We start from the raw sequence: 195,797 nt of genomic DNA on the forward strand, positions 1-195,797 counted from the left end.
GTTCAAAGGATTCTGCATCAAGATGATTTTTTCAAACCCAACTGACATCAAGCTGCCGAAGCTCATTATCAATAAGATCACCATCGTGGGCATGATCGTTGGAATATTGATATACCAAACGCGTTGCAGACGAGAAGCGCCATCGATCGTTGCCGCTTCGTGCAGTTGCGTATCGACTCCAGATAGAGCTGCCAGATAAATCACAGACCCCCATCCCGTTCCTTGCCAAACTCCGGACAGGACATAAATCGTTTTAAACCAACGGGGATTAGTCATAAAGCTGATCCGCTCGAAACCCAAAAATTCTAATAGGTGATTGATGATCCCTGTTGAAGGAGATAAGAAAGCAATGACCATACCAACCATGACCACCACAGCAATAAAGTTTGGGGCATAGGTGACTGTTTGGGTAATCTTTTTAAACGGGCCGTCTTTGATCTCATTCAAAGCCAATGCCAGGATGATCGGCAGCGGAAAACCGACAACCAATGAATAGATACTGATTCCTAAAGTATTTTTGATGAGTTCCCAAAAATAATAGGAATCGAAGAAACGTTGAAAATGTTTAAATCCAACCCAAGGACTGCCCAAAATCCCTAATGAAGGCATATAATCCTTGAATGCAATAATGATTCCATACATCGGTCCATAAGAGAAAATCAAAATAATCAAAAATGCTGGCAACACAAACAAGTACAATTGCCGATTTTTCTTGATTTTCATTTTTATATCCTGTTTCTTTGTTTTAGGTACTGAAACGGTTTGTCTGATTGGCGCTGTTTCCATTCTTCCTCCTCCTTGCTTGGTGTTAGCCTTATCATGAATTGTATTCGCTTTCAAATCAATGTGTATTTTTTTCCCTATGTGTCGAAACGCGAATCCCAACTGCCCCAACGTTCGGCTGACTGATATCCGACCATAAGAGGTACGGTTCGGTAGCGTTTTTATAGACTGGTAACGCTTTTTTAGTGGCTAGATCAATTAGCTCGTCTTCTTCAGTTGCGCCAATCTCTGTTAAAGGAATCTGTTCGAAAGCGCCTGCAGCGATACTGCGAAATGCAAAATGAGCCTTGCCCTCTTTTTGATAGGTCAAATGCCATTCATTTGGCCAAGCTATTGGGTTCGCCCGCGTTTCATAGATGCCTTCACCATATAGCGCCAACCAATTGCCGATTTCTTCTAAGCGTTGGGTCTCTTCGAATGTAAATTCGCCATCAGGTGTTGGGCCGACACCTAAAATCAAATTTCCCCCTTTGCTGACTACCTCAATCAAGGTTTCCAGCAGTTCTTGGCTGCTCTTGAAGGTATCATTTGGCACATATCCCCAATCATTCCCAATCGGGATATTGCTTTCCCAAACTTTTTTAGGAATTTCTGCTAATGCAGGAATTTTGCGTTCTGGTGTCACATAGTTTTCATGACGGCCACCCATCATTCGATCAACGATGATCAATTCCGGCTGTTTCTCACGTGCAATCTCAGCTAAACGATCCATTTGTAGGTCTTCTTTTCCTTGCCCGCACCAACCGGCATCTAGCCAAAGAAAATCGACTTTTCCGTAATTGGAAGTAATCTCTACAATCTGACGATGCACAAATGACACATAGCGCGCCCAGATTTCTGGGTGAAGGTGGGTGTCATAGCTGGCATGACGGCCTTTGACGGTATCATCATCCAACCAGTAAAAAGGAGAATACCAGTCAGCTTTAGAATAGTAGGCTCCTGTTGCAATCCCTGCTTCTTGAAACGCCGTAAACACTTCTTGTAAAATGTCGCGTTTAAAGGGACTTAATTTCCCGCCGATTTTAAACTCTGACTCCATTGTGTTGAACATCGAAAACCCATCATGATGCTTTGTTGTGAATAAACAGTACTTAAATCCCGCCTTCTTACAGATCTTGGCCCATTTACGGGTATCCAGCTTCTTCGGCTCAAATTGATTAATCAACTGCCAATAATCCAAACGCAGTGCTTCGATAGTTTCTCGATAGGGCTGGTTTTCTCTAGCCCATTCATCTTTTTCAGATAATTGCCATGATTCAACGATCCCCGCTTCGGCATACAGCCCATAATGGAAGATCACTCCGAATTTCAAGTCTTGAAACCATTCCAGACGCTGCTTGAGCATTTCTGTTTCTGGGACCCACGCTGCTTGCTCTCTCTCCTTGGCTTCTTCAATATCACCGCGAATTTTTGTCATGCATTTGCACTCCTTTCTTTGTTCTAAATGTAAGCGAAAAAAAGTCCATCTAACAATATGTAACTTTTTTCACTGTGTTAAACCAAGCAAGAGCGTTTGTAAAATTTGTAATGAAGAAAGCTTCCTTCCATAAAAACGTTAGGAGAAATAAAGCGGATCAAATATATTTGCTGTGTTTTTCCTGTATGGGATGTGTGATTTTTTCATCCATGCCCATTATCCATGGATCAATGGTACGATAAGGACAACAATTAAAGCGGATACAAAATGGTAATCCGTAAGAAAGTGAGGATTTTATGAAACAATCCAATGGTCTTTATCATGTTTCCTATCAAGTCGGTGAATGGCTCCTCCATTGCCTAAAATTGCAGTTTCTTTGGTTTTATTGGGTATTTCGATATGGGATATTTTTAGGCATTTTCCCTGCCACCGCTACGATTATCCAAGCTTTTTTCAACAGTTTCCAAAAAAAGGAACGCCCAGCGGCTTTGAAGCCTTGGTTCAGAACTGTCGTGAAAAAAAATTTCCGTCGCGCCAATCAATTAGGAGCCATGCAAGCGGGTTTGCTGCTTTTCTTATGGCTAGAATTGCGCATCTCTAGTACCTTTATCCAAAATAGCTTGATTCACTTTTTTTTGCTGCTGTTGTTTATCAGTGCCCTTTTGATCAGCTTGTATCTGCTGCCAGTGTATTTGCGTTATGACTTGCCCCTTCTTCACTATTTTAAGCAAGCAGTAATACTGATGGTTATCAGTATTCCCCAAACGATTGCGATGATTTTGGGAATCTTAGTAACTACAATCATTTTGACTTTTTTACCGATTTTATTAGTCATCGGCTTTGTTCCTTTTTTCCTTTTTCCAAATAGTTGGTTCTCTTTTCAAGCGATCCAACGTTCAGAATCATTGCTGATAAAAGAAACTTAAGAAGGGACGTTCGTAATGAAAGACATTTTTATCCAAAGTAATGAAAATCTTGATGATTTTTTTAGTAACATACTACCGGAACTAGCGTTGCGAGAATCACCGCAAGGGCATCCATTACAGCTGATTCAACGGCCCGGTTCTCTGAAAATTTGCCACGGTCCGCTAGCAACAATCATTTACTATCAAGAAAAGGCCCATTTATTTCGGGCATTAACTTTATGGGTGCATGAAGACCGCCCAGTCTATGTCTTAGAAGAACAGCCGCATTTTGAAGCAATTGGACCAATGATCGATCTGTCCCGCAATGCAGTAATGACCGTTGAAAAACTGCAACGCTTTATTCTATTGACAAGCAAGATGGGGCTTAATCGTCTCACGCTTTATATGGAAGACACTTATGAAATTCCAGAGTATCCTTATTTTGGTCATTTACGAGGCCGTTATACACAAGGTGAGTTAAAGAAGCTTGATAGCTACGCGCAAGCTATAGGTGTAACTTTGATTCCGGCGATTCAAACATTGGCACACTTAACGAATCCCTTAAAATGGGGATTTGCTAAAAACATTCGGGACACGGAAGATATTTTACTGGTGGGAGAAGAAGAAACATATACCTTTTTGGAAGCAGCGATCTGTTCGATCCGTTCGTGTTTTTCGACGGATCAGCTACACATTGGCATGGATGAAGCACACCAATTGGGGAAAGGAAGATATTTGGTATTGCACGGTTTAAAAGACCGTTTCTCGATTATGGCCGAACATCTGCAGCGGGTAGCTGCGCTTTGTCAAAAAGTGGGTTTTAAGCCGATGATGTGGAGCGATATGTTTTTTAGGATCGGTGCACCTACTGGTGATTATTACGATCCAGACGTGTGTTTTCCCACAGAATTGTTTGCTGACCTTCCTGCTGTCAAAATGGTTTACTGGGATTATTACCACCATGATCATGCCTCTTATCAGCGAATGTTTGCGAAACATCGGGAATTAAAACAGCCGATCGCCTTTGCTGGAGGTATCTGGACTTGGAACGGTTTGGCGCCGAACTATGGCAAGAGTTTCGCCACCATGCGTCATGCCTTGCAAGCCGCCAAAGAAAACGATGTTCAGGAAGTTTATGCCACACTTTGGGGCGACGACGGAGCCGAAACACCGCTGATTGCTGCGCTATTAGGTTTGCAATATTTCAGTGAAGCGCAGTTTGGAAACGACCTTTCGTTAGAGAAATTAAATGAAAAATTCCAGCTCTTTCACGAGTCAGTTAGTAGCGATTTCTTGCTGCTTGATCGTTTTGATCAAACTGCAGGTGTACCAGAAAACAATCCTCACGGAGAAAACCCCAGCAAGCTACTGCTCTACCAAGACTTGCTGTATGGTTTGTATCAGGAAAACTTAACCGATCTTTCTTTAGCATCCCACTATCAAACATTGGCTCAAGAGTTGGCAGCTGTGAAATCAACACGGGACACACAAACGATGTTTGCCTTTTATCAGCAGCTGGCTGATGTTTTGGCACAAAAAGCTTGTATTACCGACCAAATCACCAGTGCCTATAAAAGCAAGGACTTCACGGAATTGCGCCAAGCAGTCGATGAGCTCAGTGTCTATAAATCCGCCTTGCAATCCCTTTATGAAGCCCATCGTAAAGTCTGGTTTGACTGGAATCGACCTTTCGGTTTTGAGAGTATCGATCTGCGCTACGGCGCCTTGCTGATGCGCTGCGACACGACACTCTGGCGGCTTACTGCCTTCTTGGACGGGGAGCTCGATACTTTGGAAGAATTGACTCAACCGTCCTTACCAATGGTAACCCCTTTCAGCGGCAGCACTTCTGTGGGTCGCAATTTATTTCATGGAATCTATAGTGCGGGGAAAATTTCTAATGTTTAAAAGAAGGAGTGAGAACTTATGAAAACATCCTTGCTGCGCCGAACCGTCATCGTGAGTCTGCTAGCTATTGTTAGCCTATTCTTTCTCTATTTTCTAACAACCGATTCTTCTGCTCCAGTTCATGCCCAACCTTCAGAAAAACTGGAGATGACAGGTAATATTACAAATCAAGCAGCGGCGGAGGCTTGTTTGGCAGTGCTGAAAGAAAATTTACAAGCAGCCTCTGACCAAGATGCGACAGCTTATGCCGCCACGCTCGTGGCAGCGGCGCGAGCAGAGACGAGCCAAGAATTGGCTGATTTTTTTGCAGAAGAACAGCTGCAGCACACGCTGCTTTCTTTTGAAGTCGTTAAACAAGAGACAGGATCCATGCTGGTCGCGGCGCAGCAGAAAACGATCAGCCCAAAAGATTCTTCCTACCGTGATCACATCACAGAGGCTTACCATACTTTCGTTAAGGAAGCAGATGGCTGGAAAATTCAAGAAACAGTCATGACGAATACAGAATTTCTTTAAGTGAGTGAAAAAGGAGTGATTTTTAATGAGAACGTATAAGAATTGGCCTGCCAACTACCCTGATCCAAACTGGTTCCTCCATGATCGGTTTGGCTTATTCATCCATTTCGGCCTATTCAGTATTGGCGCTCGACACGAATGGTTTATGACGACAGAAAAAATTGAACCCACCACCTATCGCGAGAACTATTTTTCTCAGTTTGATCCTGATCTTTTCAACGCGGAGGAATGGGCTCAAACCGCAAAGAAGGCCGGTTTTCAATACATGGTCTTCACGACGAAACATCATGAAGGCTTTGCCCTTTGGGACACCGCGCTCAGCGACTACAAAGTAACCAACACCCCATTCAAGCGAGACCTCTTAGCAGAACTGCTGCCGGCATTTCGCAAGGTAGGCATTAAGGTCGGACTGTATCATTCGCTGATCGATTGGTATCATCCAGATTTCACGCTCGACGGCCTGCATCCGCAACGAGAGACTATTCAAGCCCGTCAAGCCAATGACCAGCGGGACATGCGCCGTTATCAAGATTTTTTGGCTGGTCAAGTCACCGAACTATTGACCAATTATGGAACCATCGATTATATGTGGTTTGATTTTCCTTATAGCCATCGAGATTGGGGCTGGTCAAAAGGCAAGGGTGCCGCCGATTGGGATAGTAAGCGGATCGAAGAAATTTGCCGAAGTCTACAGCCGGAGATGTTACTGAATGACCGTTTGGATTTGGGCCGAGGGATTACCACCCCTGAGCAATTCCAACCAGACAAACCATTAGAAGCGAATGGATTGCCTTTAATATGGGAAGCGTGCCAAACGATGTACGAAACGTGGGGCTATGATCGTGATGCTCAGCACTGGAAATCCAGTGAAATGATGACCAAAATGCTGATTGACACAGTAGCAAAAGATGGGAACTTTCTCTTAAATATCGGCCCGAATGCTCGTGGAGAAATCAACTTACCAACTCGTGGCCATTTAGAAGCCATCGGTTCATGGATGCATTATCATCAGCAAGCGATTATCGGCTGTGGTGCCAGCACTTTTCAACCGCCTATTGACAGTCGTTACACCCAAAACGGGAATAAACTTTACTTGCACCTCTTCTCCTACCCCTACAAATCCTTGCATCTTCCGGGACTTGCAGGATGCGTGAAGCATATCCGTTTCTTACATGATGGCTCCGAGTTGTTTTATCGAGGATTTGATCCCGAGGAAGTTCTCACGTCAACGGAAGCCATCATCAACAAAGAGGACCTTGTTCTCAGCTTACCCGTCTGCCCCCCAGATGTGTTGGTACCAGTGGTCGAAATCACTTTAAAAGAAATATAAGCGCCTATTGCACTGTACTAAATGAATATTTTATTGATACAAAAACATTGTCCTTACTTTCTTTACAAAAAAATGACTAGAAACTGATCGTTTCTAGTCATTTTTTATGGCTATTTTTTCAAAAACTCCCTAAATTCGCTTATACGAAAGTAGCGAGCTAGCTTGTTGAACAGGTGATGAGAACATGCAAACAAGCTGCGGGATTAATCCTTTTTTAAAGGTACTTACCACGGGAGGGTCAAAGTTCCTTAGACAAATAAAGAACAAGATCGTCATTGTTACAACAAGGCACATTCATCGCACAATTCTGATTATTGAACCAAACACCAGATCCATCTGGAATATAGCCTTGTTTTACATACAGTCTCTGGGCCGATCCATAACCATTGTGTAAACCTACCCCTAATGTCACCACGGCAGCTATTTCTCGTGCCTTTTCTTCGGCTGCTTTTAAAAGCTGACTGCCTACCCCTTGTTTTTGATAAGATTCAAAAACATTAAAATCCACAATTTCTGGGTACAAGCCTTTAAATGGTCCGTGCTTTGCTAGAGGGACCAATGTCAAATACCCGGCAGTTTTGTTGTTTATTTTGGCAAGCAAAATGTATCTCTCCCCCGCTTCTTGCTCGTTTAAATACTCCATCAAGAGCTGCTGGCGAGAAGGCCACCCTTGCTTTAAAAACATTTGATCCATTTCAAGGATATCTTTTTTCTTCAACGGTTGAATGTCTATGATCACTTATTGCTCCATTTCTCCCCTCACTCGGAGTTACGTTCATTTTATCAAAATACTATTGGCTTTTGTTTCACTTGTCGCTAAACTTATTCATCATAAAGAAAACAACAGGGATTGTCAGCGATGTGCCCTTTCACCCAATTCCTCTAACAATCAGCTAAATGTCGCTTCCCACCCATCATAAAGCTTTCGAAATGTCTCTTTTGGTCGATTTGGCTCATTATAAACTTTTTGGCTAATGGCCGTTTGGAGCCAAAAAATCGCTTGGATCACTTCACGACTAGTCTGAGCCTCAGGTACATCCGCCCAGACGGATAAAGCGATCGCCTGTGTTTGGGCAAGCTGTTCCTGTGCAACTGGTTGTCCATTGGCAAACGTCGTCAACTGGAATTCATTGCTGATTTTTTCGTAAGTTGGGTAGGTATACCCTGCCGCTTCTCCTAAGACATAATAGAAAAAATTATCATTGTGATTGATCATGGTATAGCCCTTTTCAAAAAAGACATCCGCCGACGCCATATTCTGGTTCCAACGGGTCCAATAGGAGATTTGACAATTCTCCGTCAACGTTGTCTGCTCTTGGCGATTCAAGCGGTAAAAACCATCATTCCAGACCCGCACAACAAAGCCGAGACTTTCAACAAAGGCCGCCAGCTCATTGACATAATCAATAAAGACTTCGATTCCGCTGGCTTTTTCCCCATAACGCTCGCGGGCAGCTTCGATCATTTGTGGAAAGTTTTCTAACTGGTCAAAATCAATAAACTCATCGGCCCCGATGTGAAAATAGGTGCTGTCTTCAAACAGTTGCGCATATTCTCGATAAACTTCCTGAATAAAGGCTACCGCTTCTGAATCCAAAATGTTCAGTGCTCGATCATCACGAGTGCCAGCTGCTGTCGGCAATTGCCATTGAGGTTTTTGTGCTAGGACTTGACGCAAATGACCAGGAGAATCAAAATCAGGGATAATGGCAATTTCATGGTTTTGAGCATACGCAATCAATTCACGAATTTCTTGCTTGGTCAAACATTCTTCCGAAACAATTTCTGGAAATTGCTGGGATTCAATCCGAAAGCCTTCGTTTTCCGAAAAATGAAGTTGCAGATGCGTGAATTGGAAGCAAGCCATGCTGCGGACGATTGCTTTCAAATCAGCAAGCGAATAAAATTTGCGCCCGATATCGATCATCAGACAGCGTTCTTTAAGCGCTGCTATATAGCTTTTCTGTGCTAATTGACCCGTCGCCTGATCTCGGCCATATTTGGTTAACGCGTAAAAGGCATGTTCTGGCGAGGACACACTGATTGTTTGGTTTTCAAATCGAAAATCAGCATCCAGCTGCGGATCGATCACTATTTTCGGTAACGGATCTTTCGCCGACTGCCAACCTATTTCCTCAAAAAAGACGGCTGCTCGTTGCTGAACTTTTGTCAAATCAACTTGTTTGTTCATCTCATTTTCCCCCATACTTTCAATAATTTCTCATTTTTTGGTTCATTTCACGGTATTGCCCTGGTGTCACACCCACTATTTTTCGGAACTTTCTCGTATAATTGGAAACATCATAATACCCATTGTTGCGAATAATTTCTTTGATTGGCAAATCTGTTTCAATCAGTTCCTCTTTGATTTTTTTCAGTCTTAGTTCTTGAATATATTTGGAGAAGGTTTTGCCGCTTTCTTTTTTTACAAAACGGCTGACATAAGAGACAGAAACACCAACCTCCTCTGCCACCGATTCCAAGGAGAGCTGTGAGGAATGGTAATTTTCTTGGATAAAACTGAAGATTTTCTCATTCATTTCCGACTCGTCATCCAGCGGCTGTTTCTGCACCTTCGTGCAAATCTGCTGGGCAATCGTTAACAAGGCAGACTGCAATTGATTCAAGCTGTTGAAATCAGCACTTTCAGAAGCGGTATGCAGTACTTCTGCCCCCACCAATTCACCGCCGACTTGCGCGATCGTATTCAACAAGTAGTAGCCATACATTTTTTGGACACGAGGCGAAGTCTGTTTACTCTCGCCTTCTTCGATCAACCGCTGGATCGTTTCACTGGCAATCTCAATATTTCCTTGATTCAAGGCTTGGATCAATTTTAATTTTTGATTATCTGGGTAATTGATTGGCAAATGATTGGTCTCTTTGGAAAGCTCCGCATAGTAGCTGATTTGCTTGCCTTGACTCCCTTGATTTTCCAGTGCTGCCAACCCTTCGATATAGGATTCATTGATGGCGGTTAGTTGATCGACCGTCATACCGACACCCATTGTGGGTGTTAGGGAGATCGCATGGGTAATTTTTTCCGCAATGGCATCCACAATTTCTTGTTGTTCTTTGCCATCAACAAACCCTACGGTCAAGGCTAACATTTCTTTGGATAAAATTTCCGTCGCATATGCCGTATAATCCGCCTCTTTGATTTCCTCGATATAATCGATCAGAAATTTTTTATCTCCTTGCTTGGCTTTGGAATCCACAGTTTTCGTATCGATGGCGATCACAAAGTAATTTGACTTAGGAAAGCAGACATGAACCGCTTCTAAAAGCAAAGCCAGTTCTTGCTCGGACCGAAAACGTCCGCTCATTAATTTGCGCAGCACTTGCTCTCTGGCATGAGGTGTTTGCAGGCGGACTTCCTGATGTAGTTCTTGGTGCTCAACCAAAAATGCCGCCAAGGTATTATGGACATCATCCATCGAATGAAGGGTCATTTTGGGGTCCCGATGAAACTCCTGAACCAGATTTTCGATTTTGCGAATTGGGCGATAACTACGTAACCCAAGCATCACGACTGCAGTGATACCCGTAAATAATATGGCGATAAATACTAGGACGAACTGCTCTTGTACACGGTTGACCGATGCCAGCGCTTGATTCGGATTAGCAACGGCTACCACTGAAATATTCAATTCATTATTGGCAATCGCTTGAACAAAATACGTTGATTGTTCAAACCGCATTCGTCCTGTTTGAATGCCTTTTTTCATGCGTTCGGGATGATTTAAAAAGCGCGCTAACTCATCATTGGTGGTACTGGCTAATAACTGGTACTCATCATTGATAATATAGGTGTTACTGATCCCATCGTTATTGCTGAAATCAAGAATTCTCTTCAAATTGTTCTCTTTGATTTCATAGATCGCTGAGCCATAGACAGTCATCTCTTCACTTTGAATGGGAACGATATAAAAGAAACGGGAATATCGCTGCTCCTCACCGGCGCCTTCTAATGTCAACAATGTAGGCGCTGAGGAATCCAATTGTGCGGCTAACTGTTCCTGGCCCATTTCATTTTTCGGCAGTACTTTTTTCAAAAATGTGTCAAAAGAGAATGATCCTACGGTTGAATACAAGGTTGCTGGGGACTCTTTATAATATAAATAGACTTCTTCGACTAAGTCGTTGGTGATTTTGTACGTTTGCATGGCCTCTCTTGCTTCTTTGGTCAAGTAAGGATGCTGCAAATATTTCAATGAGACAACATGATCATTGGTCATTTTTTGCGTCAGATAATTCAATTGAATAAACGTATTTTCTAAAGAATATTTCAACTGAATCAATTGATTTCTAGCGGTCAGCATCACTTGTTCATTGATACTTTTGACAGATGTATCATACCAAATCCATGACACGGCTAAAAAAGGCACTAAAAACACGATTAAATAAGAGCTGATGGCACGAATGATTCCCCTAAATAGTTTTTGACGATTCAGTTCCGTGTACTTTCCCATTTGCATCACCTATTCTCTGTTATTTCGAAAGCTCAAAAACGCTTTCATTTATCGGTACTTATTTAGGAGAAAAGAATGTATGATACTCTAATAAAATACGCTTTATTTTAATAAAAAACAATGCTTTTTTACAAGTCAGCTATCAGGCTTGTATTTTCTTAACCAGTTATAACAAGCGCCCAATAAATTAGATTCATTGCCGAAACGACAGGCACAAATGTTTGGCACGATAACAGTACTAGGAATCTGCTCAGCAATCATAGCTAATCGTGCGTTTACATGTGGGATCAAGAAACGGCTCGCACTGATTCCACCGCCAATCAAGATGATTTCCGGATCAATCATATATTGCAGGCTATAGCAAGCCGCCGCCAGTTTATCGACAAAATCAGCTACTACTGGCAGACATCGCGGATCTTGTTCTTGAACCAGTGTATCAATACGCTGACCATTGATTGTTGGGTCTCCGATACGTTTTGCTGTTTTCTCTACTAATGTTCTGGTTGACCCTGCGATGCTCCAAAGTTCCCAATCCTTCCTTTCGGTCGGAAAAAGCAGATAACCAAACTCTCCTGCTAGTAAGTGTTTGCCGCGAATCAATTGATGATCGATCATCAAGCCACCGCCAACGGATGTACCTAGGACAATTGTCGCAAAGGACGCACAATTTTGAGCGTGACCCAACCATTTTTCTGCCAATAACGCACAGTTGCCATCATTTTCGGCAGCCACTGGACATTGGTATGTACTGCGCAAATGCTTAACCAGTCTTTTACCAAATCCTTCATATAAAGGTGATGTCATCCCGATTTCTTGGCTTCGGGGATCAACCAGTCCCGTTGAGCTAATAGCGATGCCATCAAATGCTGCTGCATAGAATGCATCGATCTGTCGACATATACGTTGCGTGACTGTGGAATATTCCTTGTTCATAGGAAATTGAGTCAATTGTCTGCGTTCCCCTTGACTATTCACTAACCCACATTTAATAGCAGTACCGCCAATATCAATTGCTAAAATCCACATTTTCTTGACCTCACAAGGTTTTCTTTTGTCTTGCATTCAGTATACGCAACCAATGTTTTCAGCGACCATATGTATTTCTTGCAACAATATGTCAAATCCGTCCAAGCCATAAAAAAGCCCGCAACGAAAGATATCTTGCATTTAGAAAGAATATACATTGTACATACAGAGATAGCTTCTCTGCTTATTTTTTTAGCACTTGAAAGACCTGGTTTAACGTTCAGCTTCACAAAAATGTTCATCATGCAAAGCTAAAAAATAGAACTATTAGATACAATGTCTGAGAATTTTATAAACAAAGGAATCAGCTACTCCCGTTTTTTCTATTAAGATAAGCTACAAACAAAAAAACCGTCACGCATAAGACATCCTCTCATGCGTGATCGGCATTCTACTTACTCATTGAATTTTAGGAATAGATCAAACAATTTTAAGAACTTAGTTGCAGACTCTTGGTGTCACAACAAAAAATCTATTCGCAGTAAACTAATTTTGTTCTGTTCTTACACTCTGGTCACTTATTGCTCATTTGATTCATAAAACCTCAATAAAGCGCTTGTGCTCGTTCAATACAATTCCTGCTCCAAATAATCCACCAACGGAACCAAGTATTTTTTATCCGTCCAATCGCAATCTTGTCCATTGGCTTCCATGAGTACCTTCGTCTGTGGGTCATAGGTGTGTGGCTCTTTTTTAGCGGCCGCTTTTCTTAACATTTTCACTAAGGTTCGATCGAAAAAGTTCATTTTGCTTTCCTGCCATTGTCCTCTTCCGTAAAAAAAGGGGATGTCCTTTAGCGGACCCGTGAGATTCTGTTCTCTGAGTTTTTTCACTACCACTTTTTCAGGAACAGAAGCTCCCGCACAAAAGATGAGTATCTCTTTGCCTTTTAGCTGATTGCTATTCTTTTTTAAAAAGGACAGTCCAGCAATACCCGAAGCATAGATTCCCCCACAGAAGATAATTGTGTCATAATCCATTACTTCAGCTATTTTGGCTTTTGGGGTTTCTAGGCAGGGAAAACCTGTTGCTTCTTGAAGCCAGTGGACATACTTTTTGACAGCGCCGTATTTCGATTGATAAACAATAATGCCATTTTTCATGAGGAATTCCTCCCTGCAGTTAGGACTGCGACCTACTTTTTGTGCCATCTATTGCCTGTTTCAAAAACATCTCGTAAGCTTCTTCCTGTTGTGCATAGATTTCACCTAGTGGAATACCTGGTGTCGTTACTGCGAAAATCGTGCCGATTCCGATCGTGTAAATGAGCATATGCAAGTGCAGCTGTTTGGCGGTTTCTATGCTGATGTTCAAATCGGCGGCAATCCTTTTTGCTACTTGAGGATTCGTCTCCAACTGATACAGCTCTTCTAATGACGAAACATTCGCTCTTTTTTGTAAGACAAAAATTCTCAAAATTTGGGGTTCTTCTTTCGCCAATTGCAAATACGCGTGTCCGGTACTGCGAAACAGATCCTGGGGGTCGCTATGGGCTTCTAGATACGCTTGTAAAAATTGCCGTGCTTTCTGCTCTACTTCTGTCCGCAGTCCTTCCATATTGGTGCAATAACTATAAATGGGCTGGACTGAACAGCCTAACCTTTCCGCAATATTTTTGACAATCACTTGCTCCATACCGCCTTTTCGAGCAATCTCAAAAGCGGCATCAACCACCATTTCCTTTGTTATTCGTTGTTTTGGCATCCAAGACCCTCCTTAAGCACAAGTCACATTATATAAACGATTTATATAACTCGATTATATTCTTTTGTTCCTGCGAAGTCAATCGGGTCCAAGACACTACTCCCTCACTCTTTCTATTGAATAAAGAGCTGTCGGTTTCTCCCAAATCATCGTTCATAGGTTGTAAATCTTGCATTACTTCCCAGTGATTGCTGGCTCTTTTATCCGCACAAAAAAGGTACAGCCCACAGAAAAAGGCTGTACCGTTGATAATACGTATGGACTCTTTTGCACTCGAAGCTGCTAAACTTCTGGGGTGTCCTCTGGTGGTGCTTCGAGGATTGGTTCTTCCTCTTCATACAAGGAGGAAACCCGCGTATACCATTCAAACACATGGGTAATGATCACCTTGGCAGCCGCATAGACAGGAATCCCTAAAATGACCCCAACAAGACCAAACAATTTTCCTGAAGTCAAGAGGACTAACAGGATCGTGACAGGATGGATCGATAACTCGTTTCCTAGAACTAATGGCGAAATCAAGCGTCCTTCAATGGTTTGCTCAATAACAAAAACGATCAAAACTTGGATCAGTAACACTGGTCCGCCGACGATTCCTAAAAAGACCGCAGGGATCATGGCCAAAAAGGAGCCTAAATAAGGGATCAAATTTAGAAATCCCGCTGCAATCCCCAGTGTGATGGCATAATCTAAGCCAATAATACTAAAGCCGATCATAAACATCACTGCGACCGCAAACGCCACTGTCAGCTGTCCCCGAATATAGGAGGATACCTGGTCATTCATTTCTTTTAAAACGATCAGTGACGGCTGGCGCATTTTGGTTGGTAAAAATTTGACAAAATAAGGGGCTAGTTTGCGGCCATCTTTCAGTAGGTAGAACAAAATAAACGGCATGGTAATGACCGCTAAAACGATCGTCGCAACGGCCCCGAAGAAACTACCTAGATTTTGAATCGTACTGCGGGAAAGATTTTGGACGATATCCGTCAGAGAAGAAATCAACTTCTCATTGGAAGCTTCGATCTGATCTTGGACTTGCGAGAAGATTGGATCAGACAAGATTTCATTCACCTTATTCTCAATAATCGTCAAATACCCCGGCAGATTATCCGCAAAACTCATGGATTGCTCTTGAATCTTAGGAATGATGACCACCACCCCCCAGACAATCAGACCAACCACCAAAACAAAAAGACCAAAAATACTGTAAATTCGTTTGATTCCTTTGCGCTCCAAATAGTCAACAGTGGGATTCATCAAGTAATACAAGATCCCAGCCAAAATGATTGGCAATCCGACGATGGCTAAAAATTGCCAGACAGGCTCAAACAAATATGAAACTTTCGTGAAGAGCAGCAAAATTAAGAGAATCAATAAAATGACCAGCAAGCTGGTCACTGCTTGATTGTTTAAAAACCATTTCCAAAACCAGGAATGCGGCTTTTTCTGCGTTTCTTTCATGACATTCTTTGCCTCCTAGTTGTACGCCACTTGCATGCCGACTTCGAGGTTCGGCAAAACAGTTGGCGTTAAATAAATCGCACTTGAAAGCGGTTCTTCAGCCGGCACTTCGTCAAAGACAAAGGTCACATGCTGGATCGTTTGCAGGATTTGGTTAGCCACCGTTCCTACATATTGGACTTGATAGGTCTGATCACCAAAAGTAATCTGATCCTCTTTCTTTACGACTAACGCTTGCGAATCAGGAATCGTTTGGATGACTGAATATTCTCGCAATGTATCGGTCGCTTCTTCCCCAAAGAAGATGATCATTCTTTCTTGCGAATCGATCGCTTGTGGACCAATTTCTTTGATCGTCCCTTTTTTCATATGACAAACTCCCCTTTCTATCTTCTCGTTTATTATAACATAAAGAGTTTTTCTACCCGCCCAAAACCGCATTCTATGGTAGAATTAAAGAGGAATGAAACTATTAGGAGGTTTTTTTATGTTGCAAACGATTTATTTAGGTACGTACACTCGTCGCGAAAGTAAGGGGATCTATTCGATCGCTTTAGATACGGAAAAAGGAACACTGACCGATTTGACCTTATGTGCGGAAGAAAAAAGTCCGACTTATCTTGCCCGCAGTAAAAAAGAAGCAGTTTACAGCGTCACAGAAGTAGCTGGCAACGGCGGCGCCGCTGCTTATACCCCAGACTTTACCTTGCTGAATACCGCAACGGAAGAAGGCGCACCCCTTTGCTATGTAGCAGTTGATGAAACCCGTCAGCTTTTATATGGTGCCAACTACCACAAAGGTGAAGTGAATGTTTATAAAATTCTAGAAGATGGCAGCATCGAAGCAACGGACAGCATCTACCATGATGAACCCGTCGGCTCTCATGAAAACCAAGACAAACCTCATGTCCATTATACTGACTTAACACCAGACCAACGTTTAGCAGTTTGTGACCTTGGAACGGACCGGGTCTATACTTATGATATTTCAGAAGATGGCAAACTGACAGAAGTAGCTGTCTATGTGGCAGAAGACGGAACTGGTCCTCGTCACTTAGTCTTCCATCCAAATAACCAATACGCTTACTTAGTGGGCGAATTAGACAGCTCATTGACTGTTTTACGCTACAATCAAGCAGATGGCAGTTTTGAGAAAATCCAAAAGGTGCCAACGATCCCTGCGGACTTTACGGATTTCAACAGTGGCGCTGCGGTACGGATCTCGAACGATGGACGTTTTGTTTACAGCTCAAATCGCGGCCATAATTCAATCGCTGTTTTTGAAGTAACCGATGAAGGCGCTGGCCTGGCTTTTGTTCAATCAATCTCAACAGAAGGCGACTTCCCTCGCGATTTCGATTTGGACCCGACAAACGATTATCTGGTTTGTGCCAACCAAAATTCTGATAACCTAACGTTATACAAACGCGATGAAGCCACTGGCAAATTGACTGTCTTAGAAAAAGACATCTACGCACCAGAATGTGTCTGCGTCTTATTCAAAAAATAAAGTTTTGGAGGATTCCCCCATGTTTGATAAAACACCAAAGGAACTCGTGCTCAAAGATTTTTCTAATATCTACAATAAATGTCAATCAACCTTTGAACTAGTGACGAGCCGCAAATACAATGAATCATTGGTCCTATTAACGACTGCGGAAACGTATGCGATCGCTGAAAAAGCCTATATTCGCTGCGATACTGCCAAAGAGCTGCAAACAGCGGAAGTCATTGCTTTCTTTGATGCTTTTGAGATCTATTATTTTGAATTAAAACAAGTCCTTTTTCATGATGACGATGATTTTGTTTCTTTAAAAAATCGTTTAGAAAAAATGAAAGACACTTACGAAGCATTGACAGCCTCATTTCATTTGTTATGATGAAATCAAATCAAAAGTGAAAAAGGTGACGTTATGAACCAAGAACAAGTGTTGGATCGTTTACGAGAAGAATTGGCCATGCCATTTTTCGAAGCAAAACTAGAAGACAAAGACTATTCCGAAGAAGACTATCAACAAGTCAAAGCGGATTTGGTAAAATACTTTGATGACTATGTACGTAATGTAGAAAATTAAGAAACAGCCTGCGATGATTCATTCATCGCAGGCTGTTTTGCTATTATAACGTCACTAGAAAGTTTTGATTCGTCGTAGCTTCGATCTGAGGATGCTGTTTCAAATAGTCAGCAATCAGTTCCGTCATATCGACTTGAATCTCACGAACGATTTTTTCGGCAGAAAACATGGCGTAGTTGCCACCGCCCACGGCACGGTATTGGTTGATGACGATCTCTAATTCTTGGTCCATCGCAATGGCTTTTTCTTCAAAGTCCAAACGGGTGATTCGTTGACCAACGGGTTGACTAAGATCGATCGTATACTCGATGCCTTCATACATATCGTAGTTATAATATTGCGGTTTTGGTTCAATAAAAGCAGGATTGAAAACGATCTGATCGTCAACAACGGCTAAATAATCCGCCGTTTGTTCTAAAGCAGCTTTTAATTCGGCACCTGTTATTTTGACTACAGCTAACGTATTTGGGTAAATATAATTGGTAATCACATCCCGCATCGTGATGGTTGCACCAAAGCCTTTGCCTTCATTGTTGAAAAGAGCAGTGCCAGAAATTTTGGCGCCACTGGCAGCCATCTGAACACGATTGATGAATTCAATATAAGGATGCTCTTTCAAGCGTGCCCCCATCGGATCGGTGATTCGCATATCCCCACTGACTTTGCCTAACGGCTGATCTAGCCATGTTTGTAACTCTTCTTCGATGGGTGCTAACAAAGCCAATGTCTCTTGATCTGGGACAGCATCCGCAACAGGGATCAACGCAGCCGTACTGTTTGTGACATGAACCCCTGTCTGATTTTTTTCAACCGTCAATTCGATGGCGCCGATAAAGCTTCCACGATAACCGGGCTGCACAACAGGGACACCATTGATTTTTGTGGCAATCTCACGATGTTGGTGTCCTGTGAAGAAGGCATCGATTCCTGAAACTTCCTGCAGTAATTGATAGCCCTCATTTTCGCCAGTCAATAATTCGGTCGGTTCCCCAGTTACTAAATCACGCTCGAAGCCGCCATGGTAGCTGATGACAACGATATCGGCTTGTTCTCGTAAGTAAGGTACATAGTTTTTCGCTGTCTCAACGATGCTGACAAACTGCATCCCGCGAATCGTCGCAGGTTGTTCCCAATGAGGAATATAGGGCGTCACCATTCCTAAAATCGCGATCTTTACCCCTTCTTTTTCAATGATGGTGTAAGCTTGCCCAAAGAATGGTTCCCCCGCTTCATTTAAAATATTCGCTGCCAGTACTGGTGTTTGGTAGCTGGCGATCGCTTCTTGCAAATAAGGCAGACCGTAGTTGAACTCATGATTGCCTAAGACATGAACATCAACGTCTAGGTGGTTGACGACAGCGGTCAATGCGGCAACGGAGTGCTGGCTTTTGGCGATGTAATAGCTTAAGGGCGAGCCTTGGATAAAGTCGCCATTTTCGATCGTTACGACCGGTCCGGTGGCTGCTTGACGTAGCTCTTTCATTTTGGTAGCAACTTTTGCCACGCCGAATCCTTGTTCCGTGTCATCGGCAAAATTGGTTGGATAGACATAGCCATGCATATCGCTCGTTTCTAAAAACGTGATTTTCATTCAAAAGACTCCTTTTCCCCTCAATAGACCAAAAGGGCATGCGCATAAGTCGAAAACCCTCGAAAGCCAGCATTTTCTGCTTCCTTGTGTCTTCAAACCTTATGGCACAAACCCTTTTGTCTTTCATTCTCAGGTGTTTCCCTGATTATACCCTATTTTGACGAAGAAATTCAGAATTATTGGTTCCAAGCATCTTCTAATTGTGGTTTTGCGTTTTCAATCAATTGATCGACATCTTGATCTGTATTAGACAAAATGTTTTCCATGATTGAACGCATTTCATTGTAAGCAGGATCAGCATTTTCAATCACTGGGATCGAGAACAATTCTTTGGTTGCATCTTCTAATTTGGCAGCCACTTTTGTTTCAGGATTGTTTTTGTATTCATCGCTTTCCAAAACAGATTCAACAACTGGCATGTAGCCGGTATCGATTGCCCATGTTTTTTGCGCTTCTGGCGAAGTTAGGTATTTCATGTATTCAAAAGCAGCGGTGCGTTGCTCTGGTGTTGCGCTGTTGAACATATACAAGTCAGTTCCTTGTTGCAAGTTGATTGGTTCTGGACGAGCTGCTACGTCATATTCAAATTTGCCTTCGGTATCTTTTTTAACAAAGCCTTCCCCTGCGATTGAGCCGACATACATTGCGATTTGCTCGTTGGCAAATGGACCAGACAAGTATTTGTCAGAACCAGCGATTCGGAAGTAGCCGTCTTTAACACCATCTAGGTAGTAGTTGATGACTTCTTTTGATTCATCGCTGTCTAATTGCAAGTCTTTGTCAAAATCAACGCCTTGATTTTTCATTGCGATGGCATAGTAGTTGTTTAATGAGTCAAAACCAGCACCTACGACTTCACCGTTTGATTTTTCATAGATTTCTTGAGAAGCTTCTTTTAATTCTTCCAGGTTTGTTGGTACGTCAATACCATACTCGTCTAACATGTCTGCATTGTAAAACAGCATTTCTGTAGATTTGTTGAAAGGAATCCCGTATTGCACGCCGTCGATTTGTGCACCATCTAAAAGGGCACTGCGGATCTCTTCTTGGTCACCCCAACCGATAGTATCATCGTTGATGTATTCGCCAAGGTCAACTAGCATGTCATCTTGGGCAGCATTCCATAACCAACCAGGATATGCTTGGGTGATAGTTGGCAGATCTTTTGGTGAAGGCAAGGTTGAATTCACCTTTGCTTGCAAATCAGGATAGCTTGATTGGTTCTGCAATTCGATCTTGATGTTTGGATTTTCGTCCATGAATTGCTCGGTCAATTTCGTCAATGATTCTTCTTGCGCACCATTCATTGCATGCCAAAAGGTGACAGTCGTATCTTCGCTTAGTTCTGTAACGATTTCATCACTTTCCGTAGAACCAGATGAATCGTTGTTGTTTCCACAAGCCCCTAATACCAATGTCGCGGCTGCTGCTGCTGCAAATGCAAGTTTCTTTGTTTTCATTTTTTCCTCTCCTCTATCACTCTAAAATAATTTTTTCACCGCGTTGCGGCAATATTCTTTCACCATACGGATTCACCAGATTTTCTGGTTTCAGCGTATGGATTGGAACCAATCGTTGGGGCTCGATCCATGCAATGATCTGATCTAAATCAGCTGGTTTCGCATGTCCCGAGTTTGGCAAACGGACAAATTCGATCTCCAGTGCTGCCAATTGATCCAAAAAGACTTGATAAGCTGGATCAAAATCGCCTAACGGCTGCGCATCACTGTGAATATACAAACCACCCGTCTGCAAGTTTTCAAAATGCGCGACTGCTTGCCAAAGGTACTGGCTCGTGTCGGCACATAATGCCTGATAAGAAATGGCGAAGGCTGGATCGAGAGTCGCTGGTACTTGATCATCGATCGTATAGAACGGTACATCTTTATTGAAAATTTCTTTCAACAAAGCAGCTTGCGTCGCCTCTAAAACAACCGTCCGCGGCGCGGCTTCAACAAGCGCCATAAAGCGCTCGACATTGGCTGGATAGCCATTGAAAGTAATTTGTCGTTGGGGATTTTCTTTGACCAAACGCACGAAGGTCTCGATCAATTCTGTTTCACTTTCCACTGTGATCGCTTTGGGGTCCGGTTCTCTTTCTGGAAAGCTGATGCTGACCCCTTCCATCATCAATAAATCCGTGTGTTTGGCTAACTGACAGAATTCTTTGGTACGCTCTGGATGATAGCCATGCAAACGCAAATCACCGGTATAAGCGATAAAATGATCTGGCGTGCGAATCAACAAAGCTGCCGCACCGTACGCATCATGATCGACTGGAATGATCTCGACTTCGATTTCCCCGACCCGAATCACATCATGGGGTTCTAAGCCGATCAATTCACGGACAAAGCTTTTTTCTTCATGAGGAACGGGCAGCAAGAAGTCCCCTTTTTGATTCAACACTTCGAGGATCGCTTTGGTTTCCTTCAAGGTGTACATAGGAATATTTGGGTCTAAAAAGTTGATCATCTTGGAATGATCCAGATGGGCGTGGGAAAGAAAAACTGCTGTTTCTTGGTATTCTTTCGTTTCGCTTCCTTGGTACGTGTAGTCTAAGCGTGGATCGTAGACATTTTTCAGTTCTGGTATCCAGCGATGCGCAACTAACGTTTGTAATTCTTCATCTGGTAAGGGTGTTTCTGGATGATACTCCGAACCGAAATCAAAAAAGATATGGGCATCTTTGTACGCAACTTCGATGACGGTTCCTCCAATCGTTAAAATTCCGCTATGGAAGGTGATCGTTGTTTTATCCTTTGATGCCATCTTTAGCCACTCCTTTGATAATTTCTTTTCTAAAGATCAAGTAAATGATCAGAATTGGAATGACGGTCAAGGTCGCTGCCGCCATTTGTAAATGAACGTCACTGCCGCTTTCTGTGGTAAAGGCAGCCAATCCATTATTTAAGAGACGGTATTTTTTCTCATTCGTCACTAACAACGGCCATAAGAAAGAATTCCAGCTAGAGATGAACGTCAGAATCCCGACTGTCACCAAGGCTGGTTTAGACATGGGGATCAAAATTCGGCGGATATAAGCTAGGTCGCTGGCACCGTCAATTTTGGCTGCCTTATAAAAGGTATTAGAAATACTTTGTAAATAACCGTTTAAATAATAGATGTAAAAAATACTGGTCAGAAACGGAATGATCAAGGCACTATACGTATTCAATAAGCCCATTCGAGCAATCGTATTGTAATTGGTAAAGATGATGGATTCATAAGGAACCATCAATAACGAGATCATCAATCCGATAACTAACCGTTTGTATTTGAATTCAAGACTAGTCAATGCAAAGGCAGCTAGAATCGCAGTGATCAGCGTCGCGATAGTCGTCACCGCAGAAACGAAGACCGTATTAAAGAAGTAGCGTAAAAACGGTGCTCGGGTAAAGACTTCCCCGTAGTTGCTCCACTGGAAAGACTCTGGCATGATCGTCGGTGGAATACTGGTTGCTTCACTGTAGGTCATTAGACCAGCTAAAATCATATAGACAAAGGGAAACAGCGTGATCACTGCTAAAATTGCTAAAAACAGCATCGAAACAATCGTGACAATTTTTTTCATTCGTTTATTCGCCCACTTTCTTCAAAAGTTTATTTTGGATAAAGGTGACGAGCAAAATAATGATGAACAAGATCACGGTTGCCGCCATTGCAATCCCCGGACGTCCGGCGATATGGAATTTGTCATAAATATAAAAGACTGCCGTCGTTGCACTGCGGGCGATCCCTGGCTGGCCGCCAAACAAGGCGTATACTTGGGTATAGACTTTAAAGGCACTGATCAGATTGACCGTCAACAAGAAAGCAAAAGTTGGGATCAATTGCGGAAAGGTGATTTTCCGAAAAATCTCGCCATCGGTAGCGCCAAACATTTTTGCGATTTTGTAGTGTTCTTTGTCGATGTTGCGCATTCCTGCCAACAAGATAATAATGTTGAAGGCGAGGCTCGTCCAAACGCCGAAGATGATCAAGGTCGTCATACTCATATTGACGTTATCTAGCCAATTGACTGGCGCAATGCCGACAAGACCTAGTAGATAATTAATGATCCCGTAAGAGCCGTTGAAAAAGTAACGAAACACGATCCCGATCGCAATCGTACTTGTGACATAAGGCATAAAGAAGATCGTTTCAAAAAAACTTTTGTATTTGACTTTTTCAAAAATGATCCAAGCAATCGCTAATGAGAGAACCAGCGAGATCGGCACGACCGCAAAAGCAAACAGCGCCGTATTTTGCAGTGCTCGAAAGAAGACTGGGTCCGTTAAAACCCTTTGATAGTTCTCAACCCCAGCATACTGTTGGTTAATCAAGGTTCCTTTTTGGAAACTCATGATGAAGGAACGAAACAGCGGATATACACTGAATAAGAAAATAATGACCAATGAAGGCAGTAAAAACAGCCATGCTTTCGGTTGGTTCTCAGGGTTATAATTTTTTTTGAACATTAGTAGACCCGCTCTCCTTTTTCATCAAAGATAAAGGCTTTTTTGTAATGAAAATCAAATGACACTTGCGCGCCTTCTTCAATGATTTCTTCAATACTAACGATCGATTTCATATGTTTGTCAGCCAGATCAAAGTTCAAGATTCGTTCTCGTCCGATCAGCTCCACACTCTTGACTTCCGTTTGGAACAAACCTGCTTGCAAGGTGGTCAGCACATCTTCTGGACGAATGCCTAACGTGTATTGGCCGTCTGTTAATGGTTTCTTGAAGCGAATGTCGGTAAAACGGGCAACTGGTACAGTAAAGGCAGGATGGATCATTTGTCCCTCTTTGACTTCTACTGGCAAGATGTTGATGATTGGATTACCAATAAATTTCGCTACGAAAAGATTGTTTGGTTCTAAGTAAAGGTTTTGCGGATCATCATTTTGTTGAATGATCCCCTCGTTCATCAAAATGATCTTATCACTGATAGAAAGAGCTTCTTCCTGGTCATGAGTCACGAAAATTGTGGTGATGCCCACTTCTTTGACTAACCGACGGATCTCTTCACGGATCTTCAAGCGCAAACGGGCATCTAAGTTACTTAATGGTTCATCCAGTAGTAAGACTTCTGGACTTTGCACCAAGGCACGCGTGATCGCTACCCGTTGCTGCTGTCCGCCAGAAAGGGTTCCTGGTTTTTTCTGACTTAACTCTTCAATATTGGTCAGTTTCATGAACTTTTCAGCAATTTTCTGTGCTTCGTTTTTCTTGATCTTTTTCTCTCCGACTGTCAGTGGAAACATGACATTTTCTAACACAGTCATATGGGGATAAAGGGCATAGTTCTGAAAAACAAACCCGATATTGCGGTCTTTCGGCTCCGTCTTAACAACGGAAGTACCATTAAAGCGGATATCACCATCGGTGGGACTTAACAACCCCGCGATCAAATTCAATATCGTCGATTTCCCGCAACCACTAGGTCCCAACAAACAAACCAAATCGCCTTTTTCTATTGTAAAATCTACTGCTTTCAAGGCTTCGAACTTATTATCAAAAACCTTCTTCAACCCGACTACTTCTATCAAAACTGCCCCTCCATTTTCTCTTTTTCCTCCGAATAGTTGACTGGCATTTCAAGTCACAAAAAAAACGAACTCTTGATGTTTCGGTCAAACGCTCAAAGAAATTCGATTTTAATCATAACAAACGAATGTTTTTATTCGATACTATTATTGTAAATGTTTTGTAAAAACCAATGGGAATTATGAAAGAATTTTTAATTAATTTACCAAACAATGAGAAAACAATGAGTGATTCAAAGGGAATTCTACCCGCTAATCCCGAACATTTCGTCATTTTTCGAAAATTTTCATGAAAAAATGAATGAATTTTATCAAATATACATACCTGTGTATAATAACACTATTTTTACACAGCTTTTTTATCAAAAGCACCCTTATTAAATACTTACTAAAATCGTCAGTATCTCTCCGATTAAAATAACAAAAAAGGACGGTTTTCCCAAAGAAAACAATCGTCCTTTTTCCCCTTCAGTTATTCGACTTCATCGATCGTCAACGTCAGCAATTTCGTTGAGACTTGCTCAAGAAAATAACGGTCGTGTTCAATGATCAGCATAGAAGGCTCCACCAAATGGATTACTTCCTCTAATTGCTTCTGATTGAAGACATCCAAATAATTCAGAGGTTCATCCCAGATAAACAATTCTGCTGGTGTTGCTAATGATTTGGCTAGTTCCACGCGTTTACGCTGCCCCATGCTCATTTGCTGGATCGGCGTTTGAAAAACAGCTCTTTCCAAGCCAAGTTTTTTCAAATTATTTAGCAGATCTTGATAATTCAAGCCATGTTCTTGGGCAAACTCTGTCAGCATCCCACAATTGTCCTCGTAGTTTTGTCGAACATAACTGATGGTGATCCCATGGGCTGTTTTGATCGTCCCTGTCTGCTGTCCTTCGAAAGTACCTAAAATACTCGCAATCAAACTGGACTTGCCAGATCCGTTGGCCCCTTGAATCCCCAAGCGCTCTTTTTGACGGATCGCAAACGTCAGCGGTTTAAACAAAGGCTTCTCATAGCCGAGCTGAAAATGCTCTGCTTCCAGCAACACGTCATGATGGCTAACAAGCGGGGTCATTTTCAGAGGATCGATCCACTCAATGTCTTTTAACAACGCAGACTTGTCTTGAATTTGATCTTCCATCCGTTTAACGATCGCTTTCGAGCGCTTCATGGTCCGTGCCGCTCGGGCACCGATCGCCCCCGTATCATAGATTGCCCCACTGCCTTTTTTGGTCGGCGACCCTAATTTGTCCCGTTCGCGTCCTCGGGACCACTCCGCTTTCTCGGCTGCCGTCTGCTTCAAACGACCGATTTCTTTTTTCAACTTGCTGTTTTGTTCTTGCTCATAGGCATCTTTTTGCTGCTTTTGCAGTTCATAAACTGAATAATTCCCTTTGTACAACACCAAGCGGCTTTTTTCGATCGCCAATACATGATCGACGACTTCATCGACAAACTGTCGATCATGGCTCACAACGATAAACCCGGTTTTTTGCTGCAAATAGCGGGCAACATGTTGGCGAGCGGTCACATCCAAATGGTTGGTTGGCTCATCGATCAAAGCAAAATTCTCTTCATCAACGAACAAACGCGCCAATAGAACTTTCGTTTGCTCGCCGCCAGATAAAGTGGCAAAGGGCCGCCAAAGAACTTCTGGATCAAGTTGCAGCAGGTTCAATTCTCGTTCCAAACGCCACTGCTCAAATTCACCGGATTCTTGTAAAACAAAAAGCGTCAGTTGCTGATCGTCAGCGACGGTTAAGGGAAAATAAACGAATTGCTGCTCATGGGTAATCGAGCCGCTATACGGCAATTCATTGAGCAGCAAACGCAGCAAGGTCGTTTTGCCGCGACCATTTCTGCCAATCAACCCTAATTTCCATTGAGTATCAAGGTTCAAGTTGGCATCCTCAAAAAGCAACCGTTCCTGGCTATCAAAGCCAAAAGTTAAATGATTAATACTGATATTAGACATAAATATACCTCGTCTCTATTCACGGAATAGAGTAGACTAAAGCTATTTTCAGAATCAGTTTTTAGAGGTACACAAAAAGATCCTCCATTGAAAAAGTCAACCAATCCTGAAAATCTGCAGACTATCCCCTTGGAGGAACAGTTTCATGCAGCTTTCAACAAATTGGTTAATTTTTCAATGGAGGATCCCTCATTTCGTTTAATAGTGCCCTAAGTATAGCATTGATCGACAAAAAAGCGCAAGCTTGCTATTCCTTGCTATTTCAACTTTATATTTTGTTCACAAACTATCCCCGCTTTTGATGGAAACACTTCATTAAAAAACAAAAAAAACCATCAGGTTGGTTAGTCCTGATGGCAAAAGGAGTAAAATGAAAAATAAAAAGGTTGTTGGTTGTGAATTCATTATACCTCCGATAAAAAAACTTTACATGTGAAAAACATAACAGTTAAATTAAATAACTCTTGTTTAACTTGAATGTTTATCATTTTTTTAACAATAAAGCGGTCATCCGTTGGATAGCAAAAGAAATTTCGTCCGTTGCTTCATCTTGCTTAGCTTCAGCTGCATCAAAGGCTTCTTGGTCGATTTTGTTATCCAGACTCAAAATCATCTCATCACAGCCGGCAACATATTTCATATACGCTCGCTCGAATTTTTTATGGATCCCCATCACATTCGCTGGTGGACGCAATTTGCTGATTTTTTCCAGCATCAAGCGGTATTTGTCCGTGCCTTCTTTAAAAATTCTGGTAATCTCAGCTAGCCGCTCAGGTGTTACCTCTGCTTCTTTCTTCTCGTCGATCGCTTTGCGGATCTCTTCATAATTGGGATTCATTTTCTCCCCGATTGCTTCTGTTTCTTTGACAAGATCGTTGATTGTTTGTACATAAAAACCTAAGTTTGGTCGCACAGTGGGTCCCCTACTTTCTTTGTTATTATCTTCTATTTTACCGTTTCTTGCTGCAAATGAAAAGGTCAAGAAACAGCCATAGGGTTTATCGAAAATAATCCAGCAAAAAAAGGCCTGCTGCCCATGGAGAAGGACAGCAGACCATTCGTTGTTTTTCTGTTTATTTTTGGCTTATTTGCGTCCCATTGCTCGTTGGATCGCTTTGACGATCTCAACGACTGGAATGATCGCAAAGGAGGCGCCTAAAACGATGCCCCATTGATACAAGTCAAGGTGTGCGACACGGAAGATATCGTTTAATCCTGGCACAATGAAGATCACTAGCATCAACGCAAAGGACAACAGGATCGCCCAGTTGAAGGCTTTGTTTCTAAATGCTCCTACTTTAAAGAGCGACTGATGGATCGATTTGACGTTGAAGGCATGGAACAATTGCATCAATCCTAACGTGGCAAAGGCCATCGTTAAGGCATCGGCATGGATCGCATCGTACGTATTGTGAACGGGCCATTGGATCGCTGACCAATAAACGAACAGCACGGTTGCCGCTTCTAAGATCCCTTGGTAGATGATACTACTCATCACACCACCGGAGAAGAAGTTGGAACTGCGTCCCCGCGGTGCATGCTTCATTAAATCTTTTTCAGCAGGCTCCATTCCTAAGGCAATTGCTGGGAAGGTATCCGTTACTAGGTTGATCCAAAGCAAGTGGATCGGCAATAGCGAGTCCCAACCCCACAAGGTTGCTAAGAACAAGGTCAAAACTTCCCCTAGGTTAGCGGCTAGCAAGTATTGAATCGCTTTTTGAATATTGGAGAAAACTTTACGTCCTTCTTCCACTGCTACGACGATCGTAGCAAAGTTGTCATCTGCTAGGACCATATCGGAAGCACCTTTAGAAACTTCGGTACCTGTGATCCCCATGCCAACACCAATATCGGCTTGCTTCAGTGATGGTGCATCGTTGACCCCGTCACCGGTCATGGCAACGACTTTGCCTTCTTGCTGCCAAGCTTTGACGATGCGGACTTTATGTTCCGGCGATACCCGCGCATAGACTGAATAGTGGGCTACCTTTTGGGCAAACTCTTCTTCGCTCATTTTATTGAGTTCAGCGCCGGTCAAGACAGCATCATCATCGCCCGGTTTGATGATCCCTAAACGTCCCGCAATGGCTTCAGCTGTATCCCGGTGGTCTCCGGTGATCATGATGGGACGAATCCCAGCTTCTTTGGCTAAACGTACCGCATCGGCTGCTTCTGCCCGTTCTGGGTCAATCATTCCGACTAAGCCAGCAAAGACCAAATCATTTTCGACGATTTCTGATTCTAAGTTTTCTGGCACTTGATCTACGTATTTGTAGGCCATTCCCAATACCCGCAGCGCTTGTTTTGCCATATCGGTATTGTTGAATAAGATTTTTTCTTTTTCTTCATTCGTCATTGGTAGCTCTTGGCCATCCAATAGTACTTTTGAGGTTCTGCCTAGTAAGACATCCGGTGCACCTTTGACAGCAACTAAATAGCGGCCGTCTTCTTGTTGGTGGATCGTACTCATAAGTTTTCGGTCAGAATCAAAGGGCAGATCCGCTATCCGTGGTTCTTGATTGACGAGATCCCGCACATGGAATCCTTGATCCATCCCGAATTGCACCAATGCGGTCTCGGTCGGATCACCGATCAAGTTGCCTTCTTCACCAAATTTTGTATCATTGGCAAAGTTCATGACTTTTAATGCCATGTTGTCTAACGGAATATCTTCTGAAGCAGCATGTTGTTTGTTATTGACATACAATTTTTCCACGGTCATTTGATTCAACGTCAAAGTACCAGTTTTATCAGAAGCGATAATATCCGTTGCCCCAAGGGTTTCAACCGCTGGTAATTTACGGATCACTGCATTTCGTTTCGCCATTACTTGCGTACCTAAGGCTAAGATGATCGTTACGATCGCTGGCAGCCCTTCTGGGATCGCCGCTACTGCTAATGAGATCGAAGTCAATAGCATGTCGACCCATGACGTATTGTTAAAGATCGTTCCAACAAAGAACATGATCACTGCAATGATAATGATGGCGATCGTCAGGAATTTTCCTAGTTCATTTAAGTTACGTTTCAATGGTGTTTCGGTTTCTTGGGCGCTAGCTAGCATGCCAGCGATTTTCCCAACTTCGGTTCCCATCCCTGTATTGACCACGACCCCTTTTCCGCGGCCATAGGTCACATTACTGTTTGAATAAGCCATATTGACGCGATCGCCGATCCCGACATCCGTCCCTTCGATGACAGTCAATTCTTTTTCGACTGGTACGGATTCACCGGTCAAAGCGGCTTCTTCAATTTTTAACGAACTTGCTTCTAAGAGGCGTAAATCTGCCGGTACGACATCGCCAGCTTCTAATAGGACAATATCCCCCGGAACCAATTCATCGCTCTTGATGGTGACGGTATGACCATTACGCAGGACATTGGCATTTGGTGTGGACATTTCTCTTAGTGCTTCGATGGCCTGCTCTGCCTTTGCCTCTTGAACAACACCCATGATCGCGTTGATAATGACAACTGCTAAAATAATAATTGAGTCCACGACTTCATGGGAAACGACTGCTGAGATAATCGCCGCCGCTAGCAAAACGATGATCATCAAATCCTTGAATTGCTCAAAGAATTTTTGTGCCATCGATTTCTTTTTGCCTTCTTCTAATTCGTTGGGACCATACTCAGATAAGCGTTTTTGCGCTTCATCGTTCGTTAATCCATTGGCATCTGTTTGCATTTCTTCCAGAACATGCTGCGCTTCTTGCGCATAAAACGCCTGCGATAGCTGCTCCTTTTTGTTTTCTTCTGACATGTTTCTCCTCCTTTTATACTTACTCTTCCTTTATTGTACATGATATGAAAAAAAATAGACTTATGTATGCACTGTCTAAGCATACATAAGTCTCACTGTTTAAGACAGCACCAGAAATTTCTTTCAGGATGGTGATACTGCCGCAGATAAAATCCGCCAATTACTCCCTCATGTTCATATCAATAACCTACATTATACAAAAACTTTTCGGGTCTGGCAATTTTATTTTCGCTGAAATTCAACAAAGAATTTCTCCTAAAAATCAAGCGATGACCGAGCCGTTTGGCATGCCTTTTGGCGCTTCCACGATTTGCAGGCGACCATCATTGTCTTCTGCAGAAAGGATCATTCCTTGGCTGACTTGCCCCCGCATTTTCCGTGGTTTCAAGTTGGCAACGATCACGACTTTTTTGCCGATCAAATCTTGTGGTTCTGGATAAAATTCAGCAATCCCCGATAAAATTTGACGATCTTGATCATCTCCCGCAGCTAAGCGGAATTGTAGCAGCTTGTCGGCCCCTTTGACTTTTTGACAATCAACGACTTCTGCCACTTTTAATTCGATCTTGTCGAAGTCTTCGTATTTGATCTCGGCTTTGTCTGATTGCAATGTGGTTTCTTCTGGATTCCATTTGACTGTTTCTTCTGGACTTTGTGTCCCTTCAGCCATTTTCTTTTGGATGTAGGCTACTTCTGTTTCAAGTTCCAACCGAGGGAAAATCGGTGTGCCTTTGGCAACGACTTTCGTGCCACTTGGAAATTCACCAAAGCGTAAATCTTTCAGATCCATGGCAACAGAAGCCAATCCTAATTGTTGGAAAATGTTGGCTGGTGTTTCTGTCATCACCGGTTGCAATAAGATCGCAACGATGCGTAAGCTTTCCGCCAAATGAACCATCACACTGTTTAATTCCGCGCGCTTTTCTTCTTCTTTGGCTAACACCCATGGTTGGGTTTCGTCAATGTATTTGTTGGCACGGGAAATCAATGTCCAAACTTCTGACAATGCCGTACTGAATTCCATTTTATCCATGGCTTCATGGTAACGACCAACCACATTGGCCGCAGTCGTTGACAGCTCGCTATCAAAAGGCGTTACTTTTGAGGCATAATCGGGCACTAAGCCATCACAATATTTATTGATCATGGCGATCGTCCGATTCAGCAGGTTGCCTAAGTCGTTGGCTAGATCGTAGTTCAAACGAGAAACGAAATCTTCTGGTGTAAACACACCATCGCTACCAAAAGGAACCGCCCGTAATAGATAGTAACGCAACGCATCTAAGCTGTAGCGCTCCACTAACATTTCTGGATAAACGACATTGCCTTTTGATTTCGACATCTTGCCGTCTTTCATCATCAACCAGCCATGACCAAAGATTTTTTTCGGTAAGGGCAAGTCTAAGGCCATCAGCATGATTGGCCAATAGATCGTATGGAAACGCACGATTTCTTTCCCAACCATATGCACGTCAGCTGGCCAGTATTTTTGGAACAAGGAATCGTCCTCTGAGCCATAGCCTAATGCCGTAATATAGTTAGATAACGCATCGATCCAAACATACACCACGTGTTCAGGACTAGCCGTGACAGGAATGCCCCATTTAAAGGTCGTTCTGGAAACAGCCAGGTCTTCTAAACCTGGTTTGATGAAGTTATTCAGCATTTCATTTTTGCGTGATTCTGGTTGAATGAACTCTGGATGTTCATCATAGTATTGAACCAAACGATCGGCGTATTTGCTCATGCGGAAGAAATAAGAAGATTCCTTCACCAATTCTACCTCATGACCGCTTGGCGCTTTGCCGCCGATGACTTTGCCCTCTTCATCTCGGTAAACTTCTGCTAATTGCGTTTCAGTAAAGTATTCTTCATCAGAAACAGAATACCAGCCTTCATATTCACCAAGATAGATATCTCCTTGATCAAGCAATTGCTGGAAGATTTTTTGAACGGCTGTTTTATGGTAGTCATCCGTTGTACGGATAAATTTGTCATAACTGATGTCTAGTGTGTTCCATAATTTCTTGACGTCAGCTGCCATTTTGTCGACGTATTCTTGCGGATCTACGCCAAGTTCTTCTGCTTTTTTCTCGATTTTTTGACCGTGCTCATCGACACCCGTTAAATAAAAGACATCAAAGCCCATCAATCGTTTGTATCGTGCTACCGCATCACAAGCGATCGTCGTGTAAGAATTCCCGATATGCAGCTTGCCGCTTGGATAATAAATTGGCGTCGTAATATAGAATGTTTCTTTTTCAGCCATGGACGCAAGTCCTCCTTTTCACTAGTAAAGTGTATACTTAGGTAGTATACAGTTCGCAACCCAAAAATGCTATAAATTTAATCAAAAAAGCGGACATAATAAGACCTTTCTTCATGCTCTAAAAGAAGCAAAGGAATCGTTTTCGTCCTTAAAACGCAGCAAATAAACCAGCAGATTTGAGTATTTCTTTTCTACTAATTATCATAGCGCAGATAGCCGTTCACTTCAATGTTCTAGGGGAAGAATCTGATCCTGACAACGAATCTCATAAGAAATAAAGGTGTTTTATCTCTCTTTGATTAACAGGTACTTCTTTTGCTATAATGAGGAAGACTTCTCTTATAGAAAGGAACGCTATGACTCGAAAAAACAAACAGCATTTTTTGCTTTTAACCGCGCTTTCTGTGGGGCACTTGCTCTTTTCAACCACAGGTTACCCCTTTTTGTTTGCTTACTTCAACAGCCATGATTACGCGGCGCTTTTTGCGACAGCGCTGGCAATCCTACGGGTAGCTTTTCTGCTATGGATCGCTCTTTGGGGCTATTTAGCACTCAAAGAACACCCTCGGTCTTCTTGGCTTTATCTCGCACTGTTTTTCATTAATTTGATCGTTCCTTATTTTTTCCGTTAAGGAAAACCATCGCGCTCAGTTACTTACTTTATCTAAGGCAGGAGAAACCAATGAAAGAATTTACCTCAAAATCAGCTGAAAAACACTACTATGAGAAAGAAGCTTCTGAAGCAGACTTTCTTACGTGGTATCAGACACAAGATCAGCCGAAATACGAGAAACCCTCCGTAACCGTCGATATGGTGTTGATGTGTTACAACAAAGAAGAAGAACAACTCAAAATTGCGCTGATCCAAAGAAAAGGCCATCCCTTCCGCAATTCTTGGGCATTGCCGGGGGGCTTCGTCAATCCGAATGAATCGACAGGCCAAAGTGTGATCCGTGAAACCCAAGAAGAGATCGGGGTCACCATCTCCAAACAAAACATCGAACAGCTGCACACCTTCAGCACCCCTGGTCGTGATCCGCGTGGGTGGGTAATCACCGTCAGCTATTTGGCATTTATTGGTGAAGAGCCCTTAAGTGCTGGGGACGATGCGAATCAGGTACGCTGGTTTTCTCTGGAAAGAAAAGCCAATCAAATCTATTTGACCAGCGGTGAGATCGAGATCATTCTTGACCTGGTGACTGGTGCCTCTGTTGGAAAAGATACGCTGGCTTTTGACCACAGCGCGATCATTCTCAAAGCCTTCAAACGGGTTGCCAACAAGATGGAACACGAGCCGCAAGTGCTTCTTGTGTTAGGCAAAGATTTTTCGATCACGGAAGCCCGCAAAGTATTCGCCAAGTTTTTAGGGATCGATTTTAAAATGATCGATCATTCCAACTTTAAAAAATCCATGCTTCAATATTTTACGGAGGTCGGCGAAAAGCCCGTTGGCATCGGGCGTCCCTCAAAGATCTATCGCTTAAATGACGCATTTTTAGGTGATAAAATGTAAAAAAATACAACCCCCTGCTAAACTGTAGTTTGGCAAGGGGTTGCTGGTTAATCATAATTAGTGAACGTGGTTCCTAGAAACAAAAATCATAAAGATTTTTTCTATACCCTAGGCGATCCCTGGCGTTCCTTCCAGTTCAAGCGGATCAGCTGCTCATTTCGCCTGAGAGCCGTTCCAGCTTCTGTTGGTCCTGCGTGTCCAACGTGACAAAACGCAGTTCTTTGCCGTACCACTGAGCCTTGTACTGGATTTTGCGAACAAACTGATGCCAGTCGCTGATGCTGTAATGACCGGCTTTTAGAACCGTTTCTTCAGCAATTTGTTCCAAATAGATCGTATCGTACTGTTTTACGAGATGATAACTGACTTGATCGATGAATTCCCGCTTTTGACAGCAGTGAAAACGATAGAGGCGAGCGACTTTTCCTTTTAGCTTCTGATAATTTCGTGCCTGAGTCAAAAGGATTTTTTTCCGTTTGACCGCCGTAGCTTTCACCTGAAGTTTGCGTTCTGCTCGTGTCAGCTTCTGTTTTGTTTGGATCGCATGCTCACAAGTGACCGGTACCGATTGGTTGGCTTTGATCAGCTGCTGCGGATCATAAACAACTGCGATAGACGCTTGCTGTTTCGGGAGTGGTGTGATCTCTTCCAAACAAAGAATCGAGATATAAAACTCTTCATTGTTTTTCGCTGAGATCGTTGCCGATTTGATTTTCCCTTTGATTTCCCGATGCTTTTTTACTGGAACCAGTGTTTTGAGCTTTGGCAGCTTGATTTGATCCTCTTCAAAGTAAATGGTGTGCTGCTGATTATTCGTAGTATACGATTGCCAAATACTTTTTTTGGTTTTCATTTTTGGAAAGCCAGCCCGCTTTTGGAAGTAATTTCGAAACGCTCGGTCCAGATTCCTTTGTGCATTCGCCAATGCCAAACTATCGGTCTCCTTCAAAAAAGGATACTCCTTTTTTAGTTTGGCTGGCGTCAACCCTTGCTTTGCTTCATTGTTGGCCAGCTCCTCCATCTTCGCCTCCAGCAGTTGATTGTACGTAAACCGAACACAGCCGAAGGTTTCGATGAAAAACTGTTTTTGCTGTCCATTAGGATAGATCCGAAATTTGTATGCTTTTAAAACACCCAGTTTCATCTCCTCCTAACACTCCCTATACCTTTGACGCTAGTTCCCCTTTTTTTGTGCTAACTTTTCTTGGTAGATCTTGGCTTCTTGTTTCGTGGCATAAACGAAATGTCCTGGTGCGATCTCTTCCATTGCTCGTTCTTGGTTATCGTTTGGTTCGCTGACGTATTTGATCCGTTTGCGTTGACGCTCATGGTCAGGATCTGGCAGCGGAATCGCTGATAAAAGACTTTCAGTATACGGATGGACCCCGTAATGATAGATTTCATCACTGGTTCCTACTTCTAGCAGTTTGCCGTTGTGCATCACGCCGATCCGATCGCTGATGTGTTTGACCATCGATAAATCATGGGCGATAAACAAGTACGTCAATTTATGTTCTTCTTGCAGATCTTGCAGCAAGTTGACAACTTGGGCTTGGATCGAAACATCCAATGCCGAGATCGGTTCATCACAAATGATGAATTTTGGATCGACGGCTAATGCTCGGGCGATTCCGATCCGCTGACGTTGTCCCCCTGAAAATTCATGAGGATAACGGGTCCCATGACTTGGGTTTAGTCCGACGGTTCGCAAGAGTTCATCCACCCGATCATTGCGTTCTTTTTCATTTTTAGCTAATCCGTTGATATCGATCCCTTCGGCAATAATGTCGCGAACTTTCATCCGTGGATTCAAGGAGGCATAAGGATCTTGGAAGACCATTTGAACTTCCCGGCGAAAATCAGCCAGCGGTTTCTTGCCTTTGATTTTCATAACATCTTGTCCATCAAAAAGAACTTCGCCTCCGGTAGGATTATTCAAACGAATCACCGTCCGTCCAGTGGTCGATTTTCCGCTTCCGGATTCACCTACTAGACCAAAGGTTTCTCCTTCATAGATTTGGAAGGAGATATCATCGACGGCTTTGACTTCGTCTTTGCGGCCAACGTTAAAATATTGTTTGAGATTCTTTACTTCAAGTAAAACTTTTTCCAACCGTTTCTCCTCCTTTAGACAGATGCCTGAGTATTTTTTTCTTGGAATTTTTTCCAGCGAATCAAGATCTCATCCGGCGGAGTTACCTTCGGTGCTTGCGGCGCTAACAGCCAAGTTGCTGCTTTGTGGGTCGGTGAAACATCAAAGAACGGCGGTTGCTGTTCTGCATCGATCTGCAAAGCAAATTCGTTTCGTGGATAAAAAGCGTCCCCGGTTGGCGGGTCCAACAGATCCGGCGGTGAACCAGGAATCGCGTACAAACGATCGCCTGTCCCTTCTAACGTTGGCATCGAACCCAACAAGCCCCAGGTGTATGGATGTTGCGGGTTGTAGAAGATTTCTTCTGCGGTGCCCACTTCGACGATTTTCCCACCATACATCACGGCTACTCGGTCAGCCACATTGGCAACGACACCCAAGTCATGGGTGATAAAGACGATGGACGAATTGATTTTCTTCTGAATATCTTTTAATAACTCTAAGATCTGTGCTTGGATCGTTACATCCAATGCAGTCGTCGGTTCATCTGCAATTAAGATCTGTGGGTAACAGATCAGCGCGATCGCAATAACGATCCGCTGCCGCTGACCACCCGAAAATTGATGCGGATAATTTTTCAAGCGTTTCTCAGCATTCGGGATGCCGACAAGGTTCAGTAATTCCAACGCTTGTCGCAAGCCCTCTTTTTTACTGATTTTGTTGTGCTTCATCAATGACTCTGCCACTTGCTTGCCAATCGGCATCGTTGGGTCTAGTGAAGTCATTGGATCTTGGAAAATCATGGCGATTTCCTTGCCACGGATTTTTTGCAGTTCTTTTTCGGATTTTTTCAAAATGTCCGTCCCATTGAAGAGGATCTGGCCATTATCGACATTGGCATTGCTGGCTAATAACCCCATGATACTGCGGGTTGTCACGGACTTGCCGCTCCCGGATTCGCCCACGATCGCCAAGGTTTCTCCTTTGTATAGATCGAAACTGACATCGCGGATCGCTTGGACTTTCCCAGCAAAGGTGTCAAAAGAAATTTCTAAGTTTTTCACTTCTAAGACTTTTTTCATAGCAATCACTCTTTCATTTTCGGATCAAAGGCATCACGCAAACCGTCTGCCAGCAAATTGAACCCAATCATAATCACAGACAAGGTCACAGCCGGTACCCACATTTGGTAAGGCAGGAACAAGAAGGTTTTGTAGCCATCGCTTAGTAGCATCCCTAAAGATGCTGAAGGTGGTTTTAATCCTAGCCCAATAAAGCTTAGGAAGGCCTCGAAGAAAATCGCCGAGGGAATACTGAACATCATTTGTACGATGATCACGCTGGAAATATTTGGTAATACGTGTTTCATCGCAATCTTGAGACGGCTTTCCCCCAGCGTTGTTGCGGCTAAAACGAATTCCTGATCTTTTAGTTTCATTGTTTGGGCCCGTACGATCCGCGCCATTGGAATCCAGTTAGTGATCGCCATTGCTGCCACGATCGAGAAGATCCCAGGTTCGAAAACTACCAGCATTAAGATCATTACCACTAAGTTGGGAATACCTGATAAGATTTCTAGGAAACGTTGCATCACATTATCGATTCGTCCACCTAAAAGACCAGAGATCAAACCATAGGTTACACCAAAGATGATATCTAGCATCGCTGCGATAAACGCAATCAATAAGGAGATACGTGTCCCTACAAATAGACGACTCAATAAGTCACGACCTAATCCATCCGTTCCTAAAAGGAAATATGTCCCGTCAGGTACATTGGCAGCTGCATACTTATCTACTAGCTCGCCTCCCACCATCGCATAGCCGTTTAAGCCATTGATGTTGATACCGGGAATTTTCGGCGGCAGATTTGTAAAGGTCACATTTTGCGCGGTCGGATCATGTGGCGAGACAAAAATGGTAATGATTGAGATCGTAATAATGATCAGCAACAAAACGATTGAGAAAACAGCGGCTTTGTTCTTTTTCAAACGACGCCACGAATCTTGGAAAAAGGTTAATGAGGGGGTTGCGATCGCTTCACGCTCTTCATTGGTATTTTTTTGTAACGGTTGAAATTTGGCTGCATCGATGGCAGCAACATCATTTGCTGTGTAAGGTTTCTCTGCCATTAGCCACGACTCCCTTCTGAAACTCGGATCCGCGGATCAACGATTCCATATAAAATATCAACAACAAGAATCACAAAGACCAACATTGCGGAATAAAGGATCGTTACCGCCATGATCGTCGGATAGTCATTGGTCATGATTGATTTTACGAACTGTTCACCGATACCCGGGATCGCAAAAATATTTTCTACGACAAGGGAACCAGTCATCAAACCGACAGCTAGCGGTCCTAACAACGTCAATAACGGAATCAAACTATTCCGCAAACCGTGCTTGAAGGCAATTTCCCAGCGGCTCAAACCTTTTGCTCGTGCCAACTCGACATAATCACTATGCAGCACTTCCACCATCTCGGTTCGAATAAACCTAGCGGAATCCGCTAACGGCGACATCGCTAAGGCGACGGTCGGTAAGATCGTGCTGGCAAAGGTCTCCCACTTGGCAATCGGCAAGATCCCTAGTTTGATGGCAAAAATATATTGCAGCAAAACGGCAAAGACAAAGTTAGGGATCGAACGCCCTAAGATCGCCACTAAGGTAGACGTTGTGTCGACCCAAGTATTTTGCTTCATTGCAGAGATCGTTCCTAAAATAATCCCAAAGAAGGTACCAAAGATGATCGCTTGTAGTCCTAGTTGCAGTGAAGGTCCGATTCTTCCTGATAATAAATTCGCTACTGGCTGGTTTTTAAATTGGAAAGAGATCCCAAAGTCACCTTTTAGTAGATTGGTCAAATAAAGCCAATATTGGGTAATGATCGGTTTGTCCAATCCTGCTTGCTCATTTAGCAAGGCAATTTGTTCTGGACTTAATTTTTCAGCATTCGTATATGGTGTTCCTGGCAAAAATTGCATCAAGAAAAAGGTGATCGTGGCAATCAGCCATAATGTTAAGACCATGTAGAACACTCGTTTCAATAAATATTTCAAAAAGCTGTTCACGCAGTTTCCCCCTTAAGTATTTTGACTTCTATTCAATAATTATGTAAATTAACATAGTACGAATCATTAAAAAGGAGTCAGATCATGAAAATAAAAAAAAGTAGTGGGCTCATACCCCTCCTATGCCTCGCAATTTCTGGCGGATGGTTAGCCATAAAAAATGAATTTTCCATAGCAGCTCTTTCAGATGCCCTTTTCTTGTGGGCGCTGTTCTTTTTGATCATTGGCGGTTTTTTATGGGTATTTGCTTCTGGTTTCTTTGACCATTTTCAATATTCCATGAAGAAAGCTTTTTCCAAAAATAAAACAGATTATCTGAAATTATCCCAAGTCGGCAAACAGAGTTACGCCTTTTGGTTATGGCCTGGTGTCTTCTTGTTATTCCTTTCATTGCTCTTTTTAATGATTGCTACTAGTTAATTTCACTCTTATATTTTTACTCATTGAAATGAGAAGCAAAAGGCTGAGACAAGAAATTGTCCCAGCCTTTTCTTCGGCATTTCAAGTCAACTACTCGTGATTATTCGATTGATGTCCACTTGTAGTCGTATTGTGCGCCCGCTGCGTGAGCAACAACACCTTTGACTTTTGTTGCACGTAAATGTGCTTCCGCTTTTTGATAAACTGGAATGACACCTTGTTCATTCATAATGATTTTTTCTGCATTGACTAAATCTTCCCAACGTTTGTCAGGGTCATTGGCATTGGTCGTACCTGCTGCTTTTACAGCTGCATCGTATTCTTCACTGCTCCATTGACCACGGTTGTATGAGTTACCTGTCGTAAACAAGTCAGTAAAGCTACTTGCATCGGCATAGTCAGCACCCCAACCGCCCATTACTGTATCAAAATCACCCGCATTTGAACGATCCAAACGAACAGAGAATGGAACTGGACTTAACGTGACTTTCACACCGTCCAATGTTTTTTCGATCGTGTCTTGCAAGTACTCAATGATTTTCTTGGTTGAGTCTGTATCAGAAGCTAAGATATCAAATTCTAATGAATCGATTCCTAATTCTTCTTTGGCTTTTTCCCAATATTCTTTTGCTTTCTCTTGATCGTAGCTAATGACGCTGCCAGCTGCTTCTGTGAAGTCTGTATGATCGCCAGGGCTGAAAGTCATGCCTTCTGGAACCAAACCACTTGAAGCAATTGAACCATCACCTAAGATCGATGTTACTAAGGCATCACGGTCGATCGCATAAGAGATTGCTTTACGCAAATTTTCGTTACGGAAAGGTGAATCTTCATCACGTTGATTCAATTCTAAGTAAGAAGTCGTTGCTTCTGGTTGAGAAACGAATGCTTCGTCGTTAGCCATCTGTTGCGCCAGTTCACCTGTTAGGATGACATCATCTGCTTGACCATCTTGGAAAAGATTCAAGGCAGTTGAGGATTCTTTCACGACGCTTACGTTGATCGTTTGTAATTTAACAGTGTCTTTGTCCCAATACTGATCGTTCTTTTCATAAGCCCATTCTGTATCCGTTCCTGGTCCATCAAAACCAGTCAGGACAAATGGTCCATTATAAACGGCATTGTCGCTTGTTGATGCATATTGATCGCCATTTTCTTCCACTACTTTTTGATTTTGTGGGAAGAATGATGGGAATGCTAATAAGTAATCAAAGTAAGGTGTTGCTTTTTCTAGGGTGATTTCTAATTCGTAATCCCCCACTGCTTTGATGCCTAGCTCTGATGGATCCGTATCGCCAGCTGTGATGGCATCCGCATTTTTGACTGGTGAAAATAGATACGCATATTCTGATGCAGTTTCAGGTTTGACCGTCCGTTGCCAGCCATAAACATAATCCGCTGCTGTAACAGGGTCACCATTTGACCATTTCGCATCTTCACGCAATTTGATCTTGTAAGTTAGTCCATCCTCGCTGACTTCAGCTGCTTCAGCTGCACCAGCAGGTTGTGGTGTGCTGTCAGCATCCAAACGATACAGTCCTTCATATACATTGTTCAATGCACTGAAGCTGATCGTATCGGTTGCTAATGAAAGATCCGCACTTGGCATTTCTTGTGAAACCACTACGTTAAATACTTGTTCTGCGTTGCTATCGCCGCTAGTTGCTGTGTCATTGCTTGAACTATTTGTTCCGCCTGTTGTACAGCCGGCTAACACCACGCCACACACAGCTACTAAACCATAGGCCCATTTATTTTTCATCCTGTCCTACCCCTTAATTGAATTAATTTTCAGAATAATCATTCGATTTCTGAAGTTAGATAAGATTTTAATTAATAATTATTAAAAAAGCAATCCCTTTTTCGATAAAAAACACCTTTGGAAGAAAGTTTTCTTGGTATTTACTTACCTTACTCTCATCAAACATTCGTTAAATGCTATTTTTCCTTTCTTTATTTATAAGAAATAAAGCGAAAAAAATAATAAAAAAACACGGTTAAATGTAACTTACATTCATTTTCTGTCTGCTTTTTTCATTTCAGTCATCAAAATGAGAAATGTCTGATAGAAAAGTAAACATGCAGAAAACAAGGATGATTTCTTATCAAATTCAGACAAAAAAGACCTGATCGCATGCTTACTGATCAGGTCTTTTCATTTTAAGAACTTTTGTTTTGTCCTCGAAAGGATGTCCTTCAATGATTAATGGATCGCGCCGCCAATCGCTTTTAAATCTTCTTTGTCGGAATAATCAACGATAGCTTCCACTGCTGCAGTTAATCCTTTGGCGATGTCTTCGATGCTCATTGCAGGCTGTCCTGCTTTATCGACGACTTGCTGAGGAATAAATGGCACGTGAATAAAACCGCCTTTCATTTCAGGGTATTTTGTATCGATCATGTATTGTACTTGATACATGATGTGGTTGCAGACGAAAGTTCCAGCAGTATTAGAAACGGCTGCAGGTATTCCTGCTTTTTTCATATTTTCTACCATTGCTTTGATTGGCAGTTGTGTGAAGTAGGCAGGCTTTCCTTCTGTTTGGATCGCTTCATCGACGGGTTGATTGCCTTCATTATCAGGAATCCGGGCATCATCCACATTGATTGCCACTCGTTCTGGTGAGATGGCAAACCGGCCGCCCGCTTGACCGATGTTTAAGACGACATCTGGGTGGACCTCTTCAATTTTCTCTTCGACGATCGCCGCTGATTTCCCAAATACAGTGGGGATCTCTGCTTTCACGATCTGTGCACCATGAATTGTATCTGGCAGTAATTTCACTGCTTCTAAGGCAGGATTGATTGCTTCTCCGCCAAATGGATCAAATCCGGTAATTAATAGTTTCATTTCCATCATCCTTCCATCTCTGTTTTACCACTAAAATGCCCAAAAGTACATTAAAGCGATGTGGATCACTAACAATAATAAAGCAATTGGGGCTTGTGCTTTAATGACACCATTAGGGTCTTTCATCTCTAACAAAGCCACTGGCAGTGCATTGAAATTGGCTGCCATCGGGGTCAGCAACGTGCCGCAAAAACCAGCGGTCATTGCTAAAGCGCCAGCAACAACTGGATCGCCGCCTTGCGCCATTACGAAAGGTACGCCAATACCGGCAGTTATAACGGTAAATGCTGCAAAGCCATTTCCCATGATCATAGTAAAGATCATCATTCCTAAACAGTAAGCCACGACACCGATAAAACGATTGCCTTCTGGCACGACGCCAGAGATTCCTTGAGAAATCACATCACCAACACCAGCAGCGTTAAAAATGACACCTAGTGCTGCTAATAACTGCGGCAAGATACCGGCAGTTCCGACTTGGCGAAGCATCCGGTCGGAATCGTCTAACACTGTTTTTGGTTTAGCGGAAGTTAGCACGACTGCCAACAAGAGTGCTAAGATCGACGCGATCCCGATCCCCACTTGGCCCCCTAATGGTGTATAAGAAATCACCACAGCGATCAATGCCAAGCTGATACATGGTACGAAGATCGTACTACCGATCCGTTTTGCTGACGCTTCGGCTTTTTCATCATCAACGTCGACGATTTTACCGATCTGTACTTGTTTGAAGAAGGTCAAACAGCCCATCAAAACGATCAAAATTCCGTCCACAAGATACGGCAAAAAATTTCCGAAAGCAAAGACGACCCCTAGCAGTAACCAAAAGGCAGAGGTGCCTAATCGTGTAGGATGGTCTGCTTCACGAAAAACCCGGACAGCCGTCATGATCGACAGCAGCCCAATCAAGATATAAAAGAATTCTAGTAATCCGTTAACGATTCCTTCCATCTATTTCTCCTCCTTCTTGCCATATTTTTTTGCTAATTTGCGATCAAAGAGCAAGTTCGATAACGTGGCAATAACTAAGACGATCAATGCGATCGGCAATGATGCTTGCGCGATCGAACTAGCTGCCACATCATATCCAAGTGATTGCAACGTTCCTACGATCAACAGCACACCAGAAGCAGCCACGAAGGTATTTTGGGCAAAGAAATTCCCGAAATTTTCATTAGCGGCAGCCCGAGCTTTGATTTTTTCCTGATCTTTTTCATCCAGTTCCCCAAATTTATTTTCCCCAGCAGCTTGCGCCATCGGGTTAACGATTGGGCGGATAAATTGCGTATGTCCTTGGATCCGAATAGAGAAAAAGCCAGCAAGTTCCCGAATAAATAAGTACAAACTCAAAAACTTCCCTGGTGTCAAGCCTTTGATTTTTTCAATCAATATGACGGCCTGCTGTTTCAAGCCAAAACGTTCCGACAAGCCGACCATTGGTAATGTCAACAAGAACAGTGTCACGAGTCGATTATTGACAAACGCTTCTCCTAACATTGTTAAAAAATCAACAACAGAAATTCCCGATACAAGCGCGGTGACAAAACCAGCAACGATTACGACAGCAATAGTATCTAGCTTCAGCAAAAAGCCGACTAAAATAACTAGAATACCAATTAATTTAATCCATTCCATCAAATCATCCTTTCACAGTAAGTTATTTTTAATGAATACCAGCTTTTAGTATAATCTATTTTTTTCTTGTAAAACAATATTTTTTGAATTTTCTTTACAGGAATACGCTTTCTTTAAGGCGTTTTTTAATTGCTTAGATAATAAAAAACCAAAAGAAGAACTGCGCTTGTGCAGTCCTTCTTTTGGTTTTTTTTGTTTAAGAAGCAGAAGCTTCTTTTTTCATTTGTTTGCTTCGCAGCTGTCCGCATGCTGCGTCGATATCTGTCCCATGTTCTTTACGAATCACACAGTTGATGCCGTTTTTCTTTAAAATGTCATAAAAAGCTAACACATCGGCTTTTTTACTTCGAGCATATTGGTCATGCTCACTCACTGGGTTATAAGGAATCAAGTTGACATAAGACAATTTCTTTTTATCCTTCAATAATGCTGCCAACTGACGGGCATGTTCCGGTCGGTCGTTGACATGATCCAGCATGATATACTCAAACGTGATGCGACGATTGGTTTTTTCTAAATAATAATCGACCGCTGCCATCAGTTTTTCAATCGGGAAGCTCCGATTGATCCGCATCATGGAGGTTCTGACTTCATTATTTGGGGCATGCAGCGAAATCGCTAGGTTCACTTGCAAGCCGTTCTCCGCAAACTCTTTGATTTTATGCGCCAAGCCGCTGGTTGACACGGTAATATGCCGCGCACCGATCGCTAAACCTTTTGGGTCGTTAATAATCTGCAAGAAATGCATCACATTGTCATAGTTATCAAAGGGTTCGCCGATCCCCATGACGACTACGTGAGAGACCCGTTCTCCCTCGTTGCGTTCATCAAAATAGTGTTGTACTAACATGATTTGAGCCACGATCTCGCCTGCTGTTAAATCCCGCTGTTTCTTTAATAACCCACTGGCACAAAAGGTACAGCCGATGTTGCAACCGACTTGGGTCGTCACACAAACCGACATGCCATACTCTTGACGCATCAAGACCGTTTCAATCATGTGATTGTCGGGCAATTGAAATAAATACTTGACGGTCCCATCACTGGCTTCTTGTACCACCATCTGCTTCAGGGGATTGATCACAAAGGCTGCCGTCAGTTTCTCAATCAAAGGTTTCGGTAAATTGGTCATTTCTTCAAAGCTGGTTACTCGTTTTTCATAGAGCCACTCCCACACTTGGTTGGCTCGAAATTTCTTTTCATTTTGTTCAGTTATCCACAAAGATAGATCTGATTTGGTAAGTCCATAAATCGATGGGTTCACTTTTTTCCCTCTTTTCAAACTAGTCGCTACATACTATAACTGAATTCTTTGTGAAAAGCAACCGTACCTTGGTTGTTTGTCAAAGCAAAACCGTTGCTCTACTGCGCTGGTTGATCATTTTTTCGATGCTCAATGTTCCCATCCATCACGCCATCTTGCTTGAAATAGCTCTCACAAACATTTTAGTCATAAAAAACAAGCAGTGAATGGACCAACTCCTGTGAAATAAATGGAGCAGCTCTTTCCTGCTTGTTTGCTTTTCCTTGAAGAGATACTCTCTCATGGGCACTGCTTTCTTCACATGATCACCCTTCAAAAGAAAGGACTCGGCCTTCTTTGGCGGTCAACATCCCCCGTTGCGGTGGCTGTAGCTGTAAATAAAGCTGGAGTGACATTTCTAATATCAGTTCTTTGTCTCCTTGTTGAAAAACGCCGTAATAATGGGTCTGTTCCCGTTTCTCTTCATATGTATGACTGACAAGGTAATACCCTTGTTCCATGGTTTCGTTGCGCTTTTTGGTTTCTGAAAGAAAACGGCGAATATGTTTATAAGTAAAGAGAATCAATAAAATGACAACTACTATTAATACTACATACCCCATTGCTTGTCTTACACCTCGATCGTTGATGTAGCAAAGGTCGGCTCCACACCAATACTGATCATCAAAGCAGCATCGACTTCACACATCACTTTATCGTCTAAATGACAAACTTTTTCTTTCAACCGACTTTTGTCGATCGTGCGGATCTGTTCCATCAAAATGACGGAGTCTTTGCCAATCCCTGTGCAAGAAGCGGAAATCCCAATGTGGGTTGGTAATTTCGGCTTCGCCATTTTTGCCGTGATCGCCGCAATGATCACGGTGGGACTGAAGTGATTGCCCAAGTCATTTTGAATGATCAAGACCGGTCGTATTCCGCCTTGCTCCGATCCAACGACTGGTGAAAGATCGGCAAAATAAATATCTCCCCTTTTTACCATAGGACCACCCTAACTTTTATATTCTCGCGGAACCCTTGCTGAGAGGGTGCACGCTACTTCATAGTGAATCGTTTCTAACTGGTCTGCAACATCCTGCATCGTAATTCGTTTCCCATGATTCTCACCAATCAACGTGACCGTTGTACCGACAGCAAAGGCTCGCGGCAAACGAATCATCAGTTGATCCATACACACCCGACCGACGATTTCACAAGGTTCGCCTTCTACTAAGAGTGAGAAGCCTTGCATTTTTCGTAACCAGCCATCCGCATAACCGATAGGCACAGTGCCGATCCATTCCTGACGGGGCGTGATATATGTCTCACCATAGCCAATCCCCGCTCCTTTTTCAAGTAATTTCACTTGGATCAGTTCAGAAACAAGTGAAAGGGCTGGTTTTAAGGAAAATGGTTCCTTCAATGCATGACCTGACGGATTCAATCCATACATCGCGATCCCAAAACGGACCATATTCCCAACGGCCTCTTTGTGCCACAAGGAGGTCGCGCTATTGCCTGTATGTATATATGTCGGCAAATAAGGCAAAACAGTTAAGACTTCTTTAAACCGCTGGTGCTGTGTTTCCCAATAAGTTGTATCAGCTTGATCGGCTGTGGAGAAATGGGTAAAGATTCCTTCCCAATCAAATGTGGGATGAGTTTCCAACCAAAGAACGGCTTGAAGCACTTCTTCTGGGGTCAAAAAACCGATTCTCCCCATGCCGGTATCCACTTTGACATGTACTTTAAGCGGTGTCTTTATAGGATTCTCTTCCAAATAAGTACCGGCTTCTACCAACCAGTCCATCGAAGCGACTGGAAAAGAAAAATCGTATTCTGCAAGTAAGGGAATATCTTGCACGTTCACAACCCCTAAAATCAGCAGCGGGTCAGTGATTCCTGCTTCTCGCAATTCGATTGCCTCATCGATCGTCGCAACGCAAAAACCGGCTGCACCGCCTTCTTTGGCTGCTTGAGCAGTTTGTACCGCTCCGTGCCCGTACCCATTGGCTTTTACCACCGCAAAAAGAAACGTCTCGCTTGGTAAGTGAGCAATCTCATTTTTGATGTTTTCGGTAATCGCGGTCGTATCAATAATCGCTTTCGTTGGTCTATGGTAAGCAACCACCATTTCCAGTTCCTTCTTTCTACTAATGCTTGATCAGACAAACAAATTAAGTTGGTTTTATGTAGTCGGCTGTTCGTCCATAAAGTATCGTAGTTTTTTCACCAAGTGACGACTTCCACTCAGGTTACTCACTATCCGATACTTCTAAGATAATTTGTGCAAAGGCAGTATCATTTGTATGGGTGATACTGACAAACGTTTTTTCTAAAGGGTGCGGTGCTTTGGTAACGATCGGTGCACCGAATTCATTGGTCAAGACTTCAATATCATGAAAAGAAACTTTGCCGATCCCCGTCCCCCAAGCTTTGGAGAACGCTTCTTTGCAGGCATAGCGCCCCCCGATGAACTCTACCTGACGTTTCAGGGGCAAACGGGCAAATAATTTTGCTTCCTTCTCTGTTAAAATACGCGTTATAAACTGAGGTTTTTTTTCAATTAATTCTTTCATTCGAGGCAGCTCGACTGCATCGATTCCGATTCCTTTAATCATTCTTCTCGCTACCTTTACTTAAGATAGGGGTTTCCAAATTGGAATTGGCCCTTGTTTAGCTAGTTACCATTCTACCAAAAAAATGGCGAATTACCATTCAAATCTGACGAGTTTATACGGAGATTAAGATTTTCAATTGCTCGTATTTGTTTTTTATATAAAAAAGACCTTGCAAGTTTCCTTACAAGGTCCACAAACTCAATTAGTCTTGGTTATTTCTGATAACGAAACCGCGTTTTTTGTCGTTGCTACGGCGATTGTTTTTACGGGCACCATCTTTTGAATAGTTACCACGGGCTTTATTGCCGTTGCCGCCGCCACGGTTCCCACCGTTTTCTTTGCGGTTACGATTGCCGCCATTGCTGTTATTGCTGCGACGTCCGTTTTTATTGAATGATTTTTTTCCTTGAGGTAATGGGCGTTCTGGTGTAATTTTGACTGGTTCTAAATCAGCTGGATCTTTCGCCATTGTTTTTAGAAGCAGTGCTGCTAAATCTTGTGCAGAATAACGTTCCAAAAGATCGTCGGCTGCTTGCAAGTATTTATCCAAACCATTTTCATCCAATTTTGTTTCAACAGATTCGATTGCGGCACCTAATTGACCTTTAAATGCTTCTTTTTCGGTTGGTGGGCGCATTGGTGTCATCCGTTTTTTCGTTAAGTTTTCAATGACATGCAAGTAGCTCATTTCGTTTGGTGTAACGAAAGTCACTGACATTCCGCCTTTTCCGGCACGACCTGTACGTCCGATCCGGTGAACATAGCTTTCAGGATCTTGAGGGATATCGTAGTTGTAAACGTGTGTAACACCAGAAATATCTAATCCGCGAGCTGCTACGTCTGTGGCAACTAAGATATCTAATTGACCACTCTTAAATGAACGTAAAACGCTCATCCGTTTTTGTTGAGAAAGGTCCCCATGAATGCCTTCAGCTTTGTAGCCACGAGCTTCTAAACCACGTGCCAATTCATCAACACGACGTTTCGTACGACCGAAAACGATCGTCAATTCTGGTGATTGCACATCCAACAAACGAGTCATGACATCGAATTTTTCATAATCTTTTGAGCGAACATAATATTGATCAATCAAATCAGCGGTCATTTCTTTGGCTTTGATTTGAACATGTTCAGGCTCTTTCATGAATTTCACGCCGATATTTTTGATTGCTGGCGGCATTGTTGCTGAAAATAGTAACGTTTGACGAACATCTGGCACTTGGCTGATGATTTTTTCAATATCTTCCAAGAAGCCCATGTTCAACATTTCGTCTGCTTCATCTAATACAAGCGTTTCAACCGTACCTAATTTTAAGGTGTGGCGGTTGATATGGTCTAACATACGTCCTGGCGTACCAACTACGATATGGGGACGATCTTTTAATTGACGGATTTGACGGCCGATATCGGCTCCACCGTAAACTGCTTGAACGCGAATTTTTTTGTCTTTACCAAGACGATACAATTCTTCTTGGGTTTGGATCGCTAATTCACGGGTTGGGGCAATCACTAATCCTTGTAGTTGATGGTTCGCTGGGTCGATTTTTTCTAACATTGGCAAACCAAATGCGGCGGTTTTACCAGTACCGGTCTGTGCTTGACCGATCACGTCTTTGCCTGCTAAGGCTAATGGAATCGTTGCTTCTTGAATGGGTGTTGCTTCTTCAAAGCCGGCACGCTCAACAGAAGTCAATAATTCGTTGGATAATTCTAGATCTTTAAATTTCAAATGGATCCTCCTAGGCTGGTCATCTTTTCGATGCCTGTTTTTCTATCATCGAAGCGTAGGTTAGTTCTTCAGAAACACAAGAGTAGTCCCATTTACTCTTATCTTTCTCTCGGTACCGAAAAACCGCTTCACGAAGGCATTATAAAAGGCTAAAACAAGTGTTGTTTGTCTCAGCCATCATTTTATCTCAAAACGTCAATGTTTTTTACAGTAATCATTCTGTGCTTCATCTTTCGGCGTTAGATAAGTATAACACGTTTTGAAAGTTTCAGCAAGATTTCAACTCCGCTTTACATTCCTTTTAGTGCATCAACGACTTCGCTCAAGCCCATGCCATTGCTCCCTTTGATTACCAAGCTGTCGGAAGGTTCTAAAGTTTCCTTTAAGGAGGCGATCAGTTGCGGTTTTTCATCTGTCGCAAAATAGCGCACCTTGTCAGCCAGTGGTGACTGAACTAGTCGTTTTTGCAATGCTTGCATTTCTTTGCCATAAAGAAAAACTAGTTGGAACGAGTCATCTAAATGTGCGGCCATCTGCTCGTGCATTTGTGCAGAATCTGGTCCTAATTCAAGCATATCTGCCAATACGGCGATCCGTCGTCCTTCTAACGGCAATTTGCGGAAACTATCCAATACAAGACCCATGGCAGTCGGATTGGCATTGTATATATCGCTCAAAATCGCTGCTCCGTTACCGGCAGTTACCCATTGGGTCCGATTTTTCGTTAATTGAAAATGCGCCAAGCCTTCCTTGATGGCTTCATCTGCTACACCAAAATGACGTCCTAACCCAATCGCGATCAAGGCATTTTTGACATTATAACCGCCTAATACCGGTAAGGTAAAAGTCGTACCTGCTACCGTAAAAATCGTTTGATCTTGCGATTCCTCTACGATGTCTCCTTGCAGATCTCCCTCTGTTAAGCCAAAAGTTTCAATGGGCTGCGTCAAGTTAGGAACAAAGGGGTCTAACAATGGTTCATCCGCCGGCATCATAAAGAAGCCGTCTTTTTTCAATCCTGCGGTGATCTCCATTTTGGCTTTGGCGATCCCTTCTCTGGACCCTAAGTTTTCAATGTGGGCTTCGCCAATCAAAGTGATCGCCGCTGCATCAGGTTCTGCTAAGCGCGAAAGGACTTCGATCTCTCCTGCATGGTCCATTCCCATTTCTAAAATCAACACTTGCGTATCTTCTGGTGCATGCAAGATAGTCAAAGGCACGCCTAGTTCATTGTTATGGTTACCTTGAGTTTTGTAGGTCTGGTATTTTTGTGCCATAACCGCGTCTACCATATCTTTTGTGGTTGTTTTCCCATTACTTCCGGTAATAGCGATGATTTTTGGCGCAAGTTTTTCTTTGTAGGCTCGTGCTAACTGTTGGAACGCTTTGACAGTATCCTTGACGGGGATCACAAGGATGCCTTGCGGTGGTTGTATGGTGGGATGACTCCACAATGTCGCGATCGCACCATTGTCTTTGGCTTGTTGGGCAAATTCATGTCCATCCCGAGTCCCCGCCAAGGGAACAAAAAGACTGTTTTCTTTGATTAGACGGCTGTCAAACTCCACAGAGGCAAGTGGTGTCTCATTTTCAATTGGCTGACCAAATACGGCAGCGGCTTCTTTTACAGTAAAATTCATCAGTTTCGCTCCTTTTTTACAAAAAAAGAAAGCACAAGATCGCTTCAAGTATTTTCCTTGAGTTGAGCTGGCTTTCTTCCTGCTATTTATTCTGCTTCGTTTTCGTTTTCTGCTTCCGTTTCGGTTGCTTCTACGTTGGTCAAGAACGAACGTCTTTGATTGAAACGATTCATCCCTAATTGGATCAATTCTTCAATCAAATCCCCATAAGGCAATCCGGTCTTTTCCCATAGCAATGGGTACATGCTGAATTCAGTGAATCCCGGCATCGTGTTTAGCTCATTTAAAAAGAGCTCGTTTTTATTGGTCAAAAAGAAATCACAACGGCTCAATCCACTGCCGCCTAACATCGTATAGGCTTTTTTCGCAAACTCTTGGGCTTTGGCTTGTGTTTCTTCGGGAATTTGCGCAGGAATCTGCATCTCGATTCGGTTGTCAATGTATTTGGAATTGTAATCATAAAACGCAACATCTTTTACGATTTCTCCCGGCATGGTGGTCCGCACGTCTTCGTTTCCAAGAACAGCGACTTCGATCTCACGGGCTTCGATTCCTTGTTCAACGATCGCTCGGGTATCATAGCGATACGCTTCTTGTAGCGCATTTTGCAGTTCTTCACGGTTCTCGGCTTTCGAGATACCGACACTTGAGCCCATGTTGGCAGGTTTGACAAACATCGGATAAAGCAGACTGCCTTCACATTGATCGAAAATCTTTTTCGGATTTTCTTTCCACGCATTTTTCAAGACTGGTACATAGGGAACTTGCGGAATTCCCGCAGCTTGCAAGATGTACTTGGTCATGATTTTGTCCATCCCGCAGGCACTAGTCAAGACACCGGCTCCGACATAAGGCATTCCGATGGTTTCTAAAAACCCTTGGATCGTGCCGTCTTCGCCGTTTGGTCCATGGAGCAATGGAAAGACGATCGCGTCTTCTTCATAGATGGCCCCAGGTGAAATTTCTTCCCCTTTGGTCTCTTCGTTGGTCAATGCCAAAGTATCTGGTGACGTTGGCGCCTCAGACAATAATGGGCCTTTTAACCAACGTCCTTCTTTAGTGATCATTACTAATTGAACTTGGTAGTAATTATAATATACAGCATTAACAACTGAAAAAGCGGATAACAGTGATACCTCATGCTCTGCACTGCGTCCCCCGTATAATAAAATGATTTTCAAAAGAATTTCCTCCTGTATTCATTGATTCTACCAAACTAAGTCTTCCACATTTTAGCACAAAATCGACCAACCGGCATTAAATCTTGCAGAAATTTCTTTAAGCTTACACAGTCGTTAGTTGAATGTTTTTCATTTTGTCAGTACTATGAATATATCACGGCACGTTTAAAGAGGTGGGACCTATGACAGAACAAACTGCTCCTTCTAGAAAAGGACGATTAAAACAAATCCTTCAAGTCTTTTTGAAATACAAAGTCGTTCAAAATATCAGCAAACAGCAGCATCCCGAAATGGTGCGTCAAGCGTTTGAAGAATTAGGACCAACATTTATCAAAATCGGGCAGATGCTTTCGGTCCGCAATGACCTGCTTTCCAGCACTTTCGTTGATGCCTTCAAGCAGTTACAAGACAATGTCAAAAGCGATCCATTTCCCAAGGTCAAAGCACTGCTGGAAGCAGAACTACAGCAGCCACTAACGGAAGTTTTTTCCGCTTTTGATGAAATCCCAGTCGCCTCAGCTTCCATCGGACAAGCCCACCGAGCAAACTTGATCAGCGGCAAAGAAGTGATCGTCAAAGTGCAGCATCCGGGAATCATTGCGGCGATTCAAGTGGATCTCGATCTTTTTGAAAAGGCTCTACCGTTGGTTCGTGCAATTCCAGAAGCCAATGTGGTGGATTTAAAAAGCGTGTTAAGCGAAGTCAGACGATCCCTTGCCAATGAAACAAATTTTTTACAAGAGATGAAAAATGCGCAGGAATTCTACCGTAACAATCACCAAAACCCGCAATTGGCATTGCCAAAAGTTTATCCCGAATGGTGCACCCAAAAAGTATTAGTCATGGATTACATGGCCGGTGAAAGTTTGAACTGCTTGCTGACCCGCAGCAATCAAGATATCGTTTATGACAATCAGTCCGTGAAAGCAGTGAAAAAACAAGTGGGAACGCTATTAGTCGAAAACTTTATGAAGCAAGTCTTTGAAGATGGCTTCTTTCACGCTGATCCGCATCCTGGCAATCTTTTTTTACATGTCTTCACAGATCAAACCAACCGACCAAAACCATTCCAAGTCAAACAGCGCGTCGGTGTCCTCGGCGGTGTTGATTATTCATTGAAGTGGCAAGAAGAAGCGATTATGCCGCCTTACCAAGTGATTTTCTTAGATTTTGGGATGATGGGACATTTGGATCAGTCATTACGCAGTCGCTTAGCTGATGCATTGATTGCTTTGTATACCCAAGACACCCAAGAAGTCGGCAAAGCTGTCTTGCGTTTGTGCAACAGCAGCGGCAGTTCCTTTGATGAAGTCGCCTTCTATCAGGATCTTCAAAAATTTGTTGAAAACTACTATAATATGCCGCTAAAGGATATCGACTTGCAAAAAGTGATGGGGGAAGTCATCACGATCTGCCATGATAACCAACTGCAGATGCATCGAGACATCACCTTGCTGATTAAGGCTTTTGGCACCTTGGAAGGTGTGATCAAAGCCTTAGACCCCGAATTATCAATGATGGAAGTCACTCAGCCTTTTGCACAAAAATATTTCTTACAGCAGCTGAGTATTGAAGACGAGGTGAAAAAAAGCGCCTTGGCAACCGCAAAAAGCTTGCGGGCACTTAGCCATCTTCCTGATCGGACCTTGGCTGTCTTAGACACTTTTGCCACTGGTAAACACCGGTTAAATTTAGAGATCCGCGAACAAAAACAGCTATTGGACCGCTTTGATCAGATGGTCAATCGACTGGTAATCGGTATTATTCTAGCTGCGGTCATCCTTGGCTCTTCCTTATTGGTGGTCGCCAGCCCGCAACAAGGAGCCTTCGTCCATCAGATGGGGATCTTCGGATATACCTTGGCATTTTTCGCGATCGTAGCTTTAGTCGGCAAATACTTTTATGATCGTTTTCGTAAGAAATAAATAAGCACCTTCAATTCCCGTGTTTCATGCAGAAGCTGGGTCTTGAGGGTGCTTATTTTGCAAGGGTCTGTCGCAATTCGTTTTCAAAGATTCGTTTGAAGGCTTCCCGATCCTCTTTCGTAAAGGGCTTCGGTCCTTTTGTGCGCTTGCCTGCTTTACGCATCTGCGCACCTAAATAGCGTTGACCTAATAAAAAATCGATTGTTTCTGGCAAATACTCTGTACCGTTATGGTGAAAAACTCGTGCTTTTTTGGGCAAGACTAACGAGGCTAAGCCATAATCTTGGGTGACGAGAAAATCGCCGGGTTCTATCTCCTTCACGATTTCATAATCCGCGCGATCCGAGCCTTTGTCGACATAGACAAAGTGGACATGGGCGGGATAGTCTTTGGTCGTATAATGATCGACACTGGTCACGATCACTACCGGCAGCTGATACTGCTGAGCCAGTTCAATCACTTCATTTTTCACCGGCGAACCGTCGCCGTCAATAAAAAGCCGCATCTGCTTGCTCCTCTCAAAAGTTCCTTCTTTTACAATTACTTCTATTGTAAGAGGAGCACCTAGAAGATGCAAGCAGACTTTGCGGTATTTTCATTTCAGTCTTGCTCAATGAGGGAATAAGAATGACGATCTTTGTCTCACTAACTAGCAGTTACCATATGCAAAGCTCACCTTTCAATTTTAGAAAATGCTCGTTCCTTCAACTCATAAACGACATCGCAAGCCTTTGCTACTTCTTGTTCATGGGTCACTAAGATGATACATTTTTTTTGCTCATGGGCAATTTCTTGAAATAGTTTGACGATTTCTTTAGATGTCGTTTCATCCAAGTTTCCAGTCGGTTCATCGGCTACGATCAGCTCATGTTCACAGCACAACGCGCGAACGATAGCGACCCGTTGCTGTTGCCCACCCGATAATTGGGTCACTTTTTTCAGTGCCAGCTCTTCCGTGATACCAACTTTGGCTAAGTTAGCTAAAGCATAGGCCTTTTTATCGGCTTGCTGCGACTTCGCGATCGCCATGGCTGTGATCACATTGTCCAGTGCCGACATATAAGGCAATAGATTATACGCTTGGAACACGATGGAAACATCTTTGCGGCGGTATTCTCGCAATCCGATTTTTGCTAACGTTTCTTCGTTGTAAAGGATCTTTCCTTCTTTCGGGGTATCTAGACCCGTGATCAGCGACAGGAAGGTTGTTTTCCCCGATCCGCTGGAACCTAAGATCGCATACATCTTGCCAGGTTCAAAGGTCAAATCAACGTCACGAAACAGCGCTTCTGCTTCGCTTTGATACCAATATCCTAATTGTTCTGTTCGTAATGTCATGTCGTTCCTCCTAAGAAACCAAGATTTTTTTCGGATTCAACCGCAAAATGCCCGCGGAAGAGAGTAAGATCGAGCCAAAACTGATCCCTAGACCGAGTAATGCCAATAGACCAATTTGTTGAGGGGAAACGGTGATTTCTAAGGACTCCACTTCTGCTGATTGGGTGAAGGATGGGAAAGAACCCCCACGATTTCCGCCCATTTGCGGCATCTCCCCGCCTCCAGGACCAGCGTTTTCAGTGGCTGCTTGATCAGTCGTTGTCTCTGTTTGTTGTGCCAATAATTGCTCTCCGACGGCATTACCGACAAGATTGCCGCTAGCGGCCGCGATCCCTAAAGCAAACACCATACAGACAAAAATCTCTGTGAAAAATTGTAGGATCACTTTGGCCCGTGACTCGCCTAAAGAGAGCAATACGCCAATCTCATAGCGACGTTCCCGAATCGACATCATCACGATCAACGTCAAAATAATGATACCGGCAGCAGCAACTAACACAATAATATTTTTTGCAAAGCTAGCGACATTATTCAATGGTGTCAGCATCGACTGATACATTTGATCGTTGGTTTGAATGCTGTAGGTTTCTGTATCGATCAACCCTTCCGCTTCTTCCACGAATGCTGTCATCTCAGACGGATCACTCAAGGTATAGGTTGCCGAGTCAATGGTGTCCTCATTGCCGCTCAACGTATTGGCAAGGGTATAAGAAGCAAAGATCGTGTTGGCTGGATTGAGAAAGTTGAACATTTGGCTCATGCTGTTGCCTACTTCACTCGTTTCATAGATTCCCTTGATCGTCACTTCGACTTCATTGTCCTCTGCATCAGTGATCGAAAACGTATCTCCGACTGCCAAATCATTTGCTTCAGCCAACGAGGATTCGATCAGTACTTGGTTCGTGCCTTCATCCTCAGAAGTAATGCCTTCTCCATCCGTGATCGTCGCTGTTCCTTCCGAAAAAGTCGTATACGCCGCACTAGTTGATACACCAGTGATTTGGAAATCACCCGTACTCATATTCCCACCAGGCATTCCTCCTGGCATACCGCCCATTTGCCCCGATTCGCTGCTGTCGGTTGCTTCTGACTCTGTCGATGAGTCACTGCTGGAGATCGGTTCGATCCCGCTGACGGCATCAGCAGAGGTGCTGACTTCAAAACTATATGAGGCAACCCCGTCTAAATCGGCGATCGCTTGGGCATCAGTAATCGCTACTGGTGTCGATTGAAAACTCCCTGGATCTGGTCGGGTGCTTTGGTCATCGCTGTCAGAAGAAGAGCTCCTTTGCTGAAAAGCCTGCTCGCGGTTTGCTTGCAACGTCACAGTTGCGCCAACACTTTTCTGGGCATTTTCAGTCGCTACTAGTGCCGCACTGCGAATCGTCAGACCCGCCAATACAAAAATCAAGATTGCAGAAAATACGGCGATCAGCAACAGGCTCCGGCCTTTTTTCGCCCATAAACTTTGGAGACCTCGTTTCAAAAAATTCATCTTTGTTCCTCCTGAATAGCTATTTATTGTCTTTCGACTATAAGGATCCTAGCTTAAATTGACCTTAAACCGTCTCCTGATTTTTTGAATCATAGAAACAGACCGCAACGACTGCCTGCGATCTGTTCGATTTATTGATAACCATTTGGTGATGATCGGTGAAACTTCAACTAACGACCAAAACCACCGCCCATCTGATTGGTTGTCGCTGTTGCACCTGATTGGGTCAAGTTAGCGATAGTATCCGTGACGGACAATGTTCCTAACTCTGTCCCATCACTGAGGGTTCCGCCAGCATAATAACCGGAGACTGCTTGTGCATCATTCGTCCCACCACTGACCAACGTATAGCTGCTATCGGTCAAATCTGGGCTGGAAAGAACCACGTGTTGGTAGCTTTTGCTTGGGGCATAGGACAAGATCGTCTGACCTTGACTGTCCTTTAAGGTCACTAGGGTCTCGGCTGATTGGGTTTGATCGAAACTGATTCCGATCGACTGTTGACTACCACCGCTAACGTTCATGGCCATATCGGTCGTGCCTGCCGCTAACAAGACGCCGCCGGTGAGTTCAAATGTGCCGTTATAGTCCAAAGCACCATTGCCACCGGTCGTTGGACCATTTACGATGACGACGCCATCACTCATGGTGACATTGCCATTACTATCCAGGCCGTCCCCTTCGGCATCAATGACCAACGTTCCACCAGTGATCGTGATCTGTTTACTGTCATCCGCGGTATCGCCGCCGCCAGGGCCGCCGCCAAAACTGTCTTGACCAAATTGTCCCGTTGTTTCATCCGTATCACTGCCACCACCGGCATTGATCCCATCATCGCTAGCCACGACGTGTGTCGTGCCACCTGCAATCGTGATTACACTTGCTTCTAATCCTTCATAGGATTCTTCGATAGAAATCGTTCCGTCGGAGATCGTCAATTCATTGTCGGCGTGGATCCCATCATCGCCACTGCTGGCAGTGATCGTGCCACCTGCAATGTTGATCGTATCATTGGCATGCAAGCTATCATCCGCACTATCGATCGTAAAGGTGCCGCTGCTGATGGTCATCACACCGCCAGCTTTCAATCCTTTGTAACTTTCATCCGTCACTAGCGACTGACTTTGGGCTCCGTCAGCCGTTTTGATCGTGATATCAGCTGATTGGATGCTTAAATTTGTTTCTGCTTGGATCCCGTCACGACCACTTTGGATCGTAAAGGTACCACCATCAATCGCAACGTAGCCTTTTTCCGCATCTTCCGTATTATTCGCTTGGATGCCATCTCCTTCAGTGGTGTTCAGTGTGTAGTTCCCCGCCAAGATCGACACGGAATCTTTTCCTTTGATGGCATTGTTCTTCGCTGTGATTTCAATCGTCCCCCCTGCTAAAACCAAATCATCTTTGCTGCGCAATCCGTTGCTGTAATTTCCTGTGATCACCAACGTCCCATCGCCGTTGATGGACAAATCTTCTTTACTATAAAAGGCAGCATCTGGTTCTGTCTCGCCTTCAGCCAAGGTGTAGCTGCTGCCATCCGTCAGAGTATTCGTCGTATCACTGGCTAAGGTCGTGATGACTTTTTCTGCTTGTTCGATGACGACGGCCGCCCCGTCTTCATTGGTGATCGTGACACCGGCAAAGATCAGATGGACTTTTTCTTCTTTGTTGACGTTGACAACCAGTTGGCCATTACTTAACGACCCGCTGACGACATAGGTGCCGGCTTGGGTGATCGTCACGGTTTGGTCTTCCACTGAAACGCCATCAACAGCCGTCGTGTCGCTGCCATTCAATTCAAGTTGCGTAGCAGTTGCCTCATCGTAGGAAGCATCAACATCTTCTTCTTCGTAACTACCGTAATAGTCCACAGAATCATCAAGGGTCGTTGAAACGTTGGTCACTGCGGCAGAACCGGAAACTGCTGCTGCGGAACTGGAACTGCTGCTCGTGCTAGTACTATCGGTTTGCCCGCAAGCGCCTAAGAGCAGCGATGAGAGCAAGAGTGGATAAATGAGTTTTTTCATAAAAGGTTCCTCCTTCTACAGCTCATCGCGGTTAGCGGTGAGCTTGCCTAAAACAACAGGTAAATTGCCATTACGAACCCGAACTTCATCAATGATTTGCTTTTCTTGCGCTTGGTCTTTTAACAGCAACTGATAGCGCAATTCATACAAGCTTCCCATCGTCGTCGTTCGAACCGATGTCAGTTTGGCAGAATGCGTATATTTTTCAAAGAGATCATCGAATAATTGTGGATAATCCAAATCTTCCGGAATCGTGACCTTCAGTTCCCGTTCACTCGTGGCTTGTCGATCGCCAAAGGGCATCGTATATAAAAGGGTCAAGAAAAGCGCCACGATAATGGAAAAAATGACAACATAGCCGACATACCCCATCCCAGTTGCCAGACCGATCCCCATCGACCAAAAGACGCTGGTAATCTCTCTAGAACCCCCGGGAACCGAGCGGAAACGAATCAAACTGAAGGCACCTAAGATCGCCACCCCTGTGCCAAGATTGCCGTTGACTAGCATGATCACCGATTGAACGAGAATCGGTAAGACTGCCAAGGTAATGACGAAGTTTTTCGTATAGACATTGCGGATCATATGGATCGCTGCCACTAATAATCCTAAAAGCAATGAGGCGGCGATACAGATCAATAAGCTACTCCATTCAAGGGTGCTCGTATCGCCAGAAAATAGACTAGATAACATGTAACCGTTCCTCCTTCTTGAATAAATGCCGTTGATAGGTTTGGGCATATTTTGAAAAGCTGCCTTTGCGCACACTGTATTTGTTCAGCAGTTCCACAAACCATATTGGATAAGAGCCGAGGGCTTTGACTTCCATCAACACTCCGACTTCCGGTGCTACTAGTGCACCGTAACTACCGGAACCTAACATGAGATCGCAGGTGCGAAAGCGAATGTTTTGATCGAACGTCACGCGAAATTCACTATCATCATCAACAAACAGCGACAGGCGATCATAGGCAATCAAGACTTTTGGTAGCAGGTCCGGGTTTTTCTTAAATAACCAGTGGATCTCCGCGGCGATTTGCGGGGCTTCCTCCATTGACGGCAAGACCCCCGTTTGCAACCAGCGGCAATAGTCAGCATAGGGCATCGGAACGCGGCGTTTGTAGACCACGCCACTGACTTTCTTCTTGATCTCTAAAAAAATCAACTGTTGCTCTGTCGGTACCCCATAGCTGCGGACCCGAAATTTTTCTTTGTATTTCGGTTTGTCCATCGAATGACGAATAAAGCGGTAATCCTGGGTATCATAATACAAGGACATAATCGTGTGTTGCCCATATTCATCGATCGCCATTTTTTGCTGCAACTCGCCAAGAAATGCTGGAAATTGCTCCTTAGTCAATAGATATTTCGTCTCTTTTCTTTGAAAGACTTTTTTTAATTTCATAAAATGTTCCTCCCTTGAAATCCATGCACTGAATTTACGGCAGCTATCTTAAATGCAGCTTAAGACAAAACAGTTTTTTTAAGCATTTTTTATGCTATTCGTGCTATTCTTATCCTTAAAGAGGTGGGAACATGATTAAATTATTAGTAATCGAAGATGACAAAACATTATCTGAAAATATGAAAGAGATCGTCAGCGAAATCGGTGAAGTCACGCAAGCATATGATGGCAGTGAAGGCTTGTACGAGGCGGAAACGGGGATCTATGACTTGATTATTCTTGACTTGATGATGCCTGAGATGAACGGCTATGAGGTGCTTTCAGCATTACGAAAAAAAGGACTCCAAACACCCGTCCTGATTTTAACAGCCAAAGACGGCTTAGAAGACAAAGTAACCGGCTTTCAAAAAGGGGCTGATGATTATTTGACCAAGCCTTTTTATCGGGAAGAATTATTGATGCGGATCAAAGCGTTGCTAAAACGCTCCTTAGGTTTGTTCAATGAAAATACACTGGAATATAACGGGTTGCTCTGTAACCTTGGCACCAACGAGGTCAGCTATCAAGGGGAGCTTTTACCGATTCAAGGGAAAGAATTTGAGCTACTGCTCTATTTTCTACAAAATAGAAACATTATTTTGACCAAGGAACAGATTTTTGATCGCATCTGGGGGTTCGATTCAGAAACGACCCTGACTGTCGTAGAAGTCTACATGAGCAATCTGCGAAAACACTTGCGCCAGACAGGAATCGACAAAGAGATCCGTACGTTGCGAAATGTCGGCTATATTATGCAAGGAGCCTAGTCTATGAATAAAGAACGCTCTAAGAGACAACGGCTGCACTCCTTTCTCCTAAATGTCAGTGCCTTTGCTTTGGTCTTCTTACTTTTAGGAACGATCGTGCTCCAATTATTCAACCAATCGGCTTATCGTCAAACCGATATTTCTTTGGAACAAGCAGTCAAAGATACCCGCTTGATCCAAGCTGAGATCAGCGCTTCACAATCCAATCTAGAGGTATTGCCACCAGATAGTGCAATGCCGAAGATCCCTGGTACCAATCGCTTCAACACCCAGTTGATCCTCTGGTCTGAGGACGGCGAGATTTTAAACAAACAGACTTTAGGCGGCCGTTTTTCACAATTGGCAAGTCTATCTTTAGATACGAGCCATTTAGACAGTATCACGTCTTTTTCAGTGGTGGATCAGTCCTTGTCAGAGGAAGAAGAGACACTTTTGTTTCGCTCAATCACCACCAAAGCCCCAACCAATGACGCCGGGGTCGGCTATATCCAAGTCTTAGCGAACACCAATCAAATCAAAAATGCCATGAACAATTTCCAAACCATCTTGATTTTATCGATGATTTTTTTCTGGATTCTCTCGATCGGGATCAGCTACTTGCTTTCCAGCTTGAACATGCGCCCAATTTTAGCCTCGTGGAAGAAACAACAAGAATTTGTCGAAAATGCTTCTCACGAGCTGCGCACACCATTGACGATCATTCAAAATAGTCTGGAGCGCCTGTTTACCAAGCCCAATCATACGATCATTGAAGAATCTGAAAGCATTGCACAAGCGTTAGCGGAAACCCGACGGCTAACTGGATTAACGGCTGATCTACTAACGATTGCCCGCAGTGATTCCAATCAACTGCAGTTAACGAAAGAAACCGTCGAATTAGTTCCGTTTATCGATGACTTAGTCAAACCTTTCAAAGAAATTGCCGAACTGGATCAAAAACATTTTATTGTCGAAAATTTTGCCAAAACGACCGCTTGCTTTGATCAAAAGAAAATTCATCAAGTCCTCGTGATTCTCCTAGATAATGCCTTAAAATATACCAGCAGTGGTGATAAAATTACGCTCTTATCGGAGATTTCTAACAAGCAATGGCTGATCGAGGTCAAAAACACGGGACCAACTATTTCCGATGAAGAGAAAGCTCGCATCTTTGACCGCTTCTACCGCGAGGATCGTTCTCGCTCCAAGGAGACCGGCGGCTATGGTTTAGGCTTAGCGATCGCCAAGCAAATCGTCGAAGAGCACAAAGGACAAATTCTGGTCAAAGATCTGCAGCCACGAGGGGTTATTTTTCAGATTCGCTTACCTAAAGAAGGATAAAGGAGAAAAAAATGCAGGTCATCACCCTTAAAGAACACCCTGAATACTTAGCAGAAGCGATCCGTTACTTCCAAAAACAGTGGGCTGGCCCCGATTCCCTCATGGTTTATGAAGACAGCCTGACCCATAGTTTTTCAACAAGCATTTTGCCGCAATGGCTACTGCTGGTCAACGATGAGATGGCATCCGACGGACCTTATCAAATCATCGGCTGCGGCGGCTTGATCCCCAACGACTTCATCAGTCGGATGGATTTGACGCCTTGGCTTTGCGCCTTGTATGTGGACCCTTTGTGGCGTGGCCAAGGCGGTGCCCGCCTTTTGATCGAAACAGCTAAACAGCGCGCTGCTGGAGCTGGTTTTGATTCTCTGTATCTATGTACGGATCTTTCTACTTTTTATGAGCAGTTTGCTTTCGAACCGATCGGCACTGGCTACCACCCTTGGGGAGAGTCTTCCACCATCTATCGCTGTTCTCTCACGTAAATAAACAAAAAAAAGCTGTGAACAAAATTGTTCACAGCTTTTTTCACTCACAGTACTATTGCTAGTAGAATACCCTATCTCCACAAAAGGAATATTCCGACACCCTACAAATCCGGTAGGTTGCTTACGCGGTGTGCCTCTGCTATCAATCTGGTCAGCTAATGCTAGACCTTCTCGACTCGTCGCATGAGGATTACTTTACCATAAAATTAGTCGGAATACTACTGTTTTTTTTATAAAATCAAAAACTGCGGATAAACATCTTTCAAGAAAGAGCACTTATCAGCAGTTTTACATGAACCAGTTGTTTCTTCTCAAAAGAAACGTTCAAATCGATGGATTCAAGAAACCTTAGGATAAAAAGGTTGCCACTTTGGTCGTAATCAAATCAATGGCTACGTGGTTTTCGCCGCCTTCTGGTACGATGACATCAGCATACCGTTTTGTCGGTTCGATAAATTGATGATACATCGGTTTTACGACCGTCAAGTATTGTTCGATCACAGAATCCAACGTCCGGCCACGTTCTTCCATATCACGTTTGATTCGGCGAATAATCCGAATATCATCGTCTGTATCAACATAAAGTTTAATATCCATTAAATTACGTAATCGCTCATCTTCTAAAATCAAGATCCCTTCCAAGATAATGACTTCTTTGGGTTCTTGAATGATCGTTGCTTCGCTGCGAGTATGAGCGACATAATCATAGACAGGTTTTTCGATCGTTTGATATGCAAGCAGCTGCTGCAAGTGATCGATCAACAAATCAGTATCAAATGCAAAAGGATGGTCATAGTTGGTGTTCAACCGTTCTTCAAAGCTCAGATCACTTTGGTCTTTATAGTAGGAGTCTTGTTCAAGCATCATAATAGAATGGTTGGGGAAATGATTAAAGATCGCCCGACTCACGCTTGTTTTTCCACTACCTGATCCACCTGTCACACCAATAATAATGGGCTTGCCATTCGTCATTCAATTAACCTCTTTCATCTTAAAAAATTCACACTGGTTCTATTATAGCGAAAATTCGGCAAATTACTACTGTTTCTGTAGAATCAGTGCTGCAATAAAGGAAGTAATTGCTGCAAACGTTCGATCTCAACGGTAGGCTGAATCTCACCACTGTTTTTTTTCTTTGGATTAAACCAAATCGTGTCGATCCCTGCCAATTGTCCGCCTAAGATATCTGAAGTCAGTGAATCGCCAATAATGACTGTTTCTTGTTTTTTAACGTTTGGTATGCGGGCAAACACGTAGTCAAAATATTCTTTCATTGGTTTTTGATAACCCGTGTCTTCTGAAACAAAAATATCACGGAAATAGGGCTTCAATTTGGCATCTTCCAAGCGACGGTACTGGGTTTCAGAAACCCCGTTCGTAACCACGTATAGGTCAAAATGCTGCGCCAACTCCGCTAAGATCTCATCACTGTTGTCTAACAGTTTATGTCCTTCATTTAGAAATTCTCGGTACGCCAATTCAACTGCTGGACTATCGACCTGAATGCCTTGCGTTTCAAAAAACAAGCCAAAACGCTCATTGATGACTTGGTCTCTCGTGATTTTCCCTTGCTCAAACTGCTGCCACAAATCATGATTGATCGTTTGATAGCTTTGTTTGCGCTCTGGAGTCATTTCCAAGCCATGAGCTTCAAACAGTGCTTTTAAGGCTTGATCTTCGGTATCTTGAAAGTCGAGGATCGTGTCATCGACATCAAATAATAATGTTTTATACTTCATTTTCTCCCTCTTTCTCAGCGGAAATGCGCCGCCAGTCCTTTTAATTCTTCTTGCGTCAGCGAGCGATAACTGCCCACTGCTAAATCATCTGGTAGAACCAGCGAACCCATCGCTGTTCGTTTCAGCTGAATGACTTTTTTCCCTCGGGCTAAAAACATCTTTTTCACTTGATGGAACTTGCCTTCAGCAATTTCTAACGAAACAAAGGAATGATCCGCTCGGGCATCGATGATCGTTAGGGCAGCTGGTTTGCAAGTGACACCACCATGAAAGGTGATCCCTGCAGCAAATGCCGCCACATCCTCAGGAGTCACCAAGTCATTGACCACCACTTCATATCGCTTGGTCACCTTTTTGGTGGGATGCAGCAAGTCATAGCCTAACTGACCATTCGTCGTAACTAATACCAACCCTTCCGTGTCCCGATCCAATCGACCGACGGCATAAAGTTCAGGATGTTGATCTTCGGGTGCAATCAAAGCGATCACTGTCTGGTGCTGTTGATCCAGATTGGCTGTAACGACACCCTTGGGTTTGTTGACGATATAATAGCGTTCCTGTGTTTCCAACTGCCGCCCCGCAACCATGATTTGATGCAAGCTGCTATCGACGTTGCGCTCGGGCCTTCGCTCAATCCTATGATCCACAAAGACTTTTCCTTGCTGAAACAACCGTTTCATCTCTTTCCGGGATGTATTCAATTGTTGCTCGATCACTTTATCTAAACGCATAAATTTTTCTCCATAGTGGCTATTATAGCTTAGGATCTAGCGAAAGGAAACTGCCAGGATTTCAAATGATTTGACTTTCTTTGTCTTTTTGCGTAAGGTTAAAGAGTAAAGTAAATATAGTTTCTCATACACAGCGTTATGACCTGGTGGAGAAAAGTTGAACCAAAACTTTCTGGGGCAGTTGTGTACACAACTGCCCTTTTGCGTGTTTTCACTCACGTACCACTTAATGTGCAGAGTTAACAAAATTTGCTTAAAAAATCTCGTTACTAACGAGAAAATTTTAGGAGGAATTGAGTTATGTCAGTATCATTAGAAGTTACGAAAAGAGAAGTTCGCCCACGTTCTTTACGGAACAAGTTGCGTCACGAAGGAAAAGTACCTGCAATTGTCAATGGGTACAAAGTAGAAAGCACACCGATTGCTGTCAATGCAGCAGAATTAGAAAAAATCTTGCGTGAAAATGGATTGAATACCGTAATCACGATCAGTTTAGAAGGCAAAAAAGTCAATACACTGATCAAAGAGTATCAATCAGATACCTTCACACGCAATTTAACCCACGTTGAATTCCTATCTGTCGATATGAATGAAGAAACCGAAGTAGAAGCAGAAGTAACCTTAATTGGCGAATCTGCTGGTGTCAAAGCTGGTGGTGTTCTAGCACAAAACTTGTATACAGTCGTTGTATCAGCAACACCAGACAAATTGCCTGAACGTGTTGAGATCGATGTAACGTCATTAGAGATCGGCGATTCATTAACAGTGGCTGATCTGCCTAAGAACGACGAGTACACGATCGTGACCGATCCAGAAGAACAAATCGTTGCGGTTACTGAACCACAAGAAATCTCTGAAGATGAAGAAGCCGGCGAAGCTGCTGAACCAGCAGTTATCGGTGAAGACGAAGAGTAATCATAGAACACCGTTCTTAAGACCACGTCTTCAATCAACAGACACTTCTAAGAAATGTAGGACTCTTGAAGGGATTTCCCTTCAAGAGTCCTTTTCATTCTTACGAAGAGCTGGTATGCTGCAACTGACTATTTCCCATTGAAAGACGTCTTTGGGAAAGCTTGGTCCAGCCAACCCAACAAATTTTTAAAAAAATAGTTAAAATGCGTCGCTGACCAAAAAGAAAAGCAGAAGTAGTTGCATTTTTGACGGTTCTTCATTATGATAAATAGACAAATTTGATGTTAGTGGCAAGCCTACTTGAAGGAGGGGTTTATTATGTTTGAAACATTTGATGATCACCGCAGTCGTTACGCTTCTGGCGGTATTGTTCAAACACTACCTAGCGAATTGATCGATAGTATCTGGTTGATCATCGATCTTGATTTAAGAGGGTTTATTCCGTTGACAAATCTGCTCACCTTTGAAGTCCAAAACAATCATGGTCGTGTCACCCTGCTTTTTTCTCAAGCACAAAGTCAAATCGAACTTGGTGTTGATCTACCTTACCGGTATTCCGACCTGTATCCCCAAAAAGTCTATGTGTATGATGATGGGCAGCGGCAAACGATTTTATTGCCTAGCGAGACTCGTTAACGCCCATTCGCCATTCTCTTTTTATAACGACACCTATATAAAAAACCACCCTTTTTATTTTAGAAGGTGGTTTTTTTTTGCATACCTCCTTTCATTTAATTCTGTCTAGCAGCAATTTCAAATAAATACTCGACAAAAACATCGTTTTTTATTACGTTTTATTGACTATTTTTTGCGAGTGAAAATAACGAATGAAGTTCCCTTATAATAAGGACAGTTGCAAAATTTAGCTGAAAGAGGTGCATGATGTTGAAAAATATCCTTGAAAAAGATATTATGCAAATGCTGCGACTCTCCACAACACTTTTAACCGAAAATCCCCTGCCTTTGAATAAAGCTGCTGCCGCCCAAAAAATCTCTGTCAAAACGATCCGTCGGCTGCTGTCAAGCCATTTAAACGAGGACCCATTCTTCCACTATGATGTACAACAAGGGCACATTCGTGCAGACCGTCATTTGCAGCAATCAGCCAGTTGCTCCCTCCCCCATATGGAAATGATTGCTGCATTATTCACTAAAAGTGTAAATTATCAGCTACTCTTGCTCTTGTTAAAAATGCCGACTATTTCCTTTGCAGACCTCTACAAACGCTATTATCTCAGCCCATCCAGTTTGCATCGGCGCTTTTCATCCTTTTCTAACTTTTTAGCACCTTATCAACTAGCTATCGATCGCCGCAGTTATCCTTTAATCACTGGAAACGAACGACAACTGCGCTATGTGCTTTTTCGCCTTACCCTCTTAGCAAACCCAGCGCTTATCTCCCCCAATCAAGCGTTTCAGGAGCTGACACAAATCCATCAGTTACGGAAAACTGCTTTTTATCCCAACACATCAATCACGTTTACTCAACAAGTTTTTCCCAAACACTTTGTTCCAAGTTTCTACTTAGTCGGTGAACGCAGCTATTTGTTTTTATGGAAACAGCTTCTAACACTGGAGCCTTTCTATGTACCTGCAGAAGAATCTGGCCTCTTATGCCAAATCATCACCCCAGTTTTGAGGCAGTATCCAATCGAGCAGCCGTTAGAGGTTCTTTTGCCGAAAATTTTCCAAGCCCATATGCTGGGGGCATTATTGGAGGGCAATTTATTTGTCTACCCGCCATTAAATCCTCGCTTATCTGAACGTTCACAACGCTTGGTCCGTGCTTTCTTGACACAGCTTCCCCACTACGAAAAACTTTTAAAGAAGCATCCCGAGTTGCCCTTACTCTATGAATGCATTTGGCAAGACGTCTCTTTCTTCCAACCCATCATTGCCTTTCCGCAACAAAAAGAGCGCCCACTTGAATAGCGGTACGCTCTTTTTAAAATCATTTTACTATCAGTGAATTATTTTGCGTCAGCATCAACGATTTTCACTGAACCTTGCCATTGTTCTTCAACAAAGTCTTTGATTTCGTCTGAATGAAGCACTTCAATCAATTTCTTGATTTTGTCGCTATCTTCGTCACCACTGCGGACAGCGATCACGTTGACATAAGGAGAATTATCCGCTTCTAATAAAACAGAATCATCCGCTGGGTTCAAATCGATCCCGAATGCGAAGTTCGCATTGATGGCAATTAGGTCTGCTTCGTCGTTTTGATAAGCAGTCGCCAAAAGAGATGGATCGACGTCATGTTTAAATTCTAAGTTTTTCGGATTTTCAGCAATATCATCAAAGGTTGCCGTTTCTGTATCAACGCCGTCTTTTAAGGTAATCAAGTCAGCATCTTGTAAAATCGTTAGGATACGACCCCAGTCAGATTCAGAAGTGGAAGTAAGAACCGTTGCACCATCTTCTAGTTCTGAAATATCAGAGATTCGTTTTGAGTAAAGACCCATTGGCTCGATATGGATCGCACCGGCATTAACAAAGTCATAGCCATTGTCTGCGATTTGTTTGTTCAAGTAAGGAATGTGTTGGAAGTAATTGGCATCGATATCGCCATTTTCCAATGCTTTGTTTGGCAACACATAATCATCGAAGGTCTTGATTTCAAGATCAATGCCTTCTTCTGCTAGTAAAGGTTTGGCTTGTTCTAAAATTTCCGCATGAGGCGTAACCGATGCACCGATCACTAATTTTGTTGATTCTCCCTCAGCCGCAGATGAATCAGAGCTTCCTGAATTTGAGCCCGTTCCACAAGCAGCTAAAGCGGCAGTTAACAATAAGGTTGTTGCAATACCAAAAATCTTTTTCATATCCATTTCCTCCCATATTTTCCACTTTTTGTTCTTCGTTTCATTTACCGTTTATCGGTGGCCTTCGCAAGGAAATCGCCGACCCCTTGGATAATGAAAACGATAATTAAAATAATCACTGTTGCAACAAGCGTAACAGTGTAATTTCCACGTTGAAATCCTTCTTGCCAAGCCAAAGCGCCTAGCCCACCGGCACCGATCGCGCCTGCCATGGCGGTATAACCAATCATTGAGATCGTTGTGACTGTCAGTCCTGAAATCAATGCCGGAACACTTTCTGGGATCACGATCTTATAAATGATCTCCCAGTAACTAGCGCCCATCGCTTCTGCTGCTTCAATCACACCAGGATTGACTTCACGAAAAGCAATTTCCACCATCCGAGCATAAAACGGTGCTGCCGATAATACTAATGCTGGGATCGCTGCTTTTGCCCCTAGGAACGAACCGACTAATAACGTTGTAAAGGGAATGATCAAAACCATCAAAATCATGAATGGCGTTGAGCGAAAGGCGTTACTGATGATGGAAACCACATTATAGAAAATGTTGGCTCCCGCCGTTTGTTTACGCCCTAGTGAATAAAGCGCCAATCCTAGAAGCAAACCGATCACAACCACTAAAACCATGGAGAAGAAAGTCATAAACAAGGTGTCTAGGGTTGCTTGCTGCATATTGGCCCAGTCGACCTTTTCAAAATTAAAATAGGTTTCTACAAATGACTTATCCACGTTCAATCACCTCCACGCCTACTTGCTGCTCTTTGAAAAAGGTGATCGCTTTTTCGATCTCATTTGCTTCACCTGTCAATAAGACCGTCAAGCCGCCAAAGGAGCCTTCATTGGTTTGTTGGATCTTTCCATAAACGACATTGACATCGATCTGGAAGCGGCGAATTGCTTGTGAAATGACTGGTTCATTGGCGTTGTCTTGCGTGAATGTCAAGGTCACTAAATGTCCTTGCGGATTTTCTCGTAAGAAGGCTTGCCGTAGTTCTTCGACATCTTCTTCTGGTTCCAAATCTTGCTGAACAAAACGTTTGGTCACTTCTTGCTGTGGGTTACGGAAAACCGATTGTACTGATCCTTCTTCCACGATCTGCCCATGCTCCATCACCGCGACCTTGTTGCAGATTTTGCGAATGACGTTCATTTCATGGGTAATCAGCACGATCGTCAAATGCAATTTTTTATTGATGGAAAGCAAGAGATCCAACACTTCTTCTGTTGTTTGTGGATCTAACGCACTCGTTGCTTCATCACACAGCAAAATTTCTGGTTCATTCGCTAATGCACGAGCAATCCCGACTCTTTGCTTTTGTCCGCCAGACAATTGTGCCGGATAGGCAGTTTCCCGTCCTTCCAACCCAACTAACTTGATCAGCTCTTGCGCCCGTTGCCGTCGTTTTGCTTTTTCAACGCCTGCCAACTCCAATGGCAATTCGATGTTCTCCGCCACCGTTCGAGACCATAATAGATTAAAGTGCTGAAAAATCATGCCGATTTTTTTACGGAAGTTTCTCAATTCTTTGTTTTTCAATGCCAAAATATTTTGACCGTTAATGACTACATCTCCTGCTGTCGGCAATTCTAAGCCGTTCAACAAACGAACTAATGTACTTTTCCCAGCACCAGAGTAGCCGACGATTCCATAGATATCGCCTTTTTCCACTTGCAGTGAAACATCATTGACGGCGTCGACAGCCGTTTGCTTTTTGCCGAATGACTTTTTTACATGCGACAATTCGATTAATGCCATGTTATTCCCATCTTTCCTCTTTGGTTGGTTAAACACAAAAAAAGCTCTCATCCTCTGTACATTATACTGTTACAAAGGACGAAAGCACAACTTCCGCGTTACCACCTTGATTTACTGTCGATTCGCATCAACAGCCTCGCTCAGTACTTGAATTGCTTCGCATACTGCTGCACTGTAACGGGTGCCTCCCGTGATAGGCTTGTTTCCACTCACCTATCATGCTCAAAGACCATCTTCCATCCTCTCTCCGTTGCCCATTTGCACCAAACAGGGCTCTCTGTGTACGTTAAGAACATGTACTCTTCTTTTCAAAGCATTCATTTATTGAGCAAATTATAGCAACGTCTTATCCGACTGTCAATTCTTTTTGAAAAAATAGTCGTTTTTACAGATTTGACTTACAAGGCTTCAAATTGACTTGGGTCAACCTCTTTGAAGCTGACAAGCCAAGCGTTCATTTCGTCTTCATCATTTAAGGTATCAATGGATTGATCGATTTTTTCATTTACGGAAGAAATCACGCCCGTCAATGGACTTGGAAATTCACTGACTGCTTTTTCCGCTTCCAGCTCAACAAGGGTCTCTCCTTGTTTTAAAGCAGTTCCTGCTTTTTGAATCGAAGCAAACGTGACCGCACCAAGTTCTTCTTGCGCTTCTTTTGTTAAACCGACACAATATTCTTTCCCGTTAAACAAAACCCACAAATTATCTTTTTTTCTTAAGCATTTCTTTTCCATGATTCTTGTAAGACTCCTTCATATTCATTTTCTTTAAATCCATTAATCAAAAAGCGGTCGCCGCTAACCAGCAGTGGGCGCTTGATCAACATACCATCGGTTGCCAGCACATCGGCTGCGTCTTGGGCAGTCATGGTCGGCACTTTTTCTTTTAATTGCAATTCACGGTATTTCATGCCGCTTGTGTTAAAGAAACGGGTTAACGGTGCTTCGCTTGATTGGATCCAAGCCAGCAATTGTTCCGGTTGAGGCGGTGTGGTCACCATATCGATCGCTTCAAAGGGAATCTCGTGCTCTTCTAACCAACGCTTCGCATTTCGGCATGTACTGCATTTTGGGTACCAATAAAATGTAATCATGTGAACTCCTTAAAGTGTTTTTGGTGCGGTCTCAGCTTGATAGCGCATCGATAAAATCAAACCGATCCCAATCATATTGCTTAATAGGGCAGATCCTCCTTGGCTAATAAACGGCAGTGGAATCCCCGTCAACGGTAAGAGACCGATGTTTGCGCCAATGTTTTCAAACACATGGAAGAGAATCATCATAATGATCCCAGTTGCCAAGTAAGCATAAAATTCATTGTTGGTATCGAAACATACGCGGATCATCCGGTAGATCAAAATAAAATACAATAAAATGACAAACGCGCTGCCAATAAACCCAAAATTCTCACCGATCACTGAAAAAATCATATCGGATTCTCGGACTGGTACATACACATCGCTGACATTAAATCCTTTCCCGAACATCCCGCCAGATGCGATCGCCATCAGAGCGTACGCCAATTGGAAGGATTGCCCTTGGGTATCATGAAAAGGATCTAGCCACGAATCGATACGGGCGAACTGATACTCTTTAAAGATCCCTGTATTGTACAGCAACTCACGACCAACATCGGTGGTCACTAAGAAAATCGTTCCGCCACCGAGAATCACGAATGCCGCAATCACTGGCACAACGATTCGCCAAGAGATCCCCGACATCAAGAAGACCCCACCGAAAATCGCCAGAAAGACCAGCATCGTACCAAAGTCGTTTTGCAAGGTAATCAGGATCAGTACTGGAATCGTGACGGCCAACATTTTCGCAATCAGCACCCCATCTGTTTTCAAATCCCGTTCCCGATGCTTGACATTGTGCTGCGTGACGACTAACGCCAACATCATAATATAGGCAATCTTCATCAACTCTGAAGGCTGGAGGGTAAAGGGACCAAAACGGAACCAGTTTTTTGACCCTGTCGAGGTAGCCATTGTCCGGTCATAAAATTTCAACAGCGCCAACATGACGGCTAATCCAGCTCCATAAATATAGGGAGTCAATTTCCAGAGCCATTTTGATTTGATCTGCATGATAATAATCACCGCAATAATACCTAACACATACCATAAAGCTTGAAACCCTAAGGTTCGCCACATATTCGGGTTATTTGGATCATGCGTCAACGCCACATACAAGGACGCCACTCCAATCAGACATAATAAAAATACGGGTAGAATCACACCGTAGTCAATTCGATTATCGTTCGTTTTTATTCGTGAATTTTCCATGTCCACACTCTCTTCTGTAGAATCTTTATCCATTATAGTGATATTTGAGGAGAAAAGAAAGGATTGTCCATGAGCATTCACAAAAAATTTAGAAACTTTAATGATTTTCGGGAAAAGAGGGTTAAAAATAATTCAAATTGATAAGAATTACAACGAGAGCGGACCTAACTTCTGATTCATATCTGATCAATCAGAGTATAATTACAGTATATCTATTAGACAGGAAGTTCAGAAGCATATTTTTCTATTAAAACTCGCTGAATACGTCTATATCTTATTAGTAATAAATCACTTCATTTCAACTATTCTTCTTTATTTTGATTATTCTTTGCTCAATGTAACCGAAGTAACCGAACAAAGCAACTTTAACTCAGTCAAAAATTGCCACCCTATTTTCATTTCAAAGAAATAGCAACCCGTGACTACTTCTCTTAAGCTGCTCAAAATATAAATTGATGCACGACGAGCCTAATTTACCACATTAATGTGGTAATGAAATGTTATTTACGCCACCACATAATTTCACTAGAATACAATTAAGGAAGCGCTTCCGGAGGTGAACCAATGATTTTAAATGATCGAGAACAACTACTGTTGCAACTACTATTAGAACAAACGGAGTTTCGCCCTGCCTCTTTTTTTCAAAAGCAGTTAAATGTATCCCAGAAAACGGTTTATAACAATTTAACGACTTTAGAAAAGAAACTAAAAGATTCGGGACTAGCTATCAAAAAAGTACCAAGAAAAGGAATCTTTTTATCTGGTTCTGAATCAGCAAAACAGAATGGTTATCGATTGTTAGCAAAAAAAGAGACTAAACTCGAACTATTTTCACCTAATTATCGTAAAATCTTTATTTTCGCTAACTATCTGTTTTCAGTAAAGCCAATGCACTATCAGGAATTCTCTGAATATTTTTATATTAGTAACCAGTCAATAAAGAAAGATGTTGATGAAATCGTTGCTTTCTGTCGATTCCATCAAGTATCTACAAAAATGACTACTAGCGGACTCAAGCTAACCTCAGTTGAATCTGCTGCTCAAAACGTATTCAAATCTTTTTTAGAGAAGTATACCGACGCCAAAGCCAGTGAAAATCTTTTGGTCAACAATCTCTTTGACTCTAAGGTACTCGATTTGACGAAGAGATTTGTCTCAGATATGACCCAGACAATCGGCCACCCCGTCAACAATTATTCTATCGACTCCTTGAAGCTTTCATTGCGTATTTTTCTTTCAAGACTCCTCATAGATAAACACATTGAAAAACAAGAGCATCTAGTATTTGACGAACTGAGACGAATGAAATTCTATATGATCGCGGTTGATTTTGCTGAAATGATCCAACAGCAACTACCTGTTCAATTTAGTGATACAGATATTCAATATGTATGTTCCTTGTTATTAGCACACGGCATCGAGCCTTTTGGTCAAATGGATGAGCCTCACGAATCTACTATCACAAATTGTACGAAACAAATCATTCAAAAAATGTCACATATGTTAAACGCAGATCTGACACAAGATAAATTATTGCTGCAAACATTGTTGGCTCATATCGTTCCCATGATCCATCGATCAAAGACAGGGATTTTATTGAAAAACCCACTGATAAAAAGTATCAAAAAACAATACTCAACAATGTATACATTGACCAAATATGCAATTGGAGATTTAGAGGAGCGATTTCAAATCTTATTAACAGAAGACGAAGTTTCTTTTCTGACGATCCATTTTCAGTTAGCCTTTGAAAAGATAAAAATTACTAACCATATACTAATTGTTTGCCAATCAGGTTTTGCTACATCGGAGTTGATTTTTAACCGTATCAAACAGACGATCGCTGCTGATACCGTATTGGAGATCATTCCTTTGAGTAAACTGGCCAGTACATCTCTTGAAGCTGTTGATCTGATCATATCAACTATTCCATTGGACATTACAGCACCGCCAGTTATTTATATTTCGCCGCTTCCTACTACCGAAGAAATAGGAAGAATCTCAGCAAAGATATCTAATCTTAATGAGAATGAGAAAAATTTTTACTCAAAAAAATACCAGAAAACGACTTTATTACAAAAATATTTAGATCCTACTTTCCTTTTTGTCAAAAAAAAGTTTCGAACAAAAAAAGATGTACTGGATTTTTTAGCAGATGATTATCTGAAAAAAAAGCTTGTTACAACAAAATTTAAGCATTCTCTATTTGAACGAGAGGAACTAGGAAGCACTGGCTTAAAGACGGGAGTAGCCATTCCACATGCTGATCCACATACAGTGAAAGAAACAAAACTTGCTTTTCTCACCCTCGATGCGCCAATTACTTGGGGAGACACAAAAATCCAACTAATTGTTTTGCTTGCGATTGCTGAAGAAAACATGATCGAGGCAAAAGAGTTGATCGCTTCGATTTACGGATTGTTTAACTCAGCCGAAGAAATTCAATGGATCGTTAATAGTCAAACGCAAGAAGAACTGTATCAAAGATTGTTAAGAGGAGGAAATTGATCATGTTTTTTTATCACCAAATCGTGTTACTTGAAAAAGATTCTAAAACAAAAGAGGAAGCTTTTCGACTATTAGCAGACGAACTCATCAAAACTCATTGTGTAAATGATCAGTTCTATCAAAATATCGTACAGCGAGAAGAAACCTTTCCTACAGGTTTAAAAATTAACGGCATTGGGGTAGCGATCCCACATACGGACAGCAAATTTGTTTTACGATCCCAAGTCGCTTTTATGTCACTTGCCTCTCCCCTTTCATTTATTGAAATGGGTTCGCAAGAAAAGAAAATCGATGTATCTCTGTTGTTCATGCTTGCATTGAAGGAACCACATGAGCAATTGGGTATGCTACAAAATCTTATCTCTATGTTTCAAACACCAGGGGTTTTGGAAGCCCTATCCTCAGTAACGACTAAAGAAGCGTATCTTTCGATTATTGAAAAAAATGGACTGCAATAAAAAGGAGGAACAATTATGTTAAATGCATTACAGTGGTTCGTTGATCTAGGTTCAATCGTTGTTTTGCCTATTTTAATTTTTATTTTTGGAATAATTTTGGGAACCAAGCCTGGCAAAGCCTTTACTTCAGCCTTAACTGTTGGTGTCGGGTTTGTTGGATTGAATTTGGTGATTGACCTTCTAAGCAGCAGCTTGGGTCCTGCCGCCCAGCATATGGTTGAACGTCTAGGATTAAATTTGACAACGATTGATGTCGGATGGCCTGCCGCAGCAGCAATTTCTTACGGGACGATTTTAGGAAGTCTTGCGATTCCGATTGGTGTGGTCCTAAATGTTCTACTCATCATTTTAGGGCTGACTAAAGTATTGAATGTAGATATTTGGAATATTTGGCACGCAGCCTTCATCTCTTCTCTGATTTATGCCCTCACTGGAGACTTTGCAATGGGGATCGCGGCCACCGTCATCTATTTGATGATGATTCTTTTAATGGGAGATATTTTAGGTCCGATCATTAATAAGTTCTACGGATTTCCTAATATCACTTTTCCTCATGGTACCGCCGCACCCGGATTCATCTTTGCACTACCGATGAATTGGCTCTTTGATCGTATTCCGGGACTAAAAGATTGGAAAGCAGATCCAGAAACCATTCAGAAAAAATTTGGTGTCTTTGGTGACTCTACTGTTATGGGCTTTTTGATTGGTCTCATCATGGGAATACTTGCCGGATATGACACAGCAGGTGTCGGCCAATTAGCCGTCCAAACAGGCGCTGTGATGGTTTTGATGCCTAAAATGGTTGCTTTACTGATGGAAGGTCTAACGCCTATTTCTGAATCTGCAAATGAATTCGTCAAAAAACGGTTTCCTGGAAGAGAGCTTTACATCGGTATGGATGCAGCATTATCGGTTGGTCATCCAGCTGTCCTTTCTTCCTCATTGCTTTTAGTTCCGATCACTATTTTGTTAGCCGTAGTTCTACCTGGCAATACGACCTTGCCTTTTGGGGATTTAGCAACCATTCCCTTTCTGATTTGCTTGATGGCTGCTGTTTTTGGAGGAAACATCATTCGAACGGTAATTGCTGGAACGATTTATATGGTAAGCATTCTCTATATTACTTCGTGGGCAGCACCGCTTGTCACTACTGCTGCTCGATCCGCAAACTTTGATCTACAAGGAAACTCTATGATCACTGCTATGGCTGAAGGAGGTTTATGGACCACATTCCTTTATGTCGGCTTAACCAAAATATTAAGCTGGGGCGGTTTAGCCATAATTGGTGTCTCTGTTTTGTTTGGATTGATTTATGTAAATAAAATTCGTCCCAAGAAACAACTATCAAAATAATAGGAGGAAATGATAATGAAAAAACTATTGATTATGTGCGGCACAGGTGTTGCAACTTCAACAATTGTAACAAATAAGGTAAAAGAATGGCTGAAAGAAAAAGGGATGACTGATCAAGTGAAACTGTATCAATCCAAAGTGGCAGATGAGATGAATAAAATTGATGACTATGACATCGTGGTGAGTACAACGGTTGTTCCAGACTCAATCAAAGATCGCGTAATTATGGGGCTGCCACTCTTAACAGGGATTGGTACAGAAGAAATGTACGCGGAAATCGAAAAGAAAATCAAAGAATAAGGAGAATGCCCTATGTTGGTCACAACAAAAGAACTATTCGCACATGCAGAAAAACACAATTATGCATTACCCGCAGCAAATTTTTTCGACTTAACTAGTGCAAAAACATACGCGGAGACTGCTGAACGTTTAAACAAGCCTTTGATATTGGCCTTCGCTCAGTCCCATATGAACATGTTGACTTTAGAAGAGGCTGCCATGATTGGAAAATTTTTGGCAAAGAAAAGCACTGTACCTATCGCTTTGCACTTAGATCATGGTACCGATGAAGAGGTCATCAAAAGAGCCATTCATTTAGGTTTTACTTCCGTAATGATCGATGCTTCTGAGGAGCCATTTGAAGAAAATGTCCGTCGGTCAAAGGAGATCGCCGATTACGCTCATAAAAATGGTGTCGTTGTTGAAGCCGAAATCGGGCACGTTGGGTCGGAAAATAGTCTGGAATCAGCCGTAAATAGTCAATCTATTTACACAGAACCTTCTGAGGCTGTTGCATTTGCCAAATTAACCGGGGTTGATTCGTTGGCAGTTTCTATTGGCACCTCTCACGGACATTATCAAGGGATACCCAAAATAAATTTTGACGTTTTAAAGGAAATACACCATGCTGTCAATGTTCCTCTTGTTCTGCATGGCGGATCCTCTTCTGGCGATGAAAACCTTGAAAAATGTGCCTTAGAAGGTATCCGGAAAATAAATATTTTTACTGACTTTGTCACTGCTGCTATGAATGAAATTCACAAAAATCAACCAAATGACTATTTCGATTTACTTCATTCAGCAAGCAATGGAATGTCCAAGACACTCGAGCACTATTTTACAGTCTTTCATACCAAACCTTATCGTGAAGGAGAAAGCTAATGAAAAAAAGAACTTTAAGAACGCCATTCTTTGTCATCAATCCCAAAGCCTATCTTTATGGAAAACAAGCATTGGCATTGGCAAAAGCTGCTAATGAGTTGTCATCTTTGTATGACATCGACATTCTATTTACTGTTCAGCATGCAGACGTTTCTTTAATTAAACAGGCAACAACACATTTATTCGTCACTGTCCAACATTTAGACGGAATCGAAATTGGTCGTGGAATGGGCTATGTTTTACCCGAAGCAGTGGCAGAAGCCGGAGCTGAAGCTACCTTTTTAAACCATGCTGAACACCCCATGACATTGCAAGAACTGACTAAAGCGATTCAGCGCTCAAATGAATTGGGTCTCTTAACAATTGTCTGTGCGAATTCATTGACTGAAGCGAGAGCCGCGGCTTCCCTGAAACCGGATGTGATGGTTTGCGAGCCAACCGAACTAATTGGGACAGGACAAACCAGTGATCTTCAATACATGACGGAAACAAATCGTGTTGTTCGGGAAATTGATCCAGAAATCCTGATTTTGCAGGCTGCTGGTATATCTAGTGCGGCCGATGTTGAAAAAGCTTTGTCGTCAGGTGCTGATGGTACCGGAGGGACAAGCGGCATTGTGCAAGCAGATGATCCCGTTCAAACCCTTACAGAAATGATCAAACAAGCGGTGAAGCATAAAAAGGAGGATTAACACTGTGAAATTTTTAAAAGAGCAACTGACGTTAACTTCTAACGGGAATCGAGTGTCTTACCACAACATCACAGAAGAAGTGAAAACGATGGTTGAAAAAAGCGGAATTTCAAATGGAATCTGTCTCGTACAGTCTCCCCATACGACCTGTTCTGTTATCTTTGAAGAATACATGCATGATACAGACTTTAACGGAGATGAATTTCTTCAAGTTGATTTAAACCGAATTCTCGATAAAATTATTCCTCGTGAACTATCAGAAAATACCGATTATCGTTATCCTGGACCAAAGCATTTAGAATTTTTGATGAGTCTGGACGATCCAAACTACCCAACAGATCCAGCAACGATTTTAAACGGCGATGCCCATATTCGCTCGAGTTTTTTCGGTGCAAGCGAAAGTTTTATTTTAAGTAACGGCAAGCTAGAGATCGGCTCTGTAGGCTATATCTATTTTGTTGATTTCGATCAAAATCGTGTGCGAAATAGGACATGCCATGTAATGCTAATGGGCGAATAAGAACAGTTATCGGGTAAATCAGGAAAAATTGAGATTACTTATCACCTGCAAAAGAAAAACCATGAATCCTCTAAAAGAAGATTCATGGTTTTTCATTTCTTATGCCAGCTGCAGGATTCGAACCTGTGACCTACGCGTTACGAGTGCGTTGCTCTACCAACTGAGCTAAGCTGGCGTTGTATGGCACAAAGAAAATTATATGCAAAAACGGTTGTTTTGTAAAGAGGTCTGCTGAAAAAAATCTACTTACTGAAATTTTCCGAAAATTGTGATATAATAGAAGTATCAAGGAGGTTTTTACATGGCAACATTTGGTAAATTCGAAACAACAATTGTCCCGTCACAAGAAGGTTCAACGTTTGAGGTCGCTACTCCTGTCATGTTCACGTTCCATGGGAAGAAACAAACTGGTACCATCACAAAGCAGTTGAAAAACTCTGCGGTGGTCGAGCTGAACGAAACCCCAGAAAACCAGAAATTAGTTTCGCAAAGTAATGGTGTATTGATCATCAATTACAAACAATTAACCAAACTATAACCCGTTTAATGCAAGGAGAAAATCAGTTGATTTTCTCCTTTTTTCATTGTCTGATTTTATGAAAAGCTAAAAAAAGCCATGGATAACCGATCGAACCGTTTTGGCAGTCGATCTTCTTCCATGGCATCATTGACGAGGCAAAACTTGAAGCAGTTGCCTTTGTCTTATTTGTATTGATTTATTTTGTACCGAATAGACGGTCACCGGCATCGCCCAAACCAGGAACGATATAGCCGTGTTCATTTAGGCGTTCATCAAGATTTGCAGTGTAGATATCAACATCTGGATGGGCATCTTGCAATGCTTTCACGCCTTCTGGTGCAGCAACTAAGCAGACGAATTTCATGTTTGAAGCGCCGCGTTTTTTCAGTGCGTCGATCGCCATGATCGCTGAACCGCCCGTAGCTAACATTGGGTCAACGATAAATAATTGACGTTCATCGATATCTTCAGGTAATTTTACGAAGTATTCGTGTGGTTCTAGCGTTTCTTCATCACGGTACATCCCGATATGACCAACTTTTGCGGCTGGGATCAATTCAAGGATACCATCAACCATGCCTAGACCTGCGCGCAGGATCGGAATGATCGCTACCTTTTTACCAGATAGTGTTTTTTGTGTTGATTCTTCAATTGGTGTTTCAATCACTAGATCTTCAAGCGGCATGTCGCGAGACACTTCATACGCCATCAACATTGCGATTTCATTAACAACTTCACGGAAAACCTTTGTTCCACAGTTCTTGTCGCGGATCATTGTTAATTTGTGTTGGATCAGCGGGTGATCGATTACTTGAAATTTACCCATTTAAAAAAATCTCCTTTGGTTTTTCTCTTATTTTAAAGCAAATCGGCTCTTGTTACAACCATCTGCCACAGGCAATACTGCTTTTCCTCAAAAAAAGGATTGTGTTAGAAGGAAGGAGACAAGACGGCATGTAACACGCCTCTGCGTTCATTCTAGCCCCTTTTTCACTTTTGGTGATCAAAGAGCTGGAGCGCAGGAAAAACGCGTGAGACATCTTGTCTGACCTTAACTTCTGTCACAGTCCCATTTTATTTGTTTTTGTAAAGTGGATAGTTGTCCGTCAATTCTTTGACTTGCGCCGCTACTTCTGCCAAGACGGCTTCATCATTTGGTTTTTCTAAAACTTTGACGATCAATTTCGCCACTTCGACACAATCTTCTTCTTTAAAGCCACGACTAGTGATCGCTGGTGTCCCCACGCGAATCCCACTCGTTTTGAAAGGACTTAATGATTCGAAAGGAATCGAGTTTTTATTGACGGTGATATTGACTTGATCCAGCAATGCTTCTGCTTCTTTGCCGTTCAAATCAAAGCCACGCACATCGATCAATAATAAGTGATTGTCTGTTGCACCAGAGACCAAGCGAGCTTGTGGTGCTTGGTTGAAGACTTTCGCCATTGCTTGCGCATTGCGGATGACTTGTTCAGAGTACTCTTTGAACGACGCATCTTGTGCTTCTTTAAAAGCAACAGCTTTCGCTGCAATCACGTGCTCTAATGGGCCGCCTTGAATACCAGGGAAAACGGCACTATTGATTTTTTTCGCTAAATCTTCATCATTTGTTAAAATCAAGCCGCCTCGAGGGCCGCGTAATGTTTTATGGGTCGTAGAAGTCGTGATGTCCGCATAAGGAACTGGGTTTGGATGAAGACCAGCCGCTACTAAACCAGCGATATGCGCCATATCCACCATCAATTTTGCGCCAACTTCATCGGCGATTTCACGGAACTTCGCAAAATCGATTGTACGTGAGTAAGCACTGGCACCGGCAACGATCAGTTTCGGTTGATGCTTGCGCGCCAAAATACGAACGACATTGTAGTCAATGACTTCTGTTGCAGGATCAACACCATAACTAACAAAATTATAGGTCTTGCCGCTGAAATTCACTGGTGAGCCATGGGTCAAATGACCGCCTGCGGAAAGATCCATCCCTAATACTGTATCGCCTGTTTCGATCAACGCTAAATAAGCTGCTGTGTTGGCTTGAGAACCAGAATGCGGTTGAACATTGGCATATGCCGCACCGAAAATACTTTTCGCCCGTTCAATTGCTAAGTTTTCTACCACATCAACAAATTCACAGCCGCCATAATAACGACGACCTGGATAACCTTCAGCGTATTTATTTGTCAAAATACTACCTTGCGCAGCCATTACACCTTCTGAAACGATATTTTCAGACGCAATCAATTCCAAATTGTTTTGTTGACGATTCGTTTCTTTTTCGATCGCTTGCCACAATTCAGGATCAAACGTTTGATAATCCATGCTTACAACACCCCTTTACCTTAATGGTAGCATTGTATCACATTTCTTCATAAGCTACCTATAATGAATTCTGGTTTTTTGCTAATTTTCTTGAAAGAAACTTTGATTTGCAGCTTTTTTCAACCGATTCATATAAGCAGCCCCTAAGCCGCTTTCTGGAAACGTGGGTGCAAATAAGACATCTAGCTCAGCAATCGATTCATCTAACGCTCGTAAACCTGCAAACAGCCCTTTTGTCGCGGCTTCCACACTGTCATCAAAAAATAAATAAATGGCCGCCGCTTCAAAGCGGACTTGCTCGGCGATCGTCGGTCCAGCTAAAACACCTACCTTAAGCTGCTGTTCTTTTGCCCAAGCCATGGCTGCCGACCAATCTTGGTCATTGACCATCATGACGTTGGTATTCGGTGCATAGTGCTTGTATTTCATGCCCGGCGCTTTGGGTGCTTCACTTTCTGTTACTAAATGCTGATCGACGAGGACTTTTGTTTGTAAAACTGCTTCAAGCTGTTCTTTAGAGATCGCACCAGGGCGTAAGATGATCGGCGGCGCCGTTGGGTCACTCAAATCTAAGACCGTTGATTCGACACCGATCTGTGTCACGCCATCATCCAAGATGCCAGCGATTTTGCCTGCCAGATCATGCTGAACATGCGCAGCTGATGTTGGGCTTGGTTTACCAGATGTATTCGCGCTAGGACCAACCAATGGCTGTTGGGCTTGTTTGATCAACGCTAACGTCTTGGTGTTGTTGGGCATCCGAAAAGCCGCTGTGGATAAGCCGCCAGTAACGATACTAGGTAAACTGTCTTTTTTGATCGAAAAGATCAAGGTTAAGGGCCCAGGCCAGAAAGTTTCCATCAATTTATCAGCGAAGGGATGCTTGTTATCCACAAACGGTTCCAACTGCTCTGGCTCGGCAATATGAACGATCAAAGGGTTGTCACTAGGTCGTCCTTTGACTTGATATACTTGCGCAACAGCATTGGGCAAAAGCGCGCTAGCCCCTAGTCCATAGACGGTTTCCGTCGGGAACGCCACTAATCCCCCCTCAGCTAAAATAGCTGCTGCTTCGTTTAACTGTGATTGATCAAAAATTTTTGTTTCCACAATTTATCCACATCCTTTTTTGAGAAGTTTCCACACTTATCAACATTTTCTTGTTTCTTTTCCACATTTTGTGGATAAGTCGTTTGTCAAGTGTGGATAACCCTGTTTATAACTCTGTTTATTTAGAAGTCGTTCATTTCATAAGGTTTTTGCACTTTTTCTGTAGCAAAAAAAATTTATTTATCCACATCTTGTGGATGACTGACAAACACCATCCGATCTTGACCCGCAAGATCTTTTACTACGGTAACTTCTTTGTTGGGAAAAGCGGCTGCAAAAAGCTGTTGAACAGCTTGTCCTTGCTGGAAGCCGATTTCCAGCGCCATTTGCCCACTTGGTGCCAAACACTTCGGTGCTTGCTGTGCTAATTGCTTATAGATCGCCAATCCTTGTTCTTGAGCAAAAAGCGCCATTTTAGGCTCTTTTTCCCGTACGCTGATATCCATCAGCGGCCACTCTTCAGCGCTGATATACGGCGGGTTGGAAACGATCAGATCCCATTGCTGATCTGCCACAGGCTCCAAGGTATCTCCTTGGAAAAAGCGGATCTCCGCACCTAAAGCTGTCGCATTTTCTTTAGCAACAGCTAACGCCTCTGCTGAAAGATCCACGGCACTTACCGACCACTGGGGACGTGCCAATTTTAAGGCAATGGCGATCGCTCCTGTACCCGTGCCAATGTCAACGACTCGTAGCGGCTGATCTGCTGGTAGTTTTGCCAGACAGTTTTCCACCAGCTCTTCGGTTTCTGGACGCGGGATCAAGGTTGCAGGGGTCACTTTTAAGCGATGACCATAAAATTCTTCATACCCCAATAAATATTGCGGGGGTTCATGCTGTAGCAACTGTTCAAGATCTGCTGCGATCTGTGCCTCATCTTCCCTTAGGATGGGTTGGTCCATCTGCAGCAGCCAATCGAGTTGCTGCCAGTTTTTTCGCTGTAAAAACAGGTATTGGATCGCATACCCGTCCAGTCCTTTCGTTTCTAAAAAAGAAGAAGCCCGTGAAAGGACTTCTCGATAGGTTTTAGCCATTTTGCATCTCATCTAATTTTGATGTTTGATCGTAAACGATCAGTGCATCAACAATTTCATCGAGTTTTCCAGCTAAAATTTGATCCAATTTTTGAATAGTCAACCCGATACGGTGATCTGTTACGCGGTTTTGCGGGAAGTTATAGGTCCGGATCCGTTCAGAACGATCGCCGGTACCCACTGCTGATTTACGGTTTGCATCGTATTCGCTTTGTGCTTCTTGCTGCATTTGGTCATAGACCCGTGCCCGCAAGACTTTCATCGCTTTCTCACGGTTTTTCAGCTGTGAACGCTCATCTTGCATCGCAACAGCGATCCCTGTTGGCAAGTGAGTCAAACGAACAGCAGAAGCTGTTTTGTTAACGTGCTGACCACCGGCACCAGAGGCATGGTAAATATCGGTACGAATATCTTTGTCTGCGATATCGATTTCGACTTCTTCTGCTTCAGGCATAACCACGACCGTTGCCGTAGACGTATGGATTCGGCCTTGTGATTCGGTAGACGGTACCCTTTGCACTCGGTGGGCGCCGCTCTCATATTTCAATTTTGAAAAGACGTTGTCGCCAGTGATCATCATGATGACTTCTTTGTAGCCGCCGATCCCAGTGACGTTGGCATCCATGACTTCGACTTTCCAGCCTTGGTTTTCCGCATATTTTTGATACATATTGAAAAGATCGCCAGCAAATAAGGCTGCTTCGTCGCCGCCTGCTGCACCACGGATCTCCATGATGATGTTTTTGTCATCATTCGGGTCTTTTGGCAACAACAAAATCTTGATGCGTTCTTCTAAAACGTCTTTTTCTTTTTTCAAGTCAGAGAGTTCTTCTTTGGCCATCTCAGCCATTTCTGCATCTAGGTTTTCCCCAAGCATTTCTTCAGTGTCCTTGATTCCTTCAACGACTTCTTTGTAACGGCGGTAGACTTCCACCGTTTCCCGTGTATTGGCTTCTTCTTTTGAAAGCTGCATGAAGCGTTTGGTGTCAGAGATCACGGCTGGATCACTTAGTAATTCGCCTAATTCTTCGTAACGGTCTTCGATTGCTTGTAACTGATCGTACATTGATTATTCTCCTTCTTTTTTCATTCCCGGGTGAAAGTAATGCTTGCGGCAAACTGGATAATACGCTTCATTGCCGCCGATTTGTACTTGATCGCCCTCGTAAACGGGTTTTCTGTCGATATAGTGCAAGTTCATGGTTGCTTTTTTATGACAGAACCAGCAGATGGTTTTCATCTCTTCGATTTTATCTGCGTAAAGCAGCAAGTATTTTGAGCCTTCAAATAATTCATTGCGGAAATCATTTTTCAAGCCAAAGGCCATTACAGGAATACCTAACTCATCCACGATTTTGGTGAAAGCCAGCACGTGATGCTTCTTTAGGAACTGTGCTTCGTCGATCAAAATACAATAAGGTTTATAACCGAGGTCTTTGATCAAATGAAATAGATCCGTTTCATCAAAAATCGGGATCGCGTCTCGCTCTAAGCCGATGCGACTCGAAACATTTCCCACGCCGCTTCTCGTGTCCAATCCACTTGTCATGATCACGACTGGTTTGTCTTGTTCTTCATAGTTGTGAGCAACTTTCAGTATCTCGATCGTTTTCCCACTATTCATTGCGCCATATTTAAAAAAAAGCTGTGCCATCTCGCCCATCCTTCCTCATACTCCTTTGGTATTATACTTGAAAAAGGAGAATTTTTACAGACTTAAATTCGACACACGCCGCCTTTTACGCAAGAGTTTTACGAAAAGTTAACGGATTTTTTGCTGCCGGTACTTCTTAATCATTTCTGGCTTTTCTGGCCACTTCTGCCAATACTTGACAAGCCAGTGGATATTCTGGATTTTCATTCCCATTGATATCCGTTGCAATGATCACAAAACCGAGCTGCTGGTAGAGCTTGATTGCTGCGTGGCTCCACGTTTGCGTATGAAGATACATCGGCTCGTTGGCTGCCTCTAAGACAGAAACGACTTGCGTGACCAAGCCGCGAGCGATCCCTTGACGTTGAGCTTGCGGCATTACTGCTACCCAATGGACTAGCGGAACCGGTGTACCGTCTTGCTTGGCTTTTTTCCAAGCGGTAGCCGTGCCGACCGGTGTACCTGTTTGATCAAGGGCAAAAAACATTCGCTGTCCTAGCTGTGCTTGCTCGGGCATAAATTCTTTTTCAAAATACGCCAATGCCTCTTCCTCATTGTCAAACTCTCCGACGGATGTTTCGATCCGTGCCCAGTGCCTTTCGTCTCCTGCTTGGTAGCTGCGTAGCGAATAGTTATCGGATTGAATGGGCTGGATCGGTGTGCTTTTGTGTGCTCGCTTCATCCAGATTTCTGCATATGGAATTGATTTATCTAACATTGTTTGTGCCTCTCTTTCCTTGGTTTCGTCCTTGTTCAACGGTTTCTTTGGGATTCAATCACGTAATTTCTTTACTAGAAAAATTTCTGTTAGCTGATTTTGCGTATGGGCGATTCTCCCGATTTCTTCATAGCCCACTCGCTGATAAAAATCTGGTGCTTGGAAATCAAAAGTCGCCGTCTGGCAATTTTCACAGCCAAATGCTTTCAACTGCTGTTCAAGATCCGTAAGAATCTGCTTGCCATACCCTTTTCCCCGCTCGGATGCTTTGACCCACAGGGTGTCAAGATAGCCGATATGATACATTGAGGCGTAGGCAATACCGCCAGCAATCACCACACCCTCTTTTTTGATTACACTGCTAAAGTTCTGATAGGTCTCTGTTTGTGTAAATGGTTTTTGATGCTTTGTGTATGCTGTTAATGCTGCTTCTAACGCAGCCAATTCTTGGTCTGTTCCTTGTTCAATGATTCGCGCCATATTCAATCACTCCTTCTTGTTTCTTGATAATCTGCGATGATCTGATCGACCGTTTCTGCTATCGTTAGGCCTTCTTTGATCAGTCTTTCCTCTGAAGATCCTTTTGGGAAAAGCAAGTCTCGCTCAAGCCACCATTTACGCATCGCCTCCTCGGAAAAATAGTCTCGCTGCATTCGGGTCTGATGTCTTTTGACCGTTTCCTCGAAAGAAAGATCAAAATAATAAACTAGCTTTTTTTGGGGAAAGAGTTTCATTAGAAAGTCGAGAAAGTCTTGGTATTTTTCACGAGAATAAATCCCCTCAACAAGTATCATCGGCACTTTCCCCTTCGCATATAGGACAGCTTCTTTCATCAAACCGCTGGCTAAATTATTAGAGGTATCTTTGACACAAAAAATTTCTCGCCGAAAAACATCTTGTGAAATCAGCACTGCCTCTTCCCCAAAAACGTGCTGAACAGCTTTGGCAATAGTGGTTTTTCCGCTGCCAGAATTCCCCCGTAGTAAAATTAACATGCTTTCCATGGGCGGTTCCTTTCTTCGTTAGTAAGTTATCTAAGCATATCTCTTGTTTTTCTCTACTAGAAGCATACCATAGAAGCAAAGGAGGAATACCTATGAAAGATACGGCAATTTTTGCTGGTGGTTGTTTTTGGTGCATGGTGAAGCCTTTTGATTCACAGCCAGGCATCCTCAAAGTGGTTTCGGGCTTTACTGGCGGCCATGTCCCTAACCCAACCTACCAACAAGTAACGACAGGTACCACCGGTCACACCGAAGCAGTTGAAATCACCTTTGATCCTGAAGTCATCTCTTATGAAGAATTAGTTGCCATCTATTGGCAGCAGACAGACCCCACGGATGCGTTTGGTCAGTTTGCCGACCGTGGTGATTCCTATCGTCCAGTGATTTTTTACAATAGTGAAGAACAAAAAGCGATTGCGGAAAAATCAAAGGCGCAGTTGCAAGCTAGCGGCCGCTTTGACCGTCCGATCGTAACGAAGATCGAACCAGCAGAACCTTTTTATCCTGCAGAAGATTATCATCAAGATTTTTACAAAAAAAATGCAGCCCATTACAATGCTTATAGCGAAGGCTCCGGTCGAGCCGGCTTTATTCGCCAAAACTGGGCTTAACATTTTGGGGAACGTTCCTTACAATTCATCACTAACAGCCGATCTGCCTCGTCAGCAGATCGGCTGTTTTCTGTTTTTTCCCAAAAAGGAAATTGACAGTCAGGGCATTTTCGCGCTACACTGATTAGAAAATTCTGACGATTATAAAGGAGTGTTTGTTTGATGTTAGCTAATGAAGTCCGTCCAGGTCCAAACCGTTATATTACGGGCGATGGGGTCTTAACTGATTTGCCGGAGTATTTACGAGAGTTCCAAGAGGTAGCAGTAATTACTGGGGAGCAGTCATTCGATGTGTTTTCGAACTATTACCCTCATTCATTTGACTACCCGATCTACCGCTACGATGGATCATCGAGTTATGAAAATGCGCAAACCTTAGCTGAAGCGATCCAGCAAGCAGATGCCGTGGTGGCAATCGGCGGCGGCAAGGTCGCTGATACAGCAAAAATCACCGCTCAAACCCTTGGCGCAGAGCTGATCGTGATCCCTACATTGGTTTCCAACTGTGCGCCCTTTACCCCGGTGATCGTCGCCTATTACCCCGATCATACGATTTGTAAAATCGACTATGCCAAAAAAGGTGCCTACATGACGATCGTCGACACCCGTTTTTTACTAGCCACACCTGTTGATTACTTTATCGCAGGGATCGCTGATACCTTAGCCAAATATTATGAAATGGAAGCCATCGTCCGCAACATGGCAGAAGACGACAAGACTGCCTTAGTACGGCTAGGTTTCCAAAGCGCTCTTTTGATCAAAAACTTGCTGATTGCCGATGCGATCCAAGCTGTCAAAGACCTAGAAGCTGGGCAGCTGACACCCGCCTTTGCCCGCATCACCGACGCGATCATTGCTTTGGCAGGCGAAGTTGGCGGTTTTGCAGTAGAGTTTGGCCGCACGTCCGGTGCGCATGCGCTGCATGACGGCTTGTCTTATTTGAATGAGACCCATAGTGTCTTGCACGGCAATAAAGTCGCCTACTGCATTTGGGTCCAGCTTGCCTATACCAATGATTTTGATGTGATTGAAGAATTACGGCCGTTTTACGAAGCTTTGCACTTGCCGATGAAGCTGAAGGATCTCCACGTGACACGCCTTGATCGTGATTACTTCGCCTCGGTTCTGACCTATGCTGTCAAGGAAGAAGAAACCTTTATTTTGATCGATCCTGCGATCACACCCGAAAAAGTCTATCAGGCGATCGAAGCAGTAGAGGCGCTGTAAACCGTACAAATTGCTAAACAACTTTATATCAATAAAAAACTGTTTCCCTAATGCATTTCGGAAACAGTTTTTTTATTTGATCAAACTGACACGCAGTAGCGATCCTGGCTGCGCATGTTCTTAGCGGGCAACAGCAACTGACGCATTGCCCATCACTGCACGGCTTCACCCAGCAACCCGTTTTCTAAGCAGTATTGATAAATACCTTCCTCGGCTACGTGACCAATCACTTCGTCAGCGATCGCTTTTAACTCATCCGAAGCATTGGCCATTGCTAGACCCCAACCAACTGCCTCCAGCATCTCAATGTCATTGTTGCCATCCCCAAAGGCAATGGCTTCGGATTTATCCAAGCCATAGTAAGCCAGCATTTTGGCAATGCCGCTTCCTTTCCCGCTGCTGGCTGGAATAATATCGACTGCCCGATCCCACCAGGCGGTGATTTTCGCCTCTGTAGTATTTGCCATCACTTTGGCGTAGTCTTCTTTCCCTGAACCTAACATCACTTGGAAAATGTCTTGCTGTTGGATCAACTCTTCAAAATCTTCTGCCACGATCACTTCTTGATGAGCAAAGGAAAAATACTCAACTAAATCAGCATCTTTGCCATTGGCAACGGTACGATCCTTCGTTGCGATTGCTACTGGACGCTTGAGCGCCGTCGCATTTTCTATGATTTGCTGAACATCTTTTTTAGGAATGGGGTTTTGGTGGATCCCCTCGGCTTGATTAAAACAATACGATCCGTTAAAGGTCAAAAACGCATCGAAGGTCACGCCTTCAAATTGCGGCAACGCGATGGGACTTCTGCCAGTCGCAATGCACAACAGGATCCCTTGCTTCTTCAAGGCTTTTAATGTGGCTAACATTCTTTTAGAGATTTGCTTTTTGCTCATGTCGATCAGTGTGCCATCAACATCAAAAAAAATAATTTTCACGTTCTTCATGATCTTCCCCATTTCCGTCTCGATTTTCAAAAAAATTGATGCGCTTTTCTCTCTATTGTTCCGTGCGGATCGTCGCTGTTATCTTTTATTTCTTTTATCTTCTCATAAATTGCCAGCGTTTTCTTCTGAAATCGTGAAAATTGATCGGAATACTTACCTATTTTTAAGAATCTTAAAGAACGCCTAGACCATCGGGAACAGCTGATCCAATGTGACTAATACTCCATCCTCATCATTTGAGGGACAGACGGCGGTGGCAACGGCTTTGACGTTTTCTGGCGCATTGTCCATCGCATAGCCTCTCTGGCAATAGGCTAACATTTCCAAATCATTGCCGCCATCGCCAAAAGCGACACATTGCTCAGGAGTGATCCCCCATCGCTCTACCAAGCGTGCCAATCCTGATGCTTTGTGGCAGTTAGGCACGATCAGATCCACGGAACCATGCCCACTGCCTGTTGGCACTAGCAAACCAGCTAGTTCTTTTTGAAATAGTTCCGAATAATAGGCCGTTTTTTCGACAGGAACGGTTGGGGCAAATTTCAGGATCGTGTCCTCTACTTGGGCAAAGTCATCGACCCATTGCAATTTGTGGTAATACTTATTTGTTAATTCAAAAAAAGCATCACTGACCGTTCCCCGTTCACAATAAGCACTATTGAGCCCACACATTACATTTTTAACTTCGGGGTATTTTTTACATAAATCTAAGGTTGCGAAAACCGTTTCTCGGGGAATGTCCGCTGCAAAAAGCACTGTTTCTTTGTCTTTGACAAGTGCTCCGTTTTCTGCAACAAAACTCAGCTCGTGATCATAGCCGGGAAATTGAGCCCGCAACTGGTAATACTGATTGCCGCTGGCAACGACAAACTGACAGCCGACTGCTTTCATGCGGGCCAACATGGCCTTGAAGCGGGGAACATCATACGTATAATCCGTGCGCATAAAGGTTCCATCCATATCGACAGCTACTAACTTGATATCATAAGGGTTGGCATTCATCTACTTCTCTCCATTCTGGCTTTCTTTATTAAAGAAAGCGTTTTTCTCACATTATTATTTTAACATGTATATACAACTTCCGCATCCTTTTTCTTGCTAAAAAATCGATTGAAGGGATAGTGCCTCTCAAAAAAGAGACTACTGCTTTACACCATTCAATCGTGCCTACCTTTTCAAAAATCCTTACAATGATTGAAGATCATTCAAAGGCAGACCATCGCTGCCAAACACAAGGATTGATTGGCGGCTCCTTTGCCCGAATGAAAAGAATCACTCCAGAAACGTTTCCTTGCGCAATTTCTGCCCCACATAAATTCTATCCTGCTTTCTTTCAAATCTACTTGGTTCTTTGGTATACTGGGGATAGTTTAATTAGTGAGGGGTTTTTGTTATGAACTTTACCCGCTTTGCTCGCTTGACGCAGCGCAGGAGCAAGACGTTTATTTCCCAGAATGTATCTTCAATCCAAGTGATTGTTTTTTATTATATCGTGATGACGGTGGTCTCTTTGGGGCTTTTTTCACTTCCCTTCTTTCGGGAACCGGGCTCTCATGTCGCGTTTATCGATCTGTTCTTTATGGCGGTCAGCACGGTCAGTGTCACAGGGTTGACTACCTTCCCGATCAATGACGTATTTAACGACCGCGGGGTCATTTTATTGGAAGTCCTCTTTCAAGTTGGTGGTTTAGGGATCATGATGATCTCGACCTTTTTTGCGATCGTTTCACGGCGCAAAATCAGTTTAAAGCAGCGCCAATTGATCATGACAGATATGAACCAGCCAAAGCTTAGCGGGATCGTTCGGATGATTCGAACGACGTTTACCATCATTTTAGTTTGTCAGTTGGTAGCAGGTACGATCTTCGCTGTTTATTTTCATCTTTACGGGTATTATGACAATTGGCGTGACGCGATCTTTTATGGGTTTTATCAAGCGATCTCTGCTGTGACCAACTCAGGGTTTGATGTGACGGGCAATTCCATCTTGCCGTTTTCCCATGATTATTTCTTCCTGACGTGTATCATGATTTTGATTTTTATCGGGGGGATCGGATTTCCAGTGATCATGGACTTTCGGGAATGGGTCCTTTTTAAAATGAAAAAACAACGCCGCCGCTTGCCGTTTCGCTTTTCTTTATTCACAAAAATTGCTGTTTTGGCTTTCGTGATCCTCTTTGTCGGCGGTACATTAGCGATCTTTTTCCTTGAGAAAGATTATTTATTCAAAGATTACAGCTTTAGTGGTATGTGGATGAACAGCATGTTTTATTCCATGACAACGCGGAATGCTGGCCTGCAGATCCATGACTTAGGCAACTTCCAAACCACGACGTTGATCGTTTTCTCCTTGCTGATGTTTATTGGTTGTAGTCCCAGCTCTGTTGGTGGGGGGATTCGGACGACGACCATTGCCATCATTGGGCTGTACCTCTATGCCTTCTTGAAAAGTGAGGACAATATCAATATCTTCGGTCGCCGGATCGATCAAGATGACGTCCGTAAATCAGTGGTGGTCTTCATGCTTTCGATGGGCATGTGCTTCTTTTGTGTCTTATTCTTGACCGCCATCGAGGATATCCCTTTGATCGCCATCATTGTTGAAGTTTCCTCGGCCTTTGGAACCACAGGGCTTTCTTTAGGAATCACGGGCGATTTATCAACCATCGGCAAACTCGTGATTGCTCTTTTGATGTTTATCGGCCGTGTCGGTATGCTGTACACCTTGATGTTATTCGTACCAAAAGAAACACGTGACTTAGGCTACGAGTACCCAACGGAAAAAATCATTATCGGTTAAAACAGCAAACCTGGCAGAAGGTTTGCTGTTTTGCTTTTCAAGCCTTTGATCATCGCAAGTAAAAGAGCCATTTATCAGAATGGTCTTTGTAGAAATTTAAAGAATCGCAAAAGCAATTTAACCTTTTTCTTGGTATATGGTATGATAAATTGAATTTGCACAACGAAAGCATTCGCTCTAATGGAGGGTTACATTATGGGAATACGAAGTCATCTGGCTGTTTCAGTCGGTAAGACCTCTCAATGGGTATTAAAGAACTTTTTCAAAGGTGGCTCAAGCCTGCCTGGTAAATTAGCATTAAAAGTTGATCCACATATATTAGATCATTTGGCGAAAGATTACCAAGTCGTCGTGATTACAGGCACCAACGGCAAAACATTGACGACTGCCTTGACTGTCAATATTTTGCGCCAAGAATTTGATGAAGTATTAACGAACCCCACCGGTGCCAATATGGTCCAAGGGATCGTTTCAACCTTTCTATCGGCACGCCCTAAAAAAGGCAAAAAATTTGCGGTTTTAGAAATCGATGAAGCCAGTCTCAGCAAAGTAACGAAGTACATCAAACCGGAATTGTTCGTTTTCACCAATATTTTCCGCGATCAAATGGACCGTTATGGCGAGATCTATACGACCTATAAAATGATCGTTGAAGGTGCCGCAAACTCACCGGAAGCAACGATCCTCTGCAATGGGGATTCGCCACTGTTCAATTCGGTGGCAACTGTCAATCCGCGGAAATACTATGGATTTGATCATTTGCCAGATGAAGAGCAGATGGCCCATTACAATACGGATGGCGTGTTGTGTCCTGAGTGTCATCACATTTTGCATTATAGAATGATCACCTATGCCAATCTTGGGAAATACTACTGCCCAAATTGCGGCTTCCATCGACCAGAATTGGATTATAAACTGACGGAAATGACTGCAATGGACAACACCTCTGCTGATTTTGTGATCGATGGCAATGACTATCGCATCGAAGTTGGTGGGATGTACAATGTCTACAATGCGCTGGCGGCAACTGCGGTTGCGGAATATTATGGCGTAGCACCTGCAAAAATCAAATCTGGTTTGGCCTATGACGAAAAAGTCTTTGGCCGCCAAGAAGCGATCCGCATCGGGGACAAAGAATGTACGTTAGTTTTAGTTAAAAACCCTGTTGGTTTGAACCAAGTCATCGATATGATCGGCCTGTCGCCCTATCCTTTCTCACTAGTCAGCTTGTTGAATGCCAACTACGCAGATGGGATCGACGTCAGCTGGATTTGGGATGGCGACCATGAAGCGTTTGCCGATATGGGGATTCCTCAAGTGATCGCTGGTGGTGATCGTCACAAAGATATGGCGTTGCGGTTAAAAGTTGCGGGGATCCCTGAAGAGAAAATCATTGAAACCCCTGAACTTGATGACGTCATCAAGCAAATTGCAGACTTACCAACAGAAAAAGTCTATATTTTAGCGACTTACACTGCAGTCCTGCAGCTACGCAAAAAGCTTGCGGAAAAAGGCTATATCAAAGGAGGAATGAGTCGTGACTAAGTATCAACTGAATGTTGCCCACTTGTATGGAAATCTTTTGAATACTTACGGCGACAACGGCAATCTCTTGATGTTGCGCTACGTGGCCGAAAAACTAGGCGTGACCTTCAACGCAGAAGTCGTCAGCATTCACGAGCCCTTCGATCCTGAAAAATATGATCTCGTCTTCTTCGGTGGCGGACAAGATTTTGAACAAGTGATCGTTTCACAAGATATCCAATCAAAAAAAGAAGCCCTGACCAGCTATATCGAAAATGATGGCGTGATGCTGGCAATTTGCGGCGGCTATCAATTGCTGGGTCATTACTACATCGGTGCCAACGGCGAGAAAATCAAGGGGATCGGTGCCTTGGATCATTACACCTTAAGCCAAGAAAACAACCGGTTCATCGGTGACATCGTGATCCACAATGAAGAATTCGATGAGACCTATTATGGCTTTGAAAACCATAATGGCCGTACTTTCTTAGGTAAAGGGGAAAAACCATTGGGGAAAGTCATCCAAGGACAAGGAAACAATGGCGAAGACCAAACCGAAGGTGTGGTTTACCGCAATGTGTTCGGCTCTTACTTCCACGGACCGCTTCTCGCAAGAAATGAGCATTTGGCAGAGCGCTTGATCCGCACCGCCCTTGCCAATCGTTATGGCAACGTCGAAATTTAAATACACGTACTTAGCAAACAAACCTGTTTTTCGCAGGTTTGTTTTTTTATGGGAAATTTCCCCGCAGTTGCTACCTTTTCTCTTTGTTTGCTTCTACGTTCCTATGCCGCCTCACTTTATTGTAACCGCTATCTTTCTTTTCTATACTGAGATTGTAGTAAAAATTGAAAGGAGATGTTAAGAAATTATGATGGAAAAAGTTCAGCGGTTTGGCGGTGCGATGTTTACCCCGGTCCTCTTGTTTTCATTTTCGGGGATCATGGTCGCGCTGTGTATTATCTTTAAAAATCCGATGCTTGTGGGGAGCATCGCCACTGAAGGCTCTACTTGGTTCAACATTTGGACGATCATTGAAAACGGTGCATGGACGGTCTTCAACCAAATGGAATTACTATTTGTTATTGGATTACCGATCGGTCTCGCAAAAAAAGCCAATGCGCGAGCGGCAATGGAAGCCTTTGTCGTCTATATTACTTGTAATTATTTTATTTCTGGCATGATCGAGTACTTTGGTCACTTCTTCGGTGTCAACTTTGCAGCTGATCCCGGCGGTGAGAGTGGCTTGAAAATGATCGCCGGCATCAAAACATTAGATACTGGTATTATCGGAGCAATTTTTATTTCGGCGATCGTCGTCTATCTTCACAACAAGTTTTTCGATACGAAGCTGCCTGATTTTCTCGGAATCTTCCAAGGCTCTTCCTTTGTCGTGATCCTTGGATTCTTTTTGATGTTGCCAGTCGCTTTCTTGATTGCATTGATTTGGCCGAAAGTCCAAGCTGGCATTGGGTCCATGCAAGGGTTTCTAGCAAGTGCTGGGGTCTTTGGGGTCTGGCTCTATACTTTCTTAGAGCGAATATTGATCCCCACAGGTCTCCATCATTTCGTGTATACCCCCTTTGTTTTTGGTCCTGCTGTCGTCGAAGAAGGAATCTCCAAATACTGGATGGCACATTTACAAGAATTTGCCCAATCCACCAGACCATTGAAAGAGCTTTTCCCTGAAGGGGGCTTTGCTTTACATGGCAATTCTAAGATCTTTGCTGCACCGGGGATCGCTGCTGCTTTTTATTTCACAGCCAAGCCTGAGAATAAAAAGAAAGTATTAGCGATTTTGATCCCTGCCACTTTAACTGCCGTTTTAGCTGGTATCACTGAGCCATTGGAATTCACCTTCCTCTTTATCTCACCACCCCTCTTTGCGGTGCACGCTGTTTTAGCAGCGACCATGGCGGCAACGATGTTTGCCTTCGGGGTCGTTGGAGATATGGGGGGCGGCTTGATCGATCTGTTAGCGAAGGTCTGGATTCCGCTATTTCAAAATCATCGCAGTATGATCTTCACGCAGTTGGTGATTGGGTTAGCCTTTACTGCGCTTTATTTCCTTGTTTTCCGCTTCTTGATCCTCAAATTTAAGTTAGCCACACCAGGACGGGAAGAAAACAATAGCGAAGTCAAACTATACACCAAAAAAGATTACAAAGAAAAACAAGCCAACACTGGAACTCCAGTGATTGCCGGTGCCAATCGCTACACCGAACAAGCCGCAGTCTACTTAGAAGGGTTTGGCGGTCGCGACAATATCGATAAAGTCACTAATTGTGCCACTCGCCTAAGAATCACCGTCAAAGATCAAGACCAAGTGCTGCCAGATGACATCTTTAAAGGCGCTGGTGCCCATGGCGTCGTTCGCAACGGCAACGCCTTCCAAGTGATCGTTGGCCTGGATGTGCCACAAGTGAGAGAACAATTCGAAAAATTATTAGCTGTATCAGACTAAGGAGGAAACAAAAATGAAAAAATTTTCAATCGTGATCGCTGGAGGCGGCAGTACCTTTACCCCTGGAATCGTCTTGATGCTTTTAGAACACTTGGATCGTTTCCCGATTCGCCAAATCAAGTTTTACGACAATTTGGAAGAACGACAAGAAAAAGTGGCACAAGCTTGCGAGATTTTATTGAAAGAACGCGCACCCGAAATCAGCTTTTTAGCAACCACTGATCCCGAAACCGCGTTTCAGGATGTCGATTTTGTGATGGCGCATATCCGAGTTGGCTTGTATGCGATGCGCGAAAAGGATGAAAAAATCCCTTTGAAATATGGTGTGGTCGGCCAAGAAACTTGTGGTCCTGGCGGGATCGCTTATGGGATGCGTTCTATCGGCGGTGTATTGGAGTTAGTCGATTATATGGAAAAATATTCCCCTGATGCGTGGATGTTGAATTATTCCAATCCTGCAGCGATCGTCGCAGAAGCGACTCGTAAATTGCGCCCTGATGCTAAGATCATTAATATTTGTGATATGCCAGTGGGAATCGAAGAACGGATGGCGCAAGCGATCGGTTTAGCTTCTCGCAAAGAATTGGTCGTTCGCTATTATGGCTTGAATCACTTTGGCTGGTGGACAGATATACGAGACAAAGCTGGCAATGACTTGCTGCCGCAGATCCAAGCGCATGTAGCAAAATACGGCTATTCATTGCCAGAAGAAATCGAAGCGAGCCAACATGCTGATGCCAGCTGGATGCACACCTTTGCCAAAGCAAAAGAAGTGTACGAGGTTGATCCATCCACTTTGCCAAATACCTACTTGAAGTATTACTTTTTCCCTCAAGATGAAGTGGCGCACACCAACCCATCTTTTACACGGGCAAATGAAGTCATGGCTGGCCGCGAAAAACACGTCTTTGGTGAATGCCAACGCATCGTAGAAAACCAGACAGCGACTGACACCACGCTTGAAGTGGATGAACACGCCAGCTACATTGTTGACCTTGCACGAGCGATTGCTTATAACACGCAAGAACGAATGCTGTTGATCGTGCCTAACGAAGGAGCGATCGTCAACTTTGATGAACAGGCAATGGTGGAAGTGCCTTGTATCGTCGGCAGTAACGGGGCAGAACCAATCACACAAGGCAAGATCCCTCGCTTCCAAAAAGGATTGATGGAACAACAAGTCGCCGTAGAAAAATTAGTCGTGGAAGCTTGGGCAGAGGGTTCTTACCAGAAGCTGTGGCAAGCACTGATTCTTTCAAAAGTGGTCCCAAATGCCCGTGTAGCCAAAGAATTACTCGATGAATTGATCGAAGCAAATCAAGCCTTTTGGCCAGAATTACACTAGCCAGCGTTCTTCGCCTCCCCTCCTGGCTTTTCAGCTATACTTAATCAATAAGGAGGGGTTTTTGTGAAATTACAGTATTTGATTCAACAGCACCAAGCAGAGTTAAGTGAACTTGATCGTGGCATTCTGAACTATATTCTTTCCCACGGCGATACCGTTCTATCTATGGGGATCGTCGAGCTATCCGAGCAGGTTCACGTCTCAAAGTCTTCTATTTTACGGTTGACGAAAAAACTTGGTTTTTCTGGCTATTCCGAGTTCAAATATTTTCTACGGCATCAGCAAGAACAGGCAACAACGATTTCGCAGCAAAAAACGATTTTTGAAAAGCAACAAGAGGATATTTTCGCCACCCTAAACTATGTAAAAACAGTAGACTTAGCTGCCCTCAACCGCTTGTTTGACCGCAGCAAAACCATCTACTGCTACCCAACTGGGTTTTCCCAAAAGAAAGCACTGGAGGAGTTTTCCAAAATGATGCTTTCTATGGAAAAACGAGTGATCGTATTGCCGAACAAAACGGAATTTGATATGGTCATGCCGATGATCACTGCCGAAGATTGTGTGATCATCGCCTCACTCAGCGGCGAAACAGAAAACGTCAAAGAGAATCTGACGACTTTTGCGATTCGTCAGATTCCCGTTTTGACATTGAGTGCGCCAGGAGATAATTATTTTGCTCGCCATTCAACGTTTCACCTGACCTATTATTGCGATTTTTTTCAAATCGGTCGCAAGAAAATCCCTAGCCAGTCTTTGATTGGACTGAGCTGCTTGATTGATTATTTGATCCGTTCCTATGGACTATTCACTTTACAGGAGGGCAACCATGACTAAACGAAAATGGGCGTTTCCATTGATTTTACTGAGTTATTGGCTTTTGATCGCCGGTGCTTACTATCTTTATCTTTCCTTGACTGCCTTCAACCATGGGATGACCTTTGCCCAGTACCTTAGCTCGCAACCGTTAGCCGCTTTAGGGGTCTTGTTAAGTAGTCTCCTTTTGCTGCAAGGGGCTTGCCTGTACTTTATTCAACGGTTTTCCATGAGTAAAAAAGGCCTTTTGGGACAGTATTTATTTCTGATTTTCTTTCAACAGTTGCTGACAGCGAATGTCATCGGCGCAGGACTCGTCTTTTTTACAAGAAGAAGTCTTTCGAGTCAGGAGGAAACCGCAACGTGGGGCGAAAAGAGTTTTACCTATGGGGCATTAGCATTCATTCTTTTATTGAGTTTATTATTTTTCCTCCTTGTTCGTTCAGCGATTTAACTTCCCCAAAAAGAAAAGCAGTGCCAACCGGCACTGCTTTTTGCTGTCGCTCATGTTAGTTTGGATCTGTTTTTGAAGCAAAAACCACTTTGATTCCAAAGTGATCGCTGACGATTGGAGTACGCGTTCCGTCAAAAACGACTTCATATTCCGTTGCTTGCAGGTCATTAGATGCAAAAACATAATCAATCCGCAATGCTTCTCGATTGTCTTGCCAACCATCAATGGCTTTAACGACAGAGGCTTCCCCGGTCGTTTCAGCAGCCGTTAAAAAGCTGTCTTGCAGCTGTAAGGAGCTGTCAAGGACGAGTTGATGACCAGAACTGGCCGCATCGTTGTTGAAATCTCCTAAGATCAATAAGGTATCTGCCCGTTCTGCTAAAAATGCTTCTGTCTGTTGCCACTCGTAGGCAAATTTACCGTCTTGCCACCAAGAAAAGTGACAACTAACGACTTGTACGATCTGCCCATCGGCTTCAGTCACGCCGCTCAGGTTTTTGCGCGTGGTATGATCCCAGACATCCGTGGCTTGTGAAGCCAGATATTCTTTGGCAATGATGGGCTGTTTGGACAATAAGGCATTGCCTTCGTGGTAAATGTCATAGCCTACGTGACTGTAGGTCCATGACCAATAGTAGTCACAGTCTAACAGTTGCAGTTCTTCCACTAGGCGTAAAGCAAAATTGTCCTCCTTGATTTCCACCAGCGTATCTGTCGGGCAATAAAGCCCATCAGGAACGATGGTTTGAGCAGCGATCGTTTGGTTGACTTCTTGCAAGGCGATGATGTCATAGTCGCCTGTTGCAATCTCTTGTGCGATCATTTTGCATTTTTCTAGCTGATTTTCTTCTAACCAGCTATGGGTGTTCAATGTTAATACCTTCATGAATAAGGCTCCTTCTCTCGGTTTGCTTGTACGATTCCTTTTAAAAATAAAAGAGAGCGGGTCAACAAAAGAGTCGACCCGCTTGTCATTTTATTATAGTTTTACGATTCCAACAACTGCGGCTGCTTGTTGCTTGCCGATTTGGGTCAATTCAAAGGAATCGATTTGATCGCTGTTGGTCAACACTACAACGATGGTGGTGTCTTTGCCAGCAGCACTTACTGCAGCGAGATTCATCTCCGCTAACTTGTCACCGACCGCCACTTGTTGTCCTTCAGTGACAGCTACCGTAAAGGGTGCACCGTTTAAGTCAACGGTATCTAAGCCCATGTGAACCAATACTTCGATGCCTTCATCAGAAAGCAAGCCGATCGCATGTTTCGTTGGGAAGATGTTGGTGACTTTCCCGCTGATTGGTGCGACAACTGTCGTCTGCTCTGGACGCACGCCATAACCGTCACCCATCATTTTTTCCGCAAACACTTGGTCTTTGACAGAGGTGATCGGCATCACTTCTCCAGTGGCAACGGCAGCTAGTTCAGCTGTCACGCCTTGGCTTTGATGGGTAGTGGTTTCAGCTGGTGCTTGACTAGCAGTCGGTTCGGGAATCGTGACACCAGAATCTAAGATATCTTGAATGTCTGATTTTAAGACATCTGCTTTCGGTCCATAGACTGCTTGCACACCGTTGTCTTTTACGATCAAGCCTAACGCCCCTGCGGCTTTCCACGCTTTTTCATCGCCGACCGCTTCCCGATTTTTCACAGAAACTCGTAAACGGGTCATACATGCATCAACGTCGGAGATATTTTCACGTCCCCCTAATAAATGAATGATTTTCACGACTTGCGAATCTGGGTTCAAGTTGCCATCCGCCGAAGCAGTTGCTGGCGCATCGCTGGCCCCTTCTGTTTCATAGTTGCCGTTTCTACCTGGTGTTGCAAAGTTGAATTTTTTGATCAAGAAGTTTGCCAAGAAATACATCCCGACACCAAAGACGATGGTCACTAACACAAAGTTGATCAAATCTTGTCCTAAGCCGGCATTGATCGCCATTGGGGTACGGGTCAACAACTCGATATTCCCAAAAGAATGGACCCGTAAGTTGACGATATCCGCCATCGCAAACGCCGCCCCTTGTACGACTGCATAAACGATGTAAAGCGGTACGGCAGCAAACATAAACATGAACTCCAACGGTTCTGTTACCCCTGTCAAGAAGACAGCGATGGCAGCTGATAAATACATAGAGGTATATTTGTGCCGTTTGTCCGCATCGACATTGCGGTACATGGCATAAGACAAGCCCATCAAGATCCCAGATGAACCAATCATTTGTCCAACTTTAAAGCGGGCAGGAACAAAGTTTTCCAATAAAAATTGATATTGTGACGTATCGCCAGCATTGCGCATATTCACTAGATCTGTTGCCCAAGCAAGCCATAATGGGTCTTGTCCAAAGACTTGGGTGCCGGCTTGTGCCCCAGAAAGAATTGTGTAGGTTCCACCTAATTCGGTGTAGTTGATCGGGATCGTCAACATATGATGCAGCCCGAATGGTAAGAGCAGCCGCTCCAAGGTTCCAAACAAGAAAGGTGCTAAAACGGGCGCACTTTCTTGTGATTGCGCGATCCATAAACCGAAGTTGTTGATGCCGGCTTGAATGTAAGGCCAAACGATTGATAACACTAATGCGACGACTACTGAACGGGCAATCACCACGAAAGGAACAAAGCGTTTGCCGTTAAAGAAGGAAAGCGCATCCGGTAATTTGCGGAAATTATAGTATTTGTTGTAAGCTGTTGCCCCCACAAAACCGGCGATGATCCCGACAAAGACGCCCATGTTCAAAGCAGGTGCTTCTAATACACTAGTAAAGAAACCGTCGATCATGATCTTTGTCCCAAACAACGTATGGGTAAAGGCGCCTTCTTCGGTTAACATCGCGCTCGTCACGCCAAAGATCGAACCAGTGATCCGGTTGATCAAAATAAAGGCGATCCCGGCAGCAAATGCCCCACCAGCTCGCTCTTTAGCCCAACTACCACCAATAGCTAATGCAAATAATAAATGCAGGTTACCAATAATTGCCCAACCAATGTTTTCAATGACGCCTCCTGTGGTGATCAAGAATGCCCAGTCGGCATTGATCATTGGGATCGTTTTCCCAATACTGATCATCAAACCAGCGGCTGGCATAACAGCGACAACCACCATTAGCGCTTTTCCGAATTTTTGCCAAAATTCGAAGCTCAATAATTTTTTCATCTTCCTTCTTCCTTCCCTGAATCGATTTACGCAATCGGTTTCTTAATAATTTCATTCTAACGGAGAAAAAAGATTTTGTAAACCCAGAAATATCAAAAGGGATTCTATTCGCTTTTCCACCTTTATATAACTGAATCTTTCTTTCTCGATGTTTCCTAATAGGAAATTCTTTAAACGCAACAACTTTCACTTGACGATGCAATCGTTTGCGCTTATGATAGAGATATCAAAAAGATTCTGGAGGGACTTTCATGAAAAAAATCCAACGATTGTTCGAGATCGATCCATGGAAAATCGCGACATCTACCTTAGATAAAGAAAATCGTCGACTGCAAGAGTCGCTAACAAGTATCGGGAATGGCTACATGGGAATGCGCGGCAACTTTGAAGAACAATACAGCGGCGATCATCACTTAGGTACCTATATCGCAGGTGTCTGGTACCCAGACAAAACCCGTGTTGGCTGGTGGAAAAACGGCTATCCTGACTATTTTGGCAAAGTGATCAATGCGGTCAACTTTATTGCAATGGACCTATTTATCAATGACCAATTAGTCGACTTAGCAAAAATCAGCCCAAGTGATTTCCATTTAGAACTAGACATGGAAACTGGGATTTTACGCCGCAACTATACTGTGACTTTAGCAGGTGCAACGGTTAAATTCTCTTTTGAACGCTTCTTGAGCATCGTAAAACGTGAACTTGCCCTCATTAAGATGGATGCTGAGATCATTGAAGGCGACGCTGAGATCAAAGTCATTTCTAAACTAGATAACAACGTCCATAACGAAGACAGCAACTACGACGAACGTTTCTGGGAAGAATTAGCTCATGGCCAAACCGAAACCTTCCATTACTTGACGACTCGGACCGTAGAAAATAATTTTGACATTGAACGCTTTACTGTCACTTCTGCTATGCGTCATAGCCAAACACCGATTGATTCCGTGAAAAGCGAACTTTGCGTCGCTGATACCTTTGCCTTTTCTGGGGCAGCCGGTGACACCTTCTCATTGATCAAAGAAGTCTTGATCGTTACGAGTCGTGATGTTCCCGCTCATGATCATCCAGCAAAAGTCACCGAATTAGGCACTTTATACAAAGCAGATTATGATGCGTTGCGTGCAGAACAAGTCGCTGCTTGGAAAGCCCGCTGGGATTTAGCCGATGTGATCATTGAAGGCGATGCTGCGGCGCAACAAGGGATTCGTTTCAACCTGTTCCAACTGTTTTCAACCTATTATGGCGAAGACGAGCGCTTGAACATCGGACCGAAAGGCTTTACTGGTGAAAAATATGGCGGTGCGACTTACTGGGATACCGAAGCCTATGCAGTCCCATTGTATTTGGCATTAGCAAAACCAGAAGTGACCCGCAACTTGTTGAAATACCGTCACAACCAATTGCCGCAAGCCCATATCAATGCGCAAAAACAAGGCTTAGCAGGTGCCCTTTACCCAATGGTGACCTTCACTGGGATCGAATGCCACAATGAGTGGGAGATCACTTTCGAAGAAATCCACCGAAACGGTGCCATCGCTTATGCCATCTACAACTTTACGAATTATACTGGCGATACAAGTTACCTGAAAAAAGAAGGATTAGAAGTGTTAAGCGCGATTTCACGTTTCTGGGCAGATCGTGTCCACTATTCAAAACGTCAGCAAAAATACATGATCCATGGCGTCACTGGACCAAACGAATACGAAAACAATATCAATAACAACTGGTACACCAATAAAATGGCTACTTGGGTCTTAGCTTATACCTTAGCCAGCTATGAAGCCTTCAAAGACGAAGCGACTGTCACGATCTCAGACGAAGAACAAGCCAAATGGCAAGACATCATCGACAATATGTACTTCCCAGAAGACCAAGAGCTTGGTGTGTTCGTCCAGCATGATACCTTCTTAGACAAAGACTTGATGTCCGTTTCCGATCTTGATCCAAAACACTTGCCGTTAAACCAAAATTGGTCGTGGGATCATATCTTGCGCTCTTGCTTTATCAAGCAAGCCGATGTTTTGCAAGGGATCTACTTCTTCGGCGATCAATTCAGCAAAGAAGAAAAACAACGGAACTTTGATTTCTATGAGCCGATGACAGTGCATGAATCTTCCCTTTCCCCAAGTATTCATGCGATTTTGGCAGCGGAATTAGGTATGGAAGAAAAAGCGTTGGAAATGTATGAGCGGACTGCTCGTCTTGATTTGGACAATTACAACAATGATACCGATGATGGCTTGCACATCACTTCTATGACCGGCAGCTGGTTAGCGATCGTTCAAGGCTTTGCTCAAATGAAAACCGATCACGACCACTTAGGGTTTGCGCCATTCTTACCTAAAACGTGGAGCCGCTATGCCTTCCACATCAACTATCGTGGACGTCTGCTCTTTGTTTCCGTCAATGAGTCAACGGTGACTTTGAAAAAAATCAGCGGTGAGGCATTGCCAATCAAGGTGTATGGCAAAGACTATGTTTTAGAAGACGAAATCAGTACAGCGATCAACTAAACAAGCCTTCTGAAAGAAGAAATGTCTGCATTTCTTCTTTCTTTTGATTGGCTCTACCCTTGTGCCGACACTTTGTGATACTATAAGCTAAAAAAGGAGGGAAATCAGTGAGCATTACGGTCAAAGATGTCGCCAAAAAGGCTGGCGTCGCTACATCCACGGTTTCTCGTGTCGTAAACGATCATCCCAGCATTTCTGAAGATACCAAGAAGAAAGTGCGCAAAGTAATGGCAGAAATGGGCTATGTCCCCAATCTTGCAGCTCGAAATCTCGGCAAACAGATATCCAGTGCCATCGGCGTGATCTTGCCGCCCCTTGATTCGAAAGAACGACTAGGAAACCCCTTTTATTTAGAAACGATCGAAGCCATCAATGAAGAGGCCCGCCATCATCAAATGACGGTTGCCGTTGCCTCCGCCCGTGACTTTGCTACATTACTAAAAAACGTGGAACGGATGCACCTGCAAAAACAAGTAGATGGCTTTATCTTGGTCTATTCCGATGAAAAAGACCCCATCATCGACTATCTGGTCGAAAAAGAAGTCCCTTTTACCTTGATTGGTCAACCATACAGCAATGAAGACAAAATCGTTTTTGTCGATAATGACAACCAGTTGTTAGGCAAGCAAGCAACCGAGCATCTGATCGCCCAAGGGCATACGAAGATTTTATTTGCTACTAATACGACCCATGAAAATCTGTATTTCGAACGTTTTTTCGGCTACCAAAAAGCCATGATGCTGGCAAATCTCCCCTTTTATCCAGCATTGACCTTTGAAAAAGCGGAAGATTACGTCACGTTTGAAGAAACGATCAAAGAATCCCAAGCAACTGCCATCGTCGTGATCGATGATCTGTTCGCTGTGCGGATCATTCAATTAGCGACGATGTATGGCTACAAAGTCCCGGATGACTTATCCATCATCAGTTTCAATAATTCGATCTTTGCTACTTTGACACACCCGTATTTGACTAGTATCGATATCAACGTGTTGTCCTTAGGAAAAATCGCTACCGAACGGCTGATGGCGCAATTGAATCATGAAGATTCAAACGGCGTACAGCTGGTCGTACCACATAAGCTGATCAAACGAGAAACGGTCTTGAACCGCAACCAGTTGAACTGATCCGCTGTGTTTGGTCCACTTCCCCCACACGCAAAAGCACCCGCTGTCCCTAAGGATAGCGGGTGCTTTTCATATTTTTATTTATACTCTTTGCTTTCCAGGCGGAACAATGGACTCATTGGTGTATTTTCGTGAATGCGGCGAACGGCTTCCCCCATCAATTCAGCACAAGAAATGTAGTGCAGTTTTTCTGGATGGCGTTCTTCGCTGGTCCAACAAGAATCGGTGACACAAATCCTTTCAATCGCTGATTGATCCAAAATTTCTTTAGCTGGCGGCGAAAGTAAGGCGTGAGACACACAAGCATACACTTCGCTGGCACCAGCTTCCTTCAACAAGTCTGCCGCTTTTGCCAATGTATGGCCGGTATTTAAAATGTCATCAACTAAAATACATTTTTTCCCAACGACATCACCAATCACATAGCCGCCATCGGCTTCATCTTGATCGACGATCGCGATCGCTGTATCTAAGTATTCTGCCAAACTACGGGTCCGTTGGACACCGCTGTTTTTTGGTGAAACAACGACATAGTCGTCACCAGTCATTTTTTGTTCGCGATAATAATGAGCAAACAATGGGATCGTAAAGAGATTATCCACTGGGATGTCGAAAAACCCTTGAACTTGGACGGCATGCAGATCAAGCGTCAAGATCCGAGAAGCCCCTGCTTCCACCAGCATATTGGCAATCAATTTTGCAGTAATCGGCTCATGCGGGTTGGCGGTTCGGTCTTGCCGCGCATATGCGTAATAAGGCAAAACGACATTGATGGTCTTCGCACTAGCCCGTTTCATCGCATCGATCATGATCAGCAACTCTAAATAATGATCATTGACGGGTTCATTCGTCGATTGAATGATATAAATATGGTCGCCCCGCACACTTTCTTCAATATTGATGGCAATCTCTCCATCACTAAACTGTGTCACTTTTGACTTCCCTAGTTCTGTACCGAAAACTTTCGCAATGTTTTCTGCTAATGGTAAATTTCCATTTAAACTAAAAATTTTCAACGAACTATCTTTATAACTTTCGCCCATGATTGCCTCCAATGAATGTGGTTGTTTTCTTCTATTCTAGCACAAAGTGACTGTTTTTTTAACCGTCTCGTTCAAGGAAGTGTGACGGTACCGTTTACCCAACTGGCGGGAATTACTTTTTTGTAGTTGCCCCAGTTGTCATGAACTTTAAAATAGCGTTCTCCGCTGGCGGTTTCGGCGTAGGCGTAAGCCACGACCCAATGATTGCCATATGTGCTGCCTAAAGGCTTCAAAATACCGATGATCACCGGTTTGCCTTCGTCGATTCGTTTGCACGCTCGATGCCAACCGCCAACAACGGTCGCACGTCCGCGGTAAGGCAATTGGAATTGATCGAAAAACCGAGTCAAACCATGACTGACTTGCCAAGCGATCGTCGGCAACCCATGAGGCTGAATCAGCACACGCAGCATTTCCGTCACTACTGTCAGATCCCGCTGTTTTTTTCGGCGAAACGCTTTCGGGATGATCGTTTCATCGATGTAATCTTGATAGTAGGCCAAAAAGACGGCTGCCGCATAGGTGCCGCATAAATACCCTGAAGGAGTGACCCACTGCTTATACGGACGAAACCGCTCTTCGGCGATCCCTTTCCACTCTACTTGTTCCATCTCGTTCACCTGCCTTTTTTCTTATTATACCTTAGATTCTCCTCCTACTTGGATCAAAACCCTTTTTCGTCTAGAAAACTTTTCTTTGCGTCCTTACAGATTTTGTTTCATAATAGTAGAAAGCGAGAGGAGCGAAAGACATGACAACCTTGTTAAAAGATGATTTTTATGACTATGTAAATGGCGAGTGGCTGGAGACCGCTGTTATTCCAGCAGATAAACCCGCTACGGGTGGATTCCAAGATCTCGTTGACGGAATCGATTCCTTAATGATCGCAGAATTTGAAAATATGGCACACGATCCCCATGCTACGCCAAAAGGCCGCATGAAGGATGCTGTGGCTTTTTACCGCTTAGCCAGCGATTTTGCCCAACGAGAGGCAGCTGGCGCTACTGAAGCAAATGCACTATTAGCAAAAATCGAAGCGTTGCGTTCTTATGAGGAATTGAATCAGCAACTGGCAAGTTTCGTTTTAGAGGGCATTGCCTTGCCTTTCCAACTGGATGTCGATGCAGACATGAAAAATGCGCAAATGAATACTTTGTCGGTCTATCCGCCTGCTACTATTTTGCCGGATAAAACCTATTACACAGAAAATCCCCAAGCAGGCGAAATGCTGCAAGTCTACTTTGAGATGGCCGTCAACGTTTTAGTTGCTTACGGAAAAGACCAAGCAGAAGCGGAATCGATGGTAGAGCAAGCGATCGCATTTGATAAATTGATCGCCCCTCATGTCCGCAGTGCGGAAGAAAGTGCGGATTATAGTAAAAACTACAATCCTCGCTCCTTGGAGGAATTTGCAAAGCAAGCTAGCAAGATCGATTTTACACAACTCTTGACAGCCCTTTTACCAGGTACACCAGAAGAGCTGATCGTAACGGAACCCGCTTACTTTGAAGCCTTTGACATTATTGTTTCTGATAGCCATTTTGAACTCTTGAAAGGCTGGATGATCGTCAACCAAAGCTTGCGCTATACTAGCTATCTGAGTGAAGAATTGCGTCAGTTAGGCGGAACCTACAGTCGCTACTTATCAGGGATCGATGAAGCGGCTCCCCAACAAAAAGCGGCTTATTACTTAACGATGGGTCATTTTAGTCAAGTGATCGGTGATTATTATGGACGCAAGTACTTTGGGGAAATGGCGAAAAAAGACGTCAAACACATGGTGGAAACAATGATTGCTGTCTACCAAGATCGTTTGCGCAACAACACGTGGTTAAGTGAAGAAACCCGCCAAAAAGCGATTATCAAATTGAATCGTTTAGGCATCCATGTCGGGTACCCTGATCAAGTTCCTGCTATTTATGATCAATTGCATACCGATGAAGAGAAAAGTCTGTTGGCAAATGCCCTTCATTTCAATCGTTTGTTCCGAGAAGATACCTTCAAAAAATGGCAGCAGCCCGTGGATCGCGAGGAATGGGAAATGTCCGCCGCTACCGTGAATGCCTACTATCACCCATTTAAGAACGTGATCGTTTTCCCAGCCGCAATCTTACAAGCGCCCTTTTATAGTTTGGAACAATCCACCAGCGCAAATTATGGGGGGATCGGCGCGGTCATTGCTCATGAGATCTCCCACGCCTTTGACAACAACGGGGCAAAATTTGATGAATATGGTAATTTAAACAATTGGTGGACAGAAGAAGATTTGGCACACTTTGAACGCTTAGCTCAAGCGATGATCGACGAGTTTGATGGCCTGCCATTTGCCGGCGGTACCGTCAACGGAACATTGACTGTTTCTGAAAACATCGCCGATGCAGGCGGACTAAGCTGTGCGCTAGAAGCAGCGCAAAAAGAAAGCGATGTTTCTTTAACAGACTTCTTCACCAATTGGGCGAAGATTTGGCGTACAAAAGCCAAAGAACAATACCAACAGCTCTTACTGGCGATCGATGTCCACGGACCAGCGAAACTACGGGCCAATATCCAAGTCCAAAACATCGATGAATTCTATACCACCTTTGATATCAAACCTGGTGACCCTATGTATCGTGCACCAGAAGATCGTGTGCAGATTTGGTAAACAAAAGCGCAAGCAGATTTTTCTGCTTGCGCTTTTTCTTCGCCAATTGTTTATTTCTGTAAAGCTTTTTTCATCATACTAATCACAGAATCGAATTGAGAATGCTCATTGACGACTTGATCGGCTTTTTGTCGATTGGGGCGGTCTTTTAGAAAGTCGAAGATTTGGTTTTCATTCTGGATTCCTAGTTTAGCCATAAACTCATCCAAGTTCTGAAAATCTGTATACTTTTGTAAGAAGTCATTGTTCAACAACGCCTTCACATCAAGATTCCCTTTTTGATACGCTTGATAAAGGCTAGTCAGTTCACTGAAACTGAAATTTGCTTTTAATTGATCCATCCATCCCATTTATGCTTCCTCCTTCGCAGAAATGATTTTCGCACCAAGGGTATTTTCAAAATGGCGTAGTGCCCATTCATGTCCGACCGCGTCAAAGCTGGCAACGGTATCTGCATCGATCACCAGTTGGTAGCCTAAATTATAGGCATCCACTGCTGTATGCAAGACACAGATGTCGGTACAAACGCCGGTCAGGTACAATTCCGTGATCCCTCTTTCCCGGAGTCGGATGTCCAAGTCGGTACCACTAAACGCTGAGTAATGGCGCTTGTCGATCCAATAGACATTTGGCGCTTCCTGATAGGTTTCATAAAGCGGGGCTAAACGACCATAAAGATGTCGCCCCGCACTGCCCGCAAGATTGTGGGGTGGGAACAAGCGGTTTTCAGGATGATAGTTGTCTGTTTCCTCATGACGATCAATGGCAAAAACGACATACTCACCGGCTTCGATAAAGGCTTGCGTCCGAGCCACTAAGGCAGCTTCAATCGCTTGCCCAGCAGCACCCGTCGTCAATCGTCCCTCATCTGCAACAAAATCAAACGTATAATCAATGGATAGTAATGCTCTCATGCTTCCTTCCTCCTCTTACGGATCGGCTCTCCTGTTTTTTAAGTTACTTTAATGTTTCAACGAATGCCAAGACCATTTCAGCGGAACGCTTGCCAGCTTCTAAGATAAACTCATCAAAAGAGACGGTTGCTGCGTGGTCGGCGGTGTCGCTAATCGCGCGCACGATTAAGAAAGGAATATTGAATTGCTGCGCAGTCTGTGCGATCGCGGCTCCTTCCATCTCACAAGCCAAGGCATCTGGAAAATGTCCTAAAATCTCCTGTACTTTTTGCGGGTCATGAATGAAGCTGTCGCCTGTAACGATCAGTCCCTTTTTCACGGTATGATGGGTCGCTTCTGCGGCTTTTGTCATCTCACTGATCAAATAGCGGCTGGCTTCATAATACAAAGGCATCCCACCAGGCAACTGGCCATATTCATAACCAAAGCCCGTCACATCGACATCAAAATAGGCCACTTTATCTGAGATCACTAAATCCCCTACTTGTAAACCGGCACCGATCCCACCAGCTGATCCAGTATTGATCACCATATTGACCCCGTATTGTTGGATCAGTAAACTAGTGGTGATCGATGCCAGAACTTTACCAATACCTGAACGAACGACGATCACTTCATGATTGCCGATACTTCCTGAAATAAATAGTGCGCCGCCGCGTTCCCAAGAAAGCGGTGAAATCAACTGTTCCCGCAACGCCTTGATTTCTTCCTCCATTGCACCAATAATACCAATTTTCATGTGTTTGCCTCCTGCTTCTCGTTTATTTTTCATCCTTTAAAATGAAAAACAACAGAAATTCCCACGTATCTACTGACGTGTTTTTTCTCCTTTCATGATAAACTAGTTTTGACGAAACGAACAGTTTTTTGTCATTATCAAAGGAGGCACTTATGTCTGAAATTTTCAACGCCATGGCAGCAAAATACGATACCCCTGAACGGATCGCGTTAGCACAATTAGTCACCCAAACCCTTGAACCTTATTTTAAAGACAACCAGCACCAAACTCTGATCGATATCGGCGGCGGTACCGGCCTAGTAAGTCTGCCCTTAGCAGCTTATGTCCAGCACTTAGCCATCTGGGATACTGCCCCTGGCATGATCGAGGTTTCTGAAAAAAAAATCAACCAACTGCAGCTGGCCAATGCTTCTGCAACTGTCCACGATCTGCTGCAAGAATCCTTACAAGCAAAAGCAGACGCTGTGCTGCTATCCCTCGTCTTGCTGCATATTCCTGACACAGCCGCTATGATGGAAAAACTATACGCCTTGCTGCAGCCGGGAGGAACCCTTTATCTAGTGGATTTCCTTAAAAATCCCGCCGTGTCTCACCCGCTGGTTCATAATGGGTTTGACCCTGCCGCATTGACTCAACTGACAGAGGCGATTGGGTTTACCGACACTTCCTTTACCGTTTTTCATGAAGCGGATCATTTGTTCATGAATCAGCCAGCGGCCATGTTTTTAGCTATTTTGAAAAAGCCGACCGAATAACAAAAAAGCCGCACTTGCAGAAGATGCAGGGGCGGCTTTTTCTTAGTACTAGATGAATCACAACAAAAAGATCGCCAAACCGACGACGACTAACAATAAAGTGACGATCACAATGGCTTTCATTAAAAAACGGTTCAGATCCCGAGATTTCTGGTTCTCACCGGCACGGGTCTTCGTGATTTCTTTGTTTTTCTTGCGCACTTTTCGGTAGTGGTTATCAATTTGTTTTTCTTTTTGTTTCCATTCTTTCTTGCTTTGCTTTTCTACGATTTGCTGATTACGTTCAGACGCCGCTTGTTCTTCTTCGCGTCGGCGTCGAAGTTCACTGCGGGTGATCAATGGTTCTTTAGGCAAGTCCGTTCCTCCGTTTCAATTCCAGCAACTCCCAAAATTGGATCGCAAACACGGTCTTCGCATCACAGATCGTTCCATCAGCGATAGCGGCTTGTGCTTGCTCTAAGCTCAATTCATAGACTTCCAGCACTTCGTCTTCGTCTTGCGGTAAGGGATTTGCCACTTTTTCCAGCTCTTTCGCATAATAGACGTGCAAGATTTCATTCGCAAAGCCTGGTGAAAGGTACATAGAAGAAACATGCTCTAGCGTTTTTGCGCGATAGCCAGTCTCTTCTTCCAATTCCCGGGCGCCAGTCAAATCTGGACGTGCGCCTTCTCCTGGATCGATTTTGCCTGCTGGTATCTCTAAAATCACTCGCTCTAATGGCTTTCTGAATTGGCGAACGAACAGCATTTTGTTCTCACTCGTCAAGGCGATCACGGCCACCCCACCTGGGTGGAAGACTAGTTCGCGTTTACTGGTTCCACCATTGGGCAAGGAGACATCATCAACCACCACATCAATGATTTTGCCATGGAAAATTTCATTCCGTTGGATCGTTTTTTCTTCAAAATCTTTAAATTCTAACATCTATCGACACCTAACTTTCCTCATACGTCTTATCTATCAAACACTTTAGCATAATTTAGAAAAAATATCTTCTTAAGAAATAGCAAGAAAGCTTATGAATTTACTAAAAATCGGAAAATCCACCCCAAGTCTGATATTTTTCTTTTAGTGAACATGCTAAAATAAAGATGTCGAATAACCCAATCTACTTGTCCAAGAGATTTTTAGGAGGAGGAAAAATGAAAAAAAACATCTGGCTGATCGTTGGTGCGATCGTCCTCATCAGTATTATTTTTAACGTAGTAGGCGATTCATTTGCGAGCCTATTATTAATCGTCGGTGCGATTTTAGTCTACGTCGGTATCAGAGGACGTAAAGTTCCGGCAGCGGATCCACAAGTTTTGCCTTCTTTAACGAGAGAACGAGAAGCCCATTACTTGAAAAGCGGAATGACTGCTCGTGAGATCGAATTGTTCCGTGAAACGATGAATCAGACGAAACACCAAATCGATAAATACCAAAAAAATATCACTAGCAATAACAAGTTAAAAGCCATTGACTTGCGTCACGATGCCTTGCGTGCCTCAAAAGCTCTTTTCAAAGAACTCGTAAAAGAACCAACTAAACTGCCTTTGGCAAGTCATTTCCTTTATACCCACTTGCCCAATATGGTCGATTTGACCGATAAGTTCATTGAAATCAATAGCCATGAGATCAAAAGTCGTGAGACCTATGATAAAATCGAAGAAAGCACACAAATTATCGAGCAAATGGCTTCCTTGATCGCCAAAGACTACTCCCAATTTGTAGCAGACGATCTTGATGACATGGATATTGAGTTATCCATTGCCAAACAAAGCATAAAACGAGATAATGAATAGGGATAGATTCTGATTGGCAACAAAAAAAGAATCTAAAAAAAATCTAGCCCAGGCTAGATTTTTTTCGAAAGCAGACAATTATTAGGAGGAGTTATTATGAGTGACACACCAAATCAAGTAAAACCCGTAACGGATACGCTTGACGATTTATTGAACAACCCATTTTCAACCCCTGTCGACACTTTGACCACTACTCAACAAGCGGAGATCAGTCAGCTGAAAGAACAGCAAACAGCACCGCGTTTGATTGACAAATTACCGCCAGAGCGTCAAGCACAGGCCCAAGAATTAGCCAGCAAGATCGATGCAACTGACCAGCAAGCAGTCATCACCTATGGTGCAGCTGCCCAAACCAAACTTGGGGAGTTTTCCCAATCTATGTTGAACCATGTCCAAGCAGCTGATATCGGCCCTGTGGGCGACTCATTGACTGAGTTGATGTATCGCTTGCAAGAAGCTAATCCAGATGAACTGCGTGCAGGTGAAGGCAACTTATTCAAGCGGATGTTTGGTAAAGTAAAACAATCCATTTTTGAAATCACCGCTAAATACCAAAAAATCGGTGCCCAAATCGACAAGATCGCCGTCAAATTGGATAAAGAAAAAGACGGTTTGCTAAAAGACAACCTGATGTTGGAACAGTTGTATCAAAAGAACAAAGATTACTTCGATGCATTGAACATCTACATTGCCGCTGGCGAGTTGAAGATGCAAGAATTGCAAACCAAAATCATTCCTGAAGCTATGAAAAAAGCAGAAGAAACGAATGATCAAATGGACGTACAGATCGCCAACGATTACACGCAATTCCTAGATCGTTTAGACAAACGGACTCATGACTTGCGCTTGGCACGTCAAATCACGATCCAACAGGCACCGCAAATTCGCCTGATCCAAAACACGAACCAAGCGCTAGCAGAAAAAATCCAAGCTTCTGTCAATACAGCGATCCCACTATGGAAAAACCAAGTGGTCATTGCCTTGACTTTATTGCGTCAAAAAGATGCAGTTACGGCACAGCGCCAAGTTTCTGAGACCACCAATGATCTATTGAAGAAAAACTCAGAAATGTTGAAAGTTTCTGCTATTGAAACAGCGAAAGAAAACGAGCGCGGCATCGTCGACATCGAAACATTGCAAAAAACACAAAACGACCTTGTGGAAACGATCCAAGAAACATTACGGATCCAAAAAGAAGGAAAAGAAAAACGTCGTGCTGCCGAAGTGGAATTAGGTCATCTAGAAGAAGACTTGAAAGACCGCTTATTGGATTTAACTAGCAACAAGTAAATTTCACCTATCAAAAGAGGACTTCCATTCCCGGAGTCCTCTTTTTTTGAAAAAATTGATTTAAGTGAAGGCAGCAATCAAATCTCAATGAAATGAAACTTCAAAGTGATTGACGCCGTCTTGATCCACCGTCAAACTGATTTGCGCCTCCAGCATTTCTGTGATGGCTTTGGCGATGGCTAAACCTAACCCATAGCCACCGTCTTGATGGTTGCGAGAAGGATCCCCGCGGTAGAAGCGGTCAAAGACATAGGGAATTTTTTCTTCGGGGATCAGACAACCACTGTTGGAGACTTGCAATACTGTCTTTCGTTGCCGTTCGATTAGGGCCACTTTGACTGTTTCTCCAGCGGGCGTGTATTTCAAGGCATTGTCTACCAATATCATGGTCAATTGCCGCAAGGCTTGCTCATTGCTTTCAAGGTGCACCTGTTTAGCGATCTGTTCCTGATAGTGGATCCCTTTTTCCAGCGCAATCGCCTCCATGCTTTGATAAACACTTTGCACGACTTGAACTGCGTCGATCAAAGAACGCACCATTTCTTGTTCGGCACTTTCGAATTTGGTCAACAGCAATAAGCTATTCACTAGCTCATCCATCCGTTCGGAACCTAACTGAATGTTTTTCAGCCATTTCATCTGGCTTTCCAAGGTTTCTTCTGGACTGCCAGCTAATACCTCAGCATTGACTTGAATGATCGCCAGTGGTGTTTTCAACTCATGGGAAGCGTTAGAAACAAACTCTTTTTGTTTGCGCCAAGCCAGTTCCACCGGTCGCAAGGCTCGATTGGCCACATAAAAACTAGCGATATAAATACTGGCTAAAGCTAAAACGCCGATGAGCAAAAGCGTGTTTCTTAGATTTCTCAGACTGGTCTTATAATCGGTGACATCAAAAAACATTACTTGGTAATACGGCTCATAGCTATTGATACTGGTAGAGTACATTCCCATTGACTCATTATTGATGGAATAATGGCTGAAAGAAGCTACCAAAAAGAGGGAATAGCGCCAATAACGATCATTCAACTTCACCTCGTTTGGTACTGCTCCTTGCTTCGTTGCTGTATCGACCAAAGCGGCATACAGTTCGCTCTCATCGACACCCTCATCATCACTTTGGATCTCAACGTCGACTTGATCGCTGACAACTAAGCCAATTTCTCTGACGTCACTCGTACTATTGATGACAGTCAAAATCATTGGATATTCTGGGTCTGCCAGTGATTGACGCACTTCTTCCTCATCTAACGGTGCTGCAGCTAGGAGATTTGATTCTTGCGAGACGAGCGATTGGATCTCGTTTTCAATTTGGGTGGCATTCAAAATATAGATAAAGGTAAAGGCACCTAAGACAATGATCGAGATCAGTGCCATATTGAACCACAGCATTTTATTTCGCAATTTTTTTAACATGGCGGCTCCTTGCTCTGCAAAATGTACCCCGCATTACGGATCGTGCGAATGCCGATATCTGCTTCAAGCAGTGCCAATTTTTTCCGCAGCAAAGACACATAGATTTCAACGCGGTTTTCTTCCACATCGGGATCAAAGCCCCAAATTTTATTGATGATGGTTTCTTTTGATAAGATCACTTTGGGTCTAGATAAGAACAGTTCCATCAGTTTCATTTCTTTGGGTGACAACACCACTTGATTGCTAGGCGTGGCTAACTGCAGCTCATTACGATCTAAGCCCACGTTGCCAAAGGCTAACTGGTCTTCTTGATAATCCAAATCTTTTCTTCTGCCTAGCGAACGAATCCGTGCCAGCAACTCTTTCATTTGAAAGGGTTTCGTCAAGTAATCATCTGCCCCTGCATCCAAGCCGAGTACTTTGTCATCGACTTCGCTTTTGGCCGTCAACATAATGATCGGCGTGCGAATATTTTGCTTGCGTAACGTCTTTAGCAATGTGATTCCATCGATTTTGGGCAGCATGATATCCAAAACGAGAATGTCATATACACCACTCGCTGCATAATCTAATCCGGTTTCGCCGTCAAAGGCCAAATCGACGGAATAATGTTGTTTCTTCAATAAGCTGGCAACAGCTTCTGCGATCGATGGCTCATCTTCTACGAATAAAATCCGCATTGGTCAGTCCCCCTTTTGCACTCATCATTTCTTTTTCAGTCACTTTTCAGTAAGCACAATCATTCCTATAGACTCATTCCAATTGTTCTCCAATAAAACGTTCTGTTGAAACGATCCGCATGTGTACACTTGTTTGATGAATCCACATGTGTAGCAACAATGCTACCATACCGCTTAGTAAAAACACAAACAGCTTTTTCCTAAGGTCTTGAAAATTCTCTTGATGACGCATGGGTTTCCTCCTTCTTGCAGGTCATCGATAAATCCGCTCGACTATTCTGGATCAGTAACCGCTGGGGCTGTCTGATTGCCTAAGCTGATATCGAAGGTAATCGTATCTTCTAACGGTAAAAACTGATTGAACTTGCTCATCCCCACGATTGTCCCGTAGGGTTCTGCTGAATTGACATAACGGACTTGATAGCTGATGTTCGCCCCTTTTGAACGGAATTCATCAAAGAAGAGTTTTTGCAGATCCCCTTCAAGGATCTCGCTTCGACGGTAATCTTTGATATAAGGTTGACCTGCCGAATAGACGACTTCAATGCCTTGGTCATCTTTGCTGGTTAAGACGGTCCCGGCGGTCTCACTTTGCGAGATCAATTGTCCATAGGGCAGACTCTGAGTAAACTGCATCCGCATCCGCACAGTGACACCCTCAACAGCGGCCTGGGCATCATCTGGTAAAATCGTTGAAAAGTCTGGTACGGTGACCCCTTTCCCTAGGGAAATCGTTACTTGAAACGCATCCCGTTTCGCGATTTTTTCTTTTGGTGCCACGCTTTGTTCAATGACTTTGCCTTCTTCCACAGTATCCGAAGCCTGTTCTTTGACTTCAAGCTCCAGCTCATGGGCTTTCCCCCATGTTTCTACCTCTGCACGGGTTTTATCACTAAAGTCTGGTACTTCAATATCTTTTTCAAAGGTTTCTTCGCCTTTGGAATAAAAGACTCGTCCGACATCTCGACGATGATAGTTCTCTCGTGAGACTTCTTTATTGGTAAATTCTACTCGAATCGGTGCTTTTTCCTCGATCTCATCGTGGTATTCATCGACGATCGTCAAATTGCTTGCTTGATTTTTTTCGATCCACTCTGCTGCCTCGTCCCTCGTCATTTCCATAAAGTCTGGCAATGCCAATTTCTCTTCTGGATCAGGTCCTTGGCTCACGGTTAGATGCAGAGTGCTTCTTTTTCTGACTCGACTTCTGGCAGCTTCTGCTTGGGCGATCACTTGATTGGCTGGGGCTTCATCATAGGCTGGTGTGACATCAACCGCAAGATCATGTTCCGCTGCCCATTCTCTGACCTCTGAGATCTCTTTGTCCACAAAGTTATCCAACCGGACATACGCCAATTGGAAAAATAAAAAGCCGCTGAGTATAAAGAGTCCAAGCAAGGCAGCTAACCCTAGCAGTCGTTTTTTTCGCCGCTTCTTTTTGAAGGAGGGATCATGTTCGATCCCCTCTTCTAAAGAAGCTGAACCTTTTTCTTTTCGGGAAGCACGGGAAGAAGGTACTTCGGCTGCTGCTGATTCCTTGTCTGGCTGTTTCGGTTCTTCTTCAAACTTCGATAAAAAATCACTCATAGGCCGTCAACGCACCTTTTTTTAAGTAAAAAGTCTGATCTGACTGCTTGGCGATCTCGGTCGAATGGGTCACTACGATGATGCACTTGTTGTGGATCGCCGCTAGTTCTTTAAAAATATCCACGATTTCTTGTTCCATGCCTTCATCCAAATTCCCGGTAGGTTCATCGGCTAAAATGATATCAACGTTGGTCGCTAAAGCACGAGCGATGGCGACCCGCTGCTGTTCCCCACCGGAAAGCTGATTGACGAAACGATCGGCTTTCGTGGAATTGATGCCGATATAGTCCAGCAAACGATACGCAATTTGATCGTGCTGATCCGGGAGTTTGTTGTCTGAAATCGCCATCGAAACAAGGACGTTTTCTAAAGCCGTCAAATAAGGGATCAAGTTGTAACTTTGAAAAATCAGACTGATTTTGTTGCGGCGATATTCTTCATAACCGATCGTTTTGATATTTTTTTCTTCAAAAAACACTTCCCCATCGGTTGGCTGATCCAATGCACTGATCAAGGAAAGAAAAGTGGTCTTTCCTGAGCCTGATTTTCCTAAGATCGTGTAAAATTTGCCTTTTTCAAAGGAGATATTGGTTTTATCTAAAATTTTCCGGCGATTCTCGCCATCTTGGTAGTAATACGTCATGTCTTTTGTTTCTAAAATTGCCATGTTCATCGCTCCTTACAGCATGATTTTTTTCGGATTCAACCGTAAAATGTACAACAGCGGCACCACTGCCGAAAGCAAGATCGTCACGATCCCAGTCGCTAAAAAGGCGATCACATAAGATAAGGTATATTGAACGCGAAACGCCTCGTTGATCGTCGCTTGGTCGATTTTCGGTGCCCCCACAAAGAATTGTTCCATCCCTGCCTGGTTTGCCTCTAGCATACTGCTGGCTAACAAAGATTCAGAAACCATCTTGCCCAGCATATTCCCTGTAACCAAGGAGATCAGCATTGCACTGACACCAATCAACAGGAGTTCGATCACAATCTGTGCAAACACGTATTTCCGGCGTTCCCCTAACGAAAGGTAGATGCCTAACTCATATTTACGATCACGGGTAAACAACACAATGATCAAGGAGATAATAATCAAGGAAGCAATCACCGCAATCACTACGACATACGAGGAAATTTGTGATAAGCGATTCATACTGGTTCCCACACGGTCATACTCATCCGTAGAAGCATTGACCTTATAGCCATTTGGCAAGAGTGGTGTCACCTCTTGTTTGAATTGTTCTGCATCTTCTGGTTGATTCAAAATAAATTGCGGGGTAAAGAAATCCTCGTCAGATCCGGGGTCTGTAGCTGGAAACGCCGCTTGTCGCCCCGCACGTTCCTCTTCAACAATCGTTTTCACAGCATCATTTGGCATATAGATCCGATTGAAGGGACGATCATCAAAAGCAAACGAGCTGACTCCCCCCTCTTGTCCTTGTTCATTCGCTTTTTCTAAGCTGGTATTTTTAAAGATCCCGACGATTTCGATAGGATAATCATTGCCTTTTTGTTTCTCTGGATCTCCACCAGATGAATAATCGATAAACTGTCCATCTAATACCATGGTGTCACCAACGGTCAAGCCGTTTTCCTGAGCCACCTCTTCAGAAATCAACCCTACACGTTTTCCGGTACGCTGTTCCTCTTCTGTAAAGAAGCGTCCCTGTGTTAAATTCACCGTATCTTCTTCAAAATCCAACGGTTGTAAGAGATTGGTTCCTGTTAAATAGACCCAAGAATCCATACCTCCAGAAACCATGATATTCTCGTTTTCAACTTCTGGTCTAAAACTATAGGGTTTGAATTTATCAACAGCAATCATTGCTTCTCGCAAATAGTCATACTGTTTGACTTCCGAGCGCTCGCCAATTTGTTTGATCAGCTCCTCCGGCAGCGGCTGAATCTCCTCCATACTTGTGCCGCCCTCACTATTTGCCATCAAGGCTTCATAGTCGATATCGATCGTTGCGAGGGAACCTAATTGGTTTTTGATCTGCTTTTCGACATTTTGAGTCGACTGATTGACCGCAATTGCGCCAGCGATTACATTTCCTAAAATTAGAATAACAGCAAACAATATTGCAGATTTTCCTCGCTTTCTCGTCACACTCAGCCATGCCCGTTTCATATAATTCAATTGCCAACATCCTCTCTTTTTTCTCTAACAAAAGCATACTGGATGAACCTTTAGCGAATCTGTCATTTGGAAAATTTCTCAAAAAAAGCAGATTCATAGAGGACTTTTGATCAAGAAAGACTGTCGTTGCAATGATCAGCACCAGAAATGACTACTATTTGAATAACAAAAAAAGCCTCCTAAAACGCTGCTTATAGGAAGCTCGGCTATATTTACATAAAAAAAGACAAAAACCGCATCCGGGTCTTTGCCTTTTCACAATCCTATTCGTCAATTTTCTCATTTAATTCGCTATTACGATAGCCATATACAAAATAGATCGCGATTCCGATCACTAAAGAGATCCCAAAAACGATCCAGGTCGCCGTTTTTAGACGGGTCATCAAGAAGAGACAGCTGGCAACGGACAACAAAGGCAATAAAGGTACCAGAGGTACTTTAAATTCACCTTTAGCAGGTGGCCCCATCATCTTCCTCAGCTTGATGATCCCTAAGGACATTAAGATCATATACGACAATGCCGCAATGTTGGTCAATTCTGCCAAGATATTCAACGGGAAAGCTGCCGCAAAGAAGAAAGCAAAAACACCAGCGATGTAGGTCGCTTTCTTTGGTGTTTTATGCTTAGGATCGATGGCTTGCATGGCTTTTGGCAATAACCCATCTTTACTGATGGCATATAACAGACGCGCCAAGGAGTACATCATAGCGATCGTCACTGTTAATAAGGTCAAGATCGCCCCTACGGAAATGATTGATCCGACCACTCCATGACCGACATAACGCATCGCAAAAGCCACCGGATCATTGACTCCTAATTCAGCAAACGGCACGATTCCCGTCATGATCAGTGTGACAATGATATAAAGGACTGTTGCGATCGCAATGGAACCAATGATCCCCCGAGGGACATTTTTCTTTGCATCTTCAACTTCTTCCGCCGCCATTGCGACGGCATCAAAGCCAAGAAAAGCAAAGAAGACTAACGCTGCACCATTAAAGACGCCTGAAAAACCAAAGGGCATAAAGGGCTGCCAGTTGTCTGGTTCCACGAAAAAGGCACCAAAGACGATAAACAAGAGGATCACGCCGAATTTCACCCATACCATGGCATTATTCAAACGCAACGCTTTTTTCGCTTCTTGGCTGACCCACAAGGTTACGAAAATAATGACTAAACCAGCAATCAGATCAATGTAGGTCCCCTTGCTTGGATCATAACCGCCCGTCAAAGCGGTTGGTAAATGGATATCCGCACTGGCCAAGAAGCCTTGCACATAGCCTGACCAGCCAGATGCCACCGAAGAAACGGCCAATAAGAACTCGCAAATCAAAAACCAGCCTGCCAGCCACGCGGTAAATTCACCAAAAACGACATACAGATACGAATAGGCGCCCCCTAAAACAGGGATCCGAGAAGCAAATTCCGCAAAAGAAAGCCCTGATAACACAACAACGATACCAGCTACAACAAAGGAAAGAATCAATGCCGGTCCGGCATACTCAGCAGAAGCAGTCCCTGTAACAACAAAGATACCTGTGCCAATAATGGCGCCGATCCCCAACATAATCAAATCTTTTAACTTCAACTCTTTTTTTAAATTCGTCACACTTTCCCGTTGTATGACTTTTTTTCGAAATAAATCCATAACTCCTCCTCAAAAATATACGTTTATGTTGCTTTCATATACCCCAGCAAAACACCGCCGATAATCACCAGCAGACAACCAATCACCACATACCGCAGTTCTTTTTTGGTTTTCTTTTCGCCGAGAATAAAAATCCCGCCTAGCGTTGAAATGATGATTCCCATCTGCGACAATGAGAAGCCCACCGCTAGTCCGACTTGCTGAACCGTGATCAGCATGCAGACATTGCCGATGCCCCATAACAATCCTGACAAGGTATTTTTCCCTACAAAACGGTCGACCTTCGTCTTTCTTAAAGCAAATAGGCTGGCACCGATCAGCATCCCGACACTTTGTGGCAAAATGATCGCCAATGGGTCCAATCCTGCCCAAGTAATCAAAATCGTATAGGCGCCGTACCCAATCGTGGATGAGATCAATGCCCGAAATCCTTTAGGAAAATCAAGCATCTTGCTGCCGGCTTCTACCGGACTTTCACCATCTTGGCGAGCGGTCAGATAAGCCCCTATCACCAATAAGATCAATGCGCTAACACCTAATGCATAATCGCGGGTCTGTGTCCATTCTGCAAAAAACAATGCACCGGCGACCGTATTTAAAATTAGCTGCATCCCGGTTGAGAGCGGTAATCCAACAGACACACCTAAATATTTCATGCCATGGAATTGACCGTTTTGACCGACGGACCAAAAGAGACCAGACAAAAGACCGATCAAAATCACCTTTCCATCAATCACTGGCATCGTCACAAAATATACGACCAGAGAAAAGAAAAAGGCACCAATCGTCATTCCTAGCGTTTGCTGGTTCGCATCCCCGCCAAGTTTGGCACTTACTAAACCAATGCTGCCCCACGCAAACATTGGTACTAATGCAACGAGTATCTCCATTTCATTCATCCTTACCATTCAATTTTAAGCACAGGCTTTAGTGTATCAGTGAAAACGTTCTAGGGACAAGTGGTTTTTGTCAAAAAACACAAAAAGATACTCGAAAAAAAGCAGATTAGCGTTTTTCCTCATAATAACTCAACAAGGGAAAGAACAGCGTCATGGTGGTTCCTTTTCCAACTGTCGACGAAGCCGTTAGCTCGATGCCTAATTCCTTCGCTAAACTTTTCGCTAAAAAGAGCCCTAATCCCGTCGAGTGGGTGTCCGTTTGGCGCCCATTTTCGCCCGTAAAGCCTTTATCAAAGATGCGACGCATGTCTTCTTTAGGAATGCCGATCCCACTATCTTGCAAGTGGAGATAGGTTCCTTGGGCATCTTTTTCGATCCGAATTATCAGCTGCCCATTTTGTGGTGTGTACTTAACGGCATTGCTGACCAATTGTCGAAAGATAAAGCCGAGCCATTTTTCATCGGTCAACACTTGCTGATCCTCACCTTCAACGGCATAGTGCAGGTTCTTTTGGATAAAATAATTTGCCTGACTGCGTAAAACCGGCTGGATGACGGCTTTCAATGAAATTTCTTGGACCAGATAATCTTTTGAAAAGCTGTCCAAACGGGCGACGTACAAGACTTGCTCGACATATTCGTTCATGCGGTTCAATTCATTTTCTAGTAAGATGAATTTTTCATCTGGAATATCAAATTCGATCGAATGCAAAAGCAATCGTGATGCGGCTAAAGGTACTTTGATTTCATGGACCCACGAATCGATGTATTCCTTTTGTTCTTCTTGATTGCTGACGACTTGCTGCATCAATTCTTGGTGCTCTCGGATCAACTGATTGATGTAAGATTCGATCCGTTCTTCTTCCGCCGAGCGTGCTCCTTGCAAGTAGTTTTGCAGCAAGCTGTCTCCGGGCTTGGGGGTGATTTTTTGCCAAAAACGCCGCTTAGATAAGTAGCTGATTGCCAAAAAGAACACCATCAAGACACTTTGCATCAAAAAGAGATAGCCGACTGTACCCCAATCCATCGGGGAATGAGGAGTCAGCCAAAAAACTAAGACCGTCAACACGAAAAAGACCAGCCAGCCAATAAACAGCAGCCAACGATCTTTCAAAAAACTGCGCAAAACCCGCCACTTTGTCATGGTACGATATACCCTTGACCAACCTTGGTTTCAATGTAGCCATTCATCCCCGCTTGTTCGATTTTTCGTCGCAAACGATTGATATTGACCGTCAAGGTATTGTCATCTACAAAACGCTCGTCATCCCATAAGGCCCGCAAGAGTTTTTCACGACTTAAAATCTTGCCGTGATTTTTCATCAAAATATACAGCAGGCGGTATTCGTTTTTGCTAAGATCGATGCTTTCGCCATTGATATACATGCTGCTGTTGTCGATATTGAGGGTCAAACCGTTATGCACTAACGTCTCGCTGCTGCTTTCTACATAGTTGTAGGAACGGCGCAATAAGGCATTGATTTTTGCAATCAGAACGTCGATCTCAAAAGGTTTTGTCACAAAATCGTCCGCCCCCATATTCATGGCCATGATCATATCCATATTGGTATTGCGACTGGAAATAAAAATGATTGGTACTTTGGAAGCTTCGCGGATTTTTTGACACCAATAGTAGCCATCAAAAACCGGCAAATTAATATCCAGTAAAATCAGTTGGGGCTCTTGTTCTTCAAAGTCAGTCAACACTTGATGGAAATCCGTCGTGCCAAAGGTCTCAAACTGCCATTTTTCTAGTTCTTCGATAATCAGTTGGCGAATCACCGCTTCATCTTCTACTACCATTATTTTTGCCATATCCGTGAATTCCCTCACTTTGCGTAATTTTCTCCTCTTTACTTTATCAAATATCAAAAACGAATGCGAACATTAATCGCCGTTTTTAGCAAACCCTAAAAAACCTCTTCACTGTCCTGAGGAATCAGTGAAGAGGCAAACAAAAAACGGACGACTAGGTTACTCGATGATCTCAACAGTCTCAATTAGTAGTTTTCCGATAAACAATAAAATCCCATCGAAAAAAAGCACACTCATGTTGACACCTAATAGCATTGATAACCGTTCAACGACATCGATTTTTGGTCGTTTGTTCAAATAACGAAACAAGAAAAAATTCACACCATACGTCACTGCCATGATCAGCAGCATCAAGATCACCATTTTAGTTCCCTGCTTTTCTTCAAATTTTTGGTTGCTGTGCTAAAAACTGTGTCAGTTTACTTTGATCGATGGCTTCATACTGCGATAGGAAGCGACCGATTGCTTGAACGACTGCCGGTAGATGACCCGCTTCATCATTTTCGATCTGCAGCACCAGCAGTGGTTCGTGCAAGCTCATTCGCAGCAAGAACCAGCCTTGGCCATAGGGCGCTGTCAAGTTGATGCGAATGCCTTCCTCATTTTCTGGATCGATCTGCCAGCCTGGCAGCAAATGATCGGCTAAATCCGCGATCACTTGGCGACCATAGTCTTGATAGTCGGCTTTTTGGATCGCAAAGCGCAATTCTTGGGTCTCGGCGGGTTGTTGCAACGCCGCGATCAGCTCATCCAGTGTCGTGCCTTGCTGTTGCAATTGTGGCAGCATCATCAAGAGCTTGGCGATCACGTACGCCCCGTCATCTAAAAAGAAATTTTCTTTAAACGCGGCATGCCCGCTGGTTTCGATGGCTAACTGTGTGTCCAGTCCTGCTTCATTCAATTCAATCGCTTTGTTGATCACATTGCGGTAGCCAGAAATATAGCGTACTTGCTGCCCTCCCAGTGCTTCGATAAAGGTTTTTAAATGATTAGAGGTTGGTGAATTAGTGACGATACGCGTGCCAGGGTGTTCCGCTAAGATGATCTTGCTTAATACAGCAATCATATTGTTGCGGTTCAAGGGCTCACCGCTTTTGGTCACGACAGCCGAGCGGTCGACATCGGTATCGAAAATAATGCCTAGATCGGCTTGTTCTCGTAAGACGGCTTCACGAATACTTGCCATCGCCTCTTTATTGTCTGGATTAGGGATATGATTGGGAAAATGCCCATCCGGTTCTAAAAATTGCGAGCCATTCGTATCTGCCCCTAGCGGCAGCAACACTTTTTCAGCAAAAAAGCCGCCGGCACCATTGCCTGCATCAACAATGATCTTTAATCCAGCCAAAGGTTTTTCCTCATTGGTTCCCATCCCTTGGCGAATTTTTTGCAGTAGATCTTGGGCATAAGGCGTCAGCAGGTCTTTTTGCTGATAGCTTCCTTTTTCCGCTGCCTCATGAACGGTAGTGTGGGTCAAAATATAGTGGATATCCATTTTTTCGGCACCGCCTTGGCGGCTGAAAATTTTTATTCCATTAAAGTAATAAGGCAAATGACTCGCTGTCAGCATCACACCAGCATCACAGTCGAAATCCGCAAACTGTGTGCTCATAAACATGGCTGGTGTCGTTGCCAAGCCACAATCGATCACTGCCACGCCTTCTTGCTGCAGCTGTGCCATCAACACTTCTTGCAGTGCTTCGCCACTCAAGCGACTGTCACGACCGACTGCCACGCGAAAAGGTCCGCTGCCCTTTGTTTCCAACCAGTTGCACAAGCCCGAAGCAACTTGCCGAACCGCTTGCTCCGTCAGCGTCACCTGTTCTTTTTCTGTTGCGATCGCAATCCCTCGAATATCAGAACCATTTTGCAAATCAACGATGTTCATTTCCTCCACCCCTTCTTGTAACCGGAATCAATTTTATTATACCAGAGAAAAAAGGAAATGAAATTGCTTTTTAGTATTTTTTTACTATAAATAGTTTACTTTCCTTATTCTTTAAACGGAATCCCTTCCAGTTGCAGTAGTCGGCGTTTGGTTGCTAACCCGCCCCGATACCCCGTCAAGCGGCCGTTTTTTCCTAACACCCGATGACAAGGAACCACGATCATCATTGGGTTACGCCCCACTGCGTTGGCGACAGCTCGGACAGCGGTCGGACGTTGAATGCGCAGCGCCAAGTCACTGTACGTAGTGGTTTCACCATAAGGAATTTGGGTCAGTGCTTGCCAAACGGTTTGTTGAAACGGTGTCCCTACAAAATCAAACGCAAAAGTAAACGTCACTGGTTCCCCTGCAAAATAAGCTTGCAGCTGCGTTTCAATTACTGGATTAAGGTCAGCTATACTACTGATTTCAGCCAATGGAAAGAATTTGAGTAATTCATGATGATCCTGCTGCCGACCAAAATACACTAGCCCTTTTTCCGATTGGACCACCTCATACCATTCTTCGTCTAAAACGATCTTTGCCAATGCTAGTTTCATATTTTCACCTCATGGAATCCATTTTCCGCAGCACAACTGCTTACGTGCTGCCGCCGTTCTACGGCTGTCTCAGTGACAGTATACCATTTTTTCGAGCTGCGCAAAAAAACCGACTGGCTTACTGCCAATCGGTCGTTGCAAACAAGGGGAAAATAGGCAGATCGCCAGTCGCTGCAGCTTCAAGCCGTAGCAATGGCAGAATCAATCCAATTCGATTTTCCCAGTATATAGCTGATAATAGGTGCCTTTTTCTTCCAACAGCGTTTCATGGGTCCCCCGCTCAATGATACGGCCATGATCCATCACCATGATGGCATCGGAGTTTTGGATTGTAGACAATCGATGGGCGATCACAAACACGGTCCGTCCAGACATCAAACGATCCATCCCTGATTGGACGATACGCTCTGTACGGGTATCGATGCTTGAGGTGGCTTCGTCTAAGATCATCACTGGCGGATCAGCGATCGCTGCGCGAGCAATTGCCAACAGCTGCCGTTGACCTTGGGAAAGCCCTTCGCCATCGCCCGTGATCACGGTGTCGTATTTTTCTGGCAAATGGTTGATAAACATGTCGGCATTGGCTAGTTTCGCTGCTGCCAGCACTTCTTCATCACTAGCATCCAGTTTTCCGAAGCGAATATTCTCGCGAATCGTTCCAGTAAACAAATGGGTGTCTTGCAAAACGATTCCTAATGAGCGACGGAGGGATTCCAGATGGATTTTTTCAATATTGATACCATCATAGCGAATCTTCCCGTCTTGGATGTTGTAGAACCGATTGATCAGATTGGTAATCGTTGTCTTACCAGCACCTGTTGCACCAACAAAGGCAACTTTTTGCCCAGGCTCTGCATACAGATTGATCTCATGTAAGACCAGTTGATTATCGACATAGCCGAAATCAACATCTTCAAACCGCACGTCTCCCGTCACTTCCGTATAGGTAATGGTTCCATCCTCGTGGGGATGTTTCCACGCCCACGTGCCTGTTCGTTCTTTGGTTTCAACTAGTTGACCTTGCGACCATTTGGCATTGACCAGTGTGACGTAGCCATGATCGATTTCTGGCGTTTCATCTAATAGGTTGAAAATTCGCTCAGCACCGGCTAATGCCATGATCACAAAGTTGATTTGTTGTGATACTTGGCTGATAGGGCCATTCAATGAACGGCTCAGTTGCAAGAAAGAAGCGATCATCCCGACCGTCAGTCCAGAAACACCATTGATGGCAAACAGGCCACCAATGATGGCGATCAAGACATATTGGACATTTAGTAAGTTCATCATGATCGGCATCAAGGTATTGGCATTGACATTGGCTTTAGTGGCACTTTCTTGCAGTTGATCATTTAAGGCATCAAATTCTTCCATGACGATTTTTTCATGATTGAAGATTTTGACGACTTTTTGTCCGTGCATCATTTCTTCGATATACCCGTTGACAGCGCCTAAATCTCGTTGCTGTGCGCCAAAGAAGCGGCCGCTGCGGCGAGAAATGATGCGGATCACATTCAGCATCAAAATAACCGACAGCATCACGAACAGAGTCAATGGAACACTGATGGAGAACATGGCGATAAAGACAGAACAAAAGGTTACCGCCGCCATCATCAAGTTTGGAATACTTTGGGAGATCATTTGACGCAACGTGTCCGTATCGTTGGTAAAGTGACTCATGATGTCGCCATCTGAGCGGGCATCAAAGTAGCCGACTGGTAGAGACTGCATATGTGTAAACATTTGGTCACGGATTTTTTTCTGCGTGCCCTCACTGATCTTGACCATCATAAAGTTATAGATCAGTGCGGCCAAGATCCCAATCAGGTAGATGATCGCCATTTGGACGATCGCCCGAAACAAGCCGCCAAAATCAGGATTGGCTTGCCCTAAAAGCGGTGTGATATGATCGTCGATCACGACTTGTAAAAACAACGAACCACGAACGTTGGCAAAAGCACTTAACAAGATCATAACAACGACGAATAGGAGTTGTCCTTTGTAGTCGCCAAACATCGTTCGCAATAAACGTTTTAATGTGCGCTTGGGATTTGCTGCTTGTCTATTCTTCACCTTCACCAAATCCTTTCTGCTGCGAATGGTACACTTCTTGATAGATGGCATTGTTTGCCAACAATTCTTCGTGGGTACCGATGCCATTGATTTTGCCATCATCCATTACGATGATCCGGTCGGCGTCTTCGATCGAATTGATCCGTTGGGAAATAATGATCGTCGTCGTTCCCGGAATTTCTCGTTTCAAGCCTTCGCGGATACTGCGATCGGTTTTGGTGTCGACGGCACTAGTAGAATCATCGAGAATCAAGATTTTCGGTTTCTTTAATAAGGCGCGAGCAATCGTCAACCGTTGTTTTTGCCCACCGGAAACATTGTTCCCTCCTTGTGAGATCTGCGTTTCATATTTATCAGGAAACTCTTGAATGAAGGGATCGGCTTGTGCAATCGTCGCCACGCGCTGGATCTCTTCATCCGACGCCTCTTCATTGCCCCAACGTAAATTGTCGTTGATGGTGCCGCTAAAGAGTACATTGTTTTGCAAGACCATACTTACTTGGTCCCGCAATGCTTCTAAATCATAGTCGCGAACATCATGACCGCCGACGATGACACGCCCTTCAATCACATCATATAAGCGCGGGATCAGCTGGACGAGGGTGGATTTCCCGCTCCCGGTTCCACCAATGATCCCAATGACTTCACCGGATTCGATGCGTAGATTCGCATCGGTCAGCGCCAACTTGTTTTTGTCATTGGCGTAACTAAAGCCGACATTTTCAAAAATGATGGAGCCGTCTTTGATTTCTTTGACTGGCTCGGCGGGATTTTTCAAGTCACTTTCTTCATCTAATACTTCCACGACCCGTTCTGCCGACGTTCGTGCGATCAAAATCTGCACGAAAGCCATCGACATCATCATCAAGCTCATCAAAATCTGCATCGTGTAGTTGAACATGCTGACTAATTCACCAGTCGTCAGGCTACTTTGTTCCACGATCAACTGGGCACCAAACCATGACAAGAGCAACATACATGTATAGACTGCAAATTGCATCAATGGCATGTTAAAAGAGACGATTCGTTGCGCAAGAGTGAAATTCCGATAAACATCGGTGGACACTTCGCCAAACAGTTCTTCTTGTTGTTCTTCCCGGACATACGATTTCACGACGCGAACCCCTTGTAGATTCTCTTGCACCACATTATTCAAGCGGTCATAAATGCGGAATACTTTTAGAAATAGCGGGTGGGCAAAACGAATCACTAAGGCAAGGCCAATCGCTAAGATCGGTAAAACAACTAAGTAGATCGTCATAAGTTCTGGGCTGATGGTGCTAACCATTGCAAGTGAGAAAATCAGAACTAACGGACTGCGGACCAGAATACGAATAATCATTTGATACGCATTTTGGACGTTGGTCACGTCAGTGGTCAAGCGGGTGATCAAACTGGAGGAAGAAAAGCGGTCAATGTTTGAAAAGGAAAAATCTTGGATTCGGCGAAACAGATTGTGCCGCAGGTTGCGGGCAAAACCAGCCGAAGCGATCGCTGCCGTTCGTCCGCCAAGCGTTCCTAAAAGTAATGCGATCAAGGAACATAAAAAAAGCAAGCCGCCATCTCTTAGAATCACACCGGCGTCTCCTTTTTCGATCCCTTGGTCGATCATCATGGCCATGATCAGGGGCATAATGACATCTAAGGCAACCTCTCCTGCTACATACACAGGGGTCAGCAAGCTGTCCTTCTTATAGCTGCCAACATTCGCGAGTAATTTTTTTATCATTTGTTTCGTCCCTTCTATAGATGGCACTGCGGAGCCATTTTTTCTCGTTACCATCAAGTTTACTTTATCGATCCAGCGATTTCAAGCGGCTCGCTCGTGTTTTTTTTACAATTAGTAAGTAAAAACACCCTTCCAAGGAAGGGTGCTTACCTTTTGATGCTGTGTGAAAAAGTGTCGGTTGCGAGATTATTCGGCAGCAGATGAACTAGCGGTACTGACCGGTTCATCCGCCTCCCCGCCATCCTCTGCCGGCAGTGTTTGGGTACTGCCTTGCAGATTGCCGCGGCTGATACCGATGGTGATCCACGTTTCTAGGGGAATGAACTCGCCGTAGCGGCTCATTTCAACGACGGTTCCTTTTGGTTCCGCCGAATCGACATAGTAGATTTCGTAATAGACATTGGCGCCTTTTGATTTGTATTCATCAAAGAATAGTTTTGGCAAGTCGCCTTCCGTTGCTTGGAAACGGATGTCTTTCAAATACGGTCTACCTAATGAGTAGACGACTTTGACAGTTGGCAAAGTATCGCTTTCGCTGTACTCTTTGCCCGCTTCCTCCGACTGACTCAAGAAACAACCATACGCCACTTGATCGGAATAGACCGTGCTGACTTGCAGCGGGATTTTTGATTCTAGTCCTTGGGCTTCTTCGATCGTGTATTGTGAAAAATCTGGAACGGTCAAAGCTTGGCCTTTTGAGACCTTCACCACAAATTCTTCTTTTTTCGCAAGTTTGCTGCCTTTGACTGGTTCTTGTGAAACGACCAGATCCAGGGCGACACTGTCAGAAAAGACGGTTTCTTCTTTGTATTTCAAGTCATTCTTTTTCGCCCATTCAGAAGCTTCACTTTTGGCTTTGCCTGTAAAATCAGGTACTTCAATATTTTTTTCAAAGACTTCTTTGCCCTTTGAATAGTAGACACTCAAACGGTCTTTGCGTTTGTATTCGGCTAAATCAAGCTCTTTGTTGGCCGCCTCTTGTTTGATAAAAGCTTCTGCTGCTACATTGTCGTCAAATTGTTCGATCAAAGAGAGGTTTTCGGCTTTATTGCTAGCGATCCAATCTTTTGCTTCGGTCACTTGCATCGCTGAAAAATCCGGTAGCTCTAAGCGTTCTTCAGGATCAGGCCCGAGACTCGCCGTCAGTGTCAGTGTGGCACCCTTCTTGATTTTTTTCTCAGGGTCGACACTTTGGTCGATTACTTGGTTGACGTCTTTGTCAAAGTCATATTCTTGCTCCACTTTGATAGCGACGCCTTCTTCCATGCCCCACGTCCGCGCTTCTGACAGATCTTGGGCAGTGAAATCCGGCACCTTCACATGGGTCATCTGATAATAGACGATCCCGATCACGGCAACCGCCAAGGCGGTCAGTAAAGCAATCAGCAAGATTTTTTTCTGCTGACGCTTTTTGTAGGTCGGATCAAATTCCGTTTCTTCTTTACCAAAACGGCTGACTGGTTCCTTTGAGGCTACCTTCTCAGTCCCAGAACTCGCCGCTTTTGCTTCAGTCGTCTGTGTTTGTTGACGGGCTGCCGAGCGACTCATCGGCTCACTAGCTGTCGGCTCTTCTGATTGGTGAACCGTCGTTGGCTCCGCTGGTTTGCTCGCTTGCTCCGCGCCTCTTGCATTTTGATCTCCGACAGGTTCGCTAGTTTTTTTCTCGCTATTGCCAGCGGATTTCTTTTTGCCATCATAGTTGTCCGGGCTAAAATTTGATAAAAAATCACTCATGTTTACTCAACACACCTTTACGTAAATACAAGACTTCATCCGCTTGTTGAGCGATCTCGTTAGCGTGGGTCACGACGATCACACATTTGTTGTGGACGTGTGCCAGCTCCTTAAAGATATCGATGATCTCTTGTTCCATTTCTTCATCCAAATTCCCGGTTGGTTCGTCCGCTAAAATGATATCGACATTGGTGGCTAACGCCCGGGCGATCGCTACCCGCTGTTGTTCTCCACCAGATAATTGATTGACGAGCCGATCGGCTTTTTCTTTGGTGATGCCTATATAATCCAGTAAATTGTATGCCACTTCTCGCTGATTGTCTGGCAGCTGATTTTTCGTGATCGCCATCGGCACTAAGACATTTTCAACTGCACTTAAATAGGGAATCAGATTATAGCTTTGGAAAATGATACTGATGTCGTCGCGGCGATAATTTTCATGCCCAATTTTTTCGATATCGGTGCCTTCATAAAGTACTTGACCGCTTTTCGGACTATCCAACGCACTGATCAAGGATAAAAACGTCGTTTTTCCCGAACCAGATTGCCCTAAGATGGCATAGAAAGTCCCTTTTTCAAAAGAAACAGAGGTCTCTTTCAGTATATAGCGGCGCTGATCGCCGTCTTGGTAATAGTAATCGACTGCTTTGGTTTCTAATAAAGTCATCGTTGGTTCCTCCTACATCATGATTTTCTTTGGATTCAAGCGTAAAATATACAATAGCGGTAAAATAGCTGAGAACAAGACGGTTCCTAAACCTAACAGCAGATACGTAATGATGTAGCCTGCTGAGAAGGACACTTGATAGGCATTCTTGATATCCATGTAATCAATATCAGCTGCCATCAAACCGCCAGAATAAACACCGCCCATATCATTTTGATTGCTCATCCAATCGTTTTGCATCAAGGTATTTGAAACGGCACCACCTAATAAGTTCCCGGTCACTAAGGACAATAGCAGTGCGGCTAAACTAACCAGCAAGACTTCAATCACGATCTGTCCAATGACTTTCCCACGGCTTTCCCCTAAGGAGAGATAGATGCCCAATTCTTGTTTCCGATCTCGTAAGAAAAGCAAGACCACTAAGGAAATAATAAAGATGGTTGCGATCGACGCAATGATCACGATGTAATTTGCGATCACCCCTAACCGAGTAAAGCCACCGGCGATCTGCTCGTATTGATCCGTATTAGCAATGACACGATAATATTGGGGCAATAAGGCACCGGCTTCTTGTTTAAAGGCTTCGACGTCATCCGTTGAATTTAGGACAAAGATCGGTTGATAATAGGCGTCTGACTCTTCTTCGATCACTTCTTGACCCCAAAGTTTTTCAGACTGCAATTTGTTAAAATCTTGCACTAAATTATTGCTAGCATAAAAGGTATTGATTTGTTCCATCACTTGCCATACCTGATCACTATTTTGTGAATCACTTTGATCTGATGAACTACTTTGATTGCTTTGATCCTTTTTAATTACAGAAAAGATCCCTGCAATGGTCACGGGATAATCAAAGGTCGCGACACGATTGCCACTCTCAGCCGTTTCGTCCGTCGCATCCTCACTATCATCACTTACTCCCTCGCTTGAACCACCTTCCATCATGACTTCTGCCCGTGTATCCCATACCAATTGATCACCGACACTCAGGTTATTCAATTCTGCGATCTCTTTACTGATCAATACCGCGTTCGTCAACTCACTGACATCTTTTTCTGTCAATCCCTCGCCTTCCTCCAAGCGAATCAAGCCTTCTTGCATGTCTAATGGCTCAACCAAATTTCCGCCCTTCAAAGAGAAATAGTTGCCACCCATGCCGACCGAGCCATCCTCCGGCGTATAGGCTTTCAATTTTGTTGTTTCTAACCACGCTTGATTTTGGTAATCAAAATATTTCACATAGCTTAATTGACCGATTTGCTCATAAAGATCCAGCGCTGGTGGTTTCGGATAAAAATCTTCTTGAGACCGCTCTTCGTCCGAAGCATCCGCATGGTCTTTTTCAAAACCTTCCCAATCCATTTCCACCGTAGCTACGTTCCCCATTTTGCGTTTCGTCTCTCGCTCCACGTTGGCAGTGGATTGTTGAATTGCTACAGCACCAGCGATCACATTGCCTAAAATAAATAGAACTAAAAATAAAATAAATGATTTCCCTTTTCTTCTGGTGATACTCTTTAATGCACGCTGCCAAAAGTTCATTGTTATTTCCTCCAGTGACATTATTTTTTAACAATTATTCCATACTTCTCCCTCAAGAACAATCGCAATAAAGGATCGTTTTTCGAATTTAAAATATTAAAAAACGGGTGAAAAAGATATTTCCATTTAATAACCCTTATAAAAGAACAAGAAAAAGATGTTAAATAACAAATAAAAGAATGGAATTTTTGCTAACAGTTTTGTAAGATTTCCCGATTTCAACTTAGATTTCACTTGGATTCCATCAAAAATGCTTAGCGCTTTCGAGAGTATAAAAAAAACGAAGGAATTCTCCCACTCTTTTCCAGCGAGAAAATCCTTCGTTTTGTATTCCCTATTTTTCTTTCGTATCGATCACGATCGTCACCGGGCCATCATTGACCAAGGCGACTTGCATATCTGCGCCAAATTTTCCAGTAGCAACAGTGATGCCTTCGGCTTGTAAACCTTCATTAAAGGCTTCGTAAAGCGGGATCGCAATACTTGGCGGTGCCGCTTGAATGAAACTAGGGCGATTGCCTTTCTTGGTCTCCCCATAAAGGGTGAACTGTGAAATACTCAAGACGGCGCCGTTTATGCTTTCCAGTGACCGATTCATTTTGCCCTCTTCGTCTTCAAAAACCCGCAGATTTTTGATTTTTCTTACGAGATAAGCCACATCGTCGCCTGTATCCTCATGGGTGATCCCCAACAAAACCATGAACCCTTGTTGGATCGCACCGACGATATTGTCCTCAATCGACACGCTTGCTTGACTGACTCGCTGGATCACTGCCCGCATTCTTTCTCACCCCTTCGTACGTCTGACGCTGTAAACATCTGGAATCTGCTTGATTTTATCAACGATCGATTTCAAATGAGTCAAATTCTGAATCGCCACCGTGATACGGATCGTTGCCATTTTGTCTTTATTGGTTTTGGCTTCGACACTTACCAAACGCTTGGTGACAGTGTTGACTGTCTGTAAGACATCGTTGAGCAACCCAGAACGATCATAGCCGTAGATCTCAAGATCGGCATCGTATTCTTTGTTGATGTCGGTGGCATCTTCCCACTCAACGTCAATCAAACGGTTCGCGGCGTCTTTGTTTTGAACATTGGGACAATCGCTGCGGTGGATCGAGATTCCTCGACCTTTGGTAATGTAGCCGACGATCGAATCCCCAGGAACCGGATTGCAGCAGCGGGAGATGCGGATCAACAAGTTATCGACCCCTTCAATGACAATGCCGCCTTCGTGACGAACCTTCATTTTTTCTGGTTCTTTTTTCGCCGGTTGATTGATCATCTCTTGGACTTGCTGCTTTTGCTTCTCGATTTGTTTCTCGCGCCGTTCTTCTTCGGTCAAACGGTTGGCTAAGGTCGTGGGACTGACTTCCCCATAGCCGACAGAGGCAAATAGATCATCTTCTGTTTGGTAGTTGAACCGTTCGCAAGCTTCCGCCATTTTGCTTTTCGTCAAGAATTCTTTTGGCACAAAGCCCATATCTTGTAAAGTACGAACCACTGCCTCATGCCCTTTGATGATATTTTCATCACGATCTTGGGCTTTAAAGAATCGTTTGATTTTGTTCTTCGCTTTGCTGGTAGCCACTAGTTTGACCCAGTCGCGGCTTGGCCCAAAGGAATTCGGTGATGTCAGAATCTCAATAATGTCGCCATTTTTCAGCTTATAGTCTAATTGGACCATTTTGCCGTTGACCTTGGCACCAGTAGTTTTGTTGCCGATGTCGGTATGGATGCTATAGGCAAAATCCAGTGGACTGGAGCCTTGAGGCAACTCCGTCACATCACCTTTTGGCGTAAATACATAGACTTTGTCGCTGAAAATATCGCCTTTGACACCTTCCATAAATTCAGAAGCATCATAGCTTTCATCTTGTAGTTCCAAGATTTCGCGGAACCAGCCAACTTGTTGGGTCATCTTGTCGGCTTTGACTTTTTCCGTCTTACCTTCTTTATAGGCCCAGTGCGCAGCAACCCCAAATTCAGCGATCTCATGCATTTCATGGGTCCGAATTTGGATCTCGACAGGATTGCCTTTGGGACCAATGACCGTCGTATGCAGCGATTGGTACATGTTGGCTTTTGGCATAGCGATATAGTCCTTGAACCGCCCAGGCATTGGTTTCCATTTTGTATGGATCGTTCCCAAAACCGCATAACAATCTTTGATGGAGTCAACGATCACTCGGATCGCCAACAAATCATAAATTTCATTGAACTGTTTCTTTTGGTCTTTCATTTTGCGATAGATCGAGTAAATATGCTTTGGTCGACCATAGATCTCAGCATAGATATCTAGTTCCTCCGTAGCGATCCGAATCTCTTCCACGGTTTCGGAAACGTAGGATTCCCGTTCTTCTCGTTTGGTCTGCATCAAATGCACGATTCGGTAATATTGCTGTGGATTCAAGTAACGCAAAGAAATATCTTCTAGTTCCCATTTGATTCGGCTGATCCCTAAACGATGAGCTAATGGGGCATAGATTTCCATCGTTTCTTGGGCGATGCGGCGTTGTTTGTCTTCCCGCAGATGTTTCAACGTACGCATATTATGTAAACGGTCAGCCAGTTTGACCATGATGACCCGTAAATCTTGCGCCATGGCGATCAACATTTTTCGATGATTTTCTGCTAATTGTTCTTCATGAGATTTGTACTTGATCTTACCCAGCTTGGTCACGCCATCCACTAGCATCGCTACATCGGCACCGAATTCTTCTTTCAGATCGGCTAACGTCACATCGGTATCTTCGACGACATCATGCAAAAAACCAGTTGCAACGGTATGAGGGTCCATCTGCAATTCTGCCAAGATCCCCGCAACTTGGATTGGATGAATAATGTAAGGCTCGCCGGATTTACGGAATTGTTCTTTGTGGGCTTCTGTCGCGTAGTCTAATGCTTTTTGGACAAAGGCAACGTGTTCTTCACTCATATAATGAGCGACCAATTTGATGACATTGGGCCCGGTCAATATAACTTCTTTTGCCATTCATTCCGCCTCCTGCTCTTCTTTTTTGTGCTATCAAAAAGGCAGACAGAAGTCGCTGTTAACGTTTCGTCACGCACCCAAAGCCTTGCGGACAAACGTTCTAAGCATGGGACTCCTGTCTAACCTGCAGTTCTTATTTAGTAGTATTATTATACAAATTTTTCAGCTATTTTTCAATCGCTGTTGTTCAAAGCACATCGGGTGCCGGCTTGTCCTTAAGCAATTCTTCAAAAACATGATACGAGAGCCCGATTTTCTCGGCGCCGGCAGCCTGTAGTGATTGCATAGCTTGTTCATCTATTGTGTCAGGATTGATCTGGATCGACAGTTGACTGCCACCATCTAAGGAAAACAAGCTCACGTCGTGCAATGCTTCTGCTAGTGGTTGTTTTTGTCCTAACACGATCTTTGGCCATGCTTCTTCTTTCAAGCGTTGTGCCACTTGGATCTTCGTCAATTCATTCATGATCTCGGTTTGCACAGCTAAGCGGATCTCCCCTCCTGTCAAGGTCAAGGAGCGAATCGTTTCGGTCAATTCCGCAAAGCCACGATCATTTTCCATGAAGGAAGAAGCCGGTAGCCAGACTTCCAAAAAATCGGCACCTTCCATAAACGCCCGACCGATTTCAAACGCTACCTTTGCCAGTGTTCCTTGGGCAAGGGGGTAATCGATCACTGCGCCGATTTGTAAGGAAGAGCCTTGTGCCAAGATTTTCGCCCGCCGAATGGCACTAGGCAAAACGACGACTTCCTTTAAAGCCGTTTTATATTGATTGATAAAATCCTTCAAGACCCAGTCGGTCAGATCGGCCGTCAACAAACGGACACTGATTGCTTCTTGGTTCTTATTCATCAACTCACATCCTCTTTAATTCCGTTAGCACACTGACAGCACTTAAAAAATAAAACGGCGCTGTTTCTGTTCGTAAAATCCGAGGGCCTAACCCGCATAATTTAGCGTTGTTTTCCTGGGCTCCTTCGATTTCGGAGGGGGCCAGACCGCCTTCTGGGCCAAAGATCGCTAAAACTTTGCTACCAACGGGCAATTCGGTGATCACTTGCAGCAGCATCGCTGCTTCTCCTTGCTTGGCTGATTCTTCATAAGCCACTAGGACCGCATCGTACTGACTGAGGCTTTGCCAAAATGCTTTGGCGTTATCCAGCAGTGTGATGGCTGGTGCGATCTGCCGTTGGGATTGCTCCGCCGCTTCTTGGGCGATTTTTTGCAGCCGCTGCTGCTTTTTCTGTAACTTCTTTTGATCCCATTTCACGACCGAAGTTTGCGCAGGAAAACCGATAAATGCTGCCGCCCCAAGTTCCGTGCCTTTTTGAACGATCAAGTCCAGCTTGTCGCCTTTCGGGTAGCCGCTAGCGATCGTGACCTGCAGCGGCAATTCCTTGTCCTGCTGTTCTTTTTCGACTTCCTCTAAGTAAACCGTTTCTTCATCGGCCTCTTTGATCTTGGCGATGATCGCCAAATGATCCTCAAAAACTAAACCGACTTTCGTGCCGGGAGTCATGCGCATCACTCGGATCATATGGTGGAAGGGTTCTCCCGAAACGGCAAACACCGCTTTTGCTTCATAAGGCTCCTGTAAAAAATATCGCTGCATCTTACTCTACCTCTGGTTTTTTAAAGGCGATCGCATACCAGTCTTTTTGATTGAACAATTGATCGATCTCAAAGCCTTGTGCGATCATGGCATCGATCACTAATTGTTTTTTCGTCTCAATGATCCCAGAAACGATCAAGGTGCCCTCTTGCTTCAATAAACGCCATGCATCAGGGATCATCAATAAAATGATATCCGCTAAAATATTGGCAACGATAAGATCAGCAGGGACCGTCACCCCTTGCAAAAGGTCATTGGCTTGCACGGTCACATCGTGAGCAATGGGGTTCATCGCCATATTTTCTTGGGCGGACCTCACAGCGACTTCATCTAGATCATAAGCAAACACGTCTTTGGCACCTAAATATTTGCTGGCGATACTTAACACCCCTGAGCCCGTCCCGACATCTAAGACGGTTTCACCGCCCCGCAAGTAGACTTCTAGGGCTTGTAATGTCAAGCGTGTCGTAGGATGCGTGCCGGTCCCAAAAGCCATTCCCGGATCAAGGGTGATGATCTTTTCATCTTCTTGCAGCGGTTGATAGTTTTCCCAGCTCGGCACGATCGTCAGATAGCGGGAGATACGGACTGGATGGTAATATTTTTTCCAGGCCGTTGCCCATGCTTCTTCCACGACCTCGCTCGTTGTGATGGTGTTTTTGCCGATTGCCAAACCATACTCCGGCAGACGGTCGATGGCTGCTTTGATCGTCGGCAGCACTTCTGGCAAAAAAATCGTCTCTGGGAAATAGGCACTGACTTGCGCACCTTCTTCTAAGGTCGTATAGGTTTCTTTATCCAAAATTTCGCCATACGCATCGCTTTTAAAATTTTCGACATCTAAAACGTCCTCGATCGCTACCCCACTTGCTCCGTGTTCCATTAAAATATTGGCGACTGCTTCCACTGCTTCGCTAGCTGTCGCTACGGTTACTTCATTCCATTTCATGTTCGTTCTCCTTAGTAACTAGGGTACGGGATCATGGTTTCCCCAGCCCCGGCTTGATAGTTCGTCATTTTCTCCACAAATGCTTCTTCGTTGAATCGCAATTCAAAGATCGCTTCTTCACTGTCATCGTTCAAGAAATCAAGCAGATCGCTTTGGCCTTCTTCTAAGATTTCTTGAATGTAATCAACCAATCCGTCTAACAACGCTTTTTGAATCCCTTTTTTTCCTGCATAAGGAATCGTCGCTAAATAATCTTCTTCATCAAACGTTGATTTTTGTGGATCATACAACAAAATCCCATCTTCAAATTCAATGATCGCTTCCTCTGATGCCACACCTTGCGCATCGTCGATTTGGACTTGTTGAGGATTTTCGGCAAACAAGCGCAACACCAATTCGATGGTATGATTTTTGGCATCCCAATCGATCGCCACATCATAATCGGAGATTTTTTTCGTTAATCGCTGATCTAAGTAAGTCAATATCGTTTCTTTCGCCATCACTATTCCTTCTTTCTAGCCAGCCATGATCTTGCTGAACAGCGGCTTTTCGTATATTTGTTAAATAAGGATTACCAGCTACCGCAAATCGAAGCGGCATCTGAGTCCACTCCCCTTTGTTCGGGATACCAATTCGAGGCAATGCCAAAATTTCTTTTGGGGTACGTCGGCGCTCAGGAACCAAATGCAGCGGACTCGTAAAAACCGATTCTCCGTAAAGCTCAGCTGGGATCTGTAGTGCCTGTACTAGTTTCCCGGGGCCATTGGCTACATCCGGTCCCGTTTTTTGTCGCTGTTGTTCCATCAAGTCAATCCCATCCACCGGTTCTAGCCCGCGAATCATGATTCCTTGTGGGATGCCTTTTGGTTGCGTAATAAAGTTGACGATTCGATGCGTATGCATCGTATATAAATAAATCGTGCCGGGTTCCTGATACATCGCCCGAACCCTAGGTGTGTTTCGCATGCCCACACTATGAGCCGCCAGATCATCGGGACCTAGATATGCTTCACAATCCACGATATACCCACCTAATTTTCCGTTTGGGGTCTCATGTTCCAAATACATCCCTAATAAGGCACGCGCGATGGTCGTTGTCGGCTGTGTCGCAAATAGTGCCATTAATTCATCCATTCTCATCACCCTCTTTATTCTACACAATTCTCGGTCAACTTACTATCTTTGACTACAGAGTTGCGGTGATCTCAACGATTTCTTTTCAACGAACCTGTTTTTTGCTGACTGAGTGGAAAATACGCGCCCTTTTGTTTTCGTAAGGACGCAAATCAGCTTGTTTATGAGAATGTACGTTCTTATGTTATACTTACAGGAAAAGGAGAGGATCGTTTTATGCAGCAGCCACTTGCTTATCGAATGCGGCCACGGAACTTAGATGAAGTCGTCGGACAGCAGCATTTGGTTGGCCCGGGGAAAATCATTCGCCGAATGGTCGAAGCCAAAATGCTTTCTTCGATGATTCTATACGGACCGCCGGGAACCGGAAAAACCAGCATTGCCAGTGCGATCGCCGGCTCGACACGCTATGCGTTTCGCATGCTGAACGCCGCCACAGATACAAAAAAAGACCTGCAAATCGTGGCAGAGGAAGCCAAAATGAGCGGTACTGTCATTTTATTGCTTGATGAAGTCCATCGACTAGACAAGACAAAACAAGACTTTTTACTGCCCCATTTAGAAAGCGGCAAGATTATTATGATCGGTGCCACGACGGAAAATCCCTACATTACGATCAATCCAGCGATTCGCAGTCGGACACAGATTTTTGAAGTCAAACCGCTCCAAGAAGAAGATATTTTGACCGCCATTGATCAAGCTTTAGCAGATGAAACTCGCGGACTTGGATCAGAAACCATCGTATTGACCGATGATGCCCGCTTGCATCTTTCGCGAGCGACCAACGGTGATTTACGAAGCGCCCTCAATGGCTTAGAACTCGCTGCCCGTTCCACACCAAAAGGACCAGACGGCATTATTCATTTGACCTTAGCGATCATCGAAGAGTGCGTACAGCGCAAAGCATTGACCCATGATAAAGATGGGGATGCCCACTATGATGTGATCTCTGCTTTTCAAAAATCGATTCGCGGCAGCGATGTGGATGGTGCGCTGCATTACTTAGGTCGTTTAGTAGAGGCAGGCGATTTGGCGATCATTTGTCGGCGCTTGATGGTCATCGGTTATGAAGACATCGGTTTAGCTAACCCAGCAGCCGCTGCTCGAACCGTCAATGCTGTGTTAGCCGCTGAACGTTTGGGCTTGCCGGAAGCTCGGATCCCTTTGGCCGATACGGTGGTCGATCTATGTTTGTCACCAAAATCCAACTCGGCCTACATGGCATTGGATGCAGCGATCGCAGATATTCGTAGCGGTAAAGCTGGCGATGTCCCGGATCATTTACGAGACAGTCATTACAAAGGCGCCGAAAGCTTGAATCGAGGAGTTGGCTATCAATACCCACATAATTTTGATGATGCATGGGTCGATCAGCAATATTTACCTGATAAGCTAAAAGGTACCCACTATTATCAACCGAAAGCCACCGGTAAATATGAGCAAGCGTTGGGCCAACGGTACCAACAATTGCAGCAACGAAAGAAAAAAAACTAGGTGCTTAGAAAAAATAGTGACTTTTTGGTATCGTTTTCAAACAACTTTATTGCACCTTCGTCATTCCTATGCTACTATAAGGGTGGGAATTCTGTGATGTACGAGTTGTCCCTTTTGTGTGTTGACCGAACATTTTTATTGATATCTTGGGATCCGTCTTGTGTCAATGCTGGTAACATGCCTTTTCCTTTGGTAGTTCGAAGCTTAGACCGTGGAACCCACCTGCTAGAATTTGCGGGATCAATACTATGGGAAAAAGAACGGCATCAACGGATATTACCCATTCTTTTTAGAATGTGCCATCTGTTTTTAACAGATGGCTTTTTTGCGTTTTCTAGCCGTTAGAAACCGTGCAACGTCCTCCATCTGATATCAAAGTAAGGGTGGCTTTTGCTATTCTTTCTAGGGTTCGCTATACTAAATCTATCAACTTAGAATAGGATGGCGTATGTTTATGATTCTTCTATTATTTACGATCGTGGCACTCGTATTATTCGGCACCAGTTATTTGCTTTATGCCAAACAAGCGATTTTTTTCACTTTGATCCCTACTACTGAGGCGAATAAAGTCTTCTTAAAAACCTATAGCCTCATTCATTTCCTTTTAGGCGTAGTGGCATTGGTTGTGGGCTTTGTCGATAGAGAGCTGATTGCCTTGTTTTATTTGGCGTTGTTGCTGCTCTCTTCCGCTTCATTCAGCATCTTGCTGGCACAAAAAATGAAAAAAAAGGAAAATTAGGTTTTCTTTTTCCAGAAAAAAGCATTACAATAAAAGTAGAAGATAACAGATGGGAGTGTTTCTTATGTTACAACAATATCAACGAATCATGGTAGCCGTCGATGGGTCTAGCGAGTCAGAATTAGCCTTCAAAAAAGCCGTGAATGTGGCACAGCGGAATGATTCTGAATTAGTTTTAGCACATGTGATCGACACTCGGGCCTTTCAAACCGTTTCTTCTTTTGACGGCATGCTTGCTGAGCAAGCAACCGAAATGGCCAAACAAACTTTGAAAGACTATGAGGATTATGCCCGCAAACACCAAGTAACTGCAGTCAAAACAGTGATTGAATACGGCTCGCCAAAACCAATCATTGCCAAACAATTGCCCGAAGATCACAACATCGATTTGATTATGATCGGTGCCACTGGTTTAAATGCCGTGGAACGAATCTTTATCGGTTCCGTGTCTGAGTATGTCATTCGCCATGCTGGCTGTGATGTGTTAGTTGTGCGGACAGACCTAGAAAACAAAGTCCCAGCAAAAGACCACACGAAAGCTTAATAGTGAGACGACCTGCCGCTGCTTGGCAGGTTTTTTTGTGCAAAAAAAACCGTGACAAAAGCAAAAGAGTTAACGAGCACTTAGGTCTCATTGGTCTTTTTGCCTTTGGTCACAGCTCTTTGACAAGTCGGTTATCCAAACTTGTACAGCAAAAAATGAAAGCAAAGTAATAGGTACTCCTATCTAACCATGTTTCCTTTTGATTGTAAATAGTTTTTCTGAATTTTCTGAATAAATAGTTAATTTACCCATCCTTAAATAAAAAAAGCAAAGCGTCGCTTCCCTTAGGAAAAACGACGCCAAAATCTATGGTGATAATGGGTTATCCAAAGGACGTTGGTCAAGAGGATCACAAAGAAAACCGGACCATTCAATAACCAAAAATCAACCGAAGTCGCAGCAAAGCCATAAAGGATGATAACAATGACGGAAAGAAATAGCGTTGCGACTGTTCCAATGGCTAACCCAAGACTCCCCGCCCCTCTCGTAAACAATTGACTGATATTGGTCCAATCCAAAAGCAGCAATCGATAATCCCGAGCAAAATATTTCAAGCACAAAAGAAAACTGCTCCAAAGTGCTCCTACTAGGAAAGAGATAGCCAAAATCAGCGGCATTTTGAATAAAAGCACTGCTGCCAGCACGATGACTGCCGTTAAGCTCAGCTGCAAAACGACGCCAAAGCGGAATTTTTCCCGCAAGTAGCGCTTCATCGATAGCGGCAAGGAGCGGACAAACAAGAAATTCTCCTGATCCAATGAAATCAAATTACTGATAAAAGAAGTCGGGTTGACCATCAGTGCCGCCAAGGCGATCCCCGCCACGAAAACAACACCGATAAACCGCTCATCCAATTCACTTAACTGAATCGCTCCTGTAAACACAAAAGACACTAAGAAAATGATGGGCATCAGCAACGAAGAAGAAAAGACTTGCATGATCAAATTCGGATCACGGATCAACTGCGAATTGTAATTAAACAACAGCTGGCCCAAGCCTTGATTGGGCTTATGTTTCCGACGAACACTCCCTTGGTTAGGCGCCGCGGCTGCCACTTGCTCATAAAACTTCGGCAAGATCAATCGATAGAGGGCAAAAAGCAGCACGCCTGCTGTGGCGATGATCCCTAGCAAGCTAAGCAAACCGGTCGTTTGAAACGGTGCCACCATCACATAATAAAAAGGCAATAAAAAGCTGATCGCTCCCCGGTCTACCACGTCTGTCTCATAAGTATTCACCTGATTCATCATTAAGACCCCGATCACAACAACCAGCATCGTCACGCCTAGCAATAAACTAGTGACCAATTTTTTATGCTTCAAGAAAAACTTGGTGCGGGTCAGGCTGAAGACGATCAAGCTGCAAATGCTGAAGATCAAGACTAAAAACAAGCCGAACAGCAAGAACGCCCATAAGATCGTCAGCAAGAAAAAGACGTTTGCCCGAATCCCTGTCAGGAGAAATAAGACCAACAAAGGAAAAATAAACGGCGCAACGGTAAGAAATACCACCACGATCTTTGCCAGAAAAATTTCACTCTGTCGAAAGGGCAGCGGCAAATACGCTGGCAGATCTTGACTTTCGAAGAAGACATTGTAAATGGACGAAATCCCTTGGGAAAAGCCTAAGATTCCGAACAAAGCGACATAATAGGTAAAAAAGCCCGGCATCTGACTAAAATCCAATGTGATCATCGTCAAGCCATAGATTAGGAGAAACACTACCCCAGAAAGCGCATATTGAAACAACAGATAACTGGTCAAGGTCGAACCAGCCTTGCCTTTTTTGCGGGCTTTGTCTGTTAGTTGGGGATTGGCATACCGCAAATTAACGGAAGTCAGCGTCAGAAATTGTTGTTTTCGCATCTACGCTTCCTCCGCTTCTGCAAGAATCGCTTCTTCTTGACTTCTCCCAGTCATTTGCAGATAGATTGTTTCCAAAGAAAGCGACGGATGCTGTGCCAGCAAATCTGCCACTGAGCCATTGTACAGCAGCTCACCTTTTTTCAAAATCGCCAATTGATCGCACAACTGCTGGGCGGTGTCCAAGACGTGGGTGGAAAAAATCACGGTCTTACCCTTGGCAGCGTGCTGTTTCATCATTTCTTTTAAATCATACGCCGCTTGAGGATCTAAGCCTTGCAATGGTTCATCCAAGATCCAAATGTCCGGATCGGGAATCAATGCCCCAATCAGCAGCGTTTTTTGCCTCATTCCATGGGAAAAGCTGGCGATGGTCTCTTCTTCATGAGACAGCATATCAAACAAGCGCCCTAATTTTTGCAAACGCTCGGCCTTTTCCGCTGCTGGCACCTCATACGCTGCGGCAATCAAGTCCCAATACTCCCCTGCTGTTAGCTGTAAAAACAAATCTGGCGTGTCCGGCACATAGGCAATTTGTTTTTTTATCGCTTCCCGATGTTCCGCGAGGGATTGACCGTCAAAAAAGATTTCCCCACTCGTCGGTTGCAAAATACTCACTAAGCTTTTGATTGTTGTCGACTTCCCTGCCCCGTTGTGTCCCAGAAAGCCAAAGATCTCCCCTTGACGAATCGTCAGGGAAAGATCAGACAATGCTTTTTTGGGTCCATACTGTTTCGTCAGATTCTTGATCTCAATCATTTTCCTGCCTCCTTATTCCATACCTATTGTTATCTTACGCTGAAAAGCAGTAAAAGAAAAATGTTTATTGCCATTTTTATCAAATCAATTGACAGGAGCTGCAAAAACAAAGATAATAAGAGCACTTTAGGGGAGTAGCACATGGATCGTTCCATGATCTTAGATCAACAGCAAGCGGGAATCCGCTGGTTTAAGATGTTTCTTGCAAGACCTAAGTGGCAAGGGGCCGCTTAGGTCTTTTTGCAGTTTAAAATGGAGGGAAAACAGTCAATGAGTTCAAGTAAAATGAAAAAAGTGACCGCCGGCGGACTTTTAGTCGCCATGGGGGTGGTCTACGGTGATATCGGTACGAGCCCACTTTACGTAATGAAAGCCCTGGTGGAGGATAATGGCGGACTCCGCACCTTAACGCCCGATTTTATCTTAGGCAGCGTCTCGCTCGTCTTTTGGACGCTGACCTTGTTAACGACGATCAAGTACGTCTTGATCGCATTAAACGCGGATAACCATGGAGAAGGCGGGATTTTTTCCCTTTATACCTTAGTTCGTAAAAACAGCCGCTACTTGATTATTCCAGCGATCATCGGGGGCGCAGCCCTGCTAGCAGATGGGGTATTGACGCCTGCCGTGACCGTGACCACTGCCATCGAAGGATTACGGGGAATTCCAGCCTTTTTTGATCGCTTCGGCAATGACCAATCGATCATCGTCGGCATAACCTTAGCAATCTTATTGGTCCTCTTTGCCCTGCAGCGCTTTGGGACTGAGTTTGTCGGCAAAGCCTTCGGACCGATCATGCTAGGCTGGTTCACCTTCTTGGGCATCGTCGGTGTGATGAACTTTGCCGGTGACCTTTCGGTGATTCGGGCCCTTGATCCCCGGTATGCGATCAATCTGCTCTTTAGTCCCGATAACAGCGCTGGTCTCTTTATTCTCGGCAATATCTTTTTGGCGACTACTGGTGCGGAAGCCCTCTACTCGGACTTAGGTCATGTGGGTAAGAAAAACATTTATGCTAGCTGGCCCTATATCAAAATCTGCTTGATGCTGAATTACTTTGGTCAAGCGGCGTGGCTGCTGCAAGTCTATCAAAACCCGACTTATCAAGAAATCGAAAACTTGAATCCATTTTTCCAAGCGTTGCCGCAAGGGTGGACAGTCTTTGGTGTCAGCTTCGCCACACTCGCTGCCATCATTGCTTCGCAAGCTCTGCTGTCTGGCTCCTTTACCTTGGTTTCTGAAGCCATCAAGTTGAAACTATTGCCGCGGATGCAAATCATCTATCCGGGGGCGTCTATCGGGCAAATGTATATTCCTGCCTTGAACACCTTGCTGTGGATCGCCTGTTCCGGCGTAGTCTTATTCTTCCAGACCTCTACTCGGATGGAAGCCGCTTATGGGTTGGCCATTACGGTAACGATGTTGATGACCACTATTTTGCTGTATTTCTACTTGCACCAAAACAAGAAGACCCGTTTCTTGGCACCGTTCATCACGCTCTTTTTTGCAGCGATCGAAGGCATTTTCTTTATCTCTAGTGCGACGAAATTTTTCCATGGCGGTTACGTTGCCATCTTGTTAGCCAGCGTGATCATCGGCGTGATGCTGATTTGGGAATGGGGCAATCGTATTCAAGAAAATGCTGCCGAAGAAGTTGCACTTTCTACCTATATCCCTCAATTGAAACAGTTGCGGGAAGATGATTCTTTGCCGTTATCTCAGACGAACGTCGTCTTCATGGTTCCTAAACTGCAAGACGATCAGATCGGTCAGCAGTTCATCTATTCCATTTTAGACAAACGGCCGAAGCGTGCCAAAGTGTATTGGTTCGTCAATGTGGAAGTCACCGATGAACCTTATACGAAAAAATATGAAGTTTCGATGGCAGATACCGATTTTATCGTTAAACTAAAGCTTTATCTCGGCTTTCGGGTGCCGCAAGAAGTCAATCTCTACATTCGCCAAATCATTCAAGAATTGATGAAAGATGGTCGCTTGCCGCTGCAGCCGCAACGCTATTCCTTAACGCCTGGACGCAATGTGGGTGATTTCCAATTCGTGATGATCGAAGAAGAGCTGTCGAATGCAACTGCATTAAGCAAATGGCAGAAGCAAGTCATGCAGACGAAGCTTTTTATCAAACGCCATACTATTTCACCTGAACGCTGGTTCGGCTTAGAATACAGCGATGTGGTTCATGAGACCGTTCCTTTGGTCATCGGTCAGATGAAAGAAAGCTCTCTGACAGAATTACGCATCGAGGAACGCTAAGAAACCGCCAGTCCTGGTTGAACTTTCTGATACTTTCAGGTACACTGAAAAGACAAAGACACAAAGGAGGGAAAACGACCATGATGCGCATGACTAAAATAACAAGTAATGAAAATTACCAACGATACCATATCGCATTTAGCCATGCAATTGGTTTTACAGTTGCTGTTGACGGGACGAGTCTGTCCAAAACAGTTAAATTTACGTAAAATCAATGGCCATCTCAAGGTATTTTTCTCAAAAAAATCTGAGTTTAAATAACACTGGCCATGGATATCCATGGCCTTTTTGAGTGGTCTCAAGGAGAGAGATCATGATCATACAAGCAATTGCTATTAAAAAAACCATCGGCGGGAATCCGTTATTTGAGGAGTTATCCTGCCAAATCGACGCTGGGGAAAAAATTGCCTTAGTCGGCATCAACGGAACGGGCAAATCAACCTTTTTACAAATCTTGACTGGCAGTGAAGGCGTCGATAGCGGCGTTATCAGCCGCCAAAAAGGCTTGAGGATCGGGACGGTCGAGCAAGAGCTGACAGTTTCTGAAGCAACCGTTACCCACTACCTGCTCCATTCTGCAGCTAACATTCAAGAACTCAAACAGCAAATGAGCCATTACGAAGCCTTGATGGCAGAACCCGATACTGATTTAGAGAAGTGTCTGATCCGTTATGGCGAGCTGCAGCAGCGCTTTGAAGAGCTGGGCGGTTATGGATTAGAAGACCGAATTTCCGCGATCTTACAAGGGTTAGGAATTCCCCATCGGCAGGACGCACGGTTAACAGACCTTAGCGGGGGTGAACGGGTCAAAGTCGCTTTAGCCAAAGTGTTAGTCACCGATGCTGACTTGCTGTTACTGGATGAACCAACCAATCACTTGGATCTTTCAAGTATCCGCTGGTTGGAAAATTATTTACAGAATACGAAAAAAGCGGTTCTAGTCGTTTCTCACGATCGACACTTTCTCGATCAAGTCACCACCAAGACCTGGGAACTGGAAGAAGGCGCCCTGATTGAGTATCCTGGGAACTATAGCCGATTTCGTGTCTTGAAAGAAGCTCGCTTGGCGGAGCTGACCAAAAATTACGAACTGCAGCAAAAAGAAGTCCAGCGACTGAAAGTCATGATTCGTCGATTTCGTCAGTGGGGCCATGAAGGAGACAATGAATCCTTCTTCAAAAAAGCTAAAGAATTGGAACGCCGCCTAGCGAAACTTACACTGGTCAAACCGCCAGCGCCCCCGAAAAATCGGCTGCAAGGCTTGGCAAATGGCGGAAAATCAGGCAAAGAGGTGTTCATCGTTCACGATTTGCACCAGCAATACGCCGGCCAAGTCTTATTCAAAGACAGCAGTTTTGCGGTCTACCGTGGGGAGCATCTAGCCATCATCGGCGACAATGGTACCGGAAAATCAACCTTACTCACATTACTTCTCGGTGAGGAGCTTCCTAGCGGCGGCACTATCAAGCGCGGCAGCAACTTACAGATCGGCTATTTGCCCCAGCAGCTGCAGTTTTCCGATCCCGAGAGCCGCCTATTAGCCTACGTCCATACATTGACAGGAAACGAAGAAACGGCTCGTCGGCAATTAGCCAAAAGTGGTTTTTATCAAGGTGATGTGGCCAAACGAATCAAAGATCTATCCGGTGGTGAAAAAATCCGGTTGGCATTACTGAAACTCTTTTTAGAAAAAATCAACGTCCTGATTTTGGATGAACCAACCAATCACCTCGACAGCTATGCCCGAGAAGAAATTGAAGAAATGCTGCAAGATTATCAAGGAACCCTGCTGGCAGTCAGCCATGACCGCTACTTTTTGCAGCAGCACTTCCAAGAAGCCCTGGTCATTGCACAGCAGCAAATCACACGCCAGCCACTAAGCCCATTGATTGACTAAGACATTGATTCGCAACAAAAAAACTTGATTTTCCTACAGTAAGCATGGGTTGTTCAATCCATGCATAGGCGGAAAATCAAGTTTTTATTTTTTGATCAATGAATGTTGCCGATCAAGTTGCGGATCGGTTTTCTAGCTAAATACAAGATGATGCCGACAACAACGGCTACTCCGCCGACGATGCCATAGTACATCCCTTCTGTTTGTGGTGTATAGAACCGAGCGATTTGCGCATTGATGGCTTGTGAAGAAGCGTCTGCTAACAACCAAATCGCCAAGGTTTGTGCTTCGAAAGCTTTCGGCGCTAGTTTGGTCGTCACCGACAAGCCCACAGGTGAAAGACACATTTCCCCCGCAATCATAATGAAGAAGCTCAATACCAACCATAATGGGCTGACCCGTTCTTCTACTCCAAACAAGAGGCTTGGCAGCATTAGCAATAGAAAGGACAAACCGGCTAAGACTAAACCGATGGCAAACTTCACTTCTGTCCGTGGCTGACGAGAGCCTAGTTTGGTCCACAACCAGACAAAGACAGGTGTCAGTAAGACGACAAAAAGTGGATTTAAGGTTTGATACAAACTTGCTGGAATATTGATGCCGAATAACGTTGATTGCGTACGGTCAGCAGCAAACAATGCCAAGATCGATGAGCCTTGTTCTTCTAAGGACCAAAAGACGATCGCTGACAAGAACAGCGGAATGTAGGCCAACACTTTTTTCTTTTCATCTGGTGTGACATCTTTCGAACGCAGCATTTTGGTAAAGTAGTAGATCGGCAAGAAAATACCTAAAACACTGATGAAGTTGATGAAGAAATCAACCGTCAGATGGCCCGTTGCAGCAGCTGCGCCAAACAACACTGCCAATGCGAGAAGAACCAGAACGACTGCTCGGAAGAAGGTTTTCTTTTCGGCTGCCGATAAGGGATTCGTTGGCGCGATCGCTACACTTTTCAACGTGGTTTTTCCTTGCACATAATACTGCACCAAACCGATAAACATCCCGATAGCAGCAATCGAAAAGCCTAAGTGGTAGTTGACCTCTTGTCCTAAGATCCCGACGATGATCGGTGCTAACAAGCCACCGATATTGATCCCCATGTAGAAAATTGAGAAACCAGCATCCCGACGGATATCGTCTTTGCTGTATAAATGCCCCACCATACCCGACACGTTGGATTTCAAGAGTCCGGTTCCGATGACGATCAGCATCATGGACACAAACAACGCTGGAATCCCTAAAGGTGTTGCCAAGACGATGTGTCCTAACATGATCAAGATCCCACCATAAAAGACGGATTTATTTGATCCTAAAAGACGGTCCGAGATCCAACCGCCAACAATACTTGACATATACACTAAGGAACCGTAAATCGACATGATCGCCACAGCCGTTCCTTTTGGCAACCCTAAGCCGCCGTTGGCAACTGCATCGTACATGAAGTACACCAAAATCGCCCGCATACCATAATAACTGAATCGTTCCCACATTTCCGTGAAGAATAACGTCGACAGCCCTCGCGGCTGACCTAAGAATGTTTTTTCTTTTTCCATATGTAATGGCCCCTTATAAAAATTAATGAAAATAAAATAGCGGAATTTTTCTGAAAATTCACAAATGCCAGTTTATTCCCATTTGGCAACTTTTACAAGGGTATTTCCCTGAGAACATCTTGTAAAAAAGGAAGGAAATTTAAATTAAAATGAAAGCAAAATGAGAAGCCATCCACCTAGGTGCAGTATGAGCCAATTTTCATATGTATAATTATTAAATTTTCTGTTTAAAAAATTAGAAAATGGTCTTCACCAATTTTTCTCTCTAGTCCCGTTTTGCGGACTTTCCTACAAAAAAACACATGCAAGCATTTCTCTTGCATGTGTTTCAGCTTCTATTCTAAGAAATGTTTTCGCTTAGCCGCGTAAACGTTCCACATCACGAGCGATCATTAATTCTTCATCTGTTGGGATCAAAAGTACTTTGACTTTTGACTCTTCAGTTGAGATCACTAATTCTTCGCCGCGTTTTGCATTTTGATCGGCATCTAATTCGCAACCAAACCAAGTCATGCCTTTGATAACTTCGCTGCGGACGTGGGCATCATTTTCACCGATACCAGCAGTAAAGACGATCGCATCGACACCGTTCATGGTCGTTACATAGCCACCGATGTATTTACGGATGCGGTCAGTAAAGACGTCATAAGCAACTTTGACTTCTTCTTTGTCGTAGTTTGCTTCTAGATCGCGCATGTCGCTGGAAATACCAGTTAAGCCTAATAAACCAGATTTTTTGTTTAAAACATCCACCATTTCATCGATGTTCAAATCTAATTTTTCCATTAAGTAAGGCAAAACAGCAGGATCGATGTCACCAGAACGTGTTCCCATCGTTACACCAGCTAACGGCGTGAAGCCCATTGATGTATCTACTGATTTTCCGCCGTCAACTGCAGTGATCGACGCACCGTTCCCTAGATGGCAAGTGATGATTTTTAATTCTTCGATTGGTTTGCCTAACATTTCTGCCGCACGCTCAGAAACATAACGGTGGCTTGTACCGTGGAAGCCGTATTTACGTACTTTAAACTCGTTATAGTACTCTAATGGCAAGCTGTATAGGTAATTGTGTTTTGGCATCGTTGCATGGAAAGAAGTATCAAAAACAGCGACACTGATGATTTCAGGCAAGATTTTTTTGAAAGCAGTGATCCCCATCAAGTTTGCTGGGTTGTGTAATGGCGCAAATTCAGCCAATGCTTGGATGCGTTCCATCACTTCGTCTGTGATCACAACTGAATCAGGGAAATCTTCTCCGCCGTGAACGACGCGGTGACCGACGCCAGTGATTTCATCATAAGCACCTAAAATGTTTAATTCGATCAGTTGATCCAATAACATTTTTACAGCTACTTCGTGATCGTTGATATCGATGATTTGTTCGAATTTTTGATCTTCCCCATATTTGATGGTAAAGATAGAATCTTTCAAACCGATTCGTTCAACGATTCCTTTAGCGACAACTGTTTCCTCTGGCATTTGATATAATTGCCATTTTAAACTTGAACTTCCAGCATTGATTGCGATTGTTTTTGACATGATGATCTCCTTATCCGAATTATATTACAGATTTGCTGCTTTCCAAGCCGCAAATTGTTCAAAAAGTTTTGTGATGTTCTTTGGTTCTTTCAGTGAGGCTAGCTTGACCAGCAAGACTTCTTCTGCTTGTTTGCTTGTCCCTCCGTGGTTTTGTAAAAGCAATATACTTTTACGTGAATGTTCATTTTTAAAGAGTTCTTCAGGAAGCTGAATCATTCCTTGCAAATAAACCTTTTCTTTCAGCCATTTTTTCAAAAATTCACTCTGTTCCGTTTCCAAGAAATTGCTTGGTAGTAAGAACAAACCGTAACCGCCAGCTTTGACATAGTTCATCGCTTGTTCCATCAACAAATGATGGGCGTAACTGTGTCCTTCTGGAGCCGCCGTAATAAAGCTGCGGGCTTTGTCATCTTGTGGGTAATAGCCCACCGGTAGATCGCTGATCGCCAGATCCATCGGTTCGATCAAAAGCTCTTGCAAGCCATCTTGATGGAACAAATGCAAGGGCGCTTTGGTCCATTCGCCAGTTGCAGCTGCGATCGCCAACAAGGTTTCGTCAATATCCACACCGGTTCCTTCTACTGGACGCTTGGCTAATTGCAGATTCAGCAAGACTGTCAATAAGAGATTCCCCATGCCTACCGATAAATCAAGAAGTTTCACTGGTTGATCGGCACTACTCAACTGCTCGATCAAATAGACGAATAAAAACCCAAGACTATCTGGTGTCAGTTGGTGATTGGCCTGCAGGCGCTCCGTTTGGCTGCCTTTCAACAAAACCAACTGCGCAAGCTTGCGTTTTTCTTCTGCCGATAGTTCCATTGCTCGAATTTCTTGATAGATGGTTTCTAAACGAGCAGCAGTTGCTTCATCTGGTACCCCATCGATCACGCGAACTTGGTATTGATCAACAAAATTTTCGATCGTCTCTACGTAAGCATCAAAAAAAGACGTTTCCAATGCGTTTTGAAGCAGTTGGATCGCTTCAACGGTCAAATGAAAAGACGTTTCCATTTTTTCTGCGGACATCTTGCACCTCTTTTCAAAACTATAACAACATATATACCTGTTTAATTTTAGCCGATTCATCCAAAATAATCAATCGCTTTCGTTTAGAATAATTTGTGAAGCTGTAAACATTCTTTTTCTATTTCTGTATGAAAAAGGATGGTCGAAACAACCATCCTTTTCCTGTACTATTCTTCTTGGTCATCTGTGTCTATTTCAGGCTGCTCTTCAGGCAACAAAAAGGTAAAAGTAAATCGCCGACTTTTGACATAGCATTCGATCTGTAAGCTCTGTCCTTGCCGTTCATAAGTCAACTTTCCTACATTATAAAACCGTGTCCCTCGATCTTCCAACTCGTTTTGCAAGAATTCCGCATGGAAAAGTTCACTCATAATACGGGCTTCATAGGTTTCAATGGTTTTTGTATAAAAAAGGGCTGTTGTGCGGCTGTTTTCTAACACCAGCAATAACATCAAGCTCAACAGCTGCACAAACAACAATGCTGTGAGTAAAATACCGCCTTTATGCCGCCTCTTGTGAGTGTATTTTCCATTGTCCAATTTTCTGGTCTCCATTCTCAAAGGAAACGGTAAAGCGGATCGCTGCGCCAATTTTCTCAAAAGACACATCTGCCACTTCTGTCAACAACGGTTGATAGCCATTGTTGTCCCGTTTCCGCAACACGCGGTTGATGCGATCGATCGTTACCGAATTGTTTTGACTGCTTCGCAAATATAGCGTGTTCTCGCTGACTGATAGATAGACACAGGTACTTAATTCCCGTTCCAACTGAAACAAAAAAACATGCCATTCTTGATCTTTGCGAGCCATGATCTGCTGATTGACCGGTGCGAGGTGCTTGACGATCCCGCTGATCATCAATAAGCAGATCGCCAATACCCATAAAGACAACAGACACTCCAACAAAGTAAAGCCTTTACTCTTCATACACAATCTCCCAGAGCTGTTCGCCACTTTGGATGCGTGCCTGTTGATGCTGCGCTGCTTGCCAAAAGCGAACTTGATAGACCGTCTGACGCTGCGTCGTGTAGGTAATGGTTGACGCATCAAAGGAGTGGTTCTGGACTTCTTCATACAGCACCCGCAGCATTTGGGCTTTTTCCTGCAATGCCGCACTTTGCGTCAGTGAAGCGGTCTGCATCGCTAAAAACAATAACACACAGGTTGCCAACACCCCAAAGCCAATCAGGCTTTCTGCTAAGATGAACCCGCTATTCAACGATTTTTTCATAGCGTCCGCTCCCAAATAAAAACTTATAGCTGATGGTTTGCTTTTTCTCCTGCCAATAGAAAACGATCCTTCGCAGACTGCTATTGTTGCCGGACTGACTACTAAAAAGAATATCGGGAAACGCCTGCATCGCTAGTTGAGGAGGGACTTCGATCTTGGTGACCGGCTCAGTTGCAGCGCCATAAAATGAAACAGTTGGCGTTGGCGCTGCTTGATAAACGGCTCGGGTTTGTGTGTTATCGATGATGGCCGATTGCTGTATGGTATAGAGGCCTTTTTCTAAGCGTGCACAAAAGCCTAAGACTTCAGCAGATCGTTGATAGTACTCGATGGCCACGACGGGAAAAAAGAGAAACATACTACTGACCATGAGAACCAAAAGGCTTTCTATTAAAGTAAAACCAGCAAAAGAGCAACGTCGACAGCCCTTAGTCCCCTTGCTCATAAATCGCATATTGCTCCTCAGATACATACCCTTCAGCGATCAATTCTTCTCTCGAGGGCTCCCGATTTTCATTCAGACGAAAGAGTTCGATCTGGGTTTCCACCACTTTCACGATGGCCGCATTTCCTTTCTCATCAATGATTCCTCTTTGCTTGGCAAGATTTGGGACAAACAACAAAACCAAAATACTGATCACTAATAAAACAACCAACATTTCAACCAATGTAAAGCCTTTTTTGACACGCCAAATCCCCTGCTTGCGAGAAGATGCGACTTTCTTTTCTATCATTCGATCACTCCTTGGATATTTCCATAGATTGGTAAAAACATAGCGGCATAGATCCCAACGATCATTAAAGCAACCAACAAAAAAATCAGAGGCTGAACCCAGTGAATAGCTTTTTCGATTCGTTGAAACAAGCGATCCATCAATAATTGACTGTATAAAAAAAGCTCTTCTCCTAACTTTCCCCGTACTTCTCCTTGAAAGACGATCAAAGAAAATTCTGGTGTGAGAAACGAGAAATGACGAAGTTTTTCTGGGAGTTCTCCGCCAAGTGTCAAGGTCACTCGCAACTCTCGCGCTAATTCTTGGATCAAGGTAGCTTTATTGGTGTGCTCCATACACTCAATGATCTGTTGGATATCTAACCCTTGCTGAAACAACTTGCCCCATTCCAATGCGAAAAAACTCGTGTGATAACTCGTGTACAATGCTCCGAACAATGGCAGGTGGCTGAAGAATACAGCTTTTTGCAAGGCAGTGCGGCGGGCAAATACCCAGCGGCTGATCACAAAAAGCAGCACACTTACCAACAAGAAGAGGATAAGTACTGCTGGTGCCCAAGTGATGGCGCGAATGCCCCAATGACCTTCGTCGATCATGCCAGAGGCTAACAATTGAGGCATTAAAAAGCGATGCATGCCAAAGAGAGCCGCCACTAAAAAGACCAGTAGCAAAAGCGGATAGGCCGCTACTTTGTACAGCAGCTGTTTTTGCTTGTTGACCAATTTGTGGTAGTCGACCATCCGCCGCAAGGTCGTCGTGAGATTCCCATGACTTTCTGCTAAATAAAGCTGATTTTTTTCGGTAGCCGATAAAGACAACGGCGCTACTGCTGCTGCCAAGCTTTGCCCTTGGGCAAGATGGGCAATCAGCTGTTCGATCACAGGTTCAGAAAACTGGCGACTGCGCAGCAACACTTGGAGGCTTTCTTGTAGGGAAAAGCCACTCTCCAATAACACCGTGAAGGTGACCAAGAGGGCTTCAGTTGCACGGCGTGGTAGCTGGGGCTTCTTTTTCATAAACTTCATCGGTGATCCACCCACTTTCTTTCACTCGTTTTAATACGTGCTGCCACTGTTTTTCCACTTGCCCCTCATAAAAGTGATACGCCAGCAATCCATGGGGTTCGTTGACTTCATTCGGCAACAATCGCTGATAAACGATCCCTTGCAACGCGTGCGCCAGAAGATCGTCTGCCCCTAGCAATTCCAGCAGCCGTGTCTTGGTTTCTGCTACGCCTCGTGCATGGATCGTGGCAAATACTCGATGACCTGTCAGAGCGGCTCGTACAGCGGCTTGCGCCGTCTCTTTGTTACGGATCTCGCCAATCAAAAGCAGGTCCGGACGATGCCGTAAAGACAAGCGAATCAATTCATCATAGTCTTGTCCGATTTTCAAATTGGTCTGCAGCTGTAAAAAATGCGGCTCTTCAATCTCCACAGGATCTTCGATGGTAATGACTTGTCCCTTGGTTGCCCGTGCTAATTGATACATGAGGGTCGATTTTCCTGAGCCAGTGGGACCAGAAAATAAATATAGGCCTCTTTGTTTGGTTGTCTGTTGGATCTGCTGGACGTCTTCTGCAAAAAAATAGCGCAGATGCTCCTTGTTCAAAGGATAAAGAAACCGCATCACGAGACTTTCACGCCCTTGATAATCACCCACCGTTGAGACGCGCAACCGCTGTAGCTGATCGCCTAACAGATAGCTGACTGCGCCTAACTGAGCTTTGCGCCGTTCTCCCACCTCCATTCCTCCTAAAAATTTGAAGCGGGTGATCAGCTGCTGAGCTTCTTCGTTGGTCAGTACTTGATAGGTCTTTCTGAGATAGCTTTTACTGAAAATCACCTCCATCTGTGTACCGCTAGGCAAAATGGTCAGATCCTGCATGCGTTCTTGTCTTCCATAAAGAATCAACTCGTCTGAGAATGCTCGAATATCCACGACTTATCCCTCCTAAAAAGAAATACGCAAACGCTTTGAGAATAGAAAAAAAAGATGAAGCAAATTTGCTTCATCTTTCATCATTCGTTTATTTCTGTGGTTCTTTTGCCACAAATTGGGCTTCCACCCGATAGATCCGCTGCCCGCGGCTTGAGAATTTTTCTTCATATTCCGTCATGATATTGTTCTCAAAGGAACTGTTATGCAAGTCCAACCAAACTTGTTTGATAATCATGCCGTATTGAGAAAAGCTCGCTAAGGAATACTCAAACAATCCTTGGTTATCCGTTTTGATATGGATCTCGCCGTTGGGACGTAAAATCTGCTCGTCGACTGCTAAAAAGGCTTTGGAAGTCAAACGGCGCTTCTCATGCTTCTTCTTAGGCCATGGATCAGAAAAATTCAAATAGATCTGGTCTACTTCATTGTCTGCAAAATAGTTGGTCAATGCGGAACCATCGACATGCAGCAGTTGCAAGTTCGGGATCTCCTGCTCGATCATTTTATCTAATGCGATCGAAACGACACTAATCTGCATTTCCACACCAATATAATTGATCTCGGGATGAGCTTTCGCCATTTCCGTAATAAATTGGCCTTTTCCCATTCCAATTTCGATATGCAGCGGGTGATCATTGCCAAAGCGTTCATGCCAACGCCCTTTCCATTCAGTAGGCTCTGCCACGACGTATTCTGGATGAGCGTCAATCAGCTCTTTTGCACCTGCACGTTTTCTTACTCTCATGTTTCTTCCTTTCCGAAAAAACAAGATGGAACCAAATTGCCTCGCTCCATCTTCTCTTCATTCGCTATAAATTCGTTTTAATTGTAAAATCTCTGCATTCATGGCTTTGTAATCGCCTCGCAGATAATATTTTTTGACCTCTTGCAGCATACTCAACAATGCGTACCAATAAATCTTTTCGATCACTTCGCTGCTGCTGTGGATACCATAGCGCACGAGCCAATGAGACCAGCCAGATAATGGCACATAGTGACCTAAAATAGTGCCGATATCGATTGCCGGATCTGCAAACATCACGGAATCCCAATCGACTAAATACAAATAGTTTTGACAAACTAGCCAATTTCGATAATTGACATCGCCATGGACGACCGCGGCTTTCTGCTCGTCAAAAGCTGGAATATTGGTTTTTAAATACTCGGTGACCAAATGAATAAAACGGTTTTGGGCGACCGCAGAAGGCAGCTGATCCTGATAATCCATCAGCATCTGTTCAGGCGATCTGACTTGTCCGCCGATTTTGCTTAGCATCTGTGCCAACGTTTTTGAATGATGCAAGTGATACAACACATCAATGACATCATTTCTTTGGCCGATTTCATCGGGATCTAAGACCCGTCCATCCAGCCATTCTTGTGCGGAGAGCGTATCCCCATTTCCCGTCCGTTTCGTCCAGACGAGTTTGGGTGCAATGCCCTCTTTAGAGAGTGCCGCAAGCATCGGGGTCGTATTTCGTTTGATAAAGACTTTGTCGTTGTCCTTGAGCCCGATATAGGCTTTCCCGGTGTCGCCTTTGATTGGCCGCATACGCCAATCTTGATCCAAGCGAATATCCATCCTAGCTTCTCTCCTTATTTCGCAGTACCTCTTATTCTAGCTTCCTAATGGGTCGCCGTCAAGCGCATATGCGTTCGCTTTTTGTAAGAGAGGCCACTTGTGGATCAGGCGTGCATTTTCTTTAATCGCCCTGGCAAGTAGATGCCTAAAAAAAGACCCGCAAACCCTAAGAAGCCAAGAAACGCGATACCGCCTTGCCAAACAAAAGGCAAGCGCAAGCAACAGATCACACCGAAAAGAACTGCGGTCACCAGTAAGAGTGCCCCAAGAATTTTTTTGATCGCTGCGGCTTTTTGTTTTTCTGGCACGGGATACAGATGTGTCAAAACCATGTATTGAAACTCATTGATCAAAGGAATCAGTTGGAAACCGATCAGATAAAGAAACAAGCAGCCGATCAGCAGACTGATCCAAAGCTCATCGACAAAGAATAAGACGAACCCACCAATCAAAGTCAAACGGACATAAAGCCCGCCATATTGCCCCCCACGGATCACTCGGCGCAAGTAAAGATAGAGGTACGTATTGCTGTGCACTGGTTTGATCTTTGCCAGCAGCCAGTCGAGGTATTTGCGCCGTTTGGCTTCCGTCGTGATTTGGGGAACATCTGTAAATAAGTTGATAAAACGATAGATACGCATTAAGCGCGACTGTTCGGCTTGGATCATATAGTCCCAATCCAAAAGCTGGCTATTGGCTTTCAGTCCAAAGAGGAACCAGATTGCTTGGAGGATGCTGATCCCCAATCCTAGCCAAGGTGCTACATAAATACTGGCAAGTGTGGCAGCAAACGTACTTGCGAACCAGATGCCTCGCTGCTGTTTGACTTGCTGCTGAGTTTCTTGATACAAACGAATCCGTTGTAGTGAAAGATCCCCCAGTTTTAAGAGCCACATCATCCCTAAAAAGTATGGGAATGAGGCAAAGGTGCTGTTTGCTGTGACCACGACCAAAGGCATCGTTGCCCCTACGGCTAAAAATAAAACCCAAAAGGGCAGCCAGAGGGAATAACGTAACGCTTGGCTGAGATAACTTGTCATTTGTCCTTCTTTGGCTAACAGAAAAATCAAATCTGCCGGTTTCGTCAGTGTCGCTAAGCGTCCCAGCGGTAAAACAAAGAGCCAAACAGCGACCACGATGATGCCGCCTAATGGAAACGGCCGCGGCAATGTTTTTAGCAATTCAGAATAATAGAGCCCCAGACCTCCGACTAAGAAGGTGCTGATCAAAGCAAAATGATCATTGAAGACATAGCGCAAATAGCGTGTCATCTGTTTTTGATGCCGCTGTAAGCGTTGCGAGAAAAACTGCTTCATGCTTGACTCTCCTTTGTCAGTGCGAGGTACAGATCATCAAGGGAGGCTTCTGGTGCTTGAAATTGGCTTCTTAGTTCCGCCAATGTCCCTTGTGCGCGGATCTCACCGTTATGCAAGAGGATGAATTTGTCACAATACTTCTCTGCGGTTGCTAAAATGTGGGTGGACATCAAAATAGATGCCCCGGTTTGTTTCATCTCATTCATCAGTTCCAATAACGCATTGATCGCTAAAGGATCTAATCCTAGAAAGGGTTCATCAATGATGTAGACACTCGGCTCAATCAAAAAGGCACACAGTACCATGACTTTTTGTTTCATCCCTTTTGAAAAGTTTGCCGGGAACCAATCGAGTTTGTTTTCTAAGCGAAAGGTTTTTAGCAGGCGTTCTGCTCGCTTCATGGCTTCTTCTTGTGGAAGATCGTAGGCCATCGCCGTCACTTCAATGTGCTCTCTTAAGGTCAATTCTTCATATAAAGAAGGGGTTTCGGGGATATACCCGATTTGTTTGCGGTATTGCTCTGGGTTTTCTTTAAGGGTCAAGCCGTCGATCGTGATGGTGCCGCTGTGAGGTTGCAGTAAACCGATGATTTCTTTGATCGTCGTACTCTTCCCTGCCCCGTTCAAGCCGATCAAGCCAACGAGCTCCCCATCGCCGATCGTAAAATCAATATTTTTTAAGACTGGCAGCTGATTATAGCCGCCTGTCACGTTTGCTACTTGTAAAGTCATTTTTTCCCTCCGATTCGCCTGATTATGGCTCTTTGTCAACGTAGGCTCTTTTTGTTCAATTCAGTCAGCTGGCAAAACAGTTGTTTATTTTTCTTTATTCGTGACTTGCAGGATAAATTCATTTTCTCCCACTGTAATGATTTCTTGCGCTAGTTCTTGGCTGCCAAAGCGCTCTTGCCACGTTTGTGCTTCGCTGGCTGGAAAAACGACCATTTGGATCGCACCAGCGGCAAGACGGGTGGTAAAGGCTTGGACAGCGGCTGGTTCGGCATAAGAAACCAGGCTGATCCTCAGCTCTTCTTTTTGATACCCTTGGTCTATTGCCCATGCTTCAACGGCTGCTTCCAATTCACTTTGCACCGCAGGGTCCATTGCTGTTTCAGTGACAATGGCGGCATTGACTACTTCTTCTTGCGGACGTGTCAGAGAATAAGTGATTGAACCAGCAAACACCACAAACAGCGTGATCGCGATCAACCACTCTTTATAGGCATAGGCTAAGTAGCGAAGCTTCGCTGAAGTCGTTGTTTTTTTCTGTAAGGTTTCTTTAATGATCGGTTTCATAGGTTCCTTCTTTCCAAATGATTTCTGATATTAAGTCTAGGGTTGTTGGAATCTAAATGCAAGCGTTTCTCGCTTGCTTTTCGCATTTCTTTAAAAAAGCGCCTTTGTTGAAGGAACAGTTGCCTTGTTCCGACTTTTTCAAAGAGGAAACCAGACGAAAAAAAGCAAAATATGGTAAAGTAGAGGTAATAGATCAAGGAGGTTTTTTACAATGGAAAATTGTATTTTTTGTAAAATCAATAATCGTGAGATTCCTAGCTACAAAGTCTACGAGGATGAGCAAGTCTATGCCTTTTTAGATATTTCCCAAGTCACCCCTGGTCATACATTGGTCATTCCCAAAACGCATGTGACGGATATTTTCGAGTACGATGAAACGTTGGCAGCAGCGGTTTTTGCCCGTATCCCTAAGATTGCTCGGGCGATCGAAAAAGCATTCCCTGAGATCGAAGGCTTAAATATCATCAACAACAATAAAGAATTGGCGTACCAATCCGTCTTCCATTCCCATGTCCATTTGATTCCTCGCTACAGCAAAGACGATGATTTCAAGATCCATTTTGGCAATCACGCAGACAATTACACGGGGGAAGAGCTAGCGGCAATCGCCGAAAAAATTGGAAAGCAGGTGAACTAAATGATCGGTAATTTTCTTAAAGGACTTTTGTTCGGTTCCATTGCCGGCGGCTTAGGCGGTTTGCTTTTTGCACCAAAAAGCGGCAATGAAACCCGTGAAGAATTGATTCGCTATTTAGATGACACGACAGAAGCGACCTTAGAATTCAATGACAGCGTCAAACAGCTCAAAGATGCTGTGATGGTAACCCGCAAAACGATCGACGAAACGATCCCAGTTGTGACCGAATCTTTCACGAAAGATTTGGAAGCCTTCAAATTCCAAGCACAACCGCGCCTTGCTCGGATCAAAACCCAAATGGAACAATTGAATCAGCACATCACGACGATTCAAGCCCAAAGCGCAGAGGACGACAAACAAATCGAAAATTTGTAGTTTTTATGAATTTTGTTTGAAACATCCGCTGTTTTCTTTCCAACCATTTCTAGAAGTGGTATAGTAAGTGCAGTGATTATTATGAAACTTTTTAGAATTAGGAGTGCTTAAACGAATGAAGAAAAAATTAATTTTAGTAGCAGTCAGTGCAATGAGTCTTTTTGCATTAGCGGCTTGTGGTAACTCAAGTGAGGAAATCGCAACAATGAAGGGCGGTAAAATCACTGTTCAAGATTTTTATGACAAAGCAAAAACAAGTACAGAAAATCAACAAGCGTTGCGTGAAATGATCGTCTTGAAAGTCTTTAATGAAAAATACGGCGATGACGTAACGGAAGAAATGATCGACGAACAATTCAACAACGTGGCTGAGCAATACGGCGGCAGTGATTCCTTTGAATCAACATTGACTGCCTCTGGTTATACGGTAAAATCTTACCGTGCAGAATTGAAACAACAACTTGCGTTACGTGAAGGCTTAAAAGCCAACATGGATATCACTGATGAAGACATGAAAACTGCTTGGGATTCTTTCCACCCTGAAGTAGAAGCACAAATCATCAAAGTAGCAAGTGAAGATGATGCCAAAGACGTCTTAGAAGAAGCGAAAAAAGATGATGCAGACTTTGGCGAAATCGCTAAAGAAAAATCAACGGATGCGGCAACAAAAGAAGATGGCGGAACGATCAAATTCGATTCTACTTCATCAGCTGTACCAAGTGAAGTAAAAACAGCCGCTTTTGACTTAAAAGATGGTGAAATCTCTGAAGTGATCTCTGCAACCAACACGTCAACTTACACGACGGAATACTATATTGTGAAAATGGTGAAAAACCAAGACAAAGGCAACGATATGGATAAATACAAAGATGAATTGACTGAAATTGCTCAAAACACTTTGTTGAATGATTCAACCTTTATGGCAGCAACGATCGGTCAAGAATTGCAAGCAGCTAATGTGAAAATGAAAGACTCTGACTTAGCAGACTTGCTTTCTGATTACATCACAGCGGCCGAAACAGAAGATTCAACTGCTGACTCTTCTGCTACCGATGCAACGGACAGCTCAGCGGCAGATTCTTCTGCTACTGATGCAACCGATGATTCTACTGCAACGAGTGAGAGTGCTACAGATTCTTCTGCTGAATAAACGAAAAAAGAAGTGCCGTCGTAGCGGCGCTTCTTTTTTTATGCTAATTAGGTTAATATTGCCGATTCAGCTACTTTTTCCAACATCTGAAAAACCACGCTAAGCAAGCCTAGCGTGGTTTTTGTTCTTTCCGTCATTCACTTTAGTTGATCGTGCTACAAGGTCACCGCTACACTTCTTTCGGTACATAAAAACTCCGATTGTCCATGCCAAAAATTCGGTCTGTGTATTGACCAGGTTCCGTTAAACGAATCGACGTCAGCATCATTTGCATGGAAGCATCCAAATTATCGATCTGATGGAGGATCTCCGCTTCCATTATGCGGGGGCGAACAGGTGACCCATATTCTAATAAGCCATGGTGGGCTAAAACCATATGCCGCAAAACAACGATATCTTCTTCTTTGTCATCAAATTTCAAAGCCATACAGGCTTGCGTGATTTCTTCATCCACTAAGACCAAATGCCCTACTAGATTCCCCGCCAAGGTATACTCTGTCGTCATCGGACCTGTCAACTCGATCACTTTTCCTAAATCATGCAAAATGATACCCGCATACAGTAGTGAAGCATTCAATTCAGGGTACTCTTTGACGATTGCTTTTCCTAACCGCAGCATAGTGGTCGTATGATACGCCAATCCACTGGCGAAGGCATGGTGATTGCGCTTCGCAGCTGGAAAGTCAAAGAATTCCTTTTTATACTTGTTCAGTAAGAAACGGACGATTCGATTCCAGTGAGGATTCGTGATCTCAAACAAGGTTTGACTGATTTCTTCTTCCATCTCTTCTTTTCGCAAGGGTGCTTTTTCCATGTATTGGCTTGGTTCATGGGGCTCTTCCGGTTTCGCTAAACGCAAATGCATGATTTTGACTTGCGGATTGCCTTGGTAGACCTCCCGTTTTCCATCTAGCAGTACTACTTTCCCGGGTTCAAAACGGGCGATTTCTTCATCTGATGCATCCCAGAACTTTCCGTCGATCGTGCCGGATGTATCTTGAAAGGTGAAGGCAATAAATTTTTTGCCGTTTTTCGCGATCCGCACATCGGCATTCTTGATCAGCAAGAAAAGTTGAAACGTTTCATCAACAGTTAATTCACGAATTTTTTTCATGGGCTTATTTGGCCGATCAGCCAAATCTTTCACTTCCTTTACTCAGATCCTGGATAGGCTGCTGGTACTTCTGATAATAGCTTACCATTTCTTGGTCAGAAGACAAACAAATTACTTGATAACTTTGCCCAAACTCTTTTAACATTGCGGCAAACCGTTCCTTACGAACACTATCATAATGCAGCCAACCATCATCAATAATGATTGGACACAATGGGTGATTTTTTTGCAGTGCTAGATAACCGAAGCGTAACGCCATGATTAACTGATCCTTCGTGCCTGTGGACAGGTCGATGATCGAAAACGTCTCGCTGGCATTTGCCGCTACCAACAAGCCATTTTCCAAAAGAATCTTTTGATAACGTCCGTTTGATAGCTGTTCAAAATAGGTTGAAGCAGCCGACAATAGCTGCGGCAATTGCTGTTCTGACAACTCGGTCGTGACATCCGTTAAAATCGAAGCCGCCAACTGACGACTCCCCCATGCCACAGCAAGTTCTTCAATGACCGCCTTTAGCTCACTTTCTTTTTGATAAAGCTGATTCAAGGTGCCATTTTTTTGACTAGCTGCTGCTTCTAATTCCAAACGCTGTTTTTGCTCCGTCAACTGCTGTATTTGTGCCTGAAGCTGTGTTTGCTGCTGCTTGATCTGGTCTTTTTGCTGCAGCAATTCTGCTTGCGTCACTGGTTTAGGATAAATCGGTGTTAACATCACCGCCAATTCTTCTGCTCGCTGCTGCGTGCGTTGCGCCGCTTCCCATTGCTTCAACCAGAGGCTGATTTCTGCAGGGTGATCTAAGCCTTGTTGCTGTAAGAGATCACTGGCCTGGGAAAGTAGCTGGTCGCGTTCATTGCGGGTGCGGGTCAACTGTTGGGCCAGCAGCGTGCTAGGTTGTTGCAGTCGTGAAAGCTTGATTGTTTGCATCTCTTCATGAAATTTCTGCAAGATCGCTGCTTTTTCTAACAAGGTTTTGTTTTGCAACGGCAGCCACTCAGCATAAGGTCGGAACTGCTCGTCAAAGGGTGCCAGTTCTTCTGCGACGGCTTGCCGTTCTTGATAGGCTTGTTTGCGCTGCTGTGAGTAGGCTTGATAGCTAGCAACATCTTCATCATAGGCTAATAAATACGACTGCCAGCTTTCCACCGGCAAATTACCAAAAAAGGGTGTCAGGGCTTGGTGGGCACGATCGATCTGCTGCTGCTTTTGCTGCTGTTCATTTCCCAGCTGCGCCAACTCTTCTCCCAGCAGATCCAGCTGCATGAGAACCGTCTGCCATTCCTGTTTGATGCCTTGCTGTTTGTTTGGCGCTGCTTTCATCAACGGCAAAACACTGCCAATGATCGCTGCGATCCCTACACCTAGAGCAAGCCAGCGCCACGGACTCGGCAAAAAGATACCGATCACTACTAGCAGCCCACCGACGATCCCTAGCGGCCATAGCGGGCGAGAAACCGGCTTGCGGCCAATCAATTGAGGATGCTGCTGTTCTAAGCGAGCTGCGGTGGCTTGCAAAGGCTGCGCTTTTTCTTCTAAACGCATCATGCGCTTTTCGAGCTCTTCTAACTGCACACGTTCTTGTAGTAAACGTGTGGTTTGTTCATGGATCGAAGCCGTTACTAGCGGCGGCGATTCTCTACTCCATTGGCGCTTTTCGACCAAGCGATTCAGCTCCGTGATGGCGACGGCTTCTTGTTGATTGGCCGCTGCTTCACGATCTGCCAAACGCGCCATCGTCACTTGCTGCTGCAGCAAGTGATTGATTTGGTGCTCGTGATCAAGGTAAAAGAAATACTTATCTGATTCTTTTCCTTGCTCCAACTGATCTAATTCAGCTTCTTTTTTGCGAATTTCTTCCGTCAGCTGCTGATACTGCTGATAAAACTGTTTGATGGCTTGGACTTGCTGAGGATCGGCTAACGTATCTGCTGGTGCCATTTGCTGCCACTCTTCATAAAGCCCCCAATGACTCAGCTGCTGCTGATTTTCCTGATAGGCTTCATTCAATGCTTGAAACTGGTATCGCAAGTCTTGGATCTGTTCTTGCAACTGGGCGATCTGCTGATACTGCTGTTGGATGCGGCTTTCTTCGCTTTCCTTTTCCGCAATCGTTTTTTGCAGTTTTTCTAATTGTTTTAACGCCTGATTCAAAGGCAGCTTTTGCCCCCGTGGCTTGTATTGCTGCTGATTGATGGTTTCATATTGTGCCACTTGCTGCAGCATTTTTTGACTGCCGCTGATTCCCAGAGAAATCAACGCTTGGTGCAGCTCATTTTCTTCTAGCTTATCGATCTGGGTCAATTGCTCTTGCTGAAAGGTAAAGACATCGAAGAACAATGCTCGATTGAGGGGCTGCAGGTGTTGTGCCAGCCATTGCTCATCGACCGTCTGACCAGCGACATGGACTTTGGCACGACCGCGGTCTACATGCCGATAGCGTTCCACGATCACTTCGCCGAAGGGTTCCAGAGCCAACCATAACTTGCCACCGTAAGCTGCACCGTTTTTGGGGGTATAGTCTTTTTTCTTGGCTGTCTTTTTCGGAAAGCCAAATAAGATGGCGGCAATAAATTGATACAACGTCGATTTTCCGATCTCGTTGTGCCCAAAGAGCAGCTGATTTTGCGGATGAAAGGCAAAGCTTTGTTCATGGTATTTCCCAAAACCGGTAATCTCTGCTTTTAAAATTCTCATGACTGCTCCTCCCATTGAAAGTCGTCTTTCAACAATTGCTTGGCTTGCTGCAAGACTTCTTCTTGAAATAATTCATGGGTGATCCCCCGCTGGATCAGCGGATGCTGCAATAGATCGGACAGTCGGTCCGCAAAGATCTCTGGTGACTCATACATCGCTAAAAACTGCAGCATATAGTCTTGTGGTACCGCCAATGCGATCTTGTCTTCATTGGCTTGCTCGACTTCAAGGGCATAGATTACTTGCAGCGGCTCTGTTTGTGCCAACCGTTCATTGAGGTAGGTCAGCCATTCATTTTTTTCCGCAGCTGGAAACCAATCTGGCGGCAGCTGCTGCACATCGGTCAACACCAGATGCAGCAAGCGCGAACGAGGACTTTTTAAGCGCTCGATGATCGCTAGCAATACGGCATTCGAGGCGGTCACATCCGCTAAGGAGACCACTTGCTTTTGCCAAGCGATTTCCGCGATCTCCAAGCGCTCGATTGTTGGTCCTTGTGGCGATAATTCTGCCAAAATCACCCCAGTCGCCTGCTCTTTCTTGGTCTTTCCTTGAGGCGTACCGGGATAGAGGATCGGTGGTTGCTCTGAGAGCGTCTTAGGTACATGGATGTGCCCCAAGCCCCAATAATCATAGCCTTTTTGCTTCATTTCACTGATTGAAAAGGGGGCATACCGTTCACCGGCTTGATCCCCGTGGTAAAGCCCAATATGGTAATCCACCGCTGCTCTTGCGGGAAATTCTGTTACTTTATTTTCAGCGATCCAAGGATGTTGGTAGCTAAATCCACTGATTGCATAGGTTTCACCGTTTTTCGTTGTTCCTTGTACCGTTTGAACTTCTTCCGATGAAAAGAGAATGACGTTTTCTGGAAAAGCAAACCAATACCGTTGCGGATCATAATAATCATGGTTGCCGAAAATCATATAGACTGGGATCTCTGCTTCTCCCAGTCGTTGCAGTTGGGCAAAAAAGTCATGCTGCACTTTTAGACTCGGCCGTGCTTGATGGAATGTATCCCCAGCCAGCAAAACAAAATCGACCGCTTTTTCTAAAGCAACATCCACCAAATTACGGATGATTTTTTGATTGATAGCAGGGAGTTGGGTCTTCACTTTTTCAGATAACAGATGGACCCCTTCAAATGACCGGTCGATATGCAGGTCTGCACTATGTAAAAATCGCATTTCTTTCTCCCTCCTTAATGCTTCTATCATAACATTTATCAGTCATTTCGTCAGCAAAATACGAAAATTTGTTCGCCTTTTTCATAAAAAAAACCAAAGAAGCGCTTTTGAAACTTCTTTGGAAACGACTCTTGCAGTTGCAGCCAATTTCTCTGAAGTTTCACTTGCTTCTTTGGTCTTTGTTTGTTGGCGATTACGCTTCGTATAGATCTCTTACAGGACCCATGATGATGCGGTTCAAGTCATTGGCCACTAAACTGAAGGCTTGCTCTTTTTGCATCAAGTCAGAAACGATGCCGTCTTGTTGAATTTTTTGCGATAATTCTTGGGCTTTTTGCGCTTCTTCTTCCGTCATTTCTTCGCCAGCCATCATTTTTTGTTGCAGGCTTTGTTGCAACTCTTGAAACTCTTTGAATAACGCGTACGCTTCTTCATTTGCTTTCAAACGGTCGAAAGAACCTTTCAGATCTTGAAATTGTTCTGACTCCCGTAATTCACGTTCTAATTGGTTTGCTGTATCATAAATATTTGCCATTTTGACGCCTCCTCTTTTTTTCTAGTATACCATTCTTCTCAGGTTCTAGACTAGCAGTTGCCTAATTCCTTTAATTTCCACTAATGGAATTCCACAAGCCGCCAAACAATTCTTTCGTTCCTTCTTTGATCTTGCTGCCGAATTCCTTCATACCTTCTTTGGCGCTTTCGGCAAAGTCATCGATGGTTTGTTGCCAATCATTGCTATTTTGTGACGTACTGCTATCAGGATCTGGTACCTCATCGGCTGCCATTAATTTTCCGCCTGTCCAATAAGCGTCTGCAACTTGGAATTGGGTGCCTTGACTATAAGGCAGTAAGCTTTCGGCCTCTGCTTTAAATATTTTCCCAACAACTTGTCCGCTAGTTCCCGTTAAGTAATGATCTTCACTCACATGTTCAAATCCTAGCCAGGTTGACAGAACCATATCAGGAGTATAGCCGACGATCCATTGGTCATTGACCTTAGAAGCATCAAAGTTGGTCTCTGTCGTACCCGTCTTACCGGCGATCGTAAAGCCGTACGGACTAGCACTAACCCCCGTCCCGTTAGAGAAGGTTCCTAGCATCATGCTCGTCATTTTATCAGCGGTCTCTTTAGAAATCACGCGTTTGCCTTGCACAGACGTATTGTCAACGATCACGGCACCAGTTGAATCAACGATTTTGGTGATCAAATGCGGTTTGTAGTAATACCCGCCATTAGCGAAAACGCCATACGCTGCTGCCATCGTCATTGGAGATTCCCCTTTTTCCAAACCACCTAATGCTAAGCCATAATATTTGTCGGATTCGGTCAAGGAAAGACCGAATTCTTGTGCTTTGCTATACCCGCGATCTAAGCCGATCTCATGCAGCAGCCAAACTGCTGGCAGATTCAAACTTTGGGCGAGGGCTTGGTACATGACTGCTTCGCCAGCATAGGTCCCGTCAAAGTTTTGAGCATCATAAAAATCAAGGGGCTCGTCTTTCAGGACACTGTCCGGTTCAAACCCAGCTTCTAGGGCAGGGGCGAAGACGCTGATCGGTTTGATCGTGGAACCTGGTGAACGTTTCATTTGCGTGGCAAAATTAAATCCTCTAAAGACGTGCTCACCACGACGACCCACCACCGCTTGCACCCCACCGGTATTCGGATCAAGTGCAACAGAGCCAGATTGCACCATCGTGCCATCAGCGGCATTTTCAGGGAACAAGGCATCGTTTTTATAGGCAGCTTCCATTTGTGCTTGGTAGTTTTGATCCAGGGCTGTATAGATCTTGTAGCCGCGATTCATGACATCATCGGCGTCCAACCCATAGGATTCGGCTTCGTCGATGACCGCATCGAAATAATAAGGATACTTATAGCCAGATTCTGAATTGCCAAATCCATCATAAAGTAAATTGGCTAAGGCAACTTGTGATTCTTGGTCAGCAACGGACTGGTCCAACTTGCCGTTATCCACCATCAAACTCAAGACGGTGTCGCGACGGTTCGTGGCGTTTTCCAGATTGTCGATCGGGTTATAGATCGAAGGACCTTTGAGCATCCCCACCAACGTCGCAGCTTCTCCCACGCTTAGTTCAGAAGCATTGACACCGAAATATTTTAGCGAGGCATCTTGAATGCCCCAAACCCCGTTACCGAAATAGGAACTGTTCAAATACATTTCTAAAATCTCATCTTTAGAATATTTCTTCTCGATCTCGATCGCTAAGAAAAGCTCCTTGGCTTTTCGACTAAAGGTTTGATCCAAGGACAGATAGGCATTTTTAGCAAGCTGCTGGGTGATGGTACTTCCCCCACCGCCTTCGGCACTGCGGTTGACCAGCATACGTAGGGCTGCCCGAGCGATCCCTTTGATATCAAACCCGTGGTGATTATAGAAGTTGCGGTCTTCAGTTGAGATCAAGGCGTTGACCACATCACTGGAGATGGCATCAAGAGAAACGTACGTGCCTTTTTGCGAGTACAACTGCCCTGCTTCATCACCATTGGCATCAAAAATCACCGTCGATTCTTTCAGACCTGACTCTAATTCACTGACTTTCGTATTTTTGGCGATATAAAATAAATACCCGCTCATGATTAAGATAGCAACTAAACTAAGTAAAATAAAAATTTTATTTACGTGGTATTTTTTCCAAACCCGCTTGCGCCATTGATGAAATTGCTGCAAATACGGTTTTAACCAGCGCCAAAAGGTCAGCCAACCGGTCTTTATTTTGTGAAGGATGTGTTTCCAATCCATTACTTCACGCTCCTTTGGTTAAGTGTAGCATAAATGACTTTCTTTGTTATACGGCTCTAGACGTAATTTCATTCGAAAAGAATGCTTTATTATTCTAGCATTGAATACTCTGTTTTTTATTGTTTTTTTTATAAGAAAAGCTTAAAGATGCTATAATAGTCGGTAGCGAATAGCAAAGAAAGGACGTTATTATGGAATACACCATGACTTTACCCGAAAATCACCCGCCCATGCCGCTTCGCGATTTGTTGGAACAGGAGTGGCTCGTTCCACGAAAAGTGCGCCATTTTCTGCGCACACGGAAAAATGTGGCCGTCAATCAGCAGCCCGCGATGTTTCATCAAGAAGTTCGTGGCGGCGATCAAATCACTTTGATCATTGAAGACAGTGATTACAGCTACCAGCCGATCCAGTTAGGCCAAGCGGACAAAGTCGACGTACTTTTTGAAGATGAACACTTATTGGTGCTGAACAAGCCTGCCGGGGTCAAGACGCACCCAAATCAGCCATTAGAAGCCGATACTCTGTTGAATGATGCAGCTGCTTACCTTGCGCCGAAACAGCAGCAGCCTTATGTGGTCCATCGTCTAGACAAAGAAACCAGCGGTGTGGTTTTATTTGCAAAAAATCCTTTGGTGTTGCCGATCTTGGGCCGAATGCTGGAAAACAAACAGATTTTCCGTCGCTATCAAGCCACTGTTTGGGGGAAACTTACGCAAGATCAAACGATCGCCAAAAAAATCGGTCGTGACCGTCACGATCGTCGCAAGCGGATCATTGACTCCCGCAACGGTCAGTCAGCCGTCACCCATGTAACCATCGCCCACGCCCAACAAAAGACAACCAATGTGTATTGTGTGTTAGAAACTGGTAGGACCCACCAAATTCGCGTCCACCTTGCCAGCATCGGTCATCCAGTCGTTGGCGACCCGCTTTACCAAAACAAATCAGCGCCACGTTTGCTGCTGCATGGCTACGAATTGCATCTAGAGCATCCTTTTACCAAAGAACAGTTAGTGATCATCGCTCAACCGGGCTTGTGGTAAGCAACCAAAAAGCATGACGACTTGAGGAATCCCTCTTGTCAGTCATGCTTTTTGGTTTCAGATGATTTTCTCCATGCTTCTACTTGGTATTTTGGTTTATAGCGGTAAGTAAGCTGCTGGATCAACGAAATCTGACCACAACGTCTTACTCAGTCCAAAGTGCAGATGGACGCCTGTCGAATTTCCAGTCGTCCCCATCGTACCGACTTGGTCGCCGACTGCAACGGTCGCCCCCTTTGAGACACTGACAGCTGTTAAATGAAAATAATACGAGTAAAAGCCATTATCGTGAGCCAAAATCACGTAATTTCCAGTGCTTGGGCCATAGCCAGCATCTTCTACCTGTCCATCACGAGCGGCGACGATCTTCTCCCCCGCTTGACCTGTGAAGTCGATCCCGTCATGCTGCGTCCCTGAAAAACCAGTCGGGTCTGCTCGAGTACCAAAACCGCTGGAGATCGACACGGAGCCAGTGATTGGCAGTGAAAATTCACTGGCTGCCGCTTTCTCCGCTGCTTCTTTGGCTTTTTGTTTCGCTTCTTCAGCTGCTTTTGCTTCTTGCTCCACTTTTTCTTGTAGGTCTTGCACTTGGGCTTGCGTCTGCTGCAGCTGCTCTTGTTGGGACTGCAATTCTTTTTTGGCTGTTGCTAATTGTTCTTCGCTATGTACTAATTGGGCTTGCGTCAAGGTTTGGTACGAAGTGATTCGTTGTTGTTCGGCTTCTTTTTCCGCCAATTGTTGGTTCACTTCCCGTAAAGCCGCTTGTTGTTCACTAAACTTGCGTAGTTGCTGGATCGTGGCTTGCGGTCCATCGACTACCAGACTGCTTTGCGCTTGGCTTCCTTGGTGCTGGGCTTTTTGATCATTTAGTGCAGTGATCTGCGTTTGAACTTCCTTGCTTTCTTCTGCCAATTGGCTTAATTCTTCCTGATAATCCGCTAATTGACTTTCCAACGCTGTGACTTTCTGTTGGCTGATGGTGACTTCGTCTTCATAAGAGGCTAGTTCTGTGGTCAAAACCGTCAGTTCCTCGCTGCTCTTGGTTTCAGCAGCATAACTGATAGCTGGCTGGAAAAGAGGCAACGTAAGGGCGAGCAATAAAAAAATCTTTTTCTTCAATGAGGTAACTCCTTCTTTTTTTAGTAGCTTGGCTACTTTAACATGCTTATTCATGAAAAAAAAGAGGGTTTTTCCAACAGTTTAAAGTCTATTGTTGCAAACTTTCATGTAAATCACCTATAAAACGGGCTTTTTTTACAAATATTGCAGCCGAATAACAACTTTCATAAGAATTTCTTTAGCTCGCCGATCGTCTTATCCTCGCTCTTGCAGCTTCGCCAATTCCTCAGGAGTCAATTCCCGATACTCGCCTAATGCCAAATCATCTGGCAGGGACAGGCCTCCCATGCGAATCCGTTTCAAATAAACGACTTCTTTTCCTACTGCATGGACCATCCGTTTGACTTGATGAAACTTGCCTTCATGGAGGATCAGTCTGATTTCGCTGCGCGTTTCGTCTTCATCGACGTTGAGGATCTGCAGTTCAGCCGGCAAGGTCCACTCGCCGTCTAATTTGATGCCTTTGCCAAAGGTTTTTTGATCCTCCGCTGTCATGATTCCCTCGACTTGGGCATAATATTCTTTTTCCACATGCTTCTTAGGCGACAATAATTGATGCGCCAATCCGCCATCGTTCGTAATCAGCAAAAAGCCTTCGGTGTCTTTATCCAACCGTCCTACTGGAAACAAATCTTCGCGAAACGCTTCTTCAGAAAACAAATCTAAGACCGTCTCTTCATAGGAATCGACGGTTGCCGAAATCACTCCAGCGGGTTTATTCAGCAAATAATAAAACTGGCTTTGATAGACGATGGGTTCCCCCTCAAAACAAACGGTATCTTGTGTTTCTAGTACTTGCGCTTTGTCACTCTTGATGACTTGTCCATTGACGGTCACGAGACCTTTTTTGATCAACTGTTTCACTTCTTTGCGGGAGCCATAACCCATATCCGCTAAAAACTTGTCTAAACGCATCGGTTTCTTCCTTTCATATAAAACAGCCGCCAAGGTCTCACAAAGGAGGCTCAGCGGCTGCTTCTAGTTTTATTTGATGTGTAATTTCTGGCGTAAACGAACCATTGATGAGCCGAGTAGTTTTTCAGCTAAACGCAATTTCAGCGCAATGTAGATGTACACACTGCCACCGACTCCTGCTACTAGCAAGCTCAAGATAAATGCTTGGACTTTTCTTTCAGAGCTAAAGATGAGACCAAAGAGTTGGCGGGCGATCAACGCTGCGATCACCATAATGATCGTCATCGCGCCAATCAATAACGTCCGTCGCAACGTTAAGTTTACATTGAAATGGCCTTTGCGAATCATCTTGCGAATGTTCAGCCAGCAGACGATCCCTAAAGCAATCGTCGTGGAAACTAATGGGCCATAAACTTGGAACAACCGAATCGCTGGATACTGCAAGATCAACTTCACCAGCAACCCTACAAAGAAGAAAACAACGGCTTCTTTGTTGTGGTACATTCCTTGCAGCATACTAGAACTAAGCATAAACAAGCCCAAGACCAGACCAGACAGACAGGCAGCGACTAAAACGCTCGCTCCTAACGCATCTGGACGATAAAACAAGGTGTATAAGGGATAAGACAGCACGATCATCCCAAAGGTCGCTGGGAACATTACAAAGGAATACAATTGTAAGTTGTTGCTGATCAATTTAGCTAAGTTCTTTTTGTCTTTTTTGGCGACTGCTTCACTGATCAAAGGCAAGCCTGTTGAAGCCATGGAAGTAGCTAATCCGATAACCACCATCGTCAACTTATCAGGGTTGCTACCGAAAATCGCCATTAATTCTAAGAGCTGATCATTTGAAAATTCAGTAAAACTACTCATGATCCGCACAAAGGTGTATTGATCCACCAATTTTAAAATCGTGATCCCAGAACCAACGATAATAAAAGGGATCGCTTCTTTGATGGTCGCTAAAACCAATTCTTTGGTTTGCAACACGGTTTCTTCTTTGCTCATATCGACTAAGACGTCCATCCGCACCCGTTGCTTTTGGAAGTAATAGCCTAAAACCAAAATACTGGCTAAGACACCGATAAAGGCGGCAAAGGTCGATTGCGTCACAGCCGCCGTGTATTCGCCTTCGATAACCCGCATAATGATGAAGGTCGCCAAAAGCATATAGCAGACGCGGGCGATTTGTTCGACAACTTGCGAGATCGCAAAAGGTTTCATGTCTTGGTTTCCTTGGAAGTATCCTCGCATAACACTCATACAAGGAAAGACCAATAGTGCAATGCTCAATGAGCGCATTGCAGGAATCAATTCTTCCCCGCCACCTGAAGCCGTTGCCAACCATGGGGCTGCCAAATACATGATTCCGGCGGTCACCACGCCAAAGCCTGCCATCAATTGGAAGGCCCTTAAAAAGAGCTTCTGGCTGGTGCGGTATTCTTGGCGAGAATTATAAAAAGAAATCTGCTTGGCAATTGCCGATGGGATCCCAGCAGTTGAGATCATTAAAAATAAGGCGTAAACATTATAGCCCATCCCAAATAACGCATTTGCTTTATCGGCATTTGCCCCCATCCAATAATACCAAGGTAAAATGTAAATGGCGCCAAGCAAACGTGAACCGATATTGCCCATTGTCATCCAAGCAGATCCTTGAGCCATTTTTTCTTGTGTAGTTAATTCTTTTGACACTGAACGCATGTGATTATCCATCGCCATTATCTCCAACTTTCTACAAACATATCCCTTCCATTTTAATTCGAAAAAGAGTTGGTCGCAATCTATTTTTGCAACATCTTAAAGTTTCTTCAAAATAAGAAGAAAAAAAAGAAAACTTTTCCCTCCTAAACGGCGGTTTTTAGGAGTTATGCTATAATAAGAGAAATCTTTAGAGGAATGAAGGAGAACAACGATGCAAAAGGAACTCATTACCGTGCCACAGATCCGCAAACTCTTATTGCAGGAAAACCTACTAAAAGAAATCATCACCCCCACTGATTGGGTTTATACCGTGCCGCAAGAAATGACTGATATTGCCTTTACCTCCTTAAGTTACGACTCGCGAACGGCCAATGCGGCAACGCTTTTTTTCTGTAAAGGGGCTTCTTTTAAAGAAAGCTACCTAGCCGCCGCCATTGATCAAGGCATTCAGTGCTACATTTCAGAAACACCTTATGACAACTTCGCAACCTACGGGATCATTGTTACGGACATTCGAGAAACGATGGCAGTGATCGCTCAAGCATTTTATAGCAACCCGCAAGAACAGCTAGTGACCATCGGCATCACTGGCACCAAAGGCAAAACCAGTTGCGCCTATTTTGCTCGGGCGATTTTAGCAGAATCGACGGGTCAAAAAGTAGCATTCTTTTCATCGGAGGAAAACTCAGTCGATGGAAAAACCTTTAATGAAGCAGTGTTGACGACTCCCGAAACACTGGATCTTTATAAAATGATGGCTGAGGCTGTTGCAAACGGCATGACCCATCTTGTAATGGAAGTTTCTTCTCAAGCGTATAAAACCAAACGGGTAGCCGGCATTACCTTTGATATTGGCGCGTTCTTGAATATTTCGCCTGATCACATTGGACCGGTGGAACACCCGACTTATGATGATTACCTTTACTGCAAACGGGAACTGATCCGCAACAGCAAACAAATGATTTTAAATCGTCAAAGCGATCACTACCACTTGCTGCGAGAAACTTGTGAAGTCCATCAAGTTCCTTATATCACCTACGGACGTTCAGATGCCGATTATGTCGTTCAAGAAGGAATGGACCTAAAGAGTTTCGCCCTGACAGCTGCTTCTGATGTCTTGCAAGTCTCTGGTGAATATCAACTGGGGATCTTAGGTTCTTTCAACCATGAGAACGCCGCAGCGGCGATTTTGGCTGCCTGCTTAGCGGGTGCCTCTCGTGAGGACGCTCAGAAAGTCCTGCCGACAGTGATCATCCCTGGACGAATGATCGTTTTAGAAAAAGAAAATGGCGCCGTCATGATCGTTGACTATGCCCACAATTACCTGAGCTTCCAATCATTAAGTGAACTTGCCCGTCAATTACGACCAGATGGCCGCCTGCTTTTTGTCACTGGCAGTGCTGGCGGAAAAGCCCAATCTCGCCGAGCAGATATGGGACGAGCGCTAGGAGAATATGCGGACAAAGTCTACCTGACCAGCGATGATCCTGATTTTGAAGAAGCAGCTGCGATCGCAAAAGAAATTGCAGATGCTATCACCAATCCTGAAGTTGCCATCATTCATGAGATGGATCGGGCTCAAGCCGTCAAATTGGCGATCGCTGAAGCAGACGGTCGTGATATCGTGATTATTGCGGGCAAAGGCGCCGAACAATACTTGAAAGTCGCTGGAAAAAAAGTCCCTTACATCGGTGACTTGACCTTAGCGCAGCAGCAAGCCAAGCACCAATAGCAACAAGTTGTCTCAACAAAAAAGCTTTCAGATGATCCATTAAATCATCTGAAAGCTTTTTTCCTGTGTGATTAAGGTTGTTCATCTTCGTAAGTCTCATAGACATAGGGTGCGCCATCATAACGGAATTCTGTTGAAATGGCAGCGTCAAGGTCTTCGGTAAACATTCGCTTGCTGAAAGGAAACAAAAAGACTTGCCCTTCTTTGGCATCTTCGGCTGCTAAACGGTAAAACAGCTCTTCTTCTGTTAATTGTTGATTCAACTGTTCCAAGACATCGGCAGTGACTGCCTCTTCTTCATAGCCAGGTTTGGCAATCCGTGCATAATCTTCAAAAAAAGCCGTTTGGCCTTCAAATGATTGATACTCCATGTAAGTCCCCTCTTTCTTTTCTCTTTCTTTATTATACGAGAGTCTGTGAGGATCAGCGAATAATATGATCGCTAACAAGCGGAAATTTGGCTTTTTTAGCGCTTAAATATGTCAGAAACATTTCAAGTGTATTACGAATCAATTATTTGACAAAATCAGATTGAACACGTATCCAAATTTTGTATAATGATACATAGAGACTATAAAAGGGGCAAATGTAATGAACAACGCAAAGAAAAAATTATTCGTCGGTACTGGTGCTGCAATTGGTTTTGTCGCAATCGTTGCTATGATGGCTCAGTTCATGATTTCCAATCATCTATTTGGCGGAAGTGATGCTTCATCAGAAATTTTCACTCGCGCTACGTATCCAAACGGCTTTCTACTAGTGATCTTGATTCCATTGGTCGCAACAGCCGCTTTGTTCTATGGGATCATTCGCAAAAAATAACAAAAAAGTGTTGCTGAGAACCACTCAGTAACACTTTTTTTCTTTGTCGCTACCAAAAAGCTGCCTAACAGACCATTGTCCTGTTAGGCAGCTACTTTTTTAGCGTTTAGTTTGCAACGATATTAACCAATTTATTGGGTACGACGATCACTTTGCGGATCGTTTTTCCTTGGAGCTGTTCTTGGACAAGTTCGTTTTCTTGGGCCAATTGTTCAAGCACTGCTTTTTCTGCGTCTGCTGGAACCATTGCTTTGGCACGAACTTTGCCGTTGACTTGAAAGACGACTTCGATCTCATCTTCCACTAGGGCACTTTCGTCATAGGTTGGCCAAGGCACATAAGAGATCCCATGGTCATTCCCGAGGATCGACCAGAGCTCTTCACCGATATGCGGTGCGATTGGAGCCAATAGCTGCACAAATCCTTCGACATACTCGTAAGGTAAGGCATCAGCTTTATACGCTTCATTGACGAAGACCATCAATTGGGAAATCGCCGTATTGAAATGCAGCTGTTCATAATCTTCCGTCACTTTTTTAACCGTTTGGTTATACACCTTCGACAATTTTCCATCGTTGAATGTCGTGATGCGGTCGCGCATTTTGCCATTTTCATCGACGATCAAGCGCCACACGCGATCCAAGAATTTGCGACTGCCTTCAAGGCCATTCTCATTCCAGGCGATCGATGCATCCAATGGTCCCATAAACATTTCATATAGACGCAAAGTATCTGCACCGTATTGATTGATGACATCATCTGGATTGACGACGTTGCCGCGGGATTTCGACATTTTTTCATTGTTTTCCCCAAGGATCATCCCTTGGTTGAACAATTTTTCAAATGGTTCTTTCGTTGGTACGACACCGATATCATACAAGAATTTATGCCAGAAGCGAGCATAAAGCAAATGCAAGACAGCGTGTTCCGCCCCACCGATATAAATATCGACTGGCATCCAGCGTTTCAATTTATCATAGTCTGCCAAAACAGACTTATTATGAGGATCGATAAAGCGTAAGAAATACCATGAGCTTCCTGCCCATTGTGGCATCGTATTGGTTTCGCGACGTCCTTTTTTCCCAGTTTCTGGATCGGTGACATTGACCCAATCCGTGACATTAGCTAATGGCGATTCCCCGGTACCGCTTGGTTTGATATTGTCGGTTTTTGGCAAACGCAATGGCAGCTGATCTTCAGCAAGCGCTGTGGTCGTCCCATCTTCCCAATGGATGATTGGGATTGGTTCACCCCAATACCGTTGGCGAGAGAACAACCAATCGCGAAGACGATAGCTGACTTCTTTTTTCCCAACATGGTTTTCTTCCAACCATGCGACCATTTTTTCAATGGCGGTCTCTTTGTCTAGCCCATCCAAAAAGTCTGAATTGATATGCAGTCCATCTTCGGTATAGGCAGATTCTTCCACGTTGCCCCCTGCCAATACAGGAATGATCTCTAAACCGAATGTTTTGGCAAATTCGTGGTCACGTTCGTCATGGGCAGGAACCGCCATGATCGCACCTGTTCCATAAGAAGCCAAAACGTAATCGGCGATCCAAATCGGGATCTCTTTGCCATTCACGGGATTGATGGCATAGGCACCAGTGAAGACACCGGTTTTTTCTTTGGCCAAATCTGTTCGGTTCAAATCAGATTTTTTCGATGCTTCTTCTACATAGGCATCAATGGCTGCTTTTTGTTCTGGGGTAGTGATTTGGGCCACTAGCTCATGTTCTGGTGCCAATACAGCGTAGGTCGCACCAAACAAGGTATCTGGGCGAGTCGTAAAGACGGTAAAGTCTTTTTCCATCCCTGCCACTTTAAACGTTACGTTGGCTCCGACAGAACGTCCGATCCAATTGCGTTGCATTTCTTTGATGCTTTCTGGCCAATCAACTTCTTCTAAATCGTCCAACAAACGATCAGCATATGCCGTGATTTTTAGCATCCATTGGCGCATCGGTTTGCGGATCACATCATAGCCGCCCCGTTCGCTCTTGCCGTCAATGACTTCTTCATTGGCGATCACAGTTCCAAGCTCTGGTACCCAATTTACCGGAACTTCGGCTTCATAAGCTAACCCTTTTTCATAAAGCTTGGTAAAGATCCATTGCGTCCACTTGTAATATTCAGGATCTGTCGTATTGATTTCACGATTCCAGTCATAGCTGAACCCTAGCGCATTGATTTGACGGCGGAAGGTCTCAATGTTTTTCTTCGTAAATTCCGCTGGATCATTTCCTGTATCTAGTGCATATTGTTCGGCAGGCAGACCAAAGGCATCCCAGCCCATTGGGTGCAGTACATTGTACCCTTGGCTGCGTTTGAAGCGGCTCAAGATATCCGTAGCCGTATAGCCTTCTGGATGTCCGACATGTAATCCTTGTCCGGATGGATATGGGAACATATCTAGCGCATAAAATTTTGGTTTGTCCGGCTCATCATGGGTGTTGAACTCATTTTTCTTTGCCCAATATTTTTGCCATTTTTTTTCGATTTCTTTGTGATTGTAATTCACGATGGACTCCTCCTAAAAATTGGTGCTTTGCTCGTCAAATCAACCAGCAAAACTTAAAAAAAGTCCTATAAAAATCGCTATGATTTTTATAGGACGTTATCAACGTGGTACCACCTAAGTTTATCTGCTCCTCAAAAAAGCAGACCTCGATGTTTTAACGGCCATCGCCGTATCTGCCTAGCCAAATCAGGTTCAGTCAGATATCACTCGAAGACGAGTTCGAAAGGTGTGCTGTGCATTTCCACCAACCATGCACTCTCTAAAAGTCCCACCGTACTTCTACTATTCCTTCTCAAACGTGAAAGTTTCTTTGCACTTATCCTAACAAAAATCATTAGGAATAGCAATCTATTTTACCCTAACTGTTTGTCCTGGGTAAATAAAGTTATTTTGAATATTGTTCCATTGAATAAATTGATCCGTCGTGATGCCAAACTTATCTGCGATCCCCCAAACGGAATCACCCGATGCGACCTTGTAAGTACCATTTGTCGCTGAAGTGCTGGTAGTAGCTGTTGTGCCGCCTTGCTTGACGACCACCTTTTGTCCTGGATAGATAAAATCATTTTTGATGTTGTTCCAGTTGCGGAATTGGTCCATCGAAATCCCGTGTTTATTGGCAACTGACCAGACTGAATCACCCGCTGCCACCGTATAGGTGTTGCCTGCAGCACTGCTACTGGTTTGGCTGCTGACGGTCGTGCTCGTTGTTGTACTTGTCCTCGTTGCGGAACTACCACTGACGACAACTTTTTGTCCTGGGTAGACAAAATCATTTTTGATATTGTTCAAACTGCGAAATTGATCCATGGAGATCCCATGTTTGTTGGCGATCGACCAGACTGAATCACCCGCTGCAACTGTATAGGTACCGCCACTGCTTTGGCTAGCAGTTGATGCAGTGCTGACGGTCGTGGTACTGCTGGTATTCGTAGACGAACCACCGCTGACGACAACTTTTTGTCCTGGGTAGACAAAGTCATTTTTGATATTGTTCAAACTGCGGAATTGATCCATTGAGATCCCATGTTTATTGGCGATCGACCAGACTGAATCACCAGAAACTACGGTATAGGTGTTGCCTGATGTAGTTGCTGAAGTATTACGATTGACGATCGATACCGTAGAAGTTGCCGAAGTGCTTTGGGTGCTGCCGTTGACTTTCAACGTTTGCCCTGGATAAACAAAATCATTTTTGATGTTGTTCAAGCTGCGCAACTGGTCCATGGAGATGCCATGTTTGTTAGCGATCGACCATACAGAGTCGCCCGAAGCGACTGTATAGGTTTGACTGCCGCTCGTGCTGACAGCCGCCGTTGTAGTCGTAGTATTGGTTGATGCGCTAGCTGTGGCACCACCACCGGCATTGCCAGAAGCAGGTGTGTCGTATTGCGTCAAACCAAATTGTTGGATCACTGCATTCAGGGAAGAAGCATAATTGGGTGCAGTCGCATAGCGGCCTGCTAGCCATGCGGTTGCATCAAGATATGAAGTCGTATTGCTCTTCCAAGCGCCAGAATAATATGAAACGCCGCTTTGTAAAGAGGTTGAGCGTAAAGTACGTGCGTTATCTTCGAATGATTGCGTGTATGATGGGTAGCGCTTAAAGGGTTCATTCATAGTCAACCATTGATTGTTCAAGTACTCCAAAGTACTCATATAAACGGTTTGACCGTTGTAGCTGCCTTTGATCCCGAATAGATTATAATTCGGTGCTTTTGATAAACTGCTTCGGCCCCAACCACTTTCTAAAATGGCTTGTGCGATCATCACAGAAGCATATAAATCGTTGGCTTGTGCCACGGGCTGAGCGTAAGTAGCGATTTCGGCAATAAATGCGGAAGTATTCGGCGCGGCAAAATTGCTAGTAGAAACTTGGGCGATCGAGGTCTCTACGGCTTCTGCTTGAACCGATGACACCAATGGAGCTACAACAGAGCAAGCAGTCAGTGTCGTTCCTAAAACGACTGCACTTTTTTTGATCACTCGATACTTATCGCCCGATTGGTCTGCTTGACGATGTACTTTTCTTGATTGACTCGTGTTCATGTCCGTTATTCCTCCGTTTTTTCCTTATAGTGAACGTAGGTTTAGTATACAATTTCTTAAGAATTTATAAAAGGTATTTGAGCCGATTTCAGAAACTGTAAACTCTTTGTAATCAAACGAACATTTATTGAAATGAAGAGTTTGTATTTAACCCAACGAAAAATATTCCTTGGCAGTGGGATGCTCCCTGAATGGTTCCCTGCTTTTTCCGTCTTGCGATAAATGCTATAATACCTTCTAGATGTCTCTTTGCTTGAAGGGACAGAAATTCTCTAGAAACGAGGCTTTTCCATGCATAAAAAACTTTATTTTCAATTTGCCGGCAGCTGCTTTTTACTGCTGTTCGTTTTTCTCGGCTATCTCGTGAAATTTTATCCTACTTGGTTGGTCTCCTTTGACGAAACCTTGACTCGCATCATCCGCACCGGCTATCCGTTTTGGACACCGTTTTTTCTATGGGTCACAAAATTTGCGAATCCTACCACGATCATCTTGCTCTTTCTTGCTGTTTTAGCCGTTTTAGTGATCAATAAATATTATGCAGAAGCAATATGGCTCTGTATCGGCACCATCGGGATTGCCGGGCTCTTTAATCCATTGATCAAACTGGTCTTTTTACGGGAGCGACCAACCCTTGAACACTTAGTCACGGAATCAAGCTTTAGTTTCCCCAGCGGACACTCGACAGGCAGTATGGTTTTTTATGGGACATTGCTCTTCTTGGTCCCAGTTTTCTTCAAGCAGCCTTTTTGGCAATGGGGACTCCGTATTCTGCTAGGCCTATTGATCAGTTGTATCGGCATCAGCCGCATCTATGTTGGCGTGCATTTTCCCAGTGATGTGTTAGGCGGTTTTTGTGTCGGCCTGTCTTGGCTACTGTTGACCTACCCTTACTACTTGCAAAAACGTTTTGTCTGGCGCTTCACGCGTAAACAATTATAAAAGAAGGTAAAAAAATGAATCCATTTCCTTATGCAGAAGATAAAAACAAACGATACCATTCATGGAACTTTGCTTTGCGGCAAGAATTTGGCGAAAAAATCTTTAAAGTTCCCATCGATGCGGGCTTCGACTGCCCCAATCGTGACGGCACCGTTGCCAAAGGCGGCTGTACATTTTGCAGTGTGTCCGGCTCTGGCGATATGATCGTAGCACCTGAAGCCCCGTTACCAGAGCAGTTTGAAAAAGAGATCGCCATGATGCACAAAAAGTGGCCGCAAGTGGACAAATACATTGTCTATTTTCAAAATTTTACGAACACCCACGCACCGGTGGCAGTGATCCGCGAGCGCTTCGAGCAAGTACTGACACTACCTGGTGTTGTCGGGATCTCCATTGGGACCCGACCAGACTGCTTACCAGCAGATGTCGTTGACTATCTGGCAGAGCTCAATCAACGCTTTTATTTATGGGTCGAATTAGGACTGCAAACGACTTTTGAAACCACGAGCAATGCCATCAACCGCGCCCATGATTATCAAACCTACTTAGACGGCGTCGCCAGCCTGCGCAAACACAATATTCGTGTCTGTACCCATTTGATCAATGGCCTGCCAGGCGAGACGATCGAGATGATGCAAGAAAACGTCCGCCGCACCATTCAAGATTCTGATATCCAAGGCATCAAACTGCACCTGTTGCATTTGATGCGCAATACTCGGATGCTGCGGGATTATCATGAGGGACGTTTGCAATTGATGCGGCGCGATACCTATGTGTCATTGATCTGCGATCAGTTAGAAATGATCCCCCCAGAGATCATCATTCATCGCTTGACAGGCGATGCACCATGGGATTCTCTGGTAGGTCCAATGTGGAGTTTGAAAAAATGGGAAGTCTTGAATGAGATCGATCAAGAAATGCTACGCCGCAACTCCTATCAAGGGAAATTCAACGTGCGAAAGGAGCTTGTCAATGCTGCCGACCGCCATGCATTATAGCCACACCCTTTTAAAAGAAGTTCTGCAACCGGGACAAACCGCCGTTGATGCCACGATGGGCAACGGCTTCGACACGGAATTACTGGCTTCCTTAGTTGGACCGACTGGTCAGGTGTTTGCTTTTGATATTCAAGAACAAGCCCTCCAAGCCACCAAAAAACGTTTGACTGAAAAAGAGCTGTTGGCGCAAGTCCAGCTGATCCATCAAGGCCATGAGACGTTGGCAGATGTTGTGAGCGGTCCGGTTCACGCCGCCATTTTCAATTTAGGCTACTTGCCGAAAGGGGACAAAGCGATCATCACGCTGCCTGATACAACGAAAACGGCTTTAGAAGCTTTACTGACACGTTTAGCCCCGAAAGGTAGAATCATCCTCGTCTGCTATTATGGACACGCTGGCGGCGAAGCAGAGCTGAAAGAAGTCCACTCCTTTTGTCAGCAGCTGCCGCAAGAGGAATATAATGTCCTTTCCTATCAATTTATCAATCAGCGCAACCAGCCGCCGATCTTATTTTGTATCGAACGAAAAAACCATCAGTCCTCGGCACGTTAAGGTGTCGATCGACTGATGGTTTTTTTATTCACTAAAAAGCCATTGCAGGACTCGTTGGATCCATTGATCCCAAAAATTCCAATCATGATCCCCAGTTCCCGATTCAAACGTTACGGCTAGTTTGCGTTTTTGCAGCTTATCCACCGCATATTCACTTGCCGGATACAGCTGATCCTCGGTTCCACAGCTAATAAAAAAGCGCGGCGCGGTGCTTGGATCGATGGTCTCAATCAGATGGATCAAATCATTTTCTGACCCTTTGAATTGCTCTAAAGGGCCAAAGATTCCTTCCCAATAAGCTTGGCTTCGCAGCTGCAGCAAGGAATCCATGCTTTCAGCCAGCGCTAATGCGCCAGACAAAGACGCTACCGCCGCAAACTGGTCAGGCTTGCGCAGCCCAAGTTTTACTGCCCCATAGCCCCCCATCGAGAGACCTGCTGCAAAAGTTTTTTCTCGTTTTTGCGTCAGTTGAGGAAACAGTTCATGACAAATTTGTGGTAATTCTTCGGCGATAAACGTCCAATACTTCATTTCGTAGGTCGTATCGGTATACCAGCCCAGATCAGTAGACGGCATGATGACCGCTAGTTGATACTCTGCGGCATATCGCTCGATCGACGTCCGTCGCTGCCAGACACTATGATTTCCGTTCATCCCATGCAATAAATAAAGCACCGGGAGATCTGTGCCCGTCGATTGGCTTTGCGTACCGATTTTTTTCTTGGTACTTTGAGGCAAGATCACATCGATCATTACCTCCATTTCAAGAACATTTGAATAGATATTTGCTTGTAAAAAAGCCATACAATCACCTGCGATCCTTTTTTTATATTGTACCAGATTCTCGCGAAATCGTGCGGGTCAAACCAATCGCTAGCACAATGAGTAAAACACCGATCCCAAAAACCCAGTGTAGACCGCTATAAAGAATCTCCCGTAATTGCCCTAATAAGGCTGTTGGCAGCTGACGCGCGGCGGCTGGATCAACCAGCTGATTCATGACACTGCTGTCAGTGACTTGCGCCTGTGCCAAGCCCACGCTATTGCTGGTGTTTAAAACGATACCGAAGACCGCCACCATAATGGTTTGCCCAATCGTTCGCAGCAGCGTATTGAAAGAAGTCGCCACGCCGACTTGGGTGGGTGCAACGCTGGTTTGGGCAGTAACGGTACAAACCACCATCGTTGCCCCTAATCCGACGCCCGTAATAGAAGAAATCACCAAGAACAACCAGAATGATGTCTGTGCCGGTGTCAAAAACAACCACAAGGCACCGGTAGCCGTGATCACTAAGCTAACCGTCAAGACCCAACTGACACTGTGTTGTGTCAACCAACGGCTGGCTAAGAAGGAACCAATCATCCATAAAATCGACAACGGTGCCAACACAAGCCCGCCAATCCCCGCACTCATGCCTAAGACCCCTTGCATCCACATTGGGATATAAACATCGATCCCCATCAGGAAGCCGCTAGCCAAAGCTGCTACGATGTTGACCACCACAAATAGTTTTGAGTGGAACAGCTTCAGATCAATAATCGGATCTGCTGCTTTTTTCTCCACACGAATGAAGCCGATAAACGTGAGGACAGAAAAAACGAACAGACCGATAACAGGCAGACTTACACCATAATCTCCTAGCAATTGGAAGCCTAGCAGGAGCCCTACTAACGTCAACATCAACAAGAGACTGCCTGCATAATCAATGTTGACTGCAGCAAAGGCCTTTTTTTCTTCATGAAAATAAAACCAAATTAAGGCGATCAACCCTAATCCGATGGGCACGTTGATAAAGAAGATCCAATGCCACCCGATCGTATCTACGATCAATCCACCGGCTAAGGGACCAACGACACTGGCGATCCCCCAAGCAGTACTATTGAGCCCTAAGACTTTCGCCCGCTTTTCAACAGGATACAGGTCCGCAATGATCGTTAGGGCAACGGGCATCATGGCCCCTGCGCCTAATCCTTGCAACGCTCTGGCAATGATCAACGTCAACATTGTGTTGGCCATCCCACAAAACGCCGACCCGATAATAAACAGCAGCGTACCAAATAGAAAGACTGGTTTGCGGCCGATGTTATCGGCAAACTTGCCGTAGATCGGGGTCAACATCGCACTGGTCAAAAGATAGATCGAGAAGACCCAGTTCATGATCTCGATCCCTTTCAATGAACTAACGATGGTAGGCATCGCTGTCGTAATGATCGTTCCTTCGATCGCGGTCATAAACGTTGCGACAAAGACCGCAATAGTGACTAATTTTACATTGGTTCGCATGTAACTCCTCCTTTTACTCCAAAAAAAAGAACCCCTATTGATAGTCATCAATAGAGGTCGCCTCTTTTAATCCTTCACACTTGCCAAAAGTGCCGCCACCTTGTCGGTGCGTTCCCATGGCAAATCGATATCTGTACGACCGAAATGTCCGTAAGCGGCAGTCTGACGATAAATCGGACGGCGCAAATCTAACATTTCAATAATTCCTGCTGGTCGCAAATCAAAGTTTTCCCGCACCGCTTGAATCAAGCGATCGTTACTGACGGTTCCTGTACCAAAAGTGTTGATGCTGATCGACACGGGTTGTGCCACACCGATCGCATAGGCTAATTGGACTTCCACTTTTTTGGCTAGCTTTGCTGCTACGATGTTTTTGGCAATGTAGCGAGCCGCATAGCTGGCTGAACGGTCAACTTTGGTTGCGTCTTTTCCAGAAAACGCACCGCCACCATGACGAGCATAGCCGCCATAAGTATCAACGATGATTTTTCTGCCTGTCAAACCGGCATCCCCTTGAGGACCGCCGATCACAAAACGACCAGTAGGATTAATATAATATTTTGTCTGCTCGTCTAAAAGATCGGCAGGGATCACTTCTTTGATCACTTTTTCAATGACATCACGGTGGATCGTTTCATTATCAGCCGCATCATCATGCTGGGTGCTAATAACGACGGTGTCCACTCTTTGTGGTTGATCGTTATCATCATATTCAACAGTTACTTGCGATTTTGCATCTGGACGCAAGTAGCTTAGTTCATTGTTTTTACGCAACTCTGCTAAACGACGGACTAACCGATGACTCAATGCGATTGGTAAAGGCATCAATTCAGGTGTTTCATCAACGGCAAAACCAAACATCAAGCCTTGGTCACCGGCACCGATATCTTCTTTATCCGTTTCTCCGCGACTTTCTAAAGCATCGTCAACGCCTTGAGCGATATCTGGTGATTGCTCATCGATCGCTACTAAAACAGCAACCGTATCGCCGTCAAAGCCGAATTTTGCTCGTGTATAGCCGATTTCTTTGATGGTTTCACGGACGACTTTTTGGATATCTACGTAAGCAGAAGTAGAAATTTCTCCAAAAACTAAAACCAATCCGGTGGTAACTGACGTTTCACAAGCAACCCGAGCCATTGGATCTTCGGCAAGCAACGCATCTAAGATGGCATCACTGATTTGGTCAGCTACTTTGTCTGGGTGTCCTTCTGAAACGGACTCTGATGTAAATAAGTGTTTCTCTGTCATTTTTGTATTCCCCCTAATATATGTTTCGGTTACAAGGCATCTTCGCAGCTGCGAATCCTTTCGGGAACTTGCAACGGACTGATTATAACAAATTTTGACCCTTCGTAGTTGAAAAATGATAAAAAAGATCATTTTTGGGTAATAAAAAAACACTCTCAAGAGTGTTTGCATGATCCGTACGGGATTCGAACCCGTGTTACCGCCGTGAAAGGGCGGTGTCTTAACCGCTTGACCAACGGACCAGTTTGAAAATGTAATGGGCCTAAATGGACTCGAACCATCGACCTCACGCTTATCAGGCGTGCGCTCTAACCAGCTGAGCTATAGGCCCCAAATAAAAAATGCAAAGCGGGTGACGAGAATCGAACTCGCGACAACAGCTTGGAAGGCTGTAGTTTTACCACTAAACTACACCCGCATTCCTATGGCGCGGGACAGAATCGAACTGCCGACACATGGAGCTTCAATCCATTGCTCTACCAACTGAGCTACCGAGCCAAAAACAACGGTCTGGACGGGACTCGAACCCGCGACCTCCTGCGTGACAGGCAGGCATTCTAACCAACTGAACTACCAAACCAGAAGCTTTGTATTGCTGCTTTGCCGTTAAACAAAGCGATTGCGGGAGCAGGATTTGAACCTACGACCTTCGGGTTATGAGCCCGACGAGCTACCAGACTGCTCCATCCCGCGATAAGTAATTACTTTTCAGTAATTAAAGGACTGTGATTCTTTTGCTCACAACAAAAGAGACAGTTAAGGAGGATAAGGGATTCGAACCCTTGCACGGTTTTACCCGCCTGACGGTTTTCAAGACCGTTCCCTTCAGCCGGACTTGGGTAATCCTCCAAAAGTAAAAAATGATCCGTACGGGATTCGAACCCGTGTTACCGCCGTGAAAGGGCGGTGTCTTAACCACTTGACCAACGGACCAATAAAAAAACGGAGAAGGAGGGATTTGAACCCTCGCGCCGGTTTCCCGACCTACACCCTTAGCAGGGGCGCCTCTTCAGCCACTTGAGTACTTCCCCAAATGTATGACTACATTTTGATGGGCCTAAATGGACTCGAACCATCGACCTCACGCTTATCAGGCGTGCGCTCTAACCAGCTGAGCTATAGGCCCCAAAAAATAAAAGCTAAAGCGGGTGACGAGAATCGAACTCGCGACAACAGCTTGGAAGGCTGTGGTTTTACCACTAAACTACACCCGCATGGCGGTCTGGACGGGACTCGAACCCGCGACCTCCTGCGTGACAGGCAGGCATTCTAACCAACTGAACTACCAAACCATATTTAGCTTTTATTGCGCTTTTGAAAACAAAAGCAATTGCGGGAGCAGGATTTGAACCTACGACCTTCGGGTTATGAGCCCGACGAGCTACCAGACTGCTCCATCCCGCGATAAGTAATTACTTTAGAGTAATTAAAAGACTGTAATTCTTTTGCTCGCAACAAAAGAGACAGTTAAGGAGGATAAGGGATTCGAACCCTTGCACGGTTTTACCCGCCTGACGGTTTTCAAGACCGTTCCCTTCAGCCGGACTTGGGTAATCCTCCATAATAAAACAGATACAATGCCACAATGGACCTTGTAGGACTCGAACCTACGACCGGACGGTTATGAGCCGTCTGCTCTAACCAACTGAGCTAAAGGTCCAGGCTCTTAAAAAATCGCGGCGGAGGGGATCGAACCCCCGACCTCCCGGGTATGAACCGGACGCTCTAGCCAGCTGAGCTACACCGCGTAAAAAAGAATCATTTATTCAAATGATATGGAGCCTAGCGGGATCGAACCGCTGACCTCCTGCGTGCAAAGCAGGCGCTCTCCCAGCTGAGCTAAGGCCCCTTTTGTAAAAGTATCGGGAAGACAGGATTCGAACCTGCGACCCCTTGGTCCCAAACCAAGTGCTCTACCAAGCTGAGCTACTTCCCGTTATTAAAGCGCGCCCAAGAGGAGTCGAACCCCTAACCTTTTGATCCGTAGTCAAACACTCTATCCAATTGAGCTATGGGCGCATATTAAGAAATGCCGAGGAC

The 195,797-nt window shown here is 44.1% G+C and carries 182 protein-coding genes, 20 tRNA genes, 1 other RNA gene, 1 riboswitch and 2 other annotated features (1 of these 206 cut by a window edge); of the genes, 55 read left to right on the forward strand and 148 right to left on the reverse strand.

Going from position 1 to position 195,797, the window contains the following annotated elements:
- Both ACIPK1_RS03380 and ACIPK1_RS03385 read right to left on the reverse strand, forming a co-directional pair.
- Window positions 1-786 carry the 5' portion of a sugar ABC transporter permease gene (locus ACIPK1_RS03380; protein WP_008379472.1) on the reverse strand. Its footprint begins 168 nt before the window's first position, so only the first 786 of its 954 coding nucleotides appear in the window; it begins with the start codon at window positions 784-786; its stop codon lies beyond the left edge, outside the window.
- A gap of 55 nt (window positions 787-841) precedes the next feature.
- Window positions 842-2,200: an alpha-L-fucosidase gene (locus tag ACIPK1_RS03385; protein WP_005233770.1), complete on the reverse strand. Its 1,359-nt coding sequence runs from the start codon at window positions 2,198-2,200 to the stop codon at window positions 842-844.
- A gap of 296 nt (window positions 2,201-2,496) precedes the next feature.
- Here ACIPK1_RS03385 and ACIPK1_RS03390 point away from each other — a divergent pair, with 296 nt between their 5' ends.
- Genes ACIPK1_RS03390 through ACIPK1_RS03405 form a run of 4 tightly spaced genes read left to right on the forward strand, consistent with a single transcriptional unit; the run spans window position 2,497 to window position 6,859 of the window.
- Complete coding sequence (locus tag ACIPK1_RS03390) at window positions 2,497-3,126, forward strand: YesL family protein (protein WP_005233769.1); 630 nt, start codon at window positions 2,497-2,499, stop codon at window positions 3,124-3,126.
- 15 nt (window positions 3,127-3,141) lie between these two features.
- A complete protein-coding gene (locus tag ACIPK1_RS03395; RefSeq protein ID WP_301387851.1) occupies window positions 3,142-5,013 on the forward strand; it encodes a beta-N-acetylhexosaminidase in 1,872 nt (623 codons plus the stop codon).
- 18 nt (window positions 5,014-5,031) lie between these two features.
- The gene (locus tag ACIPK1_RS03400; protein ID WP_301387849.1) at window positions 5,032-5,529 is read left to right on the forward strand and encodes a hypothetical protein; all 498 of its coding nucleotides are present in this window, start codon (window positions 5,032-5,034) and stop codon (window positions 5,527-5,529) included.
- Window positions 5,530-5,554: 25 nt separating this feature from the next.
- Window positions 5,555-6,859, forward strand: a complete 1,305-nt coding sequence (locus tag ACIPK1_RS03405) for an alpha-L-fucosidase (protein WP_016612908.1) — start codon at window positions 5,555-5,557, stop codon at window positions 6,857-6,859.
- A 238-nt stretch (window positions 6,860-7,097) separates the two neighbouring features.
- On the opposite strand, the gene ACIPK1_RS03410 is transcribed toward ACIPK1_RS03405, so the two are convergent.
- The 8 genes from ACIPK1_RS03410 to ACIPK1_RS03445 all read right to left on the reverse strand — a co-directional run bounded on the left by ACIPK1_RS03410 (window position 7,098) and on the right by ACIPK1_RS03445 (window position 15,894).
- Complete coding sequence (locus tag ACIPK1_RS03410) at window positions 7,098-7,598, reverse strand: GNAT family N-acetyltransferase (RefSeq protein ID WP_005233764.1); 501 nt, start codon at window positions 7,596-7,598, stop codon at window positions 7,098-7,100.
- 150 nt (window positions 7,599-7,748) lie between these two features.
- On the reverse strand, window positions 7,749-9,050 hold the full coding sequence (locus tag ACIPK1_RS03415) for a family 20 glycosylhydrolase (protein ID WP_142437379.1): 1,302 nt from the start codon (window positions 9,048-9,050) through the stop codon (window positions 7,749-7,751).
- Window positions 9,051-9,069: 19 nt separating this feature from the next.
- A complete protein-coding gene (locus ACIPK1_RS03420; RefSeq protein WP_306425327.1) occupies window positions 9,070-11,337 on the reverse strand; it encodes a helix-turn-helix domain-containing protein in 2,268 nt (755 codons plus the stop codon).
- 129 nt (window positions 11,338-11,466) lie between these two features.
- Window positions 11,467-12,393 (reverse strand): ROK family protein, encoded by a 927-nt coding sequence (locus ACIPK1_RS03425; protein WP_101699360.1) that lies wholly within the window; start codon window positions 12,391-12,393, stop codon window positions 11,467-11,469.
- Between the two features lie 530 nt (window positions 12,394-12,923).
- Window positions 12,924-13,460 carry a flavodoxin domain-containing protein gene (locus ACIPK1_RS03430; RefSeq protein WP_008379457.1) on the reverse strand — a complete coding sequence of 179 codons (537 nt, stop codon included), beginning with the start codon at window positions 13,458-13,460 and terminating at the stop codon, window positions 12,924-12,926.
- 19 nt (window positions 13,461-13,479) lie between these two features.
- Window positions 13,480-14,061 carry a TetR/AcrR family transcriptional regulator gene (locus tag ACIPK1_RS03435; RefSeq protein ID WP_087664579.1) on the reverse strand — a complete coding sequence of 194 codons (582 nt, stop codon included), beginning with the start codon at window positions 14,059-14,061 and terminating at the stop codon, window positions 13,480-13,482.
- 282 nt (window positions 14,062-14,343) lie between these two features.
- Window positions 14,344-15,525: an AI-2E family transporter gene (locus tag ACIPK1_RS03440; protein WP_005233743.1), complete on the reverse strand. Its 1,182-nt coding sequence runs from the start codon at window positions 15,523-15,525 to the stop codon at window positions 14,344-14,346.
- Between the two features lie 15 nt (window positions 15,526-15,540).
- Window positions 15,541-15,894, reverse strand: a complete 354-nt coding sequence (locus ACIPK1_RS03445) for a PTS glucitol/sorbitol transporter subunit IIA (protein WP_086298211.1) — start codon at window positions 15,892-15,894, stop codon at window positions 15,541-15,543.
- A gap of 118 nt (window positions 15,895-16,012) precedes the next feature.
- On the opposite strand from ACIPK1_RS03445, the gene ACIPK1_RS03450 reads away from it, so the two are divergent.
- The 3 genes from ACIPK1_RS03450 to ACIPK1_RS03460 are packed head-to-tail and all read left to right on the forward strand — an operon-like array spanning window position 16,013 to window position 17,600.
- Window positions 16,013-17,035, forward strand: coding sequence for a lactonase family protein (locus ACIPK1_RS03450; RefSeq protein ID WP_008379454.1), 1,023 nt, complete (start codon window positions 16,013-16,015; stop codon window positions 17,033-17,035).
- A gap of 19 nt (window positions 17,036-17,054) precedes the next feature.
- On the forward strand, window positions 17,055-17,405 hold the full coding sequence (locus tag ACIPK1_RS03455) for a hypothetical protein (protein WP_005233740.1): 351 nt from the start codon (window positions 17,055-17,057) through the stop codon (window positions 17,403-17,405).
- A 33-nt stretch (window positions 17,406-17,438) separates the two neighbouring features.
- Window positions 17,439-17,600: a hypothetical protein gene (locus ACIPK1_RS03460; RefSeq protein WP_005233739.1), complete on the forward strand. Its 162-nt coding sequence runs from the start codon at window positions 17,439-17,441 to the stop codon at window positions 17,598-17,600.
- Between the two features lie 43 nt (window positions 17,601-17,643).
- Here ACIPK1_RS03460 and ACIPK1_RS03465 read toward each other — a convergent pair whose 3' ends face one another.
- The 10 genes from ACIPK1_RS03465 to metG form a co-directional block, all read right to left on the reverse strand.
- Window positions 17,644-19,191 carry a bifunctional UDP-sugar hydrolase/5'-nucleotidase gene (locus ACIPK1_RS03465; protein WP_087664577.1) on the reverse strand — a complete coding sequence of 516 codons (1,548 nt, stop codon included), beginning with the start codon at window positions 19,189-19,191 and terminating at the stop codon, window positions 17,644-17,646.
- 176 nt (window positions 19,192-19,367) lie between these two features.
- A complete protein-coding gene (locus ACIPK1_RS03470) occupies window positions 19,368-20,651 on the reverse strand; it encodes an ABC transporter substrate-binding protein (RefSeq protein ID WP_016609876.1) in 1,284 nt (427 codons plus the stop codon).
- A gap of 16 nt (window positions 20,652-20,667) precedes the next feature.
- The gene (locus ACIPK1_RS03475; protein ID WP_005228016.1) at window positions 20,668-21,960 is read right to left on the reverse strand and encodes an MBL fold metallo-hydrolase; all 1,293 of its coding nucleotides are present in this window, start codon (window positions 21,958-21,960) and stop codon (window positions 20,668-20,670) included.
- Window positions 21,944-22,762 carry a carbohydrate ABC transporter permease gene (locus ACIPK1_RS03480; RefSeq protein WP_005228015.1) on the reverse strand — a complete coding sequence of 273 codons (819 nt, stop codon included), beginning with the start codon at window positions 22,760-22,762 and terminating at the stop codon, window positions 21,944-21,946. Before ACIPK1_RS03480 ends, ACIPK1_RS03475 begins: the two co-directional genes overlap by 17 nt.
- A 4-nt stretch (window positions 22,763-22,766) precedes the next feature.
- Window positions 22,767-23,648, reverse strand: coding sequence for a carbohydrate ABC transporter permease (locus ACIPK1_RS03485; protein WP_086298263.1), 882 nt, complete (start codon window positions 23,646-23,648; stop codon window positions 22,767-22,769).
- Window positions 23,648-24,721, reverse strand: coding sequence for an ABC transporter ATP-binding protein (locus ACIPK1_RS03490; RefSeq protein ID WP_086298266.1), 1,074 nt, complete (start codon window positions 24,719-24,721; stop codon window positions 23,648-23,650). Before ACIPK1_RS03490 ends, ACIPK1_RS03485 begins: the two co-directional genes overlap by 1 nt.
- 469 nt (window positions 24,722-25,190) lie before the next feature.
- On the reverse strand, window positions 25,191-26,693 hold the full coding sequence (abc-f, locus tag ACIPK1_RS03495; protein WP_086316601.1) for a ribosomal protection-like ABC-F family protein: 1,503 nt from the start codon (window positions 26,691-26,693) through the stop codon (window positions 25,191-25,193).
- A 484-nt stretch (window positions 26,694-27,177) separates the two neighbouring features.
- Window positions 27,178-27,606, reverse strand: coding sequence for a hypothetical protein (locus ACIPK1_RS03500; RefSeq protein ID WP_005228008.1), 429 nt, complete (start codon window positions 27,604-27,606; stop codon window positions 27,178-27,180).
- A 171-nt stretch (window positions 27,607-27,777) separates the two neighbouring features.
- Window positions 27,778-30,456, reverse strand: coding sequence for a cation-translocating P-type ATPase (locus ACIPK1_RS03505; RefSeq protein ID WP_086332708.1), 2,679 nt, complete (start codon window positions 30,454-30,456; stop codon window positions 27,778-27,780).
- A gap of 262 nt (window positions 30,457-30,718) precedes the next feature.
- Window positions 30,719-32,725, reverse strand: coding sequence for a methionine--tRNA ligase (gene metG, locus ACIPK1_RS03510; RefSeq protein ID WP_005233704.1), 2,007 nt, complete (start codon window positions 32,723-32,725; stop codon window positions 30,719-30,721).
- A gap of 356 nt (window positions 32,726-33,081) precedes the next feature.
- Between metG and ACIPK1_RS03515 the strand changes: the two genes are divergently transcribed.
- Together ACIPK1_RS03515 and ACIPK1_RS03520 are read left to right on the forward strand one after the other, a co-directional pair.
- Window positions 33,082-33,357 (forward strand): hypothetical protein, encoded by a 276-nt coding sequence (locus tag ACIPK1_RS03515; RefSeq protein ID WP_034872151.1) that lies wholly within the window; start codon window positions 33,082-33,084, stop codon window positions 33,355-33,357.
- Between the two features lie 50 nt (window positions 33,358-33,407).
- Window positions 33,408-34,238, forward strand: a complete 831-nt coding sequence (locus tag ACIPK1_RS03520; protein WP_301387826.1) for an NUDIX hydrolase — start codon at window positions 33,408-33,410, stop codon at window positions 34,236-34,238.
- 145 nt (window positions 34,239-34,383) lie between these two features.
- Here the strand turns inward: ACIPK1_RS03520 and ACIPK1_RS03525 are convergent, their stop codons facing one another.
- Genes ACIPK1_RS03525 through opp3b form a run of 5 tightly spaced genes read right to left on the reverse strand, consistent with a single transcriptional unit; the run spans window position 34,384 to window position 39,402 of the window.
- Window positions 34,384-35,382, reverse strand: a complete 999-nt coding sequence (locus tag ACIPK1_RS03525) for an RNA-guided endonuclease TnpB family protein (protein ID WP_008379437.1) — start codon at window positions 35,380-35,382, stop codon at window positions 34,384-34,386.
- A gap of 30 nt (window positions 35,383-35,412) precedes the next feature.
- On the reverse strand, window positions 35,413-36,351 hold the full coding sequence (locus tag ACIPK1_RS03530) for an ABC transporter ATP-binding protein (protein WP_005233685.1): 939 nt from the start codon (window positions 36,349-36,351) through the stop codon (window positions 35,413-35,415).
- Window positions 36,352-36,365: 14 nt separating this feature from the next.
- A complete protein-coding gene (locus ACIPK1_RS03535) occupies window positions 36,366-37,418 on the reverse strand; it encodes an ABC transporter ATP-binding protein (protein WP_216593164.1) in 1,053 nt (350 codons plus the stop codon).
- Window positions 37,418-38,461 (reverse strand): ABC transporter permease, encoded by a 1,044-nt coding sequence (locus ACIPK1_RS03540; RefSeq protein WP_005233683.1) that lies wholly within the window; start codon window positions 38,459-38,461, stop codon window positions 37,418-37,420. Before ACIPK1_RS03540 ends, ACIPK1_RS03535 begins: the two co-directional genes overlap by 1 nt.
- On the reverse strand, window positions 38,461-39,402 hold the full coding sequence (gene opp3b / locus ACIPK1_RS03545) for an oligopeptide ABC transporter permease (protein WP_005233681.1): 942 nt from the start codon (window positions 39,400-39,402) through the stop codon (window positions 38,461-38,463). Before opp3b ends, ACIPK1_RS03540 begins: the two co-directional genes overlap by 1 nt.
- Window positions 39,403-39,486: 84 nt before the next feature.
- On the opposite strand from opp3b, the gene ACIPK1_RS03550 reads away from it, so the two are divergent.
- Window positions 39,487-39,822, forward strand: coding sequence for a DUF3899 domain-containing protein (locus ACIPK1_RS03550; protein WP_005227990.1), 336 nt, complete (start codon window positions 39,487-39,489; stop codon window positions 39,820-39,822).
- 100 nt (window positions 39,823-39,922) lie between these two features.
- Here ACIPK1_RS03550 and ACIPK1_RS03555 read toward each other — a convergent pair whose 3' ends face one another.
- The 12 genes from ACIPK1_RS03555 to ACIPK1_RS03610 form a co-directional block, all read right to left on the reverse strand.
- Window positions 39,923-41,584 (reverse strand): peptide ABC transporter substrate-binding protein, encoded by a 1,662-nt coding sequence (locus ACIPK1_RS03555; protein WP_005233679.1) that lies wholly within the window; start codon window positions 41,582-41,584, stop codon window positions 39,923-39,925.
- 441 nt (window positions 41,585-42,025) lie between these two features.
- The gene (gene pcp / locus ACIPK1_RS03560; protein WP_301387823.1) at window positions 42,026-42,673 is read right to left on the reverse strand and encodes a pyroglutamyl-peptidase I; all 648 of its coding nucleotides are present in this window, start codon (window positions 42,671-42,673) and stop codon (window positions 42,026-42,028) included.
- Between the two features lie 30 nt (window positions 42,674-42,703).
- Window positions 42,704-43,624 carry a DUF979 domain-containing protein gene (locus ACIPK1_RS03565; RefSeq protein WP_005233677.1) on the reverse strand — a complete coding sequence of 307 codons (921 nt, stop codon included), beginning with the start codon at window positions 43,622-43,624 and terminating at the stop codon, window positions 42,704-42,706.
- Entirely contained in the window at window positions 43,625-44,308 is a 684-nt protein-coding gene (locus ACIPK1_RS03570; RefSeq protein WP_005233676.1) for a DUF969 domain-containing protein, read from the reverse strand.
- 196 nt (window positions 44,309-44,504) lie between these two features.
- On the reverse strand, window positions 44,505-45,572 hold the full coding sequence (gene rlmN / locus ACIPK1_RS03575; RefSeq protein ID WP_010749104.1) for a 23S rRNA (adenine(2503)-C(2))-methyltransferase RlmN: 1,068 nt from the start codon (window positions 45,570-45,572) through the stop codon (window positions 44,505-44,507).
- Window positions 45,573-45,877: 305 nt separating this feature from the next.
- Window positions 45,878-46,174 carry a hypothetical protein gene (locus tag ACIPK1_RS03580; protein WP_016612926.1) on the reverse strand — a complete coding sequence of 99 codons (297 nt, stop codon included), beginning with the start codon at window positions 46,172-46,174 and terminating at the stop codon, window positions 45,878-45,880.
- Between the two features lie 8 nt (window positions 46,175-46,182).
- Window positions 46,183-46,554, reverse strand: a complete 372-nt coding sequence (locus ACIPK1_RS03585; RefSeq protein WP_005227961.1) for a type II toxin-antitoxin system PemK/MazF family toxin — start codon at window positions 46,552-46,554, stop codon at window positions 46,183-46,185.
- A gap of 9 nt (window positions 46,555-46,563) precedes the next feature.
- Entirely contained in the window at window positions 46,564-47,685 is a 1,122-nt protein-coding gene (alr, locus tag ACIPK1_RS03590) for an alanine racemase (protein ID WP_061053329.1), read from the reverse strand.
- Between the two features lie 121 nt (window positions 47,686-47,806).
- The gene (gene acpS, locus ACIPK1_RS03595) at window positions 47,807-48,172 is read right to left on the reverse strand and encodes a holo-ACP synthase (RefSeq protein WP_061053330.1); all 366 of its coding nucleotides are present in this window, start codon (window positions 48,170-48,172) and stop codon (window positions 47,807-47,809) included.
- 202 nt (window positions 48,173-48,374) lie between these two features.
- Window positions 48,375-49,901, reverse strand: coding sequence for a degradosome RNA helicase CshA (gene cshA, locus ACIPK1_RS03600; RefSeq protein ID WP_010749100.1), 1,527 nt, complete (start codon window positions 49,899-49,901; stop codon window positions 48,375-48,377).
- A gap of 290 nt (window positions 49,902-50,191) precedes the next feature.
- On the reverse strand, window positions 50,192-51,541 hold the full coding sequence (gene murF / locus ACIPK1_RS03605; RefSeq protein WP_061053331.1) for a UDP-N-acetylmuramoyl-tripeptide--D-alanyl-D-alanine ligase: 1,350 nt from the start codon (window positions 51,539-51,541) through the stop codon (window positions 50,192-50,194).
- An 86-nt stretch (window positions 51,542-51,627) separates the two neighbouring features.
- On the reverse strand, window positions 51,628-52,722 hold the full coding sequence (locus ACIPK1_RS03610; protein WP_061053332.1) for a D-alanine--D-alanine ligase: 1,095 nt from the start codon (window positions 52,720-52,722) through the stop codon (window positions 51,628-51,630).
- 182 nt (window positions 52,723-52,904) lie between these two features.
- Between ACIPK1_RS03610 and ACIPK1_RS03615 the strand changes: the two genes are divergently transcribed.
- Window positions 52,905-54,647: an AarF/ABC1/UbiB kinase family protein gene (locus ACIPK1_RS03615; protein WP_016612930.1), complete on the forward strand. Its 1,743-nt coding sequence runs from the start codon at window positions 52,905-52,907 to the stop codon at window positions 54,645-54,647.
- 52 nt (window positions 54,648-54,699) lie between these two features.
- On the opposite strand, the gene ACIPK1_RS03620 is transcribed toward ACIPK1_RS03615, so the two are convergent.
- The 6 genes from ACIPK1_RS03620 to ACIPK1_RS03645 form a co-directional block, all read right to left on the reverse strand.
- Window positions 54,700-55,152: a YaiI/YqxD family protein gene (locus ACIPK1_RS03620; RefSeq protein WP_015510428.1), complete on the reverse strand. Its 453-nt coding sequence runs from the start codon at window positions 55,150-55,152 to the stop codon at window positions 54,700-54,702.
- A 167-nt stretch (window positions 55,153-55,319) separates the two neighbouring features.
- Window positions 55,320-55,985 carry an ABC transporter ATP-binding protein gene (locus ACIPK1_RS03625; protein WP_008379404.1) on the reverse strand — a complete coding sequence of 222 codons (666 nt, stop codon included), beginning with the start codon at window positions 55,983-55,985 and terminating at the stop codon, window positions 55,320-55,322.
- Window positions 55,986-55,995: 10 nt separating this feature from the next.
- Window positions 55,996-57,480 (reverse strand): ABC transporter permease, encoded by a 1,485-nt coding sequence (locus ACIPK1_RS03630; protein ID WP_301387809.1) that lies wholly within the window; start codon window positions 57,478-57,480, stop codon window positions 55,996-55,998.
- A 170-nt stretch (window positions 57,481-57,650) separates the two neighbouring features.
- Window positions 57,651-59,507 (reverse strand): carbohydrate-binding domain-containing protein, encoded by a 1,857-nt coding sequence (locus ACIPK1_RS03635; RefSeq protein ID WP_016621916.1) that lies wholly within the window; start codon window positions 59,505-59,507, stop codon window positions 57,651-57,653.
- 15 nt (window positions 59,508-59,522) lie between these two features.
- A complete protein-coding gene (locus tag ACIPK1_RS03640) occupies window positions 59,523-60,200 on the reverse strand; it encodes a DUF4956 domain-containing protein (protein WP_005233649.1) in 678 nt (225 codons plus the stop codon).
- Window positions 60,190-60,912, reverse strand: a complete 723-nt coding sequence (locus ACIPK1_RS03645) for a polyphosphate polymerase domain-containing protein (protein WP_301387805.1) — start codon at window positions 60,910-60,912, stop codon at window positions 60,190-60,192. Before ACIPK1_RS03645 ends, ACIPK1_RS03640 begins: the two co-directional genes overlap by 11 nt.
- A 131-nt stretch (window positions 60,913-61,043) precedes the next feature.
- Here ACIPK1_RS03645 and ACIPK1_RS03650 point away from each other — a divergent pair, with 131 nt between their 5' ends.
- Genes ACIPK1_RS03650 through ACIPK1_RS03660 form a run of 3 tightly spaced genes read left to right on the forward strand, consistent with a single transcriptional unit; the run spans window position 61,044 to window position 63,523 of the window.
- A complete protein-coding gene (locus ACIPK1_RS03650; RefSeq protein WP_005233644.1) occupies window positions 61,044-61,718 on the forward strand; it encodes a response regulator transcription factor in 675 nt (224 codons plus the stop codon).
- A 3-nt stretch (window positions 61,719-61,721) separates the two neighbouring features.
- The gene (locus tag ACIPK1_RS03655; RefSeq protein WP_301387803.1) at window positions 61,722-63,038 is read left to right on the forward strand and encodes a cell wall metabolism sensor histidine kinase WalK; all 1,317 of its coding nucleotides are present in this window, start codon (window positions 61,722-61,724) and stop codon (window positions 63,036-63,038) included.
- Window positions 63,039-63,049: 11 nt separating this feature from the next.
- Window positions 63,050-63,523 (forward strand): GNAT family N-acetyltransferase, encoded by a 474-nt coding sequence (locus tag ACIPK1_RS03660; protein WP_196043802.1) that lies wholly within the window; start codon window positions 63,050-63,052, stop codon window positions 63,521-63,523.
- Window positions 63,524-63,874: 351 nt separating this feature from the next.
- Here ACIPK1_RS03660 and udk read toward each other — a convergent pair whose 3' ends face one another.
- From udk to ACIPK1_RS03675, 3 genes are all read right to left on the reverse strand, one after another.
- Complete coding sequence (gene udk / locus ACIPK1_RS03665) at window positions 63,875-64,498, reverse strand: uridine kinase (RefSeq protein ID WP_005227927.1); 624 nt, start codon at window positions 64,496-64,498, stop codon at window positions 63,875-63,877.
- An 83-nt stretch (window positions 64,499-64,581) separates the two neighbouring features.
- The gene (locus ACIPK1_RS03670) at window positions 64,582-65,265 is read right to left on the reverse strand and encodes a YjjG family noncanonical pyrimidine nucleotidase (protein WP_008379392.1); all 684 of its coding nucleotides are present in this window, start codon (window positions 65,263-65,265) and stop codon (window positions 64,582-64,584) included.
- Between the two features lie 14 nt (window positions 65,266-65,279).
- Entirely contained in the window at window positions 65,280-65,996 is a 717-nt protein-coding gene (locus ACIPK1_RS03675; RefSeq protein WP_301387798.1) for a 16S rRNA pseudouridine(516) synthase, read from the reverse strand.
- 300 nt (window positions 65,997-66,296) lie between these two features.
- On the opposite strand from ACIPK1_RS03675, the gene ACIPK1_RS03680 reads away from it, so the two are divergent.
- From ACIPK1_RS03680 to ACIPK1_RS03690, 3 genes are all read left to right on the forward strand, one after another.
- On the forward strand, window positions 66,297-66,911 hold the full coding sequence (locus tag ACIPK1_RS03680) for a 50S ribosomal protein L25/general stress protein Ctc (protein ID WP_005227923.1): 615 nt from the start codon (window positions 66,297-66,299) through the stop codon (window positions 66,909-66,911).
- A gap of 318 nt (window positions 66,912-67,229) precedes the next feature.
- Window positions 67,230-67,547, forward strand: a complete 318-nt coding sequence (locus ACIPK1_RS03685) for a DUF960 domain-containing protein (RefSeq protein ID WP_301387795.1) — start codon at window positions 67,230-67,232, stop codon at window positions 67,545-67,547.
- Between the two features lie 243 nt (window positions 67,548-67,790).
- Window positions 67,791-68,843 carry a helix-turn-helix domain-containing protein gene (locus ACIPK1_RS03690; protein WP_306425329.1) on the forward strand — a complete coding sequence of 351 codons (1,053 nt, stop codon included), beginning with the start codon at window positions 67,791-67,793 and terminating at the stop codon, window positions 68,841-68,843.
- Between the two features lie 38 nt (window positions 68,844-68,881).
- On the opposite strand, the gene ACIPK1_RS03695 is transcribed toward ACIPK1_RS03690, so the two are convergent.
- The 6 genes from ACIPK1_RS03695 to ACIPK1_RS03720 all read right to left on the reverse strand — a co-directional run bounded on the left by ACIPK1_RS03695 (window position 68,882) and on the right by ACIPK1_RS03720 (window position 73,784).
- Complete coding sequence (locus ACIPK1_RS03695; RefSeq protein ID WP_010749087.1) at window positions 68,882-69,736, reverse strand: MetQ/NlpA family ABC transporter substrate-binding protein; 855 nt, start codon at window positions 69,734-69,736, stop codon at window positions 68,882-68,884.
- Between the two features lie 44 nt (window positions 69,737-69,780).
- Window positions 69,781-70,467, reverse strand: coding sequence for a methionine ABC transporter permease (locus tag ACIPK1_RS03700; RefSeq protein ID WP_060791558.1), 687 nt, complete (start codon window positions 70,465-70,467; stop codon window positions 69,781-69,783).
- Entirely contained in the window at window positions 70,460-71,494 is a 1,035-nt protein-coding gene (locus ACIPK1_RS03705; RefSeq protein ID WP_301387790.1) for a methionine ABC transporter ATP-binding protein, read from the reverse strand. Before ACIPK1_RS03705 ends, ACIPK1_RS03700 begins: the two co-directional genes overlap by 8 nt.
- 71 nt (window positions 71,495-71,565) lie before the next feature.
- Window positions 71,566-71,815 (reverse strand) — a binding site (T-box leader).
- Between the two features lie 77 nt (window positions 71,816-71,892).
- On the reverse strand, window positions 71,893-72,231 hold the full coding sequence (locus tag ACIPK1_RS03710; RefSeq protein ID WP_010749086.1) for a glycine cleavage system protein H: 339 nt from the start codon (window positions 72,229-72,231) through the stop codon (window positions 71,893-71,895).
- Window positions 72,213-72,590 carry an arsenate reductase family protein gene (locus ACIPK1_RS03715; RefSeq protein WP_301387777.1) on the reverse strand — a complete coding sequence of 126 codons (378 nt, stop codon included), beginning with the start codon at window positions 72,588-72,590 and terminating at the stop codon, window positions 72,213-72,215. Before ACIPK1_RS03715 ends, ACIPK1_RS03710 begins: the two co-directional genes overlap by 19 nt.
- 9 nt (window positions 72,591-72,599) lie before the next feature.
- A complete protein-coding gene (locus ACIPK1_RS03720; RefSeq protein WP_301387776.1) occupies window positions 72,600-73,784 on the reverse strand; it encodes an FtsW/RodA/SpoVE family cell cycle protein in 1,185 nt (394 codons plus the stop codon).
- Between the two features lie 564 nt (window positions 73,785-74,348).
- Here ACIPK1_RS03720 and ACIPK1_RS03725 point away from each other — a divergent pair.
- The 7 genes from ACIPK1_RS03725 to ACIPK1_RS03755 are packed head-to-tail and all read left to right on the forward strand — an operon-like array spanning window position 74,349 to window position 80,476.
- Window positions 74,349-76,292: a transcription antiterminator gene (locus ACIPK1_RS03725; RefSeq protein WP_008379374.1), complete on the forward strand. Its 1,944-nt coding sequence runs from the start codon at window positions 74,349-74,351 to the stop codon at window positions 76,290-76,292.
- A 2-nt stretch (window positions 76,293-76,294) separates the two neighbouring features.
- Window positions 76,295-76,750 (forward strand): PTS sugar transporter subunit IIA, encoded by a 456-nt coding sequence (locus ACIPK1_RS03730; RefSeq protein ID WP_301387773.1) that lies wholly within the window; start codon window positions 76,295-76,297, stop codon window positions 76,748-76,750.
- A gap of 15 nt (window positions 76,751-76,765) precedes the next feature.
- Complete coding sequence (locus tag ACIPK1_RS03735) at window positions 76,766-78,103, forward strand: PTS galactitol transporter subunit IIC (protein ID WP_005233598.1); 1,338 nt, start codon at window positions 76,766-76,768, stop codon at window positions 78,101-78,103.
- 15 nt (window positions 78,104-78,118) lie between these two features.
- Window positions 78,119-78,403 carry a PTS sugar transporter subunit IIB gene (locus ACIPK1_RS03740; protein ID WP_008379369.1) on the forward strand — a complete coding sequence of 95 codons (285 nt, stop codon included), beginning with the start codon at window positions 78,119-78,121 and terminating at the stop codon, window positions 78,401-78,403.
- A 12-nt stretch (window positions 78,404-78,415) separates the two neighbouring features.
- Window positions 78,416-79,264: a class II fructose-bisphosphate aldolase gene (locus tag ACIPK1_RS03745; protein ID WP_194199200.1), complete on the forward strand. Its 849-nt coding sequence runs from the start codon at window positions 78,416-78,418 to the stop codon at window positions 79,262-79,264.
- Window positions 79,264-79,956 (forward strand): triose-phosphate isomerase, encoded by a 693-nt coding sequence (locus ACIPK1_RS03750; protein ID WP_301387769.1) that lies wholly within the window; start codon window positions 79,264-79,266, stop codon window positions 79,954-79,956. The genes ACIPK1_RS03745 and ACIPK1_RS03750 overlap by 1 nt, the downstream gene beginning before the upstream one ends.
- Window positions 79,957-79,960: 4 nt before the next feature.
- A complete protein-coding gene (locus ACIPK1_RS03755) occupies window positions 79,961-80,476 on the forward strand; it encodes a YjbQ family protein (protein WP_005227898.1) in 516 nt (171 codons plus the stop codon).
- Between the two features lie 102 nt (window positions 80,477-80,578).
- On the opposite strand, the gene ACIPK1_RS03760 is transcribed toward ACIPK1_RS03755, so the two are convergent.
- Window positions 80,579-80,651 (reverse strand) — tRNA-Thr (locus tag ACIPK1_RS03760).
- 126 nt (window positions 80,652-80,777) lie between these two features.
- Between ACIPK1_RS03760 and ACIPK1_RS03765 the strand changes: the two genes are divergently transcribed.
- Window positions 80,778-81,014 (forward strand): hypothetical protein, encoded by a 237-nt coding sequence (locus ACIPK1_RS03765; RefSeq protein ID WP_005227896.1) that lies wholly within the window; start codon window positions 80,778-80,780, stop codon window positions 81,012-81,014.
- A 178-nt stretch (window positions 81,015-81,192) separates the two neighbouring features.
- Here ACIPK1_RS03765 and upp read toward each other — a convergent pair whose 3' ends face one another.
- The 9 genes from upp to ACIPK1_RS03810 form a co-directional block, all read right to left on the reverse strand.
- Window positions 81,193-81,822 carry a uracil phosphoribosyltransferase gene (upp, locus tag ACIPK1_RS03770; RefSeq protein ID WP_005227894.1) on the reverse strand — a complete coding sequence of 210 codons (630 nt, stop codon included), beginning with the start codon at window positions 81,820-81,822 and terminating at the stop codon, window positions 81,193-81,195.
- Between the two features lie 248 nt (window positions 81,823-82,070).
- On the reverse strand, window positions 82,071-83,315 hold the full coding sequence (glyA, locus tag ACIPK1_RS03775; RefSeq protein ID WP_008379359.1) for a serine hydroxymethyltransferase: 1,245 nt from the start codon (window positions 83,313-83,315) through the stop codon (window positions 82,071-82,073).
- 81 nt (window positions 83,316-83,396) lie between these two features.
- Window positions 83,397-84,425, reverse strand: coding sequence for an L-threonylcarbamoyladenylate synthase (locus ACIPK1_RS03780; RefSeq protein WP_301388091.1), 1,029 nt, complete (start codon window positions 84,423-84,425; stop codon window positions 83,397-83,399).
- A gap of 176 nt (window positions 84,426-84,601) precedes the next feature.
- On the reverse strand, window positions 84,602-85,459 hold the full coding sequence (gene prmC / locus ACIPK1_RS03785) for a peptide chain release factor N(5)-glutamine methyltransferase (protein ID WP_005233577.1): 858 nt from the start codon (window positions 85,457-85,459) through the stop codon (window positions 84,602-84,604).
- Complete coding sequence (prfA, locus tag ACIPK1_RS03790; RefSeq protein ID WP_005227884.1) at window positions 85,452-86,525, reverse strand: peptide chain release factor 1; 1,074 nt, start codon at window positions 86,523-86,525, stop codon at window positions 85,452-85,454. The genes prmC and prfA overlap by 8 nt, the downstream gene beginning before the upstream one ends.
- Before the next feature lie 3 nt (window positions 86,526-86,528).
- Window positions 86,529-87,113, reverse strand: coding sequence for a thymidine kinase (locus ACIPK1_RS03795; RefSeq protein ID WP_301388094.1), 585 nt, complete (start codon window positions 87,111-87,113; stop codon window positions 86,529-86,531).
- Between the two features lie 136 nt (window positions 87,114-87,249).
- Window positions 87,250-87,831: an N-acetyltransferase gene (locus tag ACIPK1_RS03800; RefSeq protein ID WP_008379353.1), complete on the reverse strand. Its 582-nt coding sequence runs from the start codon at window positions 87,829-87,831 to the stop codon at window positions 87,250-87,252.
- Between the two features lie 54 nt (window positions 87,832-87,885).
- On the reverse strand, window positions 87,886-88,311 hold the full coding sequence (locus tag ACIPK1_RS03805) for a GNAT family N-acetyltransferase (protein ID WP_244732491.1): 426 nt from the start codon (window positions 88,309-88,311) through the stop codon (window positions 87,886-87,888).
- A gap of 2 nt (window positions 88,312-88,313) precedes the next feature.
- A complete protein-coding gene (locus ACIPK1_RS03810; protein WP_244732492.1) occupies window positions 88,314-88,835 on the reverse strand; it encodes an AAA family ATPase in 522 nt (173 codons plus the stop codon).
- Between the two features lie 92 nt (window positions 88,836-88,927).
- Here ACIPK1_RS03810 and msrA point away from each other — a divergent pair, with 92 nt between their 5' ends.
- The gene (gene msrA / locus ACIPK1_RS03815) at window positions 88,928-89,446 is read left to right on the forward strand and encodes a peptide-methionine (S)-S-oxide reductase MsrA (RefSeq protein WP_016609916.1); all 519 of its coding nucleotides are present in this window, start codon (window positions 88,928-88,930) and stop codon (window positions 89,444-89,446) included.
- A gap of 162 nt (window positions 89,447-89,608) precedes the next feature.
- A complete protein-coding gene (locus ACIPK1_RS03820; protein WP_005233563.1) occupies window positions 89,609-90,673 on the forward strand; it encodes an iron-containing alcohol dehydrogenase family protein in 1,065 nt (354 codons plus the stop codon).
- Between the two features lie 152 nt (window positions 90,674-90,825).
- On the opposite strand, the gene ACIPK1_RS03825 is transcribed toward ACIPK1_RS03820, so the two are convergent.
- Together ACIPK1_RS03825 and ACIPK1_RS03830 are read right to left on the reverse strand one after the other, a co-directional pair.
- Window positions 90,826-91,620 (reverse strand): HAD family hydrolase, encoded by a 795-nt coding sequence (locus ACIPK1_RS03825; RefSeq protein WP_369076018.1) that lies wholly within the window; start codon window positions 91,618-91,620, stop codon window positions 90,826-90,828.
- 183 nt (window positions 91,621-91,803) lie between these two features.
- Window positions 91,804-92,622 (reverse strand): Cof-type HAD-IIB family hydrolase, encoded by an 819-nt coding sequence (locus ACIPK1_RS03830; protein WP_301388101.1) that lies wholly within the window; start codon window positions 92,620-92,622, stop codon window positions 91,804-91,806.
- Between the two features lie 391 nt (window positions 92,623-93,013).
- Between ACIPK1_RS03830 and ACIPK1_RS03835 the strand changes: the two genes are divergently transcribed.
- The 7 genes from ACIPK1_RS03835 (at window position 93,014) to ACIPK1_RS03865 (ending at window position 101,024) form a co-directional block, all read left to right on the forward strand.
- Window positions 93,014-94,420, forward strand: coding sequence for a TrkH family potassium uptake protein (locus ACIPK1_RS03835; RefSeq protein ID WP_008379338.1), 1,407 nt, complete (start codon window positions 93,014-93,016; stop codon window positions 94,418-94,420).
- 195 nt (window positions 94,421-94,615) lie between these two features.
- Entirely contained in the window at window positions 94,616-95,965 is a 1,350-nt protein-coding gene (locus ACIPK1_RS03840; protein WP_301388103.1) for a Mur ligase family protein, read from the forward strand.
- Complete coding sequence (locus ACIPK1_RS03845; protein ID WP_005233555.1) at window positions 95,958-96,629, forward strand: type 1 glutamine amidotransferase; 672 nt, start codon at window positions 95,958-95,960, stop codon at window positions 96,627-96,629. Before ACIPK1_RS03840 ends, ACIPK1_RS03845 begins: the two co-directional genes overlap by 8 nt.
- Before the next feature lie 187 nt (window positions 96,630-96,816).
- Window positions 96,817-98,409, forward strand: a complete 1,593-nt coding sequence (locus tag ACIPK1_RS03850; protein ID WP_005233553.1) for an alpha-glucoside-specific PTS transporter subunit IIBC — start codon at window positions 96,817-96,819, stop codon at window positions 98,407-98,409.
- 13 nt (window positions 98,410-98,422) lie between these two features.
- Entirely contained in the window at window positions 98,423-99,754 is a 1,332-nt protein-coding gene (locus ACIPK1_RS03855) for a 6-phospho-alpha-glucosidase (RefSeq protein WP_008379332.1), read from the forward strand.
- 63 nt (window positions 99,755-99,817) lie between these two features.
- Window positions 99,818-100,591: a MurR/RpiR family transcriptional regulator gene (locus ACIPK1_RS03860; protein ID WP_016621937.1), complete on the forward strand. Its 774-nt coding sequence runs from the start codon at window positions 99,818-99,820 to the stop codon at window positions 100,589-100,591.
- Window positions 100,584-101,024, forward strand: a complete 441-nt coding sequence (locus ACIPK1_RS03865; RefSeq protein WP_301388108.1) for a hypothetical protein — start codon at window positions 100,584-100,586, stop codon at window positions 101,022-101,024. The genes ACIPK1_RS03860 and ACIPK1_RS03865 overlap by 8 nt, the downstream gene beginning before the upstream one ends.
- 55 nt (window positions 101,025-101,079) lie before the next feature.
- Here the strand turns inward: ACIPK1_RS03865 and ACIPK1_RS03870 are convergent, their stop codons facing one another.
- Together ACIPK1_RS03870 and ACIPK1_RS03875 are read right to left on the reverse strand one after the other, a co-directional pair.
- Entirely contained in the window at window positions 101,080-101,910 is an 831-nt protein-coding gene (locus tag ACIPK1_RS03870; protein WP_086316619.1) for an endonuclease/exonuclease/phosphatase family protein, read from the reverse strand.
- Window positions 101,911-102,003: 93 nt separating this feature from the next.
- Entirely contained in the window at window positions 102,004-104,178 is a 2,175-nt protein-coding gene (locus ACIPK1_RS03875) for a PTS transporter subunit IIBC (RefSeq protein WP_400449949.1), read from the reverse strand.
- A gap of 251 nt (window positions 104,179-104,429) precedes the next feature.
- Between ACIPK1_RS03875 and ACIPK1_RS03880 the strand changes: the two genes are divergently transcribed.
- Together ACIPK1_RS03880 and ACIPK1_RS03885 are read left to right on the forward strand one after the other, a co-directional pair.
- Window positions 104,430-106,694, forward strand: coding sequence for a glycoside hydrolase family 65 protein (locus ACIPK1_RS03880; protein ID WP_301388112.1), 2,265 nt, complete (start codon window positions 104,430-104,432; stop codon window positions 106,692-106,694).
- Between the two features lie 107 nt (window positions 106,695-106,801).
- On the forward strand, window positions 106,802-107,821 hold the full coding sequence (locus ACIPK1_RS03885; protein ID WP_005227844.1) for a LacI family DNA-binding transcriptional regulator: 1,020 nt from the start codon (window positions 106,802-106,804) through the stop codon (window positions 107,819-107,821).
- A gap of 77 nt (window positions 107,822-107,898) precedes the next feature.
- Here ACIPK1_RS03885 and ACIPK1_RS03890 read toward each other — a convergent pair whose 3' ends face one another.
- Window positions 107,899-108,864 carry a ribose-phosphate diphosphokinase gene (locus tag ACIPK1_RS03890; RefSeq protein WP_005233536.1) on the reverse strand — a complete coding sequence of 322 codons (966 nt, stop codon included), beginning with the start codon at window positions 108,862-108,864 and terminating at the stop codon, window positions 107,899-107,901.
- Between the two features lie 71 nt (window positions 108,865-108,935).
- The gene (locus tag ACIPK1_RS03895; protein WP_005233534.1) at window positions 108,936-109,475 is read right to left on the reverse strand and encodes a C39 family peptidase; all 540 of its coding nucleotides are present in this window, start codon (window positions 109,473-109,475) and stop codon (window positions 108,936-108,938) included.
- 140 nt (window positions 109,476-109,615) lie between these two features.
- Here ACIPK1_RS03895 and ACIPK1_RS03900 point away from each other — a divergent pair, with 140 nt between their 5' ends.
- Complete coding sequence (locus tag ACIPK1_RS03900; RefSeq protein WP_074536170.1) at window positions 109,616-111,508, forward strand: M13 family metallopeptidase; 1,893 nt, start codon at window positions 109,616-109,618, stop codon at window positions 111,506-111,508.
- 50 nt (window positions 111,509-111,558) lie between these two features.
- On the opposite strand, the gene ACIPK1_RS03905 is transcribed toward ACIPK1_RS03900, so the two are convergent.
- From ACIPK1_RS03905 to ACIPK1_RS03915, 3 genes are read right to left on the reverse strand one after another with little or no spacing between them, the layout of a single operon-like run.
- A complete protein-coding gene (locus ACIPK1_RS03905) occupies window positions 111,559-111,858 on the reverse strand; it encodes a hypothetical protein (protein ID WP_008379310.1) in 300 nt (99 codons plus the stop codon).
- A complete protein-coding gene (locus ACIPK1_RS03910) occupies window positions 111,859-112,422 on the reverse strand; it encodes a cysteine hydrolase family protein (RefSeq protein WP_008379309.1) in 564 nt (187 codons plus the stop codon).
- Between the two features lie 43 nt (window positions 112,423-112,465).
- Window positions 112,466-113,161, reverse strand: coding sequence for a 5'-methylthioadenosine/adenosylhomocysteine nucleosidase (locus ACIPK1_RS03915; RefSeq protein WP_005227823.1), 696 nt, complete (start codon window positions 113,159-113,161; stop codon window positions 112,466-112,468).
- A gap of 152 nt (window positions 113,162-113,313) precedes the next feature.
- On the opposite strand from ACIPK1_RS03915, the gene ACIPK1_RS03920 reads away from it, so the two are divergent.
- Window positions 113,314-113,916, forward strand: coding sequence for a class I SAM-dependent methyltransferase (locus ACIPK1_RS03920; protein WP_008379308.1), 603 nt, complete (start codon window positions 113,314-113,316; stop codon window positions 113,914-113,916).
- Window positions 113,917-113,973: 57 nt separating this feature from the next.
- On the opposite strand, the gene macP is transcribed toward ACIPK1_RS03920, so the two are convergent.
- Both macP and ACIPK1_RS03930 read right to left on the reverse strand, forming a co-directional pair.
- Window positions 113,974-114,270, reverse strand: coding sequence for a cell wall synthase accessory phosphoprotein MacP (gene macP / locus ACIPK1_RS03925; protein WP_005233519.1), 297 nt, complete (start codon window positions 114,268-114,270; stop codon window positions 113,974-113,976).
- On the reverse strand, window positions 114,263-114,841 hold the full coding sequence (locus ACIPK1_RS03930) for an NUDIX hydrolase (RefSeq protein ID WP_008379307.1): 579 nt from the start codon (window positions 114,839-114,841) through the stop codon (window positions 114,263-114,265). Before ACIPK1_RS03930 ends, macP begins: the two co-directional genes overlap by 8 nt.
- 218 nt (window positions 114,842-115,059) lie before the next feature.
- Between ACIPK1_RS03930 and ACIPK1_RS03935 the strand changes: the two genes are divergently transcribed.
- Both ACIPK1_RS03935 and ACIPK1_RS03940 read left to right on the forward strand, forming a co-directional pair.
- Window positions 115,060-115,701, forward strand: a complete 642-nt coding sequence (locus tag ACIPK1_RS03935) for a 5-bromo-4-chloroindolyl phosphate hydrolysis family protein (protein ID WP_008379306.1) — start codon at window positions 115,060-115,062, stop codon at window positions 115,699-115,701.
- A gap of 96 nt (window positions 115,702-115,797) precedes the next feature.
- Window positions 115,798-116,991: a toxic anion resistance protein gene (locus ACIPK1_RS03940; protein ID WP_005233515.1), complete on the forward strand. Its 1,194-nt coding sequence runs from the start codon at window positions 115,798-115,800 to the stop codon at window positions 116,989-116,991.
- An 84-nt stretch (window positions 116,992-117,075) separates the two neighbouring features.
- On the opposite strand, the gene ACIPK1_RS03945 is transcribed toward ACIPK1_RS03940, so the two are convergent.
- The 25 genes from ACIPK1_RS03945 to ACIPK1_RS04065 all read right to left on the reverse strand — a co-directional run bounded on the left by ACIPK1_RS03945 (window position 117,076) and on the right by ACIPK1_RS04065 (window position 144,106).
- Window positions 117,076-118,407: a cell wall metabolism sensor histidine kinase WalK gene (locus ACIPK1_RS03945; RefSeq protein ID WP_301388123.1), complete on the reverse strand. Its 1,332-nt coding sequence runs from the start codon at window positions 118,405-118,407 to the stop codon at window positions 117,076-117,078.
- Window positions 118,401-119,087 carry a response regulator transcription factor gene (locus ACIPK1_RS03950; protein WP_140966112.1) on the reverse strand — a complete coding sequence of 229 codons (687 nt, stop codon included), beginning with the start codon at window positions 119,085-119,087 and terminating at the stop codon, window positions 118,401-118,403. The genes ACIPK1_RS03945 and ACIPK1_RS03950 overlap by 7 nt, the downstream gene beginning before the upstream one ends.
- A 73-nt stretch (window positions 119,088-119,160) precedes the next feature.
- Window positions 119,161-119,319 (reverse strand): hypothetical protein, encoded by a 159-nt coding sequence (locus tag ACIPK1_RS03955; protein WP_301388126.1) that lies wholly within the window; start codon window positions 119,317-119,319, stop codon window positions 119,161-119,163.
- A 41-nt stretch (window positions 119,320-119,360) separates the two neighbouring features.
- Window positions 119,361-120,674, reverse strand: a complete 1,314-nt coding sequence (locus ACIPK1_RS03960; RefSeq protein ID WP_194188295.1) for a PASTA domain-containing protein — start codon at window positions 120,672-120,674, stop codon at window positions 119,361-119,363.
- Entirely contained in the window at window positions 120,667-121,341 is a 675-nt protein-coding gene (locus tag ACIPK1_RS03965; protein WP_008379303.1) for an ABC transporter ATP-binding protein, read from the reverse strand. The genes ACIPK1_RS03960 and ACIPK1_RS03965 overlap by 8 nt, the downstream gene beginning before the upstream one ends.
- A gap of 12 nt (window positions 121,342-121,353) precedes the next feature.
- Entirely contained in the window at window positions 121,354-122,808 is a 1,455-nt protein-coding gene (locus ACIPK1_RS03970; RefSeq protein ID WP_060792591.1) for an ABC transporter permease, read from the reverse strand.
- A 272-nt stretch (window positions 122,809-123,080) separates the two neighbouring features.
- Window positions 123,081-124,466 carry an APC family permease gene (locus ACIPK1_RS03975; protein WP_213354811.1) on the reverse strand — a complete coding sequence of 462 codons (1,386 nt, stop codon included), beginning with the start codon at window positions 124,464-124,466 and terminating at the stop codon, window positions 123,081-123,083.
- Window positions 124,467-124,489: 23 nt separating this feature from the next.
- On the reverse strand, window positions 124,490-125,356 hold the full coding sequence (locus ACIPK1_RS03980) for a GRP family sugar transporter (protein WP_008379298.1): 867 nt from the start codon (window positions 125,354-125,356) through the stop codon (window positions 124,490-124,492).
- A gap of 115 nt (window positions 125,357-125,471) precedes the next feature.
- Window positions 125,472-126,509: a two-component system sensor histidine kinase SapS gene (gene sapS / locus ACIPK1_RS03985; RefSeq protein ID WP_008379296.1), complete on the reverse strand. Its 1,038-nt coding sequence runs from the start codon at window positions 126,507-126,509 to the stop codon at window positions 125,472-125,474.
- Window positions 126,506-127,180, reverse strand: coding sequence for a two-component system response regulator SapR (gene sapR / locus ACIPK1_RS03990; protein WP_005227794.1), 675 nt, complete (start codon window positions 127,178-127,180; stop codon window positions 126,506-126,508). Before sapR ends, sapS begins: the two co-directional genes overlap by 4 nt.
- Window positions 127,181-127,339: 159 nt before the next feature.
- Entirely contained in the window at window positions 127,340-127,543 is a 204-nt protein-coding gene (locus ACIPK1_RS03995) for a hypothetical protein (protein ID WP_005227790.1), read from the reverse strand.
- A gap of 19 nt (window positions 127,544-127,562) precedes the next feature.
- Window positions 127,563-129,068, reverse strand: coding sequence for a phosphomannomutase/phosphoglucomutase (locus tag ACIPK1_RS04000; protein ID WP_301388138.1), 1,506 nt, complete (start codon window positions 129,066-129,068; stop codon window positions 127,563-127,565).
- A gap of 104 nt (window positions 129,069-129,172) precedes the next feature.
- On the reverse strand, window positions 129,173-129,667 hold the full coding sequence (locus ACIPK1_RS04005) for a methylated-DNA--[protein]-cysteine S-methyltransferase (protein WP_400449959.1): 495 nt from the start codon (window positions 129,665-129,667) through the stop codon (window positions 129,173-129,175).
- Between the two features lie 201 nt (window positions 129,668-129,868).
- Window positions 129,869-131,791 (reverse strand): ABC transporter ATP-binding protein, encoded by a 1,923-nt coding sequence (locus ACIPK1_RS04010; protein WP_306425334.1) that lies wholly within the window; start codon window positions 131,789-131,791, stop codon window positions 129,869-129,871.
- Window positions 131,730-133,469: an ABC transporter ATP-binding protein gene (locus tag ACIPK1_RS04015; RefSeq protein WP_034878268.1), complete on the reverse strand. Its 1,740-nt coding sequence runs from the start codon at window positions 133,467-133,469 to the stop codon at window positions 131,730-131,732. The genes ACIPK1_RS04010 and ACIPK1_RS04015 overlap by 62 nt, the downstream gene beginning before the upstream one ends.
- Window positions 133,470-133,655: 186 nt before the next feature.
- The gene (locus ACIPK1_RS04020; RefSeq protein ID WP_301388143.1) at window positions 133,656-135,203 is read right to left on the reverse strand and encodes a PASTA domain-containing protein; all 1,548 of its coding nucleotides are present in this window, start codon (window positions 135,201-135,203) and stop codon (window positions 133,656-133,658) included.
- Entirely contained in the window at window positions 135,196-135,870 is a 675-nt protein-coding gene (locus ACIPK1_RS04025) for an ABC transporter ATP-binding protein (protein WP_005227776.1), read from the reverse strand. Before ACIPK1_RS04025 ends, ACIPK1_RS04020 begins: the two co-directional genes overlap by 8 nt.
- 12 nt (window positions 135,871-135,882) lie before the next feature.
- Window positions 135,883-137,433 carry an ABC transporter permease gene (locus ACIPK1_RS04030; RefSeq protein ID WP_005233475.1) on the reverse strand — a complete coding sequence of 517 codons (1,551 nt, stop codon included), beginning with the start codon at window positions 137,431-137,433 and terminating at the stop codon, window positions 135,883-135,885.
- Between the two features lie 313 nt (window positions 137,434-137,746).
- Window positions 137,747-138,193: a D-aminoacyl-tRNA deacylase gene (gene dtd, locus ACIPK1_RS04035; protein WP_005233473.1), complete on the reverse strand. Its 447-nt coding sequence runs from the start codon at window positions 138,191-138,193 to the stop codon at window positions 137,747-137,749.
- A gap of 6 nt (window positions 138,194-138,199) precedes the next feature.
- Window positions 138,200-140,410 carry a bifunctional (p)ppGpp synthetase/guanosine-3',5'-bis(diphosphate) 3'-pyrophosphohydrolase gene (locus ACIPK1_RS04040; RefSeq protein ID WP_200126774.1) on the reverse strand — a complete coding sequence of 737 codons (2,211 nt, stop codon included), beginning with the start codon at window positions 140,408-140,410 and terminating at the stop codon, window positions 138,200-138,202.
- A gap of 187 nt (window positions 140,411-140,597) precedes the next feature.
- Window positions 140,598-141,263: a hypothetical protein gene (locus ACIPK1_RS04045; protein ID WP_005233460.1), complete on the reverse strand. Its 666-nt coding sequence runs from the start codon at window positions 141,261-141,263 to the stop codon at window positions 140,598-140,600.
- A 4-nt stretch (window positions 141,264-141,267) separates the two neighbouring features.
- A complete protein-coding gene (locus tag ACIPK1_RS04050) occupies window positions 141,268-142,023 on the reverse strand; it encodes a 16S rRNA (uracil(1498)-N(3))-methyltransferase (RefSeq protein ID WP_005233458.1) in 756 nt (251 codons plus the stop codon).
- A 1-nt stretch (window position 142,024) separates the two neighbouring features.
- Window positions 142,025-142,972: a 50S ribosomal protein L11 methyltransferase gene (prmA, locus tag ACIPK1_RS04055; protein ID WP_005233456.1), complete on the reverse strand. Its 948-nt coding sequence runs from the start codon at window positions 142,970-142,972 to the stop codon at window positions 142,025-142,027.
- Window positions 142,973-142,983: 11 nt separating this feature from the next.
- Window positions 142,984-143,472: a DUF3013 family protein gene (locus ACIPK1_RS04060; RefSeq protein ID WP_034872159.1), complete on the reverse strand. Its 489-nt coding sequence runs from the start codon at window positions 143,470-143,472 to the stop codon at window positions 142,984-142,986.
- On the reverse strand, window positions 143,408-144,106 hold the full coding sequence (locus ACIPK1_RS04065; protein WP_061053359.1) for a DNA-3-methyladenine glycosylase: 699 nt from the start codon (window positions 144,104-144,106) through the stop codon (window positions 143,408-143,410). The genes ACIPK1_RS04060 and ACIPK1_RS04065 overlap by 65 nt, the downstream gene beginning before the upstream one ends.
- A gap of 216 nt (window positions 144,107-144,322) precedes the next feature.
- On the opposite strand from ACIPK1_RS04065, the gene ACIPK1_RS04070 reads away from it, so the two are divergent.
- The 4 genes from ACIPK1_RS04070 (at window position 144,323) to ACIPK1_RS04085 (ending at window position 146,883) form a co-directional block, all read left to right on the forward strand.
- Window positions 144,323-145,600 (forward strand): replication-associated recombination protein A, encoded by a 1,278-nt coding sequence (locus ACIPK1_RS04070; protein ID WP_008382049.1) that lies wholly within the window; start codon window positions 144,323-144,325, stop codon window positions 145,598-145,600.
- Between the two features lie 85 nt (window positions 145,601-145,685).
- A non-coding RNA gene (gene ssrS, locus ACIPK1_RS04075) (6S RNA) lies at window positions 145,686-145,880 on the forward strand.
- A 168-nt stretch (window positions 145,881-146,048) separates the two neighbouring features.
- Window positions 146,049-146,339: a hypothetical protein gene (locus tag ACIPK1_RS04080; protein ID WP_306425335.1), complete on the forward strand. Its 291-nt coding sequence runs from the start codon at window positions 146,049-146,051 to the stop codon at window positions 146,337-146,339.
- Window positions 146,340-146,403: 64 nt separating this feature from the next.
- Window positions 146,404-146,883, forward strand: a complete 480-nt coding sequence (locus ACIPK1_RS04085; protein ID WP_005233432.1) for a universal stress protein — start codon at window positions 146,404-146,406, stop codon at window positions 146,881-146,883.
- Between the two features lie 284 nt (window positions 146,884-147,167).
- Here the strand turns inward: ACIPK1_RS04085 and ACIPK1_RS04090 are convergent, their stop codons facing one another.
- Window positions 147,168-148,748 (reverse strand): ABC transporter, encoded by a 1,581-nt coding sequence (locus ACIPK1_RS04090; RefSeq protein ID WP_400449964.1) that lies wholly within the window; start codon window positions 148,746-148,748, stop codon window positions 147,168-147,170.
- Complete coding sequence (locus ACIPK1_RS04095; RefSeq protein ID WP_301388154.1) at window positions 148,749-149,504, reverse strand: ABC transporter ATP-binding protein; 756 nt, start codon at window positions 149,502-149,504, stop codon at window positions 148,749-148,751.
- Between the two features lie 270 nt (window positions 149,505-149,774).
- On the opposite strand from ACIPK1_RS04095, the gene ACIPK1_RS04100 reads away from it, so the two are divergent.
- Window positions 149,775-151,775: a KUP/HAK/KT family potassium transporter gene (locus ACIPK1_RS04100; protein WP_008382045.1), complete on the forward strand. Its 2,001-nt coding sequence runs from the start codon at window positions 149,775-149,777 to the stop codon at window positions 151,773-151,775.
- 313 nt (window positions 151,776-152,088) lie between these two features.
- A complete protein-coding gene (gene abc-f / locus ACIPK1_RS04105; RefSeq protein ID WP_301388156.1) occupies window positions 152,089-153,672 on the forward strand; it encodes a ribosomal protection-like ABC-F family protein in 1,584 nt (527 codons plus the stop codon).
- 95 nt (window positions 153,673-153,767) lie between these two features.
- On the opposite strand, the gene ACIPK1_RS04110 is transcribed toward abc-f (ACIPK1_RS04105), so the two are convergent.
- The 15 genes from ACIPK1_RS04110 to ACIPK1_RS04180 form a co-directional block, all read right to left on the reverse strand.
- A complete protein-coding gene (locus ACIPK1_RS04110; protein WP_005227746.1) occupies window positions 153,768-155,228 on the reverse strand; it encodes a peptide MFS transporter in 1,461 nt (486 codons plus the stop codon).
- 357 nt (window positions 155,229-155,585) lie between these two features.
- Window positions 155,586-156,770, reverse strand: coding sequence for an acetate/propionate family kinase (locus tag ACIPK1_RS04115; protein ID WP_005233419.1), 1,185 nt, complete (start codon window positions 156,768-156,770; stop codon window positions 155,586-155,588).
- Between the two features lie 24 nt (window positions 156,771-156,794).
- Complete coding sequence (locus tag ACIPK1_RS04120; protein WP_005233418.1) at window positions 156,795-157,799, reverse strand: class I SAM-dependent methyltransferase; 1,005 nt, start codon at window positions 157,797-157,799, stop codon at window positions 156,795-156,797.
- A 167-nt stretch (window positions 157,800-157,966) separates the two neighbouring features.
- Window positions 157,967-158,338: a competence type IV pilus minor pilin ComGG gene (gene comGG / locus ACIPK1_RS04125; RefSeq protein WP_008382038.1), complete on the reverse strand. Its 372-nt coding sequence runs from the start codon at window positions 158,336-158,338 to the stop codon at window positions 157,967-157,969.
- Entirely contained in the window at window positions 158,301-158,726 is a 426-nt protein-coding gene (comGF, locus tag ACIPK1_RS04130; protein WP_005233416.1) for a competence type IV pilus minor pilin ComGF, read from the reverse strand. Before comGF ends, comGG begins: the two co-directional genes overlap by 38 nt.
- Entirely contained in the window at window positions 158,716-159,030 is a 315-nt protein-coding gene (locus tag ACIPK1_RS04135) for a hypothetical protein (protein ID WP_005233415.1), read from the reverse strand. Before ACIPK1_RS04135 ends, comGF begins: the two co-directional genes overlap by 11 nt.
- On the reverse strand, window positions 159,011-159,475 hold the full coding sequence (gene comGD / locus ACIPK1_RS04140) for a competence type IV pilus minor pilin ComGD (protein ID WP_005233414.1): 465 nt from the start codon (window positions 159,473-159,475) through the stop codon (window positions 159,011-159,013). The genes ACIPK1_RS04135 and comGD overlap by 20 nt, the downstream gene beginning before the upstream one ends.
- Window positions 159,459-159,764: a competence type IV pilus major pilin ComGC gene (gene comGC, locus ACIPK1_RS04145; RefSeq protein ID WP_005233413.1), complete on the reverse strand. Its 306-nt coding sequence runs from the start codon at window positions 159,762-159,764 to the stop codon at window positions 159,459-159,461. The genes comGD and comGC overlap by 17 nt, the downstream gene beginning before the upstream one ends.
- The gene (gene comGB, locus ACIPK1_RS04150) at window positions 159,761-160,789 is read right to left on the reverse strand and encodes a competence type IV pilus assembly protein ComGB (RefSeq protein WP_016612983.1); all 1,029 of its coding nucleotides are present in this window, start codon (window positions 160,787-160,789) and stop codon (window positions 159,761-159,763) included. Before comGB ends, comGC begins: the two co-directional genes overlap by 4 nt.
- Window positions 160,743-161,705 (reverse strand): competence type IV pilus ATPase ComGA, encoded by a 963-nt coding sequence (gene comGA / locus ACIPK1_RS04155; RefSeq protein ID WP_061053364.1) that lies wholly within the window; start codon window positions 161,703-161,705, stop codon window positions 160,743-160,745. The genes comGB and comGA overlap by 47 nt, the downstream gene beginning before the upstream one ends.
- Before the next feature lie 88 nt (window positions 161,706-161,793).
- Window positions 161,794-162,450: a tRNA (guanosine(46)-N7)-methyltransferase TrmB gene (gene trmB, locus ACIPK1_RS04160; protein WP_301388159.1), complete on the reverse strand. Its 657-nt coding sequence runs from the start codon at window positions 162,448-162,450 to the stop codon at window positions 161,794-161,796.
- Window positions 162,451-162,507: 57 nt separating this feature from the next.
- Complete coding sequence (locus tag ACIPK1_RS04165) at window positions 162,508-163,287, reverse strand: phosphotransferase family protein (RefSeq protein WP_005233409.1); 780 nt, start codon at window positions 163,285-163,287, stop codon at window positions 162,508-162,510.
- Window positions 163,288-163,391: 104 nt separating this feature from the next.
- Window positions 163,392-164,603: an ABC transporter permease gene (locus tag ACIPK1_RS04170; RefSeq protein WP_400449969.1), complete on the reverse strand. Its 1,212-nt coding sequence runs from the start codon at window positions 164,601-164,603 to the stop codon at window positions 163,392-163,394.
- Window positions 164,600-165,334: an ABC transporter ATP-binding protein gene (locus tag ACIPK1_RS04175; RefSeq protein ID WP_005233406.1), complete on the reverse strand. Its 735-nt coding sequence runs from the start codon at window positions 165,332-165,334 to the stop codon at window positions 164,600-164,602. The genes ACIPK1_RS04170 and ACIPK1_RS04175 overlap by 4 nt, the downstream gene beginning before the upstream one ends.
- Window positions 165,335-165,418: 84 nt before the next feature.
- Window positions 165,419-165,898: a hypothetical protein gene (locus ACIPK1_RS04180; protein WP_005233404.1), complete on the reverse strand. Its 480-nt coding sequence runs from the start codon at window positions 165,896-165,898 to the stop codon at window positions 165,419-165,421.
- Window positions 165,899-166,109: 211 nt separating this feature from the next.
- Here ACIPK1_RS04180 and ACIPK1_RS04185 point away from each other — a divergent pair, with 211 nt between their 5' ends.
- The 3 genes from ACIPK1_RS04185 (at window position 166,110) to ACIPK1_RS04195 (ending at window position 168,060) form a co-directional block, all read left to right on the forward strand.
- Window positions 166,110-166,535, forward strand: a complete 426-nt coding sequence (locus ACIPK1_RS04185; protein WP_016620009.1) for an HIT family protein — start codon at window positions 166,110-166,112, stop codon at window positions 166,533-166,535.
- The gene (locus ACIPK1_RS04190) at window positions 166,536-166,910 is read left to right on the forward strand and encodes a YtxH domain-containing protein (RefSeq protein WP_005227717.1); all 375 of its coding nucleotides are present in this window, start codon (window positions 166,536-166,538) and stop codon (window positions 166,908-166,910) included. It begins immediately after the preceding gene.
- A gap of 115 nt (window positions 166,911-167,025) precedes the next feature.
- Complete coding sequence (locus tag ACIPK1_RS04195) at window positions 167,026-168,060, forward strand: peptidylprolyl isomerase (RefSeq protein WP_016620008.1); 1,035 nt, start codon at window positions 167,026-167,028, stop codon at window positions 168,058-168,060.
- Window positions 168,061-168,229: 169 nt separating this feature from the next.
- Here the strand turns inward: ACIPK1_RS04195 and ACIPK1_RS04200 are convergent, their stop codons facing one another.
- The 5 genes from ACIPK1_RS04200 to ACIPK1_RS04220 all read right to left on the reverse strand — a co-directional run bounded on the left by ACIPK1_RS04200 (window position 168,230) and on the right by ACIPK1_RS04220 (window position 175,821).
- Window positions 168,230-169,174 carry a 3'-5' exoribonuclease YhaM family protein gene (locus ACIPK1_RS04200; protein WP_034872173.1) on the reverse strand — a complete coding sequence of 315 codons (945 nt, stop codon included), beginning with the start codon at window positions 169,172-169,174 and terminating at the stop codon, window positions 168,230-168,232.
- A 16-nt stretch (window positions 169,175-169,190) separates the two neighbouring features.
- Complete coding sequence (locus ACIPK1_RS04205) at window positions 169,191-171,866, reverse strand: AAA family ATPase (protein ID WP_400449973.1); 2,676 nt, start codon at window positions 171,864-171,866, stop codon at window positions 169,191-169,193.
- Window positions 171,863-173,053, reverse strand: a complete 1,191-nt coding sequence (locus ACIPK1_RS04210; RefSeq protein WP_301388160.1) for a DNA repair exonuclease — start codon at window positions 173,051-173,053, stop codon at window positions 171,863-171,865. Before ACIPK1_RS04210 ends, ACIPK1_RS04205 begins: the two co-directional genes overlap by 4 nt.
- A 193-nt stretch (window positions 173,054-173,246) precedes the next feature.
- Window positions 173,247-173,588 (reverse strand): YlbF family regulator, encoded by a 342-nt coding sequence (locus ACIPK1_RS04215; protein WP_005227708.1) that lies wholly within the window; start codon window positions 173,586-173,588, stop codon window positions 173,247-173,249.
- A 70-nt stretch (window positions 173,589-173,658) separates the two neighbouring features.
- Window positions 173,659-175,821, reverse strand: a complete 2,163-nt coding sequence (locus ACIPK1_RS04220) for a PBP1A family penicillin-binding protein (RefSeq protein ID WP_008382020.1) — start codon at window positions 175,819-175,821, stop codon at window positions 173,659-173,661.
- 191 nt (window positions 175,822-176,012) lie between these two features.
- On the opposite strand from ACIPK1_RS04220, the gene ACIPK1_RS04225 reads away from it, so the two are divergent.
- A complete protein-coding gene (locus ACIPK1_RS04225) occupies window positions 176,013-176,867 on the forward strand; it encodes an RluA family pseudouridine synthase (RefSeq protein ID WP_086332726.1) in 855 nt (284 codons plus the stop codon).
- A 96-nt stretch (window positions 176,868-176,963) separates the two neighbouring features.
- Here ACIPK1_RS04225 and ACIPK1_RS04230 read toward each other — a convergent pair whose 3' ends face one another.
- The 3 genes from ACIPK1_RS04230 to ACIPK1_RS04240 all read right to left on the reverse strand — a co-directional run bounded on the left by ACIPK1_RS04230 (window position 176,964) and on the right by ACIPK1_RS04240 (window position 180,617).
- Complete coding sequence (locus ACIPK1_RS04230) at window positions 176,964-178,040, reverse strand: M23 family metallopeptidase (RefSeq protein WP_144331053.1); 1,077 nt, start codon at window positions 178,038-178,040, stop codon at window positions 176,964-176,966.
- A 141-nt stretch (window positions 178,041-178,181) separates the two neighbouring features.
- Window positions 178,182-178,901 (reverse strand): pseudouridine synthase, encoded by a 720-nt coding sequence (locus tag ACIPK1_RS04235; RefSeq protein ID WP_301388161.1) that lies wholly within the window; start codon window positions 178,899-178,901, stop codon window positions 178,182-178,184.
- 69 nt (window positions 178,902-178,970) lie between these two features.
- Window positions 178,971-180,617, reverse strand: coding sequence for a polysaccharide biosynthesis protein (locus ACIPK1_RS04240; protein ID WP_008382016.1), 1,647 nt, complete (start codon window positions 180,615-180,617; stop codon window positions 178,971-178,973).
- 199 nt (window positions 180,618-180,816) lie between these two features.
- On the opposite strand from ACIPK1_RS04240, the gene murE reads away from it, so the two are divergent.
- Entirely contained in the window at window positions 180,817-182,337 is a 1,521-nt protein-coding gene (gene murE, locus ACIPK1_RS04245; protein ID WP_301388164.1) for a UDP-N-acetylmuramyl-tripeptide synthetase, read from the forward strand.
- A gap of 71 nt (window positions 182,338-182,408) precedes the next feature.
- On the opposite strand, the gene ACIPK1_RS04250 is transcribed toward murE, so the two are convergent.
- Window positions 182,409-182,708 (reverse strand): DUF5960 family protein, encoded by a 300-nt coding sequence (locus ACIPK1_RS04250; RefSeq protein WP_008382014.1) that lies wholly within the window; start codon window positions 182,706-182,708, stop codon window positions 182,409-182,411.
- A 220-nt stretch (window positions 182,709-182,928) separates the two neighbouring features.
- Between ACIPK1_RS04250 and ACIPK1_RS04255 the strand changes: the two genes are divergently transcribed.
- The gene (locus tag ACIPK1_RS04255) at window positions 182,929-183,159 is read left to right on the forward strand and encodes a hypothetical protein (RefSeq protein WP_005233376.1); all 231 of its coding nucleotides are present in this window, start codon (window positions 182,929-182,931) and stop codon (window positions 183,157-183,159) included.
- Between the two features lie 106 nt (window positions 183,160-183,265).
- Here the strand turns inward: ACIPK1_RS04255 and leuS are convergent, their stop codons facing one another.
- Together leuS and ACIPK1_RS04265 are read right to left on the reverse strand one after the other, a co-directional pair.
- Window positions 183,266-185,680, reverse strand: a complete 2,415-nt coding sequence (gene leuS, locus ACIPK1_RS04260) for a leucine--tRNA ligase (protein ID WP_016620000.1) — start codon at window positions 185,678-185,680, stop codon at window positions 183,266-183,268.
- An 86-nt stretch (window positions 185,681-185,766) separates the two neighbouring features.
- Window positions 185,767-185,986, reverse strand: a binding site (T-box leader).
- 42 nt (window positions 185,987-186,028) lie between these two features.
- Entirely contained in the window at window positions 186,029-187,729 is a 1,701-nt protein-coding gene (locus tag ACIPK1_RS04265; protein ID WP_086372400.1) for a LysM peptidoglycan-binding domain-containing protein, read from the reverse strand.
- Between the two features lie 291 nt (window positions 187,730-188,020).
- Between ACIPK1_RS04265 and ACIPK1_RS04270 the strand changes: the two genes are divergently transcribed.
- Genes ACIPK1_RS04270 through ACIPK1_RS04280 form a run of 3 tightly spaced genes read left to right on the forward strand, consistent with a single transcriptional unit; the run spans window position 188,021 to window position 190,222 of the window.
- Entirely contained in the window at window positions 188,021-188,671 is a 651-nt protein-coding gene (locus ACIPK1_RS04270; protein ID WP_400449977.1) for a phosphatase PAP2 family protein, read from the forward strand.
- 14 nt (window positions 188,672-188,685) lie between these two features.
- Window positions 188,686-189,669, forward strand: coding sequence for a TIGR01212 family radical SAM protein (locus tag ACIPK1_RS04275; RefSeq protein ID WP_005233367.1), 984 nt, complete (start codon window positions 188,686-188,688; stop codon window positions 189,667-189,669).
- Complete coding sequence (locus tag ACIPK1_RS04280) at window positions 189,644-190,222, forward strand: class I SAM-dependent methyltransferase (RefSeq protein WP_185953789.1); 579 nt, start codon at window positions 189,644-189,646, stop codon at window positions 190,220-190,222. Before ACIPK1_RS04275 ends, ACIPK1_RS04280 begins: the two co-directional genes overlap by 26 nt.
- Window positions 190,223-190,246: 24 nt before the next feature.
- Here the strand turns inward: ACIPK1_RS04280 and ACIPK1_RS04285 are convergent, their stop codons facing one another.
- The 22 genes from ACIPK1_RS04285 to ACIPK1_RS04390 form a co-directional block, all read right to left on the reverse strand.
- The gene (locus ACIPK1_RS04285; RefSeq protein WP_005227672.1) at window positions 190,247-191,026 is read right to left on the reverse strand and encodes an alpha/beta hydrolase family protein; all 780 of its coding nucleotides are present in this window, start codon (window positions 191,024-191,026) and stop codon (window positions 190,247-190,249) included.
- A gap of 22 nt (window positions 191,027-191,048) precedes the next feature.
- Window positions 191,049-192,506 carry an MDR family MFS transporter gene (locus tag ACIPK1_RS04290; protein ID WP_005233363.1) on the reverse strand — a complete coding sequence of 486 codons (1,458 nt, stop codon included), beginning with the start codon at window positions 192,504-192,506 and terminating at the stop codon, window positions 191,049-191,051.
- Window positions 192,507-192,572: 66 nt separating this feature from the next.
- On the reverse strand, window positions 192,573-193,757 hold the full coding sequence (metK, locus tag ACIPK1_RS04295) for a methionine adenosyltransferase (RefSeq protein ID WP_008382004.1): 1,185 nt from the start codon (window positions 193,755-193,757) through the stop codon (window positions 192,573-192,575).
- Window positions 193,755-193,836: riboswitch (SMK box riboswitch) on the reverse strand. It overlaps the preceding gene by 3 nt.
- A 91-nt stretch (window positions 193,837-193,927) precedes the next feature.
- Window positions 193,928-193,999, reverse strand: a tRNA-Glu gene (locus ACIPK1_RS04300).
- Between the two features lie 15 nt (window positions 194,000-194,014).
- Window positions 194,015-194,088 (reverse strand) — tRNA-Ile (locus ACIPK1_RS04305).
- A 16-nt stretch (window positions 194,089-194,104) separates the two neighbouring features.
- Window positions 194,105-194,175, reverse strand: a tRNA-Gly gene (locus ACIPK1_RS04310).
- A 7-nt stretch (window positions 194,176-194,182) separates the two neighbouring features.
- A tRNA-Phe gene (locus ACIPK1_RS04315) sits at window positions 194,183-194,255 on the reverse strand.
- Window positions 194,256-194,263: 8 nt separating this feature from the next.
- Window positions 194,264-194,337, reverse strand: a tRNA-Asp gene (locus ACIPK1_RS04320).
- A gap of 39 nt (window positions 194,338-194,376) precedes the next feature.
- Window positions 194,377-194,450 (reverse strand) — tRNA-Met (locus ACIPK1_RS04325).
- A 66-nt stretch (window positions 194,451-194,516) separates the two neighbouring features.
- A tRNA-Ser gene (locus ACIPK1_RS04330) sits at window positions 194,517-194,606 on the reverse strand.
- Window positions 194,607-194,618: 12 nt separating this feature from the next.
- Window positions 194,619-194,690, reverse strand: a tRNA-Glu gene (locus tag ACIPK1_RS04335).
- Between the two features lie 10 nt (window positions 194,691-194,700).
- Window positions 194,701-194,788: transfer RNA gene (locus tag ACIPK1_RS04340), tRNA-Ser, on the reverse strand.
- A 21-nt stretch (window positions 194,789-194,809) separates the two neighbouring features.
- Window positions 194,810-194,883 (reverse strand) — tRNA-Ile (locus ACIPK1_RS04345).
- 17 nt (window positions 194,884-194,900) lie between these two features.
- Window positions 194,901-194,971 (reverse strand) — tRNA-Gly (locus tag ACIPK1_RS04350).
- Window position 194,972: 1 nt separating this feature from the next.
- Window positions 194,973-195,049: transfer RNA gene (locus ACIPK1_RS04355), tRNA-Asp, on the reverse strand.
- A gap of 38 nt (window positions 195,050-195,087) precedes the next feature.
- A tRNA-Met gene (locus ACIPK1_RS04360) sits at window positions 195,088-195,161 on the reverse strand.
- A 66-nt stretch (window positions 195,162-195,227) separates the two neighbouring features.
- A tRNA-Ser gene (locus ACIPK1_RS04365) sits at window positions 195,228-195,317 on the reverse strand.
- A gap of 26 nt (window positions 195,318-195,343) precedes the next feature.
- A tRNA-Ile gene (locus ACIPK1_RS04370) sits at window positions 195,344-195,417 on the reverse strand.
- A gap of 14 nt (window positions 195,418-195,431) precedes the next feature.
- Window positions 195,432-195,505, reverse strand: a tRNA-Met gene (locus ACIPK1_RS04375).
- A gap of 28 nt (window positions 195,506-195,533) precedes the next feature.
- A tRNA-Ala gene (locus ACIPK1_RS04380) sits at window positions 195,534-195,606 on the reverse strand.
- Between the two features lie 13 nt (window positions 195,607-195,619).
- A tRNA-Pro gene (locus ACIPK1_RS04385) sits at window positions 195,620-195,693 on the reverse strand.
- Window positions 195,694-195,702: 9 nt separating this feature from the next.
- Window positions 195,703-195,776 (reverse strand) — tRNA-Arg (locus ACIPK1_RS04390).
- Between the last annotated feature and the right edge of the window lie 21 nt (window positions 195,777-195,797).

It is taken from the genome of Enterococcus sp. NPDC086594, assembly GCF_044746145.1.
GTDB lineage: Bacteria > Bacillota > Bacilli > Lactobacillales > Enterococcaceae > Enterococcus_D > Enterococcus_D entomosocium.

What these genes read in the sequence shown, in the direction of transcription:
- upp (WP_005227894.1), bottom strand. Translation starts at nt 81,822, where the DNA reads ATGGGTAAATTTCAAGTAATCGATCACCCGCTGATCCAACACAAATTA.
- ACIPK1_RS03625 (WP_008379404.1), bottom strand. Translation starts at nt 55,985, where the DNA reads ATGACATTACGAACAGAACAATTAGGATATTGGTATCAAAGCGAAGCA.
- ACIPK1_RS03415 (WP_142437379.1), bottom strand. Translation starts at nt 9,050, where the DNA reads ATGAACAAACAAGTTGATTTGACAAAAGTTCAGCAACGAGCAGCCGTC.
- ACIPK1_RS03750 (WP_301387769.1), top strand. Translation starts at nt 79,264, where the DNA reads ATGAAAAAAAGAACTTTAAGAACGCCATTCTTTGTCATCAATCCCAAA.
- alr (WP_061053329.1), bottom strand. Translation starts at nt 47,685, where the DNA reads ATGGTGGTTGCTTACCATAGACCAACGAAAGCGATTATTGATACGACC.
- comGB (WP_016612983.1), bottom strand. Translation starts at nt 160,789, where the DNA reads ATGAAGTTTATGAAAAAGAAGCCCCAGCTACCACGCCGTGCAACTGAA.
- ACIPK1_RS03550 (WP_005227990.1), top strand. Translation starts at nt 39,487, where the DNA reads ATGAAAATAAAAAAAAGTAGTGGGCTCATACCCCTCCTATGCCTCGCA.
- glyA (WP_008379359.1), bottom strand. Translation starts at nt 83,315, where the DNA reads ATGGATTATCAAACGTTTGATCCTGAATTGTGGCAAGCGATCGAAAAA.
- ACIPK1_RS03580 (WP_016612926.1), bottom strand. Translation starts at nt 46,174, where the DNA reads ATGGGGTATGTAGTATTAATAGTAGTTGTCATTTTATTGATTCTCTTT.
- ACIPK1_RS03525 (WP_008379437.1), bottom strand. Translation starts at nt 35,382, where the DNA reads ATGAAACTGGGTGTTTTAAAAGCATACAAATTTCGGATCTATCCTAAT.
- ACIPK1_RS03695 (WP_010749087.1), bottom strand. Translation starts at nt 69,736, where the DNA reads ATGAAAAAGATTTTTGGTATTGCAACAACCTTATTGTTAACTGCCGCT.
- ACIPK1_RS03840 (WP_301388103.1), top strand. Translation starts at nt 94,616, where the DNA reads ATGGGAATACGAAGTCATCTGGCTGTTTCAGTCGGTAAGACCTCTCAA.
- ACIPK1_RS03730 (WP_301387773.1), top strand. Translation starts at nt 76,295, where the DNA reads ATGTTTTTTTATCACCAAATCGTGTTACTTGAAAAAGATTCTAAAACA.
- ACIPK1_RS03660 (WP_196043802.1), top strand. Translation starts at nt 63,050, where the DNA reads ATGCAGGTCATCACCCTTAAAGAACACCCTGAATACTTAGCAGAAGCG.
- ACIPK1_RS03905 (WP_008379310.1), bottom strand. Translation starts at nt 111,858, where the DNA reads ATGGGATGGATGGATCAATTAAAAGCAAATTTCAGTTTCAGTGAACTG.
- ACIPK1_RS03680 (WP_005227923.1), top strand. Translation starts at nt 66,297, where the DNA reads ATGTCAGTATCATTAGAAGTTACGAAAAGAGAAGTTCGCCCACGTTCT.
- murE (WP_301388164.1), top strand. Translation starts at nt 180,817, where the DNA reads ATGCAAAAGGAACTCATTACCGTGCCACAGATCCGCAAACTCTTATTG.
- metG (WP_005233704.1), bottom strand. Translation starts at nt 32,725, where the DNA reads ATGGCTGAAAAAGAAACATTCTATATTACGACGCCAATTTATTATCCA.
- ACIPK1_RS03675 (WP_301387798.1), bottom strand. Translation starts at nt 65,996, where the DNA reads ATGCGTTTAGATAAAGTGATCGAGCAACAATTGAATACATCCCGGAAA.
- ACIPK1_RS03470 (WP_016609876.1), bottom strand. Translation starts at nt 20,651, where the DNA reads ATGAAAACAAAGAAACTTGCATTTGCAGCAGCAGCAGCCGCGACATTG.
- ACIPK1_RS04015 (WP_034878268.1), bottom strand. Translation starts at nt 133,469, where the DNA reads ATGATAAAAAAATTACTCGCGAATGTTGGCAGCTATAAGAAGGACAGC.
- ACIPK1_RS04215 (WP_005227708.1), bottom strand. Translation starts at nt 173,588, where the DNA reads ATGGCAAATATTTATGATACAGCAAACCAATTAGAACGTGAATTACGG.
- ACIPK1_RS03765 (WP_005227896.1), top strand. Translation starts at nt 80,778, where the DNA reads ATGGCAACATTTGGTAAATTCGAAACAACAATTGTCCCGTCACAAGAA.
- ACIPK1_RS04115 (WP_005233419.1), bottom strand. Translation starts at nt 156,770, where the DNA reads ATGTCAAAAACAATCGCAATCAATGCTGGAAGTTCAAGTTTAAAATGG.
- ACIPK1_RS04060 (WP_034872159.1), bottom strand. Translation starts at nt 143,472, where the DNA reads ATGGCGAAAGAAACGATATTGACTTACTTAGATCAGCGATTAACGAAA.
- ACIPK1_RS03795 (WP_301388094.1), bottom strand. Translation starts at nt 87,113, where the DNA reads ATGGCACAGCTTTTTTTTAAATATGGCGCAATGAATAGTGGGAAAACG.
- ACIPK1_RS03810 (WP_244732492.1), bottom strand. Translation starts at nt 88,835, where the DNA reads ATGGAAAGCATGTTAATTTTACTACGGGGGAATTCTGGCAGCGGAAAA.
- ACIPK1_RS03995 (WP_005227790.1), bottom strand. Translation starts at nt 127,543, where the DNA reads ATGGTGATCTTGATGCTGCTGATCATGGCAGTGACGTATGGTGTGAAT.
- ACIPK1_RS03450 (WP_008379454.1), top strand. Translation starts at nt 16,013, where the DNA reads ATGTTGCAAACGATTTATTTAGGTACGTACACTCGTCGCGAAAGTAAG.
- ACIPK1_RS03480 (WP_005228015.1), bottom strand. Translation starts at nt 22,762, where the DNA reads ATGAAAAAAATTGTCACGATTGTTTCGATGCTGTTTTTAGCAATTTTA.
- ACIPK1_RS03630 (WP_301387809.1), bottom strand. Translation starts at nt 57,480, where the DNA reads ATGAATTTTTTGAAACGAGGTCTCCAAAGTTTATGGGCGAAAAAAGGC.
- udk (WP_005227927.1), bottom strand. Translation starts at nt 64,498, where the DNA reads ATGACGAATGGCAAGCCCATTATTATTGGTGTGACAGGTGGATCAGGT.
- ACIPK1_RS03420 (WP_306425327.1), bottom strand. Translation starts at nt 11,337, where the DNA reads ATGCAAATGGGAAAGTACACGGAACTGAATCGTCAAAAACTATTTAGG.
- ACIPK1_RS03955 (WP_301388126.1), bottom strand. Translation starts at nt 119,319, where the DNA reads ATGCGTCATCAAGAGAATTTTCAAGACCTTAGGAAAAAGCTGTTTGTG.
- metK (WP_008382004.1), bottom strand. Translation starts at nt 193,757, where the DNA reads ATGACAGAGAAACACTTATTTACATCAGAGTCCGTTTCAGAAGGACAC.
- ACIPK1_RS03715 (WP_301387777.1), bottom strand. Translation starts at nt 72,590, where the DNA reads ATGATTACATTTTATTGGTACCCAAAATGCAGTACATGCCGAAATGCG.
- ACIPK1_RS03520 (WP_301387826.1), top strand. Translation starts at nt 33,408, where the DNA reads ATGAAAGAATTTACCTCAAAATCAGCTGAAAAACACTACTATGAGAAA.
- ACIPK1_RS04250 (WP_008382014.1), bottom strand. Translation starts at nt 182,708, where the DNA reads ATGGAGTATCAATCATTTGAAGGCCAAACGGCTTTTTTTGAAGATTAT.
- ACIPK1_RS04020 (WP_301388143.1), bottom strand. Translation starts at nt 135,203, where the DNA reads ATGAGTGATTTTTTATCAAATTTTAGCCCGGACAACTATGATGGCAAA.
- trmB (WP_301388159.1), bottom strand. Translation starts at nt 162,450, where the DNA reads ATGAGAGTAAGAAAACGTGCAGGTGCAAAAGAGCTGATTGACGCTCAT.
- ACIPK1_RS04280 (WP_185953789.1), top strand. Translation starts at nt 189,644, where the DNA reads ATGCTGCCGACCGCCATGCATTATAGCCACACCCTTTTAAAAGAAGTT.
- ACIPK1_RS03805 (WP_244732491.1), bottom strand. Translation starts at nt 88,311, where the DNA reads ATGGCGCGAATCATTGAACAAGGAACAGACCAAGAATTGGCTGCGTTA.
- ACIPK1_RS03980 (WP_008379298.1), bottom strand. Translation starts at nt 125,356, where the DNA reads ATGGAGATACTCGTTGCATTAGTACCAATGTTTGCGTGGGGCAGCATT.
- sapS (WP_008379296.1), bottom strand. Translation starts at nt 126,509, where the DNA reads ATGACAAAGTGGCGGGTTTTGCGCAGTTTTTTGAAAGATCGTTGGCTG.
- ACIPK1_RS04120 (WP_005233418.1), bottom strand. Translation starts at nt 157,799, where the DNA reads ATGTCCGCAGAAAAAATGGAAACGTCTTTTCATTTGACCGTTGAAGCG.
- ACIPK1_RS04240 (WP_008382016.1), bottom strand. Translation starts at nt 180,617, where the DNA reads ATGGATAATCACATGCGTTCAGTGTCAAAAGAATTAACTACACAAGAA.
- ACIPK1_RS03655 (WP_301387803.1), top strand. Translation starts at nt 61,722, where the DNA reads ATGAATAAAGAACGCTCTAAGAGACAACGGCTGCACTCCTTTCTCCTA.
- ACIPK1_RS04290 (WP_005233363.1), bottom strand. Translation starts at nt 192,506, where the DNA reads ATGCGAACCAATGTAAAATTAGTCACTATTGCGGTCTTTGTCGCAACG.
- ACIPK1_RS03930 (WP_008379307.1), bottom strand. Translation starts at nt 114,841, where the DNA reads ATGTTAGAATTTAAAGATTTTGAAGAAAAAACGATCCAACGGAATGAA.
- ACIPK1_RS04200 (WP_034872173.1), bottom strand. Translation starts at nt 169,174, where the DNA reads ATGAAAAAAATTCGTGAATTAACTGTTGATGAAACGTTTCAACTTTTC.
- ACIPK1_RS03395 (WP_301387851.1), top strand. Translation starts at nt 3,142, where the DNA reads ATGAAAGACATTTTTATCCAAAGTAATGAAAATCTTGATGATTTTTTT.
- ACIPK1_RS03830 (WP_301388101.1), bottom strand. Translation starts at nt 92,622, where the DNA reads ATGAATGCCAACCCTTATGATATCAAGTTAGTAGCTGTCGATATGGAT.
- ACIPK1_RS04050 (WP_005233458.1), bottom strand. Translation starts at nt 142,023, where the DNA reads ATGCAGCGATATTTTTTACAGGAGCCTTATGAAGCAAAAGCGGTGTTT.
- ACIPK1_RS03650 (WP_005233644.1), top strand. Translation starts at nt 61,044, where the DNA reads ATGATTAAATTATTAGTAATCGAAGATGACAAAACATTATCTGAAAAT.
- ACIPK1_RS03800 (WP_008379353.1), bottom strand. Translation starts at nt 87,831, where the DNA reads ATGTTAGATAAATCAATTCCATATGCAGAAATCTGGATGAAGCGAGCA.
- ACIPK1_RS03855 (WP_008379332.1), top strand. Translation starts at nt 98,423, where the DNA reads ATGAAAAAATTTTCAATCGTGATCGCTGGAGGCGGCAGTACCTTTACC.
- abc-f (WP_086316601.1), bottom strand. Translation starts at nt 26,693, where the DNA reads ATGTCTAATATCAGTATTAATCATTTAACTTTTGGCTTTGATAGCCAG.
- ACIPK1_RS04070 (WP_008382049.1), top strand. Translation starts at nt 144,323, where the DNA reads ATGCAGCAGCCACTTGCTTATCGAATGCGGCCACGGAACTTAGATGAA.
- comGF (WP_005233416.1), bottom strand. Translation starts at nt 158,726, where the DNA reads ATGAAGAGTAAAGGCTTTACTTTGTTGGAGTGTCTGTTGTCTTTATGG.
- ACIPK1_RS03455 (WP_005233740.1), top strand. Translation starts at nt 17,055, where the DNA reads ATGTTTGATAAAACACCAAAGGAACTCGTGCTCAAAGATTTTTCTAAT.
- prfA (WP_005227884.1), bottom strand. Translation starts at nt 86,525, where the DNA reads ATGTACGATCAGTTACAAGCAATCGAAGACCGTTACGAAGAATTAGGC.
- ACIPK1_RS04165 (WP_005233409.1), bottom strand. Translation starts at nt 163,287, where the DNA reads ATGGATATTCGCTTGGATCAAGATTGGCGTATGCGGCCAATCAAAGGC.
- ACIPK1_RS03975 (WP_213354811.1), bottom strand. Translation starts at nt 124,466, where the DNA reads ATGGATTTATTTCGAAAAAAAGTCATACAACGGGAAAGTGTGACGAAT.
- ACIPK1_RS04185 (WP_016620009.1), top strand. Translation starts at nt 166,110, where the DNA reads ATGGAAAATTGTATTTTTTGTAAAATCAATAATCGTGAGATTCCTAGC.
- ACIPK1_RS03440 (WP_005233743.1), bottom strand. Translation starts at nt 15,525, where the DNA reads ATGAAAGAAACGCAGAAAAAGCCGCATTCCTGGTTTTGGAAATGGTTT.
- ACIPK1_RS03735 (WP_005233598.1), top strand. Translation starts at nt 76,766, where the DNA reads ATGTTAAATGCATTACAGTGGTTCGTTGATCTAGGTTCAATCGTTGTT.
- ACIPK1_RS04275 (WP_005233367.1), top strand. Translation starts at nt 188,686, where the DNA reads ATGAATCCATTTCCTTATGCAGAAGATAAAAACAAACGATACCATTCA.
- ACIPK1_RS03385 (WP_005233770.1), bottom strand. Translation starts at nt 2,200, where the DNA reads ATGACAAAAATTCGCGGTGATATTGAAGAAGCCAAGGAGAGAGAGCAA.
- ACIPK1_RS04010 (WP_306425334.1), bottom strand. Translation starts at nt 131,791, where the DNA reads ATGCCATCTATCAAGAAGTGTACCATTCGCAGCAGAAAGGATTTGGTG.
- ACIPK1_RS03485 (WP_086298263.1), bottom strand. Translation starts at nt 23,648, where the DNA reads ATGTTCAAAAAAAATTATAACCCTGAGAACCAACCGAAAGCATGGCTG.
- ACIPK1_RS03740 (WP_008379369.1), top strand. Translation starts at nt 78,119, where the DNA reads ATGAAAAAACTATTGATTATGTGCGGCACAGGTGTTGCAACTTCAACA.
- ACIPK1_RS03705 (WP_301387790.1), bottom strand. Translation starts at nt 71,494, where the DNA reads ATGGCATTAATCGAATTGTCGCATGTAAAAAAGTCATTCGGCAAAAAG.
- prmA (WP_005233456.1), bottom strand. Translation starts at nt 142,972, where the DNA reads ATGAAATGGAATGAAGTAACCGTAGCGACAGCTAGCGAAGCAGTGGAA.
- ACIPK1_RS03950 (WP_140966112.1), bottom strand. Translation starts at nt 119,087, where the DNA reads ATGCGGATTTTATTCGTAGAAGATGAGCCATCGATCGCAGAAGCTGTT.
- ACIPK1_RS03900 (WP_074536170.1), top strand. Translation starts at nt 109,616, where the DNA reads ATGACAACCTTGTTAAAAGATGATTTTTATGACTATGTAAATGGCGAG.
- ACIPK1_RS04065 (WP_061053359.1), bottom strand. Translation starts at nt 144,106, where the DNA reads ATGGATGAATTAATGGCACTATTTGCGACACAGCCGACAACGACCATC.
- ACIPK1_RS03475 (WP_005228016.1), bottom strand. Translation starts at nt 21,960, where the DNA reads ATGGCATCAAAGGATAAAACAACGATCACCTTCCATAGCGGAATTTTA.
- ACIPK1_RS03915 (WP_005227823.1), bottom strand. Translation starts at nt 113,161, where the DNA reads ATGAAAATTGGTATTATTGGTGCAATGGAGGAAGAAATCAAGGCGTTG.
- ACIPK1_RS03880 (WP_301388112.1), top strand. Translation starts at nt 104,430, where the DNA reads ATGAAAAAAATCCAACGATTGTTCGAGATCGATCCATGGAAAATCGCG.
- ACIPK1_RS04205 (WP_400449973.1), bottom strand. Translation starts at nt 171,866, where the DNA reads ATGAGAATTTTAAAAGCAGAGATTACCGGTTTTGGGAAATACCATGAA.
- ACIPK1_RS03970 (WP_060792591.1), bottom strand. Translation starts at nt 122,808, where the DNA reads ATGAAACGGGCATGGCTGAGTGTGACGAGAAAGCGAGGAAAATCTGCA.
- ACIPK1_RS03465 (WP_087664577.1), bottom strand. Translation starts at nt 19,191, where the DNA reads ATGAAAATCACGTTTTTAGAAACGAGCGATATGCATGGCTATGTCTAT.
- ACIPK1_RS04190 (WP_005227717.1), top strand. Translation starts at nt 166,536, where the DNA reads ATGATCGGTAATTTTCTTAAAGGACTTTTGTTCGGTTCCATTGCCGGC.
- ACIPK1_RS03390 (WP_005233769.1), top strand. Translation starts at nt 2,497, where the DNA reads ATGAAACAATCCAATGGTCTTTATCATGTTTCCTATCAAGTCGGTGAA.
- ACIPK1_RS03435 (WP_087664579.1), bottom strand. Translation starts at nt 14,061, where the DNA reads ATGCCAAAACAACGAATAACAAAGGAAATGGTGGTTGATGCCGCTTTT.
- abc-f (WP_301388156.1), top strand. Translation starts at nt 152,089, where the DNA reads ATGATCATACAAGCAATTGCTATTAAAAAAACCATCGGCGGGAATCCG.
- ACIPK1_RS04265 (WP_086372400.1), bottom strand. Translation starts at nt 187,729, where the DNA reads ATGAACACGAGTCAATCAAGAAAAGTACATCGTCAAGCAGACCAATCG.
- ACIPK1_RS03405 (WP_016612908.1), top strand. Translation starts at nt 5,555, where the DNA reads ATGAGAACGTATAAGAATTGGCCTGCCAACTACCCTGATCCAAACTGG.
- ACIPK1_RS04195 (WP_016620008.1), top strand. Translation starts at nt 167,026, where the DNA reads ATGAAGAAAAAATTAATTTTAGTAGCAGTCAGTGCAATGAGTCTTTTT.
- sapR (WP_005227794.1), bottom strand. Translation starts at nt 127,180, where the DNA reads ATGGCAAAAATAATGGTAGTAGAAGATGAAGCGGTGATTCGCCAACTG.
- ACIPK1_RS04220 (WP_008382020.1), bottom strand. Translation starts at nt 175,821, where the DNA reads ATGGATTGGAAACACATCCTTCACAAAATAAAGACCGGTTGGCTGACC.
- ACIPK1_RS03920 (WP_008379308.1), top strand. Translation starts at nt 113,314, where the DNA reads ATGTCTGAAATTTTCAACGCCATGGCAGCAAAATACGATACCCCTGAA.
- ACIPK1_RS04170 (WP_400449969.1), bottom strand. Translation starts at nt 164,603, where the DNA reads ATGAAGCAGTTTTTCTCGCAACGCTTACAGCGGCATCAAAAACAGATG.
- ACIPK1_RS03460 (WP_005233739.1), top strand. Translation starts at nt 17,439, where the DNA reads ATGAACCAAGAACAAGTGTTGGATCGTTTACGAGAAGAATTGGCCATG.
- msrA (WP_016609916.1), top strand. Translation starts at nt 88,928, where the DNA reads ATGAAAGATACGGCAATTTTTGCTGGTGGTTGTTTTTGGTGCATGGTG.
- ACIPK1_RS03555 (WP_005233679.1), bottom strand. Translation starts at nt 41,584, where the DNA reads ATGAAAAATAAATGGGCCTATGGTTTAGTAGCTGTGTGTGGCGTGGTG.
- ACIPK1_RS03540 (WP_005233683.1), bottom strand. Translation starts at nt 38,461, where the DNA reads ATGGCAGAGAAACCTTACACAGCAAATGATGTTGCTGCCATCGATGCA.
- ACIPK1_RS04045 (WP_005233460.1), bottom strand. Translation starts at nt 141,263, where the DNA reads ATGAATAAGAACCAAGAAGCAATCAGTGTCCGTTTGTTGACGGCCGAT.
- ACIPK1_RS03870 (WP_086316619.1), bottom strand. Translation starts at nt 101,910, where the DNA reads ATGAAGGTATTAACATTGAACACCCATAGCTGGTTAGAAGAAAATCAG.
- pcp (WP_301387823.1), bottom strand. Translation starts at nt 42,673, where the DNA reads ATGAAACTATTAATTACCGGATTTGATCCATTTGGCGGAGAAGCAATC.
- ACIPK1_RS04225 (WP_086332726.1), top strand. Translation starts at nt 176,013, where the DNA reads ATGGAATACACCATGACTTTACCCGAAAATCACCCGCCCATGCCGCTT.
- ACIPK1_RS03505 (WP_086332708.1), bottom strand. Translation starts at nt 30,456, where the DNA reads ATGTCAGAAGAAAACAAAAAGGAGCAGCTATCGCAGGCGTTTTATGCG.
- ACIPK1_RS03640 (WP_005233649.1), bottom strand. Translation starts at nt 60,200, where the DNA reads ATGTTATCTAGTCTATTTTCTGGCGATACGAGCACCCTTGAATGGAGT.
- ACIPK1_RS03570 (WP_005233676.1), bottom strand. Translation starts at nt 44,308, where the DNA reads ATGGAATGGATTAAATTAATTGGTATTCTAGTTATTTTAGTCGGCTTT.
- ACIPK1_RS03445 (WP_086298211.1), bottom strand. Translation starts at nt 15,894, where the DNA reads ATGAAAAAAGGGACGATCAAAGAAATTGGTCCACAAGCGATCGATTCG.
- ACIPK1_RS04005 (WP_400449959.1), bottom strand. Translation starts at nt 129,667, where the DNA reads ATGAAACTAGCATTGGCAAAGATCGTTTTAGACGAAGAATGGTATGAG.
- ACIPK1_RS04100 (WP_008382045.1), top strand. Translation starts at nt 149,775, where the DNA reads ATGAGTTCAAGTAAAATGAAAAAAGTGACCGCCGGCGGACTTTTAGTC.
- ACIPK1_RS04030 (WP_005233475.1), bottom strand. Translation starts at nt 137,433, where the DNA reads ATGTCACTGGAGGAAATAACAATGAACTTTTGGCAGCGTGCATTAAAG.
- ACIPK1_RS04175 (WP_005233406.1), bottom strand. Translation starts at nt 165,334, where the DNA reads ATGACTTTACAAGTAGCAAACGTGACAGGCGGCTATAATCAGCTGCCA.
- ACIPK1_RS04095 (WP_301388154.1), bottom strand. Translation starts at nt 149,504, where the DNA reads ATGATTGAGATCAAGAATCTGACGAAACAGTATGGACCCAAAAAAGCA.
- ACIPK1_RS03910 (WP_008379309.1), bottom strand. Translation starts at nt 112,422, where the DNA reads ATGAGAGCATTACTATCCATTGATTATACGTTTGATTTTGTTGCAGAT.
- ACIPK1_RS03935 (WP_008379306.1), top strand. Translation starts at nt 115,060, where the DNA reads ATGAAAAAAAACATCTGGCTGATCGTTGGTGCGATCGTCCTCATCAGT.
- ACIPK1_RS03400 (WP_301387849.1), top strand. Translation starts at nt 5,032, where the DNA reads ATGAAAACATCCTTGCTGCGCCGAACCGTCATCGTGAGTCTGCTAGCT.
- ACIPK1_RS04210 (WP_301388160.1), bottom strand. Translation starts at nt 173,053, where the DNA reads ATGCGATTTTTACATAGTGCAGACCTGCATATCGACCGGTCATTTGAA.
- ACIPK1_RS03615 (WP_016612930.1), top strand. Translation starts at nt 52,905, where the DNA reads ATGACAGAACAAACTGCTCCTTCTAGAAAAGGACGATTAAAACAAATC.
- ACIPK1_RS03690 (WP_306425329.1), top strand. Translation starts at nt 67,791, where the DNA reads ATGATGTTGAAAAATATCCTTGAAAAAGATATTATGCAAATGCTGCGA.
- comGC (WP_005233413.1), bottom strand. Translation starts at nt 159,764, where the DNA reads ATGATAGAAAAGAAAGTCGCATCTTCTCGCAAGCAGGGGATTTGGCGT.
- ACIPK1_RS03425 (WP_101699360.1), bottom strand. Translation starts at nt 12,393, where the DNA reads ATGCAAGACAAAAGAAAACCTTGTGAGGTCAAGAAAATGTGGATTTTA.
- ACIPK1_RS03685 (WP_301387795.1), top strand. Translation starts at nt 67,230, where the DNA reads ATGTTTGAAACATTTGATGATCACCGCAGTCGTTACGCTTCTGGCGGT.
- ACIPK1_RS03825 (WP_369076018.1), bottom strand. Translation starts at nt 91,620, where the DNA reads ATGAAGAACGTGAAAATTATTTTTTTTGATGTTGATGGCACACTGATC.
- ACIPK1_RS03945 (WP_301388123.1), bottom strand. Translation starts at nt 118,407, where the DNA reads ATGTTAAAAAAATTGCGAAATAAAATGCTGTGGTTCAATATGGCACTG.
- ACIPK1_RS04025 (WP_005227776.1), bottom strand. Translation starts at nt 135,870, where the DNA reads ATGACTTTATTAGAAACCAAAGCAGTCGATTACTATTACCAAGACGGC.
- ACIPK1_RS04135 (WP_005233415.1), bottom strand. Translation starts at nt 159,030, where the DNA reads ATGAAAAAATCGTTGAATAGCGGGTTCATCTTAGCAGAAAGCCTGATT.
- ACIPK1_RS03895 (WP_005233534.1), bottom strand. Translation starts at nt 109,475, where the DNA reads ATGGAACAAGTAGAGTGGAAAGGGATCGCCGAAGAGCGGTTTCGTCCG.
- murF (WP_061053331.1), bottom strand. Translation starts at nt 51,541, where the DNA reads ATGAATTTTACTGTAAAAGAAGCCGCTGCCGTATTTGGTCAGCCAATT.
- acpS (WP_061053330.1), bottom strand. Translation starts at nt 48,172, where the DNA reads ATGATTAAAGGAATCGGAATCGATGCAGTCGAGCTGCCTCGAATGAAA.
- ACIPK1_RS04000 (WP_301388138.1), bottom strand. Translation starts at nt 129,068, where the DNA reads ATGAACATCGTTGATTTGCAAAATGGTTCTGATATTCGAGGGATTGCG.
- ACIPK1_RS04040 (WP_200126774.1), bottom strand. Translation starts at nt 140,410, where the DNA reads ATGGCAAAAGAAGTTATATTGACCGGGCCCAATGTCATCAAATTGGTC.
- ACIPK1_RS03585 (WP_005227961.1), bottom strand. Translation starts at nt 46,554, where the DNA reads ATGGTAAAAAGGGGAGATATTTATTTTGCCGATCTTTCACCAGTCGTT.
- ACIPK1_RS03645 (WP_301387805.1), bottom strand. Translation starts at nt 60,912, where the DNA reads ATGAAATTAAAAAAAGTCTTTCAAAGAAAAGAGACGAAATATCTATTG.
- ACIPK1_RS04255 (WP_005233376.1), top strand. Translation starts at nt 182,929, where the DNA reads ATGAACAACGCAAAGAAAAAATTATTCGTCGGTACTGGTGCTGCAATT.
- ACIPK1_RS04085 (WP_005233432.1), top strand. Translation starts at nt 146,404, where the DNA reads ATGTTACAACAATATCAACGAATCATGGTAGCCGTCGATGGGTCTAGC.
- ACIPK1_RS04235 (WP_301388161.1), bottom strand. Translation starts at nt 178,901, where the DNA reads ATGCGTTTAGACAAGTTTTTAGCGGATATGGGTTATGGCTCCCGCAAA.
- ACIPK1_RS04180 (WP_005233404.1), bottom strand. Translation starts at nt 165,898, where the DNA reads ATGAAACCGATCATTAAAGAAACCTTACAGAAAAAAACAACGACTTCA.
- ACIPK1_RS03835 (WP_008379338.1), top strand. Translation starts at nt 93,014, where the DNA reads ATGAACTTTACCCGCTTTGCTCGCTTGACGCAGCGCAGGAGCAAGACG.
- ACIPK1_RS04285 (WP_005227672.1), bottom strand. Translation starts at nt 191,026, where the DNA reads ATGGCTTTTTTACAAGCAAATATCTATTCAAATGTTCTTGAAATGGAG.
- ACIPK1_RS03960 (WP_194188295.1), bottom strand. Translation starts at nt 120,674, where the DNA reads ATGAGTGATTTTTTATCGAAGTTTGAAGAAGAACCGAAACAGCCAGAC.
- ACIPK1_RS03635 (WP_016621916.1), bottom strand. Translation starts at nt 59,507, where the DNA reads ATGAAAAAACTCATTTATCCACTCTTGCTCTCATCGCTGCTCTTAGGC.
- ACIPK1_RS04230 (WP_144331053.1), bottom strand. Translation starts at nt 178,040, where the DNA reads ATGAATAAGCATGTTAAAGTAGCCAAGCTACTAAAAAAAGAAGGAGTT.
- ACIPK1_RS04080 (WP_306425335.1), top strand. Translation starts at nt 146,049, where the DNA reads ATGTTTATGATTCTTCTATTATTTACGATCGTGGCACTCGTATTATTC.
- ACIPK1_RS03875 (WP_400449949.1), bottom strand. Translation starts at nt 104,178, where the DNA reads ATGAAAAAATTATTGAGCTTCGAATTTTGGCAAAAATTCGGAAAAGCG.
- ACIPK1_RS04110 (WP_005227746.1), bottom strand. Translation starts at nt 155,228, where the DNA reads ATGGAAAAAGAAAAAACATTCTTAGGTCAGCCGCGAGGGCTGTCGACG.
- ACIPK1_RS03710 (WP_010749086.1), bottom strand. Translation starts at nt 72,231, where the DNA reads ATGGAAAAGAAATGCTTAAGAAAAAAAGATAATTTGTGGGTTTTGTTT.
- ACIPK1_RS04270 (WP_400449977.1), top strand. Translation starts at nt 188,021, where the DNA reads ATGCATAAAAAACTTTATTTTCAATTTGCCGGCAGCTGCTTTTTACTG.
- ACIPK1_RS03670 (WP_008379392.1), bottom strand. Translation starts at nt 65,265, where the DNA reads ATGAAGTATAAAACATTATTATTTGATGTCGATGACACGATCCTCGAC.
- comGD (WP_005233414.1), bottom strand. Translation starts at nt 159,475, where the DNA reads ATGAGCAAGGGGACTAAGGGCTGTCGACGTTGCTCTTTTGCTGGTTTT.
- ACIPK1_RS03865 (WP_301388108.1), top strand. Translation starts at nt 100,584, where the DNA reads ATGACTAAACGAAAATGGGCGTTTCCATTGATTTTACTGAGTTATTGG.
- ACIPK1_RS03850 (WP_005233553.1), top strand. Translation starts at nt 96,817, where the DNA reads ATGATGGAAAAAGTTCAGCGGTTTGGCGGTGCGATGTTTACCCCGGTC.
- ACIPK1_RS04090 (WP_400449964.1), bottom strand. Translation starts at nt 148,748, where the DNA reads ATGCGAAAACAACAATTTCTGACGCTGACTTCCGTTAATTTGCGGTAT.
- ACIPK1_RS03820 (WP_005233563.1), top strand. Translation starts at nt 89,609, where the DNA reads ATGTTAGCTAATGAAGTCCGTCCAGGTCCAAACCGTTATATTACGGGC.
- ACIPK1_RS03565 (WP_005233677.1), bottom strand. Translation starts at nt 43,624, where the DNA reads ATGGAAGGAATCGTTAACGGATTACTAGAATTCTTTTATATCTTGATT.
- ACIPK1_RS03515 (WP_034872151.1), top strand. Translation starts at nt 33,082, where the DNA reads ATGACTCGAAAAAACAAACAGCATTTTTTGCTTTTAACCGCGCTTTCT.
- ACIPK1_RS03965 (WP_008379303.1), bottom strand. Translation starts at nt 121,341, where the DNA reads ATGGCAATTTTAGAAACAAAAGACATGACGTATTACTACCAAGATGGC.
- ACIPK1_RS03745 (WP_194199200.1), top strand. Translation starts at nt 78,416, where the DNA reads ATGTTGGTCACAACAAAAGAACTATTCGCACATGCAGAAAAACACAAT.
- ACIPK1_RS03940 (WP_005233515.1), top strand. Translation starts at nt 115,798, where the DNA reads ATGAGTGACACACCAAATCAAGTAAAACCCGTAACGGATACGCTTGAC.
- dtd (WP_005233473.1), bottom strand. Translation starts at nt 138,193, where the DNA reads ATGCGGGCAGTGATCCAGCGAGTCAGTCAAGCAAGCGTGTCGATTGAG.
- ACIPK1_RS03620 (WP_015510428.1), bottom strand. Translation starts at nt 55,152, where the DNA reads ATGCGGCTTTTTATTGACGGCGACGGTTCGCCGGTGAAAAATGAAGTG.
- prmC (WP_005233577.1), bottom strand. Translation starts at nt 85,459, where the DNA reads ATGGCTAAAACCTATCGAGAAGTCCTTTCACGGGCTTCTTCTTTTTTA.
- ACIPK1_RS03720 (WP_301387776.1), bottom strand. Translation starts at nt 73,784, where the DNA reads ATGGAAAATTCACGAATAAAAACGAACGATAATCGAATTGACTACGGT.
- ACIPK1_RS03890 (WP_005233536.1), bottom strand. Translation starts at nt 108,864, where the DNA reads ATGGGCGAAAGTTATAAAGATAGTTCGTTGAAAATTTTTAGTTTAAAT.
- ACIPK1_RS03725 (WP_008379374.1), top strand. Translation starts at nt 74,349, where the DNA reads ATGATTTTAAATGATCGAGAACAACTACTGTTGCAACTACTATTAGAA.
- ACIPK1_RS03430 (WP_008379457.1), bottom strand. Translation starts at nt 13,460, where the DNA reads ATGAAAAATGGCATTATTGTTTATCAATCGAAATACGGCGCTGTCAAA.